Raw genomic sequence first — 230,686 nt, 5'->3', positions numbered from 1 at the left:
ACACCTTCCTCGGCACAGGAGTCGACGACCCCACTACCGGCCTCACGCATATCGGCGCGCGTGAATATGACGCCTCGACGGGCCGGTTCCTGTCCGTCGACCCGGTCATCGACATCACGGACCCGCTCCAGATGAACGGGTACACCTACGCCAACGGCAGCCCTGTCACGTCCAGCGATCCCTCCGGCCTCTACTGCGACAGCTGCAACTGGGACACGCCTCAGGGGAACCGCAACGGCAAGAGCAAGCCTGAAGGTTCGCACCCCGACAACACCAGCGACGGCCAAGACGGATCAGGTCTGCCCGTCGTGAAGAAGAACCTGGGTGACGGCGAATCGAAGTTGCCGCCAAAGAAGCTGTACACGGAGTACTACGTCTCGGGGTTGCCAACTCCCGGGCAAATAATTCGCACGAACGGCTCCTACGCGGCATCTCTCAGCTACGAACTCAACGTTGAGCTCCACTTCCGTGAACGCTGTAACTTCAGCGGCGCCAACGAGGCCTGTAGGCAGCTGCGGAAGTTCTATGGAAACTTCAAGCACGTAAAGAGCATCGACACCATCGACGCTTGCCCGATATGCGGAAACCCTGGCTTTGATCTCATCCTCATGAGCCGGATCGGCGGAGGCAAGGGACGAATTGATTGCATTCCCCACAGCTTCGCCCCGGACACGCTGGTCCTAATGGCCGACGGCACCACCAAGCCGATCAAGGACGTCAAGAACGGCGACAAGGTCCTCGCCACTGATCCCAAGACGGGGAAAACCCGCGTCGAGACGATTAATGCCCAAATCCAGGGTGAGGGTCTCAAGCACCTGGTCAAAATTACCATCGACACCGATGGAGAAAAGGGCGCGGCTACCGCCACGGTCACCTCGACGGAGGGCCACCCCTTCTGGGTGCCGGAGCTCGGAAAGTGGATCCACGCCACCGACCTCAAGCCTGGTGACTGGCTTCAGACCAGCGCAGGCACGTACGTCCAGGTCACCGCAATCAAGCGCTGGACCGACCAGTCGGCCACGGTCCACAACCTCACCATTAGTAACCTTCACACGTACTATGTCCTCGCGGGGGCCACGCCGGTCCTAGTCCACAATTGCAACCGAGCTGGTCTAGATTTCACTGACGCCGAGCGTCAGAAGGTCTACGATGCCAATCTTGAAAAGAATGGTGGTGTCCTGAAGTGTGACTACTGCGGGCAAGAGGTCGTGCGGAGGCCCTCAACGAGGGGTGTTCCTGGGCGGCCGGACGACGCTCAAATTGATCACGTCGAGCCCAGAGTAGGTGGCGGACACGGCGGCGAGCACAACGGTGTGGTTGCGTGTCGGCGCTGCAACAGGGATAAATCCACGAAGCCTCTGGAGGATTGGGACGATGAGCTCCGAGAATTCCTCGGTGACTAAGGGCGGTGAGCTGCCTTCTGGCGAGGCTAAGGCTGAACAAGAGAGCAAGCCGGAGAGGCTGTTCAAGGTAGCTTTCGATCTCCCTGAAGAGACCGCCTCATGGGTTCCTGCGTCAGCGGAGCTGCTCTGGACAGGTAAGACCTCTGTCAAGATGGAGGTGCAGGTTCGAAATACGCCGTTCTATGTTAAAGGGATCGCCTTCGCCGATATTGTTCGTGTGAGGGCTGATCATGAGCGCAGGGAATTTGTCTTTGAGGAGTTCGTTGCGGAATCCGGACATTCAACCATCCGAATCATCTTGAAGGATGACAAGGTGCAAGAGGTGGCGGATTCACTCCTGCGGAGCTTTGACTGTTCCTGGGAAATCGACTCCACGGGCTACTTGTGGGCAATTGACGTTCCGCCGATCGTCGATTATTCCCTTTTGAAGGCTGAGCTTCTCCGAATTGCAAACGATGGGCGAATCGGTATCGAAGAGGCTGCGCTTTCAGAGGTCCACAGAGAACGCCCTGTGTCTCCAAAGTCGGATACTTAATCGGGCTTGCCAGAAGCCGGCCGGACAGGTACCCGGCGGGGCTTTTTGGGTGGTTTACGGCAACGTCAGCGGTCTGCTGCTCTGATGGGTCGCGGCCGGGGTGGCCGATCGAATCGCCCGGCTCACTAACGTGTCCCGAACCGGAGGGCTTCGATCGCGGGATGGACTTCCAGATCGTGCGGATCTCAGTTCGCAATCGGCTTCCCCAGCGCGCTCACCGGGCCCTGATGCGCCCTGGTCGCGGCGGCCAGCAGGTCCGGTAGATGGCGGACTTTCGAGGCGTAGGGCACGCGTCACCGCGCTTACCGTCTGCGCAGTGACGCGGGAGTCGGCCCGCCGATAGCCTGTCTGATCGTGGTACGACCCAGACCGGCACGGCCCGCAAGCCGTTCGCTCCTACGTTGATCGGTGTTTGAAGCCCCTTCGACCCCTCGCGCAACAGCACACGGACAAGGCCCACCTCATAGGAACCGGACTTGGTCGCTCGGCTAGGGTCCTTGAGTTTCAGCCCAGCGGATTAGGCTTGATCGTGATCCGATCGGTGTCGAAGTTGCCGACTCCGGCTGCCGGGCCGATGACGATGCCCCCGAACAGGAATCTGTAGATCGCGTTCATCCGGGCGTAGTCCTTCTTCTTCTCCAGCCGCTCCCAGTTCTCTTCCGCATCCGGTCCCGCGATGCCCTCAAGGACGGCCACCGGGCGGACCACGGTCTGCTTCTGTCGCTCCTTCATCCGCGCCTCGATCGCGCGCCGCCGCTGCCTGTACTCACGCGTGGACATCTCATCGGCGTCCCACATCTCGTACAGGTCATTGAGTTTCTGGGCGTCCTTCTCGTCCGCCTCAACATCGGTGGCCGGCCTGGTGGTTGCTGCGGGCGTCCGGCCGGTGATGTCCAGCTTCGACAGCACGTCGATGGCGACGTCACGCGCGAATCGCTCCAGGGGTTCCGCCGCGATCGTGCGTTTGCAGGCCGTCCCGTCGACTGCCACACGGCGCGTACAGCGGTACTCCGGGACGCTTCCGGAGTTCCCGGCCATCGTCCGGCCGCACGTGCACATGACCACACTGCGCAGTAGGTAGTAGCGCGTCGGGTTGTTACTCTCCGCTGACCGCTCGGCGCGGAACTTCCGCTTCTCCTGGGCTTCGTCCCACTGGCCCCGGTCGATGATCGCGGGCCACTTCCCGACGCCGTGCTCCTCGCCTCGGAAGACCCGGATACCGGCGACGTGCCGTGAATCGATCAGCGCCCGTACGGTGTCGGGCCCCCACGTCTTGCCCAGCGCGGTCACGATCTTCCGCTCATTGAGATCGCGAGCGATGGCGCGCGGTGACTGCCCGGCGAGGAACCGTCGGAAGATCTCGCGGACGATCTCCGCCTCAGCCTCGACGATCTCCATGCCGTTCTTCGTGTACCCGTAGCGGCGCCGTCCCGTGTGCGGGGTGCCCGCGCTTGCCCTGTCGTCCATGGCGTCCTTCAAACGGCGCGACGTGTCGTCCGAAGAGCGGCAGGCGTGGGCCACCTCGATGCGGAGGATGAAGCGGTCGTCAGGGTCGGAGAGGTCGCGGCGGTTCGCCTCGCCGTGCAGGGTGATGTGGTTGCTGTCGGAGATGGTCAGCAGTTCTTCAAGGTCCCTCGGCTGCCTCATGAGCCGGTCAGGGTGATAGGCGATCAGATGACGGATCCTGCCCTCGTCCATCTCCTTGAGCATGGCATCCCATCCGGGGCGCTTGCGGTCCCTGCGCCACGCCGAACGGTTGTTGTCCACAAAGATGTTCGCCGCCGGGACCAACAGGCCTAGCCGCTCCGCTATGTCGCGGCAGATACGCTCCTGACGGTCCACGCCGGTCTGGTCGTCGTCATCAACGTGGGATATCCGGCAGTAGATCGCTGCCTCTTCGCCCGGCGTGATGGGCTGTCGCCTCGCATTGGTGTTCGCCATGCGGGGGAGTGTACGAACAGGGCGTGACCCAGCCGACCTTCCAGCCGGTGAACGAGAAGGTCTTGCCCGCCGACGAGATGCTGACCGTGCGCTCCCGCATCCCGGGGAAGGTCGCGATCGGCACATGCTCGCCGTCGAAGGCCAGATGCTCGTAGACCTCGTCGGTGACGACCAGCAGATCGCGCTCGACGGCGAGCTCGGCGATCGCTGCCAGCTCGTCGCGGGTGAGCACCGTGCCGGTCGGGTTGTGCGGCGTGTTCAGCAGGATCAGCCGCGTCCGGTCGGTGACCGCGTCGCGCAGCTCGTCGAGATCCAGGTGGTACGCACCCTCGCGCGGCCGCAGGGTCACCGGGACGCGGCTGCCGCCCGCCATCGCGATGCAGGCGGCGTACGAGTCGTAGTACGGCTCCAGCGCGATGACCTCGTCGCCCGGCTCCACCAGCGCCAGCAGCGTGGCCGCGATCGCCTCGGTCGCGCCCGCCGTGACCAGCACCTCGGTGTCGGGGTCGTACGACAGGGAGTAGCGCTGCCTCTGGTGGTCGGCGATGGCGGTGCGCAGCTCGGGCACGCCGGGGCCGGGCGGGTACTGATTGCCGCGGCCGTCGCGCAGCGCCCGTACCGCCGCCTCCCTGACCTCTTCGGGGCCGTCGGTGTCGGGGAAGCCCTGGCCGAGGTTGATCGACCCGGTCGCTGCGGCCAGCGCCGACATCTCCGCGAAGATCGTCGTGCCGAATTCGGCCAGCCGGCGGTTGAGCAGCGGTCGTGGTCCCGGTTCGCGTGCAGTCATGGTCGCCATCCTGTGCCGAAGCTCTGGAGTTGCTCAACTTACCTTCGTGGATGAGCACCTGCGCCGGTGTCCGGAGCACCATCTCTGAGCAGGGGAAGGGCTGTCGTCGACTGTCGTCATCTGTCGTCGTTGGCCACCCTCGGACGGCCCACAGACGGCCCGGCGCTGGGCCCCGATCTGCCGCTAGCGATAGCGGCAAGGGGTGCTATCGATAGCAGCCCTGATAGCGACCGGAACGCCGGTTGACCAGCACGTTAGCTGATAGCGGCTCATCTGGGCAGACCCCGGAATCGGGCCGTTGGGCGCCTCCGAGAGGGGCTCCGCCGGATCGCTATCGGGTCGGGCCGGACCATGCCCGGCCGTCGGTCCATCGTGGGGAAGAGCAAGAAGGAGCGGCCTCCGGCGGCGCGTCCCTTGGCGCTCGCTGCGCTCGCCGTGGCCGCCGTACCGGGCTCACGCCGTGCGCGACTGCGGCGCCCTCGCCGCGGCCGTCAGGACGGCAGTCCAGGGGCGGGAGACTACCGGGCCTGCCCCGCCCTGGAAGGCACCCGAAGACGGCCTTCCAAGGGGCAGGCGGCAGGCGGGTGCAGGCGCCGCTGGATGGCGTCCCGTGAAGTGGTGTAGCCGGTTGAGCGTCTGGAACGCGCGGGTGTCCGCTCGGGGCGTGCATCCGCTGTCGGCGAGTGCTCCCTGAACAAGGGCAGGCCATCGCGCAAGTCTCCCTGGTGAACGGCCAGCTCGACCGGAGGAGCGCATGATGACCTTGTCCCAATCTGACCTGATGCGGCTGCTTCAGTCACTGCGTACGGCCGACGGAGTTGAGACGATCAGGGTGCTGTGCGAGCGCATTCTGCAGGAGCTCATCGAGGCCGAGGCCACTGAGGCCCGGCGCCGCCCCGGGCGAGCACTCCGACCAGCGCACCACCTGGCGCAACGGGCACCGGGAGAGGCTGCTGACCACCCAGGCCGGCGACCTCGATTTGAAGATCCCCAAGGTGCGGACCGGGTCGTTCTTCCCCTCTCTGCTGGAGCGGCGCCGACGGATCGACCGGGCTCTATTCGCCGTGGTCATGGAGGCATACGTGCACGGGGTCTCGACCCGCTCGGTCGAGGTGCAGGGAGGGCGTACGGCCAGACTATGACCAAGGCAGGAGACATCCAGATCACGCTACTGATAGCCGGACCTCGCTCGGCATGGCGGCGACATTTTGATGACTTAGCATGAAAAAATAGCGCTTGGTCAGTCAATTACTGCTCGAGCAGGAAAGCAGGGTCACATCATGTACATGATGCGCCAGGTCTACCAAGCTGAACGCGGGAAGGCGCCGGAGATCGTGGCGGCGTTCAAGACCCTCACCAAGCTGTTTGAAGAGGCCGGGTACGCGAACCGGCGAATCTACGTCGATTACGCCGGTCCCATGGATACGGTCGTCGCCCAATGGGAATTCGACAGCCTCGACCAGTACTTCACCATGGAGCGAGCGTTCTTCGTGGATGAGAACGCCCAGTCACTGATCGATACGTTTAACAGCAACGCGGTATCCGGCTACAAGGAGATCTACGAGGTCATCCAGTAGCGGATCGCCTGGGCGACAGAGGCCACCGTCACCCGCGCGTTCCCGGGCCACGACCGGCTACACCACTCAGCGGGACGCCATCCGCCGCTGGGCCCCTCCCGCTCTGTGTGGCTCGCCACGGCTTTTCAGGCGGGGCAGGCGGCCGTCCGTACCGCGATCCTCCCCCTTCTGAAGAGCCGTCCCTAGCCGTCCTAGAGAGTTGAGGGAAGATAGCGTCCGCAGCGTCCGCTTGGCATCGCTCACCCGGTCTGACCTGCACTGTTCCTGCGGACGCTAAACAAAATGTTTAGCGTCCGCCAGCGTCCGCAGCGTCCGGACACCCTCCGCTACTAAGAGCCGGTTTCCGCAGGTCAGGGCGGCTCTTAGATGGGGGGGTGCGGACGCTAGCCCCGAGTTGGGACAGCAGAAGAGACCACCCCCGCGCGGACGAGGGTGGTCTCTTCAACGCCTGCCGACGACGTGGCGGGGGAGCTGCAACACCCCGGGGGTTGCAGCCGCTCGCCCGGCGGCTGGCGCACAAGCAAGAGGAGCACGCCGTGCGTCGCGTGGTGCTCCTTTTGCTTGTGCGCCGGACCGGCCGGAAGCCGCGCGACGGCGCCCAACACGGTGCGGCGGCCGACGCGCGCGAGCGCAGCGAGCTGCCGAGGGTCGCGCGGCCGAGGGCCGCCCCTTCTATCACCCTCCGTAGCAGCGGCAGACGGCGGAACGGGTGCTAGGTCTAGCAACTCCCTCCGCTAGACCTAGCATCATCGCTAGCAACCAATATGGGCCCTGATCAGCTATCTAGCACCTAGCAGGCCAAATGCCGAGACCCCGGAATCAGTGCGATTCCGGGGTCTCGGGGGAGGGTGAGCCATTGCTAGCCACGCCACCGCGCCGAACACGAAGGGTTACCTACTCGGGGGAGGCGTCTCGTCCAGCACCTTCAGCACTGACTCGGGGTCGCCGTTGTACACAAGGTGTGGCTCGTCTGGCCCCGGAGGTACGAACCGGGTCCGGTAGCGGATCAGGTCGCTCTCGGCGAAGTAAATCGAGTTCGGATCGGCCGCATGCTGCGCATTGCGCTCGCTCACGCGGGCCCAGAGTTCTTCGTGACTCGCTTCCAGGTAGACGAGCACCGTGCTCGCGTGGGCGCCGGTCGCGATCGAACGCCAATGAGCACGGTCGTCCGGTGTCCAGAAGCCATGGTCGACCACCACGTCATGCCCAGACCGGAGTTGCTCGCGGAGTACCTCGGAGATCTCTTCGAGTACCGGGCGTTCGAGGGTCGGAAAGACGCCTCGGGGGAAGTCGACTCCGTACACGCCATGTCGGCGGAACATCTCTTCGTCTGGGCAGAGCCTTACGAAGCCGCGGGCTGTGAGCGCACGGGAAAGTGTCGTCTTGCCTGAGCCGGGGAGTCCTGCCATCAGAACGCAGAACGGTCGGGAGGCGTTGTGGGCGGCCGTCACTAGCTGACATCCGATTCTGTGCGCCATGTACGGCCAGGCCCCCCGAGGTCAACGCCGTACTCCACCACGTTGCTCTCGCTGTCGACGAACTTTGCCGTCATCACGACTACCGGCTCCGTCGGCGGCTTCGCGGGGTTCAGCTCCAAGAGCTGCGCATCCTCTGACGTCAGTAGGCGAGCTGACGCGGTGTCGATCCGATGAGTGATCGGGAGGCCGGTGGCCTGAGCGATGAGCTGTAGCGACGTTCCGCCGGTCAAGCGCTCGCTCTTCGCCAACTCTGGGATCAACTTCCCGTACCGGGCGGGGATCCAAGATGTGGAGTGCGCGACGATCCCGTGCCGGTCGCGGTACACGCGACGTCGCCTGATCACGTCCGAACCAGGTGCGATGTCCAGCACCCGCGCCACGTCAGTGGGTGCCGACACCACGGCGGCCTGGTGGGAGTCGGACCGCTCGCCGGATCCCCAACTTGACCCGCTGCGGCGACCTCGGTCCTGCCGCTGAGATCCGGAAGGCATCGGAGAAGGACGGTCCAGCACCTCTGTCCCGATCCCGTGAATCCCCCTGACGAGCCCGTCAGTTCGAAGCTTCCGCAATGCCTTTTCAGCGGTCGCGGTGCTGACTTTCCACTCCTGCGCGAGGGTCTTGATGCTCGGCAGAAGCGAGCCCGGCTGTAGTTCGCCGGACGTGATCAGCTCCGCGTAGTGGGCGGCAATCTGCGCATACGGCGCTCGATTGTCGGCCTGATCCGACATCTCGTTAGCTCCCTTGTCTCTGTGGACGACATCCCTACTGTACCCCTTGACACCCTAGGGTGCCCTAGGGAACCTTAGGGATGCGCCCGCCGGTCGGATCGGTCGATCGGAGACCGCCTGTCTGGCGTGCGCTGAACGTGAAAAGTCCTGGTGAACGCCGGGAAACAGCAAGGAGCGGCTCCCTACCGCCAAGCAGATAGCCGCTCCCTGACCCTCTAAGGGGCACATCAATCATGCCTGGAACCATCACGGAACAGTCCACTCAGCAGCACACGGCGCTGTACGTGGCGCGTATGGAGCGCGGGTGGGACGTGGCGGAGGTGATCCACCGGATGCGGGTGGAGGCCAAGGCGCAGGACGCCAAAATGCCGTGTGCTGACCGGCCGCTGGTGGTGCACATCCACAAGTGGGAGCAGGGCGAGAGCGTGCCGCAGGCCCGGTACGTGAACGTGCTGATGGCCGTGTTCGGCAAGTCCGCCACGGAGTTGGGGCTGCCGGACCGGAGTATCCCGCCGATCGACTCGGAGCGCTGGGGGCGCATGTACGCCCGCTACTTCGACTGGACCGTCCGCTTCGTGTGGAACCGCGTCCATGACCGTGAGCTGGCCCGCGACCTGGCGCAGGACACGTTCATCGAACTCGGCAAGACGCTGCACAAGATCGACCCGTCCAAGCCGGAGGACAAGCTGTACGGGTTCGTCGCCCAGCAGGCACGGTGGACGTTGGGGCTGTACTGGCAGAGCTCCCGCAGCTGGCGCGAGACGACGCCGGAGGGCTACGACGATCTCACTGCCGAGATGGCCGCGCGGGACGACCGCTCGCGCCGGAGGAGTCCGTTCGGCTCACGGTCGACCTGAACCGCGTGGTGGCCACCATGCCAGAGCGACAGCGGCAGGTGATCGCCCTCACCATCTTCGACGACCTGTCGCGAGAGCAGATCGCGCGCGTCATGAACGTGTCCGTGATCCAGGTCGGGAAGATCCACCGCGCGGCCGTGACCGAGCTGCGGGCCCGGCTGACCGGCCAGCCGATCATGTGGTCCATCCCCAACACCATGGGCGCCCTGGGACGGGCGGCATGAGGCACGGACACCCGCTCAACTCCGCACGGCGGCGCGTGCGCAAGGAACAGCTCGCGCGCCGCCACGGGCAGCACTGCGCCTACTGCCGCCGCCCGTTCGCCGACTTAAGTGAGGCCACCCTCGACCACATCGCGCCGCAGTCGCTGTGGCGCTCGTGGTCGGTCACCTCGCTGATACTGGCCTGCGCCGACTGCAACCAGGCCAAGGCCAACCGACTCCCGCTTTCGCTCGCCCTGGTCTTGCTGGCGTGGGCCGACCCGACAGCGCCGGTCGTCCGCCCGATCGACTGGCCCCTGTTGGCCCGACTCGCCGCCGCCCACCAGACGGCTCTGACCAGCGTGACGACCCCCGTCACACCCGGCGTCACGCGACCGGCCGACCCGACCAGCGAAGGGTCTACCCGCACCCTGCACGAATCGAACTCCCACGCCCGTGCGCTGTCGATCGTGCGGCCCGACTGCCTACGCGCACCCCGACCCGTGCGGACGTGCACAGGCCCGACCCGAGAGGCGGTGTTCGCGTGACGACCACCCGATCCGACCGACCCGTCAACGGCCACGCCCACCCCGGCAAGAGTCGGGCGGCAGTCGACCCGACCCGATCGACCGGCCGCCGACCCGACCACGGCGACGACGGCGGAAAGAAGCCGTCGGCCGCCTCCCGGCTGGTCGCCCTCGCGCGGGAGGAGTACCGGTTCGTCATGTCCACCGACGGCCGCCCGTACGCGGTCGCCCTGGACGGCCCGAACCTCGCCCTCCCATTGCGCGGCCGGGCCGGACTGCGGCAGCGGCTCGCCCGGCGGTACGCGGACACCTACGAAGGCGAGGTGGCCTCACAGTCCGCCCTCGCCGACGCCATGACCGTGCTGGAAGGCATCGCGGAGGACACCGACCCGGAGTCCGTGGAACTGCGGGTGGGGCGCGACCCCGCCGGCGCAATCGTGGTCGACCTCGGCACTGCCGACGGCCGCGCGGTCGTGGTCACCGATCTCGGCTGGGAAGTCGTCGACCGTGCCCCGGTGCTCTTCCGCCGCTCCGGAGCCATGGCCCCGATGCCGAAGCCCGTGCTGGACGGTGACGGGCTGGCCAAGCTGCACGCCCTGCTCAACATGGACGAGCCGACGTTTCACCAACTCGTCGCGTGGCTGGTCGCGGCCTGGATCCCCGACATCCCGCACCCCGCTCTCGTCTGCAAGGGCGAGCAGGGCACGGGCAAGTCCAAGGCCGCGCAGATGTTCATCAACCTCATCGACCCGTCCCCGGCCGCCAAGCGCAGCCAGCCGCGCGATGCCAAGGCATGGAACACGCAGGCGTTCGCCTCATGGGCGTTGTGCCTGGACAACGTCAGCACCATTCAGCCGTGGCTGTCGGACACCCTGTGCAAGGCGGTGACCGGTGACGGGGTCGTCGACCGCGCCCTGTACACCGATGACGACGTCGTCGTCCTCACCTTCCGGCGGGTGCTGGCCCTGACCACCATCGACGCGGGAGCTCTCGCGGGCGACCTCGCCGAACGCGTGCTCATGCTCGACCTGCAGCTCATCGGCTCCGACCGGCGCCGCTCGGAAGAGGAGCTGGACGCCACCTTTGCGGCCGTCCGCCCGGCCGTGCTCGGGGCCCTGTTCGACGTGTTGGCCTGCGTGCTCGCGGTGCTGCCGTCGGTGCGGCTGGACTCCATGCCGCGCATGGCGGACTTCGCCCGGGTGCTCGCGGCCATCGACCAGACGCAGGGCTGGCACACCCTTGACGACTACCTTGCCACCTCGGCGAACGTTGCCACGGATGCCATGGAGGGCGACCCGTTCGCCCGGGCCATTGGCGCCCTGGTCGACCAGGTGGGCAGCTGGCAGGGCACCGCCGCGCAGTTGCTCGAAGTGCTGCCTGTGCCGGGCCTGGTCCGGCCGCAGGGCTGGCCCAAGGACGCCACCCGCGCCAGCGGACGCGTCAAGCGGCTCGCCCCGCTGCTGCGGTCCATCGGGATCACCGTGGACGACACGCAGCGTAGCCAAGACCGACACCGACACCGACTCCTGACGCTGGCCCGCGCAGCACCCGAGGAAGAGCCAGCGTCCGCACCTCCACAAGCCTCGCTCTGGCCGGAGGTGGCCCCCCTCGGGGAGGGCAGAACCCCACCTGACCAGCCCTGACGTAGCCGGAATGCCCACCGGGCCGGGCCGCACACCAGCGGCCCGGACACGTCGAAGCTGCGGACGCTACAGCCGTCCAGCGCCCGCAGCGTCCGCACTAGCGTCCGCACCCCTCACCCCAACTGGCCTGCAACAACGTGGCCGTGCTGACGCTAGGAAGCTGCGGACGCTGAAATGCACCAACTCTCTAGGACGGCTACCGGCACCACTCCCACGCACCGCACCCCGGACACGAGGAGTCACCACCGCCATGGCCACCCCCGAGCACACCGACCCGCGCGCGATCCTGCGCGGCGGACTCCCGGACTGCTACCTGACCCCCGAAGACCTGGTCGTCATGTTCAAGCTCCCGAGTGTCGAGACCGTCTACCAGTGGCGCCGCAAGCGCATCGGCCCGCCCGGCTTCCGCGTCGGCCGGTACCTGCGCTTCGACCCGGCGGCCGTCCGAACCTGGGTGACCCAACAGGGCGCCCTCGAAGACGCGGCCTGAGCCACCGGGCTCGGCGGGGAGGCAGCACCCGCCGGGCCGGGGAGGCAGGGAGAACTCCCTGACTGCCTCCCTGGCCCGTCTCCCTCCACCTGATCAGCGCAGATGGCCTCTCAGGGAGGCAGGGAGTCATACCCCCACCACCCCCGAAAACCCCCTCCAGAGGCCACCCGAGACCCCCTGTCTCAGCCTCCCTGACCAGTCCGAGGGTGCTACCGGTAGCAGCCCCACCAGCTACCGGTAGCAACCCCGCTAGCACCCCAAACCTCCAGTGATCAGGCCCGTAGCGAGTAGCGGGCCTGGCCCAGCACACCCCGAAACCGGCCGGACGGCGCCCATCGGACCCCGCCGCGCCCTGCTACCGAGAAGGGAGTCAGCCCTCATGGCTGGCCACATCCAAGACCGCTGGTTCAAGACCGAGACCGACGCCGACGGCAAGACCGTCCGCATCAAGACTGAGCGCCACAGCACCGGCATGCGCTATCGCGCCCGCTACGTCGGCCCCGACGGAGCCGAGAAGTCCAAGAGCTTCGCCGACGGACAGAAGCGCCGTGCCGAGAAGTGGCTCAGTGGCATCGAGACGGACATGACGCGCGGTCAGTACACCGACCCCAAGTCCGTACGGATCACGTTCCGGCAGTATGCCGAGAAGTGGTTGGACAGCAAGACACCTAGGCACTGTTTCTCGGATCTCGGGACGTGAGCGGGGGGTTGGGGTCAGGCTCGGGGTATGGGCCGTGGGGATCTGACAAATGCGGAATGGGATCGGCTGGCTTCGTGCTTACCTCGTGGTGGTACTCGTGGGGGCCGGTGGAGCGATCACCGTCGGGTGATCAACGGGGTCCTCTACCGGGTGCGGACGGGTGTTCAGTGGCGGGATCTTCCGGAACGGTTCGGGCCGTGGGAGACGGTCTATAAGCGGCATCGCCGCTGGTCCGCGGATGGAACGTGGGAGATGCTGCTGTCGAAGGTCCAGGCCGCCGAGGACGCCGCGGGCCGGATCGACTGGGACGTCTCGGTGGACTCAACAGCGGTGCGGGCCCACCAGCACGCCGCCGGCGCAAGGAAGGCTCGGCCGGCCGCGGTTGTTCAAAGGGGGCCGTCCGGGGGACGAACCAGGCCGATCCGGTGCTTCGGAAGCTGGCCGCCCGATTGGCGGAGGTGGTCAGATCGGCGAATGCCTGGGACGCTCCCGCGGAGGCTTCACGACCAAAATCCACCTCGCCGCGGAGGGACGATGCCGACCCCTCGCCCTCGTCCTGACACCCGGACACTACGGCGACGGCCCTCAGCTCGAGCGCGTGCTGGAGCAGGTATCCGTGCCTCGCACCGGAGTCGGGCGGCCCCGCACTCGCCCCGACCATGTCCTGGCGGACAAGGCCTACACGTCCCGAATTAACCGTCGTTACCTGCGACGACGTGGAATCCGGCACACCATCCCCGAACGTCTCGACCAGCAAGAACACCGCCGCAACCGCGGTTCCCGAGGCGGCCGGCCCACCGGTTTCGACAGCGAGCGCTACAAGAAGCGCAACACCGTCGAACGCGCCATCAACCGGTTGAAGGGCTTCCGAGCCGTCGCCACCCGCTACGAGAAACGCGCCTACATCTACCTCGGCACCGTCACACTCGCAGCACTCCTGATCTGGCTCCGCACATGATCCGAGAAACAGCGCCTAGTACTCCAGCAGGATTTCGCTGTCTGACCTGCGGGTTTCGCTGGGCGGCTGGAGTGTAGCGGGCTGTGGAGTGGTCAGGGGCGGTCTCACGGAGGCCGCCCCTCGAACGTGCGACAACGCCGCAGGTAATGACAGCGACGGGCGACTGCCTGGCGTCGTCGGCGCCAGTTCGACCAGCTCATCGCGTGGCGTCGGCCTCGGCGTCCGCGCAGGTGCGGGGGCCGGGGACGACAAGCTGCCAGGAGTCGCCGAACCTCCGCCACTGTGAGCGCGATGGCCCCGGCTGCCTCACCGGTTCCGCCCCCTTTCCCTGGCCTGGTGTGCCGTGGCTGCCAGGAAGGCGTGCGCGAGCATGGCGAGGGTGATGTGCCGGTACCAGCCCACGTAACGGCGGACTTCGTACTGGTCCAAGCCGCACTCGTTCTTCGCGGCCTGGAAACACTCCTCGATCGCCCAGCGCGACCCGGCGATCCGCACCAGTTCCCGGGCGGTGGTCTCCAAAGGGGCGTAGGCGAGGTAGTAGGCGACTTCGTCGGGCTTGCGGATGCTGCGACGGGCCAGCGCCCACCGCATCCGATGGGGGACCTCGCCCTGGTAGTCGAACTCGGCGACGGCCGGCAGCCGCACCGCCGCCCAGTGGTAGACCCGCGGTCCCTTCGCGCCGTCTCCGCATGAGATCTTCTCCCACGCCTCGGCCGGGGCCTGTGCGAACAGGCCCTCGATGCGGGGACAGCCCACAGTGAACTGGGACTTGGGCACGGCCAGCACATAGCCGACGCCCGACTGCTCCAGCAGCCGACGGAAGCGACTCTCCTGGCCGTAGGCGGAATCCGCAGTGACCCAGGCGATGGGCAGCGGTGAGGCGAGGGCCCGCAGCACCATGCGCCGGGCCAGTTCGCCCTTGGTGGCAAACGCCTGGTCGTCGGGGACTTTGGCCGCGCGGCAGCGTTCACGGTCCTCGGCCCAGGACTTGGGCAGATACAACTCCCGGTCCACCAAGGCGCGCCCGCGGCCGGAGGCGTAGGCGGCGAAGACACCGATCTGGCAGTTCTCGGTGCGGCCGGCGGTTCCGGAGTATTGGCGCTGAACCCCGGCGGAGGTGGTGCCCTTCTTGATGAAGCCGGTGTCGTCGATGATGAGGACCCCGCCGTCCTCACCGAGCTTGTCGGCGACGTATTGCTGCAGGTCGTCGCGGATGTCGTCGGGCTCCCACTTTGCGCCGGCGAGCAGGTGCTGCAGACCGTCGGGGGTGGCATGGCCTGCCTGTTCGGCCAGCTGCCAGCTGTTCTTTCGGGCCACCGGGGCGAGCAGTCCGCGTACGTAGTCACGCATGCGGCGGCGAAGCTCCACACGGCCGAAGTGATGACCGATGGTCACGAAGAGGTCGTCCAGTTCAAGGTCCCACTGCTCGGCAGCACTCTCGAAGATCACGTGGGGAGCTTTCCCAACCGCTGTCATTACCTGCGGCGTTGTCGCACGTTCGAGGGGCGGCCTCCGTGAGACCGCCCCTGACCACTCCACAGCCCGCTACACTCCAGCCGCCCAGCGAAACCCGCAGGTCAGACAGCGAAATCCTGCTGGAGTACTAGTCCGATGACCCGGAAGGAACTCGGCCGGCGCCTGCGGCTCCACGTTTACCCGGTGCTTGGTTCCCGACCGATCGGGACTTTCCGGCCCGAGCACATCAGGGAACTTCTCGCCGCGCTGGAAGCAAAGCCTGGCGTGAGCGCTTCCTACGCCCGGAACATCTTCGCGGACGTTCAGTCTGTCCTGTCCGCCGCTGTCGATGACTCGTTGCTGTCGCGCAACCCGTGCGGCGCGCGTACCGTACGGCGACCCAAGCCTGACGCGCATCCCGTCGTCCCGTGGGTGCCCGCCCAGGTGTTCGCCGTTCGAGCGGCGCTCCTGGAGCGGTACCGAGCGATGGTCGATGTCGGAGCCGGATGCGGGCTGCGCCAGGGCGAGGTGTTCGGGCTGGCAGAGGACGCCATCGACTCCGACGGGCGCACGCTCCATGTGGTCCGGCAGATCAAGCACGTGGAAGGGCGCCCGGTGTTCGCGCTCCCCAAGGGTGGCAAGAAGCGGGACGTGCCGTTGCCCAGCTCCGTGGCGGAAGCGCTCCGGGCGCACCTGGACGCCTGCAAGCCCGTAGAGATCACGTTGCCGTGGGACGTGCCGGAGGGGCCGAAAGTGTCCGCCCGGCTGATCTTTACGGCTGAACAAGGCGGCGTCGTGCGGCGGAGCAACTTCAACGGAAAGGAGTGGAAGCCCGCTCTCGCCGTCGTGGGTCTCATCCCCGATGCGGATGAGGACGGCAAGTACGCGTCGGCGCGCGAGCACGGGATGCACGCCCTACGGCATTTCTACGCTTCCGCGTTGTTGGACGCGGGCGAGAACATCAAGGCCGTCAGCGAGTACATGGGGCATGCTGATCCGGGACTGACGCTGCGGGTTTACGCCCACCTGATGCCAGACAGCCGCGAGCGTGCCCGTCTCGCCATTGATTCGGTGTTTCAGCGCCTGTTCCAGGAAGATCACGGCCCACAGACGGCCCAGTGAGACTCGGACGGCCCCTGGCCAGCCCTTCTGCGCAGGTCAGGGGCCGTTGCCCCGAGAGAACCCTCTGAAGTTGCTCAAGTCTGCTTTGGGTCCGCGGGGCCGGGGGCATCCCCCTCTCACGCAAGAAGCGGTCACGCAAAGACGCGGGGGGCTCGCTTCGGGGGAACGAAAGGACGGTGAGTGCAATGGCAGTTTTCGTCGGGATCGTGATCGTGCTGTTCGTCGTGTTCGTGGTCGTCAAGATGGCGTCCGGCTCCGGCCCTGGCAAGCGTGTCAAGGGGAGCCGCCGGGGCACGGCGGCCGGCAGCAGCGGGGGCGGCTGGTGGGCGGGTGGCGGTGACTCGGGCGGGCATTCCTGCGGTGGCGGTTCTTCGTGCGGCGGCGGCTCGTCCTGCGGCGGCGGGGGAGGATGCGGTGGCGGAGGCAGCTGACACGGGGCAGCTGGTCCGCGACCACTGAAGGCACCTGGCGGGTGAACTCCCGCCGGGTGCCTCCTTGTTGATGTCCTTCCCGGTACTTTTTAGTTGAACAGTTGAACCCTGAGGCCCCCGACGGGATGAAACGACTCCAAGTTGGGTAAAAAGGCTGTGGGCGTCGCGCAGTTCATGATTCCCTCGCTGTTGGAACCTGTAGGAACCATCCAGCCCTCGGACCTGATGTGGACCCGAGCAGGCGTTCCCCCGGATTTTTTCAACTCCCCTCAGGGACGCCCCCGGTCCACGTGTCCTCCCGCCGAAGCGTGTTTTGCGGAGCCGACCCATGCTCACGACCCTCCATACTGCGTATACCGACACCCGTGCCGACGATCTCGCCTGGGCGCTGGGCCGGGAGCCGCTCCCCGCCCTGGCCGTCCTAGACCTCGAACTGTCCGGAGCGAAGCTGCAGTTGAGACTGCTGGGCGCCTCCCACCAGGTGCTCCTCGAGGAGAAGCAGGGCAACTGCTCAGAGACCGTCGCCTGCATGTCCGGCTCCAGCACGCCGCTGCCGCTCGGCGTTGCCAAGCGGCTCGGCGACTGGGAGTACGAGTTCGCGGCGCGCGTCGAGACGCTCTCGAACCGTTCGTTCGCGGGCCGGGCGCAGGAGTTGCTCGCGCTGGTCGCCGACCATCCGATGGGTCTCGCCGGAACGTTTCCCGGCTCTCCGCACGCTTTCACGGCGATGCTGGCTCAGCGTCTGGACGGACAGGTGCGCTGGCGCACATGGCACGCGTATCCGCAGGAGGGCCGTCTTGTCGTCACCCGTACGCGGGTCGGCCGCGTCCTCCCCGCCGGCTCGCTCCACGCTGAGATGCCCCCCGGCGCCCGCGCCGTAGTTTGAACCCTTGTGGGTGACAGGAAGCATGCAAACCCTGACGTAGCGTTACGAACATGATCGATCGGCAGCAGACTTCACCGCCTCCGTACGTGGTGCGGCTGCCCGTGCGCCCCGACGCCGGCCGGTATCTGGTGCTGACAGCGGTCTTCGTCTGCGCCGCCTGCGGATTGGTGTACGAACTCGAACTGGTCGCCCTCGCCTCGTACTTGATCGGCGACTCCGTCACGCAGGCGTCCGTCGTGCTGTCCGTGATGGTCTTTGCGATGGGCATCGGCTCGCTCCTCGCGAAGCGGCTGCGCTGCCGGCCCGCGGTCGGATTCGGCCTGCTGGAGACGGCACTTGCCCTGGTCGGCGGCTGCTCGGCGCTCGTGCTGTACGCGGCGTTCGCCTGGATCGGCGAATCCCGGTTCGTGCTGGTGGGCTTCTCTCTCGCGATCGGGGTGCTGATCGGCGCGGAGATCCCACTGCTGATGTCGCTGATCCAGCGCATCTCGCGGCGCGACGCGGAAGGGACGGTCGCGGATCTGTTCGCCGCGGACTATGTGGGCGCGCTGGTGGGCGGGCTCGCCTTTCCATTCCTGCTGCTGCCGTGGCTGGGGCAGTTGACGGGCGCGCTGCTGACGGGCGCCGTCAATGCGGCGGCGGGCGGCTCGCTCGTGCTGTGGCTGTTCCGGCGGGATCTGACAGGGCGTTGGCGCGCGGGGCTGCTGGTCGCCAATGTCACGGTGCTCGCGGTGCTGGCGACCGCGGCCGTGCTGGTCGACGACTTCGAGCGTGCGGCGCGCACGGCGGTGTACGGGGACCACGTGCGGGTCGCCGTACACACCGGTGTCCAGGAAGTCGTCCTCACCGGTGGGCGGTCGGGGCCGCTGGACCTGTTCCTGGACGGGCGGCTGCGGGTCAGCGGGCGCGACGAGTACCGCTACCACGAGGCGCTGGTCCACCCGGCGATGCGGGGGCGGCATGCGCGGGTGCTGATCCTGGGCGGGGGCGACGGGCTGGCGGCGCGGGAGGTGCTGCGCTATCCGGACGTCGTGTCGGTGACCGTCGTCGAGCTGGATCCGGGGGTCGTGCGGCTGGCCCGGACGGATCCGGCGCTCGCCGAGCTGAACGGGTATGCGTATCGAGACCGGCGGGTGCGGGTGGTCACGGCGGACGCTTTCACATGGCTGCGGGTGCCCAGAGGGACGTACGACGTGGTGATCTCGGATCTGCCGGATCCGGGCATCACACCGAGCACAAAGCTGTACTCGCAGGAGTTCTACGGACTCGCCGCGCGGGTCCTCGCGGACGGCGGGCGCCTGGCCGTGCACGCGGGGCCGCTGGCCTCGCGGCCGCTGACGTACTGGACGGTCGACGCGACGCTGCGAGCGGCGGGGTTCGGCACCCGTCCGTACCGCGCCACCGGCCGCCTGGCCGGGCCTGCGGGCCCGGACCGCTCCACCGGCACGGCGTCCGCGCCGGACGACTGGGGATTCCTGCTCGCCGCGCCGGGCCGGCTGCCGGACCTTGCGCTCGCGCCCGACGCGCCCCCGCTGCGGACGCTGGACGCGGCGGTGCTGGCGGAGGCGTCGTGGGGCGCGGAGCGCACGCGATGGGTGGACCTGCCGGCGTCGACTCTGGTGCACCCGCGCTACACCGACTGAAACGCAGACGTGGGCGTCCTGCCTGAGTAGGCTCGGCTCCCATGGAGCATGAGGTGTTCGTTCCGGTTGCGGCAGAGACCGTCCGACAGGCCCTGAGGGACCCTGCGCGGGTCGCGCGCTGTGTGCCCGGTCTCCAACAGGACGCGGACGCGTCGGCGGGCCCGCTCTCGGGCCGCCTGAAGCTCCGGATCGGCGGCCACACGATCACCTACCGCGGCACCTTGCGCATCGTGGAACAGGGCGAGGCCTTCGCGGCGGAGGGCGAGGGCGTGGAGGCACGCGGCTCGGGCTCGGCGAAGGTGACGCTGACGATCGGCCTGAAGCCGTCGGAAGGCGGCACGACGCTGACCTTCACGGGAACGGCACGCTCGGAGGGCCGGCTGTCGGAGCTGGAGCCGTCAACGGCCCAATCCGCTGCCCGCAGACTCCTGGACCGCGCGGCGGAGAGCCTGTCCTCGACTGCGGGGGCGTCTGACGACGCGGGCGAGGTACAGCCCGGGGCCGGGGACGCCGTCGCGTCCGGCGACGCGAAGGGTACGGACGGCGTGGACGACGCCGTTGCCTCTGGCGACGCCTCGTCCCGCGAAGGGGCGGACGCCGCCGATACGTCCGGCGACGCGGGTGCGCCCGCGACTGCGGGAGGCAATGCGCCCGGCGCCGCGGGCAGCGCCGCGGGCCGTGATGCGGCTGAAGGCGACGACGTTGAGCGCCCAGGCGGGGTGGACTCCGGCGACGCCGGTGGAAGCGCGGCCGAGGCTCCCAAGGGCCCGGACGCGGGCGCCGCCGAGCGTCCTGACGCGGCGGACGACGACGCAGGCGCGACGCAGCCCATCGCCGACGACGCCGAGGGTCCGGGTGACAGCGAGCCGGCCGGGTCCGTGTTTGACGCGCCCGTGCCCGCGCCCTCGTTGGATCCGCTGGCCGACGCCGAGTTCGGCGGGGACGAGCCGCCCGCCGAAGCCGCCCACGCGCGGCGGACCATGATCGGGCGCAGTGCCGAGGAAGTCGATCACGCGCCGCCGCGCGGGCGTTACGCGCCCGTGCCCGCGCCCGACGCCGGGTCCGCCAGTGCCACCCTGCGCTGGATCGCACCTGCCGCCGCTCTCGCGCTCGCATCCGCCGTGGTCGTCGGACGCGTGCTGCGCCGCCGTAAGTAGCCGCCGCCAGTACTGTCGTTGTGTGAGTAGCAGCGAAGAGAGCATCCGGCTGGCCGCCGGAGACGTCGAGTTGACCGTCCACCCCCACAACGGCTGCCGTGTCGCAAGCCTGACCATCGGCGGCACCGAAGTGCTCCGCCAGGGCGAGCGGTACGGCTCCTTCCCCATGGTCCCCTGGTGCGGCCGCGTCGCAGGCGGCCTGTTCCACAACGGCGACGTACCTCACCGACTGCCGCTCAACTCCCCGCCCCACGCCATCCACGGCACCGGACGCGACACCGCCTGGCGCACCGCCCGCACCACCAAGAGCGAGGCCGCCTTCACCTACGACCTCGCCGAGCCGTGGCCGTACACCGGCCGTGTCACTCAGACCCTCGATCTCGCCGAGGACGCGCTCACCCTCACCATGGGCATCGAGACGTATGACACGTCCTTCCCGGCGCAGGCCGGCTGGCACCCCTGGTTCCGCCGCAACCTCGGCGGCGAAGACGCGCGCCTCGACTTCACGGCCGAGTGGCAGGAGGAGCGCGGAGCCGACCACCTGCCCACCGGACGGCGCATCGCGCCCCGCCCCGGCCCCTGGGACGACTGCTTCGGGATGCCCGACGGCGTCAAGGTCACCCTCACCTGGCCGCAGCAGCTGGAGCTCACCGTCACCAGCCGCGCCGAATGGGTCGTGATCTACGACGAGCAGGCTGAGGCTGTCTGCGTCGAACCGCAGTCCGGCCCGCCGAACGGCCTCAACACCCACCCCCAGCTCGTCACCCCGATCGAACCCCTGGAGATCGCGACAACCTGGAGCTGGCGCCGCCTTTAAGCTGGCGAGCATGACTGACGTACGTGCTGAGCTGCTCCAGCAGATCAAGGACAAGGCCGTGGTGCACGGCAAGGTGACCCTCTCCTCGGGTCTTGAGGCCGACTACTACGTGGACCTGCGCCGGATCACGCTGGACGGCGCCGCCGCCCCGCTGGTCGGTCAGGTGATGTCCGACCTGACCGCGGAGCTGGACTTCGACTGCGTCGGCGGGCTGACCCTCGGCGCCGACCCGGTGGCGACCGCGATCCTGCACGCCTGCGCCGCCCGCGGAAAGCGCATCGACGCCTTCGTCGTTCGCAAGGCCGCCAAGGCGCACGGCATGCAGCGTCGCGTCGAGGGCCCCGAGATCAAGGGCCGCCGCTGCCTGGTCGTCGAGGACACCTCCACCACCGGCGGTTCCCCGCTGACCGCCGTCGAGGCCGTCCGCGAGGCCGGCGGCGAGGTCGTCGCGGTCGCCACGATCGTCGACCGGGCGACCGGCGCGGGCGAGAAGATCAGCTCCACGGCAGGCGTTCCGTACCTCTACGCATACTCCCTGGAAGAGCTCGAGCTCGCCTGATCATGCTCTGACCTGCGGCGATAGCGAGGCCTTGGCTGTTTCACGTGAAACAGCCAGGGCCTCGCGCATGTCCGGGCAGCACGCCTGGTGGAGCCGAGCCAAGAGTCTGGAAAGATAGGCGCCGACGATGACGTCGCCCCCAGGTCAGGGCCTAAGCACCACATACCCGCACATCACAAGGAGCGGACACATGCCCATCGCGACTCCCGAGGTCTACAACGAGATGCTCGACCGGGCGAAGGCAGGCAAGTTCGCCTACCCGGCCATCAATGTGACCTCGTCCCAGACCCTGCACGCTGCGCTGCGCGGCTTCGCGGAGGCCGAGAGCGACGGCATCATCCAGATTTCGACCGGCGGTGCCGAGTTCCTGGGTGGCCAGCACAACAAGGACATGGTCACCGGCGCCGTCGCCCTCGCCGAGTTCGCGCACATCGTCGCCGCCAAGTACGACGTCACCGTCGCGCTGCACACCGACCACTGCCCCAAGGACAAGCTGGACGGCTATGTCCGCCCGCTGCTCGCCATCTCCGCCGAGCGTGTCGCAGGCGGCCAGAACCCGCTGTTCCAGTCCCACATGTGGGACGGCTCGGCCGAGACGCTCGCCGACAACCTGGCTGTCGCCCAGGAGCTGCTGGCGCAGGCCGCCGCCGCCAAGATCATCCTCGAGGTCGAGATCACCCCGACCGGTGGCGAGGAGGACGGCGTCACCCACGAGATCAACGACGAGCTGTACACCACCGTCGAGGACGCGCTGCGCACCGCCGAGGCGCTCGGCCTGGGCGAGAAGGGCCGTTACCTGCTGGCCGCCTCCTTCGGCAACGTCCACGGCGTCTACAAGCCGGGCAATGTCGTACTCCGCCCCGAGCTGCTGAAGGACCTGCAGCAGGGCGTCGGTGAGAAGTACGGCACGTCGAACCCCTTCGACTTCGTCTTCCACGGCGGCTCCGGCTCCACGGCCGAGGAGATCGCGACCGCCCTGGAGAACGGCGTCGTGAAGATGAACCTCGACACCGACACCCAGTACGCCTTCACGCGCCCCGTCGCGGACCACATGTTCAAGAACTACGACGGCGTCCTGAAGGTCGACGGCGAGGTCGGCTCCAAGAAGACCTACGACCCGCGTACCTGGGGCAAGGCGGCCGAGGCCGGCATGGCCAAGCGCGTCGCCGAGGCCTGTGCCGCGCTGCGCTCCACCGGCACCAAGCTCAAGTAAGCGCCGTTTCGCTCGACGGGCCCGGCACCCCTTCGCGGGGGTGCCGGGCCCGCGGCATGCCCCGGGAAGGACTTCAACGTGAGCTATGACTTCGACACTCCCGTCGACCGCCGCGGCACATGGTGCATCCAGTGGGACGGCGTCGCGGCCCGTTTCGGTGCCGAAGGGCTGCTGCCCTTCACCATCTCCGACATGGACTTCACCTCCCCGCCAGAGGTGCTGGAGGCGCTTCAGCGGCGTATCGCGCACGGAGTCTTCGGCTACACCGACTGGCGGCACGACGACTTTCTGTCCGCGGTGGGCGACTGGTACTCGAGCCGGTACGGCACCGAGATCGACACCGGGCGCATCGTCTACGGGCCCTCCGTCCTCAATCAGCTCTCCCAGCTGCTGCGGATGTGGACCGAGCCGGGCGACGGCGTGGTCGTCCACACCCCGACGTACGACGGCTTCCTCAAGGCGATATCCGGCCTCGGGCGGGAGCTGCGCGGGGTTCCGGTCGGCGACATGGCCGCTCTGGAGCGGCAGCTCGCCCGCCCCGACAGCAAGGTGCTGGTCCTCTGCTCGCCCCACAATCCCACCGGCCGGGTGTGGACCGAGGCCGAGCTGGCTCAGACGGCCGGGCTGGCGGCCGCGCACGGCGTCGCGGTCGTCAGCGACGAGATACACGCCGACTTCGTGCACCCCGATTTTGTATCGGACGGGCAGCGCCATCTGCCGTGGACGCGGTTCGGGACCGGCCGCTGGGCGCTGATCACCTCCGCCACCAAGGCCTTCAACTTCCCCGCGCTGAGCGGTTCGTACGGGATCATCGGCGACCCCGACGACCATGCGGAGTTTCTGCGCCGGATGCAGACGGGCGAGGGGCTCGCCTCGCCCGCCGTGCTGTCGCTGACCGCGCACATAGCGGCGTACCGCGAGGGCGGGCCCTGGCTGGACGCGCTCGGCGCGTATGTGGCGGGGAATCTGCGGATGGTCGCGGAACGGCTCGGGTCCGCGTTTCCGGAGCTCGGCTGGCGGCCGCCCCAGGCCGGCTATCTCGCCTGGATCGATCTGCGGCCGCTCGGCGTCGACGACGCGGACCTGCAACGGGAGCTGATCGAGCGGGAGAGGGTCGCGATCATGCCGGGCACGACGTACGGCTGCGACGGTTTCGTACGGTTCAACGTCGGCTGTCCCCGGGCCAAGGCGGAGCAGGGTGTGGACGCCCTGATCCGTGCCCTCCGCCGGCTGGCCTGAGGCGCCCGACGCGGGGATGATCCGGGGTATGGACGAGAGGCCCGGGGAGACAGGTCCGGGAGAGAAGCGCTCGGAGCAGATGAGCCCGGCGGGGATGAGCCCGGCGGGGATGAGCCCGGAGCAGATGAGCTCGGGGGAGATGAGCTCGGGGGAGAAGGTTCCGGGGGAGAACCTTCCGGGCCGCATCAGGCTGTCCACCGCCACCGGCCGCTGGGTGATTCTGACGACCGTGCTCGGGTCCAGCATGGCGCTGCTGGACTCGACCGTCGTCAATGTTGCACTGCCCCGCATCGGGCGCGACCTCAACAGCGACCTGGCGGTCCTGCAGTGGACCGTCAATGCCTACATGCTCACCCTGGCCTCGTTGATCCTGCTGGGCGGGGCGCTCGGTGACCGCTATGGGCGGCGGAAGATCTTCGTGCTCGGTGTGGTGTGGTTCGCGGTGGGCTCGCTGCTGTGCGGTCTCGCCCCCAATGACCTGGTCCTGGTGGGCGCGCGTGCCCTGCAGGGCATCGGCGGTGCGCTGCTCACCCCGGGGTCGCTGGCCCTGATCCAGGCGAGCTTCCACCCCGACGACCGGGCCCGCGCGGTCGGGCTGTGGTCGGGGCTCGGCGGCGTCGGGGCGGCGATCGGCCCGTTCGTGGGCGGCTGGCTCGTCGACGGCCCCGGCTGGCGCTGGGTGTTCCTGCTCAATGTGCCGCTGGCCGCGCTGTGTGTGCCGGTCGCTCTCCGACATGTGCCGGAGTCGCGCGACCCGGAGCACCACGGCCGGTTCGATGTGCTGGGGGCGGCGCTCGGCGCGGTGGCGCTGGCGCTGGTGACGTACGCGCTCATCGCGCCGCAGGTGTGGGCGGGCGTGGCGGGCGTCGTCGTCGGGGCGGCCTTCGTGCTCGTCGAGCGGCGGCGGCCGGATCCGATGCTGCCGCCGTCGATCTTCCGCTCACGGCAGTTCACCGCGGTCAATATCGTGACGCTGTGCGTGTACGCGGCCTTCGCCGGGTTCTTCTTCCTGACCGCCCTGCAACTCCAGGTCGTGGTCGGCTACTCGGCACTCGGCGCCGGGACCGCGCTGCTGCCCACCACCGTGCTGATGCTGCTCCTGTCCGCGCGATCGGGCGAATTGGCACAGCGGATCGGCCCGCGCATACCGCTCACCGTGGGCCCGCTGCTGTGCGCGGGCGGGATGCTGCTGATGCTGCGCGTGGACGAGAACGCCTCGTATCTGTCCGATGTGCTGCCCGCGCTGCTGGTCATGGGCATGGGCATGGTGACGCTGGTGGCGCCGCTGACCGCGACGGTGCTGGCCTCCGTGGATGTCGGGCGGGCGGGGCTTGCGAGCGGCATCAACAACGCGGCCGCCCGCGCGGCCGGTCTGCTCGCGGTGGCCGCGCTGCCGCTGCTGGCGGGGATGGGCCCGGAGGCGTACCGCTCGGCGACGGAGTTCGAGGAGACGTTCCGGCGGGCGATGCCGATGTGTGCGGGCGTGCTGGTGTTGGGGTCGGTGATCGCGTGGCTGACGGTGCGGAGGCCGGGGGTGGGGCGGTGCCATCCGGAGTGCAGGATGAGCTGCGCGGTTTCGGCGCCACCGCTGGAGCCGGCGTCGTCGGTAGCCGAACCGGGGCTGCGGCCCAGGCCCGCGGCGCCCACGCCCGATGGGTAGCCGGGGCTCCGCCACAGACCTCGGCCCCCGGACCCGGGGGCCACGCCCTGCGGGCCGGCGGGACCCCCAGCGCCCGCAATCGCCGGCGGCGCTGGTGAGGCGCGGCGGCACGGATTTCCCATGGACCTGGGACACTGGAACCCATGGCAATCCATGAAAATCTCCTGGGGGGACCGCCCCCGACCCACCTGCCCGACGAACCCGAGCCGCGCGAGCTTCTCGCCGCCGGGACGGCCCCCGCCGAGGTCGCGGCCAAGTACCCGACCTCCTCGCTGGCCTGGGCTCAGCTCGCCGACGACGCCTTCGAGGCCGGCCGCGTCGTGGAGTCGTACGCCTACGCCCGCACCGGCTACCACCGGGGCCTCGACTCGCTTCGCCGCAGCGGCTGGAAGGGCCATGGCCCGGTGCCGTGGGAGCACGAGCCGAACCGCGGCTTCCTGCGTGCGCTGCACGCGCTGGCCCGCGCCGCGCAGGCGATCGGTGAGCAGGCGGAGTACGAGCGCTGCACGACGTTCCTGCGCGACTCCTCGCAGACCGCGGCCGACACGCTGAGCTGACGCCCCCGCGCCGAAAACAGAACCGAAGGCCCGTATCCCCCGTCTGTACAGGGGGTGCGGGCTTTTCGGCGCTCCGGCTCACACTGGCGATGTACACAGGGGGCGTTTGGCTTGGGCAGTCGCAGCCGTCGAAAACGGGCGCCCCGTCGCCCTCCACTGACCCGGATACTCCTGCCCGGCGTTGCCCTCGCCGCCCTGTCCCTCGGCGGCGGCGCGGCCCTCGCACACTGGCACGGCAGCACGAAGCCCGCCCCGGAGGCGGCCGAGGGCCCCGTCCGGCCGCCCTTGGCGGCGGCCGTGACCCCCGAGCCGCGCGACACCGCATCGGCGCCCTCCCGCAGTCGTACGGATCCGACCACCGAGCCGTCCAAAAAGACACCGCCGAAGCGCAAGCCGCCCACCAAGGTTCCCGCCTCCGGCAACGGCACCTTCGCCACGGCCCAGGACGCCGGCCGGACGTCCGGCTCGGGCACCCTGCGCCGCTACCGCGTACAGGTCGAGAACGGCATCGACATCTCCGCGAAGGACGCCGCCGCCGAGATCCAGCAGATCCTCGCCCACCCGCGCGGCTGGGCCGCGCACGGCCGCGGCTCCTTCCAGCTCGTCGCCGCGGACGCCGCCGCCGACTTCGTGATCAGGATCGCCACCCCGGCCACCGCGGACCGGCTCTGTCGCGAGCAGGGATTTGACACCCACGGCGAGCTGAACTGCGAGACCACCGACGGTGTCGTCGTGAATCTGCGGCGCTGGATGCTGGGCTCGCCGACGTTCGCCGGAGCGCCCGCCGAGTACCGGCATCTGATCATCAACCACGAGGTCGGACACGAGATCGGCATCCGCCGCCACCTGGGCTGCGGCGGCGTCGGCAAGCCCGCGCCGGTGATGATGCAGCAGATCAAGGGGCTCGACGGCTGCCGTTCCAATGCCTGGCCGTACGCCGAGGACGGGACGTACATCACAGGCCCGACGCTCTGACCGGCGAAAGAGCAGGCGGCTTATGATGCCGGTGGGGACCGGGGCTCCCGAGCCAACAGGAAGGGGCGGACCGCTACCCGGACACGTCGAGGAGACAGCGATGTCACATGACGCGACCCCGAATCTCGATTTCGCGGGCACCACTCCCTACGAGGACTATGTCCAGGCGGACGTCCTCACCCACCTCCAGCACCCTCTCTCGGACGACCCGGGCGAGATGGTCTTCCTGGTCACCACCCAGGTGATGGAGCTGTGGTTCACCGTCATCGTCCACGAGTGGGAGACGGCCGCCGCCGCACTGCGCGAGGACAATCTGCCCGTCGCCCTGGCCGCGCTGAAGCGCAGCACGTACGAGCTCGAATCGCTCAACGCCTCCTGGAAGCCGCTGGCGCATCTGACGCCCGCGCAGTTCAATGCGTACCGCAGTGCCCTGGGCGAGGGATCCGGCTTCCAGTCCGCGATGTACCGGCGGATGGAGTTCCTGCTCGGTGAGAAGTCGGCGTCGATGCTGGTGCCGCACCGGGGGGCGCCGCGCGTCCACGCGGAGCTGGAGAAGGCGCTGCAGGCGCCGAGCCTGTACGACGAGGTGCTGCGGCTGCTCGCGCGGCGCGGGCTGTCCGTGCCGGCCTCGGTCCTCGATCGTGACCTGTCCCAGAAGTACGAGCCGTCGGCGGAGGTCGAGGAGGTCTGGGCCGCGGTGTACGGCGGCGCGGACCAGGACACCGAACTGGTGCGTCTCGGCGAGGCGTTGACGGATGTCGGCGAGCTGGTGTGGCGCTGGCGCAACGACCATCTGGTCGCGACGCGGCGGGCGATGGGCTCGAAGGCGGGGACGGGCGGCTCGGCGGGGGTGGCCTGGCTGGAGAAGCGGGCCCGCAAGAACGTGTTCCCCGAGCTGTGGACGGCGCGCAGCCATGTCTGAGTCCTTCGCCCAGAGGGCCGCGGCGCTGGACGCCGCCGATGAACTGGCCGGGGCGCGCAAGCTTTTCGCGCTCGACGAGGCCGTGTATCTGGACGGGAACTCGCTGGGCGCGCTGCCCGCGCATGTGCCCGCGCGGGTCGCGGATGTGGTGACCCGGCAGTGGGGTGAGCTGCGGATCCGCTCGTGGGACGAGAGCGGGTGGTGGACGGCGCCCGAGCGGATCGGTGACCGGATTGCGCCGCTGGTCGGTGCGGCGCCCGGCCAGGTCGTGGTCGGTGACTCCACAAGCGTCAATGTTTTCAAGGCGGTTGTGGGTGCGGTGCGGCTCGGCGGGGACGACTCCCGTACGGACATCGTCGTCGATGCGACGACGTTCCCGACAGACGGCTATATCGCCCAGTCGGCGGCCCGGATGACGGGCAAGCGCCTGGTCCCGGTCGCGCCCGCGGACCTCCCGGCGGCGCTCGGCCCGCGCACGGCGCTCGCGCTGGTCAACCATGTCGACTACCGCACGGGCCGCCTCCACGATCTGCCGTCGCTGACAGCGGCGATCCACGAGGCGGGCGCGCTGGCGGTCTGGGACCTGTGCCACAGCGCGGGCGCGCTGCCGGTCGGCCTGGACGCGCACGGCGTGGACCTGGCGGTCGGCTGCACCTACAAGTACCTGAACGGCGGCCCGGGTTCACCGGCGTATCTGTACGTCGCCGAGCGCCATCAGGCGGCCTTCGACTCCCCGCTGCCGGGCTGGAACTCGCACACGGACCCGTTCGCGATGTCCGCCGGGTTCGAGGCGGCGGCGGGCGCGGTCCGGGGGCGGGTGGGAACGCCCGACATCCTGTCCATGCTGGCGCTGGAGGCGGCGCTGGATGTGTGGGACGGGGTCTCGATCGACGCCGTACGGGCGAAGAGCCTGGCGCTGACGGACTTCTTCCTGGAGTGCGTCGAGGCGTATGTGCCGGGGGGCGCGGTCACCTCGCTGACCCCGGCGGACCACGGCGCGCGCGGCAGCCAGGTCGCACTGCGGTGCGCGGATGCGCCCGCCGTGATGGAGAAGCTGATCGCGCGGGGAGTGGTGGGGGACTTGCGGCGGCCGGATGTACTGCGGTTCGGGTTCACGCCGTTGTATGTGGGCTTCGGGGACACGGAGCGGGCGGCGGCGACGCTGGCGGAGGTGCTGGCCTGAGCCTGGTGGCCTTTCCCCTCCCCGCCCTCCCCCAGGCGAAGCTCCGGGGGAGGGCGGGGAGGGGGAACACCCCCTGGCCGGGCCACCCGCCCTCGCGGCCCATGATCGCGGCGCAGGACTGATACCGTCCCCGCTGGTCAGGTCAATTCCGCCACTACGTCGGAAGGTTGGAGCCGTAATGCCGGACCCCGTCGCCCGTGACGCCGCCGAGGCCGAGTCGGCCTTCTCGCATCCCGCCGTCGCGCCGGACGTTTCCGTCCCGTACGGGGACCATCCCGACCAGGTCGTCGACTTCTACGCGCCCCGTGAGGGGCAGGCCAGTGTGCCGCTCGTCGTGCTTCTGCACGGCGGGGCCTGGCGGGCGGCGTACGACCGGCAGCATGTCACCCCCTTCGCCGATTTTCTGGCCCGCCGCGGGCTCGCCGTCGCCAATGTGGAGTACCGGCGGGGGAGCGAGATTCCGCAGCAGCGCGGGAGCGGTCCCGTCGCCGGGCGGTGGCCGGAGACCTTCGACGACGTCGCCGCCGCGATGGACGCGCTGCCCGCTCTCGCCCGGAAGGCGCTGCCCCAGGCGGACGTCCGGCGGATCGTCGTGACCGGGCACTCCGCCGGCGGTCAGCTCGCGCTCTGGGCCGCCGCGCGGCATGTGCTGCCCGTCGGTTCGCTCTGGCGGCTCCCCGCGCCGCCCGCGCTGCGCGGGGTCGTCGCGCTTGCCCCGATCGCCGACTTCGCGCAGGCCGTCGAGCTCGACGTCTGCGCGGGCGCGGTCATCCAACTCCTCGGCGGACAGGCCGAGTTCGAGGCGCGCGGCCCGTATGTCGATCCGGCCGCGCTGCTGCCGACCGGCATCGCCACCGTCGTCGTGCAGGGCCGCGCCGACATCACCGTGCCGTACGCCGTCGCCGAGTCGTACGTCGACGCCGCGGCCAAGGCGGGCGAGACCGTCGGGCTGACCCTCCTGGAGGACGTCGGGCACTTCCCGCTCATCGACCCGGCGGCGGACGCCTGCGCCGTCGTCGCCGAGGAGATCGCCCAACTGGCTTGGTAGCCCGTGCTGCCGGGGACGTGACGCCGACCTCATGCGGACAGAAGCCGACCGCAAGACCACCTCGCGTTCTTCCCATGACGAATCTCAACCTTCGCGCAGTGGGCGAGCGGGCGCACGGACGCGTTCCGTTCCTAGTCAGAGCGGTCCTACCAGGTAGTACTCAGGACGGACGCGGCAGAATCCGCAGCGATGCTGACGACCGCGTCCGTCCTTCCGCATACCTTTCTGTACGTGACCGAGAAGACCCGCAGCCCCGAGTACCGCCTGACCATGGGCGCGCTGAGCGGCCTCCGCCAGGACCTGTTCCAGGACGCCTTCGCCTACCGGCCGCTGCCGCCCAGGCGGAGGGACGGCCCGCGCGCCCGCCGGCTCCCGGGCCGGATACGCGACTACGCGCAGTGGACTCCGCACGCCGTGGTGGCGGGCGTGGCGCTGCTCGTGCTCTTCATGGCGGGTGTCTCCGGGGGCAGCGGGGGCGCCTTGCTCGGCCTCGTCCTGACCGGGTTCATCCCCGCCGCCGCCGTGCTGATGACGCTGCTCAGGCCGGTCGGCGCCTGGTGGCTGTCGCTGGCCAGCACACCCGTCGTCGGGATTGGGGCCGACTCCTGGGACGGCTGGCCGTGGACGCCCAGCGCCTTCGTCTCGCATCTGACGGTGATGACCGTGGTCGCGATGCGGACCCGGCCGCGGACCGCCGCCTGGATGTGGGTCCTCACCGCCGGGTACGGAGTATTCGCCGACGTCGTCCTCTCCGGGGGCTACGGCAACGACACCCCGCAGATGCTCTTCGTCTCCGCACTCGTGCTGCTGGTGGTGACCGTTCGGCACGTCCGCCGCGAGGCGAAGCAGGAGGTGGCGGCGCAGCAGACCGTCACGGCCGTCGAGCGCGACCGCCGCACCCTCCTCGAGGAGCGCACCACCATCGCCCGTGAGCTGCACGACGTGGTGGCCCACCACATGTCGGTGGTCGCGATCCAGGCTGAGGCCGCGCCGTACCGGGTGGAGAATCCGCCGCCCGAGCTGGAGAAGGCCTTCGCCACGATCCGCGAGAACGCGGTGGCGGCGCTGACCGAGCTGCGCCGCATCCTCGGCGTCGTACGGGCCGAGAACTACCAGGCACCCGACGCCCCGCAGCCGGTGCTCGGCGACCTCGACAATCTGCTCGGCAATGTCCGCGAGGCAGGCCTTGAAGCGGACAAGACGATCACCGGAGCGGTACGGCCGCTGCCGCAGGGCGTCGAGCTCTCGGCGTACCGGATCATCCAGGAGGCGCTGAGCAACGCGCTGCGCCATGCGCCGGGATCGACCGCGAAGGTCGAGATCTCGTACGTCCTCGGGGGCATCGGCCTGCGGATCGTGAACACCGCGCCGCAGGGTCTGGTCAAGCCCTCGCCGGGCGCCGGGCACGGCATCACGGGCATGCGCGAGCGTGTGACGATGCTCAACGGCGAGATGACCGCTGAGCTCACGAGCGACGGGGGCTACGAGGTGACCGCCTTCATTCCTGTCGCCGCGACCGAGACCGCATCCGAGGAGACATCATGACGATCCGCGTCCTCATCGTCGACGACCAGATGATGGTCCGCGAGGGCTTCTCGGTCCTGCTGAACGCCATGCCCGACATCGAGGTCATCGGCGAGGCGGTGAACGGCCGCGAGGCGGTCACCAAGGTTGCCGAACTCGCGCCCGACGTGGTCCTGATGGACATCCGTATGCCGGAACTGAACGGCATCGAGGCGACCCGCGAGATCGTCGCCGCGCACAGCGACTCCAAGGTGCTGGTGCTGACCACCTTCGATCTCGACGAGTACGTGTACCAGGCGCTGCGCGCGGGGGCGTCCGGCTTCCTGCTGAAGGACGCGTCGGCGCGCCAGCTCGCGGACGGCGTACGGGTGGTGGCGGCGGGCGAGGCCCTGCTCGCGCCGACCGTGACACGTCGGCTGATCACGGAGTTCTCCAAGCTCTCGCATACCCCGCGCCCGCCGGCGATGGCCCAGATCGGGGACCTGACGGAGCGCGAGACGGAGGTCCTGGTGCTGATCGCTCAGGGTCTGTCGAACGCGGAGATCGCCTCGCATCTGGTGGTCGCGGAGTCGACGATCAAGACGCATGTGAGCAGGGTGCTGGTGAAGCTGGGGCTGCGGGACAGGACGCAGGCGGCGGTGTTCGCGTACGAGGCCCGCTTGGTGACACCGGGCTAGCCCCACGCCTCACGCGGCCGAAGGTCGCGTTCGGGGGTTCGGGGGTTCGGGGGCGAAGCCCCCGAGGTCGCGCCGCGCGCCAGGGGTCTGGGGGCCTGCCCCCAGTTCGGGTAGGGGCGGGGCTGGGGAAACCTCACCCCGCCCGGTAGCGTCAGCCCATGGCCGCCGAACTCTTCGACCCCTGGTCCCCCGACTTCGTCGCCGACCCCTACCTCGTCTACGCCCAGCTCCGTGCCCGCGGACGTGTCCACTACTTCGAGCCGACGCGGCAGTGGCTCGTGCCCCGGCACGCCGATGTCTCCGCGCTGCTGCGGGACCGGCGGCTCGGCCGTACGTATCTGCACCGCTTCACGCACGAGGAGTTCGGGCGTACGCCGCCCCCCGCCGCGCACGAGCCGTTCCACACGCTCAACGACCACGGGATGCTGGACCTGGAGCCGCCGGACCACACCCGTATCCGGCGCCTGGTCTCGAAGGCGTTCACGCCGCGCACGGTCGAGCGACTGCGCCCGTACGTCCACGGTCTGGCGTCCGAACTGGTGGGCGCGCTGGTCGCGGACGGCGGCGGCGATCTGCTGACCGCGGTCGCCGAGCCGCTGCCGGTCGCCGTGATCGCGGAGATGCTGGGCATCCCGGAGAGCGACCGGGGACAGCTGCGGCCGTGGTCGGCGGACATCTGCGGGATGTACGAGCTGAGCCCGTCGCAGGAGACGGCAGACAAGGCGGTCCGCGCTTCGCTCGAATTCTCCGCGTATCTGCGGGAGTTGATCGCGGCCCGCCGCAAGGAGCCGGGTGACGATCTGATCTCCGGCCTGATCGCCGCGTACGACGAAGGCGACCGGCTCGACGAACAAGAGATGATCTCCACCTGCGTACTGCTCCTGAACGCGGGCCACGAGGCGACGGTGAACGCCACCGTCAACGGCTGGTGGGCGCTCTTCCGCCATCCCGACCAGCTGGCGGCCCTGCGTGGAGACCGCTCGCTGTTGTCCACAGCCGTGGAGGAGCTGATGCGGTACGACACCCCGCTCCAGCTCTTCGAGCGCTGGGTCCTCGACGACATAGAGATCGACGGCACGACGATCCCGCGCGGCTCCGAGGTGGCGCTGCTCTTCGGCTCGGCCAACCGCGACGGGGACGTCTTCACCGATCCGGACACCCTGGACCTGGCCCGTGCGGACAACCCGCACATCTCGTTCAGCGCGGGCATCCACTACTGCATCGGCGCCCCACTGGCCCGCCTCGAACTGTCCGCGTCCCTGGGCGCGTTGCTGGACCAGGCGCCGGATCTCCGCCTGGCCGCGGAGCCGGAGCGCAAGCCGAACTTTGTGATCCGGGGGTTGGAGGGGCTCCGGGTCGAGGTCTGAGGAAGTTCGCGGCGGGGCCCCGGCGAGGCGGGCAACGATCAGGCGCTCATGTTCCGTCGGCGCAGGCTCCCCAGCCCCACCCCCGCCAGCACCACCACGAGCCCCGTCAGCACCAGCACCGGTGTGTACGTCATCTCCGGGCACGGGAGCTTCGGCAGGTGACCGAAGGGCGACAGGTTCATCAGCGACTGCGGCAGGTTCAGCGCCGGGCCGATCCAGCCCAGAGCCAGGGACAGGCCGCCACACCCCACGCCGCCACCGCCGCCTTCGGGAACGCCCCGTACAGCAGGACGGCCAGGCCGCCAAGTGTCCAGATCGCCGGGAGCTGGACCAGCGACGCGTCCAGGATCGGGCCGAGGTCCCTTCCGTACGAGATCCACAGGCCGAGCCCGCTGACAACCATGATCAGTGCCGCGCCCCCGAAGGCGATCAGCAGATGTCCCGCGGCCCACCGCAGTCGCCCGACCGCGTTCGCCAGGATCGGCTCCGCGCGCTGGGAGGTCTCCTCGCCGTGCAGCCGAAGCACCGACGCCACCGTGTACAGCGCGGCCACCATCCCGAACAGGTCGGCATGGTCTCGCGTGAACGCGACCCGGGCTCGCGCCGTGACCGGTACGTCCTGCACAACGAGCTCTGGTACGAGACGTTCACGCGCCGCGACCAGCTGCTGACGCGCTGGGAGAAGGCGATGCGCGACGGCGCGGAGACGCTGGGCCCTCAGACGGCGGCGGGTGTGCGGGTGGCGGAGACGGCGGAGTTCTTCGCGTTTCTGCAGGGAGAACTGGAAGGCATGATGGACCGCTGGCGCGAGCACCGCGCTGCGCGCTGATCAAGCCCGTCCCGGGGGTCCCCCCGGGACGAAGTCTGGGGGAGATTGAGGGCGACCCCGGTCACCGCGCGGCCCCGGTCACCGCGCGGCCCCGGGACCGCCGGGCGGCCCCGGTCACCGCGCGTCCCCCCGTACCCCCCGGCAAGATCCGAAAGACAGGCCCTTACGCCGGCAACGTCAGCCCCCACGCCCCCGGCCGCACCGTCCACGTCCGCGTCCGCACCGGCCCCGTCACCGTCGCGTCCGCCCGATAGCGGAAGTCCGGCCCCGACACCGTCACCGTCAGCGCCTCCGCCGTGACCGGATCCCCCGACGCCGTCGGCCGCACCGTCACCTCCGCCCGCCCGCAGCGTCCCGCCCGCACCGTCACACCCGTCACCTCGCAGTCCAGGTCGGACAGCAGCACCCCGTCCGCCTCGACCCGCAGCCGGTGCGTCCGCACCGGGGGCGACGGCGGTGCCGGCCGGACCAGGGTGCGGACCAGCGAGCGGCAGGTGTGCCACACCGAAACCCCGTTCGCGACGGGCACCCCCGCCACCGCCGGGATCGCCAGATCGCCCAGCACCACCCCGTCGCTCTCGTCCACCAGCAGATCGAGCCGCCGCACCGCCCCGTCCAGCACCGCCCGCGCCGCAGCCACCGCCCCGCGCGGCACGCCGAGCGAATGCGCGAGTTCTACGGAATGGCCCACCGGCACCACCGCCAGCGCCCCGTCGCCCAGCCAGCGGTCCCGGTGCAGCAGCGCCACCGCCCGCAGCAGCGCCCGGTCGTCACCCACCACAACCGGCCGCCGTGACCCCCTGCGGGCCAGTGCCCGCGCGAATTCCTCCGGCCCCTCGGGGAGACAGATTTTCGCCTCCGACCCGCCACACAGCACATCCTTCGCGATCCGCACGGACTCGCCGTCATTTCGGCGGGCGACCGGGTCGATGACCACCAGTAGCTGGTCGTGAGCCGACACCTCGGTCCTTCCTCGGGTAGCATCTTTGTGCAAGAGCCCCTTGCGCTATTGCGCCAGGGGCTTCGTCTATTCCGGGGCAACCGGACCGAAGACTCAGGCAAGGCTGTGGCCCCCTGACCTTGGTCTTGCCCCGCCCGGAAGGGGTGTACGCCTGTGCCCGCACTTGTGCTGCTCGGTGCTCAGTGGGGTGACGAAGGCAAGGGAAAGGCCACCGACCTGCTCGGTGGATCTGTGGACTATGTAGTGCGCTACCAGGGCGGCAACAACGCCGGCCACACGGTCGTCGTGGGCGACCAGAAGTATGCGCTGCATCTCCTCCCTTCCGGAATCCTCTCGCCGGGATGTACTCCGGTCATCGGCAACGGCGTCGTCGTCGACCCGGCCGTCCTGCTCTCCGAGCTGAGCGGGCTGAACGACCGCGGCATCGACACGTCCAAGCTGCTGATCAGCGGTAACGCGCATCTGATCACTCCGTACAACGTCACCCTCGACAAGGTGACGGAACGGTTCCTCGGCAAGCGGAAGATCGGCACCACCGGCCGCGGTATCGGCCCGACGTACGCCGACAAGATCAACCGCGTCGGCATCCGCGTCCAGGACCTCTACGACGAGTCGATCCTGGAGCAGAAGGTCGAGGCGGCGCTGGAGTCCAAGAACCAGCTCCTCGCCAAGGTCTACAACCGCCGCGCGATCGAGGCCCCCAAGATCGTCGAGGAGATGCTCCAGTACGCGGAGCAGCTCAAGCCGTACGTCGCGGACACCACGCTGATCCTGAACAACGCGATCGACGAGGGCAAGGTCGTCCTCTTCGAGGGCGGCCAGGGCACGCTCCTCGACGTCGACCACGGCACGTACCCCTTCGTCACCTCCTCGAACCCGACCGCGGGCGGCGCCTGCACGGGCACGGGCGTGGGACCGACGAAGATCAGCCGGGTCATCGGCATCCTCAAGGCGTACACGACGCGCGTCGGCGCGGGCCCGTTCCCGACGGAGCTCTTCGACGAGGACGGTGAGGCGCTGCGCCGCATCGGCCACGAGCGTGGTGTGACGACCGGCCGTGACCGCCGCTGCGGCTGGTTCGACGCGGTGATCGCGCGCTACGCGACCCGGGTCAACGGCCTGACCGACTTCTTCCTCACCAAGCTGGACGTGCTGACCGGCTGGGAGCAGATCCCGGTCTGCGTCGCGTACGAGATCGACGGCAAGCGGGTCGAGGAACTGCCGTACTCGCAGACGGACTTCCACCACGCGAAGCCGGTCTACGAGATGCTGCCGGGCTGGTCCGAGGACATCACCAAGGCGAAGACCTTCGCGGACCTGCCGAAGAACGCGCAGGACTATGTGAAGGCGCTGGAGGAGATGTCCGGCGCGCCGATCTCGGCGATCGGTGTCGGCCCCGGTCGTACCGAGACGATCGAGATCAACTCGTTCCTGTAGGGGTTCCTGTGGCTCGCCCCGGTCGGCCGAAGGGCCGGCCGGGGCGAGTTGCGTTCCTGCAGAACGTTGCTGCTGGAACGTCTCTACGGACGCCGGTACTCGCGGGGCGAGTCGCCCGTGTCGAGAAAGGACCGGGTCAGCGTGGAGCCGCTGACCGTCAGGACCGACGACCCGGCCGCCGCGCAGTCGCCGCTCAGCACCCGGGAAGGACCGATCACGACGCGGTCCCCCGCCGAGAACAGCGCGGCGTCCGACGTACAGGTCCCGCCGTCCGTCGTGGTGGTGAAGGTGACGACGCTGCTGCCCACGGCGCCCTGTGAGACGGTCAGCCGCTGCGCACCCTTCGAGCTGCCGCTCAGCTGCCGCTCCCAGGAGCCCAGGAAACCGTCCGGGATCGGGTCGGAGCCCGCCCTGCGCAGCGTCGAGGTCCGGCCGCCGCTCGCTGTCCACGCGAGAGTGCCGTCGGTGCGCGCTGTCAGGGTCTGCTCGCCGATGGCGGAACACTTCCCGGCGGGCGTGCTCGCCGTGACACCGGTGTCGATACGGATCGAACCACCGCCTGCCGCAAGCAGCTTGCCGGTGCCCTTGCACAGATAGCTCTCGCCCACGCTCAGGCTCGCGACGACCGTGTCGCCGACCTTGCCGGGGGAGAGGGTGATCCGGCGCTGTGAGCCGGTGTCCGCGCCGTCGCGGTAGACGCTGCCGGTCCAGGTCCCGGCATACGCGGCGGGCAGCGCGGCCGGTCCGGCGGGTTTCCCCGCCTCTCCCGGCTTCTCGCCCGCCGGGTCCTTGGACGCAGGATCCTTCGCATCGGCGCTCGTGCCGCTCCCGGGCTCGGACGACGACAGCGACTCCCTGTCCTTGCCCCGTCCGGCCGCGTCAGGCGCCCCGGTGGCCGGCCCGCCGCCCCCCGGCCGGCTGCTCACCGTGTCGCCGTCCCCGCGCAGCAGCGCGACGGCGGTGAAGGCCGAGCCCAGCAGTGCGGCCACGGCAACACCGGCGATCACCACGGTCCGCCGGGAGCGCTTGCGCGCCTGGGGGCTGCTACCGGTGGTGTCGGGTGCCTCGGCGCCCGTGAGGTGACCTTGTACCCAGGAGCCGTAAGGGGCGGCGGCCGAGGGGGTTCCGGGCGCGACGCCAGGGGCTGCGGGTGCCGGGGCGCCGTACGCGGGGCCGTACGCCGGGGCGCCGGGAGTCTGGACCCACGGGGGCGTGGCACCCGACTGCGGGGCGCCAGGGGTGCCAGGGGTGCCAGGTGTACTGGGTGTGCCCGGCGACGGAGGGGTGCCGTACGCCGCCCGACCGGCATCCGGCGCCGGTGGGTTCGGCGCAGCACCCCTCGTCGGCGTATCGGCGTCCAGCAGCGACACCGCGTGCTGCCCGAGCTCGGCGATCAGCGCCGCGGGCAGCCACGGTGCGGCCGGATCGGCAGGGCGCGTGCGCTCCACGATCTGCTCCGGCGTCGGCCGCTGCGCCGGATCCTTGGCCAGACAGTCCGCGATCAGCTGCCGCAACTCCCCGTCCACGCCACTCAGATCGGGTTCCGCGCTCACGATGCGGAACATGATCGAGTGGATCCCCGTGTCCGAACGCCCGAACGGCAACCGCCCGGTCGCCGCGTACGCCAACACCGAGCCCAGCGAGAACACATCGCCGCCCGGACCGACCCGCTCGCCCTGGATCTGCTCGGGCGACATGTAGCCCGGCGACCCCACCACCACGCCGGTTTGGGTCAGTTCCTCGGACGCGTTCTCCAGCGCGCGGGCAATGCCGAAGTCGATGACCCGAGGACCGGCGATCGTGACCAGCACGTTGGACGGCTTCAGGTCCCGGTGGACGAGACCGGCCCCGTGCACGCTCTGCAGCGCGCCGGCCAGACCGTACGCCAGTGTCCGCACCGACTCCTGAGGCAACGGCCTCTCCCGCACGACCTGCAGCAACGAGGGCCCGGCGACGTACCCGGTCGCCACCCACGGCTCCGCCGCCTCGGTGTCCGCGTCCAGCACGGGCGCGGTCCACTCCCCGCCGACCCGGCGCGCGGCGGCCACCTCCTGCCGGAACCGGTGACGGAACTCCGGCTGTCCGGCCAGCTCGGCCTTGATGAGCTTGACGGCGACCGTCCGGCCGCCCGCGGAACGGGCGAGGTAGACGCGGCCCATCCCGCCCTCACCAAGGCGGCCGAGCAGACTGTACTCACCTATGGAGGGCGGATCCTGGGGCGCGAGCTGTTGCATGCGCCGAAGCCTACGCAGTCAGTTTTCGCCGCAGATCCGCAGCCCCTTCGGCGTCCCGCACGGCAGATGTCCATGCGTACGGATCACGTCCTGCCCGCTGCCGCGGGTCAGATAGCCGAGGAAGCTGGAGGCCAGTGAGTCGGCGGGCGGCTGCCCGTAGGTGTACGCGTACTCGATCTCCAGATACGGATACGTGTAGTTGCTCTTGCCGATCTCGTCGACGTTCGGTGCCTGCCGGTCGATGCTCAGCCGGTGCGCGCCCTTCAGTCCGCTCCCGGCACGCAGCTCGCTGTACCCGATGGCCCCGGGCAGCCGCGCCACCGTGGCCAGCACCTGCTCCGTGCTGTCGAGTTCGCAACGTACGACCGGGGCCTGCGGATCGTCCCGGTTGGCGCAGTCGCGCGAGGAGTTCGCGGGCTCGTTGCGGTGCAGCACCCGGCGCTGGAAGACCTCGCGGGTACCGGAGTTGGCGTCTCTGCTGACCAGGAGGACGGGCCTGTCGGGGCCGTTCAGCTGCTTCCAGTTGGTGACCTGGCCCTGGTAGATCCGGCGGACGTCGGCCAGCGAGAGATTGCGCACGGGCACCTTGTCGTTGACGACGAGGGTGAAGAGGGAGATCGCGACGCGGACCTCGCGCAGCTGCGGATAGCCGCCGGGCTTGGGCCCGTCGGAGAGCGCCACGAGCGCTGGCGCCTTCTCCTCCTTCGCGCCCTTGTCCGCCAACTCCCTTATCCCGGCGGTGCTTCCGTGCGCGTCGACGACGACTCTCGCGCCCTCGCAGTCCCTCTCGTACTTCTTCGCCAGCTCCCGTACGACGGGCGCGAAGGCCGTCGATCCGGTGAGGGTCAGGGTGCCCCGCTGACAGCCCATGGGCGGCGGCGCGTCCTCCCGTACGACGATGATCGAGGCGAGCACGATGACACATGCGGTGAGTACGACGGTGATCGTGCGGGCGGCCCGGCTGAAGACCGGGGTCTTGTCGTCCGGTGTCGTACTGCGGTTGGGCCGCACCTCGCCGTCCCGGATACCGCCCGTGACCGTGACCTGGCTCCCGACGCCCCCGCCCGTCAGCAGAACGAGCAGCTTGAAGTGCACACCCCGGTTGAGCGGTACGCGCGGCAGATGGATGATGCCGTCGCTGTGCCGCAGCCCGGCCGCGGCGGTGAAGTGCTCCATCAGATGGTCGGCGTCCGCGGGCTGGGTGACCGCGATGGCGCGCACGGTCCGGCCGGTGAACTCAGCGGTGAGGCCGTGGACTCCGCGCCCAGTGTAGTCGTCGCCCGCGATGGACACGGCGCCGTCGTTCTCGATACGGAGCAGCACGAGCGTCGCGTCGGACATGTCGGGCGTCTCGTTGAACAGCCCCAGCCGTACGTTCCCCCGGCCGCCGCCCGGTGCGTTGCTGCCGATCGGGGTGTCCAACTGCACGCGGTATCCGATGCGCTTGCGCCGCGGCACCCGCCGCTCGTACCAGAGCACCGCGCCTGAGACCAGCACACCGAGGAGGGCGGTGAGGACGGCGATGACGTTCTCGGGGGTGAGCCACTCCACGGGTTCTCCTCGGACTCCCTGCACTGCCTGGCGGGCGGCAACGGTAGGAGGACAGCGGGGGGCGGGGGGAGCGGGTTAGGGGTCCCGATGCCGGATGTTCGTCCTGAGGTCACCCTGGGGGGTGAATGGACTCCATGGGCCGCCCGGGCGAACTCTGTGACTGGCATAGTCCGTTGGCACTTGTCACCTACAGAGGGAAGGCCCTCGTGACCATCGCATTAGAGCGCCCTGAAACGGTATACCGCCGGTATACTGTGATCATGGCTGACACCACCATCAAGGTCGACCCCGCGGTCCGTGACCGCCTGCTGGAGCTGGCTCGCGAGCGCGGGATGACCATGCGCGACCTGGTCGCGCAGCTCGCGGGTGCCACGCCCACGAAGGAAGAGCTCCAGAAGCAGTACGAGGAGACCAAGGCGTACGTCGAGGAGCACTTCCTCGGCAGGCCGTACACCGAGGAGGACGAGCGGGCTGGCGAGCAGCTCTGGGCCGACCTCGAGGCCGGACGGATCGGGGAGGTCCAGTGACGGCCCGCAAGGAGTACCCGCTGCCGCGTGCCGTCGTCTTCGACGACACCGCCGCCCTGGCGCTCGGCGCAGGCAACAGCATGGCCTCGCGCCTCGTCACCGAGGCCGAGAAGAACCCGGCGCAGCGCGTCTACATCCCGGCCCTGTGCCTGACTGCCGCTGAGGCGGAACGTGCGGGCGTGGCCGAGCACATCGGCGCCCTGCCGTCCGTGGACATCACGGCGCTCGACTTCGCGGGAGTCATGGCGGTCGGCAAGCAACTGCGCTCCGACGTGGGCGAAGACGACCCGGAGAAGGCGGAGAACGACTGGAGCGGCGCGCACGCACTGCATCTGGCCCGGCCGTCCGTCGAGTGGCCGCGCGGCCGCCCGGTGCTGACTCGCGCGCCGTCGCGGTACCGCGGCACGGGCATCCGAACGATCCGGATCGTCGAGTAGTACGCGGCGCGGGGCCCGGATCGCGCCCGGGCCCCGCGACTCCGCGTCAGGCGGACGCCCCGTCCACCCGCCGCAGCGCGCACCGTGCCGGGCCCGCCGCACGCAGGGTGATGCCCGTGTCCACCGGGACGTCGACGTCGACCGCCTCCAGCTCGTACTCCCGCAGGATCATCGCCAGCGCCAGCACCGACTCCAGCATCGAGAAGTGCTGACCGATGCACGCCCGCGGCCCGCCGCCGAACGGGAACCACGCATACCGCGGCCGCTCCTTCTCCCGCTCCGGCGTGAACCGTTCCGGGTCGAAGCGCTCTGGATCGTCCCAGTACCCCGGATGCCGGTGCGTCACCCACGGAGCGACGATCACGTCGGCGCCGGCCGGGATCGTGTGCCCGCCGATCTCCGCCGCTGCGACCGCCTGACGGCCGATGACCGGCCCCGCCGGATAGAGGCGCATCGCCTCCTTCAGTACCTGCGTCAGATACGGGAGTGCGTCGAGATCCGCGGCCCCCGGAGTCCGTCCGTTCAGTACGCGTACGACCTCGTCCCGCGCCCGCGCCTGTTGCTCGGGGTGGCGGGCCAGCAGATGCAGCGCGAACGCCAGCGACGTCGCCGTCGTCTCGTGCCCCGCGAGCAGGAACACCAGCACCTGATCACGGATTTCGGACGCGTCGAGGGACCCGTCCTCCGCGCTCTCGGCCTGGGAGAGCAGGGTCAGCAGATCCTCGCCCTGGGCCGCATCCCCCTCCGCCCGCCGCTTCTCGATGATCCCGTCGCACACCGCGAACAGTTCTTCCATCGCGGTGGCGGCCCGCCGGTTGGCGGGAGTCGGCCAGCTGCGCGGGAAGTTGGCGGGGGAGTAGCCGCGGGTGAGCGTGTACTCCCCGATGATCGGGAAACAGCGCTGCACGACGTCGACCGCCGCCTCGACGTCCGTGCCGAACAGGATGCGGGCAACCGCCCGCAGAGTGAGCCGCGTCGTCTCGTCGACGACGTCGACCGTGGCGTCCGGGGCGGTGCGCCAGGCGGAGAGCAGAGCAGAGGTTTCGGCGGTGACGGCGGCGGCGTAGCCGTCGACCCGGCGGCGGGTGAACAGCGGCTGCACGAGCCGCCGCTGCCGGAGGTAGTCGTCGTCCTGGCTGGTCAGCAGACCGTTGCCGAAGGACTCCCGGACCTCCTGGTAAAAGGCGTTGTCCTTGCGGAAGTTGGCCGATTCCGTCGCCAGCACCTGCTGGGCGCCCTCCGCGGAGAACACCGCGTACAGCTCGGCCCGCAGCCCGGGCGGGCCCGCGGTGATCCTGACGACATCGCCGTGCTCGCGCTGTGCGTTGAGGAAGGTGCCGAGCGAGTCCCGCTTGAGCTCGAACATCGAGCCCAGTAGCGGCAGACCCGCCGGACCCGGTACCGCTGTGCCCGTCATCGTCATGGCTTCTCCTCCGTACGGGTTCAGCTCGCCCAGTCGAGGAAGTTCGTCCAGGTGGTGGGGGCGACGGCGAAGGTGGGGCCGTCGGTGACCTTGGAGTCACGGATGTGGATGGTGTGGGGGCAGGCGGCGACCTCGACGCAGCTGCCGCCGCTGTCATCGCTGTACGAAGACTTGCGCCAGTCGAAGGCGACTTCGATGCAGCTGCCACCACCGCTGTCGCTGTAGCTGGACTTGAACCAGCGCAGGCTGTTGCTCATCTCTGCTCTCCTGCCAACCGCTCGATGAGGCCCAGCGATTCACGGGGATCCAGGGCCTGTGCCCGGATCCTCGCATACCGCTGGGTCAACGTACTCACCTTTCCCGGCTCCTTGATCAGCAGGCTCTCGCCCTGCATCTCCAGGAAGACCAGGCGGTCGTGCTCCGGGGTCTCCACCAACTCCATCCCACCGCGGTCGCCCGCATATTCGCCGCTGAGCCCAGCGTCCAGCGGCAGCACTTGGAGTGTCACATTGCGCCGCCTCGCACACTCCGCAAGGTGCCGCATCTGGCCGCGCATGACCTCCTCGCCGCCGATCGTCCGCCGTAACACCGACTCCTCCAGCACCAGCTCGATCAGCGCCACCGGCTCCCGCTCGAACAGCGCCCTGCGTGCCATCCGCGCCTCCACCAGCTCCTCCACCCGCCCCTCGCTCAGCGGCGGATATCCGCCCCCGATCAGCGCCCGCGCGTACTCCTCCGTCTGGAACAAGCCGTGCACGACCAGCGTCGCGTACAGACACAGCCCCACTGCCTTCTGCTCCAGCAGCGCGTAGTTTTTGAACTGCGCCGGGTACTTGTCCAGCCGTACGTGCGTGCGCGCCTCCTCGAAGATCCCCGTCCCGCCCCCGAGCACCCTCTCCAGCTCCACCAGCATCTGGTCGCTCGCCGGCTGCGCGCAGGTCTCCATCGCGCTCACCGCCGCGCCCGTGAAGCCGATTTCGTTGCCCAGTTGCTCCTGCGTCCATCCCTTCTGCACGCGAATATTGCGCGCTACATTCGCCACCAGACGCGTCGCCGGACCCGCCGTTTCCTTGTTCTCCGCACGTGCCATTTGCGATCACCGCTTCGACTCAACCGGACTCAACCGGTCTCAACCGGAACCCCGCTGAATTCGACCCGTCTCAAAGGAAGTTCGCGCAGGTCAACGTATGCTGGACCCCCTCCTCGCGGTCATGGAAAACGCTAGCCAAGGTCACCCAGACTGTCCTTGTGGATACGCAAAGTCGCCAACTAAACCTCGATTGGATTCCGGCTTCCGGGTTCCAGCTCCGTAAGGCAGGCGTGCAATTCGACGCCATCCGCGTCGACGACGAGGACGGCCGCCGTCTCGCCGACCTCCTGGAGCGGCTGACCGGCGGTGACCCCGGGCCCGTCGTCATCGAGGCGGCCGGGCGGCGGTCGGTCTACTTCCTCGTACCGGCAGGGACTACGTCCCACCGGCCCTGGCCGCGTGGCGTCACCCGTCTCAACTCAGGCCCCGCACGCGTGAGTTACATCCCAGTGCCCGCTCTTCGTGGCCGCACCTGGCCGCTGTCCTGGCGCTTCCCGCCGACCACGGCGGACCGGTTCGTACACCCGCTGCTCCTGCGTAACGCCGTGTCATCGTTGCTGAGTTGACCAAGACGGGTGTCCGGGACATGTCCCGGACGCGAATACCGGCGACGGGCCGCCCGCGCCGTGTCTAGCGTCCAGCGGCATGGACACAACACGGAGAACGATCCTGCGGGGCATGGCGGCGGCCCCCGTCGCGGCGACGGTGGGCGGCCTGGTCCTCCCCGCGACCGCGCACGCGGCGGACAGGCCGGAGGTGGCAGCACCCGAGCCGCCGCTCCCGGTACCGAGCTCGGTGAGCGTGAGAATACGGACTCACGCCGAAGGCGAAGGGGAGCATCCCACCGACTATCCGGTGACGATCGAGGGCCTGAAGGGGGAGAGAAGCGGGCTCGCCGGTGCCGTCCACTATGAGCGCGTGGTGCTGGCGGAGCCGCGAGCCGCCTGGAGGACCGGGAAGTGGATGCCGAATTCCTTCGGCAAGGGATTGTTCCCGCGGGTGAGTGGGCGCGGTGCCTTCAAATGGGACAGGGACGACTTCAAGGACCCGGACTGGCGTCCGCAGGGAATCACCAGTGAGTACGACGCCCGGTTGACGGGGGGTCCCTATATCCCCCTGAACCGCAATCTGCTGATGGTTTCCTGGTATGCGCGAAGGGCCCAGCGCGAAAGGGGAGCCCGCATCACCTTCGTCGATATGAGGACGCGGCAACCGCGTTATGTACACGTCCTGCTGGTCGAGCCGGTGAACGGCAGCACCAGGCCCGGCGGCAGCGGGCGGCCACACGACTTCCGGGCGGCCGATGTGCATGCCGGGGGCATCGCCTGGTACCGGAACCGCCTCTATGTCGCGGACAGCAAGAAGCGCGCGCTGCGGGTGTTCAACCTCGACGAGATGATCCGCGTGGCTTCCGGCGGCAACAAGCGGCTGGTCGGCTTTCACGACGGCAGGTATCACGCGTACGACTACACGTACATCCTTCCGCAGAGCCGTGCCTACGACCATGTCGTCCAGGGCTGGGAGACCGAGAGCACGCGGCTGGGCTACTCGCAGGTCGCGGTCGTGCACACGGCCGGGAGATCGTCGCTGCTGGTGAGCGAGTTCCGCAGGGCGGAGAGGGAGGGCAACAGACCGCGCCCGGCGATCGACTCCCGCATCATCGACTGGACCCTGAACTCCGCCGGGGCGCTGACCGACGGCGGAAACGATGCCGAGATCGGCTCGCGCAGGGTCTATCGCATCAAGAACGGCGGGAACGTGCAGGGAGCGGTCAGTGCCGGGGGCCGGTTCCATCTCTCTGTCAGCGACGGCTTTCCCAACGGCAAGCTGAACCGGTGCCCGGTCGACGGAACCGCGACCGAGAAGTGGGGGCAGGTGCCCGGTCCCGAGGATCTCAGCTACCAGGCGAATTACCGGGGCTCACGGGTCATCTGGGGGCTCGGGGAATACGCGAGGAATGACCAGGATCCCAGCGCGACTCCACCGGAGAAGATCCGGACGCGCGTCAACTCGCGCTACGTGTATGCCATGAAGCTCTGAACGGGACGGCGGGGCGGCACGTACTGAGGTGGGGGCCCCTGGTTCCGGGGGCCCACGGGCTTGTGACGCCATGTCGGTACGACCTTGGGGCCGCGGATGAGGCACGCACGACGGAACCTCCAGCGTCTCGCGCGGCTGGCGGCCGTAGGAGGGCTGGTCTGCGGCGGATTAATGGTGTCGAACGCCATGGCGAGTGAACCCTCCGGTCCGCACGCCATGGCGGGCGAACCGTCCGGACAGTCGTCCGCCGATCCGATGGCTGACCTGGTCTCGCGGCTCGGCACCTCTCGTACCGCGGGCAGCTGGACGGGGGCCGACGGGCGCCCGGTCGTCGCCGTGACCGACGAGGACGCGGCGGCCGAGGTACGGCGGGCGGGGGCGCGCGCCGAAGTCGTGCGCTACAGCATGCGCCGGCTCCGCTCGGCCGCCGAGGAGCTGCGTGAGGCGCCTCGGGTGAGTGGCACCGCGTGGGCGGTGGACTACGCGTCCAACAAGGTCGTGGTGCACGCGGACAGCACCGTGTCCGCCGACGACTGGTCACGCATGTCCGACGTCGCCGAGCGGATCGGCGGCTCCGTCCACATGGAGCGGACCGCGGGCGCCTTCACCACCAGGCTGAACGGCGCCCTGCCGATCTTCTCCCGGGACGGCCGCTGCTCCGCGGGCTTCAATGTGACCGACGGCAAGGACACGTTCATCCTGACGGCCGGGCACTGCGGCCCGGTCGGCACCACCTGGTTCGGGGACCGCCGGGGCGAGCAGTTGGTCGGCACGACCATCGGCAGTACTTTCCCGGGCAACGACTTCTCGCTCGTGCGGTACGAGAACGGCGAAACCCTCTCGGCCGGCGGAGCCAACATCGTGGACATCGGCGGTGGGCGCGGGGTGCAGATCAACGGCGCCGCCGACCCGGTCGTCGGTCAACGGGTCTTCCGCAGCGGCAGCACCTCGGGATTCCACGACGGGAAGGTGACCGCGTTGAACGCGACGGTGAACTATCCCGAGGGCACGGTCACCGGGCTGATCGAGACCACCGTCTGTGCCGAGCCCGGAGACAGCGGGGGCCCGCTGATCTCGGAGGGTCTGGCGATCGGCGTGACCTCGGGCGGCAACGGGGACTGCACCACGGGAGGCGTCACGTTCTTCCAGCCGGCCACGAAGGCGCTGGAGGCGCTGGGGGTAAGGCTGTTGGCGGGCGGCGCTCCGCCCGCCGGGGGCACCGAGGGCACGGGCGGCCAGACGGCCGCCCCCGCCGACCCGTCGGCAGCCACCGGAGCCGTCCCGCCGGGCTCGCCGGGAGTGCCGGGGGCGGCCGGGCAGCCGGGGTCGTCGGGGGCGGCGAACGGATCGAAGGCGGCACCCGGTATACCCGTCAACTTCCAGACTCTCGGCCCGGGGTTGGGGGTCATCCTGGTGAGTCTGCTCGGACTGTTGGCCAGCCACTGGATCAGATCGGCCAAGGACCGCCAGAACTACTGGAGCTACTACTCCCAGAGCTGGGGCTGAGTTCAGCTCGTCTTCGTGTAGGTGAGTGGCGCGCCGCCCGAGCCCACCAGTTCGCGGACGATCGTTGAGTCGTCCGGCATGTCCAGGCGGCTCCACTGGCCCGGCGAGCACTGTTTCGGGTCGCCGAACGTGACCTGGGTCGGGCCGAGTTCGAGAGGTGGGCCCGAGGCGCGGAGGGTGGCCGACCAGCGGCAGTCGTAGTTCGGGCCGGTGCCCGACAGGGTCATGACCTGGGTGCCGGTTGAGCCCTGGGTGATCGTCATGGTGCGGGAGTTGGTGCCGTCGGCCGTGTCGAAGGACGCCCGCCAGGTGCCGACGTACTCCGCCGGAACGCCGCCTTCCTGGGCGCCGGGGGTGGTCGGGGGCGTGGTGGAGGGGGTCGTGTTCCCCGAGCTGTCCGGGTTCGTCGCGGTCGCCGAGGACGTCGAGGCCGCCGGCCTGGAGTCGGTGGTGCTCTTCTTGCCGTCGCCGTCCATCAGGACGTAGACCGAGCCGCCTGCAGCGACTGCGACGAGGACGGCGACCGCGAGGAGGGCGACGGTGCCGCGGCTGCTGGTCGGCGCCGGCTGCGGGGGTGTGTACGGGAGGGGTGTGGGGGCGTACGGGGCCGGGGCCGGGGTGTTGTACGGGAAGCCGTACCCGTACGCAGGAGTCGGTGCCGGTGCCGGGGCCGGTGGGGGTGTGGGTTGCGGGGCGGGGGGTCGCACGGGTGCGGTCATCGTCGGAGGCTGTTCGGGCGCCGGTGACGCGGGCTGTTCGACCTCCAGCAACTGCACTGCGTGGCGGCCGAGTTCGGCGATCAGCGCGCCCGGCAGCCAGGGTTCGTTCGTCGCGTCGGAGGTCGTACGCTCCAGGATCTGCGGGAGTGTCGGCCGTGCCTCGGGGTCCTTGTTCAGACAGTCCCGTACGAGCTCGAGCAGCCCCTCCGGCATGCCCGCCAGGTCCGGCTCCTCCTGCGCTATGCGGAACATCAGCGCGTGCACCCCGCTGTCGGCCGAGCCGAAGGGGAGGCGGCCCGTCGCCGCGTACGCGAGGACCGAGCCGAGGCAGAAGATGTCGCAGGCGGCGGTGACACGGTCGCCGCGGACCTGCTCGGGGGCCATGAAGCCGGGTGACCCGACGAGCGCGCCGGTGCGGGTCAGACCGCCGTCGGTGACCGTCTCCAGGGCGCGGGCGATGCCGAAGTCGATGACGCGCGGACCGTCGATGGTGATCAGGATGTTGGACGGCTTGAGGTCGCGGTGGATGAGGTCGGCCGCGTGGATGTTCTGCAGGGCGTGTGCGAGGCCGGAGGCGAGGATGCGGACCGAGCGCTCGGGGAGAGGACCGTGCTCGCCGGAGACGACGGTGTGGAGCGCGGGTCCGGCGATGTAGCCGGTGGCGACCCAGGGGACGGGGGCCTCGGTGTCGGCGTCCAGAACGGGGGCGGTCCACTGGCCGCCGACCCGCAGGGCGGCGCGTACCTCCTGGCGGAAGCGGGCCCGGAACTCCTCCTGCTCGGCGAGCTCCTGGCGTACGAGCTTGACGGCGACGGTGCGCCCGCGGTCGTTGCGCGCGAGGTAGACCTGGCCCATGCCGCCCGCGCCGAGCCGGGCCAGCAGGCGGTACTCGCCGATGTGCTGCGGATCTCCTGGTGCCAGCTGCTCCATCGCCGCGCGCCCTCCCCCGTGCTGTTGTGACGGACCGAGGATAGTGCGGCCCGCGCCCCGGCCGGGTGCGGGATCCGTTCGGGAACCTCTATTGGGTCCAGACGCGCATCGGGGACGTGAGCGAGGAAGAGATGGAGCGTCGGCTCGGGGACCCGGTGTTCACGGGGGCGATGGACTACATCACGACTGCGGACTTCTTTCCGGGTGCCGGTCACTGATGCCGTCGAGCGCCTTGGAGAGCTGCTCCAGCACCCTGGCCGTCTCGGCGAACTGCTCGGGGCCGAGGGCATCGGCGAGGCGGGCCGCCAGCTCCGCGTGACCGGGGCCGATCTTCGCGACGGCGGCGCGGCCCTCGTCGGTGGGGCGCAGCAGCTTGGCGCGGCGGTGGGCGGGGTTGGGTTCGTACGCGGCAAGTCCCCGCTCGACCAGCAGGTCGGCGATCCGCTGCACGCTCTGGCGGGTGATGCCCATGTCCCGGGCGATCCCGGCGACGGGCAGCGGATGGCGCAGTACGGCTCCGAGCACCTGCCACCAGGCGGCGGTCAGCCCGGCGGGCTTGGCCAACTCCTCGGAGACGGCGAGGAATTGGCCGTTCAGCCGGAAGACGCCGAGGGCGGTCCGGCTGAGGAGGTCCTGCTGTTCGCGGCTCATGAGTTCAGCACCGCGAAGGCGGCGGCGTCCGAGTCGTGGAACAGCCGGTACCAGGCGTCCAGCTTCTCGCCCTCGTAGACCTTGAGCAGGGCGAAGACCTCGCGGGCGAAGGCGACGGGCTCGGTGGGCCCGGCGGTGATCAGGTCGCGGTCGGTGACGGCGTCCGTGTCGCGGTAGTGCGCGCCGCCCTTGTAGCCGGTGGCGTCGAGGTAGAAGGGCGCGGCGCTGGTGTGCGCGCGATCGTCGAGCAGCCCTTCGCGGGCGATCCCGGCGGTGGCACCACACATGGCGGCGACGGGGACGCCGGCGTCGAGGAACTCACGGGCCTTGGCGGCGAAGGGGGCGAGATCGTCACCGCTGTCCCACAGGTGCGCGCCGGTGAGGATGAGCAGGGCGCTGTCCTGGGGGTCGAGCTCGCTGAGCGGCATATCGGGCTGGATGCGGATGCCGCCCATGGTGACGACGGGGTCAGTGGTGGGGCCGACGGTGCGGACGGTGAAGCCGTTCTGGGTGAGGTGGGCGGTGGTGTGCCCGGTCTCCCAGTCGGCGTAGGTGTCGTACACGGCGAGATGAACGGTCTTGCGGGACATGGTGCCCTCCTGGACGCGCGCGGCTGCCTATATGACAGCAGACTGTCATTTGGGCAGCCTACTGTCAATGGCGTTCCGGCGCAGCCTGGAGGCCGTACGCCGGGACCTGGACCTCGGGGTGCTGTGATCGCGCCATTCGCCCGAACCTGGACCTCGGGGTGCTGTGATCGCGCCATTCGCCCGAACCGGGCTACGCCGTGCGAGGCGCCTGGTGACGCCGCACGGTCGGAGTGGACCCGGCGTCGCTGTGCGCCGGGGCGCTACTGCTTACCCGCCCGACTGCTTACCCGCCTGCTCGGTCATCTCGCCGTTCCGGCCGGTGGCCGCCAGCAGCGCGAGTACGGCGAGGACGGCGAGGAGGATGATCACCAGCAGCAGAACCGTCAGCACCGTCGGGTGGTTCCACAGCGCGAAGATCAGCGCGATCACGAGCAGCACACCAATGGTGAGCCACCGCCGGTGGGCGTCCACCCAGATGCCGGCCTTCCCGGTGTGCACCCCGTGGGTACCGCCCCAGCGCGCGGCGGAGTCGGCCGTACGCTCGGCCGTTCCGCGCAGCGAGCGCGGCAGACGGCCGGCACCGGACAGGTAGGCGCCGATCGCCACCACGACGCCGAGTACCAGCGTGGTACGGATGCTGACCCTCAGGAAGCGCAGCAGAGTGTCGAAGACGGCTGCTGCCGCCGCCGGGGACTGAACCTGCGCGGGCAGGTGGTCCAGGTAGTAGCGGCGGATGACGACCAGCCCGATGGCGAGGATCAGACAGGCGGCGGCCGCGCAGAGGGTAGTGGTCACCAGGGCCCGGCGGCGGCGCCGGGCGAGCAGTACCCCGATCGCGCCGAGCACCACCGTGAGCACGGGCAGCCAGTTGCCGATGACGTCGAGCAGATGCACCGCGCTCTTGATCTTCTCCAGCTTGTCGGACTGGAAGAGCACCATCTGCTTGTTGACGGCGGGGATCTTCGCGGCCGGGGCGATGCCGGCGTTCACGAGGTCCTTCTTGACCGTGTCCACGGCGGTGCCGATATTGAGGGTGACAGTGCCGCCACTCACCTCGACCGCGCCCCGGCCCTCACCGGTGAGCGCGCGCACGACGGCAGTGTGGGCGGCGCGGTTGGCATTCGTCCAGACCGTCTCGAACTTGTCGCTCTCGACGAAGCGGGTCGCCACCTTGGTGACAGCCGCCTCGACGGCCGAGTCCAGCTGCGGACCCAGCGCCTTGATCGCATTACCGGCGCTGGGTGGCAGCCCCTGGGACTCCAGCCACTTGGCCACGTCCGCGGCGACCGCGCTGCCGTCGACCCGGACGGCGGCGGCCTTCGTGATGCGGTTGACGGCGGCAGCCTCGATCGCCGGGTCCGTCGCGAGCGGTTCGACCGTCGACACGTACCGGTCGGTGTCCAGCACGATGTCGTGCACCCAGACGGTGAGCAGGGAGACCGGTACGAGGATGCAGGTGAGGGTGATCAGCACCGCCGAGAAGGTGCTCGTCACGATCCGCCCGGCACGCGAACGGCCCTTGTGGCCCCGGACGGGGGCGGGCGCACCGTTGGGCGAATCGGACGACGGCGGCTCGGGCTGCGTAGTCATGGCACTCCCGGGGACAACGGCGGCGGAACTACTGCTCACCGTCCATTGGATACGTACCGTAGTCGCGAACGCACCTTGGGTTGCGCTCTCCGTGCGAGCCGCCGGGGTGTCCGGTGAATGAGAATCCGGTGAATGAGATCACCCCCGTCGGGTGATTACGCGAATCCTCCTCACCGCGACCCTCAGAGGTAGCCGCCTCCGCCCGACGCCGAGGAGGTGAAGGCGGTGCCCGCAGAAGGAGGCGAACCGCATGCCCCATATCCGTCATCGCACGACGATGCCTGCGCCAATGACTCAGGCGGAGTTCGGTAAGGGCGCCTGGATCGTGATCGGTGTCGCAACCATTGCGGTGGGGGCCGTGTCTCATGCCGTCGCGGGTCTCCTGGGAATAGTCAGGGACATGATGCGAGCGGAGCCGAGCAATGAGCCCGGGCAGAGCGAGTCGCCTGCCGTGGTCCCCGCAAGCCTGCCGCACGAGGCGGCAGGCTGGATCCTCATCGCCGGTGCCAGCCTTGCGGTGGGGGCGCTCTCCCACGCTGCTGCGAAACTTGCGGGGCTCGCCAAGGAGATCTTGCGAGGAGGGACGGTTGGGTCTCCCTGAGCCGGTCTCCCGGCCGTTCCTGCCCGGAGGTGTTCGAGACTGCGGTGGCGGGTGGCTCTCGGCCGGTGTCGTGAACCGGTGCGTCGTCCTGGGGGCGACACACTGCCCAAGAACGTGGCTCAGGCCATACACCGTGGCCATGTCCGCCCCCACCAGCGCGTCTCTACCCTTGCCGCATGACCCCTCATCCCGACCCCCAGGCCGGCGCTGCCGTCAAGGCCGCAGACCGTGCGCATGTGTTCCACTCGTGGTCCGCCCAGGGCCTGATCGACCCGCTCGCCGTCGCCGGTGCCGAGGGTTCGTATTTCTGGGACTACGACGGGAACCGCTACCTCGACTTCACCAGCGGCCTCGTCTACACCAACATCGGCTACCAGCACCCCAAGGTCGTCGCCGCGATCCAGGAGCAGGCCGGCAAGCTCGCCACCTTCGCGCCGGCGTTCGCCGTCGAGGCGCGTTCCGAGGCCGCACGCCTCATCGCCGAGCGGACGCCCGGTGACCTGGACAAGATCTTCTTCACCAACGGTGGCGCCGAGGCCGTCGAGAACGCCATCCGGATGGCCCGGCTGCACACCGGCCGTCCGAAGGTGCTGAGCGCCTACCGCTCGTACCACGGCGGCACCGCCACCGCGATCAACGTCACCGGCGACCCGCGCCGCTGGGCCAACGACAACGGCACCGCCGGCGTCGTGCACTTCTGGGGGCCCTTCCTCTACCGGTCGCCGTTTTACTCCGAGACCGAGGAGCAGGAGTGCGCCCGCGCCCTCCAGCACCTGGAAGACACCATCGCCTTCGAGGGCCCGGCGACCATCGCCGCGATCATCCTGGAGACGATCCCGGGGACCGCGGGCATCATGACCCCGCCGCCCGGCTATCTCGCCGGTGTCCGCGAGATCTGTGACCGGTACGGGATCGTCTTCGTGCTCGACGAGGTCATGGCCGGCTTCGGACGCACCGGAAAGTGGTTCGCCGCCGACCACTTCGACGTCGTCCCCGACCTGCTGACCTTCGCCAAGGGCGTCAACTCCGGCTACGTCCCGCTCGGCGGCGTGGCGATCTCCGGCGCGATCGCCGAGACCTTCGCGACCCGCCCGTACCCCGGCGGCCTCACCTACTCCGGCCACCCGCTGGCCTGCGCCGCCGCCGTCGCCACGATCAACGTGATGGCGGAGGAGAAGGTCGTCGAGCAGGCGGCCCACACCGGCGAGACGGTCCTCGGCCCGGGCCTGCGCGAGCTCGCCGAGCGGCATCCGAGCGTCGGCGAGGTGCGCGGCACCGGTGTCTTCTGGGCGCTCGATCTCGTACGGGACCGTCAGACGCGCGAGCCGCTGGTGCCGTACAACGCGACGGGCGCCGCGAACGCCCCCATGGCCGCGTTCGCCGCCGCCTGCAAGAAGAACGGCCTGTGGCCCTTCGTCAACATGAACCGCACGCACGCGGTGCCGCCCTGCAACGTCACCGAGGCGGAGGCGAAGGAGGGCCTGGCGGCGCTGGACGCGGCGCTGTCGGTGGCGGACGAGCACGTGGCGTAGAGCCGGGGGGCGGCCCCCGGACCCCTTGTCCTTTGAACGGCGCGGGGTCCGGGGGCCGAGCCGCCGGTCACGCGGCCGAAGGTCGCGTTCGGGGGTCTGGGGGCTTGTCCCCCACGCGGCGGGGCCGCAAGTCGACTCAGCGGGAAGGGCGGGGTGGGGAAGACGCACCCCCCTCAGCCCCGGCCCGGCTCCACCTCCAAGAAGCGGCGCCCACGTGGCCCCCGGTACAACAGCGCCTCCCACCCCACCGCCCCCAGCGCCGAAGCGCACTGAGTGAGCCTCGATTCCTCCTCCTGCGCCGCACCGCTCCCCGCCGGCCCCAGCCAGTCCACGCACACCATGTCCGGGGTGTCCGACAGGCGTACCCGGTAGCCCGTCGCCGTCCGCGCACCGGACGCGTCCACCGCCGAGGGCGGGAGGCCCGCGGCCTCCAGCGCCAGTGCGACCGCGCTCACCATCTGGTTGAGCTCCCACGCCGCGGGAGCGGCGTTCGTCACACGGCGGATCTGGAGCAGGCCGTCGAACGCCGCCCGCACCTCGGCCGCACGTGCCAAGGAGCCGGACACCGGCCCGTCACCCGTCGCCGCCTCGAAGGCGTCAGTCATGTCAGAATCCCCTGTCCGCACCCGGTTCGTGACGTCTGGCCTATCGTGTCCGGGACCCCGGCGAAGGAGAAGGCCACGATGCCCGGCACCGGCAGCAGTTCCGCTGTCACCCGCAACACCCTGCGGCAGCAGATCGCGGACGCGCTGCGTGACGAGGTGCTGGCGGGCCGCTTGCAGCCCGGACAGGAGTTCACCGTCAAGCAGATCGCCGAGCAGTACGGCGTGTCCGCGACGCCCGTCCGGGAAGCCCTCGTCGATCTGTCGGCGCAGGGGCTGCTCGACTCCGACCAGCACCGGGGCTTCAAGGTCCACCAGTTCTCGGTCGACGACTACCGCGGCATGATCGACGCCCGTTCCCTGATCGTGGACGGCGTCTTCCGCCAACTCGAGAAGCGCCGCTGCACCGGGGTGCCCAACAAGGTGCTGGTGTCCGTACGCCGCCGCGCCGAGGAGGCCGCCCGCGCGGCCCGCGGCGGGGACCTGGCCATACTCATCGGTTACGACCTGCGCTTCTGGCGCGAGCTCGGCGCGCTCGTCGGCAACAACTACATCTCCGAGTTCCTGCACCGGCTGCGCGTCCAGGCCTGGGTGTTCGCCGTCCCCTACCTGCGCGAGGAGCCCGAGCTGCGGGACTGGCTGTGGAGCGGACACGAGGACCTGGTGGACGCCCTGACACTCGGCGACGCCGAGAAGGTGCGCGAGGTCATCGGCGCGTACAACGACCATGCGCTCGCCTGGGCGGATCGGCTGGAGCAGTGAGCGTGGACCTGAGCGTCGTCGTCCCGGCGTACAACGAGGAAGGGCGGCTGCGCCCCACGCTGGACGCGATCTGCGCCCATCTGCGCGGGGAGCCGGGCCGCTGGGGCAACTGGGAGCTGATCGTCGTCGACGACGGCTCGACCGACGCCACCGCCAAGATCGCCCGGGAGGCCGCGGCCGAGGAACCGCGCATCCAGCTCGTCTCCAGCGACGCCAACCACGGCAAGGGCAGCGCCCTGCGCCAGGGCGTGCTCGCCTCGTACGGCCGCCGCGTCCTGGTCACCGACGCCGATCTCGCCACGCCGATCGAGGAGTTGGACCGGCTCGACAAGCAGCTCGCGGCGGAGGACAGCGCCGCGGCGATCGGCTCGCGCGCGCACCCCGACTCCCGTATCGAGGTGCACCAGCGACGGATCCGCGAATGGCTCGGCCGGATGGGCAACCGCCTCATACGCGCCGTCGCCGTGCCCGGCATCCATGACACCCAGTGCGGCTTCAAGCTCTTCGACGGCGACAAGGCGCGCGCCGCCTTCGCCGATTCGCGCCTGGACGGGTGGGGAATCGACGTCGAGATACTCCGCTACTTCCGGCGCGCGGGCTGGACGGTGACGGAGGTCCCGGTGCGCTGGTCGCATCAGGAGGGCTCCAAGGTCCGGCCGCTGGACTACGGCAGGGTGCTGCTGGAGCTCGTCAGGCTCCGGGCGCGTGCCGTCCGGCGGGTGGACCTCGCCATCACCGGCCTCTTCCTGCTCGCTTCCGTACTCCTCTACAAAGGGCTGTGGACGGACCTCGACCGCGGCTATCTCGCCGACTCGGGGCAGGACCAGAACCAGTGGGAGTGGTTCTTCGCGGTCACCGCCGACAATGTCGCGCATCTGCGAAATCCCCTGTTCACGGCCCTGCAGGGCTATCCCGACGGCGTGAACCTGATGGCGAACACCGTGATGCTCGGGCTCTCCGTCCCGCTCACCCCGGTGACGCTGCTGCTCGGGCCGACCGTCACCTGGGCGCTGGTGCTCACGCTGGGACTCACGGCGACCGCGACCGCCTGGTACTGGCTGATCGCCCGCCGGCTGACCGACCACCGGTGGGCCGCCGCGCTCGGCGGCGCCTTCGCGGCCTTCGCGCCGCCGATGATCTCGCACGGCAACGCGCACCCCAACTTCCTTGTGCTGTTCATGATTCCGGTGATCATCGACCGGGCGCTGCGGCTGTGCGAGGGGCGCAATGTCGTACGCGACGGGGTGCTGCTCGGCCTGTTCGCGACGTATCAGATCCTCCTCGGCGAGGAACCGTTGCTGCTCGCGTCGATGGGCATGCTGCTCTTCGCCCTCTCGTACGCGCTCGTGCGCCGCGATGTGGCGCGGGCGGCCTGGCGGCCGCTGCTGCGCGGGCTCTTGATCGCGGCCGCCGTCTGTCTGCCGCTGGCCGCCGTGCCGTTGGGCTGGCAGTTCCTCGGCCCGCAGAGCTACACGAGCGTGCTGCACGGCGACAATGCGGGCAACAGTCCGCTTGCCTTCCTGGAGTTCGCGGGCCGATCGCTGATGGGTACGGACGAGGTCGCGGACCCGCTCGCGATGAACCGCACCGAGCAGAACGCTTTCTTCGGCTGGCCGCTGATCGCGCTCGCGGCGGCGATCGTGGTGCGGCTGTGGCGGCTCGCGCTGGTCAAGGCGCTTGCCTTTACGGGGATCGCGGCGGCGTTTCTCTCCCTCGGGCCGAAGTTCCGCATCCCGTACACGGACTTCGTGCTGACAGGTCCCTGGCGAGTGCTGGCCCATCAGCCGCTCTTCGAGTCGGTCATCGAGTCACGGGTGGCGATGATCTGCGCGCCGGTGCTCGGCGTCCTGATCGCGCTGGCGGCGGACCGGCTGCTGGCGACCAGTGATCGGGTGAATCAGGTGGTGGGGCTTGCGGCGGTGGCGGTGGCGCTGCTGCCGGTGCTGCCGACGCCGTACCCGGTGCGGGAGCGTTCCGAGGTCCCGGCGTTCATCACACAGGGCATGTACCGCTCGTATCTCTCCAAGGGGGAGTCGGTGGTCACGGTGCCGCTGCCGCATCCCGGCAGCGCGGAGGCCCTGCACTGGCAGTCGGCGACGGGGCTCGGCTTCCCGGTCGCGGGCGGCTACTTCAACGGGCCGTGGGGACCGGACCGGATAGGCATCTACGGCGCGACGCCCCGGCACACCTCCAACCTCTTCAACGATGTGCGGGGCAACGGGCGGGTGCCGGAGATAGGGCCGAACTGGCAGGCGCAGGCGCGGTTCGACCTGGCCGCGTGGCGGGCGGGGGTGGTGGTGCTGGAGCCGCAGTACAACGACAAGGCGCTGTATGCGACGGTGGAGAAACTGCTCGGGAAGCCGGGCAAGCCGGTGGGCGGCGTGTGGGTATGGGATGTGGGTACGGGTTGAAAACGAAGCGGGCCGGGCGGTTGACCGGCACCCTTCGCCGAACGTATCCATGGCACTACGCTGTTCCGACCATCGCACGTGCGTGCCCGATCCCGTTGGAGAGCGAGCCTTCCCTTGGCCTGTGACCTGTGGCTGGTCCCCCTCGTCGATGTGCTGTGCCACAGCCCCGACAACCCCTTCGCCGAAGAGATCGCGTCCTACGACAAGGCCCTGACCGACGCCGGACTGCCGACCGTGCCCGTCTTCGCCTATATGCCCGGTCTGTCGGGTGATGTGGCCCCGGTGGCCGGCTTCGACTACGACGCGCTGCACTTCCTGCGGCGCGCGTATCTGCTGCAGCTGTGCGGGCTCGCAGTAACGCCTGTGGACGAACTGGGCGGCGACTACGAGCAGTTGCTGGAGATGTTCGAGACGACGGCGCAGCAGTCGCATCTGGTCTGGCACTACGACCACGCGGGTGCGTACGTCCCGGTGGACTTCGCGACACCGCTGTTCAACGACGAACTCCTCGCGGGCGGCGGGCCGCTGGGCTCCACGCAGGGGCTGCTGCGGGAGCTCGAATACGTCGCGCCGTCGATCGGCATCGACCCGGCGAACCCGCCGGAGGCGCCGGAGCCGCCGGACCGGCCCACCTCGCTGGAGGAACCGGCCGGGCCGATTCCGTACGACGAGAGCCCGTTCGCGCGGGAGCGGCATGTGTGGCTGGGGCTGCACGCGGCCGCGACGCGGAGCCTTGGCCAGGGCTCAATGATCATTTTCAGCTGACGCACATGTGACGCACATGCGCTGAATGCACAGCCTTAAGCTGCGGGACATCTCGGCCCGGTAGGACCGGTGCATGTCACAGACGACTACCCCGACGGCGGGGGAGATGGCTGAAGAGGCGCTCCCCCGGCCGACGCGATTCGCGGACGTCAAGGGCTGGTTCTGGCCCGTGGACCAACTGCTCTTCGACTGGTTCCTGTCCCATCAGCGGGACACGGATCCGGACGGTCGAGGGGATCTGCTCGAGCTCGGCGCGTATCTGGGCAAGAGCGCGATCTTCACCGGCCGGTATCTGCGGGAGGGGGAGGAGTTCACGGTCTGCGACCTGTGGGACTCACCGGCGCCGGACGATTCCAACAGCGCGGAGATGGACCGGTCGTACGCGACGCTGACGCGACGCGCGTTCGAGGCGAACTATCTGTCGTTCCACGACGAGCTGCCGACGATGGTGCAGGCCCCCACCTCGGTGATCACCTCCCGGGTGCGGGCGGGGAGCTGCCGCTTCGTGCATGTCGACGCCTCGCATCTGTACGAGCACGTGCACGGCGACATCGCGGCGGCGAAGGCGCTGCTGCAGCCCGGGGGCATCGTGTCCTTCGACGACTTCCGCGCGGAGCACTGTCCGGGCGTCTCGGCGGCGGTGTGGGGCGCGGTGGCGACATCGGGCCTGAAGCCGATCGTGATCACGGGCACGAAGCTGTACGGCACGTGGGGCGACCCGTCGGAGGTGCGGGAAGCGCTGCTGGCGTGGCTACAGACGCGTGCGGACCTGTGGCACGGCGTGGAGGAGGTCGCGGGCGCCCCGCTGATCCGCATCAAGTCCACCAAGTCGACGACGCCCCCGCACCCCCCTGCCTCCCGCCACGAGCCAACCCCGGAGCCCCCTCTCCCGACCCCGCCGCCGGCGACTCCTCCGGCCCCCCGCCGGCGCCCTTCCCTCACCCGCCGCCTGGCGAGGGACCTGCTCCCCCCGATCCTGACGCGAGCGCTCAGGTCCCGCCGCACGCGCTGACGCGGCGAGGGCCGGCGCGGGTTGCTCGGTCGCTGCGCCCCTGCGGGCGCGGGTGCGTACTTGCCGGGCGGCGCGAAGCTACCGCGTCGGGGGCCCGGGCTCGCCTTCGCGGCGCGAAGCTGCCGCGCCCGTGCGGGTGCCCGCATCCGGGCATCCGCCCCCGGCGGCATGCTTCCGCGGCTCGAAGCTGCCGCAGGGTGTCTGGCTTCACGCCTCCGCGCCGCGAAGCCGGCGCCCGGGGGTCTGGTGGCCCGACCTCGGACCCCCTTCCCCCGCCAGGGGTCCGGGGTCCCCCCCGGTTTCGGGAAGGGGCGGGGTGGGGGACACAAACCGGCACCCCCTCAGCGCGGCGATTCCGGCGGCCGCTGTCTCGGCATGTTCGGCCGCGTCCCCGGCGGCAACGGCATCCGCCCCGGACCCCCGCCCTCCCGCGCCCCGCCGCCGCCTCCGCCGCCCCCGGGCGGCCCCGCAGTCACGCCCATCGACTGCACCTGACCGCCCCCGCGGAGCTCCACCATCCAGTCCGCCGTCTCCAGCCGCACCAGCTCCGCGACGTCCTCCGAGAACCGCCGCAGCACCCCCAGGCACCGCTCGACCGCCTCGCTCGCCGTGCCCTCCGCCGGACCCAGCACCTCCCGTACGCACTCCGACGCCCAGTCGAACTGCAGCGCCAGCAGACGCCGCTGCACCGCCTGCGCCGTCGCGACGTTCCTTATCCAGCCCGACGTCAGGCCGAAGTACCGGTCACACACCAGACAGGCCGCTGCCAGCAGCAGCGAGAGATACCCCCACTCCGCCGCCCCGGCCACCGCACCCGTCAGCCCGAGCAGCGGCAGCGCCGCCCCGGCGATCGCCCCGAGAGCCGTACCGAGCCGCAGCACCCGCGCCGCGAGCCGCTTGCGCACCCGGTTTGCCAGATACCACTGAGCCGTACGCAGCGCGTCCGCCTCGACCCACCGGTACAGCTCGTCGAGGCGTTGCGCCGGCTCTCCCCAGTCGCCGAGCGGAAACGGCCTCCCGGTCAGGTCACGGCGCGGCCCCTCGCCGCGCTCGCCCCGGGCCGGCCCCCCGGGCTGCATCTCCGGCTGGCTCACCGGGGCACTCCTCTACGACGTGGCGACGGACGTGACACTGCGTGACGTACGGTGCGTGCGGGCATGGACTGCATGGTGTGCATCGCGGGCATTCTGATGCGCATGCCCCTCCGCACTTCCTACCGCCGAATGGTGGGCTGTGCGCCGGAAATCCCAGTATTTCCGCCCACACGAGGGTCTTGATCAGGTGGAGTCTCCTGACCGACTCACTCGAAAGAGTTGGTCACCGCAGGGTGGGGCGCGGCGCCCGGTGACCACGTAGGCTCGGCATACCGAACAATCCTCGTCGAAATGCCAGGAGTGACCGTGATTCCCGGTGGTGGCCAGCCCAATATGCAGCAGCTCCTCCAGCAGGCTCAGAAGATGCAGCAGGATCTCGCGCAGGCACAGGAAGAGCTGGCGCAGACCGAGGTCGAGGGCCAGGCGGGCGGCGGCCTGGTGAAGGCCACCGTCACCGGCTCCGGCGAGCTGCGCTCCCTCGTCATCGACCCGAAGGCCGTCGACCCCGAGGACACGGAGACCCTCGCGGACCTCGTCGTCGCCGCCGTCCAGGCCGCGAACGAGAACGCGCAGCAGCTGCAGCAGGAGAAGCTCGGCCCGCTCACCCAGGGTCTGGGCGGTATGCCCGGCCTGCCCTTCTGATCATGCGGGGCCTGCCCTTCGATATGCGGGGCCTGCTCTTCTAAGGCGTACGGCCACCAACTACCGTAAGCACCAAGCACTCCAGGAGAGGCGTTCCGTTGTACGAAGGCGTGGTTCAGGACCTCATCGACGAACTGGGCAGGCTGCCCGGCGTCGGTCCCAAGAGCGCGCAGCGGATCGCCTTCCACATCCTCCAGGCCGAGCCCACCGACGTCCGTCGCCTCGCCCACGCACTCCTCGAGGTGAAGGACAAGGTCCGCTTCTGCGCGGTGTGCGGCAATGTCGCACAGCAGGAGCAGTGCAACATCTGCCGTGATCCGCGACGTGACCTGACGGTCATCTGCGTGGTGGAGGAGCCGAAGGACGTCGTCGCGATCGAGCGGACCCGGGAGTTCCGGGGCCGCTACCACGTGCTCGGCGGGGCCATCAGCCCCATCGAGGGCGTCGGCCCCGACGACCTGCGGATTCGTGAGCTGCTGGCCCGCCTCGCGGACGGCACGGTCACCGAGCTCATCCTGGCCACGGATCCCAACCTGGAGGGCGAGGCCACCGCCACGTACCTGGCCCGCATGATCAAACCGATGGGTCTGAGGGTCACGCGGCTGGCCAGCGGTCTGCCCGTGGGGGGAGACTTGGAATACGCCGACGAGGTCACGCTGGGACGTGCCTTCGAGGGGAGACGACTTCTCGATGTCTGACGCCATGCTGCACGCCACGAGCCAGAACCCGGACGATTTCGCGGTTCAGATCGCGGACTCGATCGAATCCTTCATCGTTGCGACCACGGAAGTCGCGAAGGGCGACGAGCCCGACAGTGCGGTGCCCTTCCTGCTGCTGGAGCTCTCCCAGCTGCTGCTGACGGGCGGCCGTCTGGGCGCGCACGAAGACATCGTCCCGGACGATCGGTACGAACCTGACGCCGGCCCGGACGTGGACGTCGACGACCTGCGCGAGCGCTTCGCCGTGCTGCTCGAACCGGTCGACGTCTTCTCCGAGGTCTTCGACCCGTACGAGCCGCGCAGAGCCCCGGTCGCCTGCCGGGTCTCCGACAACCTCGCGGACATCGTCACGGATCTGCGCCACGGCCTGGCCCACTACCGTGCGGGCCGCACCACCGAGGCCCTGTGGTGGTGGCAGTTCTCGTACTTCTCCAACTGGGGCCCGACCGCATCCGCGACGCTGCGCGCCCTCCAGTCGCTGGTCGCCCATGTCCGTCTCGACCAGCCGCTTCAGGAGCTGGACGGTCTGGACACGGACGAGGACCTGGCCGAGGAGGCGCTGGCGGAGGAGGCCGGCAAGGTCATGGTGGAGGAGATCGCGGGCCCGCTGGGTCTGCGCACGGTCACCCGAGGCGCGTGAGGCGAGCGCGTACAAGGCGTGAGAGGCAAGAGCGTACGAGGCGTGTGAGGCAGCACGTACGAGGCGTGTGAGGCAGCACGTACGAGGCGCGTGAGCCAAGCACGTACGCCGGGTGCGGTGTGAGCCGCCCCACACCTCGCGTAGCTCACCCGACGGCGGGCAGAAGTCGATCCGAGCGGCCGTGGTCCTCCCTCATGATCACTGAGTGAGCGGGACATCTCACGATGTGACATCACAAGGGCGGAGCACGGCCGCTCGTTAGACTGAGCCGACCGCAGTAATGACTGCAGTAAGAACCGAGCGAGGAGCGCACGTGGGCCTTGTCGTGCAGAAGTACGGAGGCTCCTCCGTTGCCGATGCCGAAGGCATCAAGCGCGTCGCCAAGCGGATCGTCGATGCCAAGAAGAACGGCCACCAGGTGGTCGTCGTGGTATCCGCGATGGGCGACACGACGGACGAGCTGATCGATCTCGCCGAGCAGGTATCCCCGATCCCTGCCGGGCGCGAATTCGACATGCTGCTGACCGCAGGAGAGCGGATCTCCATGGCCCTGCTGGCGATGGCGATCAAAAACCTGGGTCACGAGGCCCAGTCGTTCACCGGCAGCCAGGCAGGCGTCATCACCGACTCGGTCCACAACAAAGCGCGCATCATCGATGTGACGCCGGGCCGGATCCGTACCGCGCTGGACGAGGGCAACATCGCCATCGTCGCCGGCTTCCAGGGTGTGTCCCAGGACAAGAAGGACATCACCACCCTCGGTCGCGGCGGGTCCGACACCACCGCGGTTGCCCTCGCCGCCGCGCTGGACGCCGAGGTCTGCGAGATCTACACCGACGTCGACGGCGTCTTCACCGCCGACCCCCGGGTCGTGAAGAAGGCCCGGAAGATCGACTGGATCGCCTTCGAGGACATGCTGGAGCTCGCCGCCTCCGGCTCCAAGGTGCTGCTGCACCGCTGCGTCGAGTACGCACGCCGATACAACATTCCGATCCACGTCCGCTCGTCCTTCTCCGGGCTGCGCGGCACCTGGGTCAGCAACGAGCCGCAAGGGGACCAGCAGGTGGAGCACGCCATCATCTCCGGAGTCGCCCACGACGTCTCCGAGGCCAAGGTCACGGTCGTCGGAGTGCCGGACAAGCCGGGCGAGGCCGCGGCCATCTTCCGTACGATCGCCAATGCCGAGATCAACATCGACATGGTCGTGCAGAACGTCTCGGCGGCCACCACCGCCCTGACCGACATCTCCTTCACCCTCCCCAAGACCGACGGCCGCAAGGCCATCGACGCCCTGGAGAAGGCGAAGGCTGCGATCGGCTTCGAGTCGCTGCGCTACGACGACCAGATCGGCAAGATCTCCCTCGTCGGCGCGGGCATGAAGACCAACCCCGGCGTCACCGCCTCCTTCTTCGAGGCGCTCTCCGACGCGGGCGTGAACATCGAGCTGATCTCCACCTCGGAGATCCGCATCTCGGTGGTCACCCGCGCCGACGACGTCAACGAGGCCGTGCGCGCCGTGCACACCGCCTTCGGCCTGGACAGTGACTCCGACGAGGCGGTCGTCTACGGAGGCACCGGACGATGAACCGCAAGCCGGCGCTCGCGGTCGTCGGAGCGACCGGAGCCGTCGGCGCGGTGATGCTCCAGATCCTTTCGCAGCACGCGGACGTCTGGGGCGAGATACGACTCCTCGCCTCACCGCGCTCGGCCGGCCGCAAGCTGGCCGTGCGCGGCGAGGAGTGTGAAGTCGTCGCGCTGAGCGAAGAGGCCCTGACGGGTGTCGACGTCGCGCTCTTCCTCGTACCGGACGAGGTTTCGGCGCAGTGGGCGCCGATCGCGGCGGCCAAGAGCGCTGTGGTGGTGGACAATTCTGCCGCTTTCCGGATGGACCCGGATGTGCCGCTGGTCGTCCCGGAGGTCAATCCGCATGCCGTACGGGTCCGCCCGCGCGGCATCGTCGCGAGTCCGCACGACACGACGCTGGCGATGATTCCGGCGGTCGGGGCGCTGCACGCCGAGTTCGGGCTGCGTGAACTGGTCGTCTCCGCCTACCAGGCCGTCAGCGGCGCGGGCCGGGACGCGGTTGCCGCGCTGCGCGCGCAGCTGTCGCTGGTGGCCGGTACGGAACTGGGCGAGAAGCCCGGCGACGTACGCCGCGCCGTGGGCGACGATCTCGGGCCCTTCCATGCCCCGCTGGCGCTCAATGTGGTGCCGTGGTCAGGGACGTTGCAGGACGGCGGCTGGTCGTCCGAGGAACTGGGGCTGCGGGCCGAGACGCGCAAGATCCTGGATCTGCCGGGGCTGCGGGTGGCGGCGACGTTCGTACGCGTACCGGTGATCACCACGCACTCGCTCGCGGTGCATGCGCGCTTCGAGAGCGAGGTCACGGTGGAGCGGGCGCACGAGATCCTGGCGACCTCGCCCGGCGTGGTGCTGTACGACAATCCGGCGGTGGGCGACTTTCCCACGCCCGCGGATGTGGTGGGGACGGATCCGACATGGGTGGGGCGGCTGCGGCGGGCGCCGGACGACCCCTGTGCGCTGGATCTGTTCGTCTGCGGCGACAATCTCCGCAAGGGGGCAGCGCTGAACTCCGCGCAGATCGCGGAGGCGGTGGCCGCCGAAATCGGTCCCGCGACGCGCCCCACGACCCGTCCCGCGAGCAATCCTGCAATCAATGCGGCGCGGGGGCGGCGCAGTACTTTGTAGGATCTGTGAAAGCCTTGTGAGCAAGTCGAAGGTCTGTACCGCTTGAACCAGGGTGCAAGGATGTTCGACGATTCGCTTCTCCCCTTTCTGCAACCGGTAGTTGGGCGGAGAGCGTCTTTGCGGTTGCCCCTTCACGGTGCCGCGAAACTGGGGCATTGGGGAAGAGCGGGTACGCATGAGGGCATTTGGAGCACCGTCAAAAACGGTGGCGTACGCGTACAACCCTGACGGGGGGAAGCGTGTCCAACAGGCGTGGCAGAGGTTCTCGACATCACCAGGGTGGTCCCGGTCCGTGGCGCTGCAGTGCGCCCGCTCCGCAGACCCCGCCCGTCCGGCGGCATGCCGGTGATCGCCCCTATGCCCGCGCCCCGCACCACCCGCATCCCGTCCCAGCGCGAGGGCGCTGAGGAAACCATGACTGCGGGCACCACCGTCGATCACCTCACCGAGACCTACCGCGCCCACTACCGGTCGCTGCTCGGTCTCGCCGCCCTCCTTCTCGATGACACGGCCTCCTGCGAGGACGTCGTCCAGGAGGCGTTCATCCGCGTCCACTCGGCGCGGAACCGGGTGCGGGACCCGGAGAAGACCCTCGCCTATCTGCGTCAGACCGTGGTCAATCTGTCCCGGTCCGCGCTGCGCCGCCGCATTCTCGGACTGAAGCTGCTCTCGAAGCCGATGCCGGACATGGCGAGCGCCGAGGAGGGGGCGTACGACCAACTGGAGCGGGACGCGCTGATCAAGGCGATGCGCGGACTCCAGCGCCGCCAGCGCGAGGTGCTGGTGCTGAGGTACTTCGCCGATATGACGGAGGCTCAGGTCGCCGAGACGCTGGGCATATCCCTGGGCTCGGTGAAGGCCTACGGCTCTCGGGGCATCGCGGCGCTTCGCGTCGCCATGGAGGCCACGACATGAGCGGGCACAGGCACAGGTTTGAGCGGTACGGGCCGGACGGGCCGTTTGACGACCGGACTGGGAACGGAATTGTGAACAACGGGCCGGAAAATGAGCTGGGCGGCCTCGGAGGCCTCGGCGGGGACGAAGACGCCCTGCGCCGACTGCTGCAGGGGGCCGTGCAGGACCTTGCGCCCTCCGAAGGCGCCCTCGACCATCTGCGAAGGGCGGTCCCTGCGCGGCGCGCCCGCAAAAGGCAGGCGATTGTCGGTGCGGCGGCCGCGGTGCTGCTGATCGGCACCGCCGTCCCCGCCTTCGTCCACGTCGCCAACTCCAGCGGCAGCGACAGTGCCAACCCCGTCAACGCCGGACACGGCGAACAGGCGCAGGGCGGCACCGGGTCCGAGGCGAGTGCCGACGGCGGAGGCGAGGGAACGAACAGTCCCTGGGGAGGCGGCCAGGGCACCGCTCAGGACCAGGGCGGTGCGTCGCAGGCGCCGGAGAAGTCCGCCGGCAACCCGGTCGGCACGGCGGGCGGGGTGGTCAATCCCCCGGGCACAGTGGCCGCGAGTTCACCGGCCTGCGCCGCCGACCAGCTCGGCGTCGCCTCGGTGCAGGCGGCCAAGGCGGACGCCGACGGCAAGGTGTACGGCACCTTCCGCATCGCCAATATCTCCAAGGCCGGCTGTGCACTCAGCGGCGACGGCACGGTCGGCTTCCAGGCGATGGGCGCGGCCGACCCCGCCAAGATCAGCGTGGTCGACCACACGGCGGGCGACGCGGCGACCGGGCTGCCCGACCCCTCTCAGGAGTCGAGCGCGCTGCTGCTGAAGCCGGACGCGGCGTATGAGGTGAAGTTCGCCTGGGTGCCGAAGGACAGCTGCCCGACCACCGGCGCCTCGCCCGACCCGACGCCCTCGCAGGGCGGCTCATCGGGTACGAGCGCCGGCACGGGCACGGCGGAGAACACCCAGCCTCAGCTCGTCACCGAGGACGGCGGCGGCACGGCGGACGGCAGCGTCACCGTGAACCACATTGCGCAGCCGGGCGCCCCGACCGCGGAAGCGACAATCCCGAATGCGTGCGCGGGCACGATCTACCGCACGGGCGTGCTGAGCGCGCAGTAGCAGCGGCCGTCCAGTGACTGGGGCTGCGCCCCAGACCTCGCGCCTCAAACGCCGGGCCCCGGGTCGGGCTCGGGTTACGCTTGCGCCGGGCGCCGGGCGCCGGGCGCCGGGCGCCGGGCGCCGGGCGCCGGGCGCCGGGCGCCGGGCGCCGGGCGCCGGGCGCCGGGTCGGGCTCGGGTTAGGCCTGCGTCGGCCCCGGGTCCGGCTCGGGCTACACCGGGTCCGGCGACGTGTTCGGGTCCGGCTCCGGGGCCAGGCCCAGCGCGCTGTCCCGTGCCGCCTCCGCGTCGCGGCGCAGCAAGCGGAACCACATGAACAGCACGAAGCCCGCGAAGACGAACCACTCCCCGGTGTAGCCGAGGTTCTGGAACGCCTTGAGGTCAAGACCACTGCCCTCCGGCGCCGCCGCGGGCACCGCCTTCAGCCCGCTGTCCGCTGCCGTCAGCGTGACCCACGCGTCGTACACCTCGTCCGGTACGAGGTTCACCAGCGAGGCCGCGCTGATCATCCCCAGCTGGCCGCTCGGCAGCCCGCCGGACGCACGGACCCCGTCCGTGCCGGGCGTCTCGGAGGCCTGCAGCGCACCGGCCACGGTGACCCGGCCGGTGGGCGCCGCGGGGACCTGGCTCCCCTTCGGCAGCCAGCCGCGGACCACGGGCAGCGTCCGGCCGCCGTCGGTCTTCAGCAGCGCCAGCACATACGAGCCGTTCTTGCCGTCCAGCTCCCGGTCCGGCACCAGGAACTGCTTCCCGTACTGCCCGGTGGCCGTCGCCTGCCGCCCCGACGTCTCCTTGTCGACCGGCAGCAACTCGTCCACGGGCGCGGCCTTCTGCTCACCGGGAGCCGGCTTCCGCTCGGCCTCCTGGTGCCTGTGGACGCGGTCCTCGAACTTGCCGAGCTGCCAGGAGCCCATGAAGACGCAGAAGGGGATCGCCAGCACGACGAAGATATTGATCCCCCACCAGCGGGGCGTCAGCAGGAACCGGTACACCCCTCCACGGTACGGAACGTGCCCGCGGGCTCTGGGCCCACCCCTCCGGTTAACCCAGGTGCGGCCCCTGTCCCAGGTGCTCGGCTGCGAAGGCGATCTCCAGCCGCACCTGCTTGATCCGCTCCTCCACGACAAGCGACCCGTGGCCCGCGTCGTACCGGTACACCTCGTGCACCGCGCTCCGGGCCGCCAGCCTGTCCACATAGTTCTCGACCTGGCGGATCGGGCAGCGCGGGTCGTTGACGCCCGCCGAGATGTAGACCGGCGCCCGCACCGCGTCCACATAGGTCAGCGGCGACGAGGCCTCGAACCGCTCCGGGACCTCCTCCGGGGTGCCGCCGAGCAGCGTGCGGTCCATCGCCTTCAGAGCTTCCATCTCGTCGTGGTACGCCGTGACATAGTCCGCGACCGGCACCGCCGCAAGCCCCAGAGCCCACGCCTCGGGCTGGGTGCCGAGACCGAGCAGTGTCAGATAGCCGCCCCAGGAGCCGCCCGCCAGTATCAGCTTCGCCGGGTCCGCGAGCCCGGACGCCACCGCCCACTCGCGGACCGCCGCGATGTCCTCGAGCTCGATCAGCCCGACCCGGTGCTTGAGGGCGTCCGTCCACTCCCGTCCGTACCCCGTCGAGCCGCGGTAGTTGACCCGCACCACCGCATACCCTTGGTCGATCCAGGCCGCCGGGCCCGCCGCGAAGGCGTCACTGTCGTGCCAGGTGGGGCCGCCGTGGATCTCGAAGACGGTCGGCAGCGGACCCGTCGCGCCGGCCGGCCTCTGGACCAGCGCATGGATACGGCCTCCCGGCCCCTCCACCCAGGCGTCCTCCACCGGCACGGAACCCGGCGCCTTCATCCCCGGAGGGTCGAGCACAACGCCACCCGCGGTCGAGCGCACCTGCGGCGGCAGCGCGGCCGACGACCACAGATACTCCACCTCTCCGTCCGGCCGGGCGGTCGCGCCCGAGACCGAACCGGTCGGTGTGTCGATCCGCACCAGCTCGCGCGTCGCCAGGTCGTACCGCCACAGCTCGCCGCGCGCCTCGAAGCTGTGCGCGACCAGCAGCCCGGAGCCGTCCGGGTACCACTCGGCGTTCACGTCGCCCGGCAGGTCTATCGCGAGATCGGTCTCTTCGCCCGAGGCGACGTCCCAGATCATCGGCTCCCAGCGGCCGCGCCGCTGATGCCCGATGAGCAGCCGGGTGTCCCCGTCCAGGGGCGCGAAGCCGAGGACTTCAAGACCCAGTTCCTTGGTGCCCCCCTTCGTGTCGTCCAGCTCGGCCACCGTGGTGGCTCCGCCGGAGCCTTCGGCGCGGGAGGTGCCCCCGAGACGCACCACCCGCAGCGCCGAGTGCATCGCGTCCCCGTGCTCGGTGTGCTCGATGGCGACCAGCGTCCCGTCGTGCGAGAGATCGCCGACCCCGGCCGACTCCCGGTGCCGGTAGATCACGACCGGCTCCGCGCCCGCACGTACGACATGGATCGTCGTGCCGTCCTCGTCGGTCGACCGGCCGATCACCGAGGTGCCGTCCCGGCCGATGGCCAGCCCCGCCGGGTACGAAGGCTCGAGCCCCGGTGCGGCGGGCTCGTCGGCTCCGCCCCGGAAGGGCTGCCGCATCCACACCCCGAACTCGTCCCCGTCGGTGTCCGAGAACCACCAGATCGCCGAGCCGTCGGGCGAAAGCACGCCGTCCGTCGTGCCGTTCGGCCGGTCCGTCGCCTGCCGCTGCTCGCCCGTCGCCCTGTCCCATGCGTACAGCTCGTATGTCCCCGTGGCGTTCGACACGAAGAGCGAGCGGTCCGGCGCGTCCTCCGCCCAGTCGGGCAGGGAGACGCGCGGCGCGCGGAAGCGCTTCTCCCAGTCCGGCATGCCGGACGGCTCCGAAACGCCGGCCGGCTGCGGCCTGCCGGGCGGATCCGGCGTGCCAGGCAGCTCAGACGTGCGGGTCGGCTCCGGCGTGGAGTCAGTGATCTCAGTCATGACCCCATTCTGCGCTGGACCCCCGACAATCCGTTCGCGTCGTCCGCAGCCTGTGGATAACTTCGTTGGCATGTACTCTCCGACCCCTCGGACTGGCGCGAGGCCAACCGCTCACGCTGGGACGAACGCGTGCCGATCCATGCGGCGAGCGACTACTACGACCTCGACTCCTTCCGCTCGGGCAAGGACGTCCTGCGCGACTTCGAGGTCGCCGAGGTCGGCGATGTCACCGCGCGTACGCTGCTCCACCTCCAGTGCCACATCGGCCTCGACACGCTGAGCTGGTCCCGCCGCGGGGCCGCGCACGTCGTCGGCCTGGACTTCTCGGAGCCGGCCGTCGAGACGGCCCGCGGCCTCGCCGCGGACCTCGGCATCGGCATCGGCCCGGACCGCGCCGCGTTCGTCGCGGCCGACGTCCACGACGCCGCCGAAGCCGTCCCCGACTCCTCGTACGACATCGTCTACACCGGCACCGGCGCGCTGAACTGGCTGCCGGACACCACCCGCTGGGCCGAGACCGCCGCGTCGCTCGTCGCGCCCGGCGGCTTCCTCTTTGCGGCCGACCGCCCTCGGATTCCGCTGATGTACTCGCTGAAGGCATCCCGGGCCTGATTGTCAGTGGTGGGGTGCACACTCGCCGTATGACCGAACTGCGCAAGACAGTTGAGAGCTTCTGGTCGGCGGCGGAGGCCCGCGACTGGTCCACTTTCGCGTCCACGCTCGCCGAGGACGTGCTCTACGACCTGCCGCAGACCCGCGAGCGCATACGAGGCAAGGACAGTTACGTCCAGTTCAACCGGGAGTACCCCGGCGACTGGCATCTGCGTATCCAGCGGATCGTGGCCGACTCCGAGCAGGTCGTCACCTGGATCCATGTCACGGTCGGCCTTGAGGAGGTGTACGCGGTCACCTTTTTCACCGGCGACGAGGAGGGCCGGATCACGACCGTCACGGACTTCTGGCCCGAGGCGTACGAACCCCCGCCGGGCCGCGAGCACCTGGTCGAGCGCTACTAGACCGTGGGCGTTGAGTCGGCGCCGGCGCTGTACCTGCTCGCCGTAGTTGCTGTCCCGTGGGCAAGCATTACGGAGCCTTCGGCCCGCGCGGCAGCCGTACCACCGCACGGCCACCGTCCAGATCGACCGTGGACCGATGCGGCGGAGCTCCGTCCTCCTCGTCGTCCTTCATCAGCAGCGCGCTCTGCCGCTCCTTGAGCTCGCTCTGCTTGCCGGGCGAGAAGGTCGCATGCAGCTGCTCGAACCCGGTCGCGGAAACCTGGCCGCGCCGCCGGCCCCGACCTGTCGCGCGCAGCAGTTGGTCGCCGAAGGCTATGCCGACGAGCAGGATCACCAACCCTGGGAGGGTCATGAAAACGACGAACTCCATAGGCTCACTCTCCAGGAAGGCCCTGACTGTGTGACCGCGGCATCGGCTGGAGGCGGTGTACGGCCACGGCTGCCGCATGGCCGGGGTCGGTGGGCAGGTCGGACAGCAACCAGTCGGGGTTCACGGCAGGTTGTGGGCCGGTTCCTACGTAGGTGAGGGACAGCTCCTCGTTCAGTCCGGCGCCGGTCGCCTTCAGGAGAGCCTCCTTGCGGGTCCAGCAACGGGCGAACGCGGCGGGGCGGTCCGCAGTGGGCAGCGCGGCCAGTTCCGTACGCTCCCGCGGGTGCAGCTGGGCCGCGACCTCCATGGTGGTGCCGGGGTCGGGTACGCCTTCGACATCGACGCCGACCTGCGCCCCGGCCAGGGCGATCAGCACCAGGCCGGCCGTGTGCGAGAGCGAGAAGTGCACGGGGTTGCCGGGGACGACGGGCCGTCCGTGCGGGCCTCCGCAGTTGGCGCACGGTTCGCGCGTCAGAGTCACCGCCTCCGGTGCCAGTCCGAGCCGCTCGCCGAGCAGCCTGCGCAACGCCACATGCGCGACGGCGAAGGCGTCCCGGTCCGCGTCCCGGTGGAAGGCGAGCAGGCGCGCGGTCTCCCCGGCATCAAGGAGGTGCCGGTGGGCAGCGGCGTCCTCGGCATGGTCGCGGACCCGGCCGGACCAGAGCAGCTCCACGCCCGGCAGCGGCGTCAGCGGCTCTTGTCCGGTCGGTGCGCCGGTCGCCATGCTGTGGTCCTCCTCAGGCCAGAGAGGTTATGGAAGCGCTTGATGCGGCCTCCCGGGCACGGGCCAAGGGCCTGACCCCGACGAGGCCAGGCCCTTGACACGAAACCCGCAGACTCGCAGACCCGCAGAACTGCCGAACCGCGGTACCGCAACACGCAGCGCCGAAATACCGCGGCACAAGCAGTGCCGCAGAGCAGTGCCGCAGAGGTGCCGAACTGCCGCGTGCGGCTCAGATGTTGACGCCGAAGTCCTGCGCGATGCCGCGCAGGCCGGACGCGTAACCCTGGCCGACCGCGCGGAACTTCCACTCAGCGCCGTTGCGATACAGCTCGCCGAAGACCATCGCGGTCTCGGTCGAGGCGTCCTCGCTCAAGTCGTACCGGGCGAGCTCGGCGCCGCCGGCCTGGTTGACGACGCGGATGAATGCGTTGCGCACCTGGCCGAAGGACTGCTGGCGGGTCTCGCCCTCGTGGATCGAGACCGGGAACACGATCTTGTCGACCTCGGTGGGCACGCCCGACAGGTTCACCTTGATCTGCTCGTCGTCGCCCTCGCCCTCACCCGTGAGGTTGTCACCGGTGTGCTCGACGGAGCCTTCCGGGCTCTTGAGGTTGTTGAAGAAGACGAAGTGCTGGTCGGACACGACCTTGCCGTTGGCGTCCACCAGCAGGGCGCTGGCGTCCAGGTCGAAGTCGGTGCCGGTGGTGCTGCGTACGTCCCAGCCCAGGCCCACGACGACCGCAGACAGGCCCGGGGCCTCCTTGCTGAGCGAAACATTGCCGCCCTTGGAAAGGCTGACTCCCATGGAAATCCCCTGCGCAATCCGGCGCGGGCCGCGCCTCTTGACGATTCCTTTGCCCACCGGGGCAACGAGCGGACCCGGGCTCGGGTTCCCCACATTCGTTAAGTTTTGACTTATATAAACGGTGGTCGGCATAGGCATAGCGGGCAACGTGCACGCATTCGACGTACCTCCGCGAGAGGGGCTTCGCCTCCGTGCGGCCCGAGGGCACGCGGCGGCTCTATGCCATCGACGCCGCGCCCCTGCGTGAGGTCGTTCTGTGGCGAGGTCGAGGTACGGCTGACTCCCGAGCCCCGCCCGGTTGACGAACCCCGCCCCCGGTGGTTCGGGCGCGTCGGCGGACGTGGCGGTTGCCGCGGTGCGGGCACCGACCGGCTTTCACGTGCCCGAGAAGTAGGTCCGGGAGGGACTGACACAGACGGTCGCCGTCGACGTGGATCACTGTGCGCATTCCTCGAGGTGAGGGTTGGCGGCGGTGCCCTCCGTGCTCAGCAGCACAAGTGTCGAGGTGGGTCCGAGAGCCAAGGCGGTACGGCGGCTCTCGGCGCCGTCGCCGGTCAGGGCGGCGCGGATGCCGGCCAGCGAGGCGGCTCCGCACGGGCCGCTGGAGACGCCGAGCGCGGCGAGGTCGCGGGCGGCGCGGGCGCTGTCGGCGTCGGTGACGGCGACGGCTGCATCCAGGCCGTCGCGGAGGAAGGGCCAGGCGATGCTGGAGGGGGTGCCGCAGTTGAGACCCGCCATGGTGGTCTCGCCGGTGGCCACGCTGAGCGGTTCCCGGCGGGTGAGGCTGGTCAGTACGCAGGCCGCGGCGTCGGGTTCGACGGCCAGCAGGGCTGGGGCGTTCTCCGCCGATCGGCTGCGGTAGTGGGTGACGGCGGCCTGGGCGAGCGAGCCCACACCGACCGGTACGGCGACGAGGCTCGGTGACCTCGCGCCCGTGGCGTTCAGCTGCATGTCGATCTCGGCGAAGAGCGTGGAGTAGCCCTCGACAATCCAGCCGGGGATCTGCTCGTAGCCGCTCCAGGCGGTGTCCTGTACGAGGACCGAGGAGCGGGGCCCGCCGGCTGCACCCGAGCCGGGCCCGGCGGCCGCGTCGGCAGCCTGTCGTACGGCTTCGTCGTACGGCCCGGCGACCTGCGTGACCTCCGCTTCTTCGGCGGCGATAGCGGCTGCGGCAGCCGGGTGCACGCCCTGAGGTACGAAGACGTGGGCGCGCTGCCCCAACAGGCGGGCCATCCGGGCGACGGCGCGGCCGTGGTTTCCGTCCGTGGCGGTGACGAAGGTGACCGGGCCGTCGGAGTGAGTCGTGGCCGTGCGCCGGGACAGGATCTGGTGCATCGCCCAGGAGGCGCCGAGGGCCTTGAACGCGGGCAGCCCGAGCCGGAACGACTCGTCCTTGACGAACACCCGCCCCACGCCCAATTCCGCTGCAAGGGCGGGGAGTTCGGGCAGCGGGGTGGGGGTGTAGTCGGCCAGGGAGGCGTGGAAGTCGTGTACGCCGATGGGGGCGGGCGGGCACGTCCAGGTACGGGCGTCGGGGTTGGCGAACCACGGCAGGGAGCGGGGGGAGCAGGAGGTTTCAGGCACACGACCAGCGTGGGGCCCGGCACTTCCCTCGGTCCAGCACATGTTTCCAACCTATATTGATCAGGAAAGCCGACCGATCCGGAGGGCGGGCATGTTCGACCTGCACCGGTTGCGTCTACTGCGCGAACTCAAGCACCGCGGCACGCTCGCCGCTGTCGCGGCGGCCCTCTCGTACAGCCCCTCCTCCGTCTCCCAGCAGCTCTCCCAGCTGGAGGCCGAAGTCGGCGTCCCGCTGCTGGAGCCCGTGGGCAGGCGCGTCCGGCTCACCGAGCAGGCGGAGATCCTGGTCGCCCACACCGAAGCCGTACTCGAACGGCTCGAGCGCGCCGAGGCGGACATCGCCACCTCTCTCACCGACCTCACCGGCACCCTGCGCATCGCCTCTTTCCAGACCGCGGCCCTCGCCCTGGTCCCGGGCGCGCTGACGCTGCTGCGCGACGCCTATCCCCGACTGCGCGTCCACGTCACCCAGAACGAACCGGAGAAGTCCCTTCCGGCGTTGCTCGCACGGGACTTCGACCTGGTCATCGCGGAGGAGTACCCCGGCAACCCGAATCCCCGCCCCGCCGAAGTGGAACAGGAGGACCTGCTGGAGGACCCTCTGCGGCTCGCTCGGCCGGGGCCGACGGCCGCGGGTAGCCCGCAGAGCGGCCTGCCTCAGCCCGGACCGACGGACGACCCGCTGGCGGCACTGCGCTCGCTGGCCGACCACCCCTGGGTGATGGAGCCGGAGGGCACGGCCGCCCGGCACTGGGCGATGACCCTCTGCCGCAGCGCCGGGTTCGAACCCGACGTGCGATTCGAGTCCACGGACCTCCTCCTCCATCTGCGCCTCGTCGAGCAGGGCCACGCGGCGGCCCTGCTCCCGGACCTGGTCTGGGGCGGCCGTGCACCGACCGTCCCCCTGCGCCTGCTCCCTCGCAGCCATGCGTCCCGCAGGCTTTTCACGGCGGTACGCCGCGGCCGCAGCCGGCACCCTGCGATCCAGGCCTGCCGACAGGCCCTCCACAGGGCGTCGTTGTCTTGACAACGACGGGCCGTGACACGGAGGGCCCGGACCGGGTGACGGTCGCTGTCCGCCAGGATTTCCCGGCGTCGAGCGATACCAGTGCGACGGCGCCTCGTCAGTAGGCCGACGAACGCCCTCGGTCCCCTCGATCCGTGCACAGCGCCCAGATCACGAAGACCGCGATGGCGATGGAGACGACGGCCCAAACCGGCTGGTACGGAAGCCACATGAAGTTGGCGATGAGGGCGAGCGGCACCACACCCGCGACGCGACCCCAGCCGGCCCCTCCGAGGATGGCTGCGCCGACGAGGGCCACGATCACGCCGAGGATGAGGTGGGTCCAGCCCCAGGCGGTCGAGTCGAACTCGAAGACGTAGGTGCCGATCCGCGCGTAGATGTCGTCCTTCGCAATGCCCACGATGCCCTGGAGAACCATGAGTACGCCGTCCACGAGCATCAGGACACCGGCGAACACGGCGCCGCCTATTGCCCAAGCGCTGCCACCACCGCGGCCTGATGCGGCGTGCTGCGAGGTGCTGGGCTGGGTCGTTGTCTTGGCCATAGCAGGCTCCTTCGTCGAGATGACACCGAGCCTGTTCGGCAGGCCTCGGGGCGGCGACCCGGACGCGCCCGAACGGGTGAAGCAATGGGCATGACAACAGCGCCCTGCCAGGCAGTTCATGATGGCGATGACGGGTACGCCTGGCTCGCCGCGATCTGCGTCGCTGAACCGAGGAAGACAGTGGCTGCTGAGCGGAACGACCGGACCAACTTCGGCCGCTACCCGCTATGCTTACTGGGCACGTTCTCTTGAACACGAAGAGTGTCGAACATTCTGAATCTGGCACTGCCTGATCCGTGGCAAAGGCGGTTGGTGACCGTCGTCGCGTGAGTGTTGGCGGGAGGGCCGCATCACGGTGGTGGCGATCGATGTCGTAAGCGCTGTTGTGGGTTGGCTGGTGGCTTTCTGCAGCGACTCCGGCGTCCGTTTGGTCAGAGGTCAACACGACGAGCGATCACTCAAGAAGACCATGAGCCGCGCCTTGGGGACGGTCGTGATCCAGGCGGACCCAGCCGTTCGGCCCGTACTGGAGCGCGGACTCGCCCGATACTTCGCCGCATCGCCAAAATTGAGCTTCGGCGGTGCGCCATCCGTGCGGGACGCCCTGACGGCCGCCGTAGCAGGCCAAATGGTCGAATTGGAGCAGTGGGTGGCCGATGCGACCGGCCGCCCCTTCGGCGACGTGGTGGACATGGAGCCGGCGGAGTTCATCGGACAGGTCTCCGAAGCTGTCGTCACCGGCCTGCGCCAATATGCCGCCGCCGGGGAACTGACCGAGCTGGTCCGCGCCCTCGACACGGCCGAAATCATGGGCCGACTCGAAGTGCTCGGGCTGCAGATCACTGAACTCGCGGTGCCGGCCAGGGCGGCTGCGACGTTCAGTCTGCCCCGCGACATCGCATCCTTCACCGGGCGCGGTGCCGAGCTGGAACGGATTGTGCAGGTCCTGGACTCGGCGGACCCGGACACCGGGGCCATTGACATTCACGCGATAGACGGGATGGCGGGAATCGGAAAGACTGCCCTCGCCCTGCGCACCGCGCACTTCCTTGCCCCGCGATTCCAGGACGGGCAGCTCTTCCTCCATCTGCATGGTCATACCCCGGGGCAACGCCCGGTCGATCCGTCAGACGCTCTCGTCTCGCTGCTTCTCGCAGTGGGGGTACCCGCCAGCCGGATCCCTGCGGATCGGCAGACGCGGTCGGCGCTGTGGCGACAGCAACTGCGTACCAAGAGGATATTGCTACTGCTGGACGATGCTGTGTCGAGCGAACAGATTCGTCACTTGCTGCCCGGATCCCCGGGTTGCCTGGTCCTGATCACTAGCCGCCGTCGGCTTACCGCGCTGGAAGGGGTGGTTCCGATCAGCCTGGAAACGCTCCCGCCGACAGAGGCGACCGTGCTCTTCTCTCGCCTGGCAGCCCGCCCGGGCCTCTTTCCCTCGGACCCCCATGTCGAGGAGGTCGTACGGCTGTGCGGCTACCTGCCGCTGGCCATTCGGCTCACCGCGGGGAAGCTGGCCCACCATCCCAGCTGGACCGTCCGGGACCTCGTGGCCGACCTCACGCGGACACAGAACCGGATTGCGGCAATGCGTGCCGAAGACGACTCCGTGGCTTCAGCGTTCGATCTTTCCTACCACGACCTCGCCCCCGACCCTCAGCTCATGTTCCGGCGGCTTGGTCTGCACCCCGGCTCGGAAATCGACGCGTACGTCGCTGCGGCACTCGCCGACATGGAGATGGCAACGGCACAAGAGCTGCTTGACGACCTCTTCATGCACCACCTCATCGAGGAACCGGCGCGTGGCAGCTATCGCATGCACGACCTCGTGCGGCAGAAAGCAAAGTCCCTGGTCTCCCTGGACTTGGTCCTGGAAACCGAGACCGCACTGGACCGCATGCTGGACTACTACTTGCACACGGCACAGCACGCCGCACATTTCGTCATCGGGCGGGCTCCCGCCTCGGCCCGGCCGACGGCAAACCGGCCCCCCGCCTGGACACCGGAGATCAACAGCTCAGCACAGGCCCTCGATTGGCTGAGAGAACAGCGTGCCAACCTGCACGCAGCCGTCGACTTCGCTGCGTTCCGAGCCCGTCCCACCCACGCGATCTACATCGCGGCGGCGATGAACGACTTCCTCCGCATCCAAGGGCATTGGGACGAGGCAGTCGCTGTGCACCAGTGCGCGCTGGAGGCAGCGACCCGGACGGGGGACACCCTCGGGCAGGGACTGGCCCTGGGAAATCTCGGATCAGTGCAACGGCTGCAAGGCCAATACCCGGCCGCGGTGCGCAGCCAACAGCAGGCACAGAGAGCCTATCGGGAGGTGGGCGACCGCCTCGGCGAAGCGAACGCCGTGCACGAACTGGGCGTCGCGCAACGCCTCTGCTCGGACTACGCCGCCGACCAGGTCAGCCAGGAGCAGGCCGGAGCGCTGTACCGAAGCCTCGACAACAAGCTCGGCGAGGCCAACACGCTCCATGAACTCGGCACCATGTATTTCCTGATGGGAAACCTGCATGCGTCGCTCACCGCGCAGGCGCGTGCACTGGAGATGTTCCAGGACATCGGCAAACCCTACGGCCTGGCCTTCGCGTACAACGAATTGGCAGTGGTCTCCTACCTCATGGGCGACTACCCGGCGGCCGGCACACATGTCGCCCACGGGATGAGCCTCCATACAGAGCTCGGCAACACGTTTGGGGAGGCCTACTCCCTCAAGGAATTGGGTGTCGTCGAATACCTCACCGGAAACCTTCGCGCCGCGATCACTACGCTCACCTCGGCTGTGGATCTGCACCGCCAACTCGGCAGCCGCTACGGGATGGGGCTGGCCCTGACCGACCTGGGCGTGGCCCAGCGTCTTTCCGGCGAGCACGCCACCGCCCTCAGCACACTGATCCAGGCGCTCAGCCTGCACCGTGAGTTCGCCTTTCGATACGGGGAGGGCTGCACGCTCAAGGAACTGGCGGTCGTGAAGGATGCGCTCGGAGACCGTGCGGGCGCGGAGGCCGACCTCGCATCGGCGCTCCATCTGCACACTGAATTCGGGCACCGCCATGGTCTGACCGACACCATGATCACCCAGGGAGACCTTCTGCTCCGCCACGGCGAACACGACTCTGCCCAGGACAAGTTCACCCGTTCACTGGAGCCGACGCGAGAGATCGGCGCCCCGCTCCTGGAAGCGCGTGCTATCGAAGGGTTGGGTCATTGCCTCCTCCGCACCGACGACACGACCGGGGGCCTCGCCAGCCTGAGACAGGCACAGGCGATCTATCTGCGCATCGGAGCACCCGATCTGGCACGGGTCGAGGAAGCACTGCGCGGTCGCTAACAAGCTTCCGCCAAACGATCAATAAGGGTGGAGGGGGAACGTGGGCATCTCACGCTGGTCCCCGCGCCCGCTACTCCTTTTCCAGATATTCGATCAGGATTTCCAGTACCCGATCCACGGTCTGCTGTCGCACTTCCTCGCGTGTTGCGCCGGCGCTGTTGAACTCATGGCTTACTGTTCGCCGAACATCTGACACTCCGATATATACCAGGCCAACAGGTTTTCCATCCTGCACTGTTGGTCCAGCAACACCAGTGGTGGAAACGGCGAGAGAGCTCCCAAAAAGAAGTCGGACGCCATTCGCCATCTGCTCAGCTGTCTTGGGGCTCACCGGACCTTCCGTAGCCAGGACGCTCTCAGCCACTGAGAGGATCTGAGCCTTCGACTCGGTCGCGTAAGTGATTGCGCCTCCGACGTAGTAGTCGGATGCCCCTGCAGCGCCCGTAATGACTGCGCCGAGCATTCCGCCTGTTAGGGACTCCGCTGTGCTGATCGAGAGTCCGCGGGTGCGCAGCAGAGATCCCATCCGCGCGGAACTTTCTTGCTGAGACATAGACAGCTCCTAATCGAATAGTAAACTCTCATTCGACTCTATGTGACGTACGATATCCTCGATCTGTGAGTATTCGTATTTCTTGCAGCGCGGGAAATCGCTGTTGTATTGGGCGGATTGCCGCAGCATGAAGGGGAGCTCTACGTCTCTGTGATGGTAGTAAATGGAAGGCTTCCCCAGGGCGAGCGCATACCCCGCTTCAACATAGCAACTAGAAACCAGCGGCAGCGGCATGATCAGCAGGAATCGCGTGCTCTGTCGCAGCGCTGCTGAATCCTGCCGCGCACCCACATCCGGCTGCTGGAAACTCTCCTGACTTGGCAGATGCATGCCTGCGTAGTAGACGGTGAAATGATAGTTTCGTTCCAGTGCGTCTATTATTCGGCGGATGTTCTGCCTGTGTTCCTGGTATTCCTCATCGGATGAGAATGACGCCATAGGGGTCGATATGAAGACGTCATACTTCTTTCTTTCGCTCCTGGTTCGTGTTACGAACATGAGGAACCACGCGCCACCGAGGATTGCGAAAAAAGTGGCACAAAATACCAGGAGGGTGTAGTTGCTTCCCTCCTTTTTTGCGGCAAGAGCGACGATGACTGACGCAGTGGCACTTAGTGCTGTCGCAAGAAATGGAAGAACGCTGTGCAGTCGCTGTGACGCATGGTCGTCCACCCCCAGCCCCCCTCTGCGTAGGAAGTCATTATCCGCCCGGGAGTATCGAAACTGTCAAGGAGGCTATATTTGTTCGAATCCTGAAGACCGTGCAGTCATTGCGCGGATCGTGACTTCACGGCGGCCGCATCGCAATGACGTGAGCGATGCCCGGCGGGGCGCCGACCGAATCCGATCTTCACAGCCTGGAACCAGTGCCTCAATTGGCGCGGCGCCCGCGGCACGAGTGGAGCTGCGCCCCCAAGCCCGCTGCCTTCCAGGTGTGGCAACGCGCTTCGAAGGCTCCTCGCATCTGCGGTGCCGCCCCCGGCGTGAGCTGGTAGGTAGTCCTGCTCAACTGCTAGTAGGACTCCGTTAGGTCGTTCTCGATCTTGGCGCGGTGTGTGTCCTGGCGGGCAGGGCTTGGTGGCATGTGGTGCAGATGCCGGTCCAGCACCTCAGTACGTCCTGGAGGGCGTCGAGGACTTGGTAGAGGGTGAGACCGGTCCGGGCGCTTTTGGGGCCAGGCGCTGTTCGGTGAGGAAGGCATGGGCGGCGGTCACGAGGGTGACGTGGTGGTGCCAGCCCGGCCAGGAACGCCCCTCGAAGTGGTCCAGGCCCAGGCCGTGTTTGAGTTCGCGATAGTCGTGCTCGATGCGCCAGCGGACCTTGGCCAGACGGACCAAGTCGGCGATCGGTGTGTCGGCCGGCAGGTTGGACAGCCAGTAATCGGTCGGCGCCTCGGCGCCGATGGGCCATTCGATCAGCAGCCAGCAGTCGGGCAGGACCCCGTCCCACCAGCCCTGTTCGGCCGAGGCGGCGGCCTTGACAGCGCGCTCGACTGCTTTGCCTGCGGGGCGCACACGCACGGCGGCAAAGCGGGAGCATAACTCCCCTCGCGAGCCGTTCCGCCAGGTGAGAGCGGTGAATGCCTCCTGTCCGAGGCCGGCGGCCAGGGCTGCCACCGACGGTGCGGGCTGCCGGTAGCGGGGCTGGGGCCAGCAGCCGATGGGACCGTTGCGGTCCGGGGCGACGGGTTTCGCATCAAACGGCTGGGCGGTGACATCCGCGCGGACGGCCAGCACGTAGGCGAGTCCGCGGTCGGACAGGGCGGCCCGTAGGTGCGCGTTGGTGCCGTAGGCGGCGTCGGCGACGATGACCGGCGGCGTCATGCCCCAGGAGGCAAGGGTGTCCAGCATGTCCAGGGCCAGCCGCCACTTCTCGCGGTGCGTGACATCGGGCGGGATACGGGTCGTGGACCGGCGGTCGGTGTCGGACGCCCAGTCCTTGGGCAGGAACAGGCGCCATTGCAACGGGCAGGAGGCGGTGTCGGTTGCCGCGTGGACGCTTACCGCGACCTGGCAGTTGGCCTGCTTGCCCAGGGCCCCGCAGTATTGCGGCGCAACGGCGACCGACATCCGGCCGTCCTTGGGCACCGACACATCGTCGATCACCCAGGCCGTCGGGGCGATCTGCGGCAGCATTCGTTCGCAGATCCGCCGTTGCACCGGCACCGGATCCCAGGTGGACTGGTTCACGAACTGCTGCAGGTTCTGCTCGTTGCCGTCCGGCAGCCGCGAGGCCATCGCCTGGATGGACTTGCGGCGACCGTCCAGCATCAGTCCCCGCAGATAGCAGTCGCCCTTGGCCCGCTGGTCCTTGCGCGGCACCGACGCGAATACGTCAGCCACGAATAGCGCCAACTTCGCCCGAACACGGTTCACTTGGTGTGCGTCCACACACACAACATGCTCCCAAACAGGCCCGACCGGAAGACCTAACGGAGTCCTACTAGTGGTTGCACACTTCGAGACGCATTCGACTGCGGCCGTCGGCATGCATCCTCTTCACTGAGTTCATGGAACTAGTTGAGCCGCCAATCAGGTGGACCCAGGACAAGCATCGCGCGGGCACAGAGTCCCATCGCCAGCGCTGTGCTTGGAATGCCCCGTGCTCCAACGACGCAGCCTGGAGCGTGCATGTCGAGGACAGGCGCGGCGATAGTTGGTGGGCCGTCTGCGAGGAACACCGCGCCGCGTCTTCGGTTTTGAGTGCCATGCTCCCGGCCGAGTAGCACACGGCTCCGGAGGCCCCTTGCGTCCCGGGCGTTCGCACTGGTCACAGGCCTGCCGTTGATCCTCTTGCGCCATCCTGTCCACGGATAGGCCGCAGCTCGGTGATCAGGGTGTAGTCAGCTCCCTGTGTGGGCCGAGTCGCCACCGTGAAGGTATGACGACGCCCTGTCGTCAGTCGGCCACAAGTTAGTCGCCGAAGAACGTGATGTGGATCGGTGAGCGTTGCTTGTCATCGGCGGCCACTGCCGCGCAGCCTTGCACAGCCCGCAGACGTTCCGCCGCGGGTCAAATCTGTGAGCCCATGAAGGTTGGCAGCTTGAGCATGGGTATGAGTGCCGAGTATCTGAGCAGCTGGGGGGGCAAGTGAGTGGACTCGCGGACCAACTGCCCGCACTTGTTGGGGTGGTTGTTGGCGGCGTCATGTCGTACGCCGCTGGAGCGGTGACTGAGCGAAGTCGGTGGCGCAGGCAGCAGGCAACACGTTGGGACGAGCGCCTGCTTCAGGCATACAGCGACTACGCCCATGCAGTGAAGGAATGCGCCAGCTACTACCTGCGACTGGCCGCCGGCCGCAACTTGACGGATCACCCGGCGCCCATTGAGTCGACCAATGACGTATTGGAACAAGCAGCAACCGCCGAGCGCCGACGATCAGCCATGGTGGAACCCATGAGCCTGCTGGCCGACGCTCGTACGGCTGATGCGGTACGAGCACTCAACCGCAGCCTCTGGCATCTTGAGTGGTTGGCCCGCGGGAGAAAGGCGGGAGACACCGCTATTTGGGCCCAGGCCTTCAGCGACTACAGGACTGCGCGGGCCGAGTTCTATCAGCACGCAAGAAGGAGCCTGCAGGTCGCTGAGATGACGGACCTGCAGGAAGCACCCTGGCCGCCCAGTTGGCGGCCGGTTCGGGAACCTTCTGATCCGTAGCTCTGGGGAGATCAGACATTGAAGGTCATACAGGCCGCTCCGGGGCTGCTGATAGGCGGTACTGGCCATGGTCGACTTCTGTTGGTTGCTGTACTTCGCTGCTGTACTGCAGCCGCCCAGGGGCCCTTTCACTCCTACCCGTTCTGCCTGTGTGCGGTTGGCGCGGCACCTCTGATCTCTGATCAGACTGAATGTGGTGTTCTCCCGAGCGTCCGCCTCGGTCCCGTGTGACTGGGCTGCGTGTGACGGTTTGGTTTGGCAGTGATCCGCTCACTGCCCGAACGCCGGTCGGACAGCGAGCGCAGCGAGCACTTGATGACGTAGGGAAACTCGGTCCGCGCTGGGACTCAACTAGCTCTAAAACTGACGATCATCGTTGACACCTGAGCCTCCGATCAGTACGGAGATCCACATGCCGGCAGTGGATTTCCTTGATCCACTCCCCAGTCACTCCCGAAACATCCAGAACGCAGGTCAGGCCCGGTCTTCCATGATGGAAGACCGGGCCTGACCTGGTGTTTCAGCTGTCGGGGTGGCGGGATTTGAACCCACGACCTCTTCGTCCCGAACGAAGCGCGCTGCCAAGCTGCGCTACACCCCGATGTCACCGCTGTCGCGGCGACATCGATTACTTTAGCCCACCCGCGCTCCCAGACGAAATCCGGTTTTCGCCGCACTCCAGGCGGCTCCACCGGCAGGCTCCGCACCTCTACGAGGCCCGTCCTCAGTCGCGCCCCACCAGCGTCAGCAGTGTCGCCTCCGGGGGGCACGCGAACCGCACCGGCGTGTAGCGGTTCGTGCCGCAGCCTGCCGAGACGTGCAGGTAGGAGACGTTGCCTGCCGTGCTGTGGGTGGAAAGGCCCTTCGCGCGGGCCGTGTCCAGGTCGCAGTTGGTGACCAGCGCTCCGTAGAAGGGGACGCAGAGCTGTCCGCCGTGGGTGTGGCCCGCCAGGATCAGGGGGTAGCCGTCCGCCGCGAAAGCGTCCAGCGAGCGCAGATACGGGGCATGGACCACGGCCAGGGACAGGTCGGCGCCCGGCTCCGGGCCGCCCGTGACGGCGTCGTAGCGGTCGCGCTTGATGTGAGGGTCGTCGAGGCCGGTGAAGGCCAGTTCGTAGCCGTCCAGCTTCAGGCGGCCGCGGGTGTTGGTCAGGTTCACCCAGCCGGCCTCGTCGAAGGCGTCGCGCAGGACCTCCCACGGGTTGTGGACCACGCCGACTGCCGGAGCGTTGCCGTTCAGGCCGTGCTTGCCCCGTGCCTTCTCGATGAGATAGCGAGCCGGGTTGCGCAGCTTGGGGCCGTAGTAGTCGTTGGAGCCGAAGACATAGACGCCGGGGAAGTCGAGCAGCGGGCCAAGGGCGTCGAGGACCTCGGGCACGCCCTCCGGGTCGGACAGGTTGTCGCCCGTGTTGACCACGAAGTCCGGGCGCAGGCCTGCGAGCGACTGGAGCCAGGCGCGTTTCTTGCGCTGGCCGCACACCATGTGGATGTCGGAGACCTGGAGTACGCGCAGCGGCCGCATCCCGTGCGGCAGAACCGGGACCGTCAGCCGTCGGAGCCGGAAGGAGCGGACCTCGAAGCCGGCGGCGTAGGCGAGGCCGGCCGCGCCGAATGCCGTGATTCCCAGGGATACTCCGTAGCGTGCGTGCATGCGCCCATCGTTGCAGATCCGGTGGGTTGTGGGCGCGGGCGGGCGGGTCCCCCGGGCCTGCCCGACGTCCCGCTCGACATCGCCTCCGGCCCGCCCGATGTCGCCGCCGGTACGTCCGACGTCGCCTTCGGCACGTTCGACCTCGCGCCTTCGCGCAGTGGCAGCGCGAGCAGCAGGCCGAGGCAGATCCAGACGTACGTATTACTCCCCAGGAAGCCGTCGATGCCGCCGGCGCCCCAGCTCCACAGCCATACGACGCTGCTGCAGAGGAGCACATAGATCGTTCCGGCCCACCTCAGCAGCAGCCTCCTTCGCCGCGGGTCCTCCGTGCCCGCGCGCAGTCCGGCGTCGGTGAGGACGGCGAGGGCCGGAAAGACCCAGACCAAGTGGTGCACCCAGGTGACCGGGCTGATCAGGCAGGCAGTCAGGCCGGTGAGCGCGAAACCCGCAAGTTCGTCACCCGCGGCGACCGCACGGCGTACCCGCCAGACCCAGACGCAGAGGAGTACGAGTACGCCGAGCGCCCACACCGTACGGCTCGGGTCGTCCGGTTCGGCGAGTCGAGCCAGTACGCCCTGCCAGGACTGGTTGGAGACATAGGCGAGCCTGCCCACGCGGTCCGTGTCCCACATCGCGTCAGTCCAGTAGACACGCGAGGCGCCGGGGGCCAGCCACAGCGCGAGGAGCGTCGCGCTGATCGCGACACCCGAGGCTGTCGCGGCGGCCCGCCAGCGGCGGGTGACCAGCAGATAGCCGATGAAGATGGCCGGGGTGAGCTTGATCGCGGCCGCGAGACCGATGCCGAGGCCCGCGAGCCGCCCCAGGCCGGCGGCCCCTCCTCGTCCCGCGAACCGCCCGCCGCCCACCGTCCCTCCCCGTCCTGCAGCCCTCCCGCCGCCCGTGGAAAGCAGCCACGCATCCGCCAGCACCAGCGCCAGCAGCAGCAGATTCACCTGGCCGAAGCTGAATGTGTCGCGGACCGGCTCCAGCAGGGCGAACAGACAGCCCGCGACGGCGAACGTGTACCACCGGCTCCAGCCCTGCCGGCGGACGACCGCGGCGGCCGAGCAGTACAGCACCGCGGCCGCCGCCGAGACATTGAGCAGCACACTGATCGCGACGGCGCCCGGCCAGCCGATCAGGATCATCGGCAGCATGCAGATCGCGGCGAACGGCGGGTAGGTGAAGCCGTAGTGCGTCCCCGGCACGAGGTAGTCGTAGATGCGGCCGCCCTGCTGCCAGCTGTCGACGGCTCCGTAGTAGACGCGGAGGTCGAACCAGTGCCGGTGCAGCGGGACCGTCGCGAGGAAGAGTGCGGTCGCTACCGCCAGGCCCGCGACGAGGAACAGCCGCCCGCGCGTGCTCCTGGGCCGCCAGGTCATGGTCATGCCGCGCTCCCCATGAGGCAGGTCGTCATGAGCCAGGTCGTGAGCCAGGTCATCGTCATGCGGCGCTCCCCAGAGCGTCGGTCCCGGCATGTGACGCCCCACGCCCCGCGATGCGATGCGCGCACCACAGCGCCAGCACAGCCAGGACCCCGCCGCACGTCGCCAGCGCCAGCTGTGGCCCCTCCGGAGCGAAACCGCTCGGCAGTACGGCCAGGGCCAGCACCGCGCTCGCGGCCGCGACCGCCCGCCGCACGGGTCTGTCCGGCCCGGCGGCGGCTATCAGGAACAGCCCCCACAGCACGTACCAGGGCCGTATCGCCGGACCGAGGACGGCTACCGCGATCAGGCTCAGCCCCAGTGCGTACACCGGACGCAGCCGATGGTGACGCCGCCACGCGACCAGTACGGTCAGTGCGGTGGCGGCCAGTCCCGCCAAGTGCCAGGCGGGGGCGGCGAATTCGGCCAGGCCGCTGCCCGCGCTCGTAAGCAGCGCGCCGGTCATCCGGCCCAGTGATGAGGTGATCGACCAGTTCTGCGGCGATACGGGAGTGTCCAGAGCGCCTATCCAGCCGTAGCCCGTGCCCGCGACGGCTGTCGTCACCGCCGTCGTCGCCGCAGCGATGCCCACCACTGCAAGACCGGCCCTCAGCCGTGGCGTCCGGCCCCCCAGCTGACGGCCCCAGAGCAGGGCGACAGCGACCAGCCCCAGCGCGGCGGGAGCCTTCACCAGCGCGGCGAGCGTGACCAGTACGGCGGCGAGGATCGGCCATCGTCCGAGCGCCGCGACCAGGCCCGCGCCCAGCAGGCCGAGCATGATCGCGTCATTGTGGGCCCCGCCGACGAGATGCAGCAGCACGAGCGGATTGAGCGCCCCGAGCCAGAGGGCCGCGGCCGAGTCCGCCCCGCAGCGACGGGCCAGCGCCGGCAGACAGAACACCATCACCGCGACCCCCAGCAGTGCGACGAAGCGCATGCCGAGCACTCCGACGGACACCTCAGTACGCGCGAGGTCCGCTATCGCCGTCGCGCAGGCGAGGAACAGCGGGCCGTACGGAGTGGGGGTGTGCTGCCAGAGCGGCGCGACCTCGTCGGTCAGCGGTCCGCCGAGCCGGGACGGCCCGTTCGCATACACATCTATCTGTGCGTCGACCATCGCGCCCTGGGCGAGATAGCTGTACACATCGCGGCTGAAGAGGGGCGGCGCCAGCAGCAACGGCGCTGCCCACAGCCCGAGCGTGAGCAACAGGGTGCGCGGGGCGGGCGGTTCGGGGCCGCGCACCGCCCGGCCAAGCAGCGCCCAGGCCGCGACCAGCAGTACGAGTCCGAAGTACGTGACGACCAGGCCGAGCGCCGCCCGGCCGGACTCCGGCGCAAGAGCCTCCCGTACGGGCAGCGCACCCGCGGTCACGCCACCCGCGGCAAGCGCTCCCGAGCCCACCAGCCCCAGCAGTTGGCAGCGGCGGGTGTCGACGGGAAGGGGGACGGCGAGCATCTGTGCAGCCTGTCAACGGGCGGTGGCCGCAAGGCGACGTGGTCGTCGCCATCGAGCGGCCGCCATATGTCGGCCACATGACGAACACACGGACGGACGCAGGGAGAGACGGAGACGCGGACGGACGCAGGCGCGGACACCCGCGACCCCCACCACGCGAAATGCAAGGGCGTGCACATCTGCGTACCTGCCACACTTGGCCGCATGACCACCCTCAAGTCCAAGCTGCACGAAGACCTCACCACCGCCATCAAGGCGCGGGACGAGCTGCGCTCCTCGACCCTTCGGCTGACCCTCTCCGCTATCTCCAAGGAGGAGGTCTCGGGCAAGACGGCCCGCGAGCTCTCCGACGACGAGGTGCAGAAGGTGATCGCCAAGGAGGCGAAGAAGCGCCGTGAGGCGGCCGATGCCTTCGCTCAGGGCGGCCGGCCCGAGCAGGCCGAGCGCGAGAAGGCGGAGGGCGTCATCCTCGACGCCTACCTGCCGCAGCAGCTGTCGGACGACGAGCTCCGCGCCATCGTCGCGCAGGCCGTCGAGGAGGCGAAGGCCGCCGGCGCCGAGGGGCCGCGTGCCATGGGTGCCGTCATGAAGATCGTGAACCCGAAGGTGGCGGGCCGCGCCGAGGGTGGTCGGGTGGCCGCCACGGTGAAGCAGCTCCTCGCGGGCTGAGCGACGGTAGACAGCGACGGTAGATACAGAGAACACGGTAGATACCGAGAACAGAGAGAGGGGACCCGGCAGCCAGGCCGGGTCCCCTCTCTCTGTCGCTTCTACAGGCAGTCAGCCCCTACGGGAACTTCCCGCCGTTCCCGCCGCCGTTGGTCTGGCCGCGGTTGGTCCCGCCGCCCAGGATGTCCGGCGGGATCGAGATACCCGGCCACGGCTCCTGCCCGCCGTTGCCATGGCCCGGCTTGTCGTCCGGCTTGTCGGGCTTCTCCTTCGGCGGGTCCGGGATCACGACGCTGTTGAACGGCGGCGCTTCCTTCCCCTCCAGCGCCCCGTTCATCGCGTCCCGCCAGATCGGTCCGGGGACCTGACCACCGAAGACCTTGTCCTCGTACTTTCCGCCGATGTAGATCCTCTCCATCTTCACCTGCTGGGTGGGGCTGCCGACCCAGACGGCCCCGGACAGGTTCGGGGTGTAGCCGACGAACCAGGCGTTCTTGCGGCCGTCCGTCGTACCCGTCTTGCCCGCGTTGTCACGGCTCTGCAGACCCGCCTGCTGACCCGTACCGGAATCGATCACTCCGCGCAGCAGTGTGTTGATGGTGTCCGCGGTCCGCTCGCTCATGGCCTTGGTGCAGGTGCTCTGCGGCACCTCCAGGTTCTTGCCGTCGGCCGTCCTGATCGACTCGATGGCGGTCGGCGTGCAGTACGTGCCGCGGTTGGCGAAGGTCGCGTACGCATTGGCCATGGTCAGCGGGGAGATGCCGGTGGAGCCCAGGGTCAGCGCGGAGGGCTCCTCGGGCAGCTTCTTGCCGTTGCCCTGCACCACTCCGAGCCGCTGGGTCATCTCCATCACCGGGCAGAGACCGATGTCGGCGATCATCTGCACGAAGTAGGTGTTGACCGACTTCGCCATCGCGTCCTTGAGGGCGTACGGACCGACCTCGGACTCGTTCTCGTTCTCCAGGCGCTGATCGCCGAGGTTGACCCACGGCTTTCCACTGCAGGTCGCCACCTGGGAGGGATAGGGCATCTCGTACGGCGCCGGATACATCTGCGTCGGCGGCTTGCCCTGCTCTATCGCCGCCGAGGCGACGAACGGCTTGAAGGTCGAGCCGACCGGGAAGCCGTAGTTCGAGCCGCCCATCCCCTGGTTGACCGAGTAGTTGATCTGCGTCTCGGTCTTTCCGAAGCCGTACGGCCGCGACTGGCCCATCGCCAGGATCTTGCCGCTGCCGGGCTGGACCATCGTCACCGCGGTGGCGACGTCGTCCGTCTGGTAGACGTGATCCTTGATCGACCTCTGTGCCGACTTCTGCGCCTGCGGGTCGAGGGTCGTCTTGATCGTCAGGCCGCCCCGGTTCCAGACTTTGGCCCGGTCCTCCTTGGTCTTGCCGAAGACCGGGTCGGAGAGGAACACCTCGCGTACGTAGTCGCAGAAGAAGCCGGCGCCGCTGGCCGCGGTGATGCAGCCGTTCTTCGGCTTGCTGACCTTCAGCTTGATCGGGGCCGCCTTGGCCTTGTCGGCGTCCACCTGGGTGATGTCGCGTACGTCGGCCATGCGCTGCAGCACGGTGTTGCGACGCTTGATCGCCTCCTGCGCGTCATTGACCGGGTCGTAGCGGCTGGGGGACTGGACGATGCCCGCGAGCATCGCGGCCTCCTCCAGCTTCAGGTCCTTGGCCGACTTGGAGAAGTAGCGGTGCGAGGCCGCCTCGATGCCGTAGGCCTGCTGCCCGAAGAAGGTGATGTTGAGGTAGTTCTCGAGGATCTTCTTCTTGCCCAGCTCTTCCTCGACCTGGATCGCGAACTTGAGTTCCTGGATCTTGCGGCCGAGCGTCTGCTGGGTGGCCTGGGCGACCTTGTCGGGGTCGTCACCGGCCTCCTCCACGAAGACGTTCTTCACGTACTGCTGGGTGAGGGTGGAAGCGCCCTGGGAGACCCCGCCCGACTGGGCGTTGCGGTTGAGTGCGCGCAGCACACCCTTGAGGTCGATCGCACCGTGCTCGTAGAAGCGCGAGTCCTCGATCGCGACGATCGCCTTCTGCATGTACGGGGAGATGTCCTTGAGCGGCACCACCGTGCGGTCGCGGGAGTAGACCGTGGCGATCTGCCCGCCCTGCGAGTCCAGGATCGTGGTGCGCTGGCTCAGCGGTGGCGTCTTGAGGTTGGCGGGGATCTCGTCGAATCCCTTCACCGTTCCCTTGGCCGCTAGTCCCAGTGCGCCGACGGCCGGCAGGGCGATGCCTGCCAGCACAGCTCCGGAGAGCACGCTGACACCGAGGAACTTGGCGGCCTGCTGGGTCCCTGTCAGACCTCCGCCGGAGCGCTTCTTTGCCATGGGGGGCAGCCTACGTTCTGAATCGCCGGACACGCGTATATGCCTTGGCCTAAGCTGCTCTCAACTGTCACAGCCGTGCGGTTCTGCATCAAGCCCTTCCAAGACCCCCCTGCATCCCGAATCTTGCGGGCTCATGTCCGAATCCGCCTCATGCGTCGTCCGACGTCCGTTGTGGCTCAGCCGAACTGCCCCCATTTGTCCAGATAGTCACGTATGCCCCCACCTCACTCCCCTGGGTGATCTGCCGCGTACCCATAGTCCGTTCGGGCCATTCAAGATTGGGCCCGAAGGGGGTGTTGCGCTGTGCCCACCTTCCGTAACGTCCTCAACTGGCAGCGGTGAATATGCCGCTGCCGCCGTGGGGGAGCCTCGATTCGGGAGAGGACGGCACCGGCATGGGCTGGGTAACCGACTGGAGTGCGCAGGCAGCCTGCCGCACTACCGATCCGGATGAACTGTTTGTACAAGGGGCAGCGCAGAACAGGGCCAAGGCGGTGTGCACCGGTTGCCCGGTGCGGACCGAGTGCCTGGCCGATGCGCTCGACAACCACGTCGAGTTCGGCGTCTGGGGCGGAATGACCGAGAGGGAGCGTCGCGCACTGCTGCGCAGGCGTCCCACGGTCACCTCCTGGCGAAGACTGCTGGAGACCGCGCGCACGGAGTACGAGCGCAGCGCGGGCATTCTGCCCGTGGGTCTCGACGACGACGAGACGTACGAGACGTACGCAGCGGTGGGGTAGCCCACGGAACACGGTGAGGTAGTCCTCGGTGGGACAGTCCGCGGTGGGGTAGCCCTCCGCGGGGCAGCCCACGAGGGTCCCGCACGCGAGGTTCGCGTGAACCGGGAGCCCGTAGAGGGGATATCAACCCGCTGTTGTCTCTACACAGCTCCGGCCGGATCGCCACCACCGGTCGCGAGTCGATCACCGATGGCCCGAAGGCCGGCGAGATCGTGTACATCGCCGGGCAGCGCGGGCACTTGGGCAACCGCCACCTCGGGGTGGAGTGCGGTGAAGCGGTCGCGCGTCCGCTGTTCGCGCGCGAGCACCTGCATCCGTTCGGCGTGCAGGCGCAGCAGCCCCGCGGTCAGTTGTTCCGTGGTGTGGTCGGTGTGGTCGGTTTCGTCCACGGACGGGGATTCGGGAGAGGCGCCCGTGGCGTCACGAACACCAGTCTTCCCGGACCTCTGATCCACAATGCGGCCCTCGTCAAGATTTTCTGCGGCGGCAAGCGCCCGCTCGGCGGACAGCCGGGCGGCGCCGCTGCCATGGACCCGGTTGAGGACCAGACCGGCCAGCGGCATCTCCTCCGCCGCCAGTCGCTCCACGAAGTACGCCGCCTCCCGCAGCGCGTCCCGCTCCGGCGCCGCGACCACCAAAAACGCTGTGCCGGGCGCCTGCAGCAGCCGGTAGGTGGCATCGGCCCGGGTGCGGAAGCCGCCGAACATGGTGTCCATCGCGGCCACGAAAGTCTGCACATCGCGCAGGAGTTGACCGCCGAGCAGTTTGCCGAGCGTCCCCGTCATCATCGACATGCCGACATTGAGGAACTTCATCCCCGCCCGGCCGCCCATCTTCGCCGGCGCCATCAGCAGCTTGATGAACTTGCCGTCCAGGAAGGACCCGAGACGCCCCGGCGCATCCAGGAAGTCGAGGGCGGAGCGCGACGGCGGGGTGTCGACGACGATCAGGTCCCACTCGTCGCGGGCGCGCAGCTGCCCCAGCTTCTCCATCGCCATGTACTCCTGCGTGCCCGCGAAACCGGCCGACAGGGACTGGTAGAAGGGGTTCTCCAGGATCGCCCGGGCCCGCTCGGCGTCCGCGTGCGCCTCGACGATCTCGTCGAAGGTGCGCTTCATGTCGAGCATCATGGCGTGCAGTTCACCCTCGCCCTCGATGCCCTTGACCCGGCGCGGGGTGTTGTCGAGGGAGTCGATGCCCATGGACTGGGCGAGCCTGCGAGCCGGGTCGATGGTCAGGACGACCACCTTGCGGCCGCGCTCGGCCGCCCGTACCCCGAGAGCCGCGGCGGTCGTCGTCTTGCCGACGCCGCCGGAGCCGCAGCACACGATGATCCGCGTGGCCGGGTTGTCGATGAGCGGGTCGACTTCGAGGGTGGCCGACGCGTCCAGGGTCATGAGCCGGTCCCTTGCTTCCGCAGTTCCTTGGAAAGTTGGTAGAGCCCCGCCAGGTCGACTCCCTCGCTGAGCAGGGGGAGTTCGTACGTGGGCAGATCGAGGCCGGAGAGCGTGGCGCGCTGCTCACGCTCCAGCTCGACGCGCTGGGCGTGGTCCGCGGCCTGCTCCAGGAGCGGGGTGACGAGCTTCGCGGAGCCGCTGACGCCCGCCGCCGTGAGCACCTTGGCGATGTCCGCGCGCCGGCCGCCGGCCGCGCTGCGGACCGCATCCTCGTCGAGGATGTGCGGGCGCACCATGTTCACGATCGCCTTGCCGACGGGGAGCCCTGCGGCACGCAGTTCGGCGACGCCGTCCGCGGTCTCCTGGACCGGCATCTCCTCGAGGAGCGTCACCAGGTGGACCGCTGTCTCGGGAGACTTGAGGACGCGCATCACGGCCTGGGCCTGATTGTGTATCGGGCCGAACTTCGCAAGTCCGGCCACTTCGTCGTTCACATTGAGGAACCGGGTGATGCGGCCGGTGGGCGGGGCGTCCATCACCACGTAGTCGTACACGTACGAGCCCTGCTTGGTCCTGCGGCGTACGGCCTCGCAGGCCTTGCCGGTCAGCAGGACGTCCCGTACGCCCGGTGCGACCGTGGTCGCGAAGTCGATGGCGCCGAGTTTCTTGAGCGCGCGGCCCGCACTGCCCAGCTTGTAGAACATCTGGAGGTAGTCGAGGAGGGCGCGTTCGGCGTCAATGGCCAGCGCGAACACCTCTCCGCCGCCCGACGAGACGGCGATCTTCCGCTCCTCGTACGGAAGTGCCTCCGTCTCGAAGAGCTGTGCGATGCCCTGTCTGCCCTCGACCTCGATGAGGAGTGTCCGCTTTCCCTCGGTGGCGAGGGCGAGCGCGAGGGCGGCGGCGACCGTCGTCTTACCGGTACCACCCTTGCCGCTGACGACCTGGAGCCTGCTCACGTATTCGAGCCTAACCAGTCGGGCGGCGGGCTACGCACGAGGCTGCCCGCAGGTGCGGGTGAGGTGCGGCTACAGTCGGCTCCATGACCAAGTGGGAATACGCGACCGTGCCCCTTCTCGTGCACGCGACCAAGCAGATTCTGGACACCTGGGGCGAGGACGGCTGGGAGCTCGTCCAGGTCGTCCCCGGGCCGAACAACCCCGAGCAGCTCGTGGCATACCTGAAGCGGGAGAAGGCATGACCGGCGTCGTCGACAGAAAGCTGGCGGAGCTCGGGCTGACGCTGCCGGAGGTCGTGCCGCCGCTGGCCGCGTACCAGCCGGCCGTGGTGTCGGGTGCGTACGTCTACACCGCGGGCCAGCTCCCGATGGTTGAGGGCAAGCTTCCGGTCACCGGAAAGGTGGGCGGCGAGGTCACCCCCGAGGAGGCCAAGGAGCTCGCCCGCACCTGCGCGCTCAATGCGCTGGCGGCCGTGAAGTCGGTCGTCGGCGATCTGGACCGGATTGCCCGGGTTGTGAAGGTTGTTGGCTTTGTCGCTTCGGCGTCGGACTTCACCGGGCAGCCTGGTGTGATCAACGGCGCGAGCGAGCTGCTGGGCGAGGTGCTGGGCGACAAGGGTGTGCACGCGCGCAGTGCGGTGGGCGTCGCGGTACTGCCGCTGGATGCCCCGGTGGAGGTCGAGATCCAGGTCGAGCTAGTCCAGGACTGACTCCTCGTTCAGGGCTGACTCCTGGTCCAGGGCTGACTCCTCGTCCACGCTTCAGGACTGACCCGTCATTCAGCACAGAGCGCCGCTTGTACGGGACTGAAGCTCCTGGTCAGGCCATGTGCAAGGCCCCGTGTCCGCCGGTCTTCCGGCGGAGGCGGGGCCTCACTCGTCTTCGGTAAACCCTTGCATCTCTCTTGACGTGGACGCGTCGACGGGTGTGACCTGTCCACGGTTAGGAACGTTTCCTAACCATCTGAACGCAGGAGGGATCCGTGGCACCAACCCCCCGCCGGTCGCGCAGAGCGGCCGGTGCTCTCGTGGCCGCGGCCACCGCAGCCTTAACCGTGGCCCTGCCCACCCTGAGCAACGCCCAGCCGGCCGCCCATGCCGAAAGAACCGTGAGCGCCGCGCCCGTCCGCTACGAGGCCGAATCGGCGACCGTCTCGCAAGGTGCAACCGAGTCCAACCATGCGGGCTTCTCCGGCACCGGCTTCGTCAACTACACCAATGTCGCCGGGGGCTATGTCGAGTTCACGGTGAACGCCCCCGCCGCGGGCAGCGCCACGCTGGCCCTCGGCTTCGCCAACGGCACCACCGGCAACCGCCCGCTGGACATATCCGTCAACGGAGCGGTCGCCTCCGCCAATCTCGCCTTTCAGCCCACCGGCGCCTGGACCACCTGGTCCACCGTGACCACCACGGTCACGCTCAAGGCGGGCGCCAACACCGTCCGCGCCACCGCCACCGCCGCCGAGGGCGGCCCCAACCTGGACTTCATCGACGTCACTCCCGCCGACAACCAGGCAGGCACGGACTACGAGGCCGAGTCCGGGACGATCTCCCAGGGCGCCGTCGAGTCCAATCACGCCGGCTACTTCGGCACCGGCTTCGTCAACTTCCAGGCCGTGACAGGCGCCTATGTGGAGTTCACCGTCGACTCCGCGCAGGCTGCCAACGCCAAGCTGGACTTCCGCTACGCCAACGGCTCCACCGCAAGCCGCCCCCTGGACATCACGGTGAACGGCACCTCGGCCGCCGACGACCTCGCCTTCCCCGTCACCGGCGCCTGGACCACCTGGAAGACCGCCACCGTCAACGCGGCCCTCAAGGCGGGCTCCAACAAGATCCGCGCCACCACCTCCGCGGGCGACGGCCCCAACCTCGACAGACTCACCGTCACGGCGAGCGGCCCGGCCGACACCGAGAAGCCCACCCCGCCCTCCAACCTCCGCAAGGACAAGGAGCCGACGGCGTCCACCGTCTCGCTGGCCTGGGACGCGTCCACCGACAACGTCAAGGTCACCGGCTACGACATCTACCAGCACGGCCAGTTGATGAAGCAGGTCGACGGCAGCACGCTCGCCGCCACGGTGGAGGGCCTCAACCCCGAGACCTCGTACGACTGGACGGTCTTCGCCCGTGACGCCGCCGCCAATGTCTCGGCCGCGAGCAACGCCGTCACCATCGCCACACAGCCCGCCCCGCCGGACAACGAGCCGCCGAGCGTGCCGGGCAGTCTGCGCTCCACCGGAAGGACCGCGACCAGCGTCGATCTCGCCTGGAACGCCTCCACGGACAATGTGAAGGTCACCGGGTACGAGATATACCGCGACGGCGCGGCGGCCGGCACCGCCGACTCCACCACGACGACGATCGCGGGCCTGAAGGCCAACACCGCGTACAAGTTCAAGGTCAGGGCCTTCGACCTGAAGGGCAACAAGTCCGACTTCAGCACCGAGATCACGGTCACCACCGGCGGCAGCCAGCCCGGCGGCGTCCCCGACCCCGGTGCCGTATCGGCCCTCGCCGGCGGCGTGGATGTGGCCTGGGGCCTCGGCTTCCTGCCCGACGGCTCCGGCATCTACACCGAGCGGAACACGTTCAACGTCTACCGGCTCACCAAGGCGGGCACCAAGACGCTGATCGGCAAGGTTCCCAACGCCGTGGGCACGGGCGGTGAGGGCGGTCTGCTCGGCGTCGAGATCAGCCCCGGTTTCAACACCGACCACTACCTCTACTTCACCCACACCGCCGCCGAGGGCAACCGCATCGTGCGGATGAAGTACGAGAACAACGCCCTCAGCGACTACAAGATCCTTCTCCAGGGCATGGAGAAGAGCCGCTTCCACAACGGCGGCCGGCTGCGCTTCGGCCCCGACGGAAAGCTGTACGCGTCGATGGGTGACGCCCAGAGCGGCAGCCGGGCGCAGGACAAGAACTCGCTCAACGGCAAGATCCTTCGTATCAACCCGGACGGCACGATCCCGTCGGACAACCCCTTCGGCAACGCCGTCTGGTCGCTCGGCCACCGCAACCCGCAGGGTCTCGACTTCGACTCCCAGGGCCGGCTGTGGCAGGCGGAGTTCGGCAACAGCAACATGGACGAGGTCAACCTCATCCAGAAGGGCGGCAACTACGGCTGGCCCAACTGTGAGGGCACCAGCGGCAGCTGCTCCGGCTACATCGCGCCCAAGAAGACCTGGCCCACCTCCTCGGCCTCACCCAGCGGACTGACCATCATCAACGACTACGTCTTCGTCGCGACCACCGTCGGCCAGCGCGTCTACCGGCTGCGCATCGACCCCGGCAGCAACCTGGTCGAGCAGAAGACGTACTTCCAGGGGACGTACGACCGGCTGCGCACCGTCGAGGTCGACCACGACGGGGACATCTGGCTCACCACGTCCACGGACAAGGACGGCACGGCCGGCAACGACCGGATCCTCTTGATCGACATCGTCTACTCGGGCGGCAATCCGCAGCCCGGCGATTTCAAGCTGACCAGCGGCGCCTTCAACGACAACGCCACCATCCCGGCGAAGTACACCTGCGCCGGTGACGGCACCGCCGGCCAGGATCCGTCGCCGCCGCTGGCATGGGGCGCGGGCAGCTCGGGGGCGAAGAGCTATGCGATCGTCTTCGCCGACGTCGCGAACAGCGGCAACAAGCTGCACTGGGCGATCTGGGACATCCCGGCGGCGAAACTCTCCCTCCCCGAGGGGCTCGGGTCCGGCTACGACGTCCCGGGTCAGGACGGTGCCAAGCAGAAGGCGATGGGCAGCGGGGCGAACTCGCAGAAGTTCTTCGGACCCTGCCCGGGCGGCTCGACCCATCCGTACACCTTCACGCTGTACGCGGTGAACTCGGCGACCGTGCCGGGGCTGACCTCGGGTTCGTCGATGGCCCAGATCGAAACGGCGGTCAAGAACGCGAGCACCGCGAACGTGAAACTCCGCGGCAACTCCAACGCGGGCACATGACGGGGGGTCCGGGTTTGTGACGGGAGGTCGAGGGGCGGCAGGGCATGGCCGCCCCTCGAACATCCCGACGGATGCGCATAGCATCCGTCCATGTCCAATGGTCAGTGGTACCCGCCGGAGTGGCCGGACCGGATTCGCGCGCTCGCGAGCGGTGAGCTCACCGCCGTGCCGCCGAAGCGGGCCGCCACCGTGATACTCCTGCGCGACTCTGCGGACGGGCCTGCCGTCCATATGCTGCGCCGACGCGCCTCCATGGCATTCGCCGGAGGCGCGTACGCATATCCGGGCGGCGGGGTCGACGCACGGGACTCCCGGCCGGTCCGATGGGCGGGCCCGCCGCTCGCGGACTGGGCGGACCGGCTCGGCGTGGACACGGCATCCGCGCAGGCCATTGTGTGCGCGGCGGTCCGGGAGACGTACGAGGAGGCGGGCGTCCTGCTCGCGGGCCTCACCCCCGACACGGTCGTCGGCGACACGACGGGCGACGACTGGGAGGCGGACCGGCGGGCGCTGGTCGACCGGGAGCTCTCCTTCGCGGACTTTCTGGACCGGCGCGGTCTGGTGCTGCGCTCGGACCTGCTCGCCGCGTGGGCGCGCTGGATCACCCCGGAGTTCGAGCCGCGCCGCTACGACACCTGGTTCTTCGTGGCGGCCCTGCCGAAGGGCCAGCGGACGCGGAACGCGTCGACGGAGGCGGACCGTACGGTGTGGATACGCCCCGAGGACGCGGCGGCGGGCTACGACAAGGGCGACCTGCTGATGATGCCGCCGACGGTCTCCACGCTCCGGGCGCTTCAGCCGTACGCGACGGCCGGGGCGGCACTGTCGGCGGCGGCGGAGCAGGACCTCACTCCCGTACTGGCCAAGGCACGGCTGGAGGAGGGGAGACTGGTGCTGAGCTGGCCGGGCCACGACGAGTTCACCAAGCACATCCCGAAGGAGGGCTCGCGATGACGGAATACACCGGGGCCCGCCCGCACGCCGGAGGTGTGCGATGACCGAAGCAGCGGCTCTGCCCGGGCAGCCCCGCGGTGGTGTGCTCTCCGGGCCCGCCACCGACCGCGCCGTGAACGTCCTCGCGCCCAACGCCTCCGCGATGACGCTGGACGGCACCAACACCTGGATCGTCTCGGAGCCGGATTCGGAGCTGGCCGTCGTCATCGACCCGGGCCCGCTCGACGACGCCCACCTGAACCACGTCATCGCCACGGCGGAGAAGGCGGGCAAGCGGGTCGCCCTGACCCTGCTCACGCACGGCCACCCCGACCATGCCGAGGGCGCCGCGCGCTTCGCCGAGCTGACGCGTACGCATGTGCGCGCCCTCGACCCGGCGCTGCGGCTCGGCGACGAGGGGCTCACGGCGGGGGATGTGATCCGGGTCGGCGGCCTTGAGCTGCGCGTCGTCCCCACCCCCGGCCACACCGCCGACTCGCTCTGCTTCCATCTGCCCGCCGACCGGGCCGTGCTGACCGGCGACACGATCCTCGGGCGCGGCACGACCGTGGTCGCGCACCCCGACGGGCGGCTCGGCGACTACCTCGACTCGCTGCGCAGACTCCGCTCGCTCACGGTCGACGACGGGGTGCATACGGTGCTGCCGGGCCACGGGCCCGTACTCGACGACGCACAGGGCATGGTCGAGTTCTATCTGGCCCACCGCGCCCACCGGCTGGCACAGGTGGAGACGGCGGTCGAGGACGGGCATACGACGCCTGCCGCGGTGGTCGAGCATGTGTACGCGGACGTGGACAGATCGCTGTGGCCTGCGGCGGAGCTGTCGGTACGGGCGCAGCTGGAGTATCTGCGCGAGCACGGGCTGATCTGAGACGTCGTCCCGCGCATGCGCAAGGGCCGCCCGGGAGTCGTCCCGGGCGGCTCTTGTCGTACGTCTGTCCTACGTCAGGAGCTGCTGTCTGTCGCTGCTCAGCGCGAACGCTTCGCGAGCCGCTCCACGTCCAGCAGGATCACGGCCCGCGCCTCGAGCCGGAGCCAGCCGCGCTGCGCGAAGTCGGCCAAGGCCTTGTTCACGGTCTCGCGGGAGGCGCCGACCAGCTGGGCCAGCTCTTCCTGGGTCAGGTCGTGGACGACGTGAATGCCCTCCTCCGACTGCACGCCGAAGCGGCGCGACAGGTCGAGGAGCGCACGGGCCACACGGCCCGGGACGTCGGAGAAGACCAGGTCGGACATCTGGTCGTTGGTCTTGCGCAGCCGGCGGGCGACGGCGCGCAACAGCGCGGTGGCCACCTCGGGGCGTGCGTTCAGCCAGGGCTGCAGATCGCCGTGGCCGAGGCCGAGAAGCTTGACCTCGGTCAGCGCGGTGGCCGTGGCCGTGCGCGGACCCGGGTCGAAGAGGGACAGCTCGCCGATCAGCTCGCCCGGGCCGAGGACGGCGAGCATGTTCTCGCGTCCGTCGGGAGACGTGCGGTGGAGCTTGACCTTGCCTTCTGTGACCACGTAGAGGCGGTCGCCGGGGTCGCCCTCGTGGAAGAGCGCGTCGCCACGGGCGAGCGTCACTTCACTCATCGAGGCGCGGAGCTCCGCGGCCTGCTCGTCATCGAGCGCCGCGAAGAGCGGGGCGCGCCGCAGAACGTCGTCCACGAGTTCTCTCCTTGTCGACCTGCTCAGGGACCATGGCCCCCATGCTGCTCAGGGGCTGTGGCCCCATGATGCCGGACCGCGCTGCATTGGACCGAGGCCGCAGCACCGTACGGCGGCGCTGCACTGTACAGCGGCGCGGGGGCCGGATCACCAGCAGTAAAACCGTGCGATCAATCACAACAAGTCTGACGCACTGGAGCGCCTGTTCGTGCGGCAGGGGCCCGATTGGGTCCGGATTACCTGTGACCGGGGCGGATGTCAGTGGGGGACCGTAGGCTGGCCGGGTGTCCAATTCGCCGGTGAGAGCGCAGGCCAAGGGGGCTGGGAGAGTGTCCGGAAAGCTGAATTCCGCTGTGGGCGAACAGTCCTCGCCCGGCGGCAAGAAAACGACCAAAACGGTCAAACCGGAATCGCGGCTGGCGATGGTTCGCCGCGCCCGCCGGATCAACCGTGAGCTGGCCGAGTTCTATCCGTATGCCCATCCGGAGCTGGACTTCGAAAATCCCTTCCAGCTGCTCGTGGCCACCGTCCTGTCCGCCCAGACGACGGACCTGAGGGTGAACCAGACCACGCCCGCCCTCTTCGCGAAGTACCCGACGCCCGAAGACCTCGCCGCCGCGAATCCGGAAGAGGTCGAGGAGCTCATCCGTCCGACCGGCTTCTTCCGCGCCAAGACCAAGTCGATCATGGGCCTGGCGACCGCCCTGCGGGACAACTACGGCGGCAATGTCCCCGGCCGCCTGGAAGAACTCGTCAAGCTGCCCGGAGTGGGCCGTAAGACGGCCTTCGTGGTCCTGGGGAACGCCTTCGGGGTGCCCGGGATCACCGTCGACACCCACTTCATGCGCCTCGTGCGCCGCTGGCGGCTGACCGAGCAGGAGGACCCGGTGAAGATCGAGGCGGAGATGGCCGCGATCTTCCCCAAGAGCGAGTGGACGATGCTCTCGCACCGGGTGATCTTCCACGGCCGCCGCATCTGCCACGCCCGGAAACCGGCCTGCGGCGCCTGTCCGATCACGCAGCTGTGCCCGTCGTACGGAGAGGGCGAGACGGACCCGGAGAAGGCGAAGAAGCTGCTGAAGTACGAGCTGGGCGGCCTGCCGGGCCAGCGCCTGAACCCGCCGCCGGACTATCCGGGCAAGGCGGCCCCACCGCTGGGGGCGGCCGGGTGACCTTGCTGCCGGAGGCGGGGGCCGTACGAGTGCCCGGGCCTCCGGCCGTACGAGCCACGGAACGATCCAAGCGCCCCAAGGCGTTGTGAACGAGGGGTGCCTGATGCGAGCTGGAGAGAACACGTACGACGACACGTACGACGACACGTTCAACGAGACATACGACGAGAATGACGAGACGAGCGGTGACGGCGAGGTCACCGTGACAGCCGACGGGCTGCCCGCCTGGCTCGACCCCGTCGTGCGCGCCGCGGACACCGTCGAGCCCGAGCAGCTGAGCCGTTTTTTGCCGCCCGAGAGCGGCCGCGGCCGGCAGTCCGCCGTCCTGATCCTGTTCGGCCAGGGCGACAGGGGTCCCGAGTTGCTGCTCATGGAGCGCGCCGGCAGTCTTCGCGCGCACCCGGGGCAGCCGTCATTCCCCGGCGGCGCGCTCGATCCGGAGGACGGCGACCCGGCGACCACCGGGCCGCTGCGGGCCGCGCTGCGCGAGGCCGAGGAGGAGACCGGCCTCGATCCGGCGGGCGTCCAGATCTTCGGCGTACTGCCCAAGCTCTACATCCCGGTGAGCAGTTTCGTTGTCACGCCCGTACTGGGATGGTGGCGCACCCCGAGCCCGGTCGGGGCGGTCGATCCTGCCGAGACCGCGCGAGTGTTCACGGTGCCCGTGGCGGATCTCACGGACCCGGCCAACCGTGCGACGACGGTGCACCCGAGCGGTTACCGCGGCCCTGCCTTTATCGTCGAGGGGGCTCTGGTCTGGGGTTTCACCGCGGGTGTGATCGATCGCATCCTGCATTTCGCCGGATGGGAACGACCATGGGACCGCGCCAAGCAGGTCCCGCTGGACTGGCGCTCATGACAGGCTGATCCCAGCCGCTCCAGGCCGACGGAGCATAGGCGACGAATCTGCGAGGCAAATGACGGTGAACGTGCTGGACATTCTGTTGCTGGTCGCCGCCGTGTGGTTCGCGATCGTCGGTTATCGCCAGGGCTTCGTCGTCGGCATCCTGTCGGTGATCGGTTTCCTCGGCGGCGGTCTCGTCGCGGTGTATCTGCTGCCCGTGATCTGGGGTCAGCTGACCAACGATTCCGACGTGTCCACGACGGCCGCCGTCGTGGCCGTCGTGATTGTGATCGTCTGCGCCTCGGTCGGCCAGGCCTTCACCACCCACCTCGGCAACAAACTGCGCAGACACATCACCTGGTCACCCGCGCGCGCCCTGGACGCCACCGGCGGCGCGCTGGTCAACGTGGTCGCGATGCTGCTGGTCGCCTGGCTGATCGGCTCCGCGCTCGCCGGGACCTCGCTGCCCACGCTCGGCAAGGAGGTCCGCAACTCCAAGGTGCTGCTCGGGGTCTCCCGGGTGATGCCCGATCAGGCCAACACCTGGTTCACGGACTTCTCCTCCGTCCTGGCGCAGAACGGCTTCCCGCAGGTCTTCAGCCCGTTCTCCAACGAGCCCATCACCGAGGTCCAGGCCCCGGACCCGGCACTTGCGGGCAGCCCGGTGGCCGCCCGCGCGCAGCGGTCCATCGTCAAGGTCGTGGGCACCGCGCAGAGCTGCGGCAAGGTCCTCGAAGGCACCGGCTTCGTCTTCGGCGAGCGCCGCGTGATGACCAACGCGCATGTCGTCGGCGGGGTCGACGAGCCGACCGTGCAGATAGGCGGCGAGGGCAAGCTGTACGACGCGAAGGTCGTGCTCTACGACTGGCAGCGCGACATCGCCGTACTGGACGTGCCCGATCTCAATGCACGGTCGCTCCAGTTCGCCGACTCGGACGCGCGCAGCGGCAACAGCGCGATCGTCGCCGGCTTCCCGGAGAACGGGTCGTACGACGTGCGTTCGGCCCGCGTCCGCGGCCGGATCAACGCCAACGGCCCCGACATCTACCGCCGCGGCACGGTGCGTCGTGACGTGTACTCGCTCTTCACGACGGTCCGTCAGGGCAACTCCGGCGGGCCGCTGCTCACGCCCGACGGCAGGGTGTACGGCGTCATCTTCGCCAGGTCGCTGGACGACCCGGACACCGGCTACGCCCTGACGGTCGACGAGATCCGCGAGGACATCTCATTCGGCCTGACCGCCAACCAGCAGGTGGACACGCAGGGGTGCGCGCTGTAGCGCCTGCGGTGGTGGCGGTGCGGTGATGGCGTTGCGGTGGCGGCGATGACGTGGCGGCGGCGCGTGCGTCAGCCGCGGATATGCCGCAACTCAGCCGCGGGTATGCCGCAGCCGCGCCGACACCCAGCGGGCGCGGCGCCTGAGGATGCGGGGAATACCGATCCCTTGCCCCGGATGCTCATGGCCCTCCGTCGGGGGGCCACCCCTCTCCTGGGTGATCGGCCCACTGGCCGACCGGCGGTTGCGTGCTGCGTCACCGTAGTCGTGCGTCCAGCCCATACCCCGACGTGTGCCCGTGCCCCAAGGTCGGTAACCGCGTCAGGGGCGGCCAATTGGCCTATGCGCCAGGCATTTGGCTGTTCGTAGTACAAGTGTTCACAGATGTTGTTGGTGCGCACGGGCTGGCCTACCGGTCGGGCTCGGGGTCCTTCAGCCAGTTGATGAGCTCCGTGGAGAACGCCACAGGGTCCTCCTCATGAGGGAAGTGGCCGAGGCCGTCGAACAGGCGCCAGCGGTACGGCGCCTCCACGTACTCGCCCGAGCCCGCCGCGCTGCGCGTCCGCATGGCCGGGTCGAGCGAGCCGTGCAGATGCAGCGTCGGCACCCGCACCGGTCGCTTCATACGGCGGTTGAACTGGATGCCGTCCGGCCGCGCCATCGACCGCACCATCCACCGGTACGGCTCGATCGAGCAGTGCGCCGTCGACGGAATGCACATGGCCCGCCGGTAGACGTCCACCGCGTCCTCCTCCGGCGGCTGCGGCCCGGACCAGTCCTGGATCAGTCGGCGCACCAAGGCCCCGTCGTCCGCCACGAGCTGACGCTCCGGCAGCCACGGCCGCTGGAAGCCCCAGATGTACGACCCGGCACGGCTCTGCGAGAAGTCGGAGAGCATCGCCGAACGCCACCGCCGCGGATGCGGCATCGAGGAGACCGCGAGCCGACGCACCAGCTTCGGCCGCATCACCGCCGCCGTCCACGCCAGATAGCCGCCCAGGTCGTGCCCGACCAGCGCCGCGTCCGGCTCGCCCAGGGACCGTACGACTCCGGTGATGTCGAGCGCGAGGTTCGCGGGGTCGTAACCCCGCGGCGTACGGTCGCTGCCGCCCACGCCGCGCAGATCCATCGCCACCGCCCGGAAACCCGCATCCGCGAGCGCGGTCAGCTGATGCCGCCACGTCCACCAGAACTGCGGAAAGCCATGCAGCAGCAACACCAGCGGCCCGTCTCCCACCTCGGCGATATGGAAGCGCGCACCATTGGCCGCCACGTCGCGATGTGTCCAGGGACCATCGATGCGTACGGGGCTTCCAGTACCGGTATCAGGGGCCGTCATGCAGACGAGCGTGCCACACCCGCGCAGCCCGCGTTCGCCAAGCCCACCCCCCGAGGGGCGGCGGACCGCCCCCGATGGGCGCTCCGCCGGAGCTCAACGGCCCTGCGGCCGCCTCCTCAGACCGAGACCTTGGCCTGCGCCGGCCGGGTGTGCGGCTTGACGCCCTGCAGTACGGCCGCCGTCTCCTTGGCCGACGCGATGGACCTCTCCGGCGGCTTGACCTTCTTGAATTTGGCGACGGCCAGCAGCGACAGGATCCCTGCGAGCAGCAGAAAGGCCCCGCCCACGATCAGGAACGACCACGCCAGGCCGAGGCCCAGATTGTGAATCCCGTACGCCGCCGCAAAGCTCAGCACCGGCAGCGAGAAGAGCGCGAACACTCCCGCGACGGTGATGGAAACTCCGCCGATCGCGCCGCGCTTCACGTCCTGCCGCAGCTCGGCCTTGGCCAGGGCGATCTCGTCGTGCACGAGCGCGGACATCTCGGCGGTCGCCGAGGCGACCAGCTGGCCGAGACTGCGGTCGGCGCTGACAGTGATCGCCGCGCTGTTGCCGGGGTCGCTCATCGCTGACTCCCTCTCCTCATCGACGGATTCCTCATCAACTTCATCAACGGATCCGATGTCAGATCATGCCGGACTGTCGCCGTCGTCGTGCGATGCCCCTGCCAGTTCGGCCTTGCGGCGGTGCTCCGCGGCCTTCTCCTCGTAGATTGCGGCCATCCGCAGGTGGTACTCGGGGTTGTCCTGTTCGTAGATGTCGGGGATGCCGTCGCGGTCTTCGTCGCGCTCCTCGTCCTCGACGAGCGCCCGGTACTTCCGTACCCGCAGCTTGAGCAGAATCCCGGCGAACAGGGCGGCGATCAGGGAGCCCATCAGGACTGCGGCCTTGACCTCGTCGGTCAGCACGAGGTTCCCGGTGAAGGCGAGTTCGCCGATGAGCAGCGAGACGGTGAAGCCGATGCCCGCCAGCGCGGCGACGGCGAACACGTCCGGCCAGGCCAGGTCGTCATTGAGCTCGGCCCGGGTGAAACGGGCGGCCAGCCAGGTGCCGCCGAAGATGCCGACGGCCTTGCCGACCACCAGGCCGAGGACGACGCCAAGGGGCTCGGGCTGGGTGAAGACATGGCCGAGCAGGTCGCCGGAGACGGCGACTCCGGCCGAGAAGAGGGCGAACAGGGGCACGGCGAGTCCCGCCGAGAGGGGCCGTACGAGGTGCTCGATGTGCTCGCCGGGGGAGTACTCCTCTCCGTCGCGCCGGGTGCAGCGCAGCATCAGGCCCATCGCGACTCCGGCGATGGTGGCGTGGATGCCGCTGTTGTACATCAGCGCCCAGACGACGAGCGCGAGAGGCACGTACACGTACCAGCCCCGCACGTCCTTCCTCAGCAGCAGCCAGAAGACGCCGAGGCCGATGACCGCGCCGCCGAGCGCGGCGAAGTTCAGGTCGCCGGTGAAGAAGACCGCGATGATCAGGATCGCGAACAGGTCGTCGACGACGGCGAGAGTGAGCAGGAACGCGCGCAGCGCGGACGGCAGCGAGGTGCCGATGACCGCGAGAACGGCGAGCGCGAAGGCGATGTCGGTCGCGGTCGGGACGGCCCACCCGTCGGTGGAACCGCCGCCCGTGATGGCGACGAGGGTGTAGACGAGCGCGGGCACGGCCATGCCGCAGAGCGCGGCGATGACGGGGAGGGCGGCGGCCTTGGGCTCGCGCAGCTCACCGGCGACGAGCTCGCGCTTGAGCTCGATCCCGGCGACGAAGAAGAAGATTGCGAGCAGCCCGTCGGCGGCCCAGTGCTCGACCGAGAGATCAAGACCGAGGGTGGAGGGGCCTATGTGGAAGTCGCGTACGGATTCGTAGCTGTCGGCCAGCGGGGTGTTGGCCCAGATCAGCGCGGCGATCGCGGCGACGAGCAGCAGCACGCCCCCGACGGTCTCGGCCCGCAGCGCATCCACGACGTAGGTCCGCTCGGGCAGCGAAAGGCGTGCGAGGAACTTACGACTGGTGGTGTTGGGCGCGGCCACGTCGGGGGACCTCCGGTCGGGTAGGCAGGACACAGCACATGCCGACCAGACTTCCCGGCGCACCTAGGTCGTTCTTGTCGCGTCCTTGACGCGATCTTCACTGTACCCAACGGTGCAAGGGCGTATCCGGCGAAGCTCATTTTAGGTATATAGGGGGCGGCGGGCGCGGTGTGTGTCGTGTGCACTCTGAGGCGCGGAGCTGCGGTCGGCCCGTTGGGGGCCTGCTTCCTGCAGCGCATCCACCACGGAGGGGTCCGACCGCGAGCGGTCGGACCCCTCCGTAAAACCACCCGGGGTCAGTCCTCGGACGCCGCCGTCGGCAGCTTGGACTGGATCAGGTCCATGACGGAGGAGTCGGTGAGGGTGGTGACGTCGCCCAGTTGGCGGTTCTCGGCGACATCGCGCAGCAGCCGGCGCATGATCTTGCCGGAGCGGGTCTTGGGCAGCTCCGCCACCGGCAGGATCCGCTTCGGCTTGGCGATCGGCCCGAGCGTCGCGCCCACGTGGTTGCGCAGCTCGTCCACCAGCCCCGCATCCTCCGCCGCGGTGCCGCGCAGGATGACGAAGCCGACGATCGCCTGACCTGTCGTCTCGTCCGCCGCACCGACGACTGCCGCCTCCGCCACCTTCGGGTGCGAGACCAGCGCGGATTCCACCTCGGTGGTGGAGATGTTGTGGCCGGAGACGAGCATGACGTCGTCGACCCGGCCGAGCAGCCAGATGTCGCCGTCGTCGTCCTTCTTCGCGCCGTCGCCCGCGAAGTACTTCCCCTCGAAGCGCGACCAGTACGTCTCGATGAAGCGCTGGTCGTCGCCCCAGATGGTGCGGAGCATGGACGGCCACGGCTCGGTGAGTACGAGGTACCCGCCGTGCCCGTTCGGGACCTCGTTCGCGTCGTCGTCGACGACGGTGGCGGAGATGCCGGGCAGGGCGCGTTGGGCGGAGCCGGGCTTGGTCTCGGTGACGCCGGGCAGTGGGCTGATCATCATCGCGCCGGTCTCGGTCTGCCACCAGGTGTCGACGATCGGCGTCTTGCCCGCGCCGATGTGCTCGCGGTACCAGATCCATGCCTCGGGGTTGATCGGCTCGCCGACCGACCCGAGCACCCGCAGTGAGGACAGGTCGAACTTCGCGGGGATGTCGTCGCCCCACTTCATGAAGGTGCGGATCGCGGTCGGGGCGGTGTAGAGGATGGTGACGCCGTACTTCTGGACGATTTCCCAGAAGCGGCCCTGGTGCGGGGTGTCGGGGGTGCCTTCGTAGATCACCTGGGTGGCGCCGTTGGCCAGTGGGCCGTAGACGATGTAGGAGTGGCCGGTCACCCAGCCGATGTCGGCGGTGCACCAGTAGACGTCGGTGTCCGGTTTGAGGTCGAAGACGGCGTGGTGGGTGTAGGCCGCCTGGGTGAGGTAGCCGCCGGAGGTGTGCAGGATGCCCTTCGGCTTCCCGGTGGTGCCGGAGGTGTAGAGGATGAACAGCGGGTGCTCGGCGTCGAAGGCCTGCGGGGTGTGTTCGGCGGGCTGGCGGGCGGTGATTTCGTGCCACCACACGTCGCGGCCCTCGGTGAAGGCGACGTCCTGGCCGGTACGGCGTACGACGAGGACGTGTTCGACCCGGTCGACGCGCTCGATCGCGTCGTCGACGGCGGGCTTGAGGGCGGTGGCCTTGCCGCGTCGGTAGCCGCCGTCGGCGGTGATGACGACCTTGGCGTCGGCGTCCTCGATGCGGGTGGCGAGTGCTTCGGCGGAGAAGCCGCCGAAGACGACCGAGTGCGCGGCGCCGATCCGGGCGCAGGCCAGCATGGCGACGACGGCCTCGGGGATCATCGGCATGTAGACGGCGACCCGGTCGCCTGCCTGGACTCCGAGCTCGGTCAGGGCGTTCGCGGCGCGCGAGACCTCGTCCTTGAGTTCGGTGTAGGTGAGGGCGCGGCTGTCGCCGGGTTCTCCCTCGAAGTGGATGGCGATGCGGTCGCCGTTGCCTGCCTCGACATGGCGGTCCACGCAGTTGTAGGCGATGTTCAGCGTGCCGTCGGCGAACCACTTCGCGAACGGCGGGTTGGTCCAGTCAAGGGTCTCGGTCGGTTCGGTGGCCCAGGTCAGCCGCCTCGCCTGCTCGGCCCAGAAGCCAAGCCTGTCCGCCTCGGCCTGCTCGTACGCCTCCGCCGTCACGTTGGCGTGCGCGGCCAGCTCCGCCGGCGGTGCGAACCGCCGTTCTTCCTTGAGCAGGTTGGCCAGGCTTTCGTTGCTCACGACATCTCCCTTTCCCAGGGCGTCCTATGTGCCTATGTGTCCCAGGCCATAGCTCATCAGCCAGACGGCCGGGTGACAAGAGTCTTCCGGAAATTGGTTTAGACCTATTGGCTCCATTGAGTGGCCCCTCCTCCCCGGGCGGTGGGAAGGAGGGGCCATACGTTCTCACGTGCGCGGCGGGTCGCCGGTTCAGGCGCGCGACTTCTCCAGGGCCGAAGGAGCAGGTGCGACGCGGTCGAAGACCACGTCGATCGCATGTTCGCAACTGCTCGCGAGCAGATAGGCCTGAGCCTCGCCGACATGGAAGTACATGCCGTGCAGCTCCAGCTTGCCCTCGGCGAGCCGCCGGGCCACCGCGTCATGGGACCGCAGATGCTCCAACTGCTGGATCACATTGGTCAGACACAGCTGCTCCACCGCATCGGTGGGCAGCCGCCCGGAGATCCTCGCCCAGGAGCGGTGCGGGCTCCTCATCCGGTCGAGGCTCGGTAGTCCGTGCCGCAGCCAGCGCCGCAGGGGCGTCTGCGCATCCCCCGACGGGCCGTTCAGCAGGGCCTGCATCGCGCCGCAGCCCGAGTGCCCGCAGATGGTGATGGAGCCGACCTCCAGCACATCGACGGCGTACTCGATTGCGGCCGCCACCGAGTCGTCGCCGCTCTCCGCACCGGGCAGCGGTACCAGATTGCCCACATTCCGTACGGTGAACAGATCGCCCGGGCCGCTTGCCGTGATCATGCTGGTCACCAGGCGGGAGTCGGCGCAGGTGAGGAAGAGCTGCGAGGGCCGCTGCCCTTCGCGCGCCAGCCGCGCCAGCTCCTCCCGCACCAGCGGAGCCGTATTGCGCTGGAAGGAGCTGAGCCCACTGGCCAGTTGATGCCCGGTGGTGCGCCGGGGGCGCTCGCCACAGTGGTGGTTGCGCCACGGAGTCCAGGGGCGGCAGCAGCCGTGCGCCTCCGAGGCGGGCTCGCTGATCCGGCCCCCGGCCCGGCCGGTGAACTCCACCGTTCCGCCCTGCGCGAGGTGCGAGGCCTGCCAGTCGTGCAGCGCCTCGTATGCGGCATGGTCCATGAACGATCCGTCCAGCTCCACGACACAGTCCGTCCCGTGAGGCACCTGACCGAGCGTCCGGCTCAGCCGCGGCACCGCAAGGAAGGTCAACTGGCCGCGCGCCCGCACCCGGTGGACCCCCTCCTGCTCGTCCACCGTGATCCGGGTCCTGGTCAGCCGGTGCAGAGCGACCGCGACCGCCACCGCGATCCCGATCATCACTCCCTCCAGCACGCCGGTGACGACGACCGAGGCCAGCGTCACCGCGTACACCAGCAGTTCGCGATTCCGCTTCACGGTGCGCAGGTGGGTGATGCTGACCATCTGTACGCCGACGACCATCACCAGCGCGGCCAGCGCGCCCAGCGGGATCAGATCGAGCACGGGCACCAGCAGCAGTGCGGCGATCGCGATCCACAGGCCGTGCAGCATCGTGGCGTGACGACTCACCCCGCCCGCGGACACGTTGGCGGCGCTGCGGACGGCGACCCCGGTGACGGGCAGCCCGCCGAGGGCACCGGACACGACATTCGCCGCCCCCTGCCCCGCCAGCTCCCGGTCGAGCCGGGCACGTGGAAGCCGAACGTCCGGCTCCTTGCGGGCAGCCACCAGCTTGTCGACGGCAACCGCCGACAGCAGTGACTCCACGCTCCCCACCAGGGTGATGGTGAGGACGGCGGCGAGGATGCCGAGCGCCGGCCCGTCGGGCAGCCCGGGCAGGGCGTGGTTGCTCCACGACGGCAGATCGACGCGCGGCAGGCGCAGCCCGGCGACCGCGGCGAACGTGGTCGCGCCCGCCACCGCGGCGAGGGCGGCCGGGAGCCTTCGTACGACCCGCCCCGCGCGCCCGGGAATCCGCGGCCACAGCAGCAGTACGGCAATGGTCAGCGCGCTGGCCGTGAGCGCGGCCGGTTGGAGATCGGCCAACTGGGCGGGAAGTGCACGGACGTTGTCGATGGCGGAGCTCTGCGGGGTGCCGCCGAGCACGATACGGAGTTGTGCGAGGGCGATCGTGGCGCCGATGCCGGCCAGCATGCCGTGCACGATCGCGGGGCTGACGGCAAGGGCCGAGCGAGCCACCCGCAGTGCGGACAGGCCGAGTTGGGCCAGTCCGGCGAGGACGGTGATGGCGCAGGTGGTGCGCCAGCCGAACTGGTGGATCAGATCGGCCGTGACGACGGTCAGCCCGGCGGCGGGACCGCTGACCTGAAGCGGCGAACCACCGAACCGGCCGGCGACGATGCCGCCGACAGCGGCGGCCACCAGCCCGGCCTGGAGTGGTGCGCCGGTGGCGAGTGCGATGCCCAGGGAGAGCGGCAGCGCGATCAGAAAGACGGCGATCGACGCGGTCAGATCGGCGCCCGCGATGCGGAAGCGGCGGGGGCCGCCTTCGCCGGTCGGTGGCGGGCTGTGCGGACGCTGGAAGCGCGCGGCGAGAAGCGCGCGGGACGGACGGAACCTGCGGGAGGCGCCGGCCTCGCCGCTCGTGGGGGCTTGGCGGGACTTGCCGTTCTTTCGGGACTTTCGGGACTTGGGGGTTTTACGAGATGGGTCGTCGGTGCGAGTGGGGACGCAGGCGGACATGTTTCCCGTCTCCTCCGGGGCAGCGCGGTCGCGGAATGTGGGGACGCGGCCGTGGGTCACGGCGTGCAGCGGCGGGATCTTCAACTCTCGGTAAATGGATCGTAATGCAGAGTAAAGACTGAGGCATGATTTTCAGGGCAAATGGGGCAGCTTTTCACCCGTACTGGTGATTAATGATTTGAATGCGGCTCGTCGCACCCTCCCCCTCGGCGCCCCGATGCGACTTTGTCGGCGCCGTAGGCAATGCGTCGTATAGGCATACCGGCCTATTGGCGTATAGGCACAGGAAAGAGGGTGGGCGGATGAAGGTCGCCACGAGGAGGATCGCCGTCGGCGCAGTCGCCACGGCGCTGATCGCAGGACTCGCCGGCTGTTCCGGTGCCGATGGCTCGACCACCGTCAACAAGGGCGCCCCCGGAGTGAAGAAGCCTGCTGCGGCCCCCAAGAGCGCGGTACGCCTCATCGGCGACGGATCCACCGCGTTCACCGGAGTCCAGCCGGGCCTGCTCAAGCCGGAGCGTCTGAAGCCCGGTCAGCAGCCACCGCAGTTCGTGGTGTTCTCCTGGGACGGGGCCGGCGAGGACGGCCAGAAGCTCTTCTCGCGCTTTCGCAAGGTCGCCAAGAAGTACGACGCGACGATGACCTACTTCCTCAGTGGCGTCTATCTGCTCCCGGAGGCGAAGGCCGGCCTCTACCTCCCGCCCCAGCACTCGGCCGGGCGCTCGGACATCGGCTTCAACGACACGCAGGGGATCAAGGACACCGTGCGTGAGCTGCGCGGCGCCTGGCTGGAGGGCAACGAGGTGGGTACCCACTTCAACGGCCACTTCTGCGGCAAGGACGGCGGGGGCGGCAAGTGGTCCGTGGCCGAGTGGTTGAGCGAGATCCGCCAGGCCAAGTCCTTTGTGAAGAACTGGAAGTCGAACGCGGGCCTCGAGTCCGAGCAGCCGCTGCCCTTCGACTACGACAAGGAGCTCATCGGCGCCCGCACTCCCTGCCTGGAGGGTCGACCCAACTTCCTGCGTGCCGCAAGCCAGTTGGGCTTCCGCTACGACACCAGCGGCATCAATGATCAGGTCTGGCCCAAGAAGGAACTGGGCCTGTGGGACCTGTCGATGCAGTTGGTCCCGGTGCCGGGCCGCTCCTTCGAGACGCTGTCCATGGACTACAACTTCATGGTCAACCAGTCCGGGACGGTCAAGGGCGACCCCGCGCAGCGCGAGTACTGGGGCGACCAGATGCGCAACGGCCTGGTGCAGGCCTTCGACCGCGCCTACAAGGGCAACCGGGCCCCGCTGATCATCGGCAACCACTTCGAGTCCTGGAACGGCGGCACATATATGCGCGCCATCGAGGAGACCATCGCGACGGTCTGTGTGAAGCGCGACGTGAAGTGCGTGTCCTTCCGCCAGCTCGCCGACTGGCTGGACGCCCAGGACCCACAGGTCCTGGCGAAGATGCGCACGCTCGGGGTCGGCCAGGCCCCGAAGGGAGGCTGGACGGCCTTCCTCGCCGCCCAGCCGGCGGCTCCGGCCGCCTCACCCACCGTCAGGCGGGCTGGGCAGCACTGACGTCCGACATCCGCTCCGCGAGCACGAAGGCGGGGTCGACCTGCGCGGCGAGGTCGGCGCCCGTCTTCGCGTTCCCCCAGCTCTCCGCGTTCTTCAGATGGAAATGCACCATCTGGCGCGTGTAGCGCTCCCAGTCGCGGTGCTCGTACGAGTCCTCCGCGGCGTTCTGCAGGGCCTGGAGCGACATGCGGTTCTCTGCCTCCAGCTGCTCGAAGTGCAGCGGCCTGCCCTTCTCCATCGCCCGCACCCAGTCGGAGTGGCCGACGGTCACGAGCAGATCGTCGCCCACCTCCGCGCGCAGGAAGTCGATGTCGTCCGGTCCCTGCACCTTGTTGCCGATGACCTTCAGCGCGACACTGAAGTCCCGTGCGTACTCCCGGTACTGGCGGTACACGGACACACCCTTGCGGGTCGGCTCGGCCACCAGGAACGTCATGTCGAAGCGGGTGAACATCCCCGAGGCGAACGAGTCCGACCCGGCCGTCATGTCGACGACCACATATTCGTCCGGCCCGTCGACGAGGTGGTTGAGGCAGAGCTCCACCGCGCCGACCTTCGAGTGGTAGCAGGACACCCCGAGGTCGGATTCGGTGAAGGAGCCGGTGGCCATCAGCCGGATGTCCCCGTCGTCGAGGCGGACGGTGCGGGCGCAGGCCTCATAGACGGGGTTGTCCTCGAGAACGCGCAGCAGCCGCGAGCCCTCGCCCGGCGGCGTCGTCTTGATCATCGTCTCGGCGGAGGTGATCCGGGGGTTGGAGCCCCGCAGATACTCCTTGATCAGCGGCAGATGCGCGCCCATCGCGGGCAGCGCGGCGGCCTCCGCCTCGCCGAGACCGAGCGCGGCCCCCAGATGCTGGTTGATGTCGGCGTCCACCGCGACGACGGGGGCTTCATTGGCGGCCAGGTGGCGGATGAAGAGCGAGGACAGCGTGGTCTTCCCGCTGCCGCCCTTCCCTACGAAAGCGATCTTCATGTTCACCTAGGGTAGTGGATCAATCGCATGGTGTGCTCAAGTTGCGTGAGGAAGACCACTCCAAGGTGGGGCGCGCGCCGTGGGCGCGTAGCCTCGCTACTTATGAGTACGAATGCCTCGTCGGTCGACCCCCTGGCCACTCTCGGCTCCCTTCCGAGTGTCGCCGACTCCGTGGACTCCGTACGGAAAGCGGTCGACCGGGTCTACGGCCACCGGGTCATGCGACGTCGCAGCAACGAGATCACCTCCGAGGCGGCGCTGCGCGGAGCGCGTGGGTCCGCCGCACTGTCCGGCGCGGACTGGGCGCTGGAGGAGGTCCGCAGGCGCACCGACTTCGGTGTCGAGCCCGAGGCGCGTACGGTCGGCGCGGCGCTGCGGCTGACCGCCGAGGCCGGTCAACTCCTTTCCATCTGGCGGCAGTCGCCGCTTCGGGTGCTGGCCCGGCTGCATCTGGTCGCCGCGAGCGGTGCCGCCGGCGACGACACGGTGGGCAGGCCGCGGCTGGCGGGTGAAGCGGTCGACGAGCCGCTGATCGAGGCCCCGCTGCCGGACGCGAGCGAGGTCACCGGCCGGCTGGACGGACTCGCCGAGCTGATCATCGCGGGCAGCTCAGCACCCGCCCTGGTGGTGGCGGCCGTCGTCCATGGCGAACTGCTGGCGCTGCGGCCCTTCGGCTCGTACAACGGGCTCGTCGCTCGGGCGTCCGAGCGCATTGTCCTGATCGGGAGCGGGCTGGACCCGAAGTCGATCTGCCCGGCGGAGGTCGGGCATGCGGAGCAGGGCCGAGCCGCGTATCTGGCGGCCTTCGAGGGGTATCTGTCGGGGACTCCGGACGGCATGGCCGCCTGGATCGCCCACTGCGGGCGCGCGGTGGAACTCGGCGTAAGGGAGTCGACAGCGGTCTGCGAGGCACTTCAGCGCGGGGCTGCGTGACTTTTCCCGGCCGCGGGGCTACTTGACCGTTCCTGGCGGAACTTTCCCTGAACAGGGTTGCGGCGGTACCGGAATTGGTACCGCCGCTGGCATGTCCACCGAGTTACCATGCGTCCTCGAATATTTGCCGATCAGGTCGGGAACTCTGCCCGTCACCTGGTGCGGCTGGCCCGTAATCGACGGGTCGACGTCGCGTGGGTGCTCCGCTTTCATGCTTCGGTCCGTGGGGCCTTCATGCGTTAAAGGTGATCCTTTCGGATGTCCTTGGTCTCGCGGGCCGTTGACTCCTTTCTACTCCTGCGAGCGGACAAGCGGAAGGCCCGGCTGCACTTCTTTACTTTTAGGTTCAAATTAGGTTCAAATTCGGGCGAAATGGCTGCCCGTGACCGCCGCGGCGGCCTGAGCTGTGGCGCTGCGCCGGCGGCTGGCGTACCAGACGAGCCCGGCAGTGGCCGCCGCAGCGCCCACGGCTGCCATCGCGACGAGGGCCGGCCGGGGCGGCATCGAGAACGCGGGCAGCCGCTGCTTCAGCCGGACCGGCCGGTTGAAGACGAGAATCGGCCAATCGCGAGCGGTCGCCTCACGGCGCAGCGCGCGGTCCGGATTTACGGCGTGCGGATGTCCGACGGACGCGAGCATCGGGACATCGGTGGCGGAGTCGCTGTAGGCGTAGCAGCGCTCCAGGTCGTACCCCTCGGAGGCGGCGAGCTCCTTGATCGCTTCCGCCTTGGTCGGTCCGTATGCGTAGTACTCGACCTCGCCCGTGAAGCAGCCGTCCTCGCCGACCACCATGCGGGTGGCCACCACCCGGTCCGCGCCCAGGAGCTCGCCGATGGGCTCGACGACCTCCGCGCCCGAGGTGGAGACGATGACGACGTCGCGGCCCGCCGTGTGGTGCTCCTCGATGAGGGACGCGGCCTCGTCGTAGATGATCGGGTCGATCAGGTCGTGGAGGGTCTCGGCGACGATCTCCTTGACCTGCTGGACGTTCCAGCCCTTGCAGAGCGATGAGAGGTACTCACGCATCCGCTCCATCTGGTCGTGGTCGGCACCGCCCGCGAGAAAAACGAACTGGGCATAGGCGGTCCGCAGTACGGCGCGCCGGTTGATCAGCCCGCCTTGGTAGAAGGACTTGCTGAAGGTCAGCGTCGAAGACTTCGCAATGACCGTCTTGTCCAGGTCAAAGAAGGCGGCTGTGCGCGGCAAGGAGTGGTTTTCCACGAGCCTGAGCATAGGTGCCCGCCATTCGGCGTACGCTCGGGCGTGTGGGTTTGCCTGAGAAGGCTCTCGGGTACACCATGGAAGTCACGGATCGTTCGCGACCGTGCTAACCCGGTCCGGCTCCTCCCCCCCCGAGTCGGCCGGAGAGACGACCCCCGCTCTCCCCCCCGGCGGGGGTCGTCGCATGTCCGGGCACCTTTTCGCCTGTGTGCGGTGATCCATCGTGATCGTTCTCCCTTCGAGCGTGCTGTGCTGCGGGCGGCCTCTCATCACTCTGCCTCGTCACTGAGCGTAGCGGAAGGGCTGCTCCCGGGAGTCACCGGTATGAGCTACGGGGATATTCACAAGTGGCGAGTTGTCCACAGTTTTTCAGCAAGATCCACACCATTTTCCGTTGCGCTGCACGGTGATTCCACCCGCGTAGTTCGCGGACCGCAGGAATCGCAGATCTCACGACCAAGCGAGATCGAAGTAAGTAGGGGGTGGAGATCGTGGCTGGATCTATCACATCGCAGCGGCCGCCGGTCGTCGAAGGGCGTCGGGACGGGCCGCTGATCGTCACCGAAGACATGGAACTGCTCGACGATCTGCTGAGGTTGTGCGCGGCCGCGGGAGCCGAGCCGGACGTCCATCACTCGGTTCCGGAGCAGAGGGGAAGCTGGGAGGGCGCGCCACTGGTCCTTGTCGGCGACGATGCGGCCGCGCGCTGCCGCGGGGCCACCCGCCGACGCGGCGTGCTGCTGGTCGGACGCGACCAGGACGACCCGGACGTCTGGCGCAGGGCGGTGGAGATCGGGGCCGACTGCGTGCTGCGGCTGCCCGATGCGGAGGGCTGGCTCGTCGACCGCATCGCCGATGTGGTCGAGGGGGTCGGGCGGCCGGCGCTGACCGTCGGGGTGATCGGCGGTCGGGGCGGGGCAGGGGCATCGACGCTGGCCTGCGCGCTGGCGGTGACAGCGGCCCGAGTCGGTCGGCGCACCATGCTCGTCGACGGGGACCCGCTCGGCGGAGGGCTCGATGTGCTGCTCGGCGGGGAGCAAGCGGAAGGCAGACGATGGCCTGATTTCGCCGCTTCCAAGGGCCGTGTCGCGGGTGGGGCGCTGGAGGAGTCGCTGCCCCAGCTGCATGCGTTGCGGTTGCTCAGCTGGGACCGTGGCGACTCGGTGGTGATCCCGCCTGAGGCGATGCGGTCGGTGCTCGCCGCCGCACGCAGACGCGGCGGAGTGGTGGTCGTGGACCTGCCGCGCCGGGTCGACGAGGGCGTGGCCGAGGCGCTGGCTCAGCTGGATCTGGGGCTTCTCGTGGTGCCTGGCGAGCTGCGGGCGGTCGCCGCGGCGAACCGGGTGGCGTCGACGGTGGGCATGGTGCTCCAGGACCTGCGCTTGGTTGTGCGCGGGCCGTTCGCGGCGGGGCTGGACGACCAGTGGGTCGCGGACGCCCTGGGACTTCCACTGGCCGGCGAACTGCCTGCGGAAGCAGGTCTGTTGATCGCACAGGACGGTGGCACCCCGCCGGGCGGCGCGCGCGGGCCGCTGGCCAGGTTCTGCACCGCGTTCTGGGAGCGGGCGCTGGCCGGGGGCGGGGTCTCATGACCACCGGACTGCTGGATGCCGTACGACAACGGCTCGCGGAGAGCGGCGGCGAGCCCACGCCGGCCAGGGTGGCGGCCGCACTGCGGGCGCAGGGGCGGCTGCTCGGGGATGCCGAAGTGCTCGGCGGCACCGAGAAGTTGCGCTGCGAGCTCGTGGGGACGGGGCCGCTGGAGCCGCTGCTGGCGGATCCGTCCGTGACGGACGTCCTGGTGTCCGCGCCCGACCGGGTGTGGGTGGACCGGGGCCGAGGGCTCGAGCTCACCGAGGTGACCTTCGCGGACGCGGCGTCGGTGCGCAGGCTGGCGCAGCGGCTCGCGGCAGTGGCGGAACGGCGGCTGGACGACGCCCGGCCATGGGTGGATGCCCGGCTGCCGGACGGGACGCGGATGCATGCCGTGATTCCGCCGGTGGCGGTCGGGTCGACTTGTCTGTCGCTGCGAGTGGTGCGGCCCAGGGCGTTCTCGGTGGAGGAGCTCATCGCGGCGGGGACGGTGCCGCCGGGCGGCGACCGCGTACTGCGGGCGCTGATCGATGCGCGGCTGTCATTTCTGATCAGCGGCGGTACGGGCTCGGGCAAGACGACACTGCTGTCGAGTTTGCTGGGGCTTGTGGGGGAGCGCGAGCGGATCGTGCTGGCCGAGGACTCGGCGGAGCTCAGACCCGAGCACAGGCATGTGGTCCGCCTCGAGTCGCGTACGGCGAATCAGGAGGGCGCGGGCAGGGTGACGCTGCGGGACCTGGTGCGCCAGGCGCTGCGGATGCGGCCCGACCGTCTGGTCGTCGGTGAGGTGCGCGGGGCCGAGGTCACCGAGCTCCTGGCCGCGCTCAACACCGGGCACGAGGGCGGCTGTGGGACCGTCCACGCCAATGCGGCGGCGGATGTGCCGGCGCGGCTGGAGGCGCTCGGGACGGCGGCGGGGCTCGACCGGGTGGCGCTGCACAGCCAGTTGGCGGCCGCCCTCTCGGTGGTGATCCATCTCGTACGGGACCGGGGCGGGCAGCGGCGGATCGCCGAGGTGCACGTGCTGGAGCGGGACGCGGCGGGCCTGGTGGTGACCGTGCCCGCACTGCGGTGGGGGGCGGAGGCCTTTGCGCACGAGCGGGGCTGGGAGCGGCTGCGGCAGCTGATCGGAGGTGCTCTGTGATGGCCGCAGAACCGGTGTACGCGGCCGCGGTGTGCGCGGGGGCCGCGGCATGGCTGACGGTCGGGCGTGACCCGGGGTTCAAGCGGGCGCAGCTGCTGCTTGCGGGCGGCGGCGCCGTGCAGATCCCTCCGCGGTGGTCGTGGGAGCGGATGCTGCCGGTGGTCAGGCTCCGTCGGGAGTGGCTGTGCCTGCCGGTTGCCCTCGTCCTCGCCGTACTGGGGGAGTCGGTGCTGCCGCTGATCGCGGGGGTGGCTGCGGTGCCGCTGGTGAGGCGGCAGCTGCAGGCCCGGGAGCGCAAGCAGCAGCACGAGCGGCAGGCCGAAGGGGTGATCGCTTTGTGCGGCGCGGTCGCCGGTGAGCTGCGAGCGGGGATGCAGCCCGGGCAGGCGCTGCTGTTCGCCGCCAGATCCACTGGAGCGCTGGGCGGTGCGGAATCCGCGGTGCTGGCGGCGGCGCGGTTCGGGGGCGATGTGCCCCAGGCGCTGCGGGAGGCGGCGCGGGAGCCTGGCGCGGACGGGCTCGCCGGAGTCTCGGCCTGCTGGCAGGTGGCCGTGGACAGCGGGGCGGGTCTGGCCGCCGGGCTCGACCGGCTGGAGGCGGCCCTGCGGGCGGAACGGGACCAACGGGAGGATCTGCGGTCCCAGTTGGAGGGTGCGCGGTCCACGATCCGGCTGCTGGCGCTGCTTCCGCTGGCCGGCCTGGCGATGGGCTGGGCATTGGGCGCCGAACCGCTGAGGGTGCTGTTTCACACCGCGGCCGGGCTGGCATGTCTGGTGATCGGGGGGCTGCTGGAGGCCGCGGGTCTGTGCTGGGCAGGGCGGATCGTCGGGCAGGGGGCTCAGTCATGACCGGGGACGCCGTCCACAGGCTGGGGACAGTGATGTTCGTGCTGGCTGCGATGGCCTGCCTGGCCTTCACTATCGCGGCGCGGCAGCGGGAGCGCCGGGCGCGTAGGCGGATCGAGGCACTCCTGGCCATGCAGCGCGCGCGGCCGCGGTGGCGGCCGGACTACCGGGTGTGGGCGCTGAGTTGGGCGGGGCCGCTGGGAGCTGTGGTCACCGGTTACGTCCTGGTGGGAGGGCTGATCGGCTGCGCGGTCGGGCTCGGCGGGGCGTATGGCGTGCGGCGCTGGCAGCAAGGACGTAGGCCTGCCGCCGAAGCCGTGGACCGGGATGCGGGCCGTCAACTCCCGCTCGCCGCCGACCTTCTGGCGGCCTGCATCTCGGCCGGGGCCGGTCCTCGCGAGGCGGCGGAGGCGGTTGGGGAGTCGCTGGGCGGGCCGGTCGGCGAGCGGCTTGCGCGGGTGGCGGCCGAGTTGCGGCTCGGAGGTGAGCCTGCACGGGCCTGGGGGTGGTTCGGGCGGATACCGGGCGCCGCGGCGCTGGCCCGCTGTCTGGAGCGGGCCGACTCCACGGGGGCGCCGGCTGCGGAGCCGGTGTCTCGGCTGGCCGAGCGCTTCCGGGCAGACCGGGCGCGTATGGCCGATGCCCGCGGCCGCAAGGCGCAGGTGCTGATCACGGCTCCGGTGGGGCTGTGCTTCCTGCCCGCGTTCCTCGCGGTCGGGGTGGCCCCGGTTGTGATCGGCCTGGCCGACGGACTGCTGAACGGCAACTGAACGAGATCTATTGGGGGTTGGCATGTGGAATTCAGTACGGGGACGGCTGCGCGGACTGGCGCGCATGATGCGGAAGAGCTCAATGCGCAGGGACTTGATGCGCGGGGACTCGGGGATGACCACGTCCGAGTACGCGATGGGGACCATCGCCGCGTGTGCCTTCGCCGCGGTTCTGTACAAGGTCGTCACCAGCGGGGCCGTCTCGGGGGCGCTCCAGTCGGTGATCGGGAAGGCGCTCAATGCGCAGTTCTGACGTACCGGAGAAGGCGCGGGTTGAGGAGCGTGAGGCTGCGAGTGACCGGGGGGCCGTGACGGCGGAGGCGGCCGTCGCGGTGCCGGCCCTGGTGGTCTTCGCCATAGCCCTGGTGTGGGCGCTGATGGCGGCCTCGGCCCAGATCCAGTGCGTGGACGCGGCCAGGGCCGGGGCGCGCGCCGCGGCCAGATCCGAGCCACGGGCTGCCGCCCTGGCCGCCGCCCGATCAGCGGCCCCTGGCGGTGCGCGGGTCACCCTGGGACGGTCGGGGGACCTGTGGCGGGTGCGCGTCGAGGCGGACGCCCCGGGACCCGGCGCACTGGCGTTGGCGCTCAGCGCGGAGGCGGCGGCTCTCGCCGAGGACACCGTGGGCCAGGCGGACGCGGCCGCCCACAGCACCGAAGCGGTGGAACCGTGAACCGGGATCGTGGGCGAGACCGTGGGTCGGCGACCGTATGGGTGGCCATGGCGGTGACCGTGCTCTGTGCCGTGTTCGCCGTTGTCCTGGCCATGGGGCAGGCGGTGGTCGCCCGCCACCTGGCCGGCTCCGCCGCCGACCTGGCGGTGCTGGCCGCTGCCGACAACGCCCTGCGAGGGACGGCCACCGCCTGCGCGAAGGCGGCCGAGGTGGCTCGGGCGCAGGGCGCGGCGGTGGTGCGGTGCGCGGTGCGGGGAGAGATCGCCGAGGTCACGGCGCAGGCCCGCTTCGGCCCGTACGCCCCGACGGTCAGGTCGCGGGCGGGGCCTCCGGGGCTCCCTGTGCGCCACGGTCAGCTCGTGGGAGGGGGCTCCCGGTCACCCAGTGCCCCCTCGTCCCCCTCGGCTCCCTGGGCCTCCGCAGGCCGCCTCCCCGGGCCCGCCTGGGTCTCTTCCTGGCTCCTCACCGTTCCGGGGAGCTGGCTGGACGGGCCCCCGAGGCCCCGTGAACCCCGCTCGGGCCGCTCGGGTCACCCGGAACTTCGCTCGGGTTCCCCGGGAGCTCCCCGTGCGGGGCCTCCGGGGCTCCCCGCAGCAGTTCCGTGAGGAGACGGACGGCGCCGCGCTTGTGCAGCGGGTCGTTGCCGTTGCCGCATTTGGGCGACTGGATGCAGGACGGGCAGCCCGCCTCGCACTCGCAGGAGGCGATCGCCTCACGGGTGGCGGTGAGCCACTCGCGAGCGGTGTGGAAGGCCCGTTCGGCGAAGCCCGCGCCACCCGGATGGCCGTCGTACACGAAAACCGTCGGCAGCAGCGTGTCCGGGTGGAGGGGCACGGAGACCCCTCCGATGTCCCAGCGGTCGCAGGTGGCGAAGAGCGGGAGCATCCCGATGGACGCGTGCTCGGCGGCGTGCAGTGCGCCGCCGAGCTGCTCAGGGGCCACCCTGGCCGCGTCCAGCTGGTCCTCGGTGACCGTCCACCACACGGCCCGGGTGCGCAGGGTGCGCGGCGGCAGATCGAGTTTGGTCTCGCCGAGCACCTCACCGGTGATGAGTTTGCGGCGCAGGAAGGAGACGACCTGGTTGGTGACCTCGACGGAGCCGTAGCACAGGCGTCCGTCGCCCCAGGGGATCTCGGTGTCGGTTTCGAGTACGGAGATGGAGGTGGTGTCGCGGGCGGTGGTCGAATACGGAGGGTTGGCCTCCTCGACGAGGGCGACGGAGTCCTCCAGGTCCAGATGCTTCACCAGGTACGTACGGCCCTGGTGGAGGTGGACGGCACCGTCGTGGACCGCGCTGTGGGCGGCCGACTCGTCGACCGTGCCCAGCAGCCGCCCGGTGGCGGCCTCGACGACCTGGACGGGGCGGCCGCCCTCGCCCCGGATGTCGGTGAGGTCGGCGGCCCGCTCCCGGCGGGTCCAGTGCCAGCCGGAGGCCCGGCGACGGAGCAGCTTGGCGGCCTCCAGCTGGGGCATCAGCTCGGTGGCCGCCGGGCCGAAGAGCTCCAGGTCGGCCTCCGTGAGTGGAAATTCGGCCGCGGCAGCGCACAGATGGGGGGCGAGGACGTAGGGGTTGTCCGGGTCGAGGACGGTGGACTCCACGGGCTGCTGGAACAGCGCCTCGGGATGGTGGACGAGGAAGGTGTCCAGCGGGTCGTCACGGGCGACGAGGACGGCCAGGGCGCCCTGTCCTGACCGACCCGCGCGGCCCGCCTGCTGCCACAGGGACGCCCGTGTCCCGGGGTAGCCGGCTATGACCACGGCATCGAGGCCCGAGACGTCCACGCCGAGCTCCAGGGCGGTGGTGGCGGCCAGCCCGAGAAGCTCGCCGGAGTGCAGCGCCCGCTCCAGGGCGCGGCGCTCCTCCGGGAGGTATCCGCCCCGGTAGGCGGCGACCCGCGCCGGCAGCGATCGGTCCACCTCCGCCAGGCGTTCCTTCGCGATCACGGAAATGAGCTCCGCGCCGCGCCGGGAGCGTACGAAGGCGACGCTGCGGACGCCCTGCACGGTCAGGTCGGTGAGGAGGTCGGCGGCCTCTGCGGTGGCGGTGCGGCGTACGGGGGCGCCCTTCTCGCCGTGCAGCTCCGTGAGCGGTGGCTCCCAGAGGGCGAAGACAAGCTCGCCGCGGGGCGAGGCGTCGTCGGCGACCTCGTGGACGGGCAGGCCGGTGAGCCGGCCGGCGGCCAGGGCGGGTTCCGCGGCGGTGGCGGAGGCGAGGAGGAAGACGGGGTTCGCACCGTAGCGGGCGCACAGGCGGCGAAGGCGGCGCAGCACCTGGGCGACATGGGAGCCGAAGACGCCCCGGTAGGTGTGGCACTCGTCGATGACGACATAGCGCAGGGCGCGCAGGAAGGAGGACCAGCGGGGGTGTGAGGGAAGTATTCCGCGGTGCAGCATGTCCGGATTGGTCAAGACGTACGTGGCGTACTGCCGGACCCATTCGCGTTCCTCGACGGGCGTGTCGCCGTCGTAGACCGCAGGGCGGACGCGGTTGCCGAGCGGCCCGGCGAGCTCCTTCACCGCGCGGCACTGATCGGCGGCGAGAGCCTTGGTCGGGGCGAGGTAGAGGGCGGTCGCGCCTCGTCCGTTCGGGGCCTCGGCGCCGTCGAGGAGGGTGGTGAGTACGGGCGCGAGATAGGCGAGGGACTTGCCCGACGCGGTTCCGGTGGCGATCACGACGGACTCGCCGTCCAGGGCGTGCTCGGCGGCGGCCGCCTGGTGGGCCCAGGGGTGGTCGATCCCCGCCTGCTGAATGGCGTTGATCACTTCCGGGCGGATGCGGTCGGGCCAGACTGCATGGCGACCCGGTCTGGGGGGCAAGTGCTCCGTATGGGTGATGCGCGTAGCCCGGCTCGCACCTGCGGTGAGCCGGTCGAGGACCGTACCGGGGGAGGGGCGGTTGCCCCCGCTCTCGGGCGGTCGTCTGGGACGGTGTGTCTTGGCCATCGGCACCGAGTGTGTCACTGGCGTAGCGGACAATGGTCTCAAGGCGTCGTGCATGGCTGCTGGTAAGTGATTGAATGCCATCGCGGCTGGCGACCGTCCTCCGGCTCCGTCGGGGAGACCTGAAGGGCGGCCGCTCGATAGCAAGGTGCTGGAGGATCCGTGGACCTGTCCCTGTCGACTCGCAATGTGTCCGGCCCTGGTGGCGACCGTACGGTCGTCGAGGTCGGTGGCGAGATTGATGTGTATACCGCGCCCAAGCTGCGCGAGCAGTTGGTCGAGTTGGTGAACGACGGCAACTACCACCTGGTTGTCGACATGGAGGGCGTGGACTTCCTCGACTCCACCGGCCTTGGCGTCCTCGTGGGTGGCCTGAAGCGCGTGCGCGCGCACGAAGGTTCGCTGCGCCTGGTCTGCAACCAGGAGCGCATTCTCAAGATCTTCCGGATCACAGGTCTGACCAAGGTGTTCCCCATCCACACCACGGTCGAGGAGGCTGTCGCGGCCACCGACTGACGGTTGCCGGAGACTGCCGGAAGAAGTGAGGGGCACCGGGCATCCAGCCCGGGCCCCTGAGATGCACGCCCGTACGTCTGAGGGGGATTGCATGGCCACCGTTGAACTCCGCTTCAGTGCTCAGCCTGAGCATGTCAGGACCGCCCGTCTGGTGGCCGCTGCCGTGGCTCGCCGGGCCGGGGTCGACGAGGCAGTGCTCGACGAGGTCCGTCTCGCGGTCGGGGAGGCGTGCAGCCGTGCGGTCGGGCTGCACCGCAGCCATGGCATCACGGCCCCGGTCAGGGTCGTGCTGACCGAGGAGGAGAAGGCCTTCTCCATCGATGTCGTGGACGAGGTCCCCGCAGCGGGCGCCGAAGGGTCCTCCGCGGCCTCCGGCGGGCGTGGCGGCACGGACCAGGACGTGGAGTCCGAGGGCGAGGACGAGATGGGCCTCGCGGTCATCAGCGGTCTCGTCGACGACGTGGAGGTCAGCTCCACCGAGGAGGGTGGCGTGATCCGGATGAGTTGGCCGACGACGCCCGTCGCCGTTGAGCCCTGATTTCTGGTGATCGACAACGGGCACGACACACCGGTCCGTTGATCGACTTCGATCAGCCCCACTTGGATGAGGCCCTGCTGAGCAGGGCCTTTTTCCTTTTCTCTAGATCATTTATCGAACGTCAATGCTTTTGCCCCATTACCTCTTTCGGGGCGAGTTTCGGAACCCGATCATTTGCTGAGTAGCAAGTGAAGGTCAATTCCGTTTGTCGCGCTCTGTTTTGATCAGGTTCCGCTACCTACAATCCGTCCACATCTTGAGCTCTGAGCGTCAAGGAGGACGAATGGCGGGGCTCTTCAACCCAGAACTGATCGATCACCCCACTTCTCTCGCAGCCGCAGTACTCACGGACGACAATCGGCTCATCGTGATCGTCATCGCCGTCGTCGCGGTGGCGGCGCTGATCGTCGCGCAGCTGCTGGTGCGCCAAGTGCTCGCGGCGGGCGAGGGCACCGATTCCATGAAGAAGATCGCGGCAGCGGTGCAGGAGGGAGCGAATGCCTATCTGGCACGGCAGTTGCGCACCCTCGGCGTTTTCGCCGTCGTGGTGTTCTTCCTGCTGATGCTTCTTCCCGCGGACGACTGGTCGCAGCGCGGCGGACGGTCGGTGTTCTTCCTGGTGGGTGCGCTTTTCTCGGCCGCCACCGGATACATCGGCATGCGTCTTGCCGTACGAGCAAATGTGCGCGTGGCAGCCGCCGCGCGTGAAGCAACCCCGGCGGAGGGCGAGCCGGAAAAGGATCTGACGGCCGTCTCGCACAAGGCCATGAAGATCGCTTTCCGGACGGGAGGCGTGGTCGGCATGTTCACGGTGGGCCTCGGCCTGCTGGGTGCCTCCTGCGTGGTTCTCGTCTACGCGGCCGACGCCCCCAAGGTGCTCGAGGGCTTCGGCCTCGGCGCCGCGCTGATCGCGATGTTCATGCGTGTCGGCGGTGGCATCTTCACCAAGGCCGCCGACGTCGGCGCCGACCTCGTCGGCAAGGTCGAGCAGGGCATCCCCGAGGACGACCCGCGCAACGCCGCGACCATCGCCGACAACGTCGGCGACAACGTCGGTGACTGCGCGGGCATGGCGGCCGACCTCTTCGAGTCGTACGCCGTGACGCTCGTCGCGGCGCTCATTCTCGGCAAGGCGGCATTCGGCGACGCCGGGCTGGCCTTCCCGCTGATCGTCCCGGCGATCGGCGTGGTCACCGCGATGATCGGTATCTTCGCGGTCGCCCCGCGGCGCGCCGACCGCAGCGGAATGACGGCCATCAACCGCGGATTCTTCATCTCCGCGCTGATCTCGCTCGCCCTGGTCGCCGCGGCGGTCTTCATCTATCTGCCGTCCTCGTACGCCGAGTTGGACGGCGTCACCGAGGCCGCGATCCGTCTCCACGGCGGAGACCCGCGGGTCCTGGCCCTCGTCGCCGTTGCCATCGGCATCGTGCTCGCGGCCCTGATCCAGCAGTTGACCGGGTACTTCACCGAGACCAACCGACGTCCCGTACGCGACATCGGCAAGTCCTCGCTGACCGGGCCCGCGACGGTCGTGCTGGCCGGTATCTCCATCGGTCTCGAATCCGCCGTCTACACCGCGCTGTTGATCGGCCTGGCTGTGTACGGGGCTTTCCTGCTCGGCGGTACGTCGATCATGCTCGCCCTCTTCGCGGTCGCGCTGGCCGGCACCGGCCTGCTCACCACGGTCGGCGTCATCGTCGCCATGGACACCTTCGGACCCGTTTCCGACAACGCCCAGGGAATCGCGGAGATGTCGGGCGACGTCACGGGCGCGGGCGCGCAGGTGCTCACCGACCTCGACGCCGTCGGCAACACCACCAAGGCGATCACCAAGGGAATCGCCATCGCAACGGCCGTACTGGCGGCGGCGGCGCTCTTCGGTTCGTACCGCGATGCCATCGCGGGCGCGGCCCGGGACGTCGGCGAGAAGGTCGGCGACGGCGCTCCGATGAACCTCGTGATGGACATCTCGCAGCCCAACAACCTCGTTGGCCTGATCCTCGGCGCCGCGGTCGTCTTCCTGTTCTCCGGGCTGGCGATCAGCGCGGTCTCCCGCTCGGCCGGCGCGGTGGTCTACGAGGTGCGGAGGCAGTTCCGCGAGCACCCCGGGATCATGGACTACACCGAGACGCCGGAGTACGGACGCGTCGTCGACATCTGCACCAAAGACGCGTTGCGCGAGCTGGCCACACCGGGTCTGCTCGCCGTGCTGACCCCGATCGCGGTCGGTTTCTCGCTCGGCGTGGGAGCCCTCGGCTCCTTCCTGGCGGGCGCGATCGGTACGGGCACGCTGATGGCCGTCTTCCTCGCCAACTCCGGTGGTGCGTGGGACAACGCCAAGAAGCTGGTCGAGGACGGCCACCATGGCGGCAAGGGCAGCGAGGCCCACGCCGCGACCGTCATCGGCGACACCGTCGGCGACCCGTTCAAGGACACCGCGGGCCCGGCCATCAACCCGCTGCTGAAGGTGATGAACCTGGTGGCGCTGCTGATCGCGCCCGCGGTCATCCAGTTCAGTTACGGGGACGACTCGAGTGCCGGAGTGCGGGCGGTGGTGGCGGTCCTCGCCATCCTCGTCATCACCGGCGCCGTGTACATCTCCAAGCGGCGCGGTATCGCCGTGGGTGACGAAGACAACCATGCGGAGCGGAGCGCGAAGTCCCCTGATCCAGCGGTGGTTTCGTAACACCTGCTCAATAGGCGGGCGGGCGGCGCGTATTGACGTGCCGGCCGCCCGTCGGCATGTGGTCGTGAGCCTTGTCTCCCTTGGTGCAAATGGCTTTAATGAGTGATAAATGGGACACACGGCATGCGGATGTCGCCCACTTGGCGTGTATGTTCCGGGGCCGAGAGCCTTGGAAGGGACCAATCCGGTGAACAAGAAGCTTGCGGCCGCACTGTCCGGCGGTGCGGTACTGGTACTGGCGCTGTCCGGCTGCAGCAGCGACGACGGTGACAGCAAGGTGAATGCCTGGGCCAAGAAGGTCTGCGACCAGGCGCAGCCGCAGATCCAGAAGAGGGCCAACGCCCAGCAGACGATCATCTCGACTGCGGCGGACGGCAAGCCGGCCGACATCCAGGCGGCCGACTCGAAGGCCTTCCAGGACATCGCCGACGCGGACAAGGCGCTCGCCGCCGCGGTGAGCGCCGCCGGTACCCCGCCCGTCGACAACGGCGAAAAGCTCCAGCAGGACGCGGTCAAGGAACTCAACGCCACCGCCACTGCCTACCTCAATCTGAAGAAGCAGGTCGACGGGCTCGACGCCAAGGACCAGCAGAAGTTCGCGGACGGGCTGCAGGGCGTTGCGGACGGCCTGAAGAAGATCGAGACGATGGACCAGGACGCGCTGAAGAAGCTGCAGTCCGGCGCCCTGGGCAAGGCGATGGCGAAGCAGCCCGGCTGCCAGACGGCAAAGGTCTCCAGCCCCGGCGCCGGCTCGTCCGCGTCGGCCACCCCGTCCGCCTCGGTGAAACCGGCCGGATCGGCGTCTCAGAAGCCGTCCGGGAAGCCCTCGGCGAAGACCTCCGCGTCCCCGTCCAGCGGGCAGTAGGGGCAAGCAGGCCGAGCGGCAGGCATCGGCGGCGCGGTGCTTGCCGTCGGCGGCGCGGTGCTTGCCGTCGAGGGCGAGGCGTTTGCCGTCGGCGGTGCGGCGTTTGTCAGTGGCGGCCGCCACAATGGGCGGGTGAGTACGACCAGCCCTGCCCCAGGCCTTCCTTCGCCCGACCACTCGTCCCGGCTGCGTGAAGCCCTCATCGCCGCCGCCTTCACCGCCGACGGACTGCTCGACCTGCTCGGTGCGCCCGCCTATGCCGCCCTCGCCCGCAGTGAGACGGTGCCCGCCCTGCGGGCCACCCGCGCGGACGGCGTGCTCGACACGCTCGTACGGCTGTTTCTGCTCCAGCGACCCGTTGCGTACGAGCGGGTACGGGCCGCGCTGCCGCTCGAGGAGTGTCTGGCCGACGGCTGGGTGGTGCGGGAGGGCGACGACGTACGGGCCACGGTGGATGTGCGGCCGTACGGCGGTCCCGAGGGCCAGGACTGGTTCATCGTCTCCGACCTCGGCTGCGCGGTCGGCGGCGCCGGCGGTGCGAGCGGCCAGGGCGAAGAAGTCGTCCTCGGCGTGGGCGGCGCCTCCACCACCCTCGCCGGCATCACCGTGCGTACGCCGGTCGCCTCCGCGCTCGACCTGGGCACCGGCTCCGGCCTCCAGGCGCTGCACGCCTCACAGCACGCCATCCGGGTCACGGCCACCGATCTGAACCCGCGCGCCCTGCACTTCACCCGGCTCACGCTCGCGCTCTCCGGGGCGCCCGAGGCCGATCTGCGCGAGGGCTCGCTCTTCGAGCCGGTCGGCAAGGACACGTACGACCTGATCGTGTCGAACCCGCCGTTCGTGATCTCTCCCGGTGCCCGGCTGACCTACCGGGACGGCGGGATGGGCGGCGACGATCTGTGCCGCTCGCTCGTCCAGCAGGCGGGGGACAGGCTGAACGACGGGGGATACGCCCAGTTCCTGGCCAACTGGCAGCACGTGGAGGGGGAAGAGTGGCAGGAGCGGCTGCGCTCCTGGGTGCCGCGCGGCTGTGACGCCTGGATCGTGCAGCGCGAGGTGCAGGACGTGACGCAGTACGCCGAGCTGTGGCTGCGCGACAGCGGTGACCACCGCGGCGACCCCGCCCAGTACGCCGCGCGGTACGACGCATGGCTGGATGAGTTCGAGGCCCGTAAGACCAAGGCTGTCGGCTTCGGCTGGATCACGCTGAGAAAGTCCGGTTCCGAGCGCCCGTCGATCGTCGTCGAGGAGTGGCCGCACCCTGTCGAGCAGCCGCTCGGCGAGAGCGTGCGGGCGCACTTCGCGCGGCAGGACTATCTGCGTGCGCACGACGACGCGGCGCTGCTCGCCGGGCACTTCACGCTCGCGGCGGAGGTCGTGCAGGAGCAGGTCGGGCTGCCCGGCGCGGAGGACCCGGAGCATGTGGTGCTGCGTCAGAACCGCGGCATGCGCCGGGCCACCAAGGTGGACACGGTCGGCGCGGGCTTCGCCGGGGTGTGCGACGGGTCGCTGAGCGCGGGGCGGATTCTGGACGCGATCGCCCAGTTGCTCGACGAGGACCCGGTGATGCTGCGCGACCGTACGCCGCAGGCGCTGCGGCTGCTGGTCGGCGAGGGCTTCCTGGAACCTGCCGCTCCGGTCGGCTAGGCCGGTGCGAGGCCCGCGCGAGGCCGGTTCGAGGCCGATGCCACGCCGGTGCCGCGTACCGGAATCGTCCCGGACCACTGCCGAGTTGGCGGCGTGAGGCGGAGGCGTAGTTCGAGCCGCCGTCCCATGAGGTGAAACCGGCCAACATCCACAACGAGCCCCGGAAAGTCGCAGTAAGAAGGGGAGCGGCGGCCTCCGGTCGGGTCCGGTTCACCCGGTACCGCCACCGGGCGGGTGAACCCATCCGGCGTTCACCCGGAATTCGCACCCATGACGCCCGGAGGTGCCAGCCTCGGCCTCCAGGCACCTCGGCATCAGGGAAGGACCGGGTAGCGGGCATGGAGAGCGGGCCAGCGATCTTCGCCGGGACGGCGTTCACGCTGTTCGGGGCCGGGCTGCTGCTGTGGACGGGAATGCGCCTTCGGCACCGCGCACCGGTCGCGCACGGAGTGAGTCCCGCCACGGCCGTCGCCCTCGCGACCCTCTTCGGCGCCGTCTCCCTCGCCCTCGGCCTCTGGTGTTTCGGCCGCGTCTGATCTGGGGGCATCTGGGCTCCGAGGCGTCTTCGTGCCGGTCCGGGCGGCAGGAATGGCCGGAGTCGGGTTACCGTTCGAGTGGCCGTTGCGGGCTTTTGCCGTTTGACACGGGGGCGGGTTGTACCGTCACACTCCGCAGCGACAGCAGCGTCACAGCAGTGCCGCACCCAGTGCCGCACCGCCGTGGGCGCGCACCGAGCGTCGACCGGAGAGAAGAGCGAAGTTGTCCCCGACCAGCGAGACCGCACAGGGCGGCCGCCGACTCGTGATCGTCGAGTCGCCTGCCAAGGCGAAGACGATCAAGGGCTACCTCGGCCCCGGCTATGTCGTCGAGGCGAGTGTCGGGCACATCCGCGACCTCCCGAACGGCGCCGCCGAGGTGCCCGAGAAGTACACCGGCGAGGTGCGCCGCCTCGGTGTCGACGTCGAGAATGACTTCCAGCCGATCTATGTCGTCAACGCCGACAAGAAGGCCCAGGTCAGGAAGCTCAAGGAGCAGCTCGCCGAGTCCGACGAGCTCTTCCTCGCCACCGATGAGGACCGCGAGGGCGAGGCCATCGCCTGGCACCTGCTCGAGGTGCTGAAGCCCAAGGTCCCGGTCCACCGGATGGTCTTCCACGAGATCACCAAGGACGCTATCCGCGACGCCGTCGCCAACCCGCGCGAGCTCAACAAGCGCATGGTCGACGCCCAGGAAACCCGCCGTATCCTCGACCGGCTCTACGGCTACGAGGTCTCGCCGGTCCTGTGGAAGAAGGTCATGCCGCGGCTGTCCGCCGGCCGTGTGCAGTCCGTCGCGACCCGGCTCGTCGTCGAGCGTGAGCGCGAGCGCATCGCCTTCCGCTCCGCCGAGTACTGGGACCTGACCGGCACGTTCTCCACCGGCCGCGCCGGTGACGCGTCCGACCCCTCCCTCTTCACGGCCCGCCTGAACACGGTCGACGGACAGCGGGTCGCCCAGGGCCGCGACTTCGGCTCGGACGGCCGGCTCAAGTCCGGCCAGGTCCTGCACCTGGACGAGGCGAACGCCCGCGCGCTCGCCGCCGCACTCGAAAACGCCTCATTCGCGGTCCGCTCGGTCGAGTCGAAGCCGTACCGTCGCTCTCCGTACGCACCTTTCCGTACGACCACGCTGCAGCAGGAGGCCTCCCGCAAGCTGGGCTTCGGGGCCAAGGCCACCATGCAGGTGGCGCAGAAGCTGTACGAGAACGGCTTCATCACCTACATGCGTACGGACTCCACGACGCTCTCCGACACCGCGATCCAGGCGGCCCGGGCGCAGGTCACGCAGCTGTACGGCGCCAATTACCTGCCGGACAAGCCGCGCACTTATGCCGGGAAGGTCAAGAACGCGCAGGAGGCGCACGAGGCGATCCGCCCCTCGGGCGACCGTTTCCGCACGCCCGCCGAGACGGGGCTGACCGGCGACCAGTTCAAGCTCTACGAGCTGATCTGGAAGCGGACCGTCGCGTCCCAGATGAAGGACGCGGTCGGAAACTCGGTGACCGTGAAGATCGGCGGCCGGGCGAGCGACGGCCGCGACGCCGAGTTCTCCGCGTCCGGCAAGACGATCACCTTCCACGGCTTCATGAAGGCGTACGTGGAGGGTGCCGACGACCCGAACGCCGAGCTCGACGACCGTGAGCGCCGTCTTCCGCAGGTCGCCGAGGGCGACGCCCTGTCCGCCGAGGAGATCTCGGTCGACGGCCACGCGACCAAGCCGCCGGCCCGCTACACCGAGGCCTCGCTGGTCAAGGAGCTGGAAGAGCGCGAGATCGGCCGCCCGTCGACCTATGCGTCGATCATCGGCACCATCCTCGACCGCGGCTATGTCTTCAAGAAGGGGACGGCGCTCGTGCCCTCCTTCCTGAGCTTTGCCGTGGTCAACCTGCTGGAGAAGCACTTCGGCCGGCTCGTCGACTACGACTTCACCGCGAGGATGGAGGACGACCTCGACCGCATCGCGCGGGGCGAGGCGCAGGCCGTGCCGTGGCTGAAGCGCTTCTACTTCGGCGAGGGCGACGACGCGGGCGCCGCGTCCGGCGTGGGCAACGGCGACGGGGACCACCTCGGTGGCCTCAAGGAGCTGGTGACGGACCTCGGCGCGATCGACGCCCGGGAGATCTCCAGCTTCCCGGTCGGCGAGGGGATCGTGCTGCGTGTCGGCCGGTACGGCCCGTACATCGAGCGCGGCGAGAAGGACGCGGAGGGCCACCAGCGCGCGGACGTCCCGGACGACCTCGCTCCCGACGAGCTCACCGTGGAGTACGCGGAGGAGCTGCTGGCCAAGCCGAGCGGCGACTTCGAGCTGGGCGCGGACCCGGTCACCGGGCACCAGATCATCGCGCGGGACGGCCGGTACGGCCCGTATGTGACCGAGGTGCTGCCCGAGGGAACCCCGAAGACCGGCAAGAACGCGGTCAAGCCGCGGACGGCCTCGCTCTTCAAGTCGATGTCGCTGGACACGGTCACGCTCGAGGACGCGCTGAAGCTGATGTCCCTGCCGCGTGTGGTGGGCAAAGACGCCGACGGCGTCGAGATCACCGCGCAGAACGGCCGGTACGGCCCGTATCTGAAGAAGGGCACGGACTCGCGCTCGCTGGAGACCGAGGACCAGCTCTTCAACATCACGCTGGAAGAGGCTCTCGCGATCTACGCGCAGCCGAAGCAGCGCGGGCGGGCCGCCGCCAAGCCGCCGCTGAAGGAGCTGGGTACCGACCCGGTCAGCGAGCGTCCTGTGGTGGTCAAGGACGGGCGTTTCGGTCCGTACGTCACCGACGGCGAGACGAATGCGACGCTGCGCACGGGCGACAGTGTCGAGGACATCACGCCGGAGCGCGGCTACGAGCTGCTCGCCGAGAAGCGTGCCAAGGGGCCCGTCAAGAAGAAGACGGCGAAGAAGGCCCCGGCCAAGAAGGCGCCTGCGAAGAAGACCGCAGCCAAGAAGACGGCGGCCAAGAAGACCGTCGCGAAGAAGACGACGGCGAAGAAGACGACGGCGGCCGCGGCGAAGAAGACGGCCGCGTCGGCGAAGGCCTCGACGGCTCCTGCGGACGCGTCGGACGAGTAGGACCGGCAGTCGGACGACCAGCGGGACGAGTACCGGACGAGCAGCCGGATACGGCTGCGGCGGACGAGTAGTCGGATTCCGTACGGGCGCTCTGTTCGGGGGGAGCTTTCGCACCCTCCGCGCAAAGCGCCCGTATGTTCGGGCAGGCCTCCGGGGAGCGCGGCGCTCCGGATAGGCTGGGCGGATGACGCGAGCCGAGCAGCCAGCCGAGCAGCAGGCGGTCGTGAGCACCGTCTCAGAGACTGCCTCAGACTCCGACGCATCCGAGGCACTTGCCGCGGACTCACGCGAGCGCGCGGTACGCGCCCTGTTGCGCTTCCCGCCGCTGAGGCGCCTCTGGAACGCCCAGGTGGTGGGCGGTATCGGGGACTCCATCGCGATTCTCGTGCTTCTGCTGCTGACGCTTCAGGCGGCGGTCCTGCAGGGCACGTTCGGCGGCGGCTACCGCGGCGCCGCCGTCGCCGTAGCCGCGGTGCTCGGCGCGCGCGTGCTCTCCACGCTGCTCTTCGGTGCCGTACTGCTCGGCCCACTCACCACCCTCACCTCGCCCAAGGGTCCGCTCGACCGGCGCTGGACCATGATCGGCGCGGACGGGCTGCGTCTTGCGCTCCTCGTGGTCGCACCGCTGTGGATCGACTGGACCCCTGACAACGCGCCCGCGATCCTGCTGAGCACCGTCTTCGTCACGGGCGTCGCCGAGCGTTTCTGGACGGTCGCCAGGGACGGCGCGGCACCCGCGCTGCTGCCCGCCCCGCCGCTGGAGGGCGCGGCGGTGCGTCCGCTGCCGGACCACCTCGACGCGCTGCGCCGGCTCTGGCTGCGTACGAGCTTCGCCGTCATCCCCGCGGGGGCCGCGGCGCTGCTGCTCGCCACCCTCGTCGGCAACCTCCTCGGCTCGGGCATCGAGTGGTTCTCGCTGCACCAGGCAGCGCTCGGTTCCTATATCGCGGCCGGACTCTTCGCCGCGTCCATCTCGACGCTGTACTTCGTGGAACTGCCCGGCTCGCAGACCCCGCGGCCGCGTTCGCCGCTCGAAGGGCTGCGCCGCCCCTCCACCGGCAACGGCCTGGACAAGGGGCGTACGGGCGCCATACCGCTGTTCGTCCTCGGCTGCGCCGCGGTCGCGGGTGCGATCTCCTCGGCTGTCGCCGTCTCCGTACTGCACGCCTTCGACCTCGGTGGCGGGCCCGCCGCCTTCGCGCTGCTCGTGCTCGCGCTGACCGGCGGCACCGGCCTCGGCATCCGCGGCGGCGCCTCCGTACTGCCCACGCTCTCCCGCCGGCGGCTGCTGGCCCTCGCGCTCGCGGTCACCGGAATCGCGCTGCTCGCCATGGGACTGGTGCCGGACACGGCGAGCGTGCTGTTCATCGCGCTGCTCGCGGGCCTCGCGGCCGGCGTCGCCGCAAGCACCGGGCACGCACTCATCGACCAGGAGTCCGAGGACTTCCGGCGGCCCCGGATCACCGAACACCTCCAGGCGGTCGTCCGGGTCGCCATCGGGCTCAGTGCGCTCGCGGCGCCGCTGCTCGCCTCGGTGATCGGGCCGCACCGCCTCGCGAGCGGCGACTTCGTCTTCGCGCACGGCGGCGCGGCCTTCACGCTGATGCTGGTCGGGGCGCTGCTGCTGCCCGTCGCCGCGATCGTTCTGGCGAAGACGGACGACCGGGCGGGCGTGCCGCTGCGCCGCGATCTGGGTGACGCGCTGCGCGGCGGTGCGGACCCGGCACAGGCGCCGGCCGCGACCGGATTCTTCATCGCCATAGAGGGCGGCGACGGGGCCGGTAAGTCCACGCAGGTCGAGGCGCTGGCGGAGTGGATCCGGGCGAAGGGCCACGAGGTCGTCGTCACGCGCGAGCCGGGTGCGACGCCGATCGGGAAGCGGCTGCGGTCGATCCTGCTGGATGTGTCGTCGGCGGGGCTCTCGAACCGTGCGGAGGCGCTGCTGTACGCCGCCGACCGCGCAGAGCACGTCGATTCGGTCGTACGGCCCGCGCTGGAGCGCGGCGCGATCGTCATCTCCGACCGCTACATCGACTCGTCGGTCGCCTACCAGGGTGCGGGCCGCGATCTGTCGCCCACCGAGATCGCCCGGATCAACCGCTGGGCGACGGACGGTCTCGTACCGCATCTGACGGTACTGCTCGACGTCCCGCCGGAGGCGGCGCGGGAGCGGTTCACGGAGGCGCCGGACCGGCTGGAGTCGGAGCCGGCGGAGTTCCACCAGCGGGTGCGTGCCGGGTTCCTGACGCTGGCCGCGGCCGATCCCGGCCGCTATCTGGTGGTGGACGCGGTCCAGGACCCCGAGTCGGTGACCACCGTCGTACGCCACCGGCTCGACCAGTTGCTGCCGCTGTCCGCCGCCGAGGTGAAGGCGCAGGAGGAGGCGCGCAAGGCGGCCGAGGAGGAGGCCCGGCGCAGGGCCGAGGAAGAGGCCGCGCGCAAGGCGGAGGAAGAGCGACTCGAGCGCGAGCGGCAGGAACAGCTCGCGAAGCTCCGCGCCGAGGAGGAGGAGCGCAAGCGCCGCGAGCTGGAGGAGGCGCGGCAGCGCGAGGCCGAACGGCAGGCTGAGGAGGCCAGGCGCAGGGCCGAGGAGGCCCGTCGGCTCGCCGAGGAGGAGCGGGCACGGCGGCTCGCGGAGGAGAAGACGCGCCGGGAGGAAGAGGAACGGCGGCGCAAGCAGGCGGAGGAGGAGGCCCGGCTGCGGGCGGAGGCGGAGGAACGGCGTCTCGAGAAGCAGCGCAAGGCGGAAGAGGCGCTGATGCGGGCGGAGGAGGCGCGGCGGCAGGCCGAGGCCTCCGCGGCTGCTTCTGCTTCTGCCTCTGCCGTTGTGGCCTCGGCCACGGAGGTGACGGTGCCGACTCCGGTGGTCAAGCCGGACGAGGTGACGCAGGAGGTCCGGAAGCCGGCGCCTGCGGCGGCCGACGAGACGGCGGTGCTGCGGAGGGTCCCGGACGGTGCGGACGAGACGACCGTGCTTCCGCCGGTACGGGACGCGGACGAGACGACCGTGCTTCCGCCGGTACGGGACGCGGACGAGACGACCGTGCTTCCGCCCGTGCGGGACGCGGACGAGACAGCCGTGCTTCCGCCGGTGCGGGAGGACGGCGACCCGGCCGGCCGGGTCCCTCCGGGCATCTTCCGCGACGGGAGTGCGCGTCCGGCCGCGGGCGCGGCCTCGAACGACCGCACCCGCGAACTCCCGCAGGTCGACCCGCAGTCGGGCCGCTCGCGCCCCCGCTCGGACTGGGCGGAGGAGACCCCGCTGGACGACCTGCCCACCCTGGCGGACGAGTTGCTGGGCCCGCACGAGGACGACGACGAGGGCAGGGGCAGGCGCTGACGCCCGGGTGACGGCCTGGGGGCAAGCGACCCGCCCGCACGGCCGTCACTGTCAGACCCGTCCCCCACAATGGGAGATCCCTGCAAGGGGAGACTTCGGCACGGGACACCAGCACGAAAGGCGGTGACGGCGCATGACCGTCTGGGACGACCTCGTCGGCCAGGACCGCGTCCGGGCGCAGCTCTCCGCCGCCGCCCGGGACGCCGATGCCCGCGTCACCGCCGAGGCTCGTGGTGAGCGGTCGGCCGACGCCTCGAAGATGACGCACGCATGGCTGTTCACCGGGCCCCCAGGCTCCGGGCGGTCCACCGCCGCGCGGGCGTTCGGGGCCGCGTTGCAGTGCACCAGCCCCGACCGGGCACTGGGCGGCGAGCCGGGCTGCGGGTTCTGCGACGGCTGCCACACCACCCTCGTCGGTACGCACGCCGACATCGAGGTCGTCCGCACCGACCTGCTCTCCATCGGCGTCAAGGAGACCCGCGACCTCGTCCGCCGCGCCCAGCTCTCCCCGGCCGGCGGCCGCTGGCAGGTGATCATCCTGGAGGACGCCGACCGCCTCACGGAGGGCGCGGGCAATGTCCTGCTGAAGGCCGTCGAGGAGCCTGCCGCCCGCACGGTATGGCTGCTCTGCGCACCTTCGCTGGAGGACGTGCTGCCCACCATCCGCTCCCGCTGCCGCCACCTGACCCTGCGTACGCCCCCGGTCGACGCCGTCGCCGACGTACTGATCCGGCGGGACGGCATCGAGCCCGACGTCGCGATGGCCGCCGCCCGCGCCACGCAGGGGCACATCGGCCGGGCCCGTCGGCTGGCGACCGACGAGCGGGCCCAGGCGCGGCGGGCCACCGTGCTCAGGCTGCCACTGCGCGTCGAGGACATCGGCGGCTGCCTGAAGGCCGCCCAGGAACTGATCGACGCCGCGGCCGAGGACGCCAACCAGGTCGCCGAGGAGATCGACGTCAAGGAGACCGAGGACCTCAAGGCGGCTCTCGGCGCCTCCGCGAGCGGGCGGATGCCGCGCGGGACTGCCGGGGCGATGAAGGAGCTGGAGGACAGACAGAAGCGCCGCAAGACGCGTACGCAGCGGGACAGCCTGGATCTCGCGCTCACTGACCTGACCGGCTTCTACCGCGATGTGCTGGCCCTCCAGATGGGCTCGGAGATCGCGCTCGCCAACGGCGACGTACGGGATGCCCTGGACCGGATCGCCCGCGCCTCGACCCCCGAGGGCACTCTGCGGCGGATAGAGGCGGTCGTCGCCTGCCGCCAGGCGCTGGACAGCAATGTGGCGCCGCTGCTGGCGGTGGAGGCGATGACGGTGGCGCTCCGCGCGGGCTGACGGCGTCGGAGCGACCCGGGTGCCTGACGGCCCGCTGAGGGGTTGACCGGCTCACCCGAATGAGCGCGGTACGGCACCGTCGCCCACCGGCCGACTAGGCTCCAAGGATGGACACCAGGCGACTGCTGCGTATCTCCGCCCTCGCGCTGACCACGGTCGGCCTGCTGATCTCAGGCTGCACGGGCGGGAGTTCGTCGCCCAGCGCCTCCGCGGACGCCTCCACTCCGGACAGCGGGTCCGCTCCCAACGCCGCGCTCAAGCCGTACTACACACAGCAATTGAAGTGGCGGCCCTGCGGCGTCACAGGTTTCGACTGCGCCACGATGAAGGCGCCGCTGGACTACGCCAAGCCCAGCGGGGAGTCCGTCAATCTGGCCGTCGCCCGCAAGAAGGCCACCGGCCCCGGCAAGCGCCTCGGCTCGCTGCTCGTCAACCCGGGCGGCCCCGGCGGCTCGGCCGTCGGCTATCTCCAGGGGTACGCGGGCATCGGCTACCCCGCCCCCGTACGCGCCCGCTATGACATGGTCGCCGTCGACCCGCGCGGCGTCGCCCGCAGCGAGCCCGTCGAGTGCCTCACGGGCAAGGAAATGGACACATACACGCAGGTCGACCAGACCCCTGACGACGCCGCCGAGACGACCCGCCTCGCCACATCGCTGAACGACTTCGCGGCGGGCTGCAAGGAGCGTTCGGGCAAGATCCTTCCGCACGTCTCCACCGTCGAGGCGGCCCGCGACATGGACATCCTGCGCGCCGTGCTGGGCGACGAGAAGCTGTCGTACGTGGGGGCTTCGTACGGCACCTTCCTGGGCGCGACGTACGCCGAGCTCTTCCCCGACCGCACCGGCCGCCTCGTCCTCGACGGCGCGATGGACCCGTCGCTGCCGGCCCGCGCGATGAACCGCGACCAGACGGCGGGCTTCGAGATCGCGTTCCAGTCCTTCGCCGCCGACTGCGTCAAGAAGAAGGCCTGCCCGCTCGGCACCACCTCCGCCGCGGACGCCTCAGCCCGCCTCAAGGCCTTCTTCGCCGCGCTCGACGCCAAGCCCGTCCCGACCGGCGAGAGCCGCAAGCTCGGTGAGTCGCTGGCGACCACCGGAGTGATCGCCGCGATGTACGACGAGAGCGCCTGGCCCCAGCTCCGGGAGGCCCTCGCGAGCGCCATGGCCGGCAACGGCGCGGCTCTCCTCGCGCTCGCCGACAGCTATTACGAACGCGAGGAAGACGGCTCGTACGCGAACCTGATGTACGCCAACGCCGCCGTGAACTGCCTCGACCTGCCGCCCGCCTTCACCGCCCCCGAGGCCGTGCAGTCCGCGCTCCCCGAGTTCGAGAAGGCATCCCCGGTCTTCGGCAGGGGCTTCGCCTGGGCCTCGCTGAACTGCGCGTACTGGCCGACCCCCGCCACCGGCAGGCCGCACCGCATCGAGGCGAAGGGCGCGGCCCCGATCGTGGTCGTCGGCACCACCCGGGACCCGGCCACCCCCTACAAGTGGGCGCAGGGGCTGGCCGGGCAGCTTTCCTCGGGATCTCTGCTCACGTACGAGGGCGACGGTCACACGGCGTACGGGCGCGGTAGCGACTGCATCGACACGGCGATCAACACCTACCTGCTGGACGGCACGGTTCCGCCGGACGACAAGCGGTGCCGCTGACGTCGTCAGCGGGCCACCTGGAGGTGGTTCGGGGCACCCAAAACAACCCTGTAGACTTGGCGCCGCTGCTGATGCGAACGTGTCTTCGCGAGGACGGGTATATCCGCAGCTTGCCGCCTTAGCTCAGTTGGCCAGAGCAACGCACTCGTAATGCGTAGGTCTCGGGTTCGAATCCCGAAGGCGGCTCTCAAAAGTCCAGGTCAGGGCCCTGAAAGCCCCCCATGAAGATCGTGGGGGGCTTTTTCTGTGCCCAGATGGGAACATCCTGGGAACATTGATGATCCGATATATCTTCTATGTCTAGATTTTCTAGATTCGAATGCAGTTCGGGGTGAACCTGATGTCGACTGCACTATCGACGCTGGGCGTGGCCAGCCGTGAACATGGGTACGCATGCGTGGTGTTGTGGCGTCATCCGGGCGCTTGATGTTCTGGCGATCACTGCGGCCGTGGGTTGTGCTGATCGGTGTATCCGGTGGTGGCGCGGCTGCGGTGCTGGCTTGGGGTGCCTGGTTGCCGGCCTGGATGGCGGCGGTAGTGGCCGCGCTGGACGGCGTGCTCACGGCCGACGCTCAAGGCGTGCTGGCGGAGCGGCGACGGCGCCGGGACATCGGTGCGATCCCAACTCCTGGCGCGAGGGGACGCGTGAAACGCTTCCGTGTCCATGATCTGGCAGACCCGATCGCGCTTGGCGTCCATCCCGCTGCGATACGGCGTGAACCGTCTGCTGGAGCGGACCGGCTGCCACTTTTCGTACGCAGAGACCGTTTCGGGGAAGTGCTGCAGCGAATCGCGGTCGGCGGTTTCGGTGCCCTGGCCGCCGCCTTACGGACCTGTTCGCGCACCGCCGGCAATCCCTCGGAGAGGACGACCCTGACACGCTGAAGACCCGGCATGTTATTGCCCGCTACCTCGCGGAGGCAGGCAAGCCCCAAGATGCATTGCCCGTTCGACGGATGGGCACGAGCAGGCCAACGCCCTACTGACAGTCCTCGAACGCGACTGCCAACAGATTCTCGGGGACACCCACCCACAGACAGCATACGAATTCACCGTTACGGCTTCTGCAAGTCCATTGAGCTCAGCCTGCCCGCCACTGGCACCATGCTGCCCATCGTTGAGGTGCGCAAAGGCAGGTGAGCACGGTAAACGATCTTAGTGAATGCCCTCTCGCCGGGGGCGCAAAGGGGCGTCCAGCAAGGCGTAGACCCGCGCTCGATCTTTGGGCGGCGCGCTTCGATTACTCCTCATGGTGGGTATGGGCCGCTTCTTCCGGGCCCGTTGCTCGTTGCGATCGGTGATCACTTGCGGAGTGTGGCCCACCATCCTGCTGTTCTCGTGAGCCTCGCCGCACCGTGTCAATGCGACGAGCAGGAAAGGGGACAGTATGCACCTGACTCCGCACGAGCAGGAACGGCTGCTGATCCACGTGGCGGCAGACGTCGCCCAACGGCGCCGTGATCGCGGGCTGTTGCTCAACTATCCCGAGGTCATGGCGCTGTTGACGGCGCACGTGTACGAGGAGGCTCGAGCCGGGGTCACGGTCGACTCCGTCATGGAATCGGGCCGGCATGTCCTCAAGCGCAGCGAGGTCATGAACGGCGTCCCGGAGATGATCAATAATGTCCAGGTCGAGGCGACGTTCCCAGACGGCACGAAGTTGGTGACGATCCACGATCCCTTCGACGAGCCGGACGAAGAAGTGGCCGTGCACCCCGGCAAGTTCGAGTTCGTACCCGGGGCTGAGCAGCACCCTGAGGAGAAGTGCCCGGAGCACGGTGATGCGCCGGTGGGTGCCCTGCCGGTGGTCGAGCAACCGCACCTGGTGAGCTTCAACGACGGCGAGCCGGTCACTCGGCTGTCGGTGCGCAATTTGTCGGACCGGCCGATCCAGGTCGGTTCTCACTTCCACTTCGCCGAGGCGAACGCCGGGCACGGGTCCGGTGACGAGGCCAAGCCTGGGCTGGTCTTCGACCGTGAACAGGCCCGCGGGATGCGGCTGAACATTCCCTCCGGCACGTCGGAGCGATTCGAGCCCGGTGACGAGCGGTGCGTGGAGCTCGTGCGGATCAAGGGGCAGCGGAAGGTGAAGGGCCTGCAGATCAAGGCCGGGAACGGAGAACTCGATGGCTGAGGCACTGACGCGTGAGAAGTATGCCGACCTGTACGGTCCGACGACGGACGACCGGGTGCGGCTCGCCGACACCGGCCTCGTCATCAGGATCGAGGCGGACTGGGCCGGCGGGCCCGGCCGTAGCGGCGACGAAATGATCTTCGGTGGCGGCAAGGTGATCCGCGAGTCGATGGGGCAGTCGCACTACGCACGCGACAGCCGGCGCAAGCCGGTCGACACCGTGATCACCGGCGCACTCATCGTCGACCACTGGGGCATCGTGAAGGCCGACGTCGGGCTGCGCGACGGCGAGATCGCTGCGATCGGCAAGGCGTACAACCCCGAGACCATGGACAAGCAGAGGTTCGACGAAAGCCGTGCGTCGAACTTCGTCGTCGGCCCCGAGACGGAGGTCATTTCCGGCAACGGTCGGATCCTTACCGCGGGCGGCGTCGACACACACGTGCACTTTCTGTGCCCGGGCCAGATTCACGAGGCGCTGGCGGCCGGTGTGACCACGCTGATCGGCGGCGGCACCGGGCCTGCCGAAGGCAGTACGGCCACCACGGTGACGCCGGGAAAGTGGCACATCCACCGGATGTTCGAGGCGCTCGACCAGTACCCGGTCAACATCGGTCTGCTCGGCAAGGGCAGCACGGTCAACAAGGACGCACTGACCGACCAGGTCAGGGCCGGCGTCCTGGGCTTCAAGATTCACGAGGACTGGGGCGCGACACCCGCCGTGATCGATGCGGCCCTGGCGGTGTGCGACAGCACTGGTGTCCAGGTCGCCCTGCACGCCGACTCGCTGAACGAGGCCGGCTTTGTACAGAACACCCTCGCGGCGACCATGGACCCGAAGTCGGCCCGGCGGCGCGAGAAGAAGTACCGCAGCCTCCATGTTTTCCACGTCGAGGGCGCGGGCGGCGGCCACGCACCCGACATGATCAGCCTGGTCGGCCGGCCGAATGTGCTGCCCGCCTCGACCAACCCGACCCGTCCCCTGACGATCAACACCGTCAAGGAACACGTCGACATGATGATCGTCTGCCACCATCTCAACCCGGAGATCGAGGCGGACATGGCGTTCGCCGACTCCCGGATCCGCCCCTCCACGATGGCCGCCGAGGACCTCCTGCACGACATGGGCGCCATCTCGATGATGTCCTCCGACGCCCAGGCCATGGGCCGCATCGGCGAAATGATCATGCGGACGTGGCAGACCGCCCACGTGATGAAGGCCCGCTACGGTCACCTCGACGAGGACACCCAGGAGGCGGACAACTTCCGTGTCCGGCGGTACATCGCGAAGTACACCATCAACCCGGCCATCACACACGGTATCGCCGGCAAGGTCGGGTCCGTCGAGCAGGGCAAACTCGCAGACCTGGTGCTGTGGGAGCCCAAGTTCTTCGGGGTGAAGCCGCACATGGTCATCAAGGGCGGCCAGATCGCGTACGCGCAGGTCGGTGACGCCAACGCGTCGATCCCGACGCCGCAGCCGTTCCTGCCGCGCCCGGTGTGGGGCTCCTGTGGCCGTTCCACGCAAGCCAACTCCTTCAACTTCGTGCCGGAGCTGGCCCTGAACGGCGAGCTGGGCGACCTGGGACTCGTCAAACCCCTGGCGCAGATCAACAGCACCCGGGAGGTGACGAAGGCCGACATGAAGCTCAACAGCGGCCTGCCGGAGATCGCAATCGATCCCGACACCTTCGACGTCAACATCGGTGGCGCCGTCACGTCCGACGTGCGAACGAAGATCAACGGGCACGCCGTGGGCCGCACCTACGCGACCGAACTGCCCATGGCCCAGCGGTACTTCCTGTTCTGACCGACCTGCGGATCACCTTCCCCGGCCGCGCCATGACGCGTGGCCGGGCAAGGCCGCCGCACTCCGGACAGTGACACCGTCGCGGACACCCGTGCTTCCCGTACCCGTTCCTCGCTCTGCTCCCTGAAAGGCGGGCCGCTCCCACCATGCCCCGTGCAGCCCTGCTGGTCCTGGCCGACGGTCGTTTCCCCGCCGGCGGGCACGCCCATTCCGGCGGCGTGGAGGCGGCGGTGGCCTCCGGCGCCGTGCACGACACCGCGAGCCTGCAGGCGTTCTGCCGTGGACGGCTGCATACAGCCGGCCTCACCGCCGCCGGCCTCACCGCCGCTGCGGCAGACGGCCACGACCCCCTCGTCCTGGACGAGGCCGCCGACGCCCGCACCCCCATGCCCGCACTGCGGAAGGTCGCACGTCGGCTCGGCCGCCAAATGCTGCGCGCGGCCCGCATCACCTGGCCCTCGGCCGACCTGGACCGGCTCGCCCGCGACCGGCCGAAGGGCGTACACCAGCCCGTCGTCCTCGGAGTCGCCGCCCGCGCGGCGGACCTGACCCCGCTGGACGCCGCACAGGCCGCCGCGTACGAGAGCGTCAGCGGCCCGGCAACCGCCGCGGTACGGCTGCTCAGTCTTGACCCGTTCGACGCGACCGCGCTGCTGGCGCGACTGGCCCCCGAAATGGACGAAGTGGCCGACGCCGCTGCCACCACCGCGGGCCGTCTCACCGACCTCGGAGTCGATGCCCTCCCTGCCGCCTCAGCGCCGCTACTCGACCTCACCGGCGAACAGCACGCCGCCTGGACGGTCCGCCTCTTCGCCTCCTGAAACCGGTCACGCCGGTCCTGAACCACCTCATGCCGAACTGGAGTTGACGTGCACCTCGACCACCCCGTGATCACGCCCCACCGCCACACCCACAGCGCCGAGCCTCTGCGGGGCGACGGCAGCCGCCGCGCTCTGCGGATCGGACTCGGAGGGCCTGTCGGCTCCGGCAAGACCGCCACCGTGGCCGCGCTGTGCCGCGCGCTGCGCGACGAGTTGTCCATTGCCGTGGTCACCAACGACATCTACACCCGTGAGGACGCCGAGTTCCTGCTGCGCGAGGCCGTTCTGCCGCCCGAACGGATCGCCGCCGTGGAGACCGGGGCCTGCCCGCACACCGCGATCCGCGACGACATCTCCGCCAACCTCGAAGCGGTGGAACAGCTGGAGGAGGCGCTGCAGGCTCTGGACCTGGTGCTCATCGAGTCCGGCGGCGACAACCTCACCGCCACGTTCTCGCGCGGCCTCGTCGACGCCCAGGTCTTCGTGATCGACGTGGCAAGCGGTGACGACATCCCCCGCAAGGGCGGGCCCGGCATCACCACCGCCGACCTCCTTGTCGTCAACAAGACCGACCTGGCACCGTACGTCGGCGCCGACCTGGACACCATGGCATCCGACGCACGACGCCAGCGCGGAGACCTGCCCGTCGCCTTCACCAGCCTCACTCAGACCGACGGGATCCGACCGGTCGCCGACTGGGTCAACGGGCGCCTGGCAGCCTGGCGGACCGGAGCAGCCGCATGACCCGCACCACCAGCTCCGCACCCCTGCCAGGCCCAGCACGGGAAGCGCCCGGCCCCGTCCAGAGGGCCGCACCCGCAATGGTGCGCCCCACCGGCGCCGAGCACCACGACGCCGGGCACGAAAGACCGCGGTCCGCCTGGGCGGGGGCGAGCGAGGAATCCGTTCCCCACCTCAGCGGCGTACACGCGACGGCCCAGATCCGCGCGGAGCACAACGGCCGCACGACCACACTCCCCTTGCTCCGCAGCGACGGTCCCTTTCACTTGAGGCGACTACGGTGCCGAGACGGACGGGCACGGGTCAGCGTGCTCGGCGCCATGAGCGCGCCGCTGGGCGGGGACCGCCTCGCACTCGACATCACGGCCGGCACACGGGCTCGCCTGGACGTCACCACGTCCGCCGCCACCATCGCCCTGCGCGGCTCGACGACCGACCCCGCCACGTACGACGTACGGCTCACGGCAGGCGAGGACGCGTCCTTGAACTGGTTGCCCCAGCCGCTGATCAGCACCCGCGGCAGCACCCTGCACCAGACGTACACCGTCGAACTTGCCTCCACCGCCCGGCTGGTGCTGCGAGAAGAGCAACTACTCGGCCGCACGGCAGAGCCACCCGGGCACCTCACCACCCGCCTGACCGTCCGCCGCGCGGGCAGACTCCTCCTCGACCAGCACACCGCCTACGGCGGCCCCGCCCCCGCCTGGGACGGTCCCGCCGTCCTGGGACATCACCGCGCCTGCGGCCAACTTCTCTTCGTGCGGCCGGACATGAAAGTCCTCCTTCGCGAACCGGTGCACCTCGGCGGCGACCCGGCGGCTGGCTCTGCCGTACTGGCCCCGCTGGCCGACAGCAGCGCCCTCCTTGCCACGGCCGTCGCTTCGACCCCCGCCCGCCTGCGCGATCTCCTCGACACCGCCCTCGCACATGCCGAAGGGACCGACTCTCCGGCAGTGCCGCGGATCTGGTCGGCGAGATGATCGCCATCAGCAGTGAAGGACGATCCGGTGCAGGGTGGAGTTGGCCTGTCGGTCTCCGCCCCGGTTGAGTCCGTGAGCAGGTACAGGAGTACTCGCCCTGGCAGCGGGCGCTGTCACCCTGAGCAGCGCCGAGAACCTTGCGGCCTACTGGGGTGGGATTGTTCCGCTGACCGGAGGGCTGGTGCCGCTGGGCGCGTTGGCCACTCGGCAGCGGTCAGCCCTGTCAGCCTGCCGGCGCCGGGAGCAGGGCTCGTCACACCGGGACGGACTGGCAGCACGGGAACGGCTGGGAACCTGGTGGGAACGGAAGGATCAGGAACGATGGAGCAAGACCAACCGTCCTCACGGCAAGCAGCTGCGCCACCGGCACCGCGGGTGCTCGGATGGGCCGAGCCCGGGAACCGCCCCCGCCCGGGAACCGCCCCCGCCCGGGAACCGCCCCCGGGCGGGGCCGCCAGCGGGATACTGGCCGGGTGCGCATGGGGACGTCCGGAGGGGGAGCCGTGAGTGAGTTGTCGGTGGTCGAGCGGTTGTACTTCGGGCGGGACGACGCGGAGCGCGACTTCGCCGACGGACTTCTTCGGGCAGGCTTCAAGGAGACGGCGGCGTACAACGCCGTGGTGTCGGGCCGGAAGATGCTCGTCATCGGCCGCAAGGGGGTCGGGAAGAGCGCCATCTGCGTGCGGCTCGCGTTAGCCGGAGTGCACCCCGGAGGCACCGCGCTGATCACGCCCGACGACACTGCGGGGGAGGAGATCCGCCAGTTCGAGCTGACGGGTCTGACGGGAGATCACGCGAAGTCACTGATGTGGCGCTATGTCTTCGCCCTGCGTGCTGCGAAGTACTTGGTGAGGCACGCGGCGGAACACAGCGGCAGGACACCCGCGTCCATCAAGACCCTGAGGAGCTTCCTCAAGGCCAACCAGGAACTGATCGGCGAGGACCGGACCTCGAACGGGTTCGGGCAGTGGCTGCAGGGCCTGAGCGGATCACTCTCGCTGGAGGCGTTCGGGGTGAAGGCCGCGGCGGACTTCACGCAGACGCCCACGGAAGGCGCCCGGGCCGCACACCGGTTGAAGATCTTGGAAGACGGCGTACGCCTGGGCTTCGTCGAGCTGGGATGCGCGCCGGCGCACACGCTTTTGCTGCTGGTGGACCAGCTGGAGCAGGTGTGGTCCGCGGACCTGGAGAGCAACTCGCTGATCATCGGCCTGCTGCTGGCCGCCCGGCACATCGGCAGCCAGTACGGAAACGCCCTGAAATGCGCGCTGTTCCTTCGGTCGGACATCTATGACTCTCTCTCCTTCGGCGAGGGCGACAAGTTCCGCAGCGACGAACTGCGCATCGACTGGACCGAATCCGACCTGGCGGACCTGGCGCTGCGGCGTGCGAAGGCCTCGGTCGACCCCGGGCTGACGGCGCGCCAGCTGTGGGGCGGGATCTTCCCGCGGACGGTCCAGGGCCGGCACACCCCGTCCTACCTCCTGTCACGCACGCTTCCCCGGCCGCGCGACGTCATCCAGTACCTCAACGAATGCCAGTCCACCGCGATCGGCAACGGGCACCACGACCTCATCCACGAGAGCGACATCCTCGTGGCGACTCGCCGTTTCTCCGAGTGGAAACTGAAGGACCTCGTCCAGGAGTACCTCATCGCCCACCCGTTCCTGGAACGCCTCTTCCCGCTCTTCCAGAACACCGGGTACCTCGTGACGCGCGCCGCGCTGCGCGGCCGCGTCGAACTGACCCGGGACACGCTGCGCCGCGAATTTCCCGCGTACGCGGAAGCGCTCACGCTGGACGGCATTGTCAGAACGCTCTACGAGGTGGGCTTCCTCGGAGTGCGCCGTGGAAACGGCATCGTCTACGCGGGCGTACCCCTACTGCCCGTTCAGCCGCACGAGGACGAGTTCCACCTGCACCCTTGCTTCCGCGAAGCACTCGGCGCCACCAGTGCCGCGGGTATCGCCACGTACGACCGAGTGGTGGTGGACAGCATCCAGGCCCAGACCGTATCCGGAAATGTCGATTTCACCGTACGAGGCGCCACGCGTGTCAGCCGCGGATACGTCCTGCTGGAGCGGCTCCAGCGGGCATGCCGTGCGATTCTCGACCAGACCGCCCGCTCCGACGGGCTGCCCGACGAGATCCGGACCGAGATCGCCACCGAGGTACGGCGGATCCTCGACGACACCGAGCGCGCTCCGCACGCGGAGCCCCCGGTGGCCGAGGACCGGATCGTGCTGGCGGCCGCGAGCTACTTCAACACCGCGGCCGACCGTCTCCGGCGCGACGGCCTGGACGGCGGCGACGGGCCGGACGGCCTGTCATCGCACCTGAGGGAACAGTCGACGCGGCTGGTGCGGGCGGTCGGCGGCGGGGTCGGCAGCAGCGGCGAATCATGACGGCGATCTCCGGCGCGGGCTGCGCAACCGCACCGCCGGACACCTTCGTCCCCAAGTTGCGTACGCGGCACGGGGAACACCGGCATCATGCTTGAAGTTCCCGGCAGCCAAGGCCCGTTGCGTGGCGAGTGCCGGGTTGGAGGAACCGGTCGGGCCTAAGCTGACGCCGTCCGGTCGTGGCAGGAAAAGTGGGGGCCCATGTTACGTGAGGCTGCGCCGGGGGGCGCTTCCTGGAAGCTGCGCCGAGCCTTGAAGGGTGTTGAGTCGCGATTCCGGCACACGGTCCTCGTCGGCCGCGACGCCGATCGCGCGGCCACCGCGTACGGGCGTGCGATGATGCTCGCCCTCAACGAGAATCCGGCGCTGGCACGCGACCTCTTCGAGCAGTACGACGCCCGGCTCCCCGCCGAACAGTACGCATCGGCCTTCGGCGCAGCCGATACGGAGCAGCTGTTCGCCCTGGGCGGCCATGCCGACCGGACCCTGCTCGCCGTCGTCCATGGCGTGGCGGACAGGCTGGAGGACCGCAAGCTCCGGCTCCGGGCCTGTCATACCCTGGCCGGCCTGCTGGGCGCCGCCGGGGATGCCGAGAAGCTGGTCTCATGGCTGCACGGCCTGCACGAGACCGGAGCGCTGGACGCGATCGTCTTGGCAGCGGCGTTGGAGGCACACACCGCGCGGACCAAGCTGGGCAGCGACGCCACCCTCTGGTCGGCCTTCTTCGACCACCTTCCGCAACCACTTGTGCCGGACCGGTTCGACGTACGGCTGCTCCTGGGCCGGGGCGCCGACGCGGTGCGGCTCGCGGACACCCCGGCTGGTCAACGCGCGGCGCTGGAATGCTGCGTCCAGTCGTCGCGGCTGGAGGACCTGCGGGCCGGCCTGGATCTGGCCGACGCGGCAGGAGATGCAAAGTCCGCGCGGCTGTTGTCGGAGCGGGCCGCGGAGCTGACCCTTGCAGAGGGAAGGCCCGAGGATGCGCTGCCGTACTTCGAACGGGCGGGACGCCGCGACCGGATGAGCCATTGCCACGAGCAACTCGGCGATTTCCGCGCCGCTTTGGAGACCTGTCCCGAGAACGAGCCAGAACGCCTGGCGCATCTCGCCGGTGAGTGCAGGGCGGAGATCGACTCGCTGGTCGAGCAGCGCGAACACACCGAGGCCGTACGTCGGACCCGCACGCTGCTGAGCCGCCTGAACCAGGCGGAACCGGCCGAAGCGGTGACCCGTCGGCGTGACGAACTGGAGCGCCTGCGCCAGGCCGTGACGGCGGTCGAACGCCGACGCCTCCAGGGACTCTTCCACTCCGCCCCCGACGACTCCGGCCGCCGGTCGGTGCACGAGGAATGGAGCCGGTTCGAAGAGGAAGCCGGGGAACTCCTCGAAGCGGCCCGGCACGCCGAGGACGCCGAGGAACACTACCGCGCCCACCGCTTCTACCAGGCGGTCGAGCGCTTCGGCGACGCCGACCGCGTCCTGCACAACGACGACTCCCCCGAAGGTCTGGCCGCCCGCGCGGAAGCCCGCGAAGCCGGCGGCGACATCCTCGGCGCTGCCCGCCTGCACGAGCAGGCCGACCGGCACGCGGAGGCCGTCGTCCTCTACGAACGGGCCGACGACCCGGTGGCAGCCGCCGGCTGCCTGATTCGGTGGCGCGGGGACGAAGCGATCGAGGACCCCCGCCTGTCCGGATTCCTGCGCCGGGCGGGCGATATCGGTGAACTCGTCCGCCGTTGCCTCGACGCCCTGGCGAGCAGAGGAAGTGCCTCCCGCGCCGGCGCGGTGCTGCGCTCGCTGGTCGACGACGACGAGACCACCGTGACGGGGCCTCTGCGCCAAGAGGCTCTCGACGCGCTGGAGGCCGCGGGTGCGGTCGGCCGCGGAGCCTTCGAGGAGCGGGTCGGGGAGTGGGTGGCCCGGGCGAAGCGGTTGGTGGACGGCCGCTTCTCCCGGATCTGGGGCATGGACCTGGGCACCAGTACTTGTGTGGCGGCCGTCTACGACACGAAGACGGAGCGGCCGGTGTTCTGCCCGCCCACCGGGAAGCCGTACTTCGCCTCGACTTTGAGCCTGACCAAAGAGGGAGAGGAGATCGTCGGACTGACCGGCGACGCCATGCTGGCCCGCGGGATCATCGGGCATGTCAGCGCCGCAAAACGCCGGATGGGCAACCGGAAAGGCTTTCAGATCCGGGATCGCTACTACCGGCCGGAGGAGGTGGCCGCCCGGATGGTTCGTCATGCCCGCACCCTGGTCGAGTCCTTCCTGTCCGAGCAGGTCAGGGAAGAAGTCGCCGAACTCGCCCGAGCCGAACTCGGCGAGGTCCGGGACGCGTGGCTGGACTGGGCCGCAGAGCAGCACGATCTCGTTGTGAGCCGGCCGGCGGCGATCGTGACGATTCCGGCCTACTTCCACAACAACGCCAAGGCCGCCACCCAGAACGCCTGCAAGATCGCAGGGGTGGAACTGGTCCGGCTGATCCACGAACCCACGGCCGCTTGCATGGCAGTAGCCCGGCAGCGGCAACTGGAAGGCCAGGTTGCCGTGCTGGACCTGGGCGCGGGTACCCTCGACGCGAGTTTCGTCAAGGTAAAGGGCAACCGGTACGACGTCGAGAACGTGTCCGGCGACACCACGTATGGCGGTCGGGACTTCGACGCCGCCATCGCCGATTTCCTGGCCGACCGGCTCCGTGACGAAGGGCTGGACGTTGCCGCCTCCAGCCGGGCGCGGAAGAGGCTGGAGATCGCCGCCGAATACCTGAAGATCGCGCTGTCCTCCCAGGAGGAGGCCGACTACACGCTCAACGCGTTCCTGGACCGGCCGAGCGTGCGCATCGAACTCACCAGGGCCGACCTCGCGGCACTGCTCGCAGAGCCGCTGGGCACGCTGCGCCGGGTCTGTGAGGAAGCCAGGGCCGAGTGGGTCATGGACGCCGGTAAACCGCAGCACCTGGTCCTGGTGGGCGGTCCCATGCTGTCCCCGCTCGTGAGCGGTGTCGTGGAGGAGGTCTTCGGGCGCAGGCGGACGCACTTTGCCGATCCGCGCGCCGCGGTGGCATTCGGCGCCGCCCTGCAGGGCGCGGTGATGGCCGGAAACCTCGATGAAATCCTCCTGCAGGACGTCACCCCGCTGCCGCTCGGCATCAGGGCCCGTGACAGGGAGACCGGAGAGCCGACGTTCAGCACCATCATCGAAGCGAACACGCGGATTCCGGCAGAGCGGAGCGAAACCTACACGACGACTCGCGACTTCCAGGATGTCGTACTGATCGAGATCTACAACGGCCAGCTCGACGCGCGTTCAAAGATCGGTCAGTTCGATCTGGTCGGTCTTCCCCCTGTGCCGAAGGGGATACCGCAGATCGAGGTCACGTTCTCGTTCGACGAGAGCTGTGTCCTCAAGGCCACAGCCGTGGACAAGGCCACCGGCCAGTCCAACTCGGCCCGGATCACCGACCCCACCCTGCTGTCGCCGCGCGAGATTCAGGAAATGACCGAAAGGCAAGCAATACAGCGAGAGGTGGAGGACCTCCGGCGTACGCTGCACGACCTCCTGGAGCAAGCCGCAGAGCTGCACCCGGAGCAACTCTGCCGCGAGTTCCGCGACCGGCTGGAGGCCCACCGGCCGACCCGCGGACCGCTGGACCAGAACAGTCAACGGCTGCTGTCGGAGATGTACGGCAACGAGGCGACCGACGTGGAGAGCGAACTGCTCCTGCTGCGCGGCCCGTTGCGTGACCTCACGGTCAACGTTCGGGACTATCTGGACCGTCCGGCCGCCATGGACCGGGCCGAGGCCGGACGACTCCTCGCCGACCGGCTCGCCGAGCACCTCGACCGGATGCGGCAGGGCATGGCCCGGGTGGCCGGATGGAACGGGGTGCTCGCGGCGCTGGCCGCCGCGGACATTGATCCGCTGCGACGTTTCCGGGCCCTGCACGATGCCGGCGACCACCAGCGCGCGCTGCGCGCGCACGACGAGCTCACCGAACCGCTGTCGGATCCGGAGGACCTGCGCCGACGGCTGCGCTGCCTGGCGGGCACCGGCGATCGAGCCAGGTACCGGGAGACTCTGCTCGCGGACGCACCGAGGCTGCCCGCGATCGTCCTGGACCCCGAGCGTCCGGAGCTGTACATGGATGCGGCCAAGCCCTCCCTGGTACGGGTGACGGACGGCGACGGCAGAGAGGGAAGCGGCTTCCTGATCTCGGACCGGCATGTGCTGGCCGGAGGCCGCTGGTCGGCGGAGTCAGCCGCGGGGCTCATGGTGCACATGGCGGCGGGCACGCGCGCCGTGCGCCGCGTCTTCCGCCCCGACTCCTCGGCCATCGACGCGAGCGTGATCCTCCTTGCTGAACGGGCGCCGGCCCAGCCGTTGCGTCTGGGCTTTCCGAGGCTGACGAACATCGGGGACGAGACGTGGGTGGCCGCTGCCGACCAGATGCTCGTCACGGGGATCGTCCAGGGCTTTGAGTCCTTTCCCGAGTACGACCTGAAGCTGTTCCGCACCGATCAGGAGCTGCCGCCGGAGACGGGCGGCGGGCCGCTGCTCAACGAACTCGGTGAAGTGGTCGGCATGTTGGTGCAGCGCGGGTCAGGGGCGACCACGTTCGCGATCTCTGTCGACTCACTCGCCCCGCTGCTCGCGAGCGCCGGGTTCGGGCTGTCCGAGCCCGGCGGCGAGGGGACGACGCGGTGACCATGGCGACAGGCTCGGCGGAAGGCCAGGAAGGCCGGCTGATCGCGGGCCGCTACCGGCTCCGCTGCCTCCTCGGCGCAGGGGGCATGGGGGAGGTGTGGCGGGCCGAGGACCAGCGACTCGGTCGGCAGGTCGCCGTGAAACTGATCAGACCTGCCGCACGGCGCCATCGTGCCGGTTCCGAGGGAGACCCGGATCGCGTCCGCAGGACGGCCCGGTTCCGGCGCGAGGCGAAGATCACGGCGGTCCTCTCCGGCCATCCCAACATCGTCACGGTGTACGACTTCGGCGAGGATCCGCTGCACGTGGTCATGGAACTCGTGCAGGGCACGCCGTTGGACGTCCGGATCCGTCTGGAAGGGCCCCCGGCCCAGGCCGAAGTGGTCGAATGGGGTGTCCAGGTCTGTGACGCCCTGGCGACCGCGCACGCAGCAGGTGTCGTGCACCGGGACCTCAAGCCGTCCAACCTCATCCTCACCGGCGCACGCACCGTCAAGGTTCTGGACTTCGGGGTCGCCGGACTGCTGGAGGGCGGGCCCGGACCGGTGGCGGCCGACCTCACCGCGCTGACTGCCAGCGGCATGTTCGTCGGAACTCCGCCGTATGCCGCCCCGGAGCAGATCCGGGGGCGTCGGGTCGACCTGCGCGCGGATCTGTACTCCCTCGGTTGTCTGCTGTACGAACTCACCGTGGGAGAACCACCGTTCGGGACGGGACCCGAGGGTGACGTCGTCGCCCGGCACCTGACGGAGGAGCCGTCCGGACTCCAGTTGCGCAGACCGGAGGTGTCCAGCGTTTTCGAACGCCTCGTCCTCGACCTGCTGGCCAAGGAACCCGACGCCCGCCCGGCGGATGCGCTGACCGTGCGGGACCGACTCGCACGGCTCGCCGCTCTTCCGCATCCGGCACTGGGCTCGGACGCCGCCGGGAATTCCGTCCTGAGCCCCGCAGCCGGGCCCAGCCGGACTGGTGGACTTCGACTGGCGCGGGTGTTCGATCTGCAGGCTCTCGACGGTGGGCCCGCCATCGGGGCGGCTCACGAGCGCATCACCTCGGCCGAGGAGCGGACCGCCCTTCTGAGCTGCCTGCGCGATGCGCCTGCCGCCGTGCTCCTCTCGCCCGAGCCGGACCGTGTCGCCCCCGAATGCGGCCGCGTGGTGCCCGCCGGCTTCCGCACCGACGGAACATGGGTCTGGTCCGACCAGATTGCGTACTACCTCGATCGTTACGGCTACGCGCCCGAGCCCGAACTGCGGCGGTACTTCGCCACGCGACCGGAGCGGCGGCCCCAGGCCACGGCCCGGCTGCGCAGTGAAGCCGCCAGACTGGTGCTCGCCGAGCCTGAAGGTTCCCTGACGGGACGTCCCTCCTCCGCGACCAGGTCCGCCCGTACATAGGCCTGCCAAGGGCTCGCGTGCACACATCCTCGTCGGCGGGTTCGGGGCGCCGGCTGGGGGCCATCCTCGGAATCACCGAGCCCACCAAACCCGATACCCCACCGGCTTGTGCGGTGTTGGCGGACGACCACGACTTCTTGGCGCAGTTCGAGCGGGAGGAACTGCAACCGACGGGACGGGACCGCAAGCGCGAGGAGTACTTTCAGCGGCACGCTCAGCTGCGCCGCCGGGCGGCGACGCAGCCTCTTATGCCGTTCCGGGGCCAGCCCCATTGACTTCCCTCCCTCGCGTTGGTTGAGTGGCTCATCCACTGATCCAATGGGAGGGACGGCATGGAGGCACTGCCCCGCGAAACCATCGTCGATGTCCTGGAGGGCCGGCTGCGCGAGGACATCCTCGCGGGGCGACATCCCGCCGGGAGTTATCTGCCGCCCGAGCGGCAGCTCGCCGACGGCTACGGCGTCACCCGCACCACCCTCAAGCACGCCTTCGGGCGGCTGGTGCAGGCGGGTTTGCTGGAGACCAAGCACGGGGTGGGGACCCGGGTGCGGGACTATGCGCGGCTCGGTGGTGCCGACTTGTTGCCCATGCTCGTGCGGCACAGCCCGGACTGGATCGGCGAGATATTCGAAGTGCGGCGCACTGTCGGCGCGTTGATCGCCGCGCGGGCCGCCGCGCGGGCGACCCAGCAGCAGCGGGACGAGTTGCGCGGGCTGTTGGAGGCCGTGCGGCTGGCCGAGGGCGGGGACGGGGCGCAGCTGGCCGACATCGAGGTGCATCGGGCGTTGGCGCGTGCCACCGGGAATCGGGTCTATGCGCTGCTGACCAACACCCTCTTCAACGCGTATCTGCCGGTGCGGGCCGCGCTCGTGGGGCCTTTCCTCGACGCCGGTGTGGCGCACGACCGGCTGGAGCCCGTCGTCGAGGCCGTCGCCGCGGGTGATGAGGATGGCGCGCGGCGGGCCGCCGAGGCCTATCTGACCGCTACTGAGCGGATCATGCTGGAGGGGCTCGCGTGAGCGACAGGGGGACCGATTTCAGGGAGACCATGCTCGGTCTCGTCCAGTTCGAGGGCGAGGGCCGTACCCGCCGCATGCGGCTCGACCTGTGTGTTGCCGCGGACCGGCTCCTGCGGGGCCTCGGCACCACCGAGGCGCGGGCATCCGGGCGGGTCCGCATCGCCGGGCGGTGTGACGATCCGGGCGCCGAAGGCGAGTTGGAGATCTCGCCGATCGCCAGACGGCGTATCCGCTACCGGATTTCTTTCACCGCCGACGGCCGTCGGCTCACCCTCGACGGCTGGAAGTCCGTGTCGCCGCGCAGGCCGGTGAGGTCGATGACCGTGCTGCCTTTCACGCTGTACGAGGGCAGCGTCCGGGTCGGTGCGGGCACGCTGCGCTTCCCGCTGGCGACCGGGCTCGCGCCGTTTCTCGCCAGTTTCCGTTTTCCGCGGCGCGAGGAAGCGGATCGGCTCATGGCGCCCCGCTGGAACGGCGCGCCCGGCCGGACCGAGGTCTGGTACACCACCGCGACCGATCCGGCGACCGGGACCGGGCTGTGGCTGCACCATGAGCTCACCGCGCCCGCCGACGGAGCGGAGCCGTACGCGCACGGCTGGGCCGCCGTGTTTCCCAAGGACGGGCCGGTGGTGCATGCCCGCTTCGGGCCCGCCAAGTGGACCCGCAATGAGCACGGCTTCACGGCGGATGGGGTTTGCGTCACGTCCGGTTGGTTGATCGGGGCGGCCGGGGGGCTTCGCTGGGACCTCGCCGAAAAGAACCAGGACGCGCCGCTGTTCACCTTCCCCCGCTGGTCGTGGCGGCGGCCCCTGCTGCCCGCCGCGCAGATCCTTCCCGCCGCGCGTGCGTCGTACGACGGGACGCTCTCCTACGGTGACATGAGCCTGACACTCGACAGCGCGCCCGGTGCCTCCGCACGGATCTACGGGCACGGCAACGCGCGTCGCTGGGCCTGGTTGCACGCCGATCTCGGCAAGGGGGACGTGCTGGAGATCGTGGCCGCCGTCTCCATGCGGCCGGGGCTGCGCCGGCTGCCGCCGCTGGTCTTTCTGCGGCTGCGACGGCGTGGCCGCACCTGGCCGCGGCGGGCCGAGCGTACGGCCGTCGGCTGGGGCGGGATCGGGCGGTTCCGTGCCGCTGTCGGGCTGCCCACCTGGACGGTGACCGGGCGCGCCGGCCTGCGGCGTATCCGCGTCGAGGTCACCCAGCCCGAGGAGCGGACACTGGCGCTCGACTACACCGACCCCGACGGCTCCCACGCGATCTGTCGCAACAGCGAAAGCGCCGACGCGCATGTCCTGTTGGAGCGGTGGTGGTGGGGCGGGTGGCGTACGGAGGCCGAGTGGACCCTCGCAGGCACGGCGCACGCGGAGGTGGGCACCCGATGAGTCTCGACGGGCTCGTGGCCGCGCTCATCGCCGATGACGGCACCGCCGGCTGGCCCGCGCGCGTCCCGAGGAGGGTGGAGTCCGTCCTCGACTCGATGCCGCTGCCCGCACGTGTCGGAGTACGGGCGGCGGCCGGCGCCCTCGACGCGTACGCCATGGCGCGCACCGGCCGCAGGCTCGCCGCCCTCACCGGCACCGAGCGGGAGGCGGTGCTCGGCTCCCTCGGCGGGCGCCCCGCGCTGCTGCCGCTCCTCGACGTGCTCAAGGTGCCTGTGCTTCTGGCGGCAGGAACCGAGCGGATGCTCCAAGGAGACGTGCACGCACCCCGGTTGACACGGGAGGATCCCTCGCTCGATTGCACACCCGGGGATGCGTGGCCCGCCCGCTCCACCGCCGACGTCGTCGTCATCGGGTCCGGCGCCGGCGGGGCCATGGCCGCCCGGACCCTCGCCCGCGCCGGTCTCGAGGTCGTCGTACTGGAGGAAGGGCAGCATCACTCGACGGCCTCCTTCGGGAAGCGCACTCCACTCGACCGGTTCGCCGAGCTCTACCGGGACGGCGGAGCCACCGTCGCCGTGGGCTCCCCGCCCCTGCTGCTGCCCGTGGGGCGCGCCGTCGGCGGCACCACGGTCGTCAACTCAGGTACCTGCTACCGCACTCCGGACCATGTGCTCAGCCGCTGGACGGCCGATTTCGGGTTCTTGATCGCCGAACGCTTCGGGCCGTACCTCGACGAGGTCGAACGCACGCTGCGCGTGGCGCCCCAGCCGCTCGACGTCCTCGGGAACAACGGCCGCCTCGCGCTCGCGGGGGCCGAACGCCTCGGCTGGCGGGCCGCGCCGCTACGCCGCAACGCGCCCGGCTGCAAAGGCTCCTGCCAGTGCGTGGTCGGCTGCCCCACCGGCGCCAAACAGAGTGTGCAGCTGTCCGTACTGCCCGACGCCTGCGCCGCGGGTGCCCGCATCGTCACCGGCGCACAGGTCCGGCGGATCCTCGTGGACGGCGACCGCCCCGGCGGCCCGCGGGCGGCCGGTGTGCGCGTACGGCGCGAGGGCGGAGGCGAGTTCGAGATTCTGGCTCCGCTGATCGTCGTGGCCGCGGGTGCCCTGCAGTCGCCGCCCCTGCTGCGCCGCTCGGGCCTGGGCGGGCATCCACGGCTCGGCCGGAACCTCAGCGTCCACCCCGCGACCAGCGTCGCCGGGCGGTTTGCAGAGCCCGTCACCGCATGGGAGGGAGTCCTGCAGAGCGTGGGCGTGGAGGAGTTGCACGACGGGGGCGTGCTGATCGAGGCCACCGCGACGCCGCCCGGGATGGGTTCCTTCGTACTGCCCGGCCTGGGCAGCGAGTTGCGTCGCGAGCTGGAGAACGCCGACCGGCTCGCCACGCTCGGAGCCATGATCGCCGACCGTCCGTCCGGCCGTGTGCTCGGCCGCGAACGGACCCTGCTCCGCTACGACCTGGACCGGCGCGACGCGGACCGGCTGATGCGATCCGTACGCGCCATGGGGCAGCTCCTCTTCGCCGCGGGCGCGGAGGAGGTCCTCACCGGAATTCCTCTCGCGCCCCGCGCCCGCACTCTGGCCGAGCTCGACGACACTCTCCGGCGTGTGACGTCACGGCAGCTGCATCTGTCCGCGTACCACCCCACCGGCACGGTCGCCGCGGGCGCCGATCCGCAGCACTTCCCGGCCGACGCCGCCGGGCGGCTGCGCGGCGTGCGTGGGGTGCTGGTCGCCGACGGCTCGGTGCTGCCCGGCTGTCCCGAGGTCAATCCGCAGCTCAGCATCATGGCCGCGGCACTGGCGGTCGCCGACGCCCACCTCGTACGGGAGCGGTAGCCGGCGATCTTCGATTAGCGGTCCTGACCTGGGGTTTCCTGCTCCTTTCGCGGTCACCTGTCACACACTCGCGCCGGCGCGGGTCATACCCGTGATGGACCACGAACAGGATGAGGAGCACACCATGAACGAAGGCATCAAGACGGTCATCTACCCCGTCAGGGACCTCGCGAAGGCCAAGGCCCTGTTCACCGAACTCCTCGGGGTGGAGCCGATCATGGACGAGGCCTATTACGTCGGCTACAGGGTCGCGGGCCAGGATGTCGGTCTGGACCCCAATGGCCACAGCAAGGGGATGACCGGCCCGGTCGGCTACTGGCACGTCGACGACATCAGGGCGAGCGTGAAGGCCCTCATCGACGCCGGGGCCGAGGAACAGCAGGAGGTCCAGGACGTCGGTGGCGGAAAGCTGACCGCCGTGGTGAAGGACGCGGACGGCAACATCATCGGGCTTCTCCAGGCCGCCTGAGGCCAAGGGCCGGACGGCCCGCGCCGCGGTAGGCACCCGAGGACCGGCACGCGGGCGCTCGCCGTGCCCCGCGCGCCGGTCCCTGGGGTCAGTCGCCCAGGATCTCCAGGTCGAGCAGCGCCAGCTGTTCCGGGTCGGCCAGGATGTCGATCGCGGCGATCCGGCCCTGCCTGATCGTGAAGCCGAAGACGACGCGGGGCTGTCCGCCCGGGGCCCAGACCAGACCGGCGGCGCCGTTGATGAGGGCAGGCTGCGCGGCCTTGGCGCGCCCCGCGAAGGTGTCTGCCACGGCCGTCGCGCCGCGGGCCCCGGCCGCGCCCGACAGAACGGCCGCGCTGTCGGCCCGCAGGACGACGTCCGGGTCGAGAAGCGCGAGCAGGGCCTCGAATTCGCCGCCGCGGGAGGCGGCGAGGAAGGCCCCGACGACCTCCCGCTGCCGCGAGACATCGATCTCGGGAGCGGCCGGCGCACCCTGCACCCGGCGGCGGGCGCGGCTCGCGAGCTGCCGGGTCGCGGCCGTGGAGCGCTCAACGATGGGTGCGATCTCCTCGAAGGGCACGGCGAACATGTCGTGCAGTACGAAAGCGAGCCGCTCGGCGGGGGTGAGGGTGTCGAGGACCACCAGCAGGGCCAGGCCGACCGAGTCGGCGAGCACCGCCTGATGCTCGGGGTCGGCGGTGTCCTGGCGGCCGACGGCCGGTTCGGGCCGGTCGGCGTCCCAGGGGTCCTCGCGCCGCGTCTCGCGCGAGCGCAGCATGTTGAGGGACACCCGTGCGACGACGGTCGTGAGCCAGCCGCCGAGGTTCTCCACGTCGCCGGTGTCGGACCGGCTCAGGCGCAGCCACGCCTCCTGAACCGCGTCTTCGGCCTCGCCGGTCGAGCCGAGCATCCGGTACGCCACGGCCCGCAGCCGGGCACGGTGCTCCTCGAAGCGCTCCGCCAGAAACTCGTTCTCGTCCATCGGGCGCATTCCTTCGGTCATGTTCCTGCGTTCACATACCTTCGGTCATGTTCCTGCGTTCACATACCTTCGGTCATGTTCCTGCGGTCACACACCTGCGGTCACATTCCTCTGTTGCGACGTGTCATAGGAGAGACCCACGAGACCGAGCCGATGTGACACGCGAACGGCAATCATGGCGCGAAAGGAGGACCGATGACCGGCACCGAGTATGTGCTGCGGCCGATCGGCGTGGTCGAGTCACCGTTGGTGGACTTCGACAAGGCGCCGAAGCAGGGTGACGAGGGGGCGCCCGACGCCTGGCTGGTGTTCGAGCCCAGTGTGCGCGAAGGGCTGCGTGACCTGGCGGCTGGATCCGAGGTCATGGTGCTCACCTGGCTCGACCGCGCGAGCCGCGATGTCCTGGTGGTGCACCCGCGCGGCGACGCGGCACGGCCAAAGACGGGTGTGTTCTCCACCCGTTCCCCCGCCCGCCCGAATCCCATCGGGCTGCACCGGGTGCGGATCCTGTCCATCGAGGGCATGAGGGTGTGCGTAGCGAACCTCGAGGCGCTGGACGGCACGCCCGTGCTCGATGTGAAGCCTGTACTCGACGAAGGAGTTGAACGGTGATGGCCCCACTGCCCCGCCCCCCGAAAGAGCGCAAGCAGGACACGCTGGACCGGCTGGAGAAGGACACCGACGCGTGGGTCGCCACGGCCGACGCGGAAAGCGGTACGCCGTACATGGTGCCGCTGTCCTTCCTGTGGGACGGCGAGACCCTGCTGGTGGCGACACCGGCGTCCAGCCCGACCGGCCGGAATCTGCGGGCCACCGGACGGGTCCGCATCGGCATCGGACCGACCCGCGACGTCGTCCTCGTCGAGGGGGAGGCCGACACGCTGACGGCCGACGGGCTCGGGGAGGACGTCGGCGACGCCTTCGCGGTCAAGACCGGTTTCGACCCGCGCCAACTCGTCAGCCCGTACCTCTACTTCCGTATCCGTCCGCGACGGGTCCAGGCCTGGCGCGAGGCCAATGAGCTGGACGGCCGCGAGCTGATGAGGGAGGGGCGCTGGCTGGTCGACTGACTGATCCCTGGTCGGCGTGACGACCACACCGAGGCCCGGGATGCCGGGCTTTGCTGCGGACCCGGCCGCGGCGGCGACACTCCCCCGAGTGTGGCTGGCCACGCCGAGCACCACCAGGGCCGGATCCGATGCACCGATCCAAACAGTCACCCCCAACAGATCGCTAACATGTGGCCAACGCTTGGCTTATTGACGCCCTAGGAAGGCGCCTGTGACTGGTGGGGAGGACGCGGATGCGGTTCGGGCTGCTCGGCCCCCCGGCCGTGCACGGCTCCGCCGGTGAGCCGCGCCCCCTGCGCAGCGCCAAGGCCCGTGCCCTGCTTGCCGCGTTGCTGCTGCGGGCGAATCGCGTCGTTCCCGTCGGCGAGCTCAAGGCCGCTCTCTGGGGCGACGACCCGCCCGCCTCCGCCCATGCCTCCCTGCACAACCATGTGACCCGGCTGCGCCGGCTGCTCGCCGAGGACGACCGGCTGCGGGCAGTGCCGCCCGGCTATCTGCTCCGGGTCGAGCCGGGGGAGCTGGACACCGAGGTCTTCGAGGAGCAGGTGCGCACCGCCCGGGCGGCGCACGGCCGCGGGGACTGGGAGGCCGTCGCCGAGGCCGCCCGCGCCGGGCTCGCGCTGTGGCGCGGCACCCCGCTGGCCGGGCTCTACGACCCCGAGGAGGGCACTCCCGCCCTCGCCCAACGGCTGCGGGAGTCACGGCTGCTGATGCTGGAGTGGCGGTACGACGCCGATCTCGAGCTCGGCCGCCATGACGGCCTCGGGCCCGAACTGGCCGCGCTGATCGCGGAGTTCCCCCTGCGTGAGGCATTCCACCGGCAGCTCATGCTGGCCCTGCACCGTACGGGCCGGCAGGCCGAGGCGCTCGCCGCGTATCAGTCGCTGCGCGCCACGCTCGTGGAGGAATTGGGCGTCGACCCGGGCCCGGTCGTGCAGGAGGCCCACCAGGAGGTGCTCCGTACCCCCGCCGCCGCGGTCGAGTCCCGGCCGCCGCGTCCCGCCCAACTGCCGCCCGCACCGGCTCACTTCACCGGGCGCGACGCGTTCGTCGCCGACCTCTGCAAGACGCTGACCAGCCCGGGCGAGGGTCCCGCCGTGGTCTCCGGCATGGCCGGAGTCGGCAAGTCCGCGCTCGCGGTGCATGTCGCCCACGCGCTGCGCGATCAGTTCCCCGACGGGCAGCTGTACTTCAACCTGCACGGTGCCACCCCCGGCGTGACCCCGCTCGAACCGGGCCAAGCGCTCTCCGGGCTGCTGCGCGACCTCGGCGTCGACCCCCGGCAGGTGCCCGACCACATGGACGCGGCAGCCGCCCTGCTGCGGTCCACCCTCGCGCCGACCCGGACCCTTCTCGTACTCGACGACGCGGCCTCCGCCGCGCAGGTGCGGCCGCTGCTGCCCGCCGGGCCCGGTTGCGCGGTGGTCGTCACCAGCCGTTCCCCGCTGACCGCGCTCGACGGCGCGGCCCGCTTCCCGCTCGCGCCGCTGTCCGCCGAGGACAGCGGGACGCTGCTGCGGGCGGTCTCGGGCCGCGGCCTCGACGAGGGCCTGGAGCGGCTGGTCGAACGCTGCGGCCGGCTGCCCCTCGCGCTGCGCGTCGTCGCCGCCCGCCTCGCCGCCCGCCGTGCGCTCACCCCGCACGTACTCGCCGGTCTCCTCGACGCCGAGGCCGGCCGGCTCGACCACCTCGAGTACGACGACCTGAGCGTGCGCGGCTCGCTCGCGGTCGCGTACGACGGCCTCGATGCGGACGCGGCGCTCGCGCTGCGCCGCCTCGGCGCGGTGGACCTGCCCGAGTACGGCGCCCCCGCCGTCGCCCGGCTGATGGACAGCGACGAGCGGCGTGCCGTGGGAGCCCTCGACCGGCTCGTCGATGTGGCGCTGCTCGAAGAGGTCTCGTACGGACGCTTCGTCCCGCACGATCTCGTACGGGACTTCGCCCGCGAACTCGCCGAACGGGACGACGGCCGGCAGCAGGCGGCCGACCGCGTCCTGCGCTGGTACGCCGAGGCCGCCCGCCAGACGGGCGTGGCCCTGCTCCCGCGCGGCCCCGAGGCGGAGCTCCGGCTGCCTGAGCCGATCGGTGAGGCGGCCCCCTTCGACACCCCCGAAGCGGCCCTGGCCTGGGGCGATCTCGAACTGGTCAATCTGGTCGCGCTCACCGAGCGGTACGCCGCAGCCTCCAGGACGGTGCTGCTGCTCGTACGGTCCTGCTTCACCTATCTCCAGCACCGCGGCAGACCCCAGGAGCTGGCTGCCCTCAACCGCGTTGCCCTGGACGCCGCCCGTGCCTCCGGCGACCCCGAGACCGAGGCGCACGCCCTGAGCGACCTGGCCGGGATGAACTTCCTCACCGGCAGGCCCGAACGGGCCCTGCCGCTGAACGAGGAGGCGATCGCCGTCTGGCGCGCGCTCGGCAACGAACGCCGTTTGCAGCGCGGCCTCGGCAACCGCGGCATGCTGCTGGAGAGCCTGGGCCGCCACAAGGAGGCGGCCGAGGCACTGGAATCCAGCCTGGAGCTCGCCCGCAGGCTCGGCGACGCGCACGCAGAGGCGATCGTGCTGAGCCATCTGGGCAATCTGTACGAGCACAGCGACGCCCGGGCGGCCATCGCGTACCACGAACGCAGCCTCGAAGCCGGGGTGCGCCTTGCGAGCGACATGCTCCAGGAGACCGCTCACTGCAATATCGGCTACGCCTACCTCACCCTCGGCGAACCGGCCTCGGCCGCCGCGCACTTCGACGAGAGCCTGCGCATCCTCGGCGACGACGGCCACTGGCACGGCCAGTCCCAGACCCGCGTCGGCCGGGTCCGCGCACTGCGGGGCCTCGGCCGCACCGAGGAGGCCGCCCGCGAGTGCGCCCTCCTGCTGGAACGCGCCGAGTCGCGCACCGACGCCTACATGGTGGGGCTCGCCCGCCACCAGCGCGGTCTGCTGCTGCAGTCCGAGGGGCGCGAGGACGAGGCGCGTGAGCAGTGGCGGCTGGCGGTGGCGACGCTGGAGGCGTTCGACGGGGCGTACGAGTCGACGCTCGGCGAGCTGCGGGAACTGCTTGGCCGCTCGCTGACCGCCTGAGCGTTTCCTGTGAAACATTCCCTCGGTGCCACCGCGTCGATGAGATGAAGGGGTGAGAGACCCCGCTCGACACAACGGTGATGAACGGGGAGGGCATGAGACAGTCCCGCGCGGACGAGTTCATGGAATTCGCAGCCGGTCGCACAGGCCATCTCTTTCGCTCCGCATGTCTGCTCACCAGCGGCGACACCCATCTCGCCGAGGATCTGGTGCAGGAGACGCTGAGCCGGATGTATGTGGTGTGGGGCCGGATGGCGCGGGTGGACAACCCTGCGGCGTACTCCCAGACCGTCCTGGTACGGGCGTTCCTCAGCCACCGCCGGCGGCGCTCGGCCACCGAGCGCCCGCTGGCCGAGGTGCCGGACGCAACTGCGGCACCGGGCACCGACCAGGAGGTGCGGCTGTCCCTGCTGACGGCGCTGGGGGAACTGGCGCCGAAGGACCGGGCGGTGGTGGTGCTGCGGTACTGGGAGGACCGCAGCATCGAGGAGACCGCCGAGGCGATGAACGCGAGCACGGCCGCGGTACGGACCCGGTCGACGCGGGCGCTGGCGAAACTGCGGGCCGTGCTGGGCACGAGCCTGGCCGAGTTCGTCGCGCCGTGACCCGATCCGATCCGACCCGATCCGATCCGACCCGAGCAATCCCCCGGACTTACCCAGAACTGGTGGTTCCCCATGTCTTTCGAGGACGAACTCGGCGAGGCGCTGCGCCGTATCGGCAACACCTTCGACAGCGACCAGCAGACTCTGCTCACGTCGGGCCTGCAACGCGGCCGGCGGACGGTCCGCCGCAGACGCGTCCTCGCGGTCACGGCGAGCGTGGTGGCCCTGGGGCTGATGGGTTCGGGGGCGTACGCGGGCGGACTGCTCGACGAACTCCGCGGGACCGAGGTCGCCAAGGAGGCGCCCTCGGTGGACAGCGGCCGGGTCTTCGAGATCTGGAAGAAGCTGGTCCCGAAGGGGACGTTCAGCCAGGAGCGGGTGCTGCCGCGGAAGGCGGGGGAGTACGCGCATGTGTCGTTCGTGTACGACGACGGCAAGGGGGCGGGTCTCGTCGAGTTCCGGATGGGCGAGTTCGACCCGCGGCAGGCCACAGAGAACTGCCCTCCGGGCAACGACGCGAAATGCTCCTCCAGGACGGCGTCGGACAGCGCCCGGAATCTGTATGTCGAGAGTCACAAAGCCCCTTACACCACGCTCGAAACCAAGTCCGTGCGGAAGCAGATCGTCACGCCCGAGGGCTTCTTCGTCGAAGCCACCGTGTGGAACACCCCCGACCCCAAGCAGGCCACGGGGACTCGGAAGGTGCCGGTCATGTACGACCTGAACCGGCTCAACGCCAACGAGTGGCGGGAGGAGCTGAAGAAGTTCCCCAAGCCGGATCCGCTGCTGGGTGAGCCCGCGATGAACCCGGCCTTCGTCGCGCCGTCCGCCAAGGTGTCCGGCGCTCAGTTGATCGGCACGCTCAAAGGGCTGCTGCCGAACGGCACGATCAGCGCGGAGAAGGGCCGGGGCACGGGTGACCAGTTGGGCCCGGCCGCCTCGGTCGTGCACGACGACGGTAAGGGCAGGGCCGCCATTGACGTCAGGCTGTACCGCGTCGACCCGGACGGTTACTCGACCCGGCAGTACACCATGTGCCGGACGACCGGCACCTCGATCCCGTACGACAAGTGCAAGAGGGAGAAGCTCCCGGACGGGTCCGTCGTGCGGGTCTACCAGCTCGACTACAGCGTGAAGAGACAGGACAGGAAAGAGTGGCGGGCCACCTATGTCTCGCCGCGCGGGGACATGGTGGAGGTCGTCGAACGGGACGGCGTCGCGGCAGAGGGCCCGGCGACGCGGGACGAGCCGCCGCTCTCGCGTGCGCAGGTGAGGGCATTGGCGATGTCTCCTCAGTGGCGCACCGCGCTCAACGAACTGCCGGTTGCGCCGAAGGAGACGGTCGGCGGTCCCACCCGGCCCACCTGGGACCAGGTCTTCATGGAGGCGCGGAACCTGGGCTCTGTGCGCCGTTACATCAAGAACGGGCACTCCCACGAAAGGGTGTGTGCCGGCGCGTGCTGGTCGCAGAACATCGTCAACAGCGACGGCCTGGGACCCGGAATGATCCAGATCGGCTTCGACGACAGCAAGGTGAACAAGGGCACGGAAGAACGTGTCAGCGTCCGGCAGGAGCGGGTGGAGGGCGGCGGTAAGGGCGTGATCCGCTGGATCGTCACGGGCAGCCGACCGGGCGGCCGCGAGGTGATCGTGACCGCCTACAACGCGCCCGGCCCGGATGCCGACGCGACGCGCAACAGCCCACCGATCAATGTGCCGATGCTCAAGATGATCGCGCTGGACAACGAGTGGAACAACAAGGTCTACCTCAGGGCGGCCGAGGAGACGCTTCCCACCGGCTGACTCACTTCGCGTCGGCGTAGCACTGAACCACCGCCGTCGTGAACGGAAAACGCACCGGAGTCTCCCCGAAGGCGATCCGCCCGGCCAGCTCCCCGGCCGCGCGGATCGCCTGTGCGACCTCGTCCGCCTCCTCGGCCGGGCAGTGCACGATTACCTCGTCGTGCTGGAAGAAGACCAGCTCCGCGCGCATGCCCGCCGTCGCCTGCCGCAGCGCGGCCAGAAGCAGCAGCGCCCAGTCCGCCGCGCTGCCCTGCACCACGAAGTTACGGGTGAAACGGCCCCGCGCCCGGGCATTCGACGACGCGTAGCCGGGCGTGAACCCGCCTTCCTGGGACGGAAGTTCCCCCTGGGGCGGGAGTTCCTCCTGCGGGATGCCCGCCTCGTCGTCCTCGCCCGACCCCACCGCGCGCGGGCTGGTGCGGCCCAGCCAGGTGCGTACCAGACGGCCTTCCTCGCCCGCCCGCGCCGCCTCGTCCACATACGACACGGCGAGCGGGAATCTGCGCCGCAGCATCGCCAGGTTCTTCAGGCCGTCGCCCGACGTCTGGCCGTAGATCGCGCCCAGCAGGGCGACCTTGGCGTGGTCGCGGTCGCCGGAGAAGGCCCGGTCCGACAGGGCCTTGTACAGATCGCCCTCGTGGCCCGCGACCTCCATCAGGCCCCGGTCGCGCGAGATCGCGGCCAGCACCCGCGGCTCCATCTGGTCGGCGTCGGCGACCACCAGACGCCAGCCCTCGTCCGCGACCACCGCGCGACGGATCACCTTCGGTATCTGAAGTGCCCCGCCGCCGTTGGTCGTCCAGCGGCCCGAGACCGTGCCGCCGGGCAGATACTCGGGCCGAAAGCGCCCGTCCCGCACCCAGTCCTGGAGCCAGCTCCAGCCGTGCGCCGTCCAGATCCGGTACAGCTTCTTGTACTGGATCAGGGGCTTCACCGCCGGGTGGTCGATCTCCTCCAGCTCCCAACGGCGCGTCGACTTCACCTTGATACCGGCCTGGCCGAACGCCTTCACCACGTCCGCGGGCAGATCGGGGCGCACCCGGCGTCCGAACGCCTCCGACACCTCGTCCGCCAGCTCCGCGAGGCGGCGCGGCTCGCCCCCGCCCGCATACCGCTCGCCCAACAGCTCGTGCAGCACCTGGCGGTGGACGTCCGCGCGCCACGGCAGCCCCGCGCGGTTCATCTCCGCGGCCACCAGCATCCCCGCCGACTCCGCGGCCGTCAGCAGCCGCATCCGCCCGGGGTGCTCGGCGGCCTCGTGTCTTCGCTGCTGGTCGGCGTAGACATCGAGCAGGGCATCGAGCGGTACGGGCACGGGCTGCGGCTCGAAGAGCGAGGACTGCGAGCCCGGTTCGGCCCCGCGCTGCGGCGGATCGGGCGGTACGGGGCTGTTCCGCAGCCGGGCCCAGGCGGCCGCCGCCGACCGGGGCTCCCCCAGACGTCCTTCGTGGCCGAGCAGCAACAGCTCCGCGTCCTCGATGTCGTAACACCGCTCGACGCGCACGCCGGCCGCCAGCAGGCGTGGATAGATCTCGGCGGTGGAGCGCCAGACCCACCGGCCCACGTCCGGCCGGGAGCGGACGGCCCCGACCAGATCGGGCTCCTCCTGGACGGGCCCGGCGGGCAGCCCGTCGGAGCCGAGGGGGACGAGCCGCGCCCCGTCGCCCTCCGCAGCCGCCAGAGCCCATCGTTCGCCCATGGGTTCGAGTGTGGCAGCCGCCACTGACAATCGCCGGGTCCGACAGCTACGCCACGGCGTGGAACAGCGCCGAGGCCTCGCCCCGCGACGCGACCCCCAGCTTGGTCAGGATGTTCGCGACATGGAACTTCACCGTCGACTCGCTGATGTGCAGCTCCTGCGCGATCACGCGGTTGCGGTGCCCGCGGGCCAGCTGCGTCAGCACCTCCAGTTCACGCGCCCCCAGCGAGCCGAGCGGATCGGTGGGCATGGGCTGGGGCGTCCCCAGCGGGAACGTCGCCGTGATCGTCGTGCCCCAGCCCGGCACCGCGTCCACGTCCAGCCGCCCGCCCAGCGCGTCGAGCCGCTCCCCGACCCGGTGGGCGCCGAGCGCGCAGGAGGTGAGCTCGCCGGGGCCGTCGTCCCGTACCGTCACGCGCAGCTCGGTCTCGGTCAGATGCCAGCCGACATGGATCCGGCCGAGCCGGTCCTGTTCGAGGACGGTCAGCAGCAGGGCCCGTGCGACCGCGCGCGCCGCGTGCGCCACATCGGCGGCCAGCGGCCGGGCGGTGTCCGGGGCACCCAGCTCAAGACGGACCGGGCTGTAGCGCAGCATCGGCCGCAGCGAGTCCGCGAGCCGGGCGAAGGCCTGTCCGGCGGGCTCCTCGGCGACTGCCTGGTCCCGTTCCCGTTCGGTCCGCAGCTCCACCAGTGCGGTGACGGCGAGGTCGACGGCGGCGGCGCGGGCGGCGCTGTCGTCGAGACCCCGGCTGCGCAACACTCCGAGCAGTCCGGACAGCGCGGTCGCATGAGTCTCGGTCAGCTCGGCGATCACCCTGGCCCGTTCGCCGGCCGAGGCCCGCGACTGGGCCAGCGCACCCGGCACCGCTTCGGTGGCGAGCCGGTCGAAGTGGCTGGTCACCAGGTCCCACATGGCCTGTACGACGGCGGTGTCGGGCGCGGCGATGACGCTGTCCGCACTCCGTACGAGCACGAGCAGGGCCCCTCGCGCGGTCGCGTCGCTGGCCACCGCGAGCACCGGGTACTGGGTCCCGCCGATCTGCGCCGTGCCCTGCCAGGACTGTCCGGCGGGCACCGATGCGACCAGCGGATGCAGGTCGGCGGCGGTGATCCGGCCGGCCGGTGAACCGCTCTCGCCGTGCGTTTTGAACGGCGAGTGCGCGCAGTGCGTGGAGAGCTCGGCCGCGGCCAGATGCGGGACGAGCCCGTGCAGGGTCGCGGACAACCGGGGCAGGATTTCGCCCAGCGGCTGCCGGATCACCTCGTAGGCGGCGGCCAGGACGGACGCGGCGGGCGTGGATCCGGTGAGTTCCATGACGGCCAGCGTACGACCGCGGGCGGCGCGGGCGGCTGTCCCTTCGGCCAGGTCGAACCGTCCGAAAGGCGGGCCGGGTATGGCCACCCGGGGATCGAATGTTGAACCCGGCGGAAGGAGCCAGACATGGAAGCGATCGTCTTCGAAGAGTTCGGCGGACCCGACGTGCTGCGCCTCACGGAGGCCGCGGAGCCGCACGCGGGACCGGGACAGGTACGGGTGAGGGTCAAGGCTGTGGGCGTCAACCCGGCTGACTACAAGATCCGTTACGGCTGGATGCAGCAGGTCTTCCCGACGTCGCTGCCCGCGACTTTGGGTCTGGAGTTCGCCGGGATCGTCGACGAGGTCGGCGAGGGCGTGAACGGCGCCGCCGTCGGCGACGAGGTCCTGGGGTGGACCGTTGCCGGGGCGTACGCCCAGTACGCCCTGGCCGAGTCGTTCGCCCCCAAGCCTGCCGGGCTCGGCTGGGCGGAGGCGGCGGCCCTGCCGGTCGCGACCGAGACCGCCCAGCGGGTGCTCGACCTGCTCAAGGTGCAGGCGGGCGAGACTCTGCTGCTGCACGGGGCCGCGGGCGCGGTCGGCGCGGCCGCCACCCAGCTCGCGGTGGCGGCGGGCGTGACGGTCATCGGCACGGCCTCTCCGGCCGGTCACGACTATCTGCGGGAACTGGGCGCGACCCCGGTGGCGTACGGAGACGGTCTTGCCGAGCGGGTGCGCGCGGCGGCTCCCCAGGGTGTGGACGCCGTCTTCGACGCGGCGGGCAAGGGGGTGCTGCCGCTCTCGATCGAACTGCGCGGGGGCACGACCGAGCGGATCGTCACCATCGCGGACCCGGAGGCGCAGGCGCACGGGGTGACGTTCTCGGGGGGCGGCACGGAGCGGCCCGAGATAGCGCTTGCGGGCCATGCCCGACTGGCGGCCGACGGGCGGCTGCGGATTCCGGTGGTGGAGGTCTTCCCGCTGGCGGAGGCTTCGAAGGCGCATGCGCTGAGCGAGACGGGCCATGTGTGGGGGAAGCTGGTGATCACCCCGTAGCGGGCGCCCTGCGTGACCACCGGTCCCGCGATCTCCCTGTCGGTCGGCCTCTCTAGGATCGAGCGAGTTGTTCGAGCTGAACCAGGGGTGGGAAATCGTGGTACGAAGTCGAGGCCAAAGACGCGTTGTGGGCGCGGGGCTGGTCCCTGCGGCCCTGCTGATGGGGGTGCTGAGCGGCTGCTCGTCGGAGCCGAAGCCGGACCGGCCGACGGGCGCTGCGAAGACCACGGCGAAGGACACGGCGAAGGACACGGCGAAGGACACGGCGAAGACCGGGACGCCGACCGCGGCCAAGGGCGGCACGGTCGGGGGCGCGGGCTCGCCGTGCGCCCTGCCCGTCTCGTTCGACCTCGCCGCCGACTGGAAGCCGAAGGCGGTCAGGGACGACCCCACCTTCGGGCTGACCAAGCAGGGTCCCGTCACGCTCGTCTGCGAGATCGACGCGAAGCCCGCCGGGCACATCGGCTTCATCCGTGTCTGGACCGGGGGCGCCGTTGGCGACGACCCGCGCAAGGCGCTCGAAGCCTTCGTCGCCGAGGAGGCGAAGAGCCGGGACAAGGTCGTGTACTCGCAGACGAAGGCGGGCGAGTACGCGGCGGCCGAGGTGAACTACCTCAACACCAACGAGTTCCTGGATGAGCCCAAGAAGGAGCGGGCGCTCGCCTTCACCACGGGAAAGGGCGTGGTCGTCGTGCATCTGGGCGGACTGGACTCCGAGGAGCACGAGGCGATGCTCCCGGCGTACGAACTGGCGAAGAAGAGCGTCCGCAACGCGTGACGCAGGGGGCGCGTCGTACATCCCCCTCCGCCGCGCGGCGGAGCGGGATGCTCCCGTACGGCGATGTGGCGCACCTGCCCCCGGCCGGAGCATGAACGCATGCTGAAGGTGAGTGCTCTTGAGAACGTGCCGCGCTGGGCAGTGCTCGCGGCCCACGCCGTCCCTCTGGTCACCCTGCCGTCGGGCCTGTGGCGGATCGCCCTGGCCGCGGGGGTGCCCGTGCTCGACGGTGCCGTCCCGAACGGGGGCGAGGCCCTCTACATCGTCATGCTCAGTGTGGTCTCCGAGTGCCTCGCGCTGCTGACGCTCGGTCTGGTCCGGCCGTGGGGCGAGGTGGTCCCCGGCTGGATCCCGCTGCTCGGCGGACGGCGGGTGCGACCGCTTGCCGCGGTGGTCCCCGCCCTGCTGGGCGCGAGTGGGCTGCTCGGGCTGTGCGCGTGGTCGTTCTATGCGCAGTTCGCCGGTCTCGGCGAGGGATTCGGCGCCGGGCCGTTCCAGGACGCGCTGATGGTGGCCTGCTACGCACCGCTGCTGGCCTGGCCTCCGCTGCTGACGGCGGTGACGATCGCGTACCACCGGCGCAGGCGCGAGAGCCTGGCGACGGCCTGAGCGCAGCAGGGGGGCGCCCTCGGGGGCCTGTCATACCCGCCTGGGATCATCGGTACGTGAGCACGGTCGAGAAGGCGCTGGCAGGCGCGCTGTACGTGGAGGACGACTCGGCGCTGGACACCGCGGCCTCGCTGCTCGCGGCGGACCCGGCCGCCGATGCGGAACTGCGGCAGCGCGGCGAGGAGTTCGTGCGCCGGGCGTGGGAGCGGGGCTGGCAGCCGGCCGATGTCGTACGGCTCGTGAGGCGCGACCTCGACGAGACGCACGAGCGGCTGGCCGCCGAGCTGATCACGGGGGAGAGCAGGCGGTACGAACACCCCACCCCGCGCTGGACGGCGCAGCTCACCGAGCTGGCGGCGTACGTCCCGTACCGCGCCGACCGCTTCTCGTACGCCACGGCGGTGCTGGAGCTGTACCGGCTGCTGGTCCGGCTGCCTTCCATCGAGCCGGTCGGCCCGGTGCCCGGCGCGTCCGCCCTGCACGTGGCCCCGTCGGCGGGGGAGCCGCGGATGCTCAGCCGTATCCGTGCCCTGCTCGCCAAGGCGGAGGCGACGGGCTACCCGGACGAGGCGGAGGCGCTCACCGCCAAGGCGCAGGAACTCATGGCCCGCCACAGCGTCGACGAGGCCCTGCTCGCGGCGCGGACCCATCGCCCGGACGCCCCGGCGGCCTGCCGCATCGGCGTGGACGCGCCGTACGAGACGGCCAAGGCGATCCTGCTGGACGCGGTCGCCTCCGCGAACCACTGCCGTGCCGTGTGGAACAGCGCCTTCGGTTTCTCGACGGTCGTCGGCTTCGAGGCCGATCTGGAGGGGGTCGAGCTGCTGTACACCTCACTGCTGGTGCAGGGGACGGCGGCGATGACGCGGGCGGAGACGGGCCAGCGCGCCGGTGGCCGCAAGCGGACGAAGACTTTCCGGCAGTCGTTCCTGGTGGCGTACGCGAGCCGGCTCGGCGAACGCCTGGCGGCGGCGAGTGGAAGCGTGACCGCCGCCGCGGATCTGCTGCCCGTGCTGGCGTCCCGGGACGTGGCGGTCACGGATCGCGCGGACCAGATGTTCCCGCAGACGACGAGCACGCGGGTGCGCGGGGTGACGGACCTGGCGGGCTGGGAGCACGGCACGACGGCGGCGGACGGCGCGCACATGCCGAAGGCGCACCCTCAGCTTCCTTGACGACTTCCTTGATGGCTGCTTGACGCCCGAGCTCGGGGACGCGTAGTTCCACGGCGGACCCCTGCCCCGCCCGGCGGCAGGGCAGGGGTCCGTGGATCAGCGCTGCTGGACGAGCGCCTTGCCCGCGCGGGCGTCCGCGGAGCAGGACTGCTTCTCCGCATCGGTCATCTTGCGGCTCTTGACGACCACCGCGTTGCTCGTGCCGTCCGTGCCGTTCGGGGCCGGACCGGTGATGGTGTCCTGCCAGAACCAGTAGTAGTGACCCCACTTGGGGCTGTCGTAGTGGGTCTGCCAGGTGCCCGAGACCTTCTGCATCACCTGGGCGCGGGAGATCCAGCCCACTTCACCGGGCTTGACCGTCATGCCCAGGGAGCTGCTCTCCGAGTGCGTGCTCGACCAGGTGTGGCTGTAGGTCGCCGTCACACTCAGGTCGATGATGCCCGCGATCTTGCCGCCCGCGGTGACCGAGACGCCGGCCGAGTCGGTCGAGCCCACGGTGTCGTTCCAGGTCATGGACTGAGTGGCGTCCGACGTACTGCAGTTGAAGAGCGAGTCGGAGACCTGGCGGAACTCACCCAGGTACGCCTCGCCCAGCTGGGGGGAGTTGAAGGAACACTTGCCCTCGCCCGAGGCACAGTCCGCCGTCAGCTGCTGCAGTGTCGGCTGCTCGTCGGCGACCGCGGACGGGGCGGCCGCCGCCGCTATCCCGCATGCGGCCACGGCTGTGACCAGTAAACGGCCGGCGTACCGCATGGCGCGGTTGTTCGTCATCCTGTTGCCTTTCGCATGTGCTGGGGGGCCGGTGAATCCGCCCGCGGGCAACGGGAGTTGAGGCGCCTGATGCCCGCCGACGATCACCGCCTGTTGCGTCTGCGATTGTTGCGACAACAAGCCCGACACGCCAGGGGCGCGCAACGACGAAGGGCCACGGACCCGGTGAAGGTCCGTGGCCCGTAGGCCCTGTCCGGCCGATCTTGCCGGGTTCGCGTGCCCTGGCACGCACATCTGCTGCGTTGTCGTCAGTCGCCGACGCTCCGCGTGGGCTCCTTCCTCCGCCTTGCATCTGCACGCACCAGACCCTCCCCCTACGCCCTGGGGGCGTGGGGGGACCCCCACTCACTGATCCGGCCTGATCGACCGGACAGGACCTAACCGGCCGTGTACGTCAGGGAGTCGGGAAGCCGGTCGGCAGGCCCGTCGGCAGCTTGCCCGCCGCCGACTTGGTCAGCGTGTCCTTCGCGCCCTTGTCCCACGAGACGACCAGCGTCTTGCCGTCGTTCGACTCGATCGAGCCCATCGTGCGGTCGGTGTTCCCGTCCGCACACTTCAGCGACAGCATCTGCGTGCCCATGTCCGACACCTCGCCGGTGCAGGCGTGCCCGTCGGCCAGCAGCACCGCCTTCGTCCCGGTGACGGCCAGGGACACGGCCTTGCCCTCGGTCACGCCTGCCCAGGCGCCCTCGATGTTCCCGCTGTCCCCGCCCGCGCCGGCGTCGCCGCCCGCGTTCGTCGGCGCCGTGGACGCCTTCTCCTTGCCCGCGTCGTCACCGCCGTCGCTGCCACAGCCGGACAGCACGAGAGCGGCGGCCGCGACGAGACCCGCCGCGGCGACCGATGTACGTACGCGCTTGTGCACTTCTCTGTCCCCCTTGTCGGTTCCAAGACCGCGCCAAGCTACCAGGAGGACGTCCGCACCCCCGGCAGGAACCCGGCGTGCGCCTGCTCACGCATCCGCACCCGCGACAGGCCGAACTTCCGCAGATGCCCGCGCGGCAAGTGATTGCGTGGACGTGGGAGCCAGAACGGCCCGGCATACGTCTCTTCCTTGTGCAGGCACCCTTCTCTTCCTTGTGCAGGCACCCTTCAGGCACTGCGGGAGACGCTGGACCGGCTCGGGCCGCGGCCGTGGGAGCTGTAATCGGAGGACCACCCCGCGTGCACGTGCATCTGCCCGGGCATCTGCTCATGCATTGGCATATGAACACAGCTATGATCCGGGATAGTTGACACCTGCACCTTGCATCCCGGGAGCGACTTGTGCACCACGTGTACAACGGCATGGCGGCCACGGAGCTTCACGGTGTCGTCTGGCAGAAGAGCAGACACAGCAACTCCCAGGGCTCCTGTGTGGAGTTCGCCAAGCTCCCCGGCGGGGACGTGGCGATGCGCAACTCACGGCACCCCGACGGCCCCGCACTCGTATATACGCCTGCGGAGATCGAAGCGTTGCTTCTGGGCGTCAAGGACGGAGAGTTCGACCATCTGATCGCGTGATCGCGGGGAGCCGGCCCACCGAGGGGTCGGCTCAACCCGCGAGAAGCCGGCCGAAACCGGCGAAGCCGGCGGGGCTAGCCGAGGCGGAACAGCGCCCAGACCACCTTGCCGTGCAGTGCCCCGGCCAGCGGGTGCCACCCCCAGCTGTCGCTGAAGGAGTCCACCAGAAACAGGCCCCGGCCCGACTCGGCCGCGCCGCTGGGGTCCGGAAAAGGGGCGTCGTCGCTCTCGCCGGCCGCCCCCGGGCTGTCATGGCTGGGATCGCGTACCGCGCACACCAGTCGGGTCGTCCAGCGCATCAAGTGCAGCCGTACGGGACAGTCCTGGTTCTCCCGGGGAGTCTCCGCGGGCAGCGCGTGCCGCAGTGCATTGGTGACGAGTTCGGAGACGACCAGCGCGACATCGTCGAAACGGTCGTTCAGATCCCACTGCCCGAGCGTTGCCTTGGTGAACTGCCGGGCCCCGCGCACCGCTTCATAGCGGGCGGGCAGGGCGCACGAGGCGGAGCTGGAGACCGCTGCGGGATCGATGGGGGGAAGCCCCTGCCGTAACGGCTCGAGCATGGTCGATCCATTCATCCCCATGCGAGGCACTCCCGGGAATCGCGGCTGTGACGCTACAACACGTACGAGCATGCAGGTGCGCGAGCACCATGGTTCCGAATGCGTACGGCAGATGCAAGGGCAGATGCACGTGCACGCGCCCGACCTGTCCAACCCCGTGCCGATTCTTTCTCATTTCTTCCCCCAATCTCTTTCGCCCCCTTCCCAAGGCCTTCTCATTTCCGTAATCGAATGAGTACGGGGTGAAGCGTTTTGGTGGCAGAATCCCGGGTCTCGGGGTTCGGGGGTGCTCCGTCAGGCCAACCGAAGTAGCGATGAAGAGCGATGGGGAGGGCTGGAGTCGTGACCGCAAGTGAGTCGAGCGGTTCCGTGGTGCGGCGCATCCTGTTGGGCTCGCAGCTGAGGCGGCTGCGCGAATCACGCGGCATCACCCGAGAGGCCGCCGGCTACTCGATCCGCGCATCCGAGTCAAAGATCAGCCGCATGGAGTTGGGACGGGTGAGCTTCAAGGCGAGGGACGTCGAAGATCTGCTGACGCTTTACGGAGTCACCGACGAGGCGGAGCGCGGATCCCTGCTGGGCCTCGCCAAAGAGGCCAATGTCGCCGGATGGTGGCACAGTTACGGCGATGTGCTGCCCGGCTGGTTTCAGACATATGTAGGGCTGGAAGGCGCCGCCTCGCTGATCCAGATCTACGAGGTGCAGTTCGTGCACGGACTGCTGCAGACCGAGGCGTACGCCCACGCCGTCGTCAGCCGCGGCATCCCCGACGCCCCTCGGGCCGAGATCGACCGCCGGGTCGCGCTCCGCCTGGAGCGCCAGAAGGTCCTCGTCTCCGAGCGTGCCCCCCGCTTCCACGCCGTCCTCGACGAGGCCGCACTGCGCCGCCCGTACGGCGACCGGGCGGTTATGCAGGGCCAGTTGAGGCATCTGATCGAGGTGTCCGAGCAGTCGAACATCACCCTGCAGGTGATGCCCTTCAGCTTCGGCGGTCACGCGGGCGAGAGCGGCTCCTTCACCATGCTGCGCTTCCCCGAGTCGGACCTCTCCGACATCGTCTATCTGGAGCAGCTCACCAGCGCCCTGTATCTCGACAAGCGCGAAGAGGTGGCCCAGTACGAAAGGGCCATGAAGCGCCTGCAGGAGGACAGTCCGGATCCGGCCGAGAGCTGTGACCTTCTCCGGGGTCTACTCCAACTCACCTGAAACGCAAGTACGATGACGCGACATCAGCCATACAGCCATCTGCTTCTGCCGTAAGGAATCAGATCACATGTCCTTCTTCACCGAGCTGGCCCACCAGTACATCGATGGCGAGTGGAGGCCGGGCAGCGGCTCCTGGGACATCATCGATTTCAACCCGTACGACGGCGAGAAGCTGGCCTCGATCCCGGTCGCCACGGCGGCCGAGGTGGACCAGGCCTACCGCGCCGCCGAACGCGCGCAGAAGGCCTGGGGCGAGACCAACCCGTACTCCAGGAGGCTGGTCTTCGAGCGTGCCCTGCGCATCATCGAGGAGCGCGAGCAGGAGATCACCGAGACGATCATCGCGGAGCTCGGCGGCACGCATCTGAAGGCGGGCTTCGAGCTGCACCTCGCCAAGGAGTTCCTGCGCGAGGCGATCCAGCTCGCGCTGCGGCCCGAGGGCCGGATCCTGCCCTCGCCGGTCGACGGCAAGGAGAACCGCGTCTATCGGCTGCCGGTCGGTGTCGTGGGCGTCATCAGCCCCTTCAACTTCCCGTTCCTGCTGTCGATCAAGTCGGTGGCCCCGGCGCTGGCGCTGGGCAACGCGGTGGTCCTCAAGCCGCACCAGAACACCCCGATCTGCGGTGGATCCCTGGTGGCCAAGGTCTTCGAGGACGCGGGCCTGCCCGCCGGACTGCTGAACGTCGTCATCACCGACATAGCAGAGATAGGCGACGCGCTCCTGGAGCATCCGGTGCCGAAGGCCATCTCCTTCACCGGCTCCGACAAGGTGGGGCGCCATGTCGCCACGGTCTGCGCGGCCAACTTCAAGCGCGCCATCCTCGAACTGGGCGGCAACAGCGCGCTGATCGTGCTGGACGACGCGGACATCGACTACGCGGTGGACGCGGCGGTCTTCAGCCGCTACGTGCACCAGGGCCAGGTCTGCATGGCAGCCAACCGGGTTCTTGTGGACCGCAGTGTGGAGCAGGAGTTCACCGAGAAGTTCGTCGCCAAGGTCAAGACCCTCAAGGTCGGCGACCCGTCCGACCCGGGGACCCACATAGGCCCGCTCATCAACACCTCGCAGGCCGACGCCGTCACCGCGCTGGTCGAGCAGACCGTGGAAGCCGGCGCGACGGCGCTGCTGCACGGCGGCACCGAGGGCAATCTGGTGAGCCCGTCGGTGCTGACCGGCATCGCGGCCGACTCGCCTGTCCTGACGCAGGAGATCTTCGGCCCGGTGGCGCTGATAGTGCCGTTCGACGGCGAGGACGAGGCGGTCAGGATCGCCAATGACACTCCGTACGGGCTGAGCGGCGCGGTGCACACCGCGGACATCGAGCGGGGCGTACGGATCGCCAAGCGGATCGACACCGGCATGATCCACATCAACGACGGCACGGTCCACGACGAGCCGATCGTGCCCTTCGGCGGCGAGAAGCACTCGGGCAGCGGGCGGCTGAACGGGGAGTCGATGATCGAGGCGTTCACGACGCAGAAGTGGATCTCGGTGCAGCACGGCCGTTCACAGTTCCCGTTCTGACGTCTCTCGCCAGTCTTTCCCTCCACGGACCCTTGCGGACAGAAGCTGACCGCAAGGGTCCGTAGCTTTGTTGTTGTCAGGACGGCAGGACGGCAACAGCCAGGTTTGGAAGGGCGGACATCATGGTCACTCACGTTCCCGCAGAGGCTCACGGCGACGAGCGCGGCGCGCTTCTCTCGTTCGTCGAGGCGCAGCGCGGAGCCATCCGCCGCTCGGTGCTCGGACTCACCGAGGAGCAGGCGGCCGGCCGCCCGAGCGCCAGTGAGCTCTCGCTCTCCGGACTGCTCAAGCATGTCGCGGAGACGGAGCTCGGCTGGCTGCGTCTGGCGCAGCAGAAGCCCAACGAGAAGCAGCGCACCGAGGAGACGTGGGCGGACAGCTTCCGCCTGGTCGGCGACGAGACGGTCCCCGAGATGCTGGCGTTCTGGGATGCGGTCGCCAAGGAGACCGCGCAGTTCATCCACTCCGTGCCGAGCCTGGACGACACCTTCCCGCTGCCCGCGCAGCCCTGGTTCCCCAAGGACGGCGGGGTGTCGATGCGCTGGCTGCTGTTGCATCTGGTCGAGGAGATCGCCCGGCACGCGGGCCATGCGGACATCGTGCGCGAGTCCCTGGACGGAAAGACCGCGTTCGGGCTCGCGGCACTGGAGAGCGGCCAGAGCTGGGGCTGAGCCTGGCCGAGTACTCTATTCAAAGTTGAATAGAAAGGTGCGCGGATGTCAGCGATCCGGCTGCTGGTACTCGGCGCCGTACGCCAGCACGGGCGGGCGCACGGCTACCAGGTGCGCAACGACCTGGAGTACTGGGGAGCCCATGAGTGGTCCAACGCCAAGCCCGGATCGATCTATCACGCGCTGAAGCAGATGGCGAAGCAGGGGCTGCTGCACGCCCATGAGATCGCGCCGTCCACGGCCGGCGGGCCGCCGCGTACCGAGTACGAGATCACCGAGAAGGGCACCGAGGAGTTCTTCCAACTGCTGCGTGAGGCGCTGACGTCCTACGACCAGAAGACGGACGTGCTCTCGGCGGGGATCGGCTTCATCGTCTGTCTGAAGCGGGAGGAGGCGGTGGCGCTGCTGAAGGAACGGGTGCGCGGCCTGGAGGAGTGGCGGACTTCGGTGACCGAGTACTACACGCCGGCCGACGGGCCCGAGTCGATCGGGCACATCGGCGAGATCATGAACATGTGGGTGCACTCGTCGGACGCCGGAGCGGAGTGGACGCGGGGCCTGATCGAGCGGATCGAGGGCGGGGCGTACACATTCGCGGGGGAGGGGGAGCCCTTTGTGGGAGTGCTGGCGGAGGGCGAGGAAAACCCGTACGCGACGGGCGAGCCGCATGAGGGAGACCACGGCTGATCGAGTGACACACGGCACCACGACCAGGGGCGAGGGTCAGTGGTGGAACGCCGTCGCCGTCGCTGCGTCCTTGCTCAGGGGGTGCGGCTGGCGGCGCAGTTCAGGCAGCAGTCCTTGCAGGTCATCCATCAGCAGCTTCGCGAGATCCCCGGAGAATCCGTTGCGGCACACCACCCGCAGTACCGACAGATCCTCGCGGTTCGCGGGGAACGTGTACGCGGGCACCAGCCAGCCCTGTTCGCGCAGCCGCCGCGAGACGTCGAAGACGTCGAAGTTCTTGACGTCCGGCGCAGTGGTGAGCGCGAACACCGGCAACTCTTCGCCACGGGTGAGCAGTTGGAAGTCTCCCAGCTGCTCGAACTGGTCCGCGAGCCGGCGCGCAACGTCCCGGGACGTCTGCTGGACCGCCCGGAAGCCGTCCCGGCCGAGCCGCAGGAACGTGTAGTACTGCGCCACCACCTGCGCCCCGGGCCGCGAGAAGTTGAGGGCGAACGTGGGCATGTCGCCGCCCAGATAGTTGACCCGGAAGACCAGTTCCTCCGGCAGTTCGTCGGAGGTGCGCCACAGTGCCCAGCCGACCCCGGGATACACCAGGCCGTACTTGTGCCCCGAGGTGTTGATCGAGGACACCCTCGGCAACCTGAAGTCCCAGACCAGTCCCTCGTCCACGAAGGGCGCGACCATCGCGCCGGACGCCCCGTCGACATGAACGGGGATGTCCAGGCCCGTGAACTCCTGCAGGGCGTCCAGGGCGGCGCACACCTCCGCGACGGGCTCGTACGACCCGTCGAAGGTGGAGCCGAGCACGGTCACCACCCCGATGGTGTTCTCGTCGCAGAGGTCGGCCGCAGCCTGCGGATCGAGATGGAAGCGGTCCCCCTCCATGGGTACCAGCCGCGGCTCGACCTCCCAGAAGTTGCAGAACTTGTCCCAGCAGACCTGCACATTGATGCCCATCACCAGATTCGGCCGGGCGGTCGCGGGATAGCGGTCGGCGTTGCGGCGCGACCAGCGGCGCTTGAGGGCCATCCCGGCGAGCATGCAGGCCTCGCTGGAGCCCGTGGTCGAGCAGCCGACCGCCGTGGACGGGTCCGGCGCGTTCCAGAGGTCGGCGAGCATGGCCACACACCGCCGCTCCAGTTCGGCGGTGCGCGGATACTCGTCCTTGTCGATCATGTTCTTGTCACGGCACTCCGCCATCAGCACCCCCGCCTCTGGCTCCATCCACGTGGTGACGAAGGTGGCGAGGTTCAGCCGGGAGTTGCCGTCGAGCATCAGCTCGTCATGGACCAGCTGGTACGCCGTCGATGGCGGCAGCGGGCCGTCCGGAAGCCGGTGCGTGGGCGGAGCCACGGTCATTTCGCTGACCGGGTCGGCCTCCCCGAAGAACGGATTGAGGGAGAGCCTGCGTGTGTCCGCGTCCTGCTCGGGGGTGCTGCCCGCGCCCTGGTGGAGTGGCATCGTCGGTGTCCGCCTTCCCAACTCTGGGGTCTCAGCTCTCAGGCTCGTACGGGCTTGCACCTCACGCAACGTGAGGACTCAGGCTGAGGTGCGTACCGAGAAAACGAAGGAGCGCAAAGCGATGAGCTACTCCGTGGGACAGGTCGCCTCATTCGCCGGAGTGACGGTGCGCACGCTGCACCACTACGACGAGATCGGGCTGCTCTGTCCGAGCGGTCGCAGCCACGCGGGTCACCGGCGTTACGACGACGCCGACCTCGACCGGCTGCAGCAGATCCTGTTCTACCGGGAGCTCGGCTTTCCGCTCGACGAGGTCGCGGCGCTGCTCGACGACCCGGACGCGGACCCGCGCGAACATCTGCGCAGGCAGCACAGGCTGCTGACCGCCCGGATCGCCCGGTTGCAGGAGATGGCCGCCGCCGTCGAACAAGCCATGGAGGCGAAGAAGATGGGCATCAACCTCACGCCCGAGGAGAAGTTCGAGGTCTTCGGGGACAAGGACCCCGAGCAGTACGCCGAGGAGGCCGAGCAGCGCTGGGGCGGCACCGCGGCGTACGCCGAGTCGCAGCGCCGGGCGGCGGGCTACACCAAGGACGACTGGAAGCGCATGCAGGACGAGGTCGCCGACTGGGGCGCGCGCTACGACGCCCTGATGGCGGACGGTGAGCTTCCGACCGGCGAGCGGGCGATGGACATGGCCGAGGAGCACCGGCAGCACATCACCAAGTGGTTCTACGAGTGCACGTACGAGTTCCACACAAGTCTGGGCGAGATGTACATCTCGGACGAACGTTTCCGTGCGTTCTACGACGCGACGAGGGAGGGGCTCGCCGTGCATCTGCGCGCCGCGATCCTCGCGAACGCGGCGCGCAACACCTGACAGCGCCCGGGCCCGGGCCCGACGCTCGGCTCCGGCCCGGCGTCCGGCCCCGACGCCAGGGCGGGCCCGGCGTCCGGGCCCATGTCCGGCCGGTCCGGGCCCGGTGCCCCGTTCGGGTGGCTCAGGTGCGGGCGATGACCGCCGCCGTGCCGTACGCGCAGACCTCCGTGCCCACGTCCGCCGCCTCCGACACGTCGAAGCGGAACATCAGCACCGCGTTGGCGCCGCGCGAGCGCGCCTGTTCCACCAGGCGCTCCATCGCCTGGTTGCGCGTCTCGACCAGGGTCTTCGTCAGACCCTTCAGCTCGCCGCCGATCATCGACTTGAGGCCGGCGCCGATCTGGCTGCCCAGATGCCGCGAGCGCACCGTGAGGCCGAAGACCTCGCCGATCACCTGCTGCACCTGGAATCCCGGTACGTCGTTCGTGGTGACGACCAGTACGTCGGACTGCGGTCCCTGTCCGCCGCCGTAATCCTCGATGCCCATCCGCGTTCACCTTCCGTGCGTCTGCTGGAGGCTTGTGACGCACAGCTTTGTCCCAGTCCGCGCACAGTGCATCCTGGGCGGGCCGGTGGAACGTGGACCGGCGGCGATGCGTTGATAGCTTTAGGTGGCCGACCACGCCGAATTCGACGGCCGAATCGACGATCGACCGACTACCGACTCAGGAGCCCGGACCTCGTGACTACCCTTGCGCTCGGACCGAGCTGGCTGGATCCGGACTATCTCATCGGGACTTTCGGCCTCATCGGTGTCCTGGCCATCGTCTTCGCCGAATCCGGCCTGCTCATCGGCTTCTTCCTGCCGGGTGACTCGCTGCTGTTCACCACCGGCCTGCTGGTCACGACCGGAAAGCTCAACACTCTGCCGCTGTGGGCGGTGTGCCTGCTTGTCGTGGTCGCGGCCGTGCTCGGCGACCAGGCGGGGTATCTCTTCGGCCGCAAGGTCGGCCCTTCGCTGTTCAAGCGACCGGACTCCAGGCTCTTCAAGCAGGAGAACGTGGAGAAGGCGCACGAATTCTTCGAGAAGTACGGCGCCAAGTCGCTGATCCTGGCCCGCTTCGTGCCCATCGTGCGGACGTTCACGCCGATCATCGCGGGTGTGAGCCGGATGAACTACCGCTCGTTCGTCACGTTCAACGTGATCGGAGGCGCGCTGTGGGGCGCGGGCGTGACGCTGCTCGGCGCGGCGCTCGGCAACGTCGAGTTCGTCCACAAGAACATCGAGGCGATGCTGATCCTGATCGTGCTGCTCTCGGTGCTCCCGATCGCGATCGAGTTCCTGCGGGCGCGGTCGAAGAAGAAGAAGGAAGCGGCGCAGGCCGGCCCCGCGGCGGACGAGCCGCCGGCCCAGCGCGGCCGCCACGCCAAGCGCTGAGCGCCCCGGCGTGCTCACCGCGCTGAGGTGACGTCCCTGCGCGTGCACAGCGCTGAGCGAACGCCTCTGTACGTGCCAAGCGCCAAGTGCGCGCTGTCCTTCGTCGCCGGACGGGCCTGCCCTGCAGGCCCGTCCGGCGATCGACGCTAGAAGCCTCGCGTCCGCTTCGCCGCGCGGCGCCCGGACGGGCCCTCCGTGCCCGGCACCCTGAGGAACAGCCGGGAAAGCTCGCCTCCCAGGTTCACCCCGATCGCGATGGCCAGCGCCAGCGCCGCCGCCTTGGTCAGTGAGGCGAGGCCCGCGTTCAGGTCGTTCCTGGCGATCTCCAGGAGACCGAAGTAGGTCGCGCTACCGGGCAGCAGCGGCCCGATGGCAGCGGTGACGTACGGCAGCGCCGAAGCGAACCGGTAGCGCGAGAGCATCTGCCCGAACAGGCCCACGAGACCCGCCGCCACAGCCGTCGCCGCGACCGGCGAGACATCCGCGGTGTCCGCGAGCGCCGCGTACACCACCCAGGCCACACCGCCGTTGAGGGTCGCTAGCAGCACCGTGTTGCGCTCCTGCTGGAGCAGTACCGCGAAGCACAGCGACAGCGCCATTGCCGCCAGCGTCTGGACCACCGGCCGCTGCACGCTGTGGATGGCCGTCTCCGGGTTGAGCCCCGCGTCCAGCGCGACGCCCAGATACAGCACCATCAGCACGCCGACGACGATTCCGACAATGAGATAGCCGACCTCGAGCAGCCGGGCCGCCGCGGTGATGTAGAAGCCCGTCAGACCGTCCTGCACGCCGGCGACGAGGGCCCGTCCCGGGATCAGTGTGAACAGCCCACCGGTGATCACCGCGGATGCGCGGACGTCCAGCGGCGTCAGCGTCAGCGCGACTCCCATCGCGGCGGGCGGCATGGCCGCGGCCACGAACTGGTAGAACTCCGGCAGCCCGCGGCCCGCGCAGAGCCAGGCCAGCCGGTCGCCGAGCATCGCGCCGATCGCCGCCGCCAGAAAGACCAGCAGGTCACCGCCGACCAGGACGGAGGCCGCGCCCGCCAGCAGGCCGCCGGCCGCGGTGAGGGCCCAGCCGGGGTACGGGTGCCGGTTGCGGCGGATCTCCGCGAGACGCCGGTAGGCCTCCTCCAGGGAGACCTCCGACTCCTCGGTGCTGATGTCGTGGACCAGCCGGTAGACCGCGGCCAGTCGGGTGTAGTCGGTGCCCCGGCGGCGTACGGTCCGGTTCGCCGTCACCGGATCGTCCACCAGCGACGGCTGGTAGGTGATCGACAGCAGTGTGAAGGTGACGGTCGGCTCGCAGCGGTCGAGGCCGTACGAACGCGAGATGGCGAACATCGCCGCCTCGACGTCCTCCGCGCCCTCGCCGCCCGCGAGCAGCAGCTCGCCGATACGCAGCGTCAGGTCGAGGACGCGCGGGACGGCGGGGCCGCCCTCTTCGTGCCGCTGCACGGTCTCGGGAACGGGCCGCTCGCCCACCGGCATCCGCAGCATCGCCCGCATCCGGTCCTGCCAGGGCGCGTCCCTGGTGAGCCGTACGACGGGGACGCCGTGCGCGGGCGTGAAGGCGGGCGGCGACTGCTTGGCGCTGTACGTGCGGGGCGGGGCGAAGGCTGAACCTTCCGGCTCGGCGGGCACTTCGGGCGCAAGGCCGGCCGGAACGGCGAACTCCGAGGTCGGGTGGTCCTCTTCGGGCGCATCCGGTGTTCCCACCCCGGGCGGCGGGGTGAAGGCGCTGTGCGCCTCGTCGGACTGAGGCTTCCGGTCTTCCGGAACGTCCGGCTCCGCCACCACGTGCTGTCCTCGCTCCCTCTCGTGTCGCCGGTGTCTGCCCAGTATGGGCATGGTCAAGCACTCCGACGCACGACGGGTCCCCGACGGCCTCCGCCCACCGGTCCGGGCGGGACCTGTGGGCGGGACGCACGGCGGGCGGGGCACCTCTCGGTGCCCCGCCCGTCGTCAGCTCGATGCCGGCGTGCTACGCGCTCAGTGCGAGTCGCCCTGCGCCTCAAGGCGCTTGTAGGAGGCCTCGATCTCCGCCTCCGCCTCGGTGCGGCCGACCCAGTTGGCGCCCTCGACGGACTTGCCGGGCTCCAGGTCCTTGTAGACCTCGAAGAAATGCTGGATCTCCAGGCGGTCGAACTCGGACACGTGGTGGATGTCGCGCAGGTGCTCAACCCGGGGGTCGGACGCCGGCACACACAGCAGCTTGTCGTCGCCGCCCGCCTCGTCCGTCATCCGGAACATGCCGATCGCACGGCACTTGATGAGGCAGCCGGGGAACGTGGGCTCGTCAAGGATGACCAGCGCGTCCAGCGGGTCGCCGTCCTCGCCGAGGGTGTTCTCGACGAAGCCGTAGTCGGCCGGGTAGCTGGTCGAGGTGAAGAGTCGACGGTCCAGGCGGATCCGACCGGTCTCGTGGTCCACCTCGTACTTGTTCCGCGAACCCTTCGGGATCTCGATGGTGACGTCGAACTCCACGGGTGGCTCCTCCATGATCAACACATACGTCTGGTGGTTAAGTGTCCCTCACGCAGGTGTGTGATCGCGAAAGGGGCTGGTTCGAGGTGCCAGAGGTCAGGACGTGGCAGCTCGCATCGGGCGCCGCCGTGGTCGGCCTTGCCCTCGCTGCCGGGGCGGTGGCCGCGGCGGGCCCCTGGGACTCCGGTCAGCGTAAGGCCGAGAGGCAGTGGGCGGCTGCCCAGAGCCCCGTGGGTGGCGTACATCACGAGCGGCGCAGGCCGGAGGGCCCGGCGCCCAGCGCACCCGGTGTGCTCGCGGCACTCGGCGCCCCCAGGGCCGCGACCGTCTCGGCCCCGAAGGCCGCCGCCGACCTCGCCAAGGTGCTTGCGCCGCTGCTCGGCGACCCCGGTCTCGGGACGGTCCGTACGGCCTGTGTCGTCGATGTCGCGACGGGCCGGAGGGTGTACGAGAAGGGGGCCGCCGATCCCATGACCCCGGCCTCCACCATCAAGATCGCCACGTCCGTCGCGGCCCTGTCGGCGCTCGGCCCGGACCACCGGATCCCCACCACGGTCGTCGCTTCCGAGGACGCCAGGTCGCTCACGCTGGTCGGCGGCGGCGACCCGACCCTGGACTCGGCCGGACTGCGCACGCTCGCGGACCGTACGGCCCGTGCCCTGCGCGACCGCGGGGTCACCCGCATTCGTCTTGCGTACGACACCTCGCTCTACGCGGGACCTCTCCGGCACCCCATCGGCCCCAATGTGAACATCTCCCCGGTCAGCGCGCTGATGGTCGGCGAGGGGCGGGTCGACGAGAAGTCCACGGGCGCAGCGACCCGCAGCGGCGATCCGGCGGGCGACGCGGCTCGTGCCTTCGGGCGGCTGCTGACCGAACGCGGCGTCGCGAGTTCCGCGGCGCCTGCCCCCGGCCGGGCCGCCGCCGGGACCAAGCCGCTCGCCCGAGTGCTCTCCGGGCCCCTGTCCGCCCTGGTCGAGCGGGCGCTGACCAACAGTGACAACGACATTGCCGAGGCCCTCGCCCGGCAGACCGCCCTCGCCACGGGCGAGGAGGCGAGCTTCGCGGGCGGCGAGCGCGCCGTCACCGGGCAACTGAAGCGGCTGGGGCTCCCGTTGGCCGGCGCCCGCTTCGCCGACGGCAGCGGCCTCAACCGCGAGGACAAGCTCACCGCCGGCCTGCTGACCACGCTGCTGATCCGCGCCGCCGACCCGGCCCACCCCGAGCTGCGCCCGGTCCTGACCGGTCTTCCGGTCGCGGGCTTCAGCGGCACTCTGCAGTCCCGCTACACCGAGACCTCGCCGGGCACCGGTTTGGTCCGGGCCAAGACGGGCACTCTGAGCGGCGTGAACACACTGGCGGGCACCGTCGTCGCCCCGGACGGCCGACTGCTCGCCTTTGCCTTCCTGGCTGCGAACACGCCCTCCCGCGAGGCCGCGCAGCCCGCGCTCGACCGGCTGGCCGCCGCGCTGGCCTCCTGACGTTTCCGGCGATCCGGCGGTTGCCGACACCCCACCGCTGCCGGAGCCGACAACGTACGGTTGACGCATGACGAGCATCGGTGGTGCCGAGATGGTCGACTGGAACCTTGCCGTGGCAACCGCGACCCGCTTCGTGCGGCCCGGACCCGAGGTGACCCGGGACGAGGCGCGTGCCGTCGTCGCCGAGCTGCGGCAGCATGCCAAGTCCTCCGAGGAACATGTGCGGGGCTACACCCGGATGATCCCCGAGGGCCACGACCCCCAGGACACCCCCGTCCTCGTCGTGGACCGGGCCGGCTGGGTCAGGGCGAATGTCGCGGGCTTCCGCGAGCTGCTCAAACCGTTGCTGGACAAGATGCAGGAACGCCGCGCGTCCAGCCCCGGCGGCGCCGTGCTCGGCGCGGTCGGCGGCAAGGTGACCGGCGTCGAGCTGGGCATGCTGCTGTCGTTCCTGGCCTCGCGGGTCCTCGGGCAGTACGAGACCTTCGCCCCCGCCACCCGCGAGCTGCCCGCGGGCGAGAGCGGCGGCGGTCGGCTGCTGCTCGTCGCCCCGAACATCGTCCATGTGGAGCGCGAACTCGAGGTCGACCCGCACGACTTCAGGTTGTGGGTCTGTCTCCACGAGGAGACGCACCGCACCCAGTTCACGGGTGTGCCGTGGCTGCGGGACCATCTCGAGGGCGAGATCCAGTCATTTCTCGGCGAGACCGAGGTCGACCCGATGACCGTTCTGGAGCGGTTCCGGGAGGCCGCCCAGTCGCTCGCGGGAGCCCGTCCCGAGGGCGAGCAGGACGAGGGCGGCCGCTCCATCGTCGAGCTGGTGCAGACCCCTGCGCAGCGGGAGATCCTGAGTCGGCTGACCGCCGTGATGTCGCTCCTGGAGGGTCACGCGGACTATGTGATGGACGGCGTCGGACCCGATGTCGTGCCGTCGGTGGCCGAGATCCGGGAGAAGTTTCAGCAGCGCAGGGCACGAGGGGCGAGCCGTCTCGACCAGGCGCTGCGCAAGCTCCTCGGGCTCGATGCCAAGTTGCGTCAGTACCGCGACGGCGAGCGTTTTGTGCGCTCCGTGGTCGAGGAGGTCGGTATGGAGGGATTCAACCGGGTGTGGACGTCTCCGAACACCCTGCCCACCAAGGCGGAGATCGCCAAACCTGAGGACTGGGTCGCGAGGGTGCATCGCAAAGCGGACTCGTGAGCGGGCGGCGGCCGCAGGTTGTAGCGCGCTCTGTGGGGTTCGAGGGTGCACTCCTGGAGCCGCAGCATCACCCATCCGAGGGACCGTAGCCCATGGGTAGGCGTGCAATGCTCGGGGAACGGCCCGGTTCTGTCACCATCGACGCACTCTGAGTGACTGATTCCGACTTCGACCGAGGCACCCCCCAACTTTTCACGAAGGGCACCGGACATGGGTCCCCATCCTGCGGTCGCGGCGATACGCCTGGCGGTCCGCCGCGTACTCCACGACGTACTCACCGAACACTCCGAACGTGTCGCGCGGTCCGTGAGCCACGCGGCCTCCGCGCGCTCCTCCGCGGGTCGCGCGGCCTTTGCGACCTCATCGGTTCACTCCCCGCTGGACTCCGCCTCGCTGAACTCCGCCTCCGACTGCGAGCGTCCGCTCGTACTGGTGGCGTGCTCAGGCGGCGCCGACTCCATGGCCCTCGCCTCCGCCCTCGCCTTCGAGGCCCCCAAGCTCGCCGTCCTGGCCGGCGGCATCACCGTCGACCACGGCCTCCAGGACGGCTCCGACCTCCGCGCCGCCGAGGTCGCCGCCCGGCTCACCGCGATGCGGCTCGACCCCGTCGAAACCATCGCCGTACGGGTCGGCCGCGGCGGCGGGCCCGAGGCCGCGGCCCGTGACGCCCGCTACGCCGCCCTCGACGACGCCGCAGAGCGCTACGGCGCCGCCGCCGTCCTGCTCGGCCACACCCGTGACGACCAAGCTGAAACCGTCCTGCTGGGCCTCGCCCGCGGCTCGGGCACCCGCTCGCTCTCCGGAATGGCCGCCGTCTCGGGGGCGGCCGGCCGTTACCGCCGCCCCTTCCTCCAGCTCGACCGGCAGACCGCCCGCAAGGCCTGCATGGCCCAGTCGCTGCCCGTCTGGGACGACCCGCACAACGCCGACCCGGCCTACACCCGCTCCCGGCTGCGCCACGAGGGGCTGCCCGCCCTGGAGAAGGCGCTCGGCAAGGGCGTCGTCGAGGCCCTGGCCCGTACCGCACAGCTCTCCCGCGACGATGCCGATGCCCTGGACACCTGGGCCGCCGACGCGGACGCGACCGTACGGGACGAGGCTGGCCGGCTGGACTGCGCGAAGCTGTACGGGCTGCCGCCCGCCGTACGCCGCCGGGTGCTGCGCCGGGCCCTCATCGAGGCCGGTGCGCCCGCCGGTTCGCTCTTCGCCCGGCACGTCGAGGAAGTGGACCGGCTGATCACCGGCTGGCGCGGTCAGGGAGCCATCAATCTGCCGGGTCGCGTCGAGGCGCGACGGCAGGGTGGCAGACTGGTGATTCGGCAAGGCTGACGCAGCCACTGCCGAGCCCCTCCGGATCCCGGGCAACAGGCTGTGTCTGCCCGGGGGTCGTCCGGGGGACAAACCCCTGACGGCCCCAGGACCCCCCGGCAACAGAAAGCGACCGCGTGAACGAGCAGGACATGGGCACCGACCTTCAGTCGGTGCTCATCACCAAGGAAGAGATCGACGCGAAGCTGGCCGATCTGGCCGCGAAGATCGATGCGGAGTACGCGGGCAAGGACCTTCTGCTTGTCGGTGTCCTCAAGGGCGCCGTGATGGTCATGGCGGATCTGGCACGTGCGCTGTCCACCCCCGTCACCATGGACTGGATGGCGGTGTCGTCGTACGGCGCGGGCACCCAGTCCTCCGGCGTGGTCCGGATCCTCAAGGACCTGGACACCGACATCAAGGGCAAGCACGTCCTGATCGTCGAGGACATCATCGACTCCGGCCTCACGCTCTCCTGGCTGCTGTCGAACCTCGGCTCGCGCGAGCCGGCCTCGCTCGAGGTCTGCACCCTGCTGCGTAAGCCGGATGCCGCGAAGGTCGCGATCGATGTGAAGTGGATCGGCTTCGACATTCCCAATGAGTTTGTCGTTGGGTATGGCCTGGATTACGCCGAGAAGTACCGCAATATGCCGTTCGTCGGCACGCTCGCACCGCACGTTTACGGCGGCTGAGACCCCGCACGGAGACGGGAACCCTGGCCCCACTCCCGCCGTTGGAGCAAGGGAAGGCGGTCGCGGGTGACAATGCTGGGGTACCGTCCGAAGAACAGTCTTTTCTCACAGCAGCATTTACCTACGGGCAGGAGGGACGGGGCGATTTCGCTCCGTATGGATGGACGTGAAGCGATACTTCCGTGGGCCGGTCATGTGGATCGTGCTGGCCGTCCTCGCCGTGGTCGTGTTGATGCAGGTCGTCGGCTCGTCCGGCGGCTACAAGACGGTGGACACCGGCGAGGTCGTCCAGGCGATCGACAAGAACCAGGTCGACCAGGTCAAGCTGACCACCGGCGACGAACAGATCATCAAGGTTGATCTGAAGGACGGCCAGAAGGTCAAGGGCAGCGACAAGATCCAGGCGAGCTACATCGGTTCCCAGGGCGCCTCCCTGGCCGACAAGCTGCAGACGAAGTACGAGGCCGGCGACATCGAGAAGGGTTACACCGTCTCGCCGTCGAAGCAGAGCCCGTTCGTTTCGGTGCTGCTCTCGCTGCTGCCCTTCGTCCTTATCGTCGTGGTCTTCCTCTTCCTGATGAATCAGATGCAGGGCGGCGGCTCCCGAGTCATGAACTTCGGGAAGTCCAAGGCCAAGCTGATCACCAAGGACACTCCGAAGACGACCTTCGCCGATGTGGCGGGGGCCGACGAGGCGGTCGAGGAGCTCCACGAGATCAAGGAGTTCCTGCAGGAGCCGGCCAAGTTCCAGGCGGTCGGCGCCAAGATCCCGAAGGGTGTGCTGCTGTACGGCCCGCCCGGTACGGGCAAGACGCTGCTCGCACGCGCCGTCGCGGGCGAGGCGGGCGTCCCGTTCTACTCGATCTCCGGCTCCGACTTCGTCGAGATGTTCGTCGGTGTCGGTGCCTCCCGAGTCCGTGACCTCTTCGAGCAGGCCAAGGCGAACGCCCCGGCGATCGTCTTCGTCGACGAGATCGACGCCGTCGGCCGGCACCGTGGTGCTGGTCTGGGCGGCGGCCACGACGAGCGCGAGCAGACGCTGAACCAGCTGCTCGTCGAGATGGACGGCTTCGACGTGAAGGGCGGCGTCATCCTGATCGCCGCCACCAACCGGCCGGACATCCTCGACCCCGCGCTGCTGCGTCCGGGCCGCTTCGACCGGCAGATCGCCGTCGACCGTCCCGACATGCAGGGCCGTCTGGAGATCCTCAAGGTCCACCAGAAGGGCAAGCCGGTCGCCCCGGACGTCGATCTGGGCGCAGTTGCCCGGCGTACGCCCGGCTTCACCGGCGCGGACCTGTCGAACGTGCTGAACGAAGCGGCGCTCCTTACGGCGCGCAGCGACAAGAAGCTGGTCGACAACCACGCCCTGGACGAGGCGATCGACCGTGTGGTCGCGGGCCCGCAGAAGCGGACCCGGATCATGTCGGACAAGGAAAAGAAGATCACCGCGTACCACGAGGGCGGTCACGCCCTGGTCGCGGCGGCTTCGCCGAACTCCGACCCGGTCCACAAGATCACGATCCTGTCCCGCGGCCGGGCGCTCGGCTACACCATGGTCCTGCCGGACGAGGACAAGTACTCCACGACGCGTAACGAAATGCTCGACCAGCTGGCATACATGCTGGGCGGGCGCGCGGCCGAGGAGCTCGTCTTCCACGACCCGACCACCGGTGCGGCCAACGACATCGAGAAGGCCACGGCCACGGCCCGCGCGATGGTCACGCAGTACGGCATGACCGAGCGTCTTGGCGCGATCAAGTTCGGTGGCGACAACACCGAGCCGTTCCTCGGACGTGAGATGGGTCACCAGCGCGACTACTCGGAAGAGGTCGCGGCGCTGGTCGACGAAGAGGTCAAGAAGCTCATCGAGACCGCGCACAACGAGGCCTGGGAGATCCTCGTCGAGAACCGCGACGTTCTCGACAACCTGGTCCTCCAGCTCCTGGAGAAGGAGACCCTCGGCAAGGAGCAGATCGCCGAGATCTTCGCCCCGATCGTGCGGCGCCCGGCCCGCCCGGCGTGGACCGGTTCCTCACGGCGTACGCCCTCGACGCGGCCGCCGGTGCTCTCGCCCAAGGAGCTGGCGCTGACGAACGGCGCCGTCGGTTCCAACGGCGCCGCCCCGACGGACGCCGCTCCGGCGATCGAGGCGGTCCCGGAGGAGCGCCCGGAGAGCTGACACATCCGGCGCTGCGGTCACGCAGGGCCCGGAATGAATGCCGCGTCCCCCAGGTTCTAGCCTGGGGGACGCGGCATTCTCGTATGTCCGCATGCCGGAGCACGAAGGAACGAGGCACAAATGACCGACCCGGTGACGCTGGACGGCGAGGGCACGATCGGCGAGTTCGACGAGAAGCGGGCCGAGAACGCTGTTCGTGAGCTCCTCATCGCGGTCGGGGAGGACCCGGACCGGGAGGGCCTGCGGGAGACGCCGGGCCGGGTGGCCCGCGCGTACAAGGAGATATTCGCGGGGCTGTGGCAGAAGCCGGAGGAAGTCCTGACGACGACGTTCGACCTCGGCCACGACGAGATGGTCCTGGTGAAGGACATCGAGGTCATGAGCTCCTGTGAACACCACCTCGTGCCGTTCCACGGCGTGGCGCACGTCGGCTACATCCCGTCGTCCGACGGGAAGATCACCGGCCTGTCGAAGCTGGCCCGCCTCGTCGATGTCTACGCGCGGCGGCCGCAGGTGCAGGAGCGGCTGACGACGCAGATCGCGGACTCCCTGATGGAGATACTGGAGCCGCGCGGTGTGATTGTGGTCGTGGAGTGCGAGCACATGTGCATGACGATGCGTGGGGTGCGGAAGCCGGGCGCGAAGACGATCACCTCGGCGGTGCGGGGGCAGCTGCGGCACCCTGCGACGCGCAATGAGGCAATGAGCCTGATCATGGCGCGCTGACCCGGGTGCGTTGGCCTGCCGCGTTGACCCCGTGCGTTGACCTGGTGCGTTGACCTGATCATGGCGCGCTGGCGGTCGCGTTCGCGCAACTCCCATGTGGTGGCCGGCCCGCGGGCTGTTGCGCAGGCCGAGCCGGCACAGCCCTCGGCGTGCTACGCCCGCGTCGCGTTCTCGTCGTCGTCCTCGGGGAGCTTGCAGACGCGCTCCAGGAAGAACGCGGCCGCGATCACCCCGATCCCCGCCAGCACCGAGAAGCCCGCGTAGATCGCCTGGTCCCGGCGGGGCGGGATGTCCAGGGAGCCCAGCAGGAACACTCCCGTACCGCCGTACATGCCCGACACGATCGCCGCCACCAGCGCGCTCGCCTGGCCGAAGACCACCGCTCGCGCCGCCATCAGCGGCTCCACGCCCTTCGCGCCCGGGCGCCTTTCGCGCTGGGCCCGCAGCCGGGCGCGCAGCGACAGCGCGGTCGAGGTGAGGACGACCGCGATGACCGCCAGCACGATCGGCGCGGCCAGCGGCACGCTCGGCAGCGTGCCGATCGACTCCCACAGGCGGGCGGCGCCCCAGGACAGCACCCCGGCCGCGGCGAAGAGACCGGCCAGTACACCGAGCCGTAGTTGCTTCACCGAGGGGGCCGCCCTTCACTTGTTGCCGCTTGCCGCACGAAGCCGTAGAGGCTCCGCAGAGCCTAACGACTACTCCGGCAGACGGAGTTCCAGGTCGGCGCGGGGAAACACGCCGTCCTGGCCGACGCCGTGCAGCAGCTGCGCGACCGGTCCGCAGCCCGGCAGCTGGGCCTCCGGCTCCACGTCGTGCCACGGCGCGAGCACGAACGCGCGCTGGTGGGCCCGCGGGTGGGGCAGCGTGAGTGCGGGGTCGTCGGAGATCACATCCGCGTACGCCACGATGTCGACGTCGATCGTCCGCGGCCCCCAGCGCTCCTCCCGGACCCGGTCGAAGGCCTCCTCGATGGCCTGGCCGCGCTCCAGCAGGGACGACGGCGGAAGCGTGGTCTTGATCACGACGACCGCGTTGAAGTACGACGGCTGGCTGCCGGGTTCGACGCCCCACGGCTCCGTCTCGTACACCGGAGAGACCGCCTTGACCCGCAGGCCCGGCGTGTCCTCCAGCGCGTCGATGGCGCCCTGGAGGGTCTCCAGGCGGTTGCCCAGGTTGGAGCCGAGGGAGATCACGGCCCGTTTCGGATTGGACAGGGTGACGTCCGCAGCGTCCACCTGCTCCACCACGGAGGCGGGCACGGGCTGCACGGTGGGGTCGCTCATGCTCGGCTCCGGGTGATCGTGATGGTCACGTCGTCGAACGGGACGGTGATCGGGGCGTCGGGCTTGTGCACGACCACCTCGACCTCCTGGACGCCCTCGTGCTTGAGGCACTGCTGGGCGATGCGCTCCGCGAGGGTCTCGATCAGGTCGACCGGCTCGCCCTGGACGACGTCGACGACCTCCTCCGCCACCACGCCGTAGTGCACGGTCTTCGCCAGGTCGTCGTCGGCCGCCGCGGGGCGGGTGTCGATGCCGAGCACCAGGTCCACGATGAAGGTCTGGCCCTCCTCGCGTTCCTTCGGGAAGACGCCGTGGTGCCCGCGGGCCTTGAGGCCGCGCAGCGCGACACGATCCACGCGAATCACTCCTGCTGTCGTTGGTCTTGCGGGCACGTGGCTGCGTGCGGGCGGCCTGTGTCCATATTCGAATCTACCTGCGGGCACTGACAGTGCTTGCCCATGGGGGCTCGGGCGGGAGTTGGGCGCGCGGGCTCCGAGAGGCTGGTAGCCGCCCCTACCCGGGTGCCCGGATTCCAATCCCCGACGGGCCGGTTACCCCCTTATGAGGAGGTTTCGTCGTCCTCTTCGGCGTCGCTTTCCGCCAGCACGGGTGAACCGTGGTGTGACCAGATCTTCCAACCGTCCGATGTGCGACGAAACACATTGGTGGCCACGACGAGCTGTCCGACGAGCGGGCCGAGCTCCCCGGCCTCCTCGGCGGGGCCGCCGCTGAGGATGTTCTCCGTACAGGAGACGAGGGCGGTGTCGCCGTGCAGGCTGACCTTCACGTCGGTGAGGAAGAACTGGATGTAGTCCGTGTTCGCCATGATCAGGGCGTACGAGCGGAGCACTTCGCCGCGGCCGGAGAGGACGGGCCAGCCGGGGTGGATGCACGAGATGTCCTCGTCCAGCCAGAGGCTGGAGAGCTTCTCGAAGTCACCGCGCTCCATGGTCTCGTAGAACGTGGTGTTGGCCTCCTCGACCAGTTCTACGTCGGTACGGCTCACCGGGCGCCCTCGACGGCGCGGGCAACGCGTACCGCGTCGGCCGTGGCGCGTACTTCGTGGACGCGGACGGCCCATGCGCCCTCGTGCGCCGCGATGGCGGAGACCGCGGCGGTGGCGGCGTCCCGCTCTCTCGCGGGCGGCGGGGCGCCCTCCTTCGCCAGCACGTGGCCGAGGAAACGCTTGCGGGAGGCGGCGACGAGCAGCGGGCGGCCGAGTGCGTGGAGTTCGGCGAGGTGGGCGACGAGGGCGAGGTCGTGCTCGGCCTGCTTGGCGAAGCCGAGGCCGGGGTCGATGACGATGCGCTCGGGGGCGATGCCGCCGGAGACGACGGCGTCCATGCGGGTGCGGAGCTCGGCGACGACTTCGGCGACGACGTCGGTGTAGACGGCGCGGGAGTTCATGTCCCGGCTGAAGCCGCGCCAGTGCATGACGACGAAGGGGACGCCGGCGGCGGCGACGGCGGGGACCATGCGGGGGTCGGCGAGGCCGCCGCTCACGTCGTTGACCAGCACGGCGCCGGCCGCGACTGCTTTCTCGGCGACGGAGGCGCGCATGGTGTCGACAGAGACGGTGACGCCCTCGGCGGCGAGGCCGCGGACGACGGGGACGACGCGGCGCAGCTCTTCGTCCTCGTCGACACGGGTGGCGCCGGGGCGGGTGGACTCGCCGCCGACGTCGACGAGGTCGGCGCCCTCGGCGACGAGCTCGAGGCCGCGCTTGACGGCGGCGGTGGTGTCGAACCAGCGACCGCCGTCGGAGAAGGAATCGGGCGTCACATTGACGACCCCCATGACCGCACAGCGATCCCACTCCGGCAGCCCGCTGGCAGTGCCCCGTGCGCGCAACGTACTCATGTCCCCAGCCTAGGCCCGCGCCCGGGTCCCTCATCGCCGGGTGCGCTGTCCCCACCCCACCCGCCAGTGATTGCGGGGGTGCGGGGCACCCCACGGAACCCGTTCGGCCCGGGGACGCGGTTGTTCCGCGTCCCCGGGCCGAACGGGCCGAGCGCTGCCGAGGGCGGCGGGCCCGGCAGGGCTGGCTCCCGCGGAGGGCGGGTGGCTCCGTGACGCCGACGGGCCGGGGCGGCCCAGCGGCTCACGCGTACGGTCTACGCCGCGCGGACTTCCCTTTCCGCCTGCGCGATGTGCGCGCACGGGCGGGGCTGGCGGGCCGGGCGGCGGCGCGGGAAGAGGCGGGGCAGGGCCACGTTGACGAAGCCCTCCGCCTGCATCGCGGCGAAGCCGATGCGCGGCAGGTCCCGCGTGCTGCGGAAGACCACGAAGCGTGGCTCCCACCGCGGCTGGAACTTCGCGTTGAACTTGTACAGCGACTCGATCTGGAACCAGCGCGAGAGGAAGACGAGCAGACCGCGCCACATGCGCAGCACCGGCCCGGCCCCGATCTTCTCGCCGCGCGCCAGCGCCGAGCGGAACATCGCGAAGTTCAGCGAGACCCGCTCGATCTTCAGCGCGGGAGACGCCTGCAGCGCGGCCACGATCAGCAGTTCGTTCATGCCGGGGTCTGCCGAGCGGTCGCGGCGCATCAGTTCCAGGGACATCCCGTCCGTACCCCACGGGACGAAGTGGATGATCGCCTTCACGTCGCCGTACGGAGAGGCAGTGCCTTCGTCGTCCTGCTTGTGCGCCGTGGCTATCACCGCGTCGCCGTCCGCCGGGTCGCCGATCCGGCCGAGCGCCATCGAGAAGCCCCGCTCGGTGTCGGTGCCGCGCCAGTCAGCCGCTGCCCGGCGGATCTGCTCCAGCTCCTCGTCCGAGAGGTCACGAGCGCGCCGCACGCGGGTTTCGTATCCATTGCGCTCGATGCGCTTCACCATCTGGCGTACGTTTCGCATCGCGCGCCCGGTGAGGGAGAAATCCGCGACATCCACCACCGCCTCGTCACCGAGCTCCAGCGCGTCCAGACCGGTCTCCCGGGTCCAGACCTCGCCGCCGGTCTCCGAGCAGCCCATCACCGCCGGGGTCCAGGAGTGTGCCTTCGCCTCGTCCATGAAGCGCTCGATCGCGCCCGGCCAGGCCTCGACGTCGCCGATCGGGTCGCCGCTGGCGAGCATCACGCCGGAGACCACGCGGTAGGTGACGGCGGCCTTGCCGCTGGGGGAGAAGACGACGGCCTTGTCGCGGCGGAGCGCGAAGTGGCCCAGTGAGTCGCGGCCGCCGTGCCTGGCCAGCAGGTCGCGCAGCCGCTGCTCGTCGTCCTCGGTCAGCCGCGCTGCCGGGTGCTCCGGGCGGAAGGCGAGGTAGATGGTGGTGACGGCGGTCAGCAGGCCGAGCGCGCCGAGGGAGTAACCGACGGTCCAGGACACCCCGTCGAAGTAGTCGACGGGACCCTCGAAGCCGAAGAGCCCGTACAGGACATGCTCCAGGCGGTCCGTCAGGCTCGGGCTGCCGACCTCCTTGCCGGGGTGCGCGCTGACGATGACCAGGCCGAGCCCGAGGGAACCGGCGCCCATGAGGACGAAGTTGGCGAGCGCCTTCCAGCGGCTGCGCGGGTCCGGCAGCGCCGCGAACTCACTGCGGTGGCGCAGCAGCAGCGTCAGCAGCACCAGCGAGAGCAGTACGCCGATGATCGAGTGCCGGTAGACGAACTGCCCGGCCGCCCCGACGGGCAGCAGAATCACCGCGGCCCGCCAGGCCCGGCGCTTGTGGCGCTTGAGCCCGTGGGCGAGCAGCAGAAGCAGTACGCCGACGCTCAGCGAAAGCGCCGCGGCGAAGGGGCCGGTGGCTCCGGGGAGCACCTCGGCCAGGGAGTGCATGCGGCTGTGCCGGAACCGGGGAAAGACCCCGGCGGCAATGTCGATCAGGCCGACGAGTGTGCAGGCCGTTCCGACCAGCGAAGGAACTGACTCCGGCCGGGGGCCGCGCAGCACGCGACGCACCCAATCCGGAACCAATCCTGACTTGTCCCCATCTACCGTTGCAGACATCGCTTCCCGTGACTTCGCGAGAGATCCAGTGTCCGTGGGCCGCAGGTTGGGCTTCGGACGATTAGCGCTCTCTAGGACGGGACTTTCGGGAGGCGGGTTCACTCATTCACAGGAAATTCTCAAGGAAGAAAGCTCACGCGACTCATGGGTCTGACCAGTAACAAAGTTCTGGCCTTGGCCGCCCTCGTGGCTGTGCTGCTGTTCGCCGCCACGGTCTGGCTCTGGCCACGGCTCGCCCGCCGCGGCTGGCGAGCCGTGACCGGCAGGATCGGCCTGCTGCTGGCTACCCAGCTCGCGCTGTTCGCCGCGGTCGGACTCGCGGCCAACAACTCCTTCCTCTTTTACGGGTCTTGGTCCGACCTGTTCGGTCAGGAACAGGAGATGGGCGTGGTGGTGGACCACTCGGCCGGTGCGAAGCGGATCAAGATCGTCGAGAAGAAGAGGCTCGATGTGCCGGGCGGCGCACGGCCCGCGGCGGGCGGACAGATACAGAAGATCGTCATCGCGGGCGAGAAATCGAAGATCGACAGCCCGGCTTATGTCTATCTGCCGCCGGAATATTTCCAGCCGAAATTCGCGAAAAGAACTTTTCCGACGACTGTCGTGCTGACCGGGTATCCGGGGACCGCGGAGAACCTGCTCAAAGGGCTCAAGTACCCGAGGACGGCCTACCAGCAGGCCAAGGACGGCACCATGCAGCCGATGATCCTGGTGATGCTGCGGCCGACCGTCGCGCCGCCGCGGGACACCGAGTGCGTCGATGTGCCGGGCGGGCCGCAGACCGAGACCTTCTTCGCCAAGGACCTGCCGAAGGCGGTTTCCGAGACGTACCGGGTCGGGACCAAGCCGCAGAGCTGGGGTTTCATAGGGAATTCGACCGGCGGCTACTGCGCACTGAAGATCGCGCTGCACCACCCGGAGCAGTTCGCCGCGTCCGCGGGACTCTCCGCCTACTACAAGGCTGCCGACGACCCGACGACCGGTGATCTCTTCCACGGCAACAAGAAGGAGAAGAACCGGTCCAATCTGCTGTGGAGCCTGGACCATCTGCCGCAGGGCAAGTCGTCGTTCCTGGTGACCAGCTCCACGTCGGGCGAGGCGAACCTCAAGAACACCCTGAAGTTCATCGACAAGGTGAAGGCCCCCGCGCGCGTTTCGTCCATCATGCTCGACAGCGGCGGGCACAACTTCAACACCTGGCGGCGCGAAATTCCGCCCGCCCTAGTGTGGATGAGCGGCAGGCTCAGCGCTTCGTGACGGACGTCTTCGTGTCTGCCGCCTCCGTGGCAGGCATGTCCTTCACGGACGTGTCCGTCACGGGCGCTACGGACGCTACGGACGTCAAGGGCGCGACCGTCTCGATCGACTCCAGCTCGACTGCGGTACGCGGAATGTCCTGCGCGTCCGCGTCGATCGAGCGGCGCAGCGCCTCGTGCAGCCGGGCCGGGGTGAGAACCCCGAGGAAGCGCCCGGTCTCCTCCTTGTCGATGACCGCGATCCATCCCGCGTCGTGCTGCAGCATCGTGGAGAAGGCCTGCTTCAGGGAGGCGCCGACGGGCAGCCATGCCTCCATCCGGCGGGCGTGTTCGCGTACGGAGCCCTGCTGCCGCGCCTGTTCGGCAGAGATCCAGCCGTGCAGGTCGCCCGATTCGTCCAGGACGACGGCCCAGCGGGAGCCGAGCTCCTTCGGCAGCCGGTCGTCGAGCCGTACGACGGGCGGCTCGTCCAGATCGCTCTCCTCGATGGGGGTGACCGAGAGCCGCTTGAGACCGCGGTCCGCGCCGACGAAGTCGGCCACATACGCAGTGGCAGGGGTGCCGAGGACCGCCGCCGGGGCGTCGAACTGCTCGATCCGCCCCTGGCCGTAGACGGCGATGCGGTCGCCGAGGCGGACCGCCTCCTCGATGTCGTGAGTGACGAAGAGCACGGTCTTGCGCACCTGGGACTGGAGCTTGAGGAACTCGTTCTGCAGATGCTCGCGCACCACCGGGTCGACCGCGCCGAACGGCTCGTCCATCAGCAGCACGGGCGGGTCGGCCGCGAGCGCCCTGGCCACGCCGACGCGCTGGCGCTGGCCGCCGGAGAGCTGCTCGGGGTACCGCCCGCCGTACGTCCCCGGGTCCAGGCCCACCAGATCGAGGAGTTCGGCGGCCCGTTCACGGCCCTTGGAGCGGCTCCAGCCCAGGAGATGGGGGACGGTCGCGACGTTCTCCAGGACCGTTTTGTGCGGGAACAGGCCGACCTGCTGGATCACATAGCCGATACGGCGGCGCAGTTGGACGGGGTCGATGGCGGAAATGTCGGCCCCGTCGAGGAATATCCGGCCGCTGCTCGGCTCGATGAGGCGGTTGACCATCTTCATGGTCGTGGTCTTGCCGCAGCCGGAGGGTCCGACGAGCGTGACCAGTTCGCCCTCGGCGACCTCGAACGACAGGTCGTCGACCGCTGTCGTCCCGTCCGGGTACCGCTTGGTGACGTGCTCGAATCGGATCATGGTTCCCCATTGTGACGGGTGTTGTGTGAAAGCCATGTTGCTGCAATGTGGCGGCCCTCGGCGATTGTCAGTGGTCAGGGATAAGGTCGCCAGACATACGTTCGGCACTGCTGGGGAGGTGGGGGTGCATGAGTACGGACCAGGCTGCGCAGAGCTGTCTGGCGGCCAATGACTGGATCTGCGGGGAGTACCTGCGCACCCGCAGCCAGGAGTTGACCGACGCCACCGTCCAGCATGTCTGGATCACCGTGGTGTCCGTGCTGATCGGCCTTGCCGTGGCCTTTCCGCTGGCGCTGCTCGCCCGCGCAAAGCCGCGATTCGCCGGCCCGGTGCTCGGCCTGACGACCCTGCTCTACACGATTCCGTCGCTGGCGATGTTCTCGCTTCTGCTGCCGGTCTTCGGCCTTTCGGCCGCGCTGGTGGTGACGGGCCTGGTGCTCTATTCGCTCACCATTCTCGTACGGAACATCATGGCCGGTCTCGAGGCGGTGCCCGACGAGGCGCGGGAGGCCGCGCGCGGAATGGGGTACGGCTCGGGGCGGCTGCTCTGGGAGGTCGAACTGCCCCTTGCGCTGCCCGCGTTGATGGCGGGCCTGCGCATAGCCACCGTCTCGACGATCGCGCTCACCACGGTCGGCGCGCTCGTCGGCAAGGGCGGCCTCGGCAATCTCATCGACGACGGGGTGCAGACCACCTTCAAGGCACAGGTGCTCACCGCGTCCGTGCTCTGTGTGCTGCTGGCGGCCGTCGCCGATGTGCTGCTGCTCGGTCTGCAGCGGCTGCTGACGCCCTGGACCCGAATACGTACGGCGAAGCCTGCGGTGCTGTCGGCGGGGAACTCCGGGAACTCCGGGAACTCCGTGCGCAATTCAGCGGCGAAGGTGAAGGTGGCGGGCTGATGGGGGTAGTGGCCGACGCGTGGACATGGCTGACCACCGGCTCCAACTGGTCGGGGGAGAGCGGCGCCTGGCACCGCCTCGGCGAGCATGTGTACGTCAGCGGGATCGCACTCGTGCTGGCCTGTGCCATCGCCCTGCCGATCGCGCTGTGGCTGGGGCATCTCGGCAAGGGCGGTGCGCTCGCGATCAATATCTCCAACGCCGGGCGGGCGATCCCCGTCTTCGCGGTCCTCGCCCTCTTCATGCTCACGTCGCTGCGCAACGCCGGCTATCTGCCGACGATCATCGCGCTGGTGCTGTTCGCGGTGCCGCCGCTGCTGACCAACGCATACGTGGGTATGCGCGAGGTGGACCGGGCGGTGGTGGAGGCCGCACGGGGGATGGGGATGTCGGGCGGCCAGCTCTTCCTCCGGGTCGAACTGCCCCTCGCCTACCCGCTGCTCATGACCGGGCTGCGGTCGGCCGCCGTCCAGGTGGTGGCCACGGCCACGATCGCCTCGATGGTCGGCCAGGGAGGCCTCGGCCGGATCATCACCGCGGGATTCAACACGTACAACACCCCGCAGGTGGTGGCGGGCGCGCTCCTCGCGGCGCTGCTTGCGCTGCTGGTGGAAGGGGTGCTGGTGGCGGCCGACCGGCTGCTGAGCCCCCTGCGTAAGACCGTGTGACAACACTTGGACGGAGAACCTGATGAGCAAGACCTCGCGCATCGCGGGAGCGGTACTCGGTGTGGTGGCCCTGACGGGTTCTCTCGCCGCATGCGGCGGTGACAGCCTGGAGAAGGAGAAGGGCGGCTCGGCCCCGGGCGGCGGCTCGGGCAAGAAGGGCACGCTCGTGGTCGGCGCCGCGTCCTTCACCGAGTCCAAGGTGCTCGCCGAGCTGTACGCACAGCTCCTCAAGGAAGCCGGATACACGACATCGGTCACCACGGTGAAGAACCGTGAGCTGTACGAACCCTCCCTGGAGAAGGGTGAGATCGATGTCGTACCTGAATATGCCGCGACGATCGCCGAATTCCTCAACGCGAAGGCGAACGGGCCCAAGGCGCCCGACGAGAAGCCGGTCGCGTCCGGCGATGTCACCGCCACCGTGGCGGCGCTCACCAAGCTCGCCGAACCGCGCGGGCTGAAGGTGCTGTCCGCCGGTGCGGCCGTCGACCAGAACGCCTTCGCGGTCAGCAAGGAATTCGCCGAGAAGAACAAGCTGAAGACTCTCTCCGATCTTGGGAAGTCGAAGCTGAAGGTGAAGATCGCGGCGGGCGACGAGTGCGAGGTGCGGCCGTTCTGCGCGCCCGGTCTGAAGAAGACGTACGGCATTGATGTCGCGGGCATCGATCCCAAGGGCGTCGGTACCCCGCAGTCCAAGCAGGCCGTCAAGGACGGCACCGACCAGCTGGTGCTGACCACGACCACCGACGCCGTGCTGGACGGCCTTGTCTTCCTCGAGGACGACAAGAAGCTCCAGAACGCCGACAACGTGCTGCCGGTGGTCAATGCGAAGGACGCGGGTTCCAAGGAGATAGCCGATGTCCTCGACAAGCTCACCAAGGTGCTGACCACCGAGGATCTTGCCGACTTGAACCGCAAGGTGGACGCCGAGCGCGCGAAGCCCGAGGACGTGGCGAAGGCATATCTCGAGTCGAAGGGCCTGCTCAAGAAGTAGTGAGGGGCCGCTTCGGAAGAGGCGGGCGCCCGCTTGGAGAAGTGGCGGGCGCCTGCCTCGGAAGTGGCCTCGGTATGGCCCGGCGTGCTTGAACGAGAGATTTGCCGGTCCGAGACCCCATTCGGCGTCTACGCACGGTAAATTTCAGGCCATGCCACGTGGACGCCACCGCCATTCCCCACCCCTTCACAGGCTGCTGCCGCCTTCGGCGGTCGCCGGAGCGTCGGTTCTTTGTGCTGCCGGCGCGTGGTTTCTGGCGGAGCCAGTTGTGCTCCGTTCGCTGGTCACCGCCGCTACGGCCGCGGCCGTTACCGGCGCCGTCATGATGCGCAGTTGGGACCGGGCCGCCGGGCGCCGGGTTGCGGAGCTGACCCGCGGCCGCGCGAGCGACGCCTGGAAGACCGAGGAGCGCATAGCCGAGCTGGAGACGGACATCGAGGAGTCGCGCGAGCTGCGCGCCAAGCTCGATGCGAAGTTGCGCGCAAAACGGGTCGAACTGGCCGCGCTGCGCGGCGAGCACGCCGCGCTGCTGCGCCGGTACGCAACCGCCGAGACCGAGCGGGCAGGCGTGCTCGAGGACCGCCGCCAACTCGCGCTGGAGGCGTCGTCCCCGGTCAAGGCGCTGCCCCCGGCCGGGACCACGCCCAGCCCGGCGACCTTCCTGCGCGCCAACAAGGCCCTGGACGAGCTGTCGCGCAACGCCGCCGAGCAGGAGGGCAAGCGCACCGTTCAGGAGGCCCGCGCGCGCGATCTTGCGGAGCGGGCCCGTGAGGCGGACGAGCCGCAGGGGAAGCACGCGGCGGTCGCCGGGGGAGAGCAGCACACCCGCCCGTCGTCCGCCGTCCCCGCCAGACGTCCCGTCCCGGCAGCGGCTGCGATCGTTCCGTACGGACCCCAGCGCCGCCCGGCCAAGCGCCCCGAGGGCGGCTTCGACTTCTTCGGCACCACTGCCGCTGCCGCGGCGGCGGGCGCGGGGGCGCAGAAGGCGATAGAGGCCGCGCACAACGAGGACCTCGCCGATGTGGTGGGCGAGGAGGCGCTGGCCGAGCAGGAGTCGGGGGATGCCGGCCCGGTCGGCAAGGTCATCGATCTGACCGCGCACGACGAAACGGAACACCTCGACGTGGTCGCCCTGCGCGACGCGGTCAGCTGATCATCGGCCCGCTGAATGCCGGCGAGTGATCACTCGCCGGTGGATCACTTGTCGATGTCGCCGACGACGAAGAACAGCGAGCCCAGGATCGCCACCATGTCGGCGACGAGCGTCCCCGGCAGGAGTACCGCCAGCGCCTGGATGTTGTTGTACGACGCCGAGCGCAGCTTCAGCCGGTAAGGGGTCTTCTCGCCCTTGGAGACCAGGTAGTAGCCGTTGATGCCGAGAGGGTTCTCGGTCCATGCGTAGGTGTGGCCCTCGGGCGCCTTCAGCACCTTCGGCAGCCGCTGGTTGATCGGCCCCGCCGGGAGGTCCGCGATCCGGTCCAGGCAGGCATCCGCCAGCTCCAGCGCGTTGTGCGTCTGATCGAGCAGCACCTCGAAGCGGGCCAGGCAGTCGCCCTCCGCCCGGGTGACGACCTTGAGGGTGTCCTGCAGCTCCCCGTACGCCAGATAGGGCTCGTCGCGCCGCAGGTCGAAGTCGACGCCGGACGCGCGGGCGATGGGGCCGCTGACTCCGTACGCGTGCACGGCCTGTGCCGACAGCACGCCCACACCGCGCGTACGGCCGCGGAAGATCTCGTTGCCGAGGACCAGCCGGTCGTACACATCCATCCGGGAACGGAGCTCCGCCACCGCCTGCCTGGCCCGGCCGAGCCAGCCGGCCGGGAGGTCCTCCTTGAGGCCGCCGACCCGGTTGAACATGTAGTGCATCCGGCCGCCGGAGACCTCCTCCATGACGTGCTGGAGGTCTTCGCGTTCCCGGAAGGCGTGGAAGATCGGGGTGATTCCGCCCAGTTCGAGTGGGTACGAGCCGAGGAACATCAGGTGGTTCAGGACCCGGTTGAGCTCGGCGAGGAGCGTACGGGTCCAGACCGCGCGCTCGGGGACCTCCATGCCGAGCATGCGCTCGACGGCGATGACGACGCCGAGCTCGTTGGAGAAGGCGGAGAGCCAGTCGTGGCGGTTGGCCAGCATGATGATCTGGCGGTAGTCGCGCGCCTCGAAGAGCTTCTCGGCGCCGCGGTGCATATAGCCGATGACGGGCTCGGCGTGCTGGATGCGCTCGCCGTCGAGTACGAGACGGAGGCGGAGGACGCCGTGGGTGGAGGGGTGCTGGGGGCCGATGTTGAGCACCATGTCGGTGCTTTCTGCCGCGCCGCCGATGCCGACCGTGGTCTCCGTCATGGGCGACAGTATCCCTCTGTATGGGCTCAGCCCCGAACCCGCCCCCTACGCCCTGCGGGCGTGGGGGGACCCCCGGTCCGCAATCGCCGGACGGGCCTGATCGTGGACCCCGGTCCTCAAACGCCGGGCGGGGTTGATCGCCGACCTACCCGCTGGCGCAGCCAGCCGAAGTCGCCGAGGCCGGGCCTTGCCGTCAGTTCCGCCGCCTCGCCCGCCGCGGCCAGCGCCCGGACGTAGGCCGTCGGGTCGGTCGACGCCAGCGACAACGGGGGCCGCGTGGCCCAGACGCCCAGGTCGGCGAGGGCTTCGCGTTGGGTGGTCAGGGTCGCGCCGGGCAGGGCGCACGCGTCCAGGGCCACATGCGCCGTGATGTCGCAGCTGCCGTCCGGGACGGGCTGGACCTCCCGGCCGGCCCGGAACCCGGTCAGCGTTCCGAAGAGCGGCCGGGCGTCCCGTACATGTGCATAGTCGACCGCGACCGCGAGCCCCGCCCGAAGCGTGCCGACCGCCGACGCCCATGCCTCGTCCCGCGGGCGGCCGATCTCCGCGCGCATGCCCGGTTCCCCCAGCGGCCACCAGCGGGCCAGCCACTGCGCGTCCGGGCCGGTGACGGGGGAGCCGAGGCGCTCCGTGCCGTCCGGGCGGACGAGGACGTGGCGCGCCACCCCGTCCTGATCCACCTCGGCGACGTCCACCGGGACGTTGTCCAGCCACTCGTTGGCGAAGAGGAGTCCGCTCACCCCGGCGGGCGGCTCCGTGCACCACTCGATGCGCGGGTCCAGGCCGGCGGGCCGGAGGGCCTGTTCGACGGCGTACGCCTGTACCGGGAAGCCGGAGGGGAGTGCGGCCAGCACGCCCGTGAGGAGTTCGCCGCGCCCCGCACCGACATCGACGAAAGCCACTTCGTCCGCTTCGTCCAGCTCGTCCGCCGTTGCCTGAAGCAGTCGCGCGATGGCCGCGGCGAACAGGGGCGAGGCGTGCACCGACGTACGGAAGTGGCCGGCCGGTCCCTCGGGCCGCAGATAGAAGCCGTCGGGTCCGTACAGCGCAGCCTGAGTCGCTTCCCGCCAACCCCGCCACTGACCCGTCTCAGCCGCCACGTCATCCATCACGGGCACAAGTCTCCACCTTGCGGAGTACGCCTCCGCCGCCCGGATCGCTCCTCCGGTTGACCCCTGCACCTATCTGCTTTCCCTACTCTGGGTTACGTGCAGCGCCTCTATGACTTCATCCGCAGACACCCGATGGGCGTCGACACCTTCTGGGCTGTCATGCTCTTCGGTTTCTCCATGCTGTGGGTGATCCAGGTGCCGGTCGGGGTCGAGGCCCGCTGGTCGGCCGCGTTCATCGTTCTCCTGCTGTGCGTGGTGGTGGCGCTGCGCCGCCGTATGCCGGAGAAGATGCTGGTCCTCGCCGCCGTGCTGGGCGTGGCCCAGCTCGTGGCGGACGTCGATGTCAACCCGGCCGACTTCGCGATGCTGGTGATCATCTACACCGTCGCCGCCCACGACGGACCCCGCTGGGCGTCCCGTCTTGCGCTCGTCGGCGGCCTCTCCGCGGCCACGATCTCGCAGATCCGCTGGCCGGCGGAGAACACCAGCCTCGGCGGAAAGATCTTCTTCACGATCGTCATGAGCGTGCCCTTCGCACTTGCCTGGGTGCTCGGCGACTCGATACGCACTCGGCGCGCGTACTTCGACCAGCTCGAGGAACGCGCGACCCGGCTGGAGAAGGAGCGCGAGGCGCAGGCGAAGGTCGCCGTCGCGGCCGAGCGCGCCCGGATCGCCCGCGAGCTGCACGACGTCGTCGCACACAACGTCTCGGTGATGGTGGTGCAGGCCGACGGCGCCGCGTATGTCCTGGACGCCGCGCCCGACCAGGCCAAGCAGGCGCTGGAGACCATCTCGACCACCGGCCGCCAGGCGCTCGCGGAGATGCGCAGGCTGCTCGGCGTACTGCGCACCGGCGACGCCCCGGAGAGCGGCGAGTACGTCCCGCAGCCCGATGTGCAGCAGATCGAGGATCTGGTCGAGCAGGTGCGCCGCGCCGGTCTGACCGTGGACTTCAAGATCGAGGGAACGCCGCGGCCGCTGCCGAGCGGCGTCGAGCTCACCGCGTACCGCATCGTCCAGGAGGCGCTGACCAACACCCGCAAGCACGGCGGCCCGGACGTCGGCGCCAGCGTGCGTCTCGTCTACTTCGACGACGGCCTCGGCCTGCTGGTGGAGGACGACGGCCGTGGCTCGGCGCACGAGCTGTACGAGGACGGTGGCGCCGACGGTCAGGGCCACGGGCTCATCGGCATGCGCGAGCGCGTCGGTATGGTCGGCGGCACGCTGGACGCGGGGCCACGGCCCGGCGGCGGCTTCCGGATCAGTGCACTGCTTCCCCTCAAGCCCGCCCACTAGAGCCCGCCCACTAGAGACCGAGGACTCAACTGACATGTCCATCCGTGTGATGCTCGTCGACGATCAGGTGCTGCTGCGCACGGGGTTCCGGATGGTGCTCGCCGCCCAGCCGGACATGGAGGTCGTCGCGGAGGCGGGTGACGGCGCGGAGGCGATCGAGAACCTCCGTTCCACGGCCGTGGACGTGGTGCTGATGGACGTACGCATGCCGAGGCTGGACGGCGTAGAGGCGACCCGCCGGATCTGTGCCGAGCCGGACGCGCCGAAGGTGCTGATCCTGACCACCTTCGACCTGGACGAGTACGCCTTCTCCGGGCTGAAGGCGGGCGCCAGCGGCTTCATGCTCAAGGACGTGCCGCCCGGCGAACTGCTCGGCGCGATCCGCTCGGTGCACAGCGGCGACGCGGTGGTCGCGCCGTCCACCACGCGCCGGCTGCTCGACCGCTTCTCGCCGATGCTGCCCAGCAGCTCCCACGAGCCGCAGAACAAGGAGCTGGAGCGGCTCACCGACCGGGAGCGAGAGGTGATGCTGCTCGTCGCCCAGGGCCTGTCGAACGGCGAGATCGCGGCCCGTCTGGTGCTGTCGGAGGCCACGGTCAAGACGCATGTGGGCCGCATCCTCACCAAACTGAATCTGCGGGACCGGGTGCAGGTGGTGGTGCTGGCGTACGAGACGGGCCTGGTGCGGGCGGGCGGCGGGGCGGCCTGACGCATGCTGCTCTGGATCAACGGCCCCTTCGGGGGCGGCAAGACCCAGACCGCGTACGAATTGCGGCGACGGCTGCCCGGCAGCGTCGTCTGCGATCCCGAGCATGTCGGCTTCGGCCTGCACCGGATGCTTCCGCGTGAACTGCGATCGGACTTCCAGGATCTGGCCGCCTGGCGGCAGGGCGTGTACGAGGTGCTGGACCTGACGCTGCGGACGTACGAGGGCGTGGTGATCGCGCCCATGACGGTGGTCGAGCCGGCGTACTTCGAGGAGACGGTGGGCCGGCTGCGGGCGGCCGGGCACGAGGTGCACCACTTCGCGCTGCTCGCGGAGCGCGAGACGGTGCTGCGGCGGCTGACGGAGCGGGGGCTCGGCCGCGGGCTCAAGCGCGAGAGCTTCGCGGTGCGGCAGCTGGACCTGTGTCTGGAGCGGCTGAACCGGCCGCTGTTCGCCGAGCACATCCGTACCGACCGGGTCGGTGTGCCGCAGGTGGCCGACAAGATCGCGGCTTCGGCGGGGCTGAGCCTTGAGCCGAACGCGGACGGGCCGCTGCGGCACCGGCTGCGCAAGGCGTGGACGGGCCTCAAGCACATTCGCCTCGGCTGACGTCGAACGACTCAGTCCTCACGGCCCTCGCGCAGGACGAGGTCCAGCAGGCCGGGGAAGCGCGCGTCGAACTCCGGGCGCCGCAGCCGGTTCACTCGCTTCGGTCCCATGTCGCGCTGCTCGACGAGCCCGGCGGCGCGCAGCACCGAGAAGTGATGGCTGATCGCCGCCTTCCGTACGGGCACGTCGAAGGATCCGCAGGTGCGCGTCCACTCCTCGGAGGTGGCGAGTTCGCGGACGAGCTGGATGCGTACGGGATCGGCCAGGGCGTCGAGCGCGTTCAGCAGCGGGACGTCGGCGGGGTGCGTGTGCTCGGGTGCGGGCCGGTGACTGCTCATGTCTCTGTCGTGTTCTCCTCGTCTTTCTTGTTCTTCCTTGCGGAGTGTTCGACGACGGTCATACACTCCAAGTGTTCGCTTCCCATTGAACACTCTGGGCGAGGAGTTCGCTATGCGCGCGATTCAGGTGACGGAGTACGGCGGCCCCGAGGTGCTGCGACTGGTCGAGGCGGACGCGCCGGAGCCCGGTCCGGGCGAGGTCGCCATCGATGTCGCGTACGCCGGCGTGAACTTCGCGGAGATCAGGGCCAGGCGCACCGGCTACCGGGTGCCAAGTCTCCCCTTCCGGCCCGGACTTGAGGTCTCGGGCCGGGTGCGGGCGCTTGGCGACGGCGTCACGGATCTGGCCGTCGGACAGGAGGTCGCCGCCTTCATCTCGCACGGCGGCTATGCGGAGGTTGCCATCGCGCCCGCCGCCCAGGTCTTCCCGGTCCCCGCCCGTCTTTCGCTGCGTACGGCGGCCACGCTGCCGACCGTGCTGCCCACCGCGCACGCTCTGGTGCACGAGCTGGGGCGGCTGCGGGCCGGCGAGAGCGTGCTGGTGCAGGGCGCGGCGGGCGGAGTCGGCACGGTGGCGGGCCAGTTGGCGAAGCGCGTGGGCGACGGTGCTGTCTACGGCGTCGTCTCGTCCACCGCCAAGGCGGAGTTCGCGCTGAAGCACGGCTACGACCAGGTCTTCGTCGGCGACGACTGGGAGTCGCAGCTGGCCGGTGCGACCGACGGGCGCGGCGTCGACCTGCTGCTCGACCCGATCGGCGGCGAGCAGCTGCGCCGCAGCCTTGACTCGCTGGCGCCGTTCGGCCGGGTGGTGAACTTCGGCAATACGAGCGACGAGGCGGCGTGGCAGTTCGGCGCGGCCGAACTCGCGCCCGGTGCACGGTCGGTGGCGTTCTTCTCGATCCTGACCCTGGCGGTGACGGAGCCCAAGGCGCTGCGGGAGCTGTCGGAGCGGGCGTTCCGGCTGGTCGCGGACGGGGCTGTGGAGCTGCCGGTCACCGCCGAACTGCCGCTAGCCGAGGCGGCGGAGGCGCACCGGCTGATGGAGAGCCGCGCGACGACGGGCAAGCTGCTGCTCCGTGTCGCCCTGGATTAGCCGTGGATCAGCGGAGCACGGTCTCCAGGAAGTCGCTGCCCAGCCGTGCGACGGCGGTGACGTCCAGCTGGTGCAGTACGTAACGGCCGCGCCGCCGGGTCGAGACGAGCCCTGCCTTCTTCAGCACGGCGAGATGACGGGAGACCTCGGGCGCGGTGATGTTGTACGCGTCCGCCAGCTCGCTCGTCGTGTACGGCGAGCGGGCGAGGTGGCGGCACAGCCGCATCCGCATCGGGTGCGCAAGCGCCTCCATCCGGAGCTTCAGCAGCTCGACGGGGGCGGGGCCGGGCAGTGACGGTGAGCCGACCGGGTAGTGGATCACCGGCCGCCAGCCGGGCGCGTGCAGCACCATCAGATGCGGCCAGCCGAAGCTGGACGGCACGAGGGAGAGCCCGGCGCCGACGGCGGGGTCGAGGGCTGTCGTTCGCCCGTCCGCGAGCTTGTCGGCGCTGATACGGGCGTGGTCCTCGTCCACCGCGAGCGCGGGCGAGACGGCGTGCAGCGCCTCGGCCAGGCCCTTGCGGCGCAGCAGATCGGTCTTGTGCCGGGCGTCGGCGGCGAGCTGGGTGGCGACGCGATGCCAGGTGTCGGCGAAGAAGGCCTGGTCGCAGTCCTCGAAGAGACGGCGTACCCAGGCGCGTACGGAAGCCGGGTCGTCCAGCAGCCGCCGGGCGAAGTCGAGCTGCTTGGGGCCGCGGGTGGCCGCGAGTTCGAGGGCGCGCTCGCGGCGGACGGGGTCGGTGAGGGCGGAGGGGCCGCCGACTCCGTACGTACTGGCGCAGGTGAACTCCAGGGCGGCGGCGACGAACCGCTCCTCGTCCAGCCGGTCGAGCATGTCCAGCTCTTCGGCGAGGGTCGTGCCGGTGCGGGCATCGGGGCTGCCCAGACCCGCGAACGGCATGAAGACGTCCGAGAACGTGGTCCGCCACAGGAAGTCGGCCTCGTGCAGCCGGTCTGCGAGATCGGGCTTGAGCCCGGCGGCGGTGGCGGTGGCCCAGCCGTGCAGCCCGGGATGGTGCGCCGGCTCTGCGAGCGCGTGCAGCGCCACGCCGAGCTCGGCGAGAGGGGAAATCTCGAAGACGATGCGCTCAGGGGCCAGGCCCGCGATGTCGATGCTCACGCTCACGGCTCCATGGTGCGGGGTGCGCGGGGCGGTGGCGGTGTCATTTGACGGGGCTCGTCAATCGACGGGACGAGCGGGGGCGGGTGGGCGCAGCGTGAGGTCATGAATGCGATGCATCAGTACATGCTGGACAGTTACCGCGCATCCCAGCACGGCACCAAGGCTCCGCCCCAGCCGGGCCTCCACGACTGGCAGGCCGCGCGCGAACTCACGACCCACGCGGCCCCCCGCCGCGCCCGCCACTCCCGGGGCCGCGTCCGCTCGGCGCTGGCCCGCCTGCTCCACTCCGGCTGAGGGTGCGGGCTTCCCCCGCGCCTGCCCCTGCTCTCTGGGGCACGGGGTGCCTTCCCCTACCCGCCCCTTCCCGCTGTGCCGATTTGCGGCTCCGCCGCGTGGGGGGCAAGCCCCCGGACTAGCCCCCGGACTCCCTGTACGCCCTTCGGGCGTTGTCCTCAATCTCCGCCGGACTTCGTCCGGGGGACCCCCAGACGGGCTGAATCTTTCAGCCCCGCCGGCGATTGAGTTGTGGGGGTCCCCCAGGTGGGGTCTCCCCACGCCCGCAGGGCGTAGGGGGAGGGTCCGGGGCGGAGCCCCGGTTCGGGAAGGGGCGGCGCCCGGTTCACAGCCTGTGGACAACTGCAAGAGGGCCTCACGCGCTGGCGTAGCATGACGAGAAATCGTCCGGTACCCCCCGCGGACTGGAACGGAAGGCCCCGCCGCGTGAATGCCACAGCACCACAGGAACCGCTCGACCCGCGGGACCGCCCCGCCAGGCTGCGCGTCGGCGTCGTCGGAGCCGGCCGCGTCGGCCCGGCCCTCGCGGCATCGCTGCAGCTCGCGGGACACCGACCGGTCGCGGTCTCCGGAGTCTCCGACGCATCCGTGCGACGCGCGGCCGCACTGCTCCCCGACGTACCGATCGTGCCCCCGGCCGAAGTCCTCGCCCGCGCCGAGCTCGTGCTGCTGACCGTCCCCGACGACGCACTGCCCGCGCTGGTCGACGGCCTCGTCGAGACCGGCGCCGTACGCCCCGGGCAGCTGCTCGTGCACACCTCCGGGCGGTACGGCACCAAGGTGCTGGACCCCGCCACGCGGGCCGGTGCGCTCCCGCTCGCGCTGCACCCCGCCATGACCTTCACCGGGACGAGCGTCGACGTGCAGCGTCTCGCGGGCTGCTCGTTCGGTGTGACCGCCCCCGACGAGCTGCGGCTCGCCGCCGAGGCGCTGGTCATCGAGATGGGCGGCGAGCCCGAGTGGATCGAGGAGGAGGCCCGCCCGCTCTACCACGCGGCCCTCGCCCTCGGCGCGAACCACCTGGTCACCCTGGTCGCCCAGTCGATGGAGCTGCTGCGTACGGCGGGGGTTGCCGCCCCCGACCGGATGCTCGGCCCGCTCCTCGGCGCGGCCCTCGACAACGCCCTGCGCTCCGGCGACGCGGCCCTGACCGGACCCGTCGCCCGTGGCGACGCCGGCACCGTCGCCGTCCATGTCGCCGAGCTGCGCAAGCACGCACCCGGCACCGTCGCCGGTTATCTGGCGATGGCCCGCACCACCGCCGACCGCGCCCTCGCGCACGGCCTGCTCAAGCCCGAGCTGGCGGAGGATCTGCTGGGCGTTCTCGCCGAGGGGGACCAGCGATGAGCAGGCGCACCGTCGAGCTCGTGCCGACCAGAGGCGATCTGCAGTACGCCATCGACCACCACGGCGCCCTCGGCCGCACCGCCGTCGTCATGACCATGGGCGCCCTGCACGAGGGCCACGCCACGCTGATCCGCGCCGCGCGCGAGCACGTCGGCAGCGAGGGCTTCGTCATCGTCACGGTCTTCGTCAACCCGCTCCAGTTCGGCGCGGGCGAGGACCTCGACCGTTATCCCCGTACGCTCGACGCGGACCTCAAGACGGCCGAAGAGGCGGGCGCCGACGTCGTGTTCGCCCCTTCGGCCGAGGAGGTCTATCCGGGCGGCGAGCCGCAGGTCAGGATCACCGCGGGCCCCATGGGCGAGCGCCTCGAAGGAGAGAGCCGCCCCGGCCACTTCGACGGCGTGCTCACTGTCGTCGCCAAGCTCCTGCATCTCACCCGCCCCGGTGTGGCGTTCTTCGGGCAGAAGGACGCGCAGCAGCTCGCCCTGATCCGCCGGATGGCCGCCGATCTCAACTTCCCGGTCGAGATCGTGGGCGTACCGACCGTGCGGGAGCCGGACGGCCTCGCGCTCTCCAGCCGTAACCGTTTTCTCTCGGCCGACGAGCGCCGCACCGCCCTCGCGCTGTCCGGAGCGCTGTTCGCGGCCCGCGACCGGCTCGCCGCCCAGCAGGCGTTGCTCGCGCGTGCCGAGTCGCTGCCCGCCTCGCAGTCCCGGGCCGCCGCGCTGTCCAAGCTGGGCGAGGCCCGGGCCGCCGCCGACGCGCACGCGGTGGCCCAGGCGGGACCCGGCGGCGCCGACGCGGTACGGGCCGCGGCCCGTGTCGTCCTCGACGAGGCGGCCAAGGCGAACCCGCCGCTCGTACTCGACTATCTGGCCCTCGTCGACCCGGCCGACTTCACCGAGGTCCCCGACGACCACACCGGCGAGGCGATCATCGCCGTCGCGGCCCGGGTGGGCACTACGCGGCTGATCGACAACATCCCCCTGACCTTCGGAGCGCCCAAGTGACCGGAATACGGCTGCACGCCCCCGCCCCCGGCTGGTCCATCGACGCCGAGGTCGTCGTGGTCGGCTCCGGGGTGGCCGGCCTGACCGCCGCGCTGCGCTGCGCCGCGGCAGGGCTGAGCACGGTCGTGGTCACCAAGGCCCGTCTGGACGACGGCTCCACGCGCTGGGCACAGGGCGGCATCGCCGCGGCGCTCGGCGACGGAGACACACCCGAGCAGCATCTGGACGACACCCTGGTCGCGGGCGCCGGCCTGTGCGACGAGGTGGCGGTACGCACCCTGGTCACCGAGGGCCCCGGCGCCGTACGCCGACTGATCGCCACCGGCGCGCACTTCGACACCGACCCGGGCTCCGGCGAGATAGAGCTGACCCGCGAGGGCGGGCACCACCGCCGCCGTATCGCGCACGCGGGCGGCGACGCGACAGGTGCCGAGATCTCCCGCGCGCTGGTCGAGGCGGTGCGCGAAGCGGGCATCCGTACGATCGAGAACGCCCTGGTCCTGGACCTGTTGACGGACGCCGAAGGCCGTACGGCAGGCATCACCCTGCATGTCATGGGCGAGGGCCAGCACGACGGCGTCGGCGCGGTCCACAGCCCCACCGTCGTCCTGGCCACCGGCGGCATGGGCCAGGTCTTCTCCGCCACGACCAACCCCGCGGTCTCCACGGGCGACGGCGTCGCGCTCGCGCTGCGCGCCGGTGCGGAGGTCTCCGACCTCGAATTCGTGCAGTTCCACCCGACCGTGCTCTTCCTCGGCCCGGACTCCGAGGGCCAGCAGCCGCTGGTCTCCGAGGCGGTACGGGGAGAGGGCGCCCATCTCGTCGACGCGTCCGGCACCCGCTTCATGCTCGGACAGCACGAGCTGGCCGAACTCGCGCCCCGCGACATCGTCGCCAAGGGCATCATGCGCCGGATGCAGGAACAGGGCACGGCTCATATGTACCTGGACGCCCGCCACTTCGGCGCCGAGATGTGGGAGCAGCGCTTCCCGACGATCCTGGCCGCCTGCCGCGCCCATGGCATCGACCCGGTCACCGAGCCCATCCCGGTCGCCCCCGCCGCGCATTACGCCTCCGGCGGGGTGCGCACGGACCTGCACGGCCGCACCACGGTCCCGGGACTGTACGCATGCGGCGAAGTGGCGTGTACGGGAGTGCACGGCGCGAACCGGCTGGCCTCCAACTCCCTTCTGGAAGGGCTGGTCTTCGCGGAGCGCATCGCCGTCGACATCGCATCCCGGGCCCCGTTCGCGGCCGGCGCCCCCGCGAACCCGGCGAGCCCGTCCGTACTGCCGCTCATCGCCCCCGAGTCGCGGGCCGAGATCCAGCGGATCATGTCCCACGGCGCGGGCGTGCTCCGCTCGGCCGAGAGCCTCGCGGCCGCGGCCGCCGCGCTGCACTCCGTACACCGCAACGCCGTGCACGACCACGAGGGTTCGGGCAAGACGGCCGAGCCCGGCGTCGAGTCCTGGGAGACGTCGAACCTTCTGTGCGTGGCCCGCGTACTGACCACCGCGGCCCTGGAGCGCGAGGAGACCCGCGGCTGTCACTGGCGCGACGACCGGCCCGAGCGGGACGACGCCGACTGGCGCCGCCATCTCGTCGTACGCCTCGCGCCCGACGGCCCGCCCGTCTCCCGCAACCCTTCCAACGAGACGCTTCGCGTCACGCCTCCCCCTCTCGTCGTCAGCCGCACCGAGAGCACCGCATTCGCCCCGACCGTCCTCGACACCGTCCCCGACGCCCCCAGGGAGCCGTAACCGTGAGCACGCCCGAAGAACGTCCGCGCCCCGTGGACGTACCGCTGATCCAGATCGGCGCCCCCGCCCCGTCCAAGGGCGGCTGCGGGGACGGCTGCGGCTGCTCCGGCGAGGGGGAGGAGTACGACGAGCTGGAGTGCGGTCTGGACCCCACGCTCGCGCAGCTGCTCGCCGACGCGGGCCTCGATCCCGTACAGGTCGAGGACATCGCCCACCTCGCGATCGCCGAGGACCTGGACGGTGGCGTGGATGTGACGACGGTGGCGACCGTTCCCGAAGACGCCGTCGCCACCGGCGACTTCACGGCTCGTGAGGCCGGTACGGTCGCGGGCCTGCGGGTCGCCGAGGCGGTCCTGTCGATCGTGTGCACCGACGAGTTCGAGGTGGAGCGGCACGTCGAGGACGGCGACCGCGTCGAGGCCGGCCAGAAGCTGCTGTCCGTCACCACCAACACCCGTGACCTGCTCACCGGCGAGCGCAGCGCACTCAACATCCTGTGCCGCCTCTCCGGCATCGCGACCGCCACGCGCGCGTGGGCGGACGTGCTCGAGGGCACCGGCGCCCGGGTCCGCGACACCCGCAAGACGACGCCGGGACTGCGCGCCCTCGAGAAGTACGCGGTGCGCTGCGGCGGCGGCGTCAACCACCGGATGTCGCTCTCGGATGCCGCGCTCGTCAAGGACAACCACGTGGTCGCCGCGGGCGGCGTGGCGGAGGCCTTCAAGGCCGTACGGGACACCTTCCCGGACCTCCCGATCGAGGTCGAGGTGGACACCCTGCACCAGGTCCGCGAAGTCCTGGACGCGGGCGCGGACCTGATCCTGCTGGACAACTTCACCCCGGCCGAGACCGAGGAGGCCGTCGCGATCGTCGCGCACCGCGCCGCCCTCGAGTCCTCGGGGAGGCTCACGCTGGACAACGCCCGCGCGTACGCCGAAACGGGCGTCGACTACCTCGCGGTGGGCGCGCTGACGCACTCCTCCCGGATCCTCGACATCGGCCTCGACCTGCGTGAGGCAGGCGTCTGATGCTGCTCACGATCGATGTCGGCAACACCCAGACCGTCCTCGGCCTGTTCGACGGCGAGGAGATCGTCGAACACTGGCGCATCTCCACGGACGCCCGCCGCACCGCCGACGAACTGGCCGTCCTGCTGCAGGGTCTGATGGGCATGCACCCGCTGCTCGGCGAGGAACTGGGCGACGGTATCGAGGGCATCGCCATCTGCTCCACCGTTCCCTCGGTCCTGCACGAGCTGCGCGAGGTGACCCGCCGCTACTACGGCGACGTCCCGTCCGTCCTCGTCGAGCCCGGCATCAAGACCGGCGTGCCGATCCTGATGGACAACCCGAAGGAGGTCGGCGCGGACCGCATCATCAACGCGGTCGCCGCGGTCGATCTGTACGGCGGCCCGGCGATCGTCGTCGACTTCGGCACAGCGACGACCTTCGACGCGGTCAGCGCGCGCGGCGAGTACGCGGGCGGCGTGATCGCCCCGGGCATCGAGATCTCCGTCGAGGCCCTCGGCGTCAAGGGCGCCCAGCTCCGCAAGATCGAACTGGCCCGCCCGCGCAGTGTTATCGGCAAGAACACGGTCGAGGCGATGCAGGCGGGCATCGTGTACGGCTTCGCGGGCCAGGTCGACGGCGTGGTCAAGCGCATGAAGGGCGAACTCGCGGATGACCCGGACGAGGTCACGGTGATCGCGACGGGCGGTCTGGCCCCGATGGTGATGGGCGAAGCCTCGGAAATCGACGAACACGAGCCGTGGCTGACGCTGATCGGGCTGCGGTTGGTGTACGAGCGCAACGTCTCCCGCATGTGACAGTCGCCCCGGTCGGTGGTGGGCGTGGGCCGGGGCGTTTGTGGTTGCCGCCGGTGGATGGTTTCGCAGGCGAACCCCCGGGGCCCGCGCCGCACGGCACCGGTGCACCCCAGCCCCACAGAAAGCTTCGCCGCGCCCGGGGTGGCCAATTAACCCGATTTTGTCCAAGTCGGACGTATCGTCGGCTCATGCCCACGCCATACGGATCCCGCGGCGGCATGGCCTTCAGCGCAGACGAGCTGCGTGTGCTCCGACGCGCTCTCGCCAGCGCCCTCCATCCCGCCCCTCTCACCGACTCGGACGTCCAGGACTGTCTGCGACTGGCCGGTTCCCTGGACGAGGCGGTTCGCGAGGCCGGCCGGCTGCGTACGTTCCTGCTCGCCGACCTCGTCCGCTACCGCGACGCGCTCCCCGGTTCCGCCACCGGCTATCTGGAGCTCCTCCAGGACGCCCTGGCCACCGGCTACGACCCCCGCCCGGAAGACCTGTCCGCGCTGCGCACCCTGCGCGGCAACCCGGTCGGCGCCGCCGTACTGCAGCGCTGCCAGGGGCTCGCCGAGCAGTCGTTGCGCGCCCGGCTGGCCGGCCGCGCAAGGGGGCCCGGCGCCGCCGCGCCCGCTCCTCGCACCCGCCTCCTCGCGCTCCCCGGCGGCCGCGCGTCCGACGACTCGAAGCCGCAGCCCAAGCCCCAGCACAAACCCCGGCAGGCGCCGCAGGAGAAACCGCAGCCCAAGGGGCCCACGCCCCCCGACCGCCCGATGCCGAAGCCGTCCGAGGTCTTCCCTCCCCGCCGCAAGCCCGTGCCCCCACCGGAAGAGCGGGCCGCCGGATAGCTACTCTGGAGCCATGGACTACGTATCCGCGCTCCTGCCCCCCGTGGTGATGGCCGCCTTCTTCACCGTCCTGGTCGTGACGATCGTCAAGAGCCAGGGTGGCCCGAACAAGGCCAAGGAGGACGCGATCGCGGACGCCGTGATCGCCCGCGCGGAATCCACCCGCCAGGCCGGCCGGGACGCCTGACGCCACACGACGCACCGCGCGCTCGCGCTTCAAGGACGTACGGCAGATTTCCGGGGCCGTACGTCCTTTTTGTTACGTCAATAACCGGCCATTCCCGGCATCTCGCACTATGGTGGCGCTGTGCCCCGCCAATTGGGAGAGCTCGAAGACGCCGTCATGACACGCGTCTGGCAATGGAACCGGCCGGTCACGGTCCGGGAAGTCCTGGAAGACCTTCAGCAGGAACGGTCCATCGCCTACACCACCGTCATGACCGTAATGGACAATCTCCATCAGAAGGGCTGGGTACGCAGGGAAGTCGACGGCCGCGCCTATCGATATACGGCGGTCTCCACCCGCGCCGCGTACTCCGCCGCACTGATGAACGAAGCCTGGTCCAAGAGTGACAACCCCGCCGCCGCACTAGTCGCCTTCTTCGGCATGATGTCGTCCGAGCAGCGTGAAGCCCTCCAAGCCGCTGTCCGCATCGTTCAGGGCGACGAGCCCGCCGAGGGCGGTACGCAGGCGGGGCGATAGCGTCGGGCCATGTCTTATGTCGCAGCAAATGCCATCACCGTCCGGCGGGCCAGGACCAGCGATGTGCCCTCGGTCCGCCGACTCGTCGACCCGTACGTGAGTGAAGGCATCCTGCTCGACAAAGCGACGGTCACCCTTTACGAAGCCATCCAGGAGTTCTGGGTCGCGGAACGCGACGACGATGCCCGCGTGGTCGGCTGCGGTGCTCTGCATGTCATGTGGGAAGACCTCGCCGAAGTCCGCACTCTTGCCGTCGATCCGGTCTTCAAGGGCACCGGCATCGGACATCAGGTGCTGGACAAGCTGTTGGACACGGCCCGCTGGCTCGGAGTGCGCCGGGTTTTCTGCCTCACCTTCGAAGTGGACTTCTTCGGCAAGCACGGCTTCGTGGAGATCGGTGAGACACCGGTCGACGGAGATGTCTACAGCGAGCTGCTGCGTTCCTATGACGAGGGTGTCGCCGAGTTCCTCGGGCTCGAACGAGTGAAGCCGAACACCTTGGGCAACAGTCGGATGCTTCTGCACCTGTGATCACCACAAGAACCGGAACCCTATGTCCGAATCGCGCACGTTTCCCGCGTTCTCGAGGTTCTGAACCTCTCCCAAGGGTTTGTGTTTTCCAAGGAAAAGCGGTTTCCTTTCCGCGTACTGCATTTTCGATGAAAGGAAATCCGGTGGCACAGAAGGTTCAGGTCCTTCTTGTCGATGACCTCGTCGGCGGCGAGGCGGACGAGACGGTGACGTTCGCTCTGGATGGCAAGACGTACGAGATCGACCTCACCGCCGCCAACGCGGACAAGCTCCGTCAGTCGCTCGCGGAGTTCGTGAAGGCCGGCCGTCGCACGGGCGGTCGTAGCTCGACCGGCCGTGGCAAGGGCCGTGCGGCCGCGGGCGGCAACAAGGACACCGCCGAAATCCGCGCCTGGGCCAAGGCGAACGGCTTCGAGGTCAACGACCGCGGCCGCGTCCCGGCCCATGTCCGTGAGGCTTACGAGAAGGCCAACGGCTGAGTATTCGCACGCGGCGTATTCGTACGCAGCAATCGGGCCCGGTGGCACTCGGTCGCCACGGTGTCCACGAGTCGTACGAGATCGGGGCTGATACCCCTATCGGTTCCGGCACTGCGCCCGAAAGAGTTCAGGGCCGGCAGAGTCGGCTCCACCTCGCGCCCCGGCACGGGGGGTCGCAGCCATACGGCGGCCCCCCGCGAGCCGTACCATCCGGGCGGCGGCGGGGCCGTCATCAGCCCGCCCGCGCCGATGGTGGTCAGATCGAGGGCGATCCCGCCCCACTGCAGCCAGTCGAGCAGCCCAGGCAGCTCGTCGGCGCTCCCGGCGGCCACCAGGAGCCGCATTCTGTGCCCCATGAGGGCTACCGGTCCGGCTGTCCCTGCCGAGTCCGTACGGCGCAGCACGGCCGCTCCGGCGTCCGCCGGCAGCTCCAGCACATCGAAGCGCTGCCCGGTCAGCAGCCGCACCGGGGACCCGCCCGCGGTGGCCCAGCCGAGCTCGTCCTCGTACCACTGCGCAATGCCGCCGTCGACGGGCGTACGGGGGAGCGGGACGGTGAGAGCCATAATTGAGGAACTACCGAGCAGCCCCCTGGGTTACGCAGAGTGTGTGACTGATTGCACACGGTGTCCGAGTTGGGGGCGTACGGAGGCATTCGAGTGCGCAAGGTTGTTCGCCCGTAGCTGAGGGAACCGGTGCGCGCCGCATGGAGTGTCAGTGCTTACGGGTAAGACATTCCTAGTGGCAAGGGGCGACACGCCTGCCTGGCCGTCTCACGTTCGCCATCGGCGTAGCGGTGGTGAGGGTATCTGCCTGGCCTGCGGGAACATCGTCTCGCACCATCGGGTTGGAGCAGTTGTCGGCGTTCAGCGGTCAGGAGGCCACAGACGGGTGTCGGCAGTTGGAATGAGCGGTCCCCGCTTGCGGGACTAAGCTGCGGAAGGACAGGGAGGGGACCGACCCCTTTACTGCCTGACCGCTCTGAGGAGCGATTAACGATGTTCGAGAGGTTCACCGACCGCGCGCGGCGGGTTGTCGTCCTGGCTCAGGAAGAAGCCCGGATGCTCAACCACAACTACATCGGCACCGAGCACATCCTCCTGGGCCTTATCCACGAGGGTGAGGGTGTCGCCGCTAAGGCCCTGGAGAGCCTCGGGATTTCGCTCGAGGCGGTCCGCCAGCAGGTGGAGGAGATCATCGGCCAGGGCCAGCAGGCCCCGTCCGGGCACATCCCCTTCACCCCTCGTGCCAAGAAGGTCCTGGAGCTGTCGCTCCGCGAGGCTCTTCAGCTGGGCCACAACTACATCGGCACCGAGCACATCCTGCTCGGCCTGATCCGCGAGGGCGAGGGCGTCGCCGCCCAGGTCCTCGTGAAGCTGGGCGCCGATCTCAACCGGGTGCGGCAGCAGGTCATCCAGCTGCTCTCCGGTTACCAGGGCAAGGAAGCCGCCACAGCAGGCGGCCCGGCCGAGGGCACGCCCTCGACGTCGCTCGTCCTGGACCAGTTCGGCCGGAATCTCACCCAGGCCGCTCGTGAGTCCAAGCTCGACCCGGTCATCGGGCGCGAGAAGGAGATCGAGCGGGTCATGCAGGTGCTGTCCCGCCGTACCAAGAACAACCCGGTCCTCATCGGCGAGCCCGGCGTCGGCAAGACGGCGGTCGTCGAGGGCCTGGCGCAGGCCATCGTCAAGGGCGAGGTGCCCGAGACCCTCAAGGACAAGCACCTCTACACCCTGGACCTCGGCGCGCTGGTTGCCGGATCCCGCTACCGCGGTGACTTCGAGGAGCGCCTGAAGAAGGTCCTCAAGGAGATCCGCACCCGCGGCGACATCATCCTGTTCATCGACGAGCTCCACACCCTGGTGGGTGCGGGCGCCGCCGAGGGCGCGATCGACGCGGCTTCGATCCTGAAGCCGATGCTCGCGCGCGGTGAGCTGCAGACCATCGGCGCCACCACGCTCGACGAGTACCGCAAGCACCTGGAGAAGGACGCGGCCCTGGAGCGCCGCTTCCAGCCCATCCAGGTCGCGGAGCCGTCGCTGCCGCACACCATCGAGATCCTCAAGGGCCTGCGGGACCGTTACGAGGCCCACCACCGCGTCTCCATCACGGACGAGGCGCTGGTCCAGGCCGCGACGCTGGCCGACCGGTACATCTCGGACCGCTTCCTGCCGGACAAGGCGATCGACCTGATCGACGAGGCCGGTTCCCGGATGCGTATCCGCCGGATGACCGCGCCGCCGGACCTCCGCGAGTTCGACGAGAAGATCGCGGGCGTCCGCCGCGACAAGGAGTCGGCGATCGACTCCCAGGACTTCGAGAAGGCGGCCTCTCTCCGCGACAAGGAGAAGCAGCTGCTCGCCGCGAAGGCCAAGCGCGAGAAGGAATGGAAGGCCGGCGACATGGACGTCGTCGCCGAGGTCGACGGCGAGCTGATCGCCGAAGTCCTGGCCACGGCCACCGGTATTCCGGTCTTCAAGCTGACCGAGGAGGAGTCCTCGCGTCTGCTGCGCATGGAGGACGAGCTCCACAAGCGCGTCATCGGCCAGAAGGACGCCATCAAGGCCCTTTCCCAGGCGATCCGGCGTACCCGCGCCGGCCTGAAGGACCCGAAGCGCCCCGGTGGCTCGTTCATCTTCGCCGGCCCGTCCGGTGTCGGTAAGACCGAGCTCTCCAAGACGCTCGCCGAATTCCTCTTCGGCGACGAGGACGCGCTGATCTCCCTCGACATGTCGGAGTTCAGCGAGAAGCACACGGTTTCCCGTCTCTTCGGTTCCCCGCCCGGATACGTGGGTTACGAAGAGGGCGGCCAGCTCACCGAGAAGGTGCGCCGGAAGCCGTTCTCCGTCGTCCTCTTCGACGAGGTCGAGAAGGCCCACCCCGATATCTTCAATTCCCTTCTGCAGATCCTGGAGGACGGTCGCCTGACCGACTCCCAGGGCCGCGTCGTGGACTTCAAGAACACGGTCATCATCATGACGACCAACCTCGGGACCCGGGACATCTCGAAGGGCTTCAACCTGGGCTTCGCGGCGCAGGGCGACGTCAAGTCGAACTACGAGCGGATGAAGGTCAAGGTCAACGAAGAGCTCAAGCAGCACTTCCGGCCCGAGTTCCTCAACCGTGTCGACGACACGGTGGTCTTCCACCAGCTGACCGAGGAAGACATCATCCAGATCGTCGACCTCATGGTCGCCAAGGTGGACGAGCGCCTGAAGGACCGCGACATGGGCCTGGAGCTCAGCCCCACGGCCAAGTCGCTGCTCGCCAAGAAGGGCTACGACCCGGTGCTGGGCGCCCGGCCGCTGCGCCGGACGATCCAGCGCGAGATCGAGGACATCCTGTCGGAGAAGATCCTCTTCGGCGAGCTGCGCCCCGGTCACATCGTGGTCGTGGACACCGAGGGCGAGGGTGAGGAGAAGAAGTTCACCTTCCGCGGCGAGGAGAAGTCGGCGCTGCCGGACGTGCCTCCGATCGAGCAGGCGGCCGGCGGAGCCGGGCCGAACCTGTCGAAGGACGCGTAGGCGTTCTGAGTGTCTGAAGGGGCTGCCCCGGAACCAGTGATGGTTCCGGGGCAGCCCCTTTTCGCCTTCGTCAGCGGTAGCCGATGATCTGTCGCTTGGGAAGCCCGGAGACACTGAGCTTCAACCCGGTCACGGCCCGCAGCGGCGTCAGATTCAGCTCTTCCTCCTCCATCGAAGGGTACGAGATGAAGACGGAGCGCAGCCGGGATATCCGGGCCATGGCCCCCACATCGACGGCGGAAACCCGCACGGCATCCAGGTCGACCACCTCCAGTGCGTCGAGCTCCGGGAGGAAGGCGAGGCTCTCCACGCCGGAGCAGCGCCTGATGGCCACCTGCTTGAGCTGGGAAGCGCAGCAGCGCAGGAAGGCCAGGTCGGTGAGGAGCTTGTTGTCCGCGATACCGATGGTCTCGATGCTGTGGCCGTCGAGGTGAGCCTCGAGTTCGGCGGCGCTGATGTCACCCGTGATGTCGAGATGCCGAGCGTGTGACAACACGGGCAGCTGTGCCAGCTGTTCGCGGGCGGTGATGAGCACGGGCACGTCCGTCAGGTCGACACGAGCCAGGACTTCGCGGGCGTAGTCCGCGGCCGGATAGTTGGCCCAATTGCGCGCCAGTGCGGAGGAGAAGTGGTCGGAGCCGTCGGCCTTTTCCGCGAAGCGCCGGGCGTAGGGGATGGCGTCGGCTCCGCCGATCTGGTTGATCAGATCGACCACCGCCCTTTCGTGCGTCCTGGGCCGGGGGGCGGGGCTCGGCAGAAGCGGCAGCACATACGGCCCCAGCCGGGCCAGCAGGTGCAGCTCCAGGCTGTTGCGGGGCTCGACGACAGACCTGATCCCCGCCCGTACGCGCTCAAGGGTGTCCGAGTCCAGCCACGCCGCGTGTTGCGCACACAGCGCGGCCAGTACGTACAGCTCGGTGCGCAGCCTGCCTTCCTGCATCCCCTGTGAGGTACCGGCGGTCATCAACCCATTGACCAGCACGGTCAGTTCCCGGCGCGAACAGTGGCCTGCGGCCAGCAGCAGGACATCCTGCCACTGCTGCTCGTGGGCGTGCTTCAGCGCCTCCTGGATGTGGTCGCCTTCGACGAACTCCTTGGCCGCCAGGAAGTCCTGGAAGGTCCGGTGGGCGAACTGGAAGTCGTCGTCGCCGCGTTCCTGGAGGAGACCACTGCGGTTGAGCAGATGGTTCAGTACATCCTCGGGCGTGCCCTGCTCCCGTACCCGTGGCATCCCCGGCAGGGCGCGCTTGAGTTGGTGCAGCGCCTGTTCCCGGGTGAATTCGGCCTGGCCGCCCCGCACGAGCCACACCGCGATCCGCTGGAGCAGCTGCAGGTGCTCCTCCACAGTCATCGAGATGCCTTCGGGCGCGTCGATCTTGCGGCGCTTGTCGCGGTTGCCGAGGAGCATCTGGAGCGCGGACTGGTAGAGCGCCCACCGGGTCTCCGGCAGGAAGCCCTGGCGCAGCCGGTGCAGAGCGCAGATGACCGCGCAGAGCAGCGGTGTACGGGCGAGATCGCTGAGTGCGCGGTTCTGCTCGAACTGCTGGGCCAGCTCCCGTTCCAGGTCGTCCAGGTTCTCGCCGTCGTCGCCGTCCAGCCGGGCTGCCCTGTGCCATGCGGCGACGAAGGCATGGATGTCCGAGCCCGTCATGGGCAGCAGGCTGAGCTCCTCGAAGCCCTCCGACTTCAGCCAGTCCGGCTCGACCGCGAGTGGCCGTACGGTCACCACACACCGGGTGCCGGGGAAGCGGGCGAGCAGCCCGGACAGCCACTCGTGGGCCTCCTCCCGGTCGTCCTTCGGCATCTCGTCAAGACCGTCCAGCAGCAGCAGGGCGCGACCGGCCTTGAGGACCCGCCCCGCCCAGCCTTCGGGCGGATCATCGGCCGTCAGCTGGGCCACCGAGTGGAGTTGGGAAGGGGTGGGGAAGGTGCCGCCGCGGGCGCGCAGGGTACGCAGGGGGACGACGAACGGCACCAGGCCGTTCAGCTGATCGAGCCGCGGACCGAGCGTCCCCGCCGAGGCATGCGCGGCAAGCCACCACATGAGCGTCGTCTTTCCGGCGCCGGCCTCACCGCGCAGCAGGACGCGCGGCCGGTCGGCCAGCAGGTCGTCGATCCTCTTCGGTTCACAGGTCACGGCACCGCCCGCTTCGGGGACTTCGGGCACTACGGGGACTTGGGGCGGGGCGCCGCGCCCGTCGTGACTCCCGCCCTGCCGAGGCCGGGCCTCCAGGCTCACATAGGCCGTGTCGAGGTCCCATTCGGAGTCCCGTTTGCGCAGCTCGTCAAGGCCGAAGATCCTCGTTCGGCGGTAGGCGGCGCCCACGGCCTCCGCGTACTCCCGCTCAAAGCGGAGGTCGTTGACCGCCGGGCTGCTGAGCTCCGTCAGGCGCGGCGGCGAGTGACCGGTCGACGCACCGTACGCGTCAAGGAAGCCTCGGTTCATCG

At 69.7% G+C, this 230,686-nt stretch carries 197 protein-coding genes, 2 tRNA genes and 10 pseudogenes (2 of these 209 only partly in view); 140 read left to right on the top strand and 69 right to left on the bottom strand.

Annotation, left to right across the window (positions count from 1 at the left end; all coding sequences use genetic code 11):
- Both OG729_RS18515 and OG729_RS18510 read left to right on the top strand, forming a co-directional pair.
- Positions 1-1,403 carry the final stretch of a polymorphic toxin-type HINT domain-containing protein gene (locus OG729_RS18515; RefSeq protein WP_405807147.1) on the top strand. 5,503 nt of this gene lie to the left of the window's left edge, so the window shows 1,403 of its 6,906 coding nt (coding positions 5,504-6,906); its start codon lies off the left edge, out of view; its stop codon occupies positions 1,401-1,403.
- Entirely contained in the window at positions 1,375-1,938 is a 564-nt protein-coding gene (locus OG729_RS18510; RefSeq protein ID WP_405807146.1) for a DUF4265 domain-containing protein, read from the top strand. Before OG729_RS18515 ends, OG729_RS18510 begins: the two co-directional genes overlap by 29 nt.
- A gap of 504 nt (positions 1,939-2,442) precedes the next feature.
- Here OG729_RS18510 and OG729_RS18505 read toward each other — a convergent pair.
- Complete coding sequence (locus tag OG729_RS18505) at positions 2,443-3,879, bottom strand: recombinase family protein (protein WP_405807144.1); 1,437 nt, start codon at positions 3,877-3,879, stop codon at positions 2,443-2,445.
- A gap of 22 nt (positions 3,880-3,901) precedes the next feature.
- Positions 3,902-4,666 (bottom strand): annotated as a pseudogene (locus tag OG729_RS18500) (aminotransferase class I/II-fold pyridoxal phosphate-dependent enzyme); the annotation flags it as partial.
- 757 nt (positions 4,667-5,423) lie between these two features.
- On the opposite strand from OG729_RS18500, the pseudogene OG729_RS18495 reads away from it, so the two are divergent.
- Positions 5,424-5,778 (top strand): annotated as a pseudogene (locus tag OG729_RS18495) (transposase); the annotation flags it as partial.
- A 168-nt stretch (positions 5,779-5,946) separates the two neighbouring features.
- Entirely contained in the window at positions 5,947-6,243 is a 297-nt protein-coding gene (locus tag OG729_RS18490; protein ID WP_405807142.1) for a hypothetical protein, read from the top strand.
- 890 nt (positions 6,244-7,133) lie between these two features.
- On the opposite strand, the gene OG729_RS18485 is transcribed toward OG729_RS18490, so the two are convergent.
- Entirely contained in the window at positions 7,134-7,694 is a 561-nt protein-coding gene (locus OG729_RS18485; RefSeq protein WP_405807141.1) for an AAA family ATPase, read from the bottom strand.
- Entirely contained in the window at positions 7,694-8,449 is a 756-nt protein-coding gene (locus tag OG729_RS18480; protein WP_405807139.1) for a GntR family transcriptional regulator, read from the bottom strand. The genes OG729_RS18485 and OG729_RS18480 overlap by 1 nt, the downstream gene beginning before the upstream one ends.
- A 233-nt stretch (positions 8,450-8,682) precedes the next feature.
- Between OG729_RS18480 and OG729_RS18475 the strand changes: the two genes are divergently transcribed.
- The 7 genes and pseudogenes from OG729_RS18475 (at position 8,683) to OG729_RS18445 (ending at position 13,824) form a co-directional block, all read left to right on the top strand.
- Entirely contained in the window at positions 8,683-9,306 is a 624-nt protein-coding gene (locus OG729_RS18475; RefSeq protein ID WP_405807137.1) for a sigma factor, read from the top strand.
- 17 nt (positions 9,307-9,323) lie between these two features.
- Positions 9,324-9,530, top strand: coding sequence for a sigma factor-like helix-turn-helix DNA-binding protein (locus OG729_RS18470; RefSeq protein WP_405807136.1), 207 nt, complete (start codon positions 9,324-9,326; stop codon positions 9,528-9,530).
- Positions 9,527-10,054 (top strand): HNH endonuclease, encoded by a 528-nt coding sequence (locus OG729_RS18465; RefSeq protein ID WP_405807134.1) that lies wholly within the window; start codon positions 9,527-9,529, stop codon positions 10,052-10,054. Before OG729_RS18470 ends, OG729_RS18465 begins: the two co-directional genes overlap by 4 nt.
- Positions 10,051-11,676, top strand: a complete 1,626-nt coding sequence (locus OG729_RS18460; RefSeq protein WP_405807133.1) for an ATP-binding protein — start codon at positions 10,051-10,053, stop codon at positions 11,674-11,676. Before OG729_RS18465 ends, OG729_RS18460 begins: the two co-directional genes overlap by 4 nt.
- 250 nt (positions 11,677-11,926) lie before the next feature.
- Complete coding sequence (locus OG729_RS18455) at positions 11,927-12,166, top strand: helix-turn-helix domain-containing protein (RefSeq protein WP_405807131.1); 240 nt, start codon at positions 11,927-11,929, stop codon at positions 12,164-12,166.
- Positions 12,167-12,545: 379 nt separating this feature from the next.
- Positions 12,546-12,833, top strand: a pseudogene (locus OG729_RS18450) (site-specific integrase); the annotation flags it as partial.
- Between the two features lie 60 nt (positions 12,834-12,893).
- A pseudogene (locus tag OG729_RS18445) lies at positions 12,894-13,824 on the top strand (IS5 family transposase).
- 306 nt (positions 13,825-14,130) lie between these two features.
- On the opposite strand, the gene OG729_RS18440 reads toward OG729_RS18445, so the two are convergent.
- Positions 14,131-15,270: an IS701 family transposase gene (locus OG729_RS18440; RefSeq protein WP_405811180.1), complete on the bottom strand. Its 1,140-nt coding sequence runs from the start codon at positions 15,268-15,270 to the stop codon at positions 14,131-14,133.
- 165 nt (positions 15,271-15,435) lie between these two features.
- Here OG729_RS18440 and OG729_RS18435 point away from each other — a divergent pair, with 165 nt between their 5' ends.
- The 18 genes from OG729_RS18435 (at position 15,436) to OG729_RS18350 (ending at position 34,259) form a co-directional block, all read left to right on the top strand.
- A complete protein-coding gene (locus OG729_RS18435) occupies positions 15,436-16,401 on the top strand; it encodes a tyrosine-type recombinase/integrase (protein WP_405807129.1) in 966 nt (321 codons plus the stop codon).
- A gap of 185 nt (positions 16,402-16,586) precedes the next feature.
- Positions 16,587-16,832 carry a hypothetical protein gene (locus tag OG729_RS18430; RefSeq protein ID WP_405807128.1) on the top strand — a complete coding sequence of 82 codons (246 nt, stop codon included), beginning with the start codon at positions 16,587-16,589 and terminating at the stop codon, positions 16,830-16,832.
- Between the two features lie 328 nt (positions 16,833-17,160).
- Complete coding sequence (locus OG729_RS18425) at positions 17,161-17,718, top strand: DUF2617 family protein (protein WP_360884440.1); 558 nt, start codon at positions 17,161-17,163, stop codon at positions 17,716-17,718.
- Between the two features lie 50 nt (positions 17,719-17,768).
- Entirely contained in the window at positions 17,769-19,361 is a 1,593-nt protein-coding gene (locus OG729_RS18420; RefSeq protein WP_360884437.1) for a polyamine aminopropyltransferase, read from the top strand.
- A 41-nt stretch (positions 19,362-19,402) separates the two neighbouring features.
- The gene (locus OG729_RS18415) at positions 19,403-20,518 is read left to right on the top strand and encodes an SRPBCC domain-containing protein (RefSeq protein WP_405807126.1); all 1,116 of its coding nucleotides are present in this window, start codon (positions 19,403-19,405) and stop codon (positions 20,516-20,518) included.
- 22 nt (positions 20,519-20,540) lie between these two features.
- On the top strand, positions 20,541-21,335 hold the full coding sequence (locus tag OG729_RS18410; RefSeq protein WP_405807125.1) for an aldose 1-epimerase: 795 nt from the start codon (positions 20,541-20,543) through the stop codon (positions 21,333-21,335).
- Positions 21,336-21,345: 10 nt separating this feature from the next.
- Positions 21,346-21,894, top strand: a complete 549-nt coding sequence (gene pyrE / locus OG729_RS18405) for an orotate phosphoribosyltransferase (protein ID WP_360884429.1) — start codon at positions 21,346-21,348, stop codon at positions 21,892-21,894.
- A gap of 190 nt (positions 21,895-22,084) precedes the next feature.
- Positions 22,085-23,107, top strand: a complete 1,023-nt coding sequence (fbaA, locus tag OG729_RS18400; protein ID WP_360884426.1) for a class II fructose-bisphosphate aldolase — start codon at positions 22,085-22,087, stop codon at positions 23,105-23,107.
- A gap of 78 nt (positions 23,108-23,185) precedes the next feature.
- Entirely contained in the window at positions 23,186-24,346 is a 1,161-nt protein-coding gene (locus tag OG729_RS18395) for a MalY/PatB family protein (RefSeq protein WP_405807124.1), read from the top strand.
- A 139-nt stretch (positions 24,347-24,485) separates the two neighbouring features.
- A complete protein-coding gene (locus OG729_RS18390) occupies positions 24,486-26,006 on the top strand; it encodes an MFS transporter (protein ID WP_405811178.1) in 1,521 nt (506 codons plus the stop codon).
- A gap of 143 nt (positions 26,007-26,149) precedes the next feature.
- A complete protein-coding gene (locus OG729_RS18385) occupies positions 26,150-26,563 on the top strand; it encodes a DUF3151 domain-containing protein (RefSeq protein WP_360884420.1) in 414 nt (137 codons plus the stop codon).
- Positions 26,564-26,674: 111 nt separating this feature from the next.
- Positions 26,675-27,538: a DUF3152 domain-containing protein gene (locus OG729_RS18380; protein WP_405807122.1), complete on the top strand. Its 864-nt coding sequence runs from the start codon at positions 26,675-26,677 to the stop codon at positions 27,536-27,538.
- Positions 27,539-27,638: 100 nt separating this feature from the next.
- Positions 27,639-28,460, top strand: a complete 822-nt coding sequence (locus tag OG729_RS18375) for a tryptophan 2,3-dioxygenase family protein (protein ID WP_360884414.1) — start codon at positions 27,639-27,641, stop codon at positions 28,458-28,460.
- On the top strand, positions 28,453-29,643 hold the full coding sequence (gene kynU, locus OG729_RS18370) for a kynureninase (protein WP_360884411.1): 1,191 nt from the start codon (positions 28,453-28,455) through the stop codon (positions 29,641-29,643). Before OG729_RS18375 ends, kynU begins: the two co-directional genes overlap by 8 nt.
- A gap of 178 nt (positions 29,644-29,821) precedes the next feature.
- Entirely contained in the window at positions 29,822-30,691 is an 870-nt protein-coding gene (locus tag OG729_RS18365) for an alpha/beta hydrolase family protein (RefSeq protein ID WP_405807120.1), read from the top strand.
- Between the two features lie 189 nt (positions 30,692-30,880).
- Entirely contained in the window at positions 30,881-32,236 is a 1,356-nt protein-coding gene (locus tag OG729_RS18360; protein WP_405807119.1) for a sensor histidine kinase, read from the top strand.
- On the top strand, positions 32,233-32,892 hold the full coding sequence (locus OG729_RS18355; RefSeq protein WP_360884404.1) for a response regulator transcription factor: 660 nt from the start codon (positions 32,233-32,235) through the stop codon (positions 32,890-32,892). The genes OG729_RS18360 and OG729_RS18355 overlap by 4 nt, the downstream gene beginning before the upstream one ends.
- 158 nt (positions 32,893-33,050) lie before the next feature.
- On the top strand, positions 33,051-34,259 hold the full coding sequence (locus OG729_RS18350) for a cytochrome P450 (RefSeq protein WP_405807117.1): 1,209 nt from the start codon (positions 33,051-33,053) through the stop codon (positions 34,257-34,259).
- Between the two features lie 38 nt (positions 34,260-34,297).
- Here the strand turns inward: OG729_RS18350 and OG729_RS18345 are convergent.
- Positions 34,298-34,848, bottom strand: a pseudogene (locus tag OG729_RS18345) (ABC transporter permease); the annotation flags it as partial.
- Between OG729_RS18345 and OG729_RS18340 the strand changes: the two are divergent.
- A pseudogene (locus OG729_RS18340) lies at positions 34,822-35,088 on the top strand (MarR family transcriptional regulator); the annotation flags it as partial. The pseudogenes OG729_RS18345 and OG729_RS18340 overlap by 27 nt on opposite strands.
- Before the next feature lie 163 nt (positions 35,089-35,251).
- On the opposite strand, the gene OG729_RS18335 reads toward OG729_RS18340, so the two are convergent.
- A complete protein-coding gene (locus tag OG729_RS18335; protein ID WP_360884399.1) occupies positions 35,252-36,049 on the bottom strand; it encodes a diacylglycerol kinase in 798 nt (265 codons plus the stop codon).
- A 153-nt stretch (positions 36,050-36,202) separates the two neighbouring features.
- On the opposite strand from OG729_RS18335, the gene OG729_RS18330 reads away from it, so the two are divergent.
- Positions 36,203-37,486, top strand: coding sequence for an adenylosuccinate synthase (locus OG729_RS18330; protein ID WP_360884396.1), 1,284 nt, complete (start codon positions 36,203-36,205; stop codon positions 37,484-37,486).
- Positions 37,487-37,569: 83 nt separating this feature from the next.
- On the opposite strand, the gene OG729_RS18325 is transcribed toward OG729_RS18330, so the two are convergent.
- Together OG729_RS18325 and OG729_RS18320 are read right to left on the bottom strand one after the other, a co-directional pair.
- Positions 37,570-39,720, bottom strand: coding sequence for a serine/threonine-protein kinase (locus OG729_RS18325; RefSeq protein ID WP_405807115.1), 2,151 nt, complete (start codon positions 39,718-39,720; stop codon positions 37,570-37,572).
- An 18-nt stretch (positions 39,721-39,738) separates the two neighbouring features.
- Positions 39,739-41,271, bottom strand: a complete 1,533-nt coding sequence (locus tag OG729_RS18320) for a substrate-binding domain-containing protein (RefSeq protein ID WP_405807114.1) — start codon at positions 41,269-41,271, stop codon at positions 39,739-39,741.
- A gap of 260 nt (positions 41,272-41,531) precedes the next feature.
- On the opposite strand from OG729_RS18320, the gene OG729_RS18315 reads away from it, so the two are divergent.
- On the top strand, positions 41,532-41,798 hold the full coding sequence (locus OG729_RS18315; protein WP_360884392.1) for a hypothetical protein: 267 nt from the start codon (positions 41,532-41,534) through the stop codon (positions 41,796-41,798).
- Positions 41,795-42,235 carry a hypothetical protein gene (locus OG729_RS18310; RefSeq protein ID WP_405807112.1) on the top strand — a complete coding sequence of 147 codons (441 nt, stop codon included), beginning with the start codon at positions 41,795-41,797 and terminating at the stop codon, positions 42,233-42,235. Before OG729_RS18315 ends, OG729_RS18310 begins: the two co-directional genes overlap by 4 nt.
- Before the next feature lie 46 nt (positions 42,236-42,281).
- Here the strand turns inward: OG729_RS18310 and OG729_RS18305 are convergent, their stop codons facing one another.
- The 3 genes from OG729_RS18305 to OG729_RS18295 are packed head-to-tail and all read right to left on the bottom strand — an operon-like array spanning position 42,282 to position 44,748.
- The gene (locus tag OG729_RS18305) at positions 42,282-43,652 is read right to left on the bottom strand and encodes a cytochrome P450 (RefSeq protein ID WP_405811176.1); all 1,371 of its coding nucleotides are present in this window, start codon (positions 43,650-43,652) and stop codon (positions 42,282-42,284) included.
- Between the two features lie 26 nt (positions 43,653-43,678).
- A complete protein-coding gene (locus tag OG729_RS18300; protein ID WP_405807111.1) occupies positions 43,679-43,915 on the bottom strand; it encodes a DUF397 domain-containing protein in 237 nt (78 codons plus the stop codon).
- A complete protein-coding gene (locus tag OG729_RS18295; RefSeq protein WP_405807109.1) occupies positions 43,912-44,748 on the bottom strand; it encodes a Scr1 family TA system antitoxin-like transcriptional regulator in 837 nt (278 codons plus the stop codon). The genes OG729_RS18300 and OG729_RS18295 overlap by 4 nt, the downstream gene beginning before the upstream one ends.
- 158 nt (positions 44,749-44,906) lie before the next feature.
- Here OG729_RS18295 and OG729_RS18290 point away from each other — a divergent pair, with 158 nt between their 5' ends.
- From OG729_RS18290 to OG729_RS18280, 3 genes are all read left to right on the top strand, one after another.
- Positions 44,907-45,314: a hypothetical protein gene (locus OG729_RS18290; protein ID WP_405807108.1), complete on the top strand. Its 408-nt coding sequence runs from the start codon at positions 44,907-44,909 to the stop codon at positions 45,312-45,314.
- Between the two features lie 79 nt (positions 45,315-45,393).
- A complete protein-coding gene (locus OG729_RS18285) occupies positions 45,394-46,788 on the top strand; it encodes a hypothetical protein (RefSeq protein WP_405807107.1) in 1,395 nt (464 codons plus the stop codon).
- Between the two features lie 96 nt (positions 46,789-46,884).
- Positions 46,885-48,294 carry a S1 family peptidase gene (locus tag OG729_RS18280; protein ID WP_405807105.1) on the top strand — a complete coding sequence of 470 codons (1,410 nt, stop codon included), beginning with the start codon at positions 46,885-46,887 and terminating at the stop codon, positions 48,292-48,294.
- 2 nt (positions 48,295-48,296) lie between these two features.
- On the opposite strand, the gene OG729_RS18275 is transcribed toward OG729_RS18280, so the two are convergent.
- The 4 genes from OG729_RS18275 to OG729_RS18260 all read right to left on the bottom strand — a co-directional run bounded on the left by OG729_RS18275 (position 48,297) and on the right by OG729_RS18260 (position 52,774).
- Positions 48,297-49,943: a serine/threonine-protein kinase gene (locus OG729_RS18275; protein ID WP_405807103.1), complete on the bottom strand. Its 1,647-nt coding sequence runs from the start codon at positions 49,941-49,943 to the stop codon at positions 48,297-48,299.
- A gap of 180 nt (positions 49,944-50,123) precedes the next feature.
- Entirely contained in the window at positions 50,124-50,594 is a 471-nt protein-coding gene (locus OG729_RS18270; RefSeq protein WP_405807101.1) for a MarR family winged helix-turn-helix transcriptional regulator, read from the bottom strand.
- Positions 50,591-51,184 (bottom strand): DJ-1/PfpI family protein, encoded by a 594-nt coding sequence (locus OG729_RS18265; RefSeq protein ID WP_405807100.1) that lies wholly within the window; start codon positions 51,182-51,184, stop codon positions 50,591-50,593. The genes OG729_RS18270 and OG729_RS18265 overlap by 4 nt, the downstream gene beginning before the upstream one ends.
- A 267-nt stretch (positions 51,185-51,451) precedes the next feature.
- The gene (locus OG729_RS18260; protein ID WP_405807098.1) at positions 51,452-52,774 is read right to left on the bottom strand and encodes a hypothetical protein; all 1,323 of its coding nucleotides are present in this window, start codon (positions 52,772-52,774) and stop codon (positions 51,452-51,454) included.
- A gap of 777 nt (positions 52,775-53,551) precedes the next feature.
- Here OG729_RS18260 and OG729_RS18255 point away from each other — a divergent pair.
- The gene (locus OG729_RS18255; RefSeq protein WP_360880443.1) at positions 53,552-54,907 is read left to right on the top strand and encodes an aspartate aminotransferase family protein; all 1,356 of its coding nucleotides are present in this window, start codon (positions 53,552-53,554) and stop codon (positions 54,905-54,907) included.
- Between the two features lie 173 nt (positions 54,908-55,080).
- Here the strand turns inward: OG729_RS18255 and OG729_RS18250 are convergent, their stop codons facing one another.
- Positions 55,081-55,512 (bottom strand): hypothetical protein, encoded by a 432-nt coding sequence (locus tag OG729_RS18250; RefSeq protein WP_405807097.1) that lies wholly within the window; start codon positions 55,510-55,512, stop codon positions 55,081-55,083.
- Between the two features lie 78 nt (positions 55,513-55,590).
- Between OG729_RS18250 and OG729_RS18245 the strand changes: the two genes are divergently transcribed.
- The 4 genes from OG729_RS18245 to OG729_RS18230 all read left to right on the top strand — a co-directional run bounded on the left by OG729_RS18245 (position 55,591) and on the right by OG729_RS18230 (position 60,459).
- On the top strand, positions 55,591-56,271 hold the full coding sequence (locus tag OG729_RS18245; RefSeq protein WP_405807096.1) for a GntR family transcriptional regulator: 681 nt from the start codon (positions 55,591-55,593) through the stop codon (positions 56,269-56,271).
- Positions 56,268-58,682, top strand: coding sequence for a dolichyl-phosphate beta-glucosyltransferase (locus OG729_RS18240; RefSeq protein ID WP_405807095.1), 2,415 nt, complete (start codon positions 56,268-56,270; stop codon positions 58,680-58,682). Before OG729_RS18245 ends, OG729_RS18240 begins: the two co-directional genes overlap by 4 nt.
- Positions 58,683-58,796: 114 nt before the next feature.
- On the top strand, positions 58,797-59,447 hold the full coding sequence (locus tag OG729_RS18235) for a hypothetical protein (RefSeq protein WP_360880455.1): 651 nt from the start codon (positions 58,797-58,799) through the stop codon (positions 59,445-59,447).
- Positions 59,448-59,520: 73 nt separating this feature from the next.
- Complete coding sequence (locus OG729_RS18230; RefSeq protein WP_405807093.1) at positions 59,521-60,459, top strand: class I SAM-dependent methyltransferase; 939 nt, start codon at positions 59,521-59,523, stop codon at positions 60,457-60,459.
- A 341-nt stretch (positions 60,460-60,800) separates the two neighbouring features.
- On the opposite strand, the gene OG729_RS18225 is transcribed toward OG729_RS18230, so the two are convergent.
- Entirely contained in the window at positions 60,801-61,553 is a 753-nt protein-coding gene (locus OG729_RS18225) for an SLATT domain-containing protein (protein WP_405807092.1), read from the bottom strand.
- Between the two features lie 306 nt (positions 61,554-61,859).
- Here OG729_RS18225 and OG729_RS18220 point away from each other — a divergent pair, with 306 nt between their 5' ends.
- The 7 genes from OG729_RS18220 (at position 61,860) to OG729_RS18190 (ending at position 68,284) form a co-directional block, all read left to right on the top strand.
- A complete protein-coding gene (locus OG729_RS18220) occupies positions 61,860-62,195 on the top strand; it encodes a YbaB/EbfC family nucleoid-associated protein (protein ID WP_360880609.1) in 336 nt (111 codons plus the stop codon).
- Between the two features lie 98 nt (positions 62,196-62,293).
- Positions 62,294-62,893, top strand: a complete 600-nt coding sequence (gene recR / locus OG729_RS18215) for a recombination mediator RecR (protein ID WP_360880464.1) — start codon at positions 62,294-62,296, stop codon at positions 62,891-62,893.
- Positions 62,886-63,554: a DUF5063 domain-containing protein gene (locus tag OG729_RS18210; protein WP_360880467.1), complete on the top strand. Its 669-nt coding sequence runs from the start codon at positions 62,886-62,888 to the stop codon at positions 63,552-63,554. Before recR ends, OG729_RS18210 begins: the two co-directional genes overlap by 8 nt.
- A 313-nt stretch (positions 63,555-63,867) precedes the next feature.
- Positions 63,868-65,139 carry an aspartate kinase gene (locus OG729_RS18205; protein ID WP_405807091.1) on the top strand — a complete coding sequence of 424 codons (1,272 nt, stop codon included), beginning with the start codon at positions 63,868-63,870 and terminating at the stop codon, positions 65,137-65,139.
- Positions 65,136-66,263, top strand: a complete 1,128-nt coding sequence (locus OG729_RS18200) for an aspartate-semialdehyde dehydrogenase (RefSeq protein ID WP_360880473.1) — start codon at positions 65,136-65,138, stop codon at positions 66,261-66,263. The genes OG729_RS18205 and OG729_RS18200 overlap by 4 nt, the downstream gene beginning before the upstream one ends.
- A gap of 339 nt (positions 66,264-66,602) precedes the next feature.
- Positions 66,603-67,178: a SigE family RNA polymerase sigma factor gene (locus tag OG729_RS18195; RefSeq protein ID WP_405811174.1), complete on the top strand. Its 576-nt coding sequence runs from the start codon at positions 66,603-66,605 to the stop codon at positions 67,176-67,178.
- 71 nt (positions 67,179-67,249) lie between these two features.
- Positions 67,250-68,284: a hypothetical protein gene (locus OG729_RS18190; RefSeq protein WP_405807090.1), complete on the top strand. Its 1,035-nt coding sequence runs from the start codon at positions 67,250-67,252 to the stop codon at positions 68,282-68,284.
- A 211-nt stretch (positions 68,285-68,495) separates the two neighbouring features.
- Here the strand turns inward: OG729_RS18190 and OG729_RS18185 are convergent, their stop codons facing one another.
- The gene (locus OG729_RS18185) at positions 68,496-69,275 is read right to left on the bottom strand and encodes an SURF1 family protein (RefSeq protein WP_405807089.1); all 780 of its coding nucleotides are present in this window, start codon (positions 69,273-69,275) and stop codon (positions 68,496-68,498) included.
- A 49-nt stretch (positions 69,276-69,324) separates the two neighbouring features.
- Positions 69,325-71,250 (bottom strand): prolyl oligopeptidase family serine peptidase, encoded by a 1,926-nt coding sequence (locus OG729_RS18180; RefSeq protein ID WP_405807087.1) that lies wholly within the window; start codon positions 71,248-71,250, stop codon positions 69,325-69,327.
- Positions 71,251-71,320: 70 nt separating this feature from the next.
- Between OG729_RS18180 and OG729_RS18175 the strand changes: the two are divergent.
- Positions 71,321-71,814: pseudogene (locus tag OG729_RS18175) on the top strand (class I SAM-dependent methyltransferase); the annotation flags it as partial.
- Between the two features lie 77 nt (positions 71,815-71,891).
- On the top strand, positions 71,892-72,266 hold the full coding sequence (locus tag OG729_RS18170; protein WP_360880482.1) for a nuclear transport factor 2 family protein: 375 nt from the start codon (positions 71,892-71,894) through the stop codon (positions 72,264-72,266).
- A gap of 67 nt (positions 72,267-72,333) precedes the next feature.
- On the opposite strand, the gene OG729_RS18165 is transcribed toward OG729_RS18170, so the two are convergent.
- The 4 genes from OG729_RS18165 to OG729_RS18150 all read right to left on the bottom strand — a co-directional run bounded on the left by OG729_RS18165 (position 72,334) and on the right by OG729_RS18150 (position 75,749).
- Positions 72,334-72,636, bottom strand: a complete 303-nt coding sequence (locus OG729_RS18165; RefSeq protein WP_405807085.1) for a DUF6191 domain-containing protein — start codon at positions 72,634-72,636, stop codon at positions 72,334-72,336.
- A gap of 4 nt (positions 72,637-72,640) precedes the next feature.
- Positions 72,641-73,360 (bottom strand): 4'-phosphopantetheinyl transferase family protein, encoded by a 720-nt coding sequence (locus OG729_RS18160; protein ID WP_405807083.1) that lies wholly within the window; start codon positions 73,358-73,360, stop codon positions 72,641-72,643.
- Positions 73,361-73,589: 229 nt separating this feature from the next.
- Entirely contained in the window at positions 73,590-74,165 is a 576-nt protein-coding gene (locus tag OG729_RS18155; RefSeq protein WP_360880491.1) for a TerD family protein, read from the bottom strand.
- Positions 74,166-74,600: 435 nt separating this feature from the next.
- Positions 74,601-75,749 (bottom strand): diaminopropionate ammonia-lyase, encoded by a 1,149-nt coding sequence (locus OG729_RS18150; protein ID WP_405807081.1) that lies wholly within the window; start codon positions 75,747-75,749, stop codon positions 74,601-74,603.
- Between the two features lie 91 nt (positions 75,750-75,840).
- On the opposite strand from OG729_RS18150, the gene OG729_RS18145 reads away from it, so the two are divergent.
- On the top strand, positions 75,841-76,776 hold the full coding sequence (locus OG729_RS18145) for a LysR substrate-binding domain-containing protein (protein ID WP_405807079.1): 936 nt from the start codon (positions 75,841-75,843) through the stop codon (positions 76,774-76,776).
- A gap of 97 nt (positions 76,777-76,873) precedes the next feature.
- Here the strand turns inward: OG729_RS18145 and OG729_RS18140 are convergent, their stop codons facing one another.
- Positions 76,874-77,320 carry a hypothetical protein gene (locus tag OG729_RS18140; protein WP_405807077.1) on the bottom strand — a complete coding sequence of 149 codons (447 nt, stop codon included), beginning with the start codon at positions 77,318-77,320 and terminating at the stop codon, positions 76,874-76,876.
- Positions 77,321-77,678: 358 nt separating this feature from the next.
- Between OG729_RS18140 and OG729_RS18135 the strand changes: the two genes are divergently transcribed.
- Positions 77,679-80,663, top strand: coding sequence for an ATP-binding protein (locus OG729_RS18135; RefSeq protein ID WP_405807075.1), 2,985 nt, complete (start codon positions 77,679-77,681; stop codon positions 80,661-80,663).
- Between the two features lie 70 nt (positions 80,664-80,733).
- Here the strand turns inward: OG729_RS18135 and OG729_RS18130 are convergent, their stop codons facing one another.
- From OG729_RS18130 to OG729_RS18120, 3 genes are all read right to left on the bottom strand, one after another.
- A complete protein-coding gene (locus tag OG729_RS18130) occupies positions 80,734-81,216 on the bottom strand; it encodes a CinA family protein (RefSeq protein WP_405807073.1) in 483 nt (160 codons plus the stop codon).
- A gap of 9 nt (positions 81,217-81,225) precedes the next feature.
- The gene (locus OG729_RS18125) at positions 81,226-81,888 is read right to left on the bottom strand and encodes a hypothetical protein (protein WP_360880512.1); all 663 of its coding nucleotides are present in this window, start codon (positions 81,886-81,888) and stop codon (positions 81,226-81,228) included.
- A gap of 437 nt (positions 81,889-82,325) precedes the next feature.
- Entirely contained in the window at positions 82,326-83,606 is a 1,281-nt protein-coding gene (locus OG729_RS18120; RefSeq protein WP_405803592.1) for an IS701 family transposase, read from the bottom strand.
- Between the two features lie 699 nt (positions 83,607-84,305).
- Here OG729_RS18120 and OG729_RS18115 point away from each other — a divergent pair.
- The gene (locus tag OG729_RS18115) at positions 84,306-84,872 is read left to right on the top strand and encodes a hypothetical protein (RefSeq protein WP_405807072.1); all 567 of its coding nucleotides are present in this window, start codon (positions 84,306-84,308) and stop codon (positions 84,870-84,872) included.
- 527 nt (positions 84,873-85,399) lie between these two features.
- Here OG729_RS18115 and OG729_RS18110 read toward each other — a convergent pair.
- The 4 genes from OG729_RS18110 to mptB all read right to left on the bottom strand — a co-directional run bounded on the left by OG729_RS18110 (position 85,400) and on the right by mptB (position 89,403).
- Positions 85,400-85,473: transfer RNA gene (locus OG729_RS18110), tRNA-Pro, on the bottom strand.
- 123 nt (positions 85,474-85,596) lie between these two features.
- Positions 85,597-86,523, bottom strand: a complete 927-nt coding sequence (locus tag OG729_RS18105; RefSeq protein ID WP_360880515.1) for a metallophosphoesterase — start codon at positions 86,521-86,523, stop codon at positions 85,597-85,599.
- Positions 86,418-87,911 (bottom strand): glycosyltransferase 87 family protein, encoded by a 1,494-nt coding sequence (locus OG729_RS18100; RefSeq protein ID WP_405807071.1) that lies wholly within the window; start codon positions 87,909-87,911, stop codon positions 86,418-86,420. The genes OG729_RS18105 and OG729_RS18100 overlap by 106 nt, the downstream gene beginning before the upstream one ends.
- Positions 87,912-87,966: 55 nt before the next feature.
- The gene (mptB, locus tag OG729_RS18095) at positions 87,967-89,403 is read right to left on the bottom strand and encodes a polyprenol phosphomannose-dependent alpha 1,6 mannosyltransferase MptB (RefSeq protein WP_405807070.1); all 1,437 of its coding nucleotides are present in this window, start codon (positions 89,401-89,403) and stop codon (positions 87,967-87,969) included.
- Between the two features lie 204 nt (positions 89,404-89,607).
- Here mptB and OG729_RS18090 point away from each other — a divergent pair, with 204 nt between their 5' ends.
- Positions 89,608-90,072, top strand: a complete 465-nt coding sequence (locus OG729_RS18090; protein ID WP_405807068.1) for a GatB/YqeY domain-containing protein — start codon at positions 89,608-89,610, stop codon at positions 90,070-90,072.
- 118 nt (positions 90,073-90,190) lie between these two features.
- Here the strand turns inward: OG729_RS18090 and OG729_RS18085 are convergent, their stop codons facing one another.
- Positions 90,191-92,410 (bottom strand): transglycosylase domain-containing protein, encoded by a 2,220-nt coding sequence (locus tag OG729_RS18085; protein ID WP_405807067.1) that lies wholly within the window; start codon positions 92,408-92,410, stop codon positions 90,191-90,193.
- Between the two features lie 395 nt (positions 92,411-92,805).
- On the opposite strand from OG729_RS18085, the gene OG729_RS18080 reads away from it, so the two are divergent.
- Complete coding sequence (locus OG729_RS18080; protein ID WP_360880570.1) at positions 92,806-93,150, top strand: WhiB family transcriptional regulator; 345 nt, start codon at positions 92,806-92,808, stop codon at positions 93,148-93,150.
- Positions 93,151-93,290: 140 nt separating this feature from the next.
- Here the strand turns inward: OG729_RS18080 and OG729_RS18075 are convergent, their stop codons facing one another.
- Both OG729_RS18075 and OG729_RS18070 read right to left on the bottom strand, forming a co-directional pair.
- A complete protein-coding gene (locus OG729_RS18075) occupies positions 93,291-94,547 on the bottom strand; it encodes an ArsA family ATPase (protein WP_405807065.1) in 1,257 nt (418 codons plus the stop codon).
- Positions 94,544-95,506 carry an ArsA-related P-loop ATPase gene (locus tag OG729_RS18070; protein ID WP_360880576.1) on the bottom strand — a complete coding sequence of 321 codons (963 nt, stop codon included), beginning with the start codon at positions 95,504-95,506 and terminating at the stop codon, positions 94,544-94,546. Before OG729_RS18070 ends, OG729_RS18075 begins: the two co-directional genes overlap by 4 nt.
- 83 nt (positions 95,507-95,589) lie before the next feature.
- On the opposite strand from OG729_RS18070, the gene OG729_RS18065 reads away from it, so the two are divergent.
- From OG729_RS18065 to OG729_RS18045, 5 genes are all read left to right on the top strand, one after another.
- Entirely contained in the window at positions 95,590-95,748 is a 159-nt protein-coding gene (locus tag OG729_RS18065; RefSeq protein WP_003967454.1) for a DUF4177 domain-containing protein, read from the top strand.
- Complete coding sequence (locus OG729_RS18060; RefSeq protein ID WP_360880578.1) at positions 95,745-96,215, top strand: RidA family protein; 471 nt, start codon at positions 95,745-95,747, stop codon at positions 96,213-96,215. The genes OG729_RS18065 and OG729_RS18060 overlap by 4 nt, the downstream gene beginning before the upstream one ends.
- 272 nt (positions 96,216-96,487) lie before the next feature.
- The gene (locus OG729_RS18055; protein WP_405807064.1) at positions 96,488-99,475 is read left to right on the top strand and encodes a PQQ-dependent sugar dehydrogenase; all 2,988 of its coding nucleotides are present in this window, start codon (positions 96,488-96,490) and stop codon (positions 99,473-99,475) included.
- Between the two features lie 90 nt (positions 99,476-99,565).
- Positions 99,566-100,429 carry an NUDIX hydrolase gene (locus OG729_RS18050; protein WP_405807062.1) on the top strand — a complete coding sequence of 288 codons (864 nt, stop codon included), beginning with the start codon at positions 99,566-99,568 and terminating at the stop codon, positions 100,427-100,429.
- Between the two features lie 40 nt (positions 100,430-100,469).
- Positions 100,470-101,300 carry an MBL fold metallo-hydrolase gene (locus OG729_RS18045; RefSeq protein ID WP_405807061.1) on the top strand — a complete coding sequence of 277 codons (831 nt, stop codon included), beginning with the start codon at positions 100,470-100,472 and terminating at the stop codon, positions 101,298-101,300.
- A gap of 98 nt (positions 101,301-101,398) precedes the next feature.
- Here OG729_RS18045 and OG729_RS18040 read toward each other — a convergent pair whose 3' ends face one another.
- On the bottom strand, positions 101,399-102,073 hold the full coding sequence (locus OG729_RS18040) for a Crp/Fnr family transcriptional regulator (RefSeq protein WP_017947815.1): 675 nt from the start codon (positions 102,071-102,073) through the stop codon (positions 101,399-101,401).
- 329 nt (positions 102,074-102,402) lie between these two features.
- On the opposite strand from OG729_RS18040, the gene nth reads away from it, so the two are divergent.
- From nth to OG729_RS18025, 3 genes are all read left to right on the top strand, one after another.
- Positions 102,403-103,245 (top strand): endonuclease III, encoded by an 843-nt coding sequence (nth, locus tag OG729_RS18035; protein ID WP_405807060.1) that lies wholly within the window; start codon positions 102,403-102,405, stop codon positions 103,243-103,245.
- Between the two features lie 103 nt (positions 103,246-103,348).
- Positions 103,349-104,104, top strand: coding sequence for a CoA pyrophosphatase (locus OG729_RS18030; protein ID WP_360880594.1), 756 nt, complete (start codon positions 103,349-103,351; stop codon positions 104,102-104,104).
- Between the two features lie 64 nt (positions 104,105-104,168).
- Positions 104,169-105,368 (top strand): MarP family serine protease, encoded by a 1,200-nt coding sequence (locus OG729_RS18025; RefSeq protein ID WP_360880627.1) that lies wholly within the window; start codon positions 104,169-104,171, stop codon positions 105,366-105,368.
- A gap of 90 nt (positions 105,369-105,458) precedes the next feature.
- Here OG729_RS18025 and OG729_RS18020 read toward each other — a convergent pair whose 3' ends face one another.
- The 6 genes from OG729_RS18020 to OG729_RS17995 form a co-directional block, all read right to left on the bottom strand.
- The gene (locus OG729_RS18020; RefSeq protein WP_360880597.1) at positions 105,459-105,647 is read right to left on the bottom strand and encodes a hypothetical protein; all 189 of its coding nucleotides are present in this window, start codon (positions 105,645-105,647) and stop codon (positions 105,459-105,461) included.
- A gap of 127 nt (positions 105,648-105,774) precedes the next feature.
- Positions 105,775-106,704, bottom strand: a complete 930-nt coding sequence (locus tag OG729_RS18015) for an alpha/beta fold hydrolase (protein WP_405807059.1) — start codon at positions 106,702-106,704, stop codon at positions 105,775-105,777.
- Positions 106,705-106,820: 116 nt separating this feature from the next.
- On the bottom strand, positions 106,821-107,270 hold the full coding sequence (locus tag OG729_RS18010) for a phage holin family protein (protein WP_360880603.1): 450 nt from the start codon (positions 107,268-107,270) through the stop codon (positions 106,821-106,823).
- Positions 107,271-107,333: 63 nt separating this feature from the next.
- Complete coding sequence (nhaA, locus tag OG729_RS18005) at positions 107,334-108,731, bottom strand: Na+/H+ antiporter NhaA (RefSeq protein ID WP_405807057.1); 1,398 nt, start codon at positions 108,729-108,731, stop codon at positions 107,334-107,336.
- A 296-nt stretch (positions 108,732-109,027) separates the two neighbouring features.
- The gene (acs, locus tag OG729_RS18000; RefSeq protein WP_405807056.1) at positions 109,028-110,983 is read right to left on the bottom strand and encodes an acetate--CoA ligase; all 1,956 of its coding nucleotides are present in this window, start codon (positions 110,981-110,983) and stop codon (positions 109,028-109,030) included.
- A 189-nt stretch (positions 110,984-111,172) separates the two neighbouring features.
- Complete coding sequence (locus tag OG729_RS17995) at positions 111,173-113,614, bottom strand: SulP family inorganic anion transporter (RefSeq protein WP_405807054.1); 2,442 nt, start codon at positions 113,612-113,614, stop codon at positions 111,173-111,175.
- Between the two features lie 302 nt (positions 113,615-113,916).
- Here OG729_RS17995 and OG729_RS17990 point away from each other — a divergent pair, with 302 nt between their 5' ends.
- Positions 113,917-115,185 carry a hypothetical protein gene (locus OG729_RS17990; RefSeq protein ID WP_405807053.1) on the top strand — a complete coding sequence of 423 codons (1,269 nt, stop codon included), beginning with the start codon at positions 113,917-113,919 and terminating at the stop codon, positions 115,183-115,185.
- Here OG729_RS17990 and OG729_RS17985 read toward each other — a convergent pair.
- Entirely contained in the window at positions 115,163-116,158 is a 996-nt protein-coding gene (locus OG729_RS17985) for an ATP-binding protein (RefSeq protein WP_405807051.1), read from the bottom strand. The two genes, OG729_RS17990 and OG729_RS17985, sit on opposite strands and share 23 nt — an antisense overlap.
- A gap of 102 nt (positions 116,159-116,260) precedes the next feature.
- Here OG729_RS17985 and OG729_RS17980 point away from each other — a divergent pair, with 102 nt between their 5' ends.
- A complete protein-coding gene (locus OG729_RS17980) occupies positions 116,261-117,091 on the top strand; it encodes an oxidoreductase (protein ID WP_405807049.1) in 831 nt (276 codons plus the stop codon).
- A 357-nt stretch (positions 117,092-117,448) separates the two neighbouring features.
- Here the strand turns inward: OG729_RS17980 and OG729_RS17975 are convergent, their stop codons facing one another.
- Positions 117,449-118,324 (bottom strand): HAD-IB family hydrolase, encoded by an 876-nt coding sequence (locus tag OG729_RS17975; protein ID WP_360871042.1) that lies wholly within the window; start codon positions 118,322-118,324, stop codon positions 117,449-117,451.
- Between the two features lie 479 nt (positions 118,325-118,803).
- Between OG729_RS17975 and ssd the strand changes: the two genes are divergently transcribed.
- From ssd to OG729_RS17940, 7 genes and pseudogenes are all read left to right on the top strand, one after another.
- On the top strand, positions 118,804-119,904 hold the full coding sequence (gene ssd / locus OG729_RS17970) for a septum site-determining protein Ssd (protein ID WP_405807047.1): 1,101 nt from the start codon (positions 118,804-118,806) through the stop codon (positions 119,902-119,904).
- A complete protein-coding gene (locus OG729_RS17965) occupies positions 119,901-121,049 on the top strand; it encodes a TadA family conjugal transfer-associated ATPase (protein WP_405807045.1) in 1,149 nt (382 codons plus the stop codon). Before ssd ends, OG729_RS17965 begins: the two co-directional genes overlap by 4 nt.
- Positions 121,049-121,897, top strand: a complete 849-nt coding sequence (locus OG729_RS17960; RefSeq protein ID WP_405807044.1) for a type II secretion system F family protein — start codon at positions 121,049-121,051, stop codon at positions 121,895-121,897. Before OG729_RS17965 ends, OG729_RS17960 begins: the two co-directional genes overlap by 1 nt.
- Complete coding sequence (locus tag OG729_RS17955; RefSeq protein ID WP_405807042.1) at positions 121,894-122,664, top strand: type II secretion system F family protein; 771 nt, start codon at positions 121,894-121,896, stop codon at positions 122,662-122,664. Before OG729_RS17960 ends, OG729_RS17955 begins: the two co-directional genes overlap by 4 nt.
- Positions 122,665-122,728: 64 nt before the next feature.
- Entirely contained in the window at positions 122,729-122,917 is a 189-nt protein-coding gene (locus OG729_RS17950) for a DUF4244 domain-containing protein (protein ID WP_405811171.1), read from the top strand.
- Complete coding sequence (locus tag OG729_RS17945; RefSeq protein ID WP_360871155.1) at positions 122,904-123,335, top strand: TadE family type IV pilus minor pilin; 432 nt, start codon at positions 122,904-122,906, stop codon at positions 123,333-123,335. The genes OG729_RS17950 and OG729_RS17945 overlap by 14 nt, the downstream gene beginning before the upstream one ends.
- Positions 123,332-123,652: pseudogene (locus OG729_RS17940) on the top strand (Rv3654c family TadE-like protein); the annotation flags it as partial. The gene OG729_RS17945 and the pseudogene OG729_RS17940, both read left to right, overlap by 4 nt.
- A gap of 145 nt (positions 123,653-123,797) precedes the next feature.
- Here the strand turns inward: OG729_RS17940 and OG729_RS17935 are convergent.
- Complete coding sequence (locus tag OG729_RS17935; protein WP_405807040.1) at positions 123,798-126,359, bottom strand: DEAD/DEAH box helicase; 2,562 nt, start codon at positions 126,357-126,359, stop codon at positions 123,798-123,800.
- A gap of 78 nt (positions 126,360-126,437) precedes the next feature.
- On the opposite strand from OG729_RS17935, the gene OG729_RS17930 reads away from it, so the two are divergent.
- The 25 genes and pseudogenes from OG729_RS17930 (at position 126,438) to OG729_RS17810 (ending at position 162,176) form a co-directional block, all read left to right on the top strand.
- Positions 126,438-126,791 carry an STAS domain-containing protein gene (locus tag OG729_RS17930; protein WP_215097290.1) on the top strand — a complete coding sequence of 118 codons (354 nt, stop codon included), beginning with the start codon at positions 126,438-126,440 and terminating at the stop codon, positions 126,789-126,791.
- A gap of 91 nt (positions 126,792-126,882) precedes the next feature.
- Positions 126,883-127,329 (top strand): ATP-binding protein, encoded by a 447-nt coding sequence (locus tag OG729_RS17925; protein WP_360871161.1) that lies wholly within the window; start codon positions 126,883-126,885, stop codon positions 127,327-127,329.
- Between the two features lie 283 nt (positions 127,330-127,612).
- Positions 127,613-130,018, top strand: coding sequence for a sodium-translocating pyrophosphatase (locus OG729_RS17920; RefSeq protein ID WP_405807037.1), 2,406 nt, complete (start codon positions 127,613-127,615; stop codon positions 130,016-130,018).
- Between the two features lie 187 nt (positions 130,019-130,205).
- Positions 130,206-130,883 (top strand): small secreted protein, encoded by a 678-nt coding sequence (locus OG729_RS17915; protein ID WP_360871167.1) that lies wholly within the window; start codon positions 130,206-130,208, stop codon positions 130,881-130,883.
- A gap of 132 nt (positions 130,884-131,015) precedes the next feature.
- Positions 131,016-132,533, top strand: coding sequence for a methyltransferase (locus tag OG729_RS17910; RefSeq protein WP_405807035.1), 1,518 nt, complete (start codon positions 131,016-131,018; stop codon positions 132,531-132,533).
- A gap of 338 nt (positions 132,534-132,871) precedes the next feature.
- Positions 132,872-133,069: a hypothetical protein gene (locus tag OG729_RS17905; RefSeq protein WP_360871173.1), complete on the top strand. Its 198-nt coding sequence runs from the start codon at positions 132,872-132,874 to the stop codon at positions 133,067-133,069.
- Positions 133,070-133,292: 223 nt separating this feature from the next.
- On the top strand, positions 133,293-136,139 hold the full coding sequence (gene topA / locus OG729_RS17900) for a type I DNA topoisomerase (protein WP_360871176.1): 2,847 nt from the start codon (positions 133,293-133,295) through the stop codon (positions 136,137-136,139).
- 184 nt (positions 136,140-136,323) lie between these two features.
- A complete protein-coding gene (tmk, locus tag OG729_RS17895) occupies positions 136,324-139,479 on the top strand; it encodes a dTMP kinase (RefSeq protein ID WP_405807033.1) in 3,156 nt (1,051 codons plus the stop codon).
- A gap of 133 nt (positions 139,480-139,612) precedes the next feature.
- Positions 139,613-140,818 (top strand): DNA polymerase III subunit delta', encoded by a 1,206-nt coding sequence (locus tag OG729_RS17890; protein ID WP_360871182.1) that lies wholly within the window; start codon positions 139,613-139,615, stop codon positions 140,816-140,818.
- Between the two features lie 107 nt (positions 140,819-140,925).
- Positions 140,926-142,473, top strand: coding sequence for an alpha/beta hydrolase (locus OG729_RS17885; RefSeq protein WP_360871185.1), 1,548 nt, complete (start codon positions 140,926-140,928; stop codon positions 142,471-142,473).
- Between the two features lie 112 nt (positions 142,474-142,585).
- Positions 142,586-142,659, top strand: a tRNA-Thr gene (locus OG729_RS17880).
- Positions 142,660-142,866: 207 nt separating this feature from the next.
- Positions 142,867-143,358, top strand: coding sequence for a hypothetical protein (locus OG729_RS17875; protein WP_405807030.1), 492 nt, complete (start codon positions 142,867-142,869; stop codon positions 143,356-143,358).
- A 502-nt stretch (positions 143,359-143,860) separates the two neighbouring features.
- Positions 143,861-144,154, top strand: a pseudogene (locus OG729_RS17870) (urease subunit gamma); the annotation flags it as partial.
- The gene (gene ureB / locus OG729_RS17865; RefSeq protein WP_405811169.1) at positions 144,137-144,607 is read left to right on the top strand and encodes an urease subunit beta; all 471 of its coding nucleotides are present in this window, start codon (positions 144,137-144,139) and stop codon (positions 144,605-144,607) included. The pseudogene OG729_RS17870 and the gene ureB, both read left to right, overlap by 18 nt.
- Positions 144,600-146,417 (top strand): urease subunit alpha, encoded by a 1,818-nt coding sequence (locus OG729_RS17860; RefSeq protein ID WP_405807028.1) that lies wholly within the window; start codon positions 144,600-144,602, stop codon positions 146,415-146,417. Before ureB ends, OG729_RS17860 begins: the two co-directional genes overlap by 8 nt.
- A gap of 146 nt (positions 146,418-146,563) precedes the next feature.
- Positions 146,564-147,238 (top strand): urease accessory UreF family protein, encoded by a 675-nt coding sequence (locus tag OG729_RS17855; protein ID WP_360871191.1) that lies wholly within the window; start codon positions 146,564-146,566, stop codon positions 147,236-147,238.
- 48 nt (positions 147,239-147,286) lie between these two features.
- Positions 147,287-147,982, top strand: a complete 696-nt coding sequence (gene ureG, locus OG729_RS17850) for an urease accessory protein UreG (protein WP_405807026.1) — start codon at positions 147,287-147,289, stop codon at positions 147,980-147,982.
- A 317-nt stretch (positions 147,983-148,299) separates the two neighbouring features.
- Positions 148,300-148,959 carry an urease accessory protein UreD gene (locus OG729_RS17845; protein WP_405807025.1) on the top strand — a complete coding sequence of 220 codons (660 nt, stop codon included), beginning with the start codon at positions 148,300-148,302 and terminating at the stop codon, positions 148,957-148,959.
- A 503-nt stretch (positions 148,960-149,462) separates the two neighbouring features.
- Entirely contained in the window at positions 149,463-151,364 is a 1,902-nt protein-coding gene (locus tag OG729_RS17840) for a P-loop ATPase, Sll1717 family (RefSeq protein ID WP_405807024.1), read from the top strand.
- 249 nt (positions 151,365-151,613) lie between these two features.
- Positions 151,614-156,065 (top strand): Hsp70 family protein, encoded by a 4,452-nt coding sequence (locus tag OG729_RS17835; RefSeq protein WP_405807022.1) that lies wholly within the window; start codon positions 151,614-151,616, stop codon positions 156,063-156,065.
- 2 nt (positions 156,066-156,067) lie between these two features.
- Positions 156,068-157,462: a serine/threonine-protein kinase gene (locus tag OG729_RS17830; protein ID WP_405811167.1), complete on the top strand. Its 1,395-nt coding sequence runs from the start codon at positions 156,068-156,070 to the stop codon at positions 157,460-157,462.
- Positions 157,463-157,794: 332 nt separating this feature from the next.
- Entirely contained in the window at positions 157,795-158,481 is a 687-nt protein-coding gene (locus OG729_RS17825) for an FCD domain-containing protein (protein ID WP_360871206.1), read from the top strand.
- Positions 158,478-159,869, top strand: a complete 1,392-nt coding sequence (locus OG729_RS17820; RefSeq protein WP_405807021.1) for a hypothetical protein — start codon at positions 158,478-158,480, stop codon at positions 159,867-159,869. The genes OG729_RS17825 and OG729_RS17820 overlap by 4 nt, the downstream gene beginning before the upstream one ends.
- Positions 159,866-161,707, top strand: a complete 1,842-nt coding sequence (locus OG729_RS17815) for an FAD-dependent oxidoreductase (protein WP_405807019.1) — start codon at positions 159,866-159,868, stop codon at positions 161,705-161,707. The genes OG729_RS17820 and OG729_RS17815 overlap by 4 nt, the downstream gene beginning before the upstream one ends.
- A 124-nt stretch (positions 161,708-161,831) precedes the next feature.
- Complete coding sequence (locus OG729_RS17810) at positions 161,832-162,176, top strand: VOC family protein (protein ID WP_360871213.1); 345 nt, start codon at positions 161,832-161,834, stop codon at positions 162,174-162,176.
- An 88-nt stretch (positions 162,177-162,264) separates the two neighbouring features.
- Here OG729_RS17810 and OG729_RS17805 read toward each other — a convergent pair whose 3' ends face one another.
- A complete protein-coding gene (locus OG729_RS17805) occupies positions 162,265-163,137 on the bottom strand; it encodes a sigma-70 family RNA polymerase sigma factor (RefSeq protein ID WP_360871216.1) in 873 nt (290 codons plus the stop codon).
- A 195-nt stretch (positions 163,138-163,332) separates the two neighbouring features.
- Between OG729_RS17805 and tsaA the strand changes: the two genes are divergently transcribed.
- The 5 genes from tsaA (at position 163,333) to OG729_RS17780 (ending at position 169,695) form a co-directional block, all read left to right on the top strand.
- Positions 163,333-163,749: a tRNA (N6-threonylcarbamoyladenosine(37)-N6)-methyltransferase TrmO gene (gene tsaA, locus OG729_RS17800; protein ID WP_360871219.1), complete on the top strand. Its 417-nt coding sequence runs from the start codon at positions 163,333-163,335 to the stop codon at positions 163,747-163,749.
- Positions 163,749-164,207: a pyridoxamine 5'-phosphate oxidase family protein gene (locus tag OG729_RS17795; RefSeq protein WP_405807016.1), complete on the top strand. Its 459-nt coding sequence runs from the start codon at positions 163,749-163,751 to the stop codon at positions 164,205-164,207. The genes tsaA and OG729_RS17795 overlap by 1 nt, the downstream gene beginning before the upstream one ends.
- Before the next feature lie 233 nt (positions 164,208-164,440).
- Positions 164,441-167,287, top strand: coding sequence for a BTAD domain-containing putative transcriptional regulator (locus tag OG729_RS17790; protein WP_405807015.1), 2,847 nt, complete (start codon positions 164,441-164,443; stop codon positions 167,285-167,287).
- Between the two features lie 95 nt (positions 167,288-167,382).
- Positions 167,383-167,892 carry a SigE family RNA polymerase sigma factor gene (locus tag OG729_RS17785; protein ID WP_360871225.1) on the top strand — a complete coding sequence of 170 codons (510 nt, stop codon included), beginning with the start codon at positions 167,383-167,385 and terminating at the stop codon, positions 167,890-167,892.
- Positions 167,893-167,964: 72 nt separating this feature from the next.
- Positions 167,965-169,695, top strand: coding sequence for a hypothetical protein (locus OG729_RS17780; RefSeq protein ID WP_405807013.1), 1,731 nt, complete (start codon positions 167,965-167,967; stop codon positions 169,693-169,695).
- Between the two features lies 1 nt (position 169,696).
- On the opposite strand, the gene OG729_RS17775 is transcribed toward OG729_RS17780, so the two are convergent.
- Complete coding sequence (locus tag OG729_RS17775) at positions 169,697-171,394, bottom strand: bifunctional 3'-5' exonuclease/DNA polymerase (RefSeq protein WP_405807012.1); 1,698 nt, start codon at positions 171,392-171,394, stop codon at positions 169,697-169,699.
- Positions 171,395-171,440: 46 nt separating this feature from the next.
- Positions 171,441-172,709 carry a LuxR C-terminal-related transcriptional regulator gene (locus tag OG729_RS17770; RefSeq protein WP_405807010.1) on the bottom strand — a complete coding sequence of 423 codons (1,269 nt, stop codon included), beginning with the start codon at positions 172,707-172,709 and terminating at the stop codon, positions 171,441-171,443.
- A gap of 126 nt (positions 172,710-172,835) precedes the next feature.
- Between OG729_RS17770 and OG729_RS17765 the strand changes: the two genes are divergently transcribed.
- The 4 genes from OG729_RS17765 to OG729_RS17750 all read left to right on the top strand — a co-directional run bounded on the left by OG729_RS17765 (position 172,836) and on the right by OG729_RS17750 (position 176,306).
- Positions 172,836-173,744, top strand: a complete 909-nt coding sequence (locus OG729_RS17765) for an NADP-dependent oxidoreductase (protein WP_405807008.1) — start codon at positions 172,836-172,838, stop codon at positions 173,742-173,744.
- Between the two features lie 127 nt (positions 173,745-173,871).
- The gene (locus OG729_RS17760; RefSeq protein ID WP_405807007.1) at positions 173,872-174,522 is read left to right on the top strand and encodes a lipoprotein; all 651 of its coding nucleotides are present in this window, start codon (positions 173,872-173,874) and stop codon (positions 174,520-174,522) included.
- 99 nt (positions 174,523-174,621) lie between these two features.
- Complete coding sequence (locus OG729_RS17755; RefSeq protein WP_405807006.1) at positions 174,622-175,131, top strand: hypothetical protein; 510 nt, start codon at positions 174,622-174,624, stop codon at positions 175,129-175,131.
- 56 nt (positions 175,132-175,187) lie between these two features.
- Positions 175,188-176,306: a DUF2786 domain-containing protein gene (locus OG729_RS17750; protein WP_405807005.1), complete on the top strand. Its 1,119-nt coding sequence runs from the start codon at positions 175,188-175,190 to the stop codon at positions 176,304-176,306.
- Between the two features lie 96 nt (positions 176,307-176,402).
- Here the strand turns inward: OG729_RS17750 and OG729_RS17745 are convergent, their stop codons facing one another.
- The 3 genes and pseudogenes from OG729_RS17745 to OG729_RS17735 all read right to left on the bottom strand — a co-directional run.
- Positions 176,403-177,077, bottom strand: coding sequence for a hypothetical protein (locus OG729_RS17745; protein WP_360871249.1), 675 nt, complete (start codon positions 177,075-177,077; stop codon positions 176,403-176,405).
- Between the two features lie 394 nt (positions 177,078-177,471).
- A complete protein-coding gene (locus OG729_RS17740; protein ID WP_360871251.1) occupies positions 177,472-177,942 on the bottom strand; it encodes a hypothetical protein in 471 nt (156 codons plus the stop codon).
- Between the two features lie 38 nt (positions 177,943-177,980).
- A pseudogene (locus tag OG729_RS17735) lies at positions 177,981-178,079 on the bottom strand (30S ribosomal protein S14); the annotation flags it as partial.
- A gap of 264 nt (positions 178,080-178,343) precedes the next feature.
- Between OG729_RS17735 and OG729_RS17730 the strand changes: the two are divergent.
- On the top strand, positions 178,344-178,580 hold the full coding sequence (locus OG729_RS17730) for a DUF397 domain-containing protein (RefSeq protein WP_360871254.1): 237 nt from the start codon (positions 178,344-178,346) through the stop codon (positions 178,578-178,580).
- Positions 178,581-178,654: 74 nt separating this feature from the next.
- Here OG729_RS17730 and OG729_RS17725 read toward each other — a convergent pair whose 3' ends face one another.
- Positions 178,655-179,164 (bottom strand): ATP-binding protein, encoded by a 510-nt coding sequence (locus OG729_RS17725; RefSeq protein WP_360871256.1) that lies wholly within the window; start codon positions 179,162-179,164, stop codon positions 178,655-178,657.
- A 321-nt stretch (positions 179,165-179,485) separates the two neighbouring features.
- On the opposite strand from OG729_RS17725, the gene OG729_RS17720 reads away from it, so the two are divergent.
- From OG729_RS17720 to OG729_RS17705, 4 genes are all read left to right on the top strand, one after another.
- Positions 179,486-180,349, top strand: coding sequence for a helix-turn-helix transcriptional regulator (locus tag OG729_RS17720; protein ID WP_360871259.1), 864 nt, complete (start codon positions 179,486-179,488; stop codon positions 180,347-180,349).
- Between the two features lie 67 nt (positions 180,350-180,416).
- Positions 180,417-181,874: an aldehyde dehydrogenase family protein gene (locus OG729_RS17715; protein WP_360871262.1), complete on the top strand. Its 1,458-nt coding sequence runs from the start codon at positions 180,417-180,419 to the stop codon at positions 181,872-181,874.
- Positions 181,875-181,996: 122 nt separating this feature from the next.
- A complete protein-coding gene (locus OG729_RS17710; RefSeq protein ID WP_405807003.1) occupies positions 181,997-182,545 on the top strand; it encodes a DinB family protein in 549 nt (182 codons plus the stop codon).
- 45 nt (positions 182,546-182,590) lie between these two features.
- Positions 182,591-183,232 (top strand): PadR family transcriptional regulator, encoded by a 642-nt coding sequence (locus OG729_RS17705; RefSeq protein ID WP_405807002.1) that lies wholly within the window; start codon positions 182,591-182,593, stop codon positions 183,230-183,232.
- Between the two features lie 36 nt (positions 183,233-183,268).
- On the opposite strand, the gene OG729_RS17700 is transcribed toward OG729_RS17705, so the two are convergent.
- Positions 183,269-184,693 carry a glutamate decarboxylase gene (locus OG729_RS17700; protein WP_405807001.1) on the bottom strand — a complete coding sequence of 475 codons (1,425 nt, stop codon included), beginning with the start codon at positions 184,691-184,693 and terminating at the stop codon, positions 183,269-183,271.
- A 121-nt stretch (positions 184,694-184,814) separates the two neighbouring features.
- Here OG729_RS17700 and OG729_RS17695 point away from each other — a divergent pair, with 121 nt between their 5' ends.
- Positions 184,815-185,573: a MerR family transcriptional regulator gene (locus OG729_RS17695; RefSeq protein ID WP_405807000.1), complete on the top strand. Its 759-nt coding sequence runs from the start codon at positions 184,815-184,817 to the stop codon at positions 185,571-185,573.
- Between the two features lie 121 nt (positions 185,574-185,694).
- Here the strand turns inward: OG729_RS17695 and OG729_RS17690 are convergent, their stop codons facing one another.
- On the bottom strand, positions 185,695-186,060 hold the full coding sequence (locus tag OG729_RS17690) for a YbjQ family protein (protein ID WP_360871275.1): 366 nt from the start codon (positions 186,058-186,060) through the stop codon (positions 185,695-185,697).
- 195 nt (positions 186,061-186,255) lie between these two features.
- Between OG729_RS17690 and OG729_RS17685 the strand changes: the two genes are divergently transcribed.
- The gene (locus OG729_RS17685) at positions 186,256-186,951 is read left to right on the top strand and encodes a DedA family protein (protein WP_360871278.1); all 696 of its coding nucleotides are present in this window, start codon (positions 186,256-186,258) and stop codon (positions 186,949-186,951) included.
- A gap of 146 nt (positions 186,952-187,097) precedes the next feature.
- Here OG729_RS17685 and OG729_RS17680 read toward each other — a convergent pair whose 3' ends face one another.
- On the bottom strand, positions 187,098-188,750 hold the full coding sequence (locus tag OG729_RS17680) for a threonine/serine exporter family protein (RefSeq protein WP_360871281.1): 1,653 nt from the start codon (positions 188,748-188,750) through the stop codon (positions 187,098-187,100).
- Between the two features lie 192 nt (positions 188,751-188,942).
- On the bottom strand, positions 188,943-189,437 hold the full coding sequence (locus OG729_RS17675; protein WP_405811165.1) for an inorganic diphosphatase: 495 nt from the start codon (positions 189,435-189,437) through the stop codon (positions 188,943-188,945).
- 86 nt (positions 189,438-189,523) lie between these two features.
- Between OG729_RS17675 and dacB the strand changes: the two genes are divergently transcribed.
- The 6 genes from dacB (at position 189,524) to folE (ending at position 197,024) form a co-directional block, all read left to right on the top strand.
- On the top strand, positions 189,524-190,918 hold the full coding sequence (gene dacB, locus OG729_RS17670; RefSeq protein ID WP_405806998.1) for a D-alanyl-D-alanine carboxypeptidase/D-alanyl-D-alanine-endopeptidase: 1,395 nt from the start codon (positions 189,524-189,526) through the stop codon (positions 190,916-190,918).
- A 67-nt stretch (positions 190,919-190,985) separates the two neighbouring features.
- Positions 190,986-192,116, top strand: coding sequence for a zinc-dependent metalloprotease (locus tag OG729_RS17665; protein ID WP_405806996.1), 1,131 nt, complete (start codon positions 190,986-190,988; stop codon positions 192,114-192,116).
- A gap of 210 nt (positions 192,117-192,326) precedes the next feature.
- The gene (gene tilS / locus OG729_RS17660; protein ID WP_405806994.1) at positions 192,327-193,445 is read left to right on the top strand and encodes a tRNA lysidine(34) synthetase TilS; all 1,119 of its coding nucleotides are present in this window, start codon (positions 192,327-192,329) and stop codon (positions 193,443-193,445) included.
- Positions 193,446-193,576: 131 nt separating this feature from the next.
- Complete coding sequence (gene hpt, locus OG729_RS17655; RefSeq protein ID WP_360871490.1) at positions 193,577-194,116, top strand: hypoxanthine phosphoribosyltransferase; 540 nt, start codon at positions 193,577-193,579, stop codon at positions 194,114-194,116.
- A gap of 160 nt (positions 194,117-194,276) precedes the next feature.
- Entirely contained in the window at positions 194,277-196,298 is a 2,022-nt protein-coding gene (gene ftsH / locus OG729_RS17650) for an ATP-dependent zinc metalloprotease FtsH (protein WP_360871293.1), read from the top strand.
- A gap of 120 nt (positions 196,299-196,418) precedes the next feature.
- Complete coding sequence (folE, locus tag OG729_RS17645; RefSeq protein WP_360871296.1) at positions 196,419-197,024, top strand: GTP cyclohydrolase I FolE; 606 nt, start codon at positions 196,419-196,421, stop codon at positions 197,022-197,024.
- Positions 197,025-197,176: 152 nt separating this feature from the next.
- On the opposite strand, the gene OG729_RS17640 is transcribed toward folE, so the two are convergent.
- The 6 genes from OG729_RS17640 to OG729_RS17615 all read right to left on the bottom strand — a co-directional run bounded on the left by OG729_RS17640 (position 197,177) and on the right by OG729_RS17615 (position 202,260).
- Complete coding sequence (locus OG729_RS17640; RefSeq protein WP_405806992.1) at positions 197,177-197,653, bottom strand: DUF3180 domain-containing protein; 477 nt, start codon at positions 197,651-197,653, stop codon at positions 197,177-197,179.
- 69 nt (positions 197,654-197,722) lie between these two features.
- Positions 197,723-198,310, bottom strand: a complete 588-nt coding sequence (gene folK, locus OG729_RS17635) for a 2-amino-4-hydroxy-6-hydroxymethyldihydropteridine diphosphokinase (protein ID WP_360871302.1) — start codon at positions 198,308-198,310, stop codon at positions 197,723-197,725.
- On the bottom strand, positions 198,307-198,666 hold the full coding sequence (folB, locus tag OG729_RS17630; protein ID WP_360871304.1) for a dihydroneopterin aldolase: 360 nt from the start codon (positions 198,664-198,666) through the stop codon (positions 198,307-198,309). Before folB ends, folK begins: the two co-directional genes overlap by 4 nt.
- A gap of 203 nt (positions 198,667-198,869) precedes the next feature.
- Entirely contained in the window at positions 198,870-199,316 is a 447-nt protein-coding gene (locus OG729_RS17625) for a nuclear transport factor 2 family protein (RefSeq protein WP_360871307.1), read from the bottom strand.
- Complete coding sequence (gene folP / locus OG729_RS17620; RefSeq protein ID WP_360871310.1) at positions 199,313-200,170, bottom strand: dihydropteroate synthase; 858 nt, start codon at positions 200,168-200,170, stop codon at positions 199,313-199,315. The genes OG729_RS17625 and folP overlap by 4 nt, the downstream gene beginning before the upstream one ends.
- 254 nt (positions 200,171-200,424) lie before the next feature.
- Positions 200,425-202,260, bottom strand: a complete 1,836-nt coding sequence (locus OG729_RS17615; RefSeq protein ID WP_360871312.1) for a phosphatidylglycerol lysyltransferase domain-containing protein — start codon at positions 202,258-202,260, stop codon at positions 200,425-200,427.
- A 144-nt stretch (positions 202,261-202,404) separates the two neighbouring features.
- On the opposite strand from OG729_RS17615, the gene OG729_RS17610 reads away from it, so the two are divergent.
- Positions 202,405-203,517, top strand: a complete 1,113-nt coding sequence (locus tag OG729_RS17610) for an alpha/beta hydrolase (protein ID WP_405806989.1) — start codon at positions 202,405-202,407, stop codon at positions 203,515-203,517.
- Here the strand turns inward: OG729_RS17610 and OG729_RS17605 are convergent.
- Positions 203,504-204,754, bottom strand: coding sequence for an ABC transporter ATP-binding protein (locus OG729_RS17605; protein ID WP_405806988.1), 1,251 nt, complete (start codon positions 204,752-204,754; stop codon positions 203,504-203,506). The genes OG729_RS17610 and OG729_RS17605 overlap by 14 nt on opposite strands.
- A gap of 128 nt (positions 204,755-204,882) precedes the next feature.
- On the opposite strand from OG729_RS17605, the gene OG729_RS17600 reads away from it, so the two are divergent.
- From OG729_RS17600 to OG729_RS17585, 4 genes are all read left to right on the top strand, one after another.
- Positions 204,883-205,653, top strand: a complete 771-nt coding sequence (locus tag OG729_RS17600) for an ABC transporter permease (RefSeq protein ID WP_405806987.1) — start codon at positions 204,883-204,885, stop codon at positions 205,651-205,653.
- Positions 205,653-206,321: an ABC transporter permease gene (locus OG729_RS17595; protein ID WP_405806986.1), complete on the top strand. Its 669-nt coding sequence runs from the start codon at positions 205,653-205,655 to the stop codon at positions 206,319-206,321. Before OG729_RS17600 ends, OG729_RS17595 begins: the two co-directional genes overlap by 1 nt.
- Before the next feature lie 22 nt (positions 206,322-206,343).
- Positions 206,344-207,315 carry a glycine betaine ABC transporter substrate-binding protein gene (locus OG729_RS17590; RefSeq protein WP_405806984.1) on the top strand — a complete coding sequence of 324 codons (972 nt, stop codon included), beginning with the start codon at positions 206,344-206,346 and terminating at the stop codon, positions 207,313-207,315.
- Positions 207,316-207,466: 151 nt separating this feature from the next.
- Entirely contained in the window at positions 207,467-208,468 is a 1,002-nt protein-coding gene (locus OG729_RS17585) for a hypothetical protein (RefSeq protein ID WP_405806983.1), read from the top strand.
- A gap of 44 nt (positions 208,469-208,512) precedes the next feature.
- Here the strand turns inward: OG729_RS17585 and OG729_RS17580 are convergent, their stop codons facing one another.
- Positions 208,513-209,655, bottom strand: a complete 1,143-nt coding sequence (locus tag OG729_RS17580; RefSeq protein WP_360871332.1) for an NADH-quinone oxidoreductase subunit D — start codon at positions 209,653-209,655, stop codon at positions 208,513-208,515.
- Between the two features lie 116 nt (positions 209,656-209,771).
- Positions 209,772-210,764: an SAM-dependent methyltransferase gene (locus OG729_RS17575; protein WP_405811162.1), complete on the bottom strand. Its 993-nt coding sequence runs from the start codon at positions 210,762-210,764 to the stop codon at positions 209,772-209,774.
- 99 nt (positions 210,765-210,863) lie between these two features.
- On the opposite strand from OG729_RS17575, the gene OG729_RS17570 reads away from it, so the two are divergent.
- Genes OG729_RS17570 through OG729_RS17560 form a run of 3 tightly spaced genes read left to right on the top strand, consistent with a single transcriptional unit; the run spans position 210,864 to position 213,378 of the window.
- A complete protein-coding gene (locus tag OG729_RS17570) occupies positions 210,864-212,063 on the top strand; it encodes a sensor histidine kinase (protein ID WP_405806982.1) in 1,200 nt (399 codons plus the stop codon).
- Positions 212,064-212,097: 34 nt separating this feature from the next.
- Complete coding sequence (locus OG729_RS17565) at positions 212,098-212,772, top strand: response regulator transcription factor (RefSeq protein WP_360871338.1); 675 nt, start codon at positions 212,098-212,100, stop codon at positions 212,770-212,772.
- Positions 212,773-212,775: 3 nt separating this feature from the next.
- Positions 212,776-213,378, top strand: coding sequence for an AAA family ATPase (locus OG729_RS17560; RefSeq protein WP_405806981.1), 603 nt, complete (start codon positions 212,776-212,778; stop codon positions 213,376-213,378).
- Positions 213,379-213,389: 11 nt separating this feature from the next.
- On the opposite strand, the gene OG729_RS17555 is transcribed toward OG729_RS17560, so the two are convergent.
- Positions 213,390-213,716 carry a helix-turn-helix transcriptional regulator gene (locus tag OG729_RS17555; RefSeq protein WP_360871343.1) on the bottom strand — a complete coding sequence of 109 codons (327 nt, stop codon included), beginning with the start codon at positions 213,714-213,716 and terminating at the stop codon, positions 213,390-213,392.
- Positions 213,717-213,828: 112 nt separating this feature from the next.
- Here OG729_RS17555 and OG729_RS17550 point away from each other — a divergent pair, with 112 nt between their 5' ends.
- Entirely contained in the window at positions 213,829-214,809 is a 981-nt protein-coding gene (locus tag OG729_RS17550) for a zinc-binding alcohol dehydrogenase family protein (RefSeq protein ID WP_405806979.1), read from the top strand.
- 7 nt (positions 214,810-214,816) lie between these two features.
- On the opposite strand, the gene OG729_RS17545 is transcribed toward OG729_RS17550, so the two are convergent.
- Positions 214,817-215,929: a DUF5937 family protein gene (locus tag OG729_RS17545; protein WP_405811160.1), complete on the bottom strand. Its 1,113-nt coding sequence runs from the start codon at positions 215,927-215,929 to the stop codon at positions 214,817-214,819.
- A gap of 105 nt (positions 215,930-216,034) precedes the next feature.
- Between OG729_RS17545 and OG729_RS17540 the strand changes: the two genes are divergently transcribed.
- From OG729_RS17540 to OG729_RS17490, 11 genes are all read left to right on the top strand, one after another.
- On the top strand, positions 216,035-216,226 hold the full coding sequence (locus OG729_RS17540; protein ID WP_405806977.1) for a hypothetical protein: 192 nt from the start codon (positions 216,035-216,037) through the stop codon (positions 216,224-216,226).
- A gap of 426 nt (positions 216,227-216,652) precedes the next feature.
- Positions 216,653-217,573: a DUF2520 domain-containing protein gene (locus OG729_RS17535; protein ID WP_360871352.1), complete on the top strand. Its 921-nt coding sequence runs from the start codon at positions 216,653-216,655 to the stop codon at positions 217,571-217,573.
- Positions 217,570-218,583 carry a pantoate--beta-alanine ligase gene (gene panC / locus OG729_RS17530; protein ID WP_405806975.1) on the top strand — a complete coding sequence of 338 codons (1,014 nt, stop codon included), beginning with the start codon at positions 217,570-217,572 and terminating at the stop codon, positions 218,581-218,583. The genes OG729_RS17535 and panC overlap by 4 nt, the downstream gene beginning before the upstream one ends.
- On the top strand, positions 218,580-220,343 hold the full coding sequence (locus OG729_RS17525) for an L-aspartate oxidase (RefSeq protein WP_360871357.1): 1,764 nt from the start codon (positions 218,580-218,582) through the stop codon (positions 220,341-220,343). The genes panC and OG729_RS17525 overlap by 4 nt, the downstream gene beginning before the upstream one ends.
- 2 nt (positions 220,344-220,345) lie before the next feature.
- Positions 220,346-221,371, top strand: a complete 1,026-nt coding sequence (nadC, locus tag OG729_RS17520; RefSeq protein WP_405806973.1) for a carboxylating nicotinate-nucleotide diphosphorylase — start codon at positions 220,346-220,348, stop codon at positions 221,369-221,371.
- Positions 221,371-222,168: a type III pantothenate kinase gene (locus tag OG729_RS17515; RefSeq protein WP_360871363.1), complete on the top strand. Its 798-nt coding sequence runs from the start codon at positions 221,371-221,373 to the stop codon at positions 222,166-222,168. The genes nadC and OG729_RS17515 overlap by 1 nt, the downstream gene beginning before the upstream one ends.
- Positions 222,169-222,386: 218 nt before the next feature.
- Positions 222,387-223,001: a hypothetical protein gene (locus OG729_RS17510; protein WP_360871499.1), complete on the top strand. Its 615-nt coding sequence runs from the start codon at positions 222,387-222,389 to the stop codon at positions 222,999-223,001.
- A 13-nt stretch (positions 223,002-223,014) separates the two neighbouring features.
- Positions 223,015-223,188 carry a hypothetical protein gene (locus tag OG729_RS17505; protein ID WP_405806971.1) on the top strand — a complete coding sequence of 58 codons (174 nt, stop codon included), beginning with the start codon at positions 223,015-223,017 and terminating at the stop codon, positions 223,186-223,188.
- A gap of 120 nt (positions 223,189-223,308) precedes the next feature.
- Positions 223,309-223,704 (top strand): BlaI/MecI/CopY family transcriptional regulator, encoded by a 396-nt coding sequence (locus tag OG729_RS17500; RefSeq protein WP_360871369.1) that lies wholly within the window; start codon positions 223,309-223,311, stop codon positions 223,702-223,704.
- A 9-nt stretch (positions 223,705-223,713) separates the two neighbouring features.
- Positions 223,714-224,235 (top strand): amino-acid N-acetyltransferase, encoded by a 522-nt coding sequence (locus tag OG729_RS17495; RefSeq protein ID WP_360871371.1) that lies wholly within the window; start codon positions 223,714-223,716, stop codon positions 224,233-224,235.
- Between the two features lie 143 nt (positions 224,236-224,378).
- Entirely contained in the window at positions 224,379-224,714 is a 336-nt protein-coding gene (locus tag OG729_RS17490) for an Lsr2 family protein (protein WP_360871374.1), read from the top strand.
- Here OG729_RS17490 and OG729_RS17485 read toward each other — a convergent pair.
- On the bottom strand, positions 224,693-225,280 hold the full coding sequence (locus OG729_RS17485; protein WP_405806969.1) for an SCO3374 family protein: 588 nt from the start codon (positions 225,278-225,280) through the stop codon (positions 224,693-224,695). The two genes, OG729_RS17490 and OG729_RS17485, sit on opposite strands and share 22 nt — an antisense overlap.
- Positions 225,281-225,712: 432 nt before the next feature.
- Between OG729_RS17485 and OG729_RS17480 the strand changes: the two genes are divergently transcribed.
- Complete coding sequence (locus OG729_RS17480) at positions 225,713-228,238, top strand: ATP-dependent Clp protease ATP-binding subunit (RefSeq protein WP_326651694.1); 2,526 nt, start codon at positions 225,713-225,715, stop codon at positions 228,236-228,238.
- Positions 228,239-228,308: 70 nt separating this feature from the next.
- Here the strand turns inward: OG729_RS17480 and OG729_RS17475 are convergent, their stop codons facing one another.
- Positions 228,309-230,686 carry the 3' portion of an NACHT domain-containing protein gene (locus OG729_RS17475; RefSeq protein WP_360871380.1) on the bottom strand. It continues 580 nt past the right edge of the window, so 2,378 of the gene's 2,958 nt are visible here — the last part of the coding sequence; its start codon lies beyond the right edge, outside the window; its stop codon occupies positions 228,309-228,311.

This window comes from Streptomyces sp. NBC_00210, from assembly GCF_045160975.1.
Taxonomy (GTDB): Bacteria; Actinomycetota; Actinomycetes; order Streptomycetales; family Streptomycetaceae; genus Streptomyces.
The sequence above is the reverse complement of the archived record's forward strand: the minus strand, read 5'-3'. Positions and strand labels throughout refer to the sequence as shown.

Bases quoted from the DNA above. Each gene is read 5' to 3' on its own strand.
- OG729_RS18510 (WP_405807146.1), top strand. From the start codon at position 1,375: ATGAGCTCCGAGAATTCCTCGGTGACTAAGGGCGGTGAGCTGCCTTCT.
- OG729_RS18505 (WP_405807144.1), bottom strand. From the start codon at position 3,879: ATGGCGAACACCAATGCGAGGCGACAGCCCATCACGCCGGGCGAAGAG.
- OG729_RS18490 (WP_405807142.1), top strand. From the start codon at position 5,947: ATGTACATGATGCGCCAGGTCTACCAAGCTGAACGCGGGAAGGCGCCG.
- OG729_RS18480 (WP_405807139.1), bottom strand. From the start codon at position 8,449: ATGTCGGATCAGGCCGACAATCGAGCGCCGTATGCGCAGATTGCCGCC.
- OG729_RS18475 (WP_405807137.1), top strand. From the start codon at position 8,683: ATGCCTGGAACCATCACGGAACAGTCCACTCAGCAGCACACGGCGCTG.
- OG729_RS18470 (WP_405807136.1), top strand. From the start codon at position 9,324: ATGCCAGAGCGACAGCGGCAGGTGATCGCCCTCACCATCTTCGACGAC.
- OG729_RS18465 (WP_405807134.1), top strand. From the start codon at position 9,527: ATGAGGCACGGACACCCGCTCAACTCCGCACGGCGGCGCGTGCGCAAG.
- OG729_RS18455 (WP_405807131.1), top strand. From the start codon at position 11,927: ATGGCCACCCCCGAGCACACCGACCCGCGCGCGATCCTGCGCGGCGGA.
- OG729_RS18435 (WP_405807129.1), top strand. From the start codon at position 15,436: ATGACCCGGAAGGAACTCGGCCGGCGCCTGCGGCTCCACGTTTACCCG.
- OG729_RS18430 (WP_405807128.1), top strand. From the start codon at position 16,587: ATGGCAGTTTTCGTCGGGATCGTGATCGTGCTGTTCGTCGTGTTCGTG.
- OG729_RS18425 (WP_360884440.1), top strand. From the start codon at position 17,161: ATGCTCACGACCCTCCATACTGCGTATACCGACACCCGTGCCGACGAT.
- OG729_RS18420 (WP_360884437.1), top strand. From the start codon at position 17,769: ATGATCGATCGGCAGCAGACTTCACCGCCTCCGTACGTGGTGCGGCTG.
- OG729_RS18415 (WP_405807126.1), top strand. From the start codon at position 19,403: ATGGAGCATGAGGTGTTCGTTCCGGTTGCGGCAGAGACCGTCCGACAG.
- pyrE (WP_360884429.1), top strand. From the start codon at position 21,346: ATGACTGACGTACGTGCTGAGCTGCTCCAGCAGATCAAGGACAAGGCC.
- fbaA (WP_360884426.1), top strand. From the start codon at position 22,085: ATGCCCATCGCGACTCCCGAGGTCTACAACGAGATGCTCGACCGGGCG.
- OG729_RS18390 (WP_405811178.1), top strand. From the start codon at position 24,486: ATGAGCTCGGGGGAGAAGGTTCCGGGGGAGAACCTTCCGGGCCGCATC.
- OG729_RS18385 (WP_360884420.1), top strand. From the start codon at position 26,150: ATGGCAATCCATGAAAATCTCCTGGGGGGACCGCCCCCGACCCACCTG.
- OG729_RS18375 (WP_360884414.1), top strand. From the start codon at position 27,639: ATGTCACATGACGCGACCCCGAATCTCGATTTCGCGGGCACCACTCCC.
- kynU (WP_360884411.1), top strand. From the start codon at position 28,453: ATGTCTGAGTCCTTCGCCCAGAGGGCCGCGGCGCTGGACGCCGCCGAT.
- OG729_RS18365 (WP_405807120.1), top strand. From the start codon at position 29,822: ATGCCGGACCCCGTCGCCCGTGACGCCGCCGAGGCCGAGTCGGCCTTC.
- OG729_RS18360 (WP_405807119.1), top strand. From the start codon at position 30,881: ATGCTGACGACCGCGTCCGTCCTTCCGCATACCTTTCTGTACGTGACC.
- OG729_RS18355 (WP_360884404.1), top strand. From the start codon at position 32,233: ATGACGATCCGCGTCCTCATCGTCGACGACCAGATGATGGTCCGCGAG.
- OG729_RS18350 (WP_405807117.1), top strand. From the start codon at position 33,051: ATGGCCGCCGAACTCTTCGACCCCTGGTCCCCCGACTTCGTCGCCGAC.
- OG729_RS18325 (WP_405807115.1), bottom strand. From the start codon at position 39,720: ATGCAACAGCTCGCGCCCCAGGATCCGCCCTCCATAGGTGAGTACAGT.
- OG729_RS18315 (WP_360884392.1), top strand. From the start codon at position 41,532: ATGGCTGACACCACCATCAAGGTCGACCCCGCGGTCCGTGACCGCCTG.
- OG729_RS18305 (WP_405811176.1), bottom strand. From the start codon at position 43,652: ATGACGGGCACAGCGGTACCGGGTCCGGCGGGTCTGCCGCTACTGGGC.
- OG729_RS18300 (WP_405807111.1), bottom strand. From the start codon at position 43,915: ATGAGCAACAGCCTGCGCTGGTTCAAGTCCAGCTACAGCGACAGCGGT.
- OG729_RS18295 (WP_405807109.1), bottom strand. From the start codon at position 44,748: ATGGCACGTGCGGAGAACAAGGAAACGGCGGGTCCGGCGACGCGTCTG.
- OG729_RS18285 (WP_405807107.1), top strand. From the start codon at position 45,394: ATGGACACAACACGGAGAACGATCCTGCGGGGCATGGCGGCGGCCCCC.
- OG729_RS18280 (WP_405807105.1), top strand. From the start codon at position 46,885: ATGAGGCACGCACGACGGAACCTCCAGCGTCTCGCGCGGCTGGCGGCC.
- OG729_RS18275 (WP_405807103.1), bottom strand. From the start codon at position 49,943: ATGGAGCAGCTGGCACCAGGAGATCCGCAGCACATCGGCGAGTACCGC.
- OG729_RS18270 (WP_405807101.1), bottom strand. From the start codon at position 50,594: ATGAGCCGCGAACAGCAGGACCTCCTCAGCCGGACCGCCCTCGGCGTC.
- OG729_RS18265 (WP_405807100.1), bottom strand. From the start codon at position 51,184: ATGTCCCGCAAGACCGTTCATCTCGCCGTGTACGACACCTACGCCGAC.
- OG729_RS18260 (WP_405807098.1), bottom strand. From the start codon at position 52,774: ATGACTACGCAGCCCGAGCCGCCGTCGTCCGATTCGCCCAACGGTGCG.
- OG729_RS18255 (WP_360880443.1), top strand. From the start codon at position 53,552: ATGACCCCTCATCCCGACCCCCAGGCCGGCGCTGCCGTCAAGGCCGCA.
- OG729_RS18250 (WP_405807097.1), bottom strand. From the start codon at position 55,512: ATGACTGACGCCTTCGAGGCGGCGACGGGTGACGGGCCGGTGTCCGGC.
- OG729_RS18245 (WP_405807096.1), top strand. From the start codon at position 55,591: ATGCCCGGCACCGGCAGCAGTTCCGCTGTCACCCGCAACACCCTGCGG.
- OG729_RS18230 (WP_405807093.1), top strand. From the start codon at position 59,521: ATGTCACAGACGACTACCCCGACGGCGGGGGAGATGGCTGAAGAGGCG.
- OG729_RS18210 (WP_360880467.1), top strand. From the start codon at position 62,886: ATGTCTGACGCCATGCTGCACGCCACGAGCCAGAACCCGGACGATTTC.
- OG729_RS18200 (WP_360880473.1), top strand. From the start codon at position 65,136: ATGAACCGCAAGCCGGCGCTCGCGGTCGTCGGAGCGACCGGAGCCGTC.
- OG729_RS18195 (WP_405811174.1), top strand. From the start codon at position 66,603: ATGCCGGTGATCGCCCCTATGCCCGCGCCCCGCACCACCCGCATCCCG.
- OG729_RS18180 (WP_405807087.1), bottom strand. From the start codon at position 71,250: ATGACTGAGATCACTGACTCCACGCCGGAGCCGACCCGCACGTCTGAG.
- OG729_RS18170 (WP_360880482.1), top strand. From the start codon at position 71,892: ATGACCGAACTGCGCAAGACAGTTGAGAGCTTCTGGTCGGCGGCGGAG.
- OG729_RS18165 (WP_405807085.1), bottom strand. From the start codon at position 72,636: ATGGAGTTCGTCGTTTTCATGACCCTCCCAGGGTTGGTGATCCTGCTC.
- OG729_RS18160 (WP_405807083.1), bottom strand. From the start codon at position 73,360: ATGGCGACCGGCGCACCGACCGGACAAGAGCCGCTGACGCCGCTGCCG.
- OG729_RS18155 (WP_360880491.1), bottom strand. From the start codon at position 74,165: ATGGGAGTCAGCCTTTCCAAGGGCGGCAATGTTTCGCTCAGCAAGGAG.
- OG729_RS18145 (WP_405807079.1), top strand. From the start codon at position 75,841: ATGTTCGACCTGCACCGGTTGCGTCTACTGCGCGAACTCAAGCACCGC.
- OG729_RS18140 (WP_405807077.1), bottom strand. From the start codon at position 77,320: ATGGCCAAGACAACGACCCAGCCCAGCACCTCGCAGCACGCCGCATCA.
- OG729_RS18130 (WP_405807073.1), bottom strand. From the start codon at position 81,216: ATGTCTCAGCAAGAAAGTTCCGCGCGGATGGGATCTCTGCTGCGCACC.
- OG729_RS18105 (WP_360880515.1), bottom strand. From the start codon at position 86,523: ATGCACGCACGCTACGGAGTATCCCTGGGAATCACGGCATTCGGCGCG.
- OG729_RS18100 (WP_405807071.1), bottom strand. From the start codon at position 87,911: ATGACCATGACCTGGCGGCCCAGGAGCACGCGCGGGCGGCTGTTCCTC.
- mptB (WP_405807070.1), bottom strand. From the start codon at position 89,403: ATGCTCGCCGTCCCCCTTCCCGTCGACACCCGCCGCTGCCAACTGCTG.
- OG729_RS18090 (WP_405807068.1), top strand. From the start codon at position 89,608: ATGACCACCCTCAAGTCCAAGCTGCACGAAGACCTCACCACCGCCATC.
- OG729_RS18085 (WP_405807067.1), bottom strand. From the start codon at position 92,410: ATGGCAAAGAAGCGCTCCGGCGGAGGTCTGACAGGGACCCAGCAGGCC.
- OG729_RS18080 (WP_360880570.1), top strand. From the start codon at position 92,806: ATGGGCTGGGTAACCGACTGGAGTGCGCAGGCAGCCTGCCGCACTACC.
- OG729_RS18075 (WP_405807065.1), bottom strand. From the start codon at position 94,547: ATGACCCTGGACGCGTCGGCCACCCTCGAAGTCGACCCGCTCATCGAC.
- OG729_RS18065 (WP_003967454.1), top strand. From the start codon at position 95,590: ATGACCAAGTGGGAATACGCGACCGTGCCCCTTCTCGTGCACGCGACC.
- OG729_RS18060 (WP_360880578.1), top strand. From the start codon at position 95,745: ATGACCGGCGTCGTCGACAGAAAGCTGGCGGAGCTCGGGCTGACGCTG.
- OG729_RS18050 (WP_405807062.1), top strand. From the start codon at position 99,566: ATGTCCAATGGTCAGTGGTACCCGCCGGAGTGGCCGGACCGGATTCGC.
- OG729_RS18045 (WP_405807061.1), top strand. From the start codon at position 100,470: ATGACCGAAGCAGCGGCTCTGCCCGGGCAGCCCCGCGGTGGTGTGCTC.
- OG729_RS18030 (WP_360880594.1), top strand. From the start codon at position 103,349: ATGCGAGCTGGAGAGAACACGTACGACGACACGTACGACGACACGTTC.
- OG729_RS18020 (WP_360880597.1), bottom strand. From the start codon at position 105,647: ATGGGCTGGACGCACGACTACGGTGACGCAGCACGCAACCGCCGGTCG.
- OG729_RS18015 (WP_405807059.1), bottom strand. From the start codon at position 106,704: ATGACGGCCCCTGATACCGGTACTGGAAGCCCCGTACGCATCGATGGT.
- OG729_RS18010 (WP_360880603.1), bottom strand. From the start codon at position 107,270: ATGAGCGACCCCGGCAACAGCGCGGCGATCACTGTCAGCGCCGACCGC.
- OG729_RS17995 (WP_405807054.1), bottom strand. From the start codon at position 113,614: ATGTCCGCCTGCGTCCCCACTCGCACCGACGACCCATCTCGTAAAACC.
- OG729_RS17990 (WP_405807053.1), top strand. From the start codon at position 113,917: ATGAAGGTCGCCACGAGGAGGATCGCCGTCGGCGCAGTCGCCACGGCG.
- OG729_RS17985 (WP_405807051.1), bottom strand. From the start codon at position 116,158: ATGAAGATCGCTTTCGTAGGGAAGGGCGGCAGCGGGAAGACCACGCTG.
- OG729_RS17980 (WP_405807049.1), top strand. From the start codon at position 116,261: ATGAGTACGAATGCCTCGTCGGTCGACCCCCTGGCCACTCTCGGCTCC.
- OG729_RS17975 (WP_360871042.1), bottom strand. From the start codon at position 118,324: ATGCTCAGGCTCGTGGAAAACCACTCCTTGCCGCGCACAGCCGCCTTC.
- OG729_RS17965 (WP_405807045.1), top strand. From the start codon at position 119,901: ATGACCACCGGACTGCTGGATGCCGTACGACAACGGCTCGCGGAGAGC.
- OG729_RS17960 (WP_405807044.1), top strand. From the start codon at position 121,049: ATGGCCGCAGAACCGGTGTACGCGGCCGCGGTGTGCGCGGGGGCCGCG.
- OG729_RS17955 (WP_405807042.1), top strand. From the start codon at position 121,894: ATGACCGGGGACGCCGTCCACAGGCTGGGGACAGTGATGTTCGTGCTG.
- OG729_RS17950 (WP_405811171.1), top strand. From the start codon at position 122,729: ATGATGCGGAAGAGCTCAATGCGCAGGGACTTGATGCGCGGGGACTCG.
- OG729_RS17945 (WP_360871155.1), top strand. From the start codon at position 122,904: ATGCGCAGTTCTGACGTACCGGAGAAGGCGCGGGTTGAGGAGCGTGAG.
- OG729_RS17935 (WP_405807040.1), bottom strand. From the start codon at position 126,359: ATGGCATTCAATCACTTACCAGCAGCCATGCACGACGCCTTGAGACCA.
- OG729_RS17925 (WP_360871161.1), top strand. From the start codon at position 126,883: ATGGCCACCGTTGAACTCCGCTTCAGTGCTCAGCCTGAGCATGTCAGG.
- OG729_RS17920 (WP_405807037.1), top strand. From the start codon at position 127,613: ATGGCGGGGCTCTTCAACCCAGAACTGATCGATCACCCCACTTCTCTC.
- OG729_RS17905 (WP_360871173.1), top strand. From the start codon at position 132,872: ATGGAGAGCGGGCCAGCGATCTTCGCCGGGACGGCGTTCACGCTGTTC.
- tmk (WP_405807033.1), top strand. From the start codon at position 136,324: ATGACGCGAGCCGAGCAGCCAGCCGAGCAGCAGGCGGTCGTGAGCACC.
- OG729_RS17890 (WP_360871182.1), top strand. From the start codon at position 139,613: ATGACCGTCTGGGACGACCTCGTCGGCCAGGACCGCGTCCGGGCGCAG.
- OG729_RS17885 (WP_360871185.1), top strand. From the start codon at position 140,926: ATGGACACCAGGCGACTGCTGCGTATCTCCGCCCTCGCGCTGACCACG.
- OG729_RS17875 (WP_405807030.1), top strand. From the start codon at position 142,867: ATGCGTGGTGTTGTGGCGTCATCCGGGCGCTTGATGTTCTGGCGATCA.
- OG729_RS17860 (WP_405807028.1), top strand. From the start codon at position 144,600: ATGGCTGAGGCACTGACGCGTGAGAAGTATGCCGACCTGTACGGTCCG.
- OG729_RS17855 (WP_360871191.1), top strand. From the start codon at position 146,564: ATGCCCCGTGCAGCCCTGCTGGTCCTGGCCGACGGTCGTTTCCCCGCC.
- OG729_RS17845 (WP_405807025.1), top strand. From the start codon at position 148,300: ATGAGCGCGCCGCTGGGCGGGGACCGCCTCGCACTCGACATCACGGCC.
- OG729_RS17830 (WP_405811167.1), top strand. From the start codon at position 156,068: ATGGCGACAGGCTCGGCGGAAGGCCAGGAAGGCCGGCTGATCGCGGGC.
- OG729_RS17825 (WP_360871206.1), top strand. From the start codon at position 157,795: ATGGAGGCACTGCCCCGCGAAACCATCGTCGATGTCCTGGAGGGCCGG.
- OG729_RS17815 (WP_405807019.1), top strand. From the start codon at position 159,866: ATGAGTCTCGACGGGCTCGTGGCCGCGCTCATCGCCGATGACGGCACC.
- OG729_RS17810 (WP_360871213.1), top strand. From the start codon at position 161,832: ATGAACGAAGGCATCAAGACGGTCATCTACCCCGTCAGGGACCTCGCG.
- OG729_RS17805 (WP_360871216.1), bottom strand. From the start codon at position 163,137: ATGGACGAGAACGAGTTTCTGGCGGAGCGCTTCGAGGAGCACCGTGCC.
- tsaA (WP_360871219.1), top strand. From the start codon at position 163,333: ATGACCGGCACCGAGTATGTGCTGCGGCCGATCGGCGTGGTCGAGTCA.
- OG729_RS17795 (WP_405807016.1), top strand. From the start codon at position 163,749: ATGGCCCCACTGCCCCGCCCCCCGAAAGAGCGCAAGCAGGACACGCTG.
- OG729_RS17790 (WP_405807015.1), top strand. From the start codon at position 164,441: ATGCGGTTCGGGCTGCTCGGCCCCCCGGCCGTGCACGGCTCCGCCGGT.
- OG729_RS17785 (WP_360871225.1), top strand. From the start codon at position 167,383: ATGAGACAGTCCCGCGCGGACGAGTTCATGGAATTCGCAGCCGGTCGC.
- OG729_RS17780 (WP_405807013.1), top strand. From the start codon at position 167,965: ATGTCTTTCGAGGACGAACTCGGCGAGGCGCTGCGCCGTATCGGCAAC.
- OG729_RS17775 (WP_405807012.1), bottom strand. From the start codon at position 171,394: ATGGGCGAACGATGGGCTCTGGCGGCTGCGGAGGGCGACGGGGCGCGG.
- OG729_RS17770 (WP_405807010.1), bottom strand. From the start codon at position 172,709: ATGGAACTCACCGGATCCACGCCCGCCGCGTCCGTCCTGGCCGCCGCC.
- OG729_RS17765 (WP_405807008.1), top strand. From the start codon at position 172,836: ATGGAAGCGATCGTCTTCGAAGAGTTCGGCGGACCCGACGTGCTGCGC.
- OG729_RS17755 (WP_405807006.1), top strand. From the start codon at position 174,622: ATGCTGAAGGTGAGTGCTCTTGAGAACGTGCCGCGCTGGGCAGTGCTC.
- OG729_RS17745 (WP_360871249.1), bottom strand. From the start codon at position 177,077: ATGACGAACAACCGCGCCATGCGGTACGCCGGCCGTTTACTGGTCACA.
- OG729_RS17725 (WP_360871256.1), bottom strand. From the start codon at position 179,164: ATGGGGATGAATGGATCGACCATGCTCGAGCCGTTACGGCAGGGGCTT.
- OG729_RS17715 (WP_360871262.1), top strand. From the start codon at position 180,417: ATGTCCTTCTTCACCGAGCTGGCCCACCAGTACATCGATGGCGAGTGG.
- OG729_RS17710 (WP_405807003.1), top strand. From the start codon at position 181,997: ATGGTCACTCACGTTCCCGCAGAGGCTCACGGCGACGAGCGCGGCGCG.
- OG729_RS17705 (WP_405807002.1), top strand. From the start codon at position 182,591: ATGTCAGCGATCCGGCTGCTGGTACTCGGCGCCGTACGCCAGCACGGG.
- OG729_RS17700 (WP_405807001.1), bottom strand. From the start codon at position 184,693: ATGCCACTCCACCAGGGCGCGGGCAGCACCCCCGAGCAGGACGCGGAC.
- OG729_RS17695 (WP_405807000.1), top strand. From the start codon at position 184,815: ATGAGCTACTCCGTGGGACAGGTCGCCTCATTCGCCGGAGTGACGGTG.
- OG729_RS17690 (WP_360871275.1), bottom strand. From the start codon at position 186,060: ATGGGCATCGAGGATTACGGCGGCGGACAGGGACCGCAGTCCGACGTA.
- OG729_RS17665 (WP_405806996.1), top strand. From the start codon at position 190,986: ATGACGAGCATCGGTGGTGCCGAGATGGTCGACTGGAACCTTGCCGTG.
- tilS (WP_405806994.1), top strand. From the start codon at position 192,327: ATGGGTCCCCATCCTGCGGTCGCGGCGATACGCCTGGCGGTCCGCCGC.
- hpt (WP_360871490.1), top strand. From the start codon at position 193,577: ATGGGCACCGACCTTCAGTCGGTGCTCATCACCAAGGAAGAGATCGAC.
- ftsH (WP_360871293.1), top strand. From the start codon at position 194,277: ATGGACGTGAAGCGATACTTCCGTGGGCCGGTCATGTGGATCGTGCTG.
- folE (WP_360871296.1), top strand. From the start codon at position 196,419: ATGACCGACCCGGTGACGCTGGACGGCGAGGGCACGATCGGCGAGTTC.
- folK (WP_360871302.1), bottom strand. From the start codon at position 198,310: ATGAGCGACCCCACCGTGCAGCCCGTGCCCGCCTCCGTGGTGGAGCAG.
- folP (WP_360871310.1), bottom strand. From the start codon at position 200,170: ATGAGTACGTTGCGCGCACGGGGCACTGCCAGCGGGCTGCCGGAGTGG.
- OG729_RS17615 (WP_360871312.1), bottom strand. From the start codon at position 202,260: ATGTCTGCAACGGTAGATGGGGACAAGTCAGGATTGGTTCCGGATTGG.
- OG729_RS17610 (WP_405806989.1), top strand. From the start codon at position 202,405: ATGGGTCTGACCAGTAACAAAGTTCTGGCCTTGGCCGCCCTCGTGGCT.
- OG729_RS17605 (WP_405806988.1), bottom strand. From the start codon at position 204,754: ATGATCCGATTCGAGCACGTCACCAAGCGGTACCCGGACGGGACGACA.
- OG729_RS17600 (WP_405806987.1), top strand. From the start codon at position 204,883: ATGAGTACGGACCAGGCTGCGCAGAGCTGTCTGGCGGCCAATGACTGG.
- OG729_RS17595 (WP_405806986.1), top strand. From the start codon at position 205,653: ATGGGGGTAGTGGCCGACGCGTGGACATGGCTGACCACCGGCTCCAAC.
- OG729_RS17590 (WP_405806984.1), top strand. From the start codon at position 206,344: ATGAGCAAGACCTCGCGCATCGCGGGAGCGGTACTCGGTGTGGTGGCC.
- OG729_RS17585 (WP_405806983.1), top strand. From the start codon at position 207,467: ATGCCACGTGGACGCCACCGCCATTCCCCACCCCTTCACAGGCTGCTG.
- OG729_RS17580 (WP_360871332.1), bottom strand. From the start codon at position 209,655: ATGACGGAGACCACGGTCGGCATCGGCGGCGCGGCAGAAAGCACCGAC.
- OG729_RS17575 (WP_405811162.1), bottom strand. From the start codon at position 210,764: ATGGATGACGTGGCGGCTGAGACGGGTCAGTGGCGGGGTTGGCGGGAA.
- OG729_RS17565 (WP_360871338.1), top strand. From the start codon at position 212,098: ATGTCCATCCGTGTGATGCTCGTCGACGATCAGGTGCTGCTGCGCACG.
- OG729_RS17560 (WP_405806981.1), top strand. From the start codon at position 212,776: ATGCTGCTCTGGATCAACGGCCCCTTCGGGGGCGGCAAGACCCAGACC.
- OG729_RS17555 (WP_360871343.1), bottom strand. From the start codon at position 213,716: ATGAGCAGTCACCGGCCCGCACCCGAGCACACGCACCCCGCCGACGTC.
- OG729_RS17550 (WP_405806979.1), top strand. From the start codon at position 213,829: ATGCGCGCGATTCAGGTGACGGAGTACGGCGGCCCCGAGGTGCTGCGA.
- OG729_RS17540 (WP_405806977.1), top strand. From the start codon at position 216,035: ATGAATGCGATGCATCAGTACATGCTGGACAGTTACCGCGCATCCCAG.
- panC (WP_405806975.1), top strand. From the start codon at position 217,570: ATGAGCAGGCGCACCGTCGAGCTCGTGCCGACCAGAGGCGATCTGCAG.
- OG729_RS17515 (WP_360871363.1), top strand. From the start codon at position 221,371: ATGCTGCTCACGATCGATGTCGGCAACACCCAGACCGTCCTCGGCCTG.
- OG729_RS17510 (WP_360871499.1), top strand. From the start codon at position 222,387: ATGGCCTTCAGCGCAGACGAGCTGCGTGTGCTCCGACGCGCTCTCGCC.
- OG729_RS17505 (WP_405806971.1), top strand. From the start codon at position 223,015: ATGGACTACGTATCCGCGCTCCTGCCCCCCGTGGTGATGGCCGCCTTC.
- OG729_RS17495 (WP_360871371.1), top strand. From the start codon at position 223,714: ATGTCTTATGTCGCAGCAAATGCCATCACCGTCCGGCGGGCCAGGACC.
- OG729_RS17485 (WP_405806969.1), bottom strand. From the start codon at position 225,280: ATGGCTCTCACCGTCCCGCTCCCCCGTACGCCCGTCGACGGCGGCATT.
- OG729_RS17480 (WP_326651694.1), top strand. From the start codon at position 225,713: ATGTTCGAGAGGTTCACCGACCGCGCGCGGCGGGTTGTCGTCCTGGCT.